Genomic DNA, 230686 nt, shown 5'->3' with positions numbered 1-230686 from the left:
CACCACCCCGCCGCCGCCGATCGCCAGCCCTGGCGCCACCATGCCGCCCAGCTGACCGGCGATACCCAGCCCCCGACGAAACAGACCTTTACCGGCTCCCTTGAATGCCGCCAGCCGCTGTGCCTTCTGCATCTGCTGGTTCAGTTTCTGCTGCTCGGCTACGGTTTTGCGGATTTCACGGGATACGTCGCTGTAACGACGTTTAAGATCGCCAAGACTCTGCCCGGCGAGCTTTGCCCGCTTGATTTCCGCTGCCAGCTTCGCCTGGTCTTTCGTCAGCTTTTCTGACTGCTTACCGACATCCTTCAGGCTCTTTTGCAGGCCGTTCGCAGAACGGCTCCATGAACTGTCGATATTGCCGCCAAAGGTAATGACGGCCTTAAGGTTCTGGCCTAATCCGGCCACGATTTACCGCCTCCACTTCGTCGGTGAGAAAATCAGAAAACACGCTGAACGGCATATTCAGGTATTCCGTCATGGGAAAATGCAGACGCCGCCCGAGAAAACGTATCGCCTGGATTAATCCTCTTTCGGACGCTCCCCGGGCGGGAGCATAAAAACATTAAACGCGTCCAGCAGCTGCGCATAATCCGCCGCCGTCAGCAGCCAGATATCCTGCTCGCTGAGGTTGCACAGTAGCGCAATCATGCGCGCTTCTTTTTCTTCTTCACTGCCGTGGTCTTTGGAAAAGGCGATGCGGTCACGCACCAGTGGCTCGCGCAGCATCACCTGGTTGAGCGCACTGCCATTTTCAAGCGTGACGGGGGAATACAGTTTGATAACGCGGGTTTCACCTGGAAAAGACATTTTTATCTCCATAAAAAAACGGCCCGCAGGCCGTTGTCAGTTTTTTTAATTAAAGGCGGACTTTAGCCGCCAGGCTGGATAACACATCCACACCATTCACGCGCCGCACGAAGCGCTCAGTATCAATGGCAAAGAGCTCGCGACCGTCTTTGGTCTGGCGGTAATAGCTCACGGCGATATCCACCGTGACGGCATTTTCCGACAGGCTGTCCTTGCCCCGCGCATCCGGGGTGACGGTCTGCACAAAGCCCTCGCTCTCCTCGATGGTGCCCAGCGCGGTACCGTTCGCCAGATAGCCCTGATACGCCGTAAAGCGCGGACGGCTGCCGCTGACAAAACCGAAGGCGGTCAGCATGTCCACATCCACCCCGTAAAATTTCAGCTGGCAGGTCAGGGCCTCCATACCGTCATCCACGGGAGAGGGGGCATCCTGCGCGCCGGTACGCAGATCGGTTTTGACAACGGACAGTGTCGGCGGCGTAAATTCATGCGCGCCCTGAATACGGATCCCCTGCCGGAAGAAGGTCCAGACGCGTAACGTGTTTTTCTCGCTCATGCTGCCAGCATCTCCTCAAGCGCATAGTTGTTATTCACCCGGACGCGCAGGCTGATAAGCTCAGTCGGCGATTTCGGACCAAAGTCATAGTTGATGTACAGCACGCCCGCCGCCATGCTCTCTGCCGTGTTAAGCTCCTCATCCAGCCAGGCGCGGCCACCAAAAATGGCACCGAGCCCGATCAGCTGGCGCATATAGGTGTTGATGGTGCCGATAATGTCGTCGGCGGTACGGCGAACCGATTCGAAGCGCCACTGCGGGTTGGTGCCACACAGACGGTTGCCCCAGTGCTTGAAACCGGCCCGGCGGATGATGGTGGAGACGTTCTGCATGTTGAGCTGGTTGGCGTCGCAGTTTTCATCGCCGAGAATGAACTCGTCGATCTGCTCCACGCCGAGGATATTGTTAATGTCCTGGTTAGATTTGCTCCACCACCAGCCCTTCTCAAAGTCGATACGGGCACGCAGCCCCGCCGCAAAGGCAGAATACGGACGGTAGACCAGCTGACCGTCAGCGTTGCTGACCTGAACGCGCGGGCGCAGCAGCTCAGTACGCATGCCGTAGGACTGACGACGCGGTACCACTTCCTGCTGTGTGGCACCGGATTCACAGTCTACATACGCCACTGCGCGTAGCTTGCCGGCAACGGTCTCCAGCGCCTTACCCACGGCATCATCTTCACTGAAACCCGGTGCTATCACGATACGGGGCTGGTACGTCGTAACCGATTTTGCAGACGACAGCGCACCAATCCCGGCCAGTACCGCCGCCCGTTGTTTTGCCGCGTCAGCATCTTCGGCGACACGGATCACCACAGTCAGGGCATTTCGCTGGTCGTTGATTTCGATCAGCGCCTGTTTCAGAGTGCCTTTATCGCCGAGACGGGAAAGCATCGTGGTACCGACAATCGCCACCGGCGTATTCAGCGGGAACGGCTCATCCTCGCCACCGGACAGCTGCAGGCTGAACGGAGTGACAATACCGCTGCCGGTACCCTTTGCTGTCATCTTCACATCCGCCACCGTGCCGACGGCAGCAGCAACATCTGCCGGAGTTGCCGTCAGCTTTCCGGTGTCATCACAGCCCAGCGTGATGGTCAGCGTTAATGCCGTTGCGTCCCACACAGCCGTCGTATCCACTGCGGCGGGATTTTCTGCATCAGGAACACCGGCTACCGCCTCAACCGACAGGACATTGCCCGCCCTGCCGGCGATCGTCGCGGCAAACTCCACAACGTTATCCAGAATAGGCGTCCCGACGGTACCCGCTGCCGGTGTCCCAGCTGAGGCATCCGGCGCGGTACCCACCAGACCGATAATGGCCGTCTGGATCGTCGTGACCGCGACCGTACCGGATGTCAGTTCGATCGTTTCCACACCATGTAAATTCGCCATTCATTTTCTCCAGGCATAAAAAAACCTGCCGCGGCAGGTCACATTTTTTGATTGGGGGGATTTGTGGTACCACCGCCGTCACCATTTTCTTTGTGATCATGGCGGTTGTAGGTTTCGCGGATCCCGCTCATTTTCCCGGTACCGTCCGAAATCTCCTGGGTTGCACCGATATTCCCGGCCACGTTTGTGTCGGCGTTTATCTGCGTTTTCCCCTGTACGGTCAGGGTATCGGTAATTTCCACCGGACCGTCCAGCGTACCTTTTCCGATGATTTTGTAGGTCCCGCCCTCCGCCAGAGTGATGGTCAGGGCATGCGCGGCACGGTCATAGCGGATCTCGGTACCGTCGCCGTAACGGGTTATATGCTCGCTGTCGCTGCCCTCCGGCACCGGCAGACCGCCGGTATTCCAGCCGGGAAACACCCGGCCATTATTCAGATCGCCCGCCTCCGACAGTACCGTGACTGCATCCCCGACCGCATACGGATTGGAGTCAGCCCGGTTAGTACCCGAAAAGCTCTGGCAGAGCGGCAGCCAGGTGGTGGTGATGTCGCCCAGATCCACCCGGCATTTCGGTATACCGTCATGCTTAACGGAATGAATAACCCCGCGCCGGACAATGTTTGCCAGGCGGCGCTGTAAATCGCCCTCAATATCACTCATCGGGTTTCGCCTCGTAAATCAGCTGATAATCGTCCACATGTGCCCGACCGATATCCGGCGCCTTACCGAGCCAGACGGCATTCAGCGGGGCATTGATCTGCGCAAACGGATCCGCACCAAAGGCCGCTGACTGTGTGAAGGAAATCCGCCAGACCAGATAATCATCCATGCGCGGATCAAACTCATCGCGTGACGCATCGATAAACACGGCGGGCTCCAGACTGGTCAGGCCGAACAGCTGGCCATCAATCCACTGGGTGATATCTGCGGCCGCCGTGCGCAGGAAAATTTCCGGCCGGCTGACACCCGCGCCGGCCGCATCCACCACCACGAACAAATCGCAGGACAAATTAACGTTGAGCTGCCCCTCGTTGCCTCCGCCCTGCTCCCAGCCGTTAATGGAGAAATACACCGCCGGCGTTGTCAGCCCGGTAAAGCGGGGGACATTTTTTTCCGGATAGGCATCGGCGTCGCGCACCCAGTCAATTTTTTTCAGCGCGCCGGTGACAGCATCGTGGTACTGCCCCAGCAGCAATGGCTCGGCCATGGTTAACCTCAGACAGAAATACGGGCTTTCACACGCCCGCGCAGATCGGTTTCAAAGTGATGCATGAAAATCTCCATCGCCTCTGCAAAGGCGTTATCTTCGATGTAGTTCAGCATCGGCTCATAAATATCAATTTCCGCTTCGCGGGTCCGCCGGGTGTCAGGATCGCGAATGACCACTGTCCGCCTGTTTTCCCGACGGGAGCGTGCCACTTCACCGTTTTCATACGTGCGCGGTGAAAGCAGGCTCCCTTTTGGGGTAAAACCGGCGTTCTCCGCCTGGCGCCGCGCCTTAATAAACCGTCCGGTGGATTTATCCCGCCGGGTATGGTGTGGCCTTACCCGCCCGTTAATCCGGCCTTTCAGGTCTTTTACCTTGATGGCATTCAGGCCAAACCAGAGACGAAAGTTATCCAGTTTTGACTGAGAGGAGCGATCAAGACGAAAGGAAAGCAGACGACGGCGGACCAGATCCAGACTGCGGGGGGCCAGCCCGTCTTTCAGGTCTGCCATGGCTTTTTTACGCAGCGTGGCGGCGGTACGTTTCAGGGCCCGGGAATACGCCGCCCGAAACTGCTTATGGGTGGCACCGATGTGCTCCGCAATCCGCCAGATGGCATCCACATCGATATCGACGGGTAAATCCCGTCGCAGTCTGGATTCACGCGCCATATCAGCTCCACTTGTTGATTTCCGGCTGCGGTTTGCCCGGTGCACCATAAGCCAGGGTGACGCGGGTCCGCCCTTCTTCATCGGCACCAACGTGCGTTACGCGGTAAGCGGTACCGTTAATTTCCACCTCGTGGTGCTTCTCAAGCCCCGCGATATCGGCGGTCATCACGCTGAAGGCCGGGGCCCGATCCTGAATCTGCCCCCCGCCCTGCACATCAACCGGCGCATCCGGCGTCTCAAAAATCACGGTGACAGGACGCAGCTCACTGCCAATGGAGAGGACAGCTGGCACCTCTTCGGCAAATGCCCGGGAGATCCGGGCATCCGCGTTTAACAGGCGTTGACGAAAGCGGTTCATCAGAACCCCAGGCGCACGCGGGTTTCGGTTTCGCCGGGGTTGTTGGTGATCCACGCCGTGCCCGCCACCACCAGTGCGTCGTCGGCAGGCTTCACCGCCGTCAGCAGCCCGGCATCGTTCAGGTACAGTTTTGTACCTCGCTGCCAGGTTTCGTCCGGTACCTTGGGCAGGACAAAGACCCCCGTGGTATGCAGCACGCCCTCCCCGCCATCCGGGATATCCCCGTGTGCCACCCCCATAAACTGCCCGACTGCAACCGGTTCACCGGACTTAACGTCCTTACCCGTGCTGTTGCTCCAGTCCATCGTGGTGCCGTCCTGATAATAATTTGTCACCATTGTTATTCTCCGCAAAGCTACGGGCGACACACGCCGCCCCGGATATAAAAAAACCGTCAGAAGACGGTTGTTATTTTTTGGTCACTTTCACCATGCCACGGTGGTCAAGCGCGGCCACCCCGGCATCGATGCGCACCTTTAAGGCGGCACCGTCAACGGTGAAGCCCTGCTGCTGCTCCAGATACGGGGTGTCGATGCCGTCGAGATAGGCCACCTCAATGGTGTCGCGCCCCTTCGCCGCTGCCAGGTAGTAATCCGTCGGGCTGCTGTCATCCAGTCGCGCCTCAGAAAGTACCGTGGCGAAATTCCGGATCGGGTTATCAATACCACTATTGACGTCAGCACCCGGCACGCTGGCCGATTTGATCAACTGGTTCGCACGTGACTCAATCGCCACTGGCGTCAGCACAAACTCAGGACGGATATTCAGGTGTCGCTCTCCTGACTTCTGTAACTTCATGGCCTTGCGGGCAGTGTCCAGACCATCAATGCTCAGATCGGCGGCAACAAGGTTGCCGTGATCGGCGTGGAACAGCGGTTTACCGTCCGACATTTTCGGGTTGCTGGTCAGCACTGCCCACACAAGGTCGCCGATGGTGGCACGCGCCGCGCCGCCCATTGCCATCGGGATACGCGTCAGCATATCCATGTCATCGTTGATGATGGTCTGACGGTCAAGGCTGAACAGCTCGCCATAAGTGGCCAGGGCAATCGGTTCGCCGCGATCTTTCAGGGTGACATATTTATATTCCGCCCCGGCACGAACCTTACGCAGGGTCGGGAAGGCTTCCAGGCCGACGCGGTGCGCGGTTTTGAAATCGGTCAGCGTCCCCTTGCGGGTCCACTGGTCAAAGGTTTCGCTGGCCTCATCCCAGCCCATCAGCGCGGCTTTATGCGCCACATCCATCAGGATATTGCCGAAATCGCTGCTGCTGTGGGTGAACGCCAGGCCGACCATCGCCAGCGGTGCTGAGTGACCGGAAATACCGATGCCGCGATCTACCAGCGAGGCACGCGCCAGCTCACGCAGGGTGTAACCGTTGTAGGCGTTATCCTTCTCGGCCTGCACATACCCTGCCCGGGTCATGATAGCCGCGCGGATGGAATCACCCACCAGATTACCGTTGCCGGCATAAAGGTGAATGGCCCCCGGACCGGCGCTCGGGGTGGTACCCGCTGCCAGCGCCTGCAGCAGTTTGTCGCGGGCCTTTTCGGCGTTGCAGGAGAAGTCGGCCAGGCATTCCGCCTTCAGCGTCGCGAAGGCCGGGAACGCCTCAAACACAGCTGAGACGGAATTCACTCGCTCCGCGTTCGCCGTCTGCATCTGCTGCTGCAGCTGCTGGGCCAGCGCGGTGATATCGATGTTTGCCATCTGCGGCGCGGGCTGTTGTGGTGCTGGCGGGTTCAGGTTTGCCTGTACCGGCGCGGGCTGTTGTACGGGGGCAGGCTGCTGTGGCTGATTCACCGGAGTTTCGGCACGCGGCGCAAAAAGGGATTTAATCTGTTCTGGCATGTTCTGGTAATCCTTCAGTTTATTTTCATTCACACAGGCCGCGGCCTGCAGTTCAGGTTCAAGCGTGTCGGCGAAACCTTTTTCCACCGCTTCGGCACCGTTAAGCCAGGTCTCCGCTTTCAGCATCGCCTCCAGCTCCTCCTGTCCCAGTCCGGTTTTGTTCATGTAGGCGCTGAGCATCAGGGCTTCATTCCGGTCAAGCCAGGCGGCATAATCGCGCATGTCATCAGAGTCACCGGCAATGCCGCCCCACGGTTTGTGGACCATAATCCAGGCGTTCTCCGGCATGTGTACCGTGGCGCCGGGCAGGCAGACAATCATCGAGGCCATGCTGGCCGCCACGCCGTCTACCCAGATATCCACCTTCGCTTTCAGCCGCGACAGGGTGTTGTAGATGGCAAAACCCTGCATGACATCGCCGCCCGGGCTGTGGATATGCAAATCCACCGCGCTGGCCTCAAATACCCCCGCCGCCTTACAGTCAGAGACGAACTGCTGGGCAGTGATGCCCCAGCCGCCGATCACGTCATAAAGGAAGATTTCGACGCGACCTGCGGCCAGCGCGCGGATTTCATACCAGCACTGGCCGTTTGCCGCATCGACACCCGCCAGACTGGCGCGGGGGTTAATCATCATCGTCCGGCTCACGCCGGGTATCGTCTGGTTTTGCCGTTGCATCTGGCATCGCTCCTTTGTCATTGGCGGCGTCGGAATCAAACACCAGCCCGTGTTTACGGTTAAATTCAGTTTCGCGCAGTCGCTGGCGCTTAACCTCCTGAGGATTTTTCCCCCTGGCCCGCGCCCATTCCGCTTCAGTACCGGCACCACCACGCACAATGGCTTTCCAGGCGTTCGCCTCTTTGCCCGGATCAATCCACGGCATCACCGGCCCGAGATGAAGCGCGTTATAGAGAGAATTCGGATCCACATCCGGCGGGACTTCAACGCCGCTCAGTAACGCCATCGCCAGCCATGCGCGGTAAACAGGCCGGCTGTGCTGGCCGACAAACCACTGTTGCAGAACGTTGTACCCTTCGAAGCTCTCCACCAGCTCCTGACGCTGGGAGCTGTAGGTACCGTTATAGTCCCGGGCTATGCTGGAATAGCTGCCGCGCGTACCGGCGGCCACGGCCCGCATCTGTCCGTTGCGGAATTCGTATAGATGAACGTTCGGGCGGTTTGATTCCACCATGCCCAGGTCTTCGCCGGGCCGCAGTTCGTCGTAAATCATGCCCGTCGCGATATCGTAGTGACGCTGCCCACCGGGCGTTGAAAACTCACCTTCATCGCCAAGTGACTGTGCATCGCCGCGCTTGATGTAGAAACCCAGCGCAGCGGCAATACGGGCGGCCACGCGCTCGCTCTCTTCATAATCTTTAAATGCCGGATCGCTATCGCTGAAACGCTTTAAAGAAAAAAAACGCATGGCAGAGTTGCTTTCCAGGCGGCTTGGTTCCCGGCCAATGAAGAGTTTGGAGGTAAAGGATTTTGCCGTGTTACTGGATGAATATCTGGATGCAGGACATGCCAGCAGTGCCCTCTGTAACCGGGTGGTGTGGGTGGATATTTTCACTGAAGCACAACATGCAGGAGAGGTGCCTCCTGGATGGAATCCGCCAGCAGCAACAAAAAAACCTTCGGTGAAGGTTACACGTGCGCGCCTCTCTCTGGACGAATGGAAAAAAATACTGGCGCAAATACCCGAGGATCGGTACTCGCATAAAGCGATGCTGCTTGCCTTAGTCACTGGTCAGCGCCGGGAGGATATTACGAACATGAAATTTTCAGACATTAAGGACGGCTATCTGCACATCGAGCAAAGCAAAACGGGGGCCCGTATTGCATTGCCGCTGAACCTCCGTTGTGAAGCCATTGGCTTATCGCTGGAGGATGTAATACGGAAATGTAGGGATAGGTTTGTCAGTCCCTACCTCTTGCACGGGAAAATGAACAGTAAGGCGAAACCTGTGAATCTGATTTTGGTTTCCAAAGAGTTTGCCGCGGCACGTGATGCAGCCGGTATCGTACCGCCTGCAGGAAAAACACCAACAACGTTTCACGAACAGCGCTCATTGTCCGAACGACTTTACCGCGCCCAGGGGATCGATACGAAAATTTTGCTGGGGCATAAAACACAGTCAACCACTGACAGATACAACGATGATCGCGGGAAGGAATGGACCAAACTTGCAATTTAATTTTTCGCTGCGGTGCTCCTGGGGAGAGGATTAATTACTGATGGAGGTCATAAAAAAGGTAGGTATTTTGGAGAAAAGTTTTGGAGAGGTTTTGGAGAAAGGAAAAAAGTTATATATTCCAGACCGTTAAAACAACATACACCTTCTGAGTTCAGAGGCTTACTCATGTCATGGCAATACTTCAAACAGACTTATCTGGTTAAGTTCTGGTCACCTGTACCGGCCGTCATCGCGGCGGGGATCCTTTCCACCTACTATTTCGGCATTACCGGCACCTTCTGGGCCGTGACCGGCGAGTTCACCCGCTGGGGTGGACAACTGCTGCAACTCGCGGGCGTGCATACCGAAGAGTGGGGTTACTTTAAGCTCATTCACCTGGATGGCACACCGCTGACCCGCATCGACGGTATGATGATTATCGGCATGTTCGGAGGCTGTTTTGCCGCCGCGCTGTGGGCTAACAACGTTAAGTTGCGAATGCCTAAAAGCCGGATACGCGTTATGCAGGCGATTGTCGGCGGCATGATTGCCGGGTTCGGCGCCCGTCTGGCGATGGGGTGTAACCTGGCCGCTTTCTTTACCGGCATTCCACAGTTTTCGCTGCACGCCTGGTTTTTTGCTGTCGCCACGGCGATTGGCTCGTACTTTGGCGCTAAGTTTACCCTTCTGCCGCTGTTCCGCATTCCGGTCAAAATGGTGAAGGTCAGCGCTGCCTCGCCGCTGACGCAAAAGCCTTCGCAGGCGCGTCGTCGTTTTCGTCTCGGCATGCTGGTCTTTTTCGCCATGGTCGCCTGGGCGCTCTGTACGGCGCTCAACCAGCCTAAGCTGGGCCTGGCCATGCTGTTCGGTGTCGGTTTCGGCCTGCTGATAGAACGTGCGCAGATCTGCTTCACCTCGGCGTTTCGCGATATGTGGATCACCGGCCGTACGATGATGGCCAAAGCGATTATTGCGGGTATGGCGGTAAGCGCCATTGGCATCTTCAGCTATGTGCAGCTGGGTGTTGAGCCGAAAATCATGTGGGCTGGTCCGAACGCGGTGATTGGCGGCCTGCTGTTTGGCTTCGGAATTGTACTGGCTGGCGGGTGTGAAACCGGCTGGATGTACCGCGCAGTTGAAGGTCAGGTGCATTACTGGTGGGTAGGTCTGGGGAACGTTATCGGCTCCACCCTGCTGGCCTGGTACTGGGACGATTTGTCCCCGGTGCTGGCCACGAACTGGGACAAGGTGAATCTGCTCAGCACGTTTGGCCCGCTCGGCGGGCTGCTGGTGACCTACGTCCTGCTGCTGGTCGCTTTTTTACTGGTTGTCGCGCAAGAGAAACGTTTCTTCCGCCGTGCCACGGTTAAACCTGAACCCCAGGAGAATGCAGCATGAAAGAGATTGTGCCTGACTACCGCCTTGATATGGTCGGTGAACCGTGTCCTTACCCGGCTGTCGCCACGCTTGAAGCGCTCCCGCAGCTTCAAAAAGGGGAAATTCTGGAAGTGGTGAGCGACTGCCCGCAGTCCATCAACAACATTCCTCTGGATGCCAAAAACCACGGCTACACCGTACTGGATATTCAGCAGGATGGCCCGACCATTCGCTATCTTATCCAGAAGTAAACCGCCAGGTGACGGGGGGCTTCACCCCCGTCAAAAAAGCTGCCTCACGTCCCATTTTAATGGCAAGCACAGCGCCATTAATAATGGCAGCACTACACTTAAAGTGGATAAAAAACAAACAGGAGGTGAGGTATGTTTAATTCAATTTTAGTCCCTGTCGATATCTCTGAAAGTCGTCTGACCGAACAGGTGATTCCCTATGTTCAGGCAAACGCAGCAATCGGTAACGGTAAAATCCATTTTCTGACAGTAGTGCCTTCTTTCCCGTACTATTCATCGCTTGGGCTGGCGTATTCGGTTGAAATGCCAAAGCTGGTGGAGATCCAGGAGGAAGCCCTTACGAAGCTCAAAGAGATGGTTAAGCAGTTCAATTTACCTGCCGATCGTGTGGAGACACACGCCATCTCAGGTGCACCTAAAGATCAGATCCTGAAGCTGGCTGACAGTATCAACGCTGACCTCATTATCATTGCGTCCCATCGACCAGACATCACAACCTACCTTTTAGGTTCAAACGCGGCGGTTGTGGTACGCCACGCAAAATGCCCGGTACTGGTTGTACGCTAGAGAGGCTGGTGAGAAACTTAAGCCCCGGAATTCCGGGGCTTATTTAAAACGTTGTACAATAAAATAATTTCGATAAACGGACTTAACAATGAAAAAAGTAGTGATGCTGGTATGCCTTGCCACAGCAATAACGGGCTGTGCTCCTCTCGCGCCTGAAGGTTGTCAGAAGAAAACCGCTCTCGACTCGTGCTCCTATAAGCAGTCCGGTAAAGTCTCCGATAAGGATATCTATGGTCAACAGGCTGCCGCGATAAAGAAAGCGCTGGACTCGGCGCTGGCCGATCCACACGCCTGGAATGGTAAGCGATGCAACATGCATCTCGACTTTACCGTCGAGGGGCTACTGCAGAACCTGGAGATAAAAGGCGGTGACAAAGCGTATTGCCAGGCTTTAGCCGACGCGGCAAAACGAGCCACCTTCCCGCCCTTCACAGACGAGCGTGTATTTCAGGATATGGGTTCTGCCCGCTGGAACATGGAGGGGCAACCGTAGAGGTAAGCCGACAGAAAGACTGGCCATGTTCTGGCCAGTCCCGGAAGGTAGAATCAGAAACGGTAGCCCGCAGAGAACATAAATACCCACGGATCCAGACGGGTGCTGATGCTTTGTTGCTGACCGCCCGCCTTGAAGCGCACATCGGTATCAATATCCATATACCAGACCGAGGCGTTAATTAACCAGTCGCGGTTAATGAGATAGTCCATCCCCACCTGTCCTGCCACGCCCCACGAATCTTTCAGGCTGAGATCGGTCAGTCCGGCCTCTTTACCGGTATCGTTGAATTTCTCATCGAAGAAGGTGGTGTAGTTCACGCCCGCGCCAATATAAGGACGCAGTTTGCTGCTTGAGTCACCAAAGTACCACTGCGCCATCAGCGTTGGCGGCAGATGGTGCACCGTGGCGATATCACCGGTTGGGCCTAAACCGACGCGATGACGGAATGGCGTCGCCGCAAGAAGTTCAACGCCGATGTTATCCGTCGCCATATACGTGAACGTTAAACCTAACTGGGTATTGTTGCTGACGTTAAAGCCGCCCATGCCCAGTACGTTATCAGAACCTTCTGTCGGACGTACCGTTGCCGAACCGGCACGAATAAAGAATTCACCTGCTTCATGCGCATACGCGCCGCCAGAGAGACTGCTTAAGATAAGGGCTGCCACCGCTAATTTTTTCATATCCGCTCCATCGTTGTGGTTTTAATTGCGGATGAGAATATACTCACAAAAGGGTAATAAGTGATCTGTCACAGATCACATTAAAACCAGTAAGTTAACATTCATTGATCTGGGTTAATTTTTGGTGACGCACCATAAAGCGATAAGTTGTTCCTACGTCAATTTTTGGCATTTCCCGGTTACAAAATTTTCCCTTTTTCCCCTCTTGCTCTTCTGATGGCGGCTGGATAATTTAGCGCTCTCACAATGTGATTTGATGCGTTCTTTTTTGCAGGTGTGCCATGAGTGATATGAACCCGTGCATGACGTGCGGAGCCTGTTGTGCGTATTTTCGAGTCTCTTTCTACTGGGCCGAAGCCAGCGATGGCGGCGGTACTGTTCCGGTTCATCTCACTGAACCGTTATCCCCCTTTCTGCGATGCATGAGCGGTACGAATCAAAAGCAGGCACGCTGTGTGGCGCTACACGGTGAGCCAGGCGTGTCGACCCGCTGTTCCATCTATGCGGATCGCCCCAGCCCGTGCCGGGAGTTTGCGATGTCTGGTGAAGATGGACAGGTCAACGACGCCTGTAATCGTGCCCGCGCGCGCTTCGGATTACCGCCGCTTTACAAAGATATGCTTTTCCATACAAGCCTTGATGCTGCCACGACCGCGTTATCCGGTGTACAATCGCTGGCTAATTAACACCTGCAATACTCAAGGAGAGTGCATGTCTATCACGGCGAAGTCTGTCTACCGTGACACGGGAAACTTTTTCCGCAATCAGTTCGTAACCTTTTTGCTGATCGCGTTGTTATGTGCCTTTATTACGGTGGTGCTGGGTCACGCGTTCTCTCCGAGTGAAGAACAGATAGCCAGCCTCAGCCAGGGGGACCACCTTGCAGGTAGCGTGGGGTTGTTTGAGCTGGTGCAAAACATGACGCCGGAGCAGCAACAAATTTTGCTGCGGGCGTCTGCAGCATCAACCTTCTCGGGTCTGATCGGCAATGCCATTCTGGCGGGCGGCGTCCTGCTGATGATTCAACTGGTTTCCGCCGGTCATCGTGTCAGCGCCTTACGGGCAATTGGTGCCAGTGCGCCGGTATTGCCTAAGCTGTTTATTCTTATCTTTTTAACCACCCTGCTGGTGCAAATGGGCATTATGCTCGTTGTGGTTCCGGGTGTGTTGCTGGCTATCGTCCTCGCGTTTGCTCCGGTGATGGTGGTACAGGACAAAATGGGGATCTTCACCGCGATGCGCAGCAGCGTCAGACTGGCATGGGCGAATATGCGTCTGGTTGCACCGGCCGTGATTGGCTGGCTTCTGGCCAAAACGCTCCTGCTGCTGTTTGCACCTAACTTTGCCGTACTCACGCCAAATGTAGGTGCGGTGGTGGCAAATACGCTGAGCAACCTGATATCAGCGGTACTGCTGGTCTATCTGTTCCGCCTGTATATGTTAATTCGTCAGTAATCCTGAGGCCGGGTACATCGCTGTACCCGGCCCTACAAAGAAGATGGAATCACAGAATGAAGCAGTTTCTTGATTTTTTACCGCTGGTCGTGTTTTTCGCGTTTTATAAGCTGTATGACATTTATGCGGCCACGATGGCGCTGATCGTGGCTACCGCTATCGTGCTGATCTACAGCTGGGTTCGCTATCGTAAAGTCGAAAAAATGGCCCTGATTACGTTCGCACTGGTGGCCGTGTTCGGTGGGCTGACCCTGTTCTTCCACAATGATGAATTTATCAAATGGAAGGTCACGGTGATTTACGCGCTGTTTGCGGGTGCATTACTGATCAGCCAGTGGGTAATGAAAAAGCCGCTGATCCAGCGCATGCTGGGTAAAGAGCTGACGCTGCCGCAGGAAGTGTGGTCTCGTCTGAATATTGCCTGGGCGCTGTTCTTTATTCTCTGCGGTCTGGCAAATATCTACATCGCTTTCTGGCTGCCGCAGAATATCTGGGTCAACTTCAAGGTCTTTGGCCTGACGGCGCTGACGCTTATCTTTACCCTGTTAAGCGGCGTTTATATCTACCGGCATATGCCGCAGGATGATAAGCACTGATGAATGACCGACCAGAACGTACGCGGCAGGCGTTCTGGTCTATTCTCTCCAGCCGAAAATCATAGTAGCATCCCGCCTGAAGTCTTCCGTTACGAGTTTAAAACAATGACAACAAATGACGCCCCTCAGGGCGAACTGGTTTTACGCACACTGGCAATGCCCGCGGACACCAATGCCAATGGCGATATTTTTGGCGGCTGGCTGATGTCGCAGATGGATATGGGCGGCGCAATTCTGGCAAAGGAGATCGCCCATGGGCGTGTGGTCACCGTGAGAGTGGACGGCATGACCTTCCTGCGCCCGGTCGCAGTGGGTGATGTGGTTTGCTGCTACGCGCGCTGTGTTAAGCGCGGCAACACGTCGATTTCCATCAATATCGAAGTCTGGGTGAAAAAAGTCTCTTCTGAACCGATTGGACAGCGTTATAAAGCGACAGAAGCGCTGTTTATTTATGTGGCAGTCGACAGCGAGGGTAAACCCCGACAGCTGCCTCAGGCCTGATTGACAGGCAAAAAAAAGCCTCCTTTCGGAGGCTTTTCTTATTCCATCTGTGCCCCGCCGTTCAGGCGGAAAACAATATTAACGATCAACCCACTGCCCGGCTTGCCTGGCTCATAACGCCATCTGCGCATCGCCGATTTCACTTCGCGTTCAAACATATTAGAAGGTTGAGCAGACAAGATTTCAACGTTATCAACCCGGCCATCCGGGGTCACGTCAAATTTAACCCGCACACGACCTTCAATGCGCAACGCCTGAGCGCGAGCCGGATATTGAGGCTGATTACGGCTTACGGCACGCGGGCCCGCTGGCGCGGTTGTCGTCGGTTTTGCGGTCGCTGGCGTGTTATTCATCACCGGCCGTGAAGGCGCTGTGTTTTCTACCGTCTGCGTGGCGCGCGGTTCAATCGGACGTTCTTCGCGTTTAGGACGTTCCTCCACCTTTTTCACCGGTTTTGGCTTCGGCTTCGGTTTTGGTTTAGGTTCAGGTTTGTGGATCACCACCGGCGCTTCTTTTGGCGGTTCCGGAACAGGCTCGGGTTCTGGCTCCGGCTCAGCAACCGGCTGTGGCGGAGGAGGTGCAACCTGCGGCGGCTCAAGATCCGCAGGCGAAACCATCGTCACTGAAATTGGCTGCGAGGGAGCTGGCATTTCAATAACCTGATGAACCGAGGTATAGAGCAAACCCGCCACAACAGCACCGTGAATCACGACAGAAAGCAACGTCGGCCAGGGAAAGCGGCGAGGTAAATCAAGGGTCATCGAAGTCATAATCATCAACGTTAAAAAACCGAACTGTGATTTTAAATGCAAATAGCAATCATATTCAATAAGACACTTTGTTCTGGCGCAATTTAAGCGCTGAAGAGGCCAAAAAAGAGGCACTCAGATCAGGGTATTAACAATGTTTTTATTTTACATTGCACGCAGTTGTCCTTTCACATAACGTTACTGACACTTTTAATGGTTAAGGAGCTTCACCGTGTTTTACGTGATTTACTCTGAAGATGTCGCAGATTCCCTGGAAAAACGCCTGTCTGTACGCCCTGCCCATCTGGCACGCTTACAGTTGCTGCAGGATGAAGGCCGTTTACTGACCGCTGGCCCAATGCCAGCTGTCGACAGCAACGATCCTGGCGCTGCCGGTTTTTCTGGATCTACGGTGATTGCCGAGTTTGAATCCCAGGAGGCCGCTCAGGCCTGGGCTGACGCCGATCCGTATGTGGCAGCAGGTGTGTACGCGAAAGTGACTGTTCGGCCGTACAAGAAAGTGTTCTGATACAAAAGCGGCTCCGAAACGGAGCCTTTTTTATGGCGGTGATTATGCATCTCTGCGCCGGGTAAATTGCTGTTCCGTAATAAGGCTTCCCCACTGGTCGCCTTCCCACTCTTTTGCCAGCGTGAAACCAAATGACTCATACAGACGTCGGGCAGTAGTCAGCTTATTGAACGTCCATAGATGCACAGCAGAAAATCCGACACTGTCGCAAAAAAGTATGGCTTCGTTCAGTAATTTTTTCCCCGCACCATGCCCCCGACAGCCGTCGTCGATAATAAACCAGCGCAGATGGGCTTCACCCTGCTCTAAATCCTCGCCATCAATGGCTACCGACCCCACGATCCTGTCGTTCAACACCGCCAGCCATATCTGATTACAGGGTTTGTCCAGTCGACCACTAAATTCAGCCAGACCGGAGGCCACTTTGGCCTCAAAGAAGCGACCAAAATTATGCTCGCGCGCGTAGTAACTCCCGTGCATCTCTGCGATGCGGCCAATCATGCCGGGAAGATAACCCTGCACAATTTTTAGCTCATCCGGGCGAGTGTCGAGACCCGTCTCGCGACACGCCAGCAGCGCATTGGCATACAGAGATAGCCCCTGAGAGATGATCTGCTGCTGGGCAGGCTGCAGGGACTGTATTGCTGAGACAACTCGCTCGTTGCTATAGGCATTGATTTTATTGACCGTATCACGGCCCTTCCCGGTTAACCTGAGGCTCTTCGTTCTGGCATCTTCCGTTGACACCACCTCTTCAAGTTCGCCTGCAGCAATCAGGCGAGCCAGCATACGGCTGACGCTCGATTTCTCCAGCCCCAGTAACTGCACCAGTTGACCCGCCGTCATCTCTTTGCGTAATGCGATTTCGACGAGAGTGTGGACTGCCGAGGGTGAGTAATTTGTTGAGGCCAGGGTTGAAGCCATAAAACCTAACTCTCGCACCATAAGACGCGAGGAACGACGGATGACGCTGACTACGGGGGTTTCGCTGTGCATAGTATTTCCTCACCATTTAGTTGTACTATACAACTAAATGGTGAGGTGCTGTCAAACAGAATAAAAAAGGCTCCCTCAGGAGCCTTTCATTCAATCAATGCAGCGACGCTAATCTGGCCGCAAACCCGACAAACAACAGTCCTATCAGGCCGTTCCCCAGCTTTGCCAGTTTCTTTTTCGTTTTCAGATAACGCGTGACAAAAGCGCCTGAGAAGATCAGGAAGCTCATATACATAAAGCTGATTAACTCAAGCGTGGCCGCGAGGATCAGGAAAGAGGTTCCGGTGTTTTTCGCATTCACGTCAATGAACTGAACAAAGAACGAGACGTAGAACAGAATCGCTTTTGGATTTGTGAGGCTCAGTACCAGCGAGCGTTTCATGATCATACTGGCAGGCTCGGTACCGCTTTCCTGCGTATTATTTTGACGGTTCACCACCGACCAGAGCATTTTGGCCCCCAGCCAGAGCAGATAAAACGCTCCGAGATAGCGTACGATATTAAACAGCACCGGGGTGGTCTGGATTAACGCGGCAACGCCCGCCCAGGCAAGGAACATCAAGACGGCATCGCCAATAAACACGCCGGTGGCGGCGAGATACCCTTTTTTAACGCCATGACCAATCCCTGTTTTCAGCACAAACAAGGTATTCGGCCCTGGCACCAGTACGATAAAAAATGCGCCGACAACGTACGTCCAGAAATTCAGTACACCAAACTCCGCAAACACTTCTCCCTCCTTTTGCTAAACACAACAGGAATAGCGCTGCAAAAACGCGATTCCCAAAAACTCAGACGCCATAAAATCATTGGGCACCTTTCGGTGCCCTGATGGATCTCAGATATCCTGGACTGCGAACAGCAACGCATTGCGGTGCCGGGTCAGTCCACACTTTCTGATGGCGTGTATACGCATATTGCGGCGGGATTGAGCTTCCAGCCAACGAGCCTTACGACGACTCACCTGTCGCAACATGCGCCAGCGCCCTACTTCAGTTCTACTGCGCTTCATGTCTACAACTCTTTCTTTAAAAGAAAGGCCATTATAAACCCAACCCCGCGGCAAACCAGCGCTTTTACCTGGCGTTTTTATTTGCCAGATGATTCCTGATGCGTACACTCATAACAATACGCTTTCAAAAGGATTTTTTTACCTATGACAACCTTCTACACCGTGGTGAGTTGGCTGGTCATTCTGGGATACTGGCTGTTAATCGCGGGTGTGACATTACGCATCCTGATGAAGCGCAGAGCCGTACCCTCTGCCATGGCCTGGCTTCTTATAATCTATATCCTGCCGCTGGTGGGAATTATTGCCTATCTCTCTTTCGGTGAGCTTCATCTGGGTAAGCGCCGTGCCGAGCGAGCCCGCGCCATGTGGCCTTCGACCGCCAAATGGCTCAACGATCTTAAAGCCTGTAAACATATCTTTGCCGAGGAGAACAGCAGTGTCGCTTCCTCGTTATTTAAGCTGTGCGAACGGCGGCAAGGTATTGGAGGCGTGAAAGGCAATCAGCTGCAGCTGCTAACCTCTTCCGATGATGTCATGCAGGCGTTGATCCGCGATATTCAGCTGGCCCGTCACAATATCGAGATGGTGTTCTATATCTGGCAACCCGGTGGGATGGCCGACCAGGTGGCGGAATCGCTGATGGCTGCCGCACGTCGGGGCATTCACTGCCGCCTGATGCTGGACTCCGCAGGCAGTGTCGCCTTCTTCCGCAGCCCCTGGGCCGGGATGATGCGTAATGCCGGCATCGAAGTGGTTGAGGCGCTGAAGGTTAATCTGCTACGTGTGTTTCTTCGCAGGATGGATCTTCGCCAGCACCGCAAGATGATCATGATCGATAACTATATTGCCTATACCGGCAGCATGAACATGGTTGACCCCCGCTTCTTCAAGCAGGACTCGGGAGTCGGCCAATGGGTTGATCTGATGGCGAGGATGGAAGGGCCTATCGCCACCTCCATGGGGATTGTCTATTCCTGTGACTGGGAGATAGAAACCGGCAAGCGTATTCTCCCGCCGCCACCGGATGGCAATATCATGCCCTTTGAAGAGGCCAGCGGTCATACCATTCACACCATCGCTTCCGGCCCGGGTTTCCCGGAGGATCTCATCCATCAGGCGCTGCTAACGGCCACTTACGCAGCGCGTGAGTATCTGATCATGACCACGCCCTACTTCGTACCCAGCGATGACCTGCTGCACGCAATCTGCACTGCGGCACAGCGCGGTGTTGATGTCAGCATTATTCTGCCGCGCAAAAATGACTCGCTTCTGGTGGGCTGGGCCAGCCGCGCGTTCTTTAGCGAACTGCTTGCCGCCGGGGTAAAAATCTACCAGTTTGAAGGCGGGCTCCTGCATACCAAAAGCGTCCTCGTGGACGGTGAGTTAAGTCTGGTGGGCACGGTAAACCTGGATATGCGCAGCCTGTGGTTAAACTTTGAAATCACGCTGGTCATTGATGATGCCGGATTCGGCGGTGACCTGGCCGCGGTGCAGGACGATTATATCTCCCGTTCGCGCCTGCTGGATGCCAGACTGTGGGTAAAACGTCCGCTGTGGCAGAGAATTGCCGAACGACTGTTTTACTTCTTTAGTCCGTTGCTGTAAAACGTGCCCAACGATGTTAAACAGGTAGTCATCATGGAAATGGATCTGAACAATCGCCTGACCGAAGACGAAACGCTCGAGCAGGCTTATGACATTTTTCTCGAACTGGCGGTTGATAACCTCGATCCCGCAGACGTGATCCTCTTCAATTTGCAGTTCGAAGAGCGCGGCGGCGCCGAGTTATTCGATCCTGCTGAAGACTGGGCTGAGCACGTGGATTTCGATCTGAATCCTGACTTCTTTGCCGAAGTGGTGATTGGGCTGGCAGATGAAGATGGTGGCGAAATTAATGACATTTTCGCCCGCGTGCTGCTGTGCCGCGAGAAAGACCATAAGCTGTGCCACATCATCTGGCGCGAATAATAAAAGGCTGCGAATGCAGCCTTTTTTATTTACTGCGGTAACTCGCTCCCGCAACGGTTACAGTACCGGGCGCTAAGCTCATGTTCAGCCTGGTGACAGCTCGGACATTTTCGCTGCAGTTTGCGGCTCTGAAATGCACTACTCATATGCGTGGTAATAAGCCCTGTCGGAATGGCAATCACCGAATACCCAATCAGAATCAGCACCGAAGCGACAATACGCCCAAGCGGCGTATGCGGCGTGATGTCTCCATAACCAACGGTTGTGACGGTGACAATTGCCCAGTAGACGGAGGCGTTCAGCGTCGTGAAGCCATATTTTGGCCCTTCGATCAGATACATCAGCGCGCCGAAAACAATCATGACAATGGCAATAAACGAATAAAACAGAATGAGTTGATGCCGCGCGCTCAAAATTGCGCTCCAGAACACCCGTAATGACGGCATAAAACGCAGCAGTTTCAGAATACGTAATACCCGAATAACGCGCATCGCTCGCCAGGCAAATACATAGCTCAGGCTAATCTCCGGCCACAACCACATTACATAGAGCGGCAGGACGGTGGCTAAATCAATAAATCCCCAGAAACTGAAGACATATCTGGCCGGGTTGGGCCAGCAGACAACACGCAGCAGATATTCAGCTGTAAAGACCAGGGTAATGATCAGTTCGATCCAGACAAAAACATGCCATTCATCATAGGTCAGGTGATACTGCGTCCCGGCCCCCGATTCATAGAAGATAACCACCACGCTGAGCAGCGCAAACAGCCCACATAGCCCTTCGAAGCGGCGTCCGGATACCGTTTTAGGATCGAATAAAAAATGATAAAGCCGCCGACGGGCTGAGGTGAATATACTCGACACGGTAACCTCGCAAAAAATAAGGGCTGACATCATGCCAGCCCTTGCGATTATAACGGGTCTACTTTGAGGCAGGAAACCGCATGTCGGAAACTGCCCTCCAGAACCGGACGTGTTTTCGCACATTCCGGCCCGGCCAGTGGGCATCGCGTACGGAATACGCAACCTGATGGCGGGTTAATCGGCGACGGCAACTCGCCTTCCAGCAGCTGGATGGTTTTATTTTTTTCCAGATCGGGATCGGGAATTGGCACCGCGGACATCAGCGCTTTGGTGTAAGGGTGCAGTGGGTTGTGGTACACCTCATCATAGGTACCCAGCTCCACGGCATGACCCAGGTACATGACCAGTACGCGGTCAGAAATGTGTTTCACCACCGCCAGGTCGTGCGCAATGAAGATCAACGACAGCCCCATCTCGCGCTGCAGCTTCTGCAGCAGGTTTACCACCTGTGCCTGAATGGAGACGTCCAGCGCGGAAACGGGCTCATCACAGATGATCAGCTTCGGCTCAAGGATTAACGCACGGGCAATACCAATACGCTGACACTGACCGCCAGAAAACTCATGCGGATAGCGGTTGATGAGGTTTGGCAGCAGCCCCACTTTCATCATCATCGCCTTAACGCGATCGCGTACTTCCTGACGCGGCATCTTCGGATGGTAGGTCCGCAGCGGCTCGGCAATGATTTCACCAATGGTCATACGCGGGTTTAAGGACGCCAGCGGGTCCTGGAATATCATCTGGATATCGCTGCGTACGTCGCGCCACTCATCGGGTTTCATCCCCAGAAGATCTTTACCCAGCCACGCTACTTTACCGCCGGTTGCTTTCACCAGCCCGATAATGGCACGCGCAAAGGTCGATTTGCCGCAGCCGGACTCTCCCACCACGCCCAGGGTTTCCCCTTCATACAGACGAAGCGTTACGCCATCCACCGCTTTCAGGGTCTTCGGCGGTTGCCAGAACCACTGTTTACCGTCCTTGATGTCGAAATGCACCTTCAGGTCGGCGATTTCAAGCAGCACATTTCTTTTTTCATCTAATGCGTTCATACCAGCTCCTCCTGCGGCTTAAAGCAGGCGCGCAGACGGCCTGGTGCAAACTCTTCCAGCGGCGGAGCGCTGTTACAGATTTCCATCGCATGTGGGCAGCGCGGCTGGAACGGACAGCCTTTCGGCAGACGCAGCAGGTTTGGTGGGTTGCCCGGAATGGTCAACAGGGATTCCCCTTCGGCATCAAGACGTGGCACCGCATTCAACAGACCAATCGAGTACGGATGCGCAGGCTGATAGAACACATCGCGCGCTTTGCCATATTCCATGGTCCGACCGGCATACATGACCAGCACTTTGTCGCAGATGCCCGCAACCACGCCTAAGTCATGAGTGATCATGATAATCGCCGTGTTGAACTCACGCTTAAGCTCGTTCAGCAGGGTCATGATTTGCGCCTGGACGGTCACATCCAGGGCGGTGGTCGGTTCGTCGGCAATCAGCAGTTTTGGACGACACAGCAACGCCATGGCAATCATCACACGCTGGCGCATACCGCCAGAGAACTCATGCGGGAACATGCGCATGCGCTTTCGTGCTTCCGGCATTTTGACCGCATCAAGCATTTTAACGGACTCTTCAAAGGCCTCGGCTTTGCTCAACCCTTTGTGCAGCATCAGGACTTCCATCAGTTGCTCACCGACGCGCATGTACGGGTTCAACGAGGTCATCGGATCCTGGAAAATCATCGAAATCTGCTCGGCACGGAGCTTGTTCAGCTCATGCTCAGGCAGATTGAGGATCTCACGCCCGTTAAATTTGGCGGAACCGCCAATCACACCGTTAGCCGCCAGCAGCCCCATCAGCGCGAACGCCGTCTGAGATTTACCGGAACCGGATTCGCCCACGATACCCAGCGTTTCACCCGCGCGCAGGTTGAAGTTGAGATCGTTTACGGCGGTGACATCCCCGTCCGGCGTCTTGAAGGTAACGCGGAGATCGTTTACATCCAGCAGAAGGTCGCTTCGCTGTTGCGACTGTGGCGCAGTTGCCGTTTCAATAATTGTCATGACGGCGCTCCTTAACGGTCTTTCGGGTCGAGGGCATCACGCAGGCCATCGCCGATAAAGTTGAAACAGAACAGAGTGACGACCAGGAAGCCCGCCGGGTATAACAGCAGCCACGGTGAAACTTCCATTGAGTTTGCACCATCACTCAGCAGCGCACCCCAGCTACTCAAAGGCTCTTGCGTACCCAGACCCAGGAAGCTCAGGAATGATTCAAACAGGATCATGCTTGGCACCAGCAGCGAGGCATACACCACCACCACGCCCAGCACGTTCGGAACGATGTGGCGGACAACGATATTCCCTGTCGAGACGCCACCCACCTGCGCCGCTTCGATAAACTCTTTGCGTTTAAGGCTCAGCGTCTGGCCACGAACAATACGCGCCATGTCCAGCCAGGAGACCATCCCGATGGCCACGAAGATCAACAGGATGTTCTGACCGAAGAAGGTCACCAGCAGGATCACGAAGAACATGAACGGGAAGGAGTTTAAAATTTCCAGCAGACGCATCATGACCGAGTCCACTTTCCCACCGAGATAACCGGAGAGCGAGCCATAGAGCGTGCCGACAATCACGGCCACCAGCGCCGCAGCGATCCCCACCATCAGTGAGATACGGCCACCGATGGCGACGCGCACCAGCAGGTCGCGGCCGGATGAATCCGTACCAAAATAGTGGCCGGACTCCATATCAGGGGCACTGGACATCATGCCCCAGTCAGTATCGAAATAGGTGAATTGCGACAGCATCGGTGCCAGGGTCACAAACAGCGCGATAAGCACCAGAACAATCAGACTGGCGACCGCCGCGCGGTTATGCATAAAGCGACGGCGGGCGTCCTGCCAGAGGCTACGACCTTCTACTTCCAGTTTTTCACTGAAGTTTTCCAGCGCCTCGCTGTTTTTCTTACTCAACATCATGGCGTGCTCCAGTTAGTAACGGATTTTCGGGTCGATAACGGCATACAGCACATCGACAACAGCGTTAAAGAGAATGGTCAACGCTCCCACGAGGATCGTCAGGCTCAGTACCAGCGAATAGTCGCGGTTGAGTGCGCCGTTAACGAACAGCTGACCAATACCCGGCAGGCCGTAGATAGTTTCAATAACCATTGAACCCGTAATGATACCGACGAACGCAGGTCCCATGTAAGAAAGCACCGGCAACAGGGCTGGCTTGAGCGCATGACGGAAAATAATCCGGCGCATCGGCAATCCTTTCGCACGCGCGGTACGGATGAAGTTAGAATGTAATACTTCAATCATCGAACCACGGGTGATACGCGCGATACTGGCGATGTACGCCAGAGAAAGTGCCACCATCGGTAAAATCATGAACTTCAGTGCCCCGCCGTTCCAGCCGCCGCCGGGCAGCCATTTCAGCGTGATGGCAAATATCATCACCAGTAATGGCGCGACAACGAAGCTGGGGATGACCACCCCGGTCATTGCGACCCCCATTACCGTATAATCCCATTTGGTATTTTGTCTGAGCGCGGCGATAACGCCTGCGGTGACCCCGAGAACCACGGCCAATAAGAATGCTGCAGCACCCAGTTTTGCCGATACCGGGAAGCTGGACGCCACCAGGTCGTTAACGGAATAGTCTTTATATTTGAATGACGGCCCGAAATCGCCATGCGCCAGTTGCTTCAGATAATTGAAGTATTGCGTGGAGATAGGATCGTTTAAATGATATTTCGCTTCGATGTTCGCCATCACTTCAGGTGGCAGCGTACGTTCACCCGTGAATGGACTTCCCGGCGCGAGACGCATCATAAAGAAGGAAATTGTAATTAGAATAAATAACGTTGGTATCGCTTCTAGACAGCGACGCAGGATAAATTTCAACATTGCCCGTACCTTCTGGCGTGTGCCTGATGAATGTTACAAAGTAGACACAGTGGGGCAAGCCACGCCCGCCCCACGTATTGCCATTAATGCTTGATAATATAAAGATTCTTAACGGAAATATTATCCAACGGGTCTTTACCGGTATAACCCCCAACCCACGGTTTCACCAGACGGGCGTTCACGTAGTAGTAAACCGGTACAATTGCCGAGTCTTTATCGAGCTGTTGTTCTGATTTAGCGTACAGGTCTGCACGTTTTGCATCGTCAGTAACCTGCAGCGTTTCAGCGATCAGCTTATCGAATGCCGGGCTCTTATAGTGCGCGGTGTTGTTCGAGCTGTCGCTGAGCATGGTATTCAGGAAGGATGTCGGTTCATTATAGTCCGCACACCAGCCTGCACGCGCCACATCAAAGGTGCCCTGATGGCGGGTATCCAGGAAGGTTTTCCACTCCTGGTTTTCCAGCTTAACGTTGGCACCCAGGTTTTTCTTCCAGATAGAGGCAACGGCAATAGCCAGTTTTTTGTGCAGATCGGATGTGTTGTACAGCAGGTTAAACGTCAGTGGCTTATCTGCGGTATATCCCGCTTCGGCCAGCAGCTTTTTCGCTTCTTCGTTACGTTTTTCCTGTGACCACTTGAACCACTCAGGCTCAACCAGTTTCATGCCATCGGTATACGGCGGGGTGTAGCTGTACGCTGGCAGATCGCCCTGGTTTTTCACTTTGTTAACGATAATATCGCGATCCAGTGCCAGCTTCAGCGCAGTTCGGACACGTACGTCGGTGAACGGTGCTTTCTGGTTGTTAATTTCGTAGTAGTAGGTGCACAGATACGGATCGACATGTACTTCTTTCGGGATCTCTTTTTTCAGTTTCTGGAACAGTTCAATCGGCATGTTGTTATAGGTCATGTCGATCTCGCCGCTGCGGTAGCGGTTAACGTCAGTCACTTCTGAAGAGATTGGCAGGTAGGTTACCTGATTAATCACGGTTTTCGCGTTATCCCAGTATTGCGGGTTACGCTCCAGAACCATACGTTCGTTGACCACCCAGTCTTTAAGTTTATAAGCACCGTTGGTCACGATATTGGCAGGCTGGGTCCATTTTTCACCGAATTTTTCCACTGCGGATTTTGGTACCGGGGAGACGGACGGGTGGACAAGCAGCTTATAGAAGTACGGAACAGGTTCGCTCAACGTCACTTCAAACGTATTCGCATCGATCGCTTTTACACCCAGATCGGTGACCGGTTTTTTACCAGCGATGATGTCATCGATATTGGCGATATGGCCATACTGCAGGTAGCTCGCATACGGAGAGGCGGTATTTGGATTCGCCAGACGCTGCCAGCTATAGACGAAATCTTCGGCGGTAACCGGCGTACCGTCGGACCATTTCGCATCTTTACGCAGATGGAAGGTCCAGACTTTGAAATCTTTGTTTTCCCACTTTTCGGCGACGCCCGGTGCCGGGTGGCCTTCTACGTCAGTCACCAGCAGCCCTTCAAACAGGTCGCGGTTGACGTTTGACTCAGGAACGCCCTCAATTTTATGCGGGTCAAGAGACTGAACTTCCGCCCCGTTGTTACGTACCAGCGTCTGCTTCTCAGCCAGCTGTACCCCTGCAGGGACGTCCGCAGCCATTGCAGCGTTGCCCGCGATTAGCGCAGTTAAAATCCCCGCCGCTACCAGATTTTTTTTTGTGATGATGGACATTGTGTTGGTACTCCACTCATTATAATTACTGGCCTTCGCCAGCTGTGTAATCCCCTGTTGGGGCCTGTACAGCGCAGGAGTTTTTTTTGCTGCTGTCAGGTTCTTTTTTTTACTTCTTGCTATCACCGACTTCTTTATTACTGACCGCTCGTATGGCCGTCTTGCGTCGATTCTTGACACGTCTCCCCTGTCTGAGACATGTACTGGATATTCGCGAAGATGACTTTATGAAAATAATTCTCATCTTCTTGTTTTATGCTGCAAAATATTAGGCCGGAAAGTATCAAAAGGCGTAAACGCACGCCAATACATTTTGCAAATTTGTTAAGCAATTCTCTTTTACGACGAGTACCAAATCTTTGAGGGCAGCCTTGCCTGACATTGAATAATGAAAAAGACTCAATTATTCAATATGATAGAGAAAACATTCTCTGCGAGCGCGTCGCTGGGCTATCATCGAGTGGTTTTGTACAAAAACTTAACAATTGGTTATTATTTAGCACATTCCTCTAAGGGAGCGTTGAAATTACTAATATCATTTCGGTTATCTCTCAGCAAGCCCAAGAGTATCATGTGAGTAAAATAACAGAGTGATTGAAGAATTTCTGTGCAGGCGGGTAACGGTAAAATATATAACTTCTTGAAATGCAAGGAATGAACATTATTAGTAGAATTTATTATGACATGTAAGCATTTCAACTTTATTTATATGATTTGCTGATATTCACGTAAAAAAACGGAGCCGTTGGCTCCGTTCTTTCATATGAAATGTCAGTGCAAAAGTCCCGGAAAAATGCTCTTAATACCGGTGACGATGAATTCTATGCCCAGCGCCATCAATAGCAGACCCATGATACGGGTAATGACGTTTATGCCCGTCTGCCCCAGCAAGCGCACCAGCCAGGGCGCCATGCGGAACACTCCCCAACAGCAGAGAGCAAAAACAGCGATGGCGACAGAAAAGCCAACCAGGTGCATCCAGTTGTGGTAGCGCGTTCCCCAGACAATCGTCGAACTGATCGCGCCGGGACCGGCCATCAGAGGCAACGCCAGCGGGACCACCCCAATGCTCTCGCGGATGGCGGTTTCTGACTTCTCCTGTTTGTTCTGCTTATCTTCCCCCAGCTTACCGCTGATCATCGACATGGCGATAGTCACCACCAGGATCCCACCCGCAATCCGGAAAGAATCAATTGAGATACCGAACACCTGAAGGATGGCATCCCCAAGATAAAGGGAGGTCAACAGAATTATCGCGACCGACAGGTTTGCGGTGAGATTGGTTTTGTTCCTTGCCGCCGCCGTCTGGTAACTGGTCATACTAATGAAGACAGGTATGATCCCCACCGGGTTAACCAATGCAAACAAACCAATAAAAAACTTAAAATATGTAGGAAAATCAAAGAGCGATAAGATCACATTTTGCTCCGCTTTTGCGTATGCCCCGGGGCTGACAGGAGTCAGTCAAAATCGCGCTGAAGATACGCTTTTTATGCGCATACTTCACCAGAAATCTGCGCCAAAACGTTATCATTTCATGATGTTAAATATTTGTATAAGCAATGATAGCGCCACTTCCAATAGTTACTTAATTATTTAACACTGGAATAATCTCAAAGAAATAACCCTGCTGAAAGGTATCAGCTTGGGGGAAAATTGACGCAGATCATGATTTCCGTACTCAGAAGTGAGTAATCTTGCTTACGCCCCCAGGGAGATCACCTGTCAAAAAGGGATGATGCTAAGGTAAGGCTCTTTTAGTAAATTAGTGTACTGGAGCAGGAAGTAACCCATTGTTTTACTGTGTGTTACGCAAGTCGTATCGGCTCTGTCTATACTGTGTGACGTATCGAGCGCTGGTTTACTAAAAGAGTTTAAACATTATCAGGAGAGCATTATGGCTGTTACCAATATCGCTGAACTGAACGCCCTCGTCGAGCGCGTTAAAAAAGCCCAGCGTGAATATGCCAATTTCACCCAAGAACAGGTTGATAAAATCTTCCGCGCGGCCGCTCTGGCTGCTGCAGATGCTCGAATCCCTCTCGCTAAAATGGCCGTAGCCGAATCCGGCATGGGTATCGTTGAAGATAAAGTGATCAAAAACCACTTCGCTTCAGAGTATATCTATAACGCCTATAAAGATGAGAAAACCTGTGGCGTACTGTCTGAAGACGACACTTTCGGTACTATCACCATTGCAGAACCTATCGGCATTATTTGCGGTATCGTTCCAACCACTAACCCAACGTCTACCGCTATCTTCAAATCTCTGATCAGCCTGAAGACCCGTAACGCAATTATCTTCTCTCCGCACCCACGTGCGAAAGACGCGACCAACAAAGCAGCAGACATTGTTCTGCAGGCTGCAATTGCTGCTGGCGCACCAAAAGATCTGATCGGCTGGATTGACCAACCGTCTGTTGAACTCTCCAACGCACTGATGCACCACCCGGACATTAACCTGATCCTGGCGACCGGTGGTCCTGGCATGGTTAAAGCTGCATACAGTTCCGGTAAACCTGCTATCGGTGTAGGCGCGGGTAATACCCCAGTGGTTATTGATGAAACAGCCGATATCAAACGTGCTGTTGCGTCTGTACTGATGTCCAAGACCTTCGACAACGGTGTTATCTGTGCTTCTGAACAATCTGTTGTTGTCGTTGACTCCGTTTACGAAGCTGTTCGCGAACGTTTTGCCAGCCACGGCGGCTACCTGCTGCAGGGCAAAGAGCTGAAAGCGGTTCAGGATATCATCCTGAAAAATGGCGCACTGAACGCGGCTATCGTTGGCCAGCCAGCGTATAAAATCGCTGAACTTGCGGGCTTCACTGTTCCAGCGGCCACCAAAATTCTGATCGGTGAAGTTAAAGTTGTCGACGAAAGCGAACCATTCGCTCACGAAAAACTGTCCCCTACTCTGGCGATGTATCGCGCGAAAGATTTCGAAGACGCGGTAGAGAAAGCAGAGAAACTGGTTGCGATGGGCGGTATCGGCCACACTTCTTGCCTGTACACTGACCAGGACAACCAGCCAGAGCGTGTTGCTCACTTCGGTCAGAAGATGAAAACCGCACGTATCCTGATTAACACCCCTGCATCTCAGGGTGGTATCGGCGACCTGTACAACTTTAAACTCGCACCTTCCCTGACTCTGGGTTGTGGTTCCTGGGGTGGTAACTCCATCTCTGAAAACGTTGGTCCAAAACACCTGATCAACAAGAAAACCGTTGCTAAGCGAGCTGAAAACATGTTGTGGCACAAACTTCCGAAATCTATCTACTTCCGCCGTGGCTCTCTGCCAATCGCGCTGGATGAAGTGATTACTGATGGCCACAAACGTGCGCTCATCGTGACTGACCGTTTCCTGTTCAACAACGGTTACGCTGACCAGATCACTTCTGTTCTGAAAGCCGCTGGTGTGGAAACTGAAGTGTTCTTTGAAGTTGAAGCTGACCCAACCCTGAGCGTTGTTCGCAAAGGTGCCGAACTGGCTAACTCCTTCAAACCAGATGTGATTATCGCACTGGGTGGTGGTTCCCCAATGGACGCCGCGAAAATCATGTGGGTGATGTACGAGCATCCAGAAACCCACTTCGAAGAACTGGCACTGCGCTTTATGGACATCCGTAAACGTATCTACAAGTTCCCGAAAATGGGTGTAAAAGCGAAAATGATCGCGGTAACCACCACTTCCGGTACAGGTTCAGAAGTTACACCGTTCGCAGTAGTAACAGATGACGCAACGGGTCAGAAATACCCACTGGCTGACTATGCACTGACTCCAGATATGGCCATCGTTGATGCCAACCTGGTGATGGATATGCCGAAATCACTGTGTGCATTCGGTGGTCTGGACGCCGTCACCCACGCCCTGGAAGCGTATGTTTCCGTACTGGCTTCTGAGTTCTCTGACGGTCAGGCTCTGCAAGCGCTGAAACTGCTGAAAGAAAACCTGCCAGCGTCTTACAACGAAGGGTCTAAAAACCCGGTCGCCCGTGAACGTGTCCACAGTGCGGCAACCATCGCCGGTATCGCGTTTGCGAACGCCTTCCTCGGGGTTTGCCACTCAATGGCTCACAAACTGGGTTCACAGTTCCACATTCCTCACGGTCTGGCGAACGCCCTGTTGATCAGCAACGTTATCCGTTATAACGCGAATGACAACCCAACCAAGCAGACTGCTTTCAGCCAGTACGACCGTCCGCAAGCACGTCGTCGTTACGCTGAAATCGCAGACCACCTGGGTCTGAGTGCACCGGGCGACCGTACTGCCGCGAAGATCGAGAAACTTTTGGCATGGCTGGAAAGCCTGAAGGCTGAACTGGGTATTCCAAAATCTATCCGCGAAGCGGGTGTTCAGGAAGCTGACTTCCTCGCACACGTTGATAAGCTGTCTGAAGATGCATTCGATGATCAGTGTACTGGTGCAAACCCGCGCTACCCACTGATCTCCGAGCTGAAACAGATCCTGCTGGATACCTTCTACGGACGTGAGTTCAAAGAAGGTGACGTTGCAGCTGTGAAAACAGAAGCACCAGCCATTAAAGTTGACAAAAAAGCGAAGAAAAGCGCCTGATTGACAACGTGATAAAAAACCCGCCACTGGCGGGTTTTTTTATGTCCGGATATCAGGCATTTTACGTGACCCGAAACACTACTTCCGGTTGTCGTGCTGTATCGCCGTCAGTGAGCCTACAGACAACGCTTCTTTATAATGCTTACGGCAGACCGACACATAACGTTCATTGCCTCCTATCACCACCTGCTCACCATCTGCATAGGGTTTTCCGGCTTGATCGAGCCGAAGCACCATACTGGCTTTGCGACCGCAAAAACAGATGGTTTTCAGTTCGACCAGTTTATCGGACCAGGCAAGCAAATACTGGCTACCGGCAAATAGCTCACCGCGGAAGTCCGTGCGCAATCCGTAACAGAGAACGGGAATATCAAGTTCATCAACAACCTCAGAAAGCGCATGGACCTGTTCACGCGTCAGGAACTGGCTCTCATCTACCAGAACGCAATGAATGGGCTGGGAGGTATGCTCTGCACGAATATCCTGCAACAGGTCCGTTTGCGGGTTAAACAGTCTGGCCGGTGACGAAAGACCGATTCTGGAACTCACCTTACCGGCGCCAAAGCGATCGTCGATTTCAGCAGTGTAAACAACGGTACGCATCCCTCGTTCCTGATAATTGTAGGAGGATTGCAGTAACGCCGTGGATTTACCGGCATTCATTGCCGAATAGTAGAAATAAAGTTGTGCCATTGGCCGTCAAACCCTAATCAATGTGTAATATTCCCGATGAATCATTGTACCATATTTTGTCTGGTCATCAGCGATACACCACACAGTCTATGGGGTTCTCTAGGGCGTTAACCGCAGGAAATTTACGAAAATAATGCGATAAAACAGGAGGTAAACTGATTCAGCACGCGCAATATGTCTCGATCCCGCTAAAGATAACACTTCTTTTTATACTGGAATCACCGTTCATTAAAATTCACTATTTATTAACTATTTTTGCCTTTGCAACGCGGGCAGAAACTAATACAAAAGGCTGATATTTATCCGCTGCAACTATAATTCCTGCGGTAAATGTCACAAAAAAAAGATGCAACCGAACGGGTTAAGCAGCTAAGCGTGATAACAAGCGAGCCTGTCAGGTGATGAAATTTAAGTTAGCGTAATTAATAATAGCGGCCATAATTCCATATTTTTTGAATTCCTTACATTCCCACCTATTGCACAACTGAATTTATCGCTCTATTATTAGGTCAACAAACCACCCCCCATTATAAGTTTGAGATTACTACAATGAGCGAAGCACTTAAAATTCTGAACAACATCCGTACTCTTCGTGCGCAGGCAAGAGAATGCACCCTGGAAACGCTTGAAGAAATGCTGGAAAAATTAGAAGTTGTAGTTAATGAACGTCGCGAAGAAGAAAGCGCTGCTGCTGCTGAAATCGAAGAGCGTACGCGTAAACTGCAGCAATATCGTGAAATGCTGATTGCTGATGGTATCGATCCAAATGAATTGCTGAACAGCATGGCTGCAGCTAAGACCGGTACTAAAGCAAAACGCGCTGCTCGTCCGGCTAAATATAGCTATGTAGACGAGAACGGCGAAACGAAAACCTGGACTGGCCAGGGTCGTACTCCTGCTGTTATCAAAAAAGCCATGGATGAGCAAGGTAAACAGCTGGACGACTTCCTGATCAAGGATTAATCCTAACGTATTCAGAAAAATCCCGCTTAATGCGGGATTTTTTTTACCCGCAATTTCCACAAACATCCCCTTACATGCCGTCATATTGGGACATAGCGCTATTTAATGTTCCTTACAGATCAGGGTTACAGCCGTGAGTTTTGGGCATAAAAAAACCGGTGGGCATCGCCTCACCGGTCTTGATCATTCGCGGACGGGGTTATTTTTTAATACCCACGCTTTCTTTCAACCAGGCTTTAAATTCTTCACCCAGTGAATTGTGGCGGATGCCATATTCAACAAAGGCCTGCATATAACCGAGTTTATTACCGCAGTCATGGCTCTTACCTTTCATATGGTAAGCTTCTACTGTCTCTTTCTCGATCAGCATATCGATGGCATCGGTCAGCTGGATCTCATCCCCTGCTCCTGGAGGCGTCTTCGCCAGCAGTGGCCAGATTTCTGCGCTCAGGACATAGCGACCAACTACCGCCAGATTAGACGGCGCGACATCGGCTTTAGGCTTCTCTACGACGCCCACCATTGGTACGCTTTCACCCGGTTCCAGATTAACGCCTTTGCAGTCAACCACACCGTAAGCGGTGACGTCGTCGACAGGCTCAACCATAATCTGGCTGCTACCCGTTTCGTCGAAGCGTTTGATCATCTCGGCCAGGTTATCCTGAGAGAGGTCGGATTCGTATTCGTCCAGAATAACGTCTGGCAGAATGACCGCGACAGGCTCATTACCCACAACAGGATGTGCACACAGTACTGCGTGGCCCAGACCTTTAGCCAGCCCCTGACGTACCTGCATAATGGTGACGTGTGGAGGGCAAATAGACTGAACTTCTTCTAACAGCTGACGCTTAACGCGTTTTTCCAGCATGGCTTCAAGTTCGAAACTGGTATCGAAATGGTTTTCGATAGAGTTTTTAGATGAATGCGTAACCAGCACAATTTCAGTAATGCCGGCTGCGATACATTCGTTTACGACATACTGAATTAATGGCTTATCAACCAGTGGCAGCATTTCTTTAGGAATTGCCTTAGTTGCTGGTAACATCCTGGTCCCCAATCCCGCTACCGGGATGACGGCCTTTCTGACTTTCGAATTTAGGGCAGCCATTCAAATTCTCCTGAGCTGTTCAAGTTTTGAACTTTTATGCATTAAATAACGCGTTGAGTATATCAGCCTCATCCCACAGTCCGGGTCTGAAAAGAACGCGTTGCCGATCAATTAGGATAAATACGCATGAATCTGGGCAGCGATAGTAGCACTCCCCGCAAAACACAGGTAAGGCAATCTTAAAATTAAAATCCAACTGCTTATTCCGTGGACAACATTAACCGCAACCGTCCCCCGGCGCCCCAAATTTGGCACTGCCAGGAGGAACAGCGATGGCTAATTTGATTAAGATAAGCCGTACCCAATGTACCCAGCGGCACACCGTTGCTAACCTGAATATGATGTTCCCCGGTATTCAGTGAGGCGTTCAGACCTGCTGACACGAGGATAAGATTTTTCAATCCACTGTGGTAATAACCTACCAACAGGGGAAATTGTCCTGGTAAATTGGCCTGGCGAAAAAGCTGGTTAACTTGTTTCAGCAAACTGCCTAACTCAGGAAGCCGTTGCCCCTGATGCGATAACTGCTCCTGCAACAGACCGTTAAATAGCGCACGAAGTAATAACGCCGCTAATACACCATTATCGCCTGCACGGGTGACATCCAGGGAATAAAACGCAAGATCCGAATCCGACAGTGGCGCAATATCCAACACCAGTCCGGGCTGGTCAGCAGCCACCAGCTGACGATAATTTATTCGACAATGTGAAAAAGTTTGTTGTACCGGTGGCTGAAGTTCCTGCAACAGCTTCGCCGCGGCAGGCGGATCACTGACCAGTGCATCCCAGTCCTGGAAAAGGCGCTCCTCTTCCTCAACGCGGGAATTAAACATATTCGGATAAAGGCATGCCAGCACCGTTTCACGCAACCGGTTCAGATCTTTTACTGGTTTCAGCAGAATATCCTGCACCCCCAGACGCAATGCTTTGGCAATATCCGCCATATTTTCCGTCGCGGAGATCACCAGAATGGGGGTCTGGTTACCCTCATTACGCAGATGTTCAACCAGCTTCAGGCCATTCATCCGCGGCATTGCGATATCACAGATCATCAGATCGGGCGTGATACTGACCATTTTTTCCAGCGCGTCGACACCATCTTCAGCCAGGGCAGTGGTTGCCCCCAGCGAGGATAACCACGAATCCAGTAGCGATCGGAAAACGGGCTCGTCTTCAACAATCAAAATGTGTTTTCCGGCCAATGGCTGCGTCATGGTTCCTCCCCTGGCTGACAGTTACTAAATAGTGGCATGCTATCGGCACTATCGCCTGTCAGATTTTGCTGAAGTAGTCAAAAAAAGGTACTTAACGTGCTGTTCGCACAAAGGGCAATAATTCGTCCATTTTCTTTTCGACGGCTAAAGATCCCGCTGCGATGGCGGCCTCAGCCCGATGGAAATCAAGGGTAGAGATTTGTGGACAATAGGGTTGAATCAGAATATCCGGTGGGTCGCCCGCCATACGGTTACGTTTCAGGCGGTTTTCAAGCACCTGGATGGACGTCGTCATGATCTCAATTGCCGTCGGCGCGGTTACCGAGCGGCGTGCAGCCATACGACCAATGCGACCGCGTAAGCGTTCATGCCAGGCCAGTTTCTCGCCCTCAGCATCTTCACTTTGCAGATTGACAGGCATGAGGTCTTGTTGCATCAGGTGAGCGTCGTGCTGTAAATCGACGGCAATCACAATATCAGCCCCCATCGCACGTGTCAGAGAGATTGGCACCGGGTTAACGACCCCGCCATCAACGAGCCAATAGCCGTTATGCGGGACAGGTGCCATGAGCCCCGGCATGCTGCAGGAGGCACGAACGGCAAGGTGGATATCCCCTTCGGTCAGCCAAAGCTCACGCCCCGTACTGAGATTCGTCGCCACGGCGCCGAAAGGCATCTGACAGTCGTTGAAATCCTGGAGAGGCATAATCTGACGGAACTGGTTAAAGACGCGTTCACCGCGAAGCAACCCGCCACGCTGCCAGGAAAGGTCCATCAGGCGCAGCACGTCCCAATAGCTGAAGGATCGCACCCATGTTTCGAGTTCCGGCAGTTTTCCACACGCATAGGCGGACCCCACCAGCGATCCAATCGAGCACCCTGCAACAATATCGACATCGACGCCCATCTGGTTTAAGGCATTTATCACGCCGATATGTGACCATCCGCGGGCTGCACCTGAGCCCAGCGCCAGTCCAATTTTAACCTTTCTCATTAGCCCTGTTTTACTTCCCCTGGATTCCCGACATAGCGTCGACGCAACAGCTCAGTTAACATGGTGCTACCCGAAGCGTTTTACGCCCTTAATTTTTTGTTCCAGGAAGAGAATCGTGTCTCAACTCTGCCCCTGTGGTAGCGCTCTGGAGTATAGCCTATGTTGCCAGCGATATCTTTCTGGCGATCAGGTTGCACCAGACCCATCACACCTTATGCGTTCACGTTATACCGCTTTTGTGATCAAAGACGCAGACTACCTGATTAAAACCTGGCACCCCACCTGCCAGGCCGCCGGTTTCAGACAGGAGATCGAAGCCGGGTTCGCCAATACCCAGTGGCTCGGTCTTACGGTTTATGAATCCGCACCCGGCAGTCACGACAACGAAGGTTACGTCAGCTTTGTCGCCCGGTTTACTGAACACAATAAATCTGGCGCGATTATCGAGCGTTCCCGATTCTTAAAGGAAAGCGGGCAATGGTATTATATTGACGGAACGCGCCCACAGTTTGGTCGTAACGATCCCTGCCCTTGTGGTTCAGGTAAAAAATTTAAAAAGTGTTGCGGGCAGTAACGCCCGACAACCGAGACTTCGCAAATACTCAAACAGGATTTCCCGGCGATGCAATCACTACAACGTAAAGTTCTGCGCACCATCTGTCCCGATCAAAAAGGGCTGATCGCACGAATTACCAACATCTGTTACAAACATGAACTGAATATCGTGCAGAACAACGAATTCGTTGACCACCGTACCGGTCGTTTCTTTATGCGTACCGAACTGGAAGGTATTTTCAACGACACCACTCTGCTTGCCGATCTGGACAGCGCGCTGCCAGAGGGCTCCGTGCGCGAGTTGACGCCTGCGGGACGTCGTCGCATCGTGATTCTGGTGACCAAAGAAGCGCACTGCCTGGGCGATCTGCTGATGAAAGCAAACTACGGCGGTCTGGATGTCGAAATCGCCGCCGTTATCGGTAACCACGAGACGCTGCGTACCCTGGTTGAACGTTTTGATATTCCGTTCGAGCTGGTGAGCCATGAAGGTCATACGCGTGAAGAGCACGACAACCTGATGGCTGAGGCTATTGAAGCACATAGCCCTGACTACGTTGTCCTGGCGAAATACATGCGCGTGTTAACGCCCTCCTTCGTGGCACGTTTTCCGAACAAGATAATCAACATTCACCACTCCTTCCTGCCCGCCTTTATTGGTGCGCGTCCCTACCATCAGGCCTATGAACGTGGCGTGAAGATCATCGGCGCAACGGCGCACTATGTGAATGACAATCTGGATGAAGGCCCAATCATTATGCAGGACGTGATTCATGTGGATCACACCTACACGGCGGAAGATATGATGCGTGCCGGACGTGATGTCGAGAAGAACGTTCTGAGCCGTGCACTGTATCAGGTGCTGGCGCAGCGCGTATTCGTTTATGGTAACAGAACGATCATTCTTTAATCGACTGAGAAATGAATTGGTTAGCTTTACAGCTTTGCGCGTAAAAATCAGGCAACCAGTTTATTTTTCTTGTGCTAACGCTTTACAGGGGCGTGTCATTTGATATGATGCGCCCCGCTTCCAGCAGGAAGCAGGCCAGTAAAAGCATTACCCCGTGGTGGGGTTCCCGAGCGGCCAAAGGGAGCAGACTGTAAATCTGCCGTCATCGACTTCGAAGGTTCGAATCCTTCCCCCACCACCATTTCTCAGCAAGACCTCAAAATTTGAATTACCCCTGGTGGGGTTCCCGAGCGGCCAAAGGGAGCAGACTGTAAATCTGCCGTCATCGACTTCGAAGGTTCGAATCCTTCCCCCACCACCATTACGTCCATGCCGTAGGGCGCAAGCAACGCGCCGAGTAATCCTTCCCCCACCACCATCAATTCAAAAAAATCATAACAAAACCAAACTGAGCACACTTTCGTAGGCCGGGTAAAGCGCAGTCGCCATCCGGCGACAGACGACTACATCGGCGGCAAGCGTCGCTTCACCGGCGAGCTCTTCACGATCGACGTATTACACTGGGCATGCTCCGACAGACCATCCAGCAACACATCCAGTTGCTCAATTGACCGCACCGCTAACCGGATAACAAAACAGTCTTCACCAGTCACTTTGTCGCTCTCTATGCACTCCGGCATCGCCTGAATGTACTTATCCACTTTATGTAACAATCCTGGCAACGGGCGAACCCGCACCAGTGCCTGCAGCGTATAGCCTAACGCCGCCAGATTCACCCGTGCACCATACCCCTGAATCACACCACGCTCTTCCAGCCTTTTCAGGCGTTCTGCCGTGCTGGGCGAGGTCAGACCGATACGGCCGCTGAGTACCTTGAGCGACATACGCGCATCGTCGACCAGACAAGCCAAAATTTGCCGATCGATATCATCGAGAAGGTATTCCATCGTTTTCACCTAATTTTAAAAAGCCATTCGCGTATTTAACCTTATCTCAACCCTGTAAAACCCGACAGCAATTTTCGACAATAGCGTCATCAACCAGGAGGTGAATGATGCGTGATTTACATAAAGGCGTCTGGCAAATGAGCCTGGCGATGTTAATTTCCGGCTCGATTGGCGCGTTTGTTTTACTCTCCGGACTGCCAGTGTCAGAAGTGGTTTTCTGGCGCTGTCTGATAGGCGCGATCGCACTGTTCATTTTCATTCGAATGAGCCAAAAGCCCTTTAGTCCCCTCACCCGCACTTCTCTGCTGTTGGCTATTCTGGGTGGGGTAGCATTAGTGGTGAACTGGCTGCTGCTGTTCGCGGCCTATGAACGTATTTCGATTGGCCTTTCCACTGTGGTCTATAACACTCAGCCCTTTATGCTGGTGATGATGGGTATGTTTTTAGGCGAACGCGTCAGTCTGGTCAAATGGGGCTGGCTGCTTCTCGCCTTCGGTGGGGTGGTGATTTTACTCTCCAGCGAACTCTCCGGAACGCATGGCTCTGGCTGGCTCGCGGGGATTGGTCTGGCACTGGGTGCGGCCTTCTTCTACGCGTTGACGGCGATTATTGCCCGCAAACTGAAATCCATCGCGCCACAGCATATAGCCTTTATTCAGGTGCTGACAGGCGTGGTAATGCTACTGCCGTTTGCCCATATGCCCGCCTTGTCCGCTGATTTTCCGTGGCCAATTTTACTGACGCTGGGCATTGTCCATACCGGTATCATGTATCAGCTGCTGTATAGCGCCATCCAAAAACTTCCGACGCCCATTACCGGTTCACTGTCCTTTATCTATCCGGTAGTGGCGATCGTTGTCGATAATGTGGTCTTCGGGCATTCGCTGGATATTACCCAACTGGCGGGCGGCGCGTTGATCCTGTTTGCTGCGGCGGGCAATAACCTGGGCTGGGGCGAAAAAAAACCCCGCGAATGCGGGGTTAGTATCAAAACGACAAATTAGCGACGGGCACGCACAATCTGGTATTTGCGCGTCAGGTACTCCACCGGCGCGCTCCAGATGTGCACCAGACGAGAGAACGGGAACAGCACAAACAGGGTCATACCCAGCACCAGGTGCAGGCGGAAGATAAACGCCACCCCGTCCAGATGTTCAGATGCACCACCGTGGAAGGTCACCACGGACTGCGCCCATCCCACCAGCTTCATCATCTCGCTGCCGTCCATATGCTGCGCCGAGAATGGAATGGTCAGCAGACCCAGTGCGCACTGAACCATTAACAGGGAGAGGATCAGGATATCCGCCGTGGTCGTAGTAGCCCGCACGCGCGGGCTGAACAGACGGCGTTTGAGCAGCAGCAGACCACCCACCAGGGTCATCACGCCGCAAGCGCCACCGGCGATCATCGCCATCTTCTGCTTCACTTCGATGGGCAGCCACGCTTCATACATCCAGTGTGGCGTCAGCATCCCCAGGAAGTGACCGGCAAAAATCCCCAGAATACCGATGTGGAACAGGTTAGACGCAACGTGCATCCCTTTGCGATCCAGCATCTGGCTGGAGGCAGCACGCCAGGTGTACTGGCCATAGTCATAACGCAGCCAGCTTCCCACCAGGAACACGGTGCCCGCGATATACGGGTAAATGTCAAAGAAGAACATATTCAGGAAGTGCATTAGTGCCGTCCTCCGTTAGAGATATTCAAATATTGCGGGGCAACCGCGCCGGCAAAACGGCGCTGGTGAGCCGAAATTTCAGATTCGCCGCAGCTCTGGTCAGCAAAGAATTTCACCTGCTCTTCTTCCCAGACCGCATCCAGCGCCTGTGGCGTGTCATCGCGGGCTTCGTCCGCAATTTTCTCCGCCACTTTTTCACTGTCGACCGAGGCATTCGCCAGCTTCACCAGCACCCCGAACAGCGCCGCATAGCGGCTCTCGCGCTGCTGAAGACGGGCGCTGAGCAACGCCAGAATCGGCGCGATGTCCTGCAGACCACCCAGCGCCTCTTCTTTTGGCAACTGCGCCAGATACTCCAGGTACAGTGGCAGATGATCCGGCAGCTCGCGACTGTCGAGCTGCAGGCCGTGCTGCTCGTACTGGGCCATCAGATCCACCATTGCCTGCCCCCGATCGCGGGATTCACCGTGAACGTGTTCAAACAGCAGCAGCGAGGTTGCGCGACCGCGATCAAACAGCTGGCTGTAATCCGCCTGCGCATCGAGAAGATCGCGCGCTAACAGGTCGCGGAGGAAAACGCCCAGTGTCTGGGCATCTTCTTTGTCGAGGTTTTCAGACGACGCGAGTGCATCAAAGAGTTCCTGCTGATGCTGCGCCAGCGCAGCATCCGGGTACTCCAGCAGACGCGAAACAATCACGAGTTCAATCATGGGTGCGGCTCCGTTTTGCTGGTCACATCCATGGCATCGATGCGGCGGCTGTTGAACAGGTTGAATTTGCTGTCAGACCCGTGGCAACCGTCGCCAAAGCTAAAGCCACAACCGTTTTTCTCCGGGAAGGCTTCACGCGCCAGCTCACGATGGCTGCTCGGTACCACGAAACGGTCTTCGTAGTTGGCAATGGCCAGGTAGCGGTACATCTCCTGCGCCTGCGCTTCGGTCAGGCCGACCTCTTCCAGCGCACGGGTGTCGGTCACGCCGTCCACGGTTTCCGCACGTTTGAAGTGGCGCATCGCCAGCATACGTTTCAGCGCCAGCAGCACCGGCTGGGTATCGCCTGCGGTCAGCAGGTTTGCCAGGTACTGAACCGGGATACGCAGGCTCTCCACGTCCGGCAGAATGCCGTTGCTGCCCAGCTCGCCTGCATCCGCGGCTGACTGAATTGGCGACAGAGGCGGCACGTACCAGACCATCGGCAGCGTGCGGTATTCCGGATGCAGCGGCAACGCCAGCTTCCAGTCCATCGCCATTTTGTAGACCGGAGATTGCTGCGCGGCATCGATGACGCTTTGCGGAATACCGTCTTTCAGCGCCTGTTCAATCACTTTCGGATCGTTCGGGTCAAGGAATACGTCCAGCTGACGCTGATACAGATCTTTCTCGTTCTCGGTGCTCGCGGCATTTTCAATCGCGTCCGCGTCATACAGCAGCACGCCGAGGTAACGAATACGGCCTACGCAGCTCTCGGAGCAGACAGTCGGCATCCCGGCTTCGATACGCGGGTAGCAGAAGATGCACTTCTCAGACTTACCGCTCTTCCAGTTGAAATAGATTTTTTTGTACGGGCAGCCGGTGATGCACATACGCCAGCCGCGGCACTTGTCCTGGTCGATCAGGACGATGCCATCCTCTTCACGTTTGTAGATGGCACCGCTCGGGCAGGTCGCCACGCACGCCGGGTTGAGGCAGTGCTCGCACAGGCGCGGCAGGTACATCATGAAGGTGTTTTCGAACTGGCCGTACATCGCCTTCTGCATGTTTTCGAAGTTCTGGTCTTTGGCGCGTTTTTCGAACTCGCCGCCCAGAATTTCTTCCCAGTTTGGACCGCTGGTAATTTTGTCCATGCGCTGACCGGTGATCAGCGAGCGAGGACGGGCAATCGGCTGGTGCTTACTTTCCGGCGCGTTATGCAGGTTCTGGTAGTCGTAGTCAAACGGCTCGTAATAATCTTCGATACCCGGCAGATGCGGGTTGGCGAAGATTTTACCCAGCAGCATCGCACGGTTACCCATGCGCGGCTGCAGCTTACCGTTGATTTTACGGATCCAGCCCCCCTTCCACTTCTCCTGGTTTTCCCAGTCGGTCGGGAAGCCGGTACCCGGCTTGCTTTCCACGTTGTTGAACCAGGCGTATTCCATCCCTTCGCGGCTGGTCCAGACGTTCTTACAGGTGACTGAGCAGGTATGACAGCCGATGCATTTATCCAGATTCAGCACCATGCCGACTTGTGAACGAATTTTCATTTTACGCTCTCCTGTACCTGGTCATTACCTTCGCCGTCTAACCAGTTAATATTTTTCATCTTACGTACCACCACGAACTCATCGCGGTTAGACCCTACCGTGCCGTAGTAGTTAAAGCCGTAGGCCAGCTGTGCATAGCCACCGATCATGTGCGTCGGCTTCGGCGTAATACGGGTCACGGAGTTGTGAATACCGCCGCGCTGCTCAGTGATCTCTGAACCCGGCAGGTTCACGATACGTTCCTGCGCGTGGTACATCATGGTCATCCCGGCCGGTACGCGCTGGCTCACCACCGCACGCGCCGTCAGGGCGCCGTTGCTGTTGAACACTTCGATCCAGTCGTTATCTTCAATACCCAGATCTTTGGCGTCCGCTTCACTCATCCAGACAATCGGGCCACCGCGCGACAGGGTCAGCATCAGCAGGTTGTCGCTGTAAGTGGAGTGGATACCCCATTTCTGGTGTGGCGTCAGGAAGTTCAGCGCCTTCTCCGGGTTACCGTTCGATTTCGCGCCCATTACCGCTTTCACGGAGCGGGTGTCGATTGGCGGACGGTAAACCAGCAGGCTTTCACCGAAGTCACGCATCCACTGGTGATCCTGATACAGCGACTGACGACCGGAGAGGGTACGCCATGGGATCAGCTCGTGAACGTTGGTATACCCGGCGTTATAAGAGACATGTTCATCTTCCAGGCCAGACCAGGTCGGGCTGGAGATAATTTTGCGCGGCTGCGCCTGAATATCGCGGAAGCGGATTTTTTCGTCTTCTTTGTTGAGCGCCAGATGCGTGTGGTCGCGACCGGTAAATTCGCTCAGCGCTTTCCAGGCCTTCACGGCAACCTGGCCGTTGGTTTCCGGCGCCAGGGTCAGGATCATCTCTGCCGCATCAATCGCCGTATTCAGCATTGGCTGGCCTTTGGCCGGACCGTCCGCTTTGGTGTAATTGAGCTTGCGCAGCAGATCCATTTCGCTCTGGGTGTTCCAGGCAATCCCTTTCCCGCCGTTGCCGATTTTCTCCATCAGCGGGCCGATAGAGGTAAAGCGCTCGTAGGTCGCAGGGTAGTCACGTTCCACCGGAATAATGTGCGGTGCCGTTACGCCCGGGATCAGGTCGCACTCGCCTTTTTTCCAGTCCTTCACATCCAGCGGCTGCGCCAGTTCGGCGGCGGAGTCGTGCTGGATAGGCAGCGTCACCACGTCGGTCTCTTTGCCCAGGTGCCCTACGCAGACTTCAGAGAATTTCTTCGCGATGTCTTTGTAGATATCCCAGTCGCTTTTTGATTCCCACGCCGGGTCAACGGCCGCAGACAGCGGATGAATAAACGGATGCATATCCGAGGTATTCATGTCGTCTTTTTCATACCAGGTGGCGGTAGGCAGCACGATATCGGAGTACAGGCAGGTGCTGGAGAGACGGAAGTCCAGCGTCACCACCAGATCCAGCTTGCCGTCGAGGCCGTTATCTTTCCACTCCACCTCTTCCGGCTTCACGCCACCCTGCTTGCCAAGATCTTTACCCTGGATACCGTTTTCGGTACCGAGCAGGTATTTCAGCATGTACTCGTGGCCTTTACCGGACGAGCCCAGCAGGTTGGAGCGCCAGATAAACAGGTTACGCGGATGGTTTTTACCGTTTTCCGGCTGCTCTGCCGCAAAACGGATTGAACCGTCTTTCAGGGATTTAACGGTGTAATCCACCGGCGACATCCCCGCCTGCTTCGCCTCTTCTGCAATGCGCAGCGGGTTTGTACCCAGCTGAGGCGCGGACGGCAGCCAGCCCATGCGCTCGGCGCGGACGTTGAAGTCGATCAGGTGGCCGCTGTAGCGGGATTTATCCGCCATCGGCGACAGCAGCTCCTGCGCGGTAACCGTCTCGTAGCGCCACTGGCTGGAGTGGTTATAGAAGTAAGAAGTGCTGTTCATATGACGCGCCGGACGCTGCCAGTCGAGGGCAAACGCCAGCGGCTGCCAGCCGGTCTGCGGACGCAGTTTTTCCTGGCCCACGTAGTGCGCCCAGCCGCCACCGCTCTGACCGACACAGCCGCAGAAGATCAGCATATTGATCAGGCCACGGTAGTTCATATCGAGGTGATACCAGTGGTTCAGACCGGCACCGACGATAATCATCGAGCGACCATGGGTCTTATCGGCGTTTTCTGCGAATTCACGGGCGATACGGGTGATCTGCGCACGCGGTACGCCGGTGATCTGCTCCGCCCAGGCTGGGGTGTACGCCTTCACATCGTCATAGCTGGTCGCGCAGTTTTCATCGTTCAGACCGCGCTCCAGGCCGTAGTTGGCCAGCGTCAGGTCATACACGGTGGTCACCAGGGCGCTGGAGCCGTCGGCCAGCTGCAGGCGTTTCACCGGCAGTTTGTGCATCAGGACGTTCTGTAGCTCAACCTTGTTGAAATGTTCAGAACCTTCGCCGCCGAAGTACGGGAAGCCCACTTCGGCGATCTCATCCTGGCTGCCCAGCATGCTCAGGCGCAGCTCGGTCTCTTCACCTGTTGTGCCGTTACGTTGTTCAAGGTTCCATTTGCCCTTCTCACCCCAGCGGAAGCCGATTGAACCGTTTGGCACCACCAGTTCGCCGTTGCTGTTATACGCGACGGTTTTCCACTCAGGGTTGTTTTCCTGGCCCAGCGCGTCCACCAGATCGGCAGCACGTAGCGTACGGCCTGCAGCGTAGTATCCGTCGCGCTCTTCCAGCATCACCAGCATTGGCATGTCGGTATAACCACGCACGTAATCGGTGAAGTACTGGCTTGGTTTATCGAGGTGGTATTCACGCAGCATGACGTGGCCCATCGCCAGCGCCATCGCCGAGTCAGTACCCTGTTTAGGCGCCAGCCACAGGTCACACAGCTTGGCAATTTCGGCGTAGTCCGGGGTCACCGCAACGGTTTTGGTGCCTTTGTAACGGACTTCAGTAAAGAAGTGCGCGTCCGGGGTACGGGTCTGCGGTACGTTTGAGCCCCAGGCGATAATGTAGCTGGAGTTATACCAGTCGGCGGACTCCGGCACGTCGGTCTGCTCACCCCAGGTCTGTGGAGACGCTGGCGGCAGGTCGCAGTACCAGTCGTAGAAGCTCAGACAGGTTCCCCCAATCAGGGAAAGATAGCGCGCACCGGAAGCGTAAGAGACCATCGACATCGCCGGGATCGGCGAGAAGCCTGCCACGCGATCAGGACCGTAGGTTTTGACGGTATAGACGTTAGAGGCGGCAATCAGCTCATTCACCTCTTTCCAGGAGGAGCGAACAAAACCACCGCGGCCACGCGCCTGCTTGAAGCTTTTCGCTTTGTCGGCGTCTTCGATGATGGATGCCCACGCCTCTACCGGATCGCTGTGCTGCACCTTCGCTTCACGCCACATTTTCATCAGGCGCTTGCGCATCAGAGGATATTTAAGACGGTTCGCACTGTAGAGATACCAGGAGTAGCTGGCACCACGCGGGCAGCCACGTGGTTCATGGTTCGGCATATCCGGGCGGGTGCGCGGATAGTCGGTCTGCTGCATTTCCCAGGTCACCAGACCGTTTTTAACGAAAATCTTCCAGCTACACGAGCCAGTGCAGTTCACGCCGTGGGTCGAACGGACGACTTTGTCATGCTGCCAGCGCTGGCGGTAACCGTCTTCCCAGTCCCGGTTGGTATCCAGAACCTGGCCGTGCCCATCGGCAAAAGTTTCACCCTTCTGTTTGAAGTAGCGAAACCGGTCCAAAAATTTGCTCATCGGGTATCTCCTGTGTGGAGCCTGTGGCTCTCTAAATCGACATTGCTGATTTGCAGCGAAAGTAACGTCCTGTAAGAGAGGGAGAATTGATAACGATCAAGACGGAGGGGGACTATGAAGTGAGGTGTTATAACGAATACCACCAAAGCGGTAGCATTTTTATTTTTATATCATTATGATTTTTAGATGTATTTTTTATTTATCGTACAATAAGCCCGCCTGTTTTTAACATCTCGGGTATTAAGGGGTAGGCCCGGCTGAAAAGCGATGGCGATCACAGCGTTACCTGCAGGCGGAATGTTTAAAAGCAATGAGTATGTTGTAACTATTGAGAGGATAAAAAAAACGCGACCCGAAGGTCGCGTAAACGGATAATCAAACTTACTTATTTTTATTGGAATTACGGCCATATACCAGCCACGTGATCGCGACGCAGGCAATATAGAACACGAGGAAAACTTTCATGGCGCCAGCCGGGGAGCCGGTCAGGTCCAGCGAGATCCCGAACGCTTTTGGAATAAAGAAGCCACCGATTGCACCAATCGCGGAGATAAAGCCCAGCGCTGCCGCCGTATCCGTTGCCGCTTCGCGCATGGCCTGCTCTTCGCTACCGCCCTGCGCTTTCACGCGGTCCATGGTCAGCTTACGGAAAATCACGGAAATCATCTGGAAGGTGGAGGCACTGCCCAGCCCGGCCGTCAGGAACAGCACCATAAACACGCCGAAGAAGGCGATGAAGTTCCCCCCCTGGCCGTCGGCTGGCAGCGTCAGGAACAGCAGCGCACAGAAGACCGCCATCACAACGAAGTTAATCAGCGTCACGCGGGTCCCGCCCAGACGGTCAGAGATCATACCGCCCAGCGAACGCGCCAGCGCACCAATAAACGGCCCAAAGAAGGCGAACTGCAGGATCTGTACTTCCGGGAACTGGGTTTTCGACAGCATGGCAAAGCCCGCGGAGAAACCAATGAACGAGCCGAAGGTCGCCAGATACAGCAGCGCCATCACCCACAGGTGGCCGCGCTTCAGCACCGGCAACTGCTCGCTCAGGGATGCCTTCGACGCAGACAGGTCATTCATAAAGAACCAGGCCGCGAGGGTAAAGATCACCAGGAACGGTACCCAGATCCAGGCCGCGTTTTGCAGATACAGGGAAGAGCCATCTGCCTGCGTCACACCACCGCCGCCAAATGCCGCGAAGATAGAGACGGAGATTGCCAGCGGTGCAATCAGCTGCATTACGCTGACGCCCATGTTACCCAGGCCGCCGTTGATCCCCAGCGCACCACCCTGCTTCGCTTTCGGGAAGAAGAAGCTGATGTTTGCCATGCTGGAGGCGAAGTTTGCGCCCGCAAAGCCACAGAGCAGAGAGATGATCACGAACACGCTAAACGGCGTGGAGGTGTCCTGCACCGCAAAACCGAGCCACACGCAAGGCACGATCATGATACCGGTACTGAACGCCGTCCAGCGACGGCCGCCAAAAACCGGCACCATGAACGCGTAAGGCACGCGCAGCAACGCCCCCGACAGCGACGGCAGCGCGGTCAGCATAAACAGCTGATCGGTGGTAAAGGTAAATCCGACCTTAGGCAGATTAACCGCTACCGCGCTGAATAACATCCATACGCAAAACGCTAACAATAAACATGGAACGGAAATCCACAGATTTCGGCTTGCGACACGGTGGCCGCGCTGCTGCCAGAACGCCGGATCTTCCGGACGCCAGTCAGTTATAACGGCACCATTTTCCCTTTCGGGAGCGGATGTGTGACTCATAGACACCTCTGATTCTCGAATGATGCTGCAAACATTAGGGTTTTAGGCCGGCGGTAAGTTGATATAAATCAAAGGAAAAGTGGGAGGATTTGCGGCGAAAAAAAAGCCATCATCCTTAGTGAGTAGGACAATGTGGTAAAAAAGACGTGGTTTTTCACAGGACTGACGACTCCCGGTCATTCCCTCCCCCTGAGCCTTACCCCTTTGGCAATTTAGAGGTAATCCTTTATTGGTATGGGTATACTCCAGGGTATGCACCAGAATAGCGCCATTCCTGCAAGCAGGCCACGTCAGGAGCCCGGCAACTCTATGTTAAAAAGATGTTTATCTCCGCTGACACTCGTTAACCAGTTGGCACTGATCGTTTTGCTGTCCACCGCCATCGGTGTGACCGGCATGGCGATTTCCGGCTGGCTGGTACAGGGCGTACAGGGTAACGCGCATGCCATCAACGAGGCAGGCTCCCTACGCATGCAGAGTTATCGTCTGCTGGCCTCGGTGCCATTAACCCAGGACGATCAGAAGCTGATCGACGATATGGAGCATACGGCGTTCAGTCCTGAACTGGAAAGCGCTGCGATACGTGCCGGTCAGGAACCCCAGCTTAAAGCCCTTCAGGGCTACTGGCATACCCAGCTGGAGCCGGGTTTAAAACAGGCGAAAACCCCTGATACCGTTGCCCGTGACGTCGCCGGGTTCGTTTCACGCATTGATACCCTGGTCTCCTCTTTCGATCAAACCACCGAATTACGTATCGACCGGGTGGTCATGATCCACCGGGCGATGGCGCTGTTTATGGGCCTGCTGCTGATTTTCACCATTGTCTGGCTGCGCGCGCGGCTGCTGAACCCCTGGAAGCAATTGCTGGCGATGGCCCGCGCGGTGACCGCACGAGATTTTACCCAGCGTACCCACATCAGCGGACGTAACGAAATGGCGATGCTGGGCCAGGCGCTGAACACCATGTCGGCCGAGCTTTCCGAGAGTTACGCGGTGCTGGAAAAACGCGTGCAGGAGAAGACCGCCGGGCTTGAGCAGAAAAACGAGATCCTCTCCTTCCTCTGGCAGGCTAACCGCCGTCTGCATATGCAGGTGCCGCTGTGTGAACGTCTTTCGCCGGTTCTGAATGGTCTGCAAAAGCTCACCCTGTTGCACGACCTGGAACTACGGGTGTACGACATGGAAGATGAAGAAAATCACCAGGAGTTTACCTGTCAGTCTGACGTCACCTGCGATGACAAAGGGTGTCACCTGTGCCCACGCGGTTTACCGCCGCTGACCACCAGCGGCACGACGCTAAAATGGCGGCTGACGGACAGTCATACCCAGTACGGTATTCTGCTGGCGACCCTGCCCGCCGGGCGTCATCTGAGCCACGACCAGCAGCAACTGGTGGATACGCTGGTTGAACAGCTGACGGCCACGCTGGCCCTCGACCGCCATCAGGAGAAGCAGCAGCAGCTGATCGTGATGGAAGAGCGCGCCACCATCGCCCGCGAACTCCATGACTCCATTGCCCAGTCGCTCTCCTGTATGAAAATGCAGGTAAGCTGTCTGCAAATGCAGGCCGCAGAAATGCCGGAAAGCAACAAACAGCTGCTGAGCCAGATCCGCAACGAGCTGAATACTTCCTGGGTACAGCTTCGCGAGCTGCTGACCACCTTCCGCCTGCAACTCACCGAGCCGGGTCTGCGCCCGGCGCTGGAAGCAAGCTGCCACGAATTTAGCGCAAGACTGGGCTTCCCGGTGAAGCTCGATTACCAGTTACCGCCCCGCTTTGTGCCATCGCATCAGGCCATTCATTTACTGCAGATCGCCCGCGAAGCGCTGAGCAACGTGCTGAAACACGCTGACGCGACGGCGGTGACGGTTACCGTTAGCCAGCACGATAATCAGGTGAAGCTCACGGTTCATGACAACGGCTGCGGCGTGCCGGAAAATGCCGAACGGACAAACCATTACGGTTTAATTATCATGCGAGACCGCGCCCAAAGCCTGCGCGGTGACTGCCAGGTTCGCCGGCGAGAGACAGGTGGCACAGAAGTGGTCGTCACCTTTATCCCCGAAAAACCGCTCACAACTATCCACGGAGAAACCCATGACTAATCAGGAACCGGCATCCATCCTGTTGATTGACGACCATCCGATGCTGCGTACTGGCGTAAAACAGCTGGTCAGCATGGCACCTGATATCACCGTCGTTGGTGAAGCCAGCAACGGTGAACAGGGCATTGAGCTTGCCGAATCGCTTGATCCTGATTTGATCCTGCTCGATCTGAACATGCCAGGCATGAACGGTCTGGAGACGCTCGATAAGCTGCGCGAAAAATCGCTGTCCGGACGCGTGGTGGTGTTCAGCGTCTCAAACCATGAAGAGGACGTGGTCACAGCGCTAAAACGCGGTGCAGACGGCTACCTGCTGAAAGACATGGAGCCGGAAGATCTGCTCAAGGCCCTGCAACAGGCTGCCGCAGGCGAAATGGTACTCAGCGAGGCGTTAACCCCGGTGCTGGCCGCCAGCCTGCGGGCAAACCGCGCCACCTCTGACCGCGACGTCAGCCAGCTAACCCCGCGCGAGCGCGATATTCTGAAGCTGATTGCCCAGGGTCTGCCGAACAAAATGATCGCCCGTCGTCTGGATATCACCGAAAGCACGGTCAAAGTGCATGTGAAACATATGCTGAAGAAGATGAAGTTAAAATCCCGCGTTGAAGCCGCCGTATGGGTGCATCAGGAGCGTATTTTCTGAGGATTACTCATCCGGCAGCAACTTCCACCGCGGGTCATCGTCAGGCAACGCGACAAGCGGCTGCACCACCGTCAGCGTGATCTCATTGGATGAGACGCGCTGCCCTTTTTCATCTTCAACCACCGCCGACAGGTGCCAGCGGTTTTTCGCCCCTTCACTGTCATCCCAGGCAGGCATAATCACGCTCCAGCCCTCGCTGCTGTGACTGTTGGCCGGCGAGGTCAGGCTCAGTGCCTGGGTATCGCCCTGCCAGTGGATCTGGCGGATACCGTGCGTGCTGCGCACCTGAAGCTTGAGCATCACGGTCTCGCCCCCTTTCAGATCCCACGGCGGGGTCGCCAGCCAGACAGAGAGCGTTTTGCGCTGGCGGAACTCCATCACCGGCAGATTATCCCGCTCCGGCGAGTCATAGCGACTGCCGCGCAGAGAACGGGTGGCGGCGACTTCGCTGGCGGAAAGTTGCTTTGAAAGCGGCACGCCAAAGCGATAGTTGAGCTTAAGCCCAAGGTTGTTCTGACTCACCCCACTCTCGCCTTGCTTATGCGCCGCGGTCAGGGTGACCAGTGGCACCGGGGTATAGTTGAGTCCCAGGTTGACCGCGACCGGGTTGTGATAGCCGGTTCCGCTGTTGAACAGGTCGACGTTGTCACCAAAATATTGCTCGAAGCTAACGCTGGTGTTGAAGTGGTGAAACCAGGGAAGCCAGGCTTTCGCGGTCACGTCATAGCCGCGCGCCATGCGCTGCTCCTGCACGTCGGAACTGTCGCGCCAGCTGGCAAAAGGCTGGTAGTAATTGGCCGACAGACGCAGATTCTCGCCCCACGCTTCTGCGCCAAGCCCGGCACGCTGCAGGTTTTCATCCAGCAGGTTGTCGTAAAAAGTGTTGTAGCCGAGCAGCCATTTTCCGGCAACCCAGCGCTGACCGATGCCGGCATTGCTCACCAGGCCGTCACTCTGCTGCGTCAGCCCCAGCTGGCTCCAGCTCAGGTAACGGTTGTTATCATTCCAGGGGATGAACCAGCTCCCGCTGCTGCCGTTAAAGTTCCCGTCGTCATCCACCAGTAAATTGACGCTGGCGTTGCCCCACGGCGAGAGCCAGGACTCAATCTGCTGATTCACCTCGCCGCTCACTGCGTCACGCACCTGACCAAACGCGAACTGACGCGCCTGCTCACCGGTGGTGAGGCCGTTATCGGTCATACTGGCTTCGCCAAAGGCTTTTGCCATTTCGGCCAGGTGCTTTTCCCCCTCGTCTGTTGGCGTCGCCATGCCGAGATCGGGCAAACTGTCCCCGTTGTTATCAAAGGGGTTTTCTGCCTGATGCATAAAGGAATTCGGGGCACCGTGAACGGCACCCGCCGTAAGAAGTGGGAGTAATAACAGAAAGCGAATGCGGGACGATACAGCCATCAACGTCGTAAATAAGAACCTGTGTTTATGAGGCAACGCTTTTAATGTTAACGCGATAAGCTGTGAAATGCAGTCTTAGTGCAAATTTCAGGATTATCCTGAACATTATTGTCGCCTTACCCGACACTCTTAGACCATTATCCAAACAGCCCTTTCAGTTCCGGCACGCAGGAGCCGCAGTTGGTGCCACACCGTAGTTTCGCCCCCAACTCTGCGACGGAGCCGCACCCGCCGACAATCGCCTCCCGTATCGCATTTTCCCCGACGCAGTAACAGCTGCAGATAATGCGTCCCGGATCGACACTCTCCCCCGCACTCGCGCCGTTCAGGAGCGCATGTCGCTCCGCAAGCGTCTCAGGAGCCCGACGAAAAGCCTCTTCAATAGTCGCATGCGCCAGCGCTGGCAACGTAGTCCCTTCCCAGAAGCCGAGCATCAGTTCGCCGTGATGCCACGCCAGCACGCTGCTGCGCGCATCCGTTCGGGCAAGTTGCAGTTGCCAGCCCTGCTGTTCAGCATACTCCTTCACCCACGGCATCAACGGTTCGTCACTCGCCACCGTCAGGCGTGAGGCTTTGCGCCACCAGTGTACCGAAGGTGGCAGTTCCGGCAGCACACGGGCATACAGCTCTCCCTGCCATTCAGGCTGCCATGGCATGATCCTGACGGCGGTCTGTTTACTCTCCGGCTGGCCGGACTGCGGATCGCAGCGCCCCTCCACCAGCGTATTAACCTTTCCCTGACGGGCAAACTGCGCATTCCAGTGCATGGGCGCGAATACTTCCCCCTCCCTTTGTCCATCGTTGATACGTACTTTTGCCACCATCACTCCACGCGGAGAGCTGATCCGTGCCAGTTGCCCGTCGCAAAGGGCGAAACGCGCGGCATCTGCGGCGCAGATCTCAACGCAGGGCTCAGAGATATGCTGCATCAGCCCGGAAACATATCCCGTACGGGTCATGGTATGCCATTGATCGCGGATGCGTCCGGTATTCAGCAGCAACGGGTATAACGCATCTGGCGCCGCGCCATGCAGACGCGGGTCAACGGGCACCATATTCCGGTGGGGAAAATCGCCCGCCGCCCACTGGTAAGGCTCAAGCTGATCCCACGCCTCACGGGTAAGCCCCGCCAGCGCATGCAGATTAAACGCCCGTGCCCCGTCATTCTCAAACGCCGACAGCGCCGCATGTTCACAAAAAATCTCCTGCGGATGTTCCCAGGCAAAGGCCTCACCATAGCCCAGCTGTTTCGCCACCTGCGCAACTATCCACCAGTCCGGTTTTGCCTGGCCCGGGGCAGCCAGAAAGGCGCGCTGGCGCGAGATCCGCCGTTCGGAGTTGGTGACCGTACCGTTTTTCTCTCCCCAGCCCAGCGCCGGAAAACGGATATGGGCGTAGCGGCTGGTGTCGGTCTCCTGCATTACCTCAGAAACAATCACCAGCAGGCAATTCGCCAGCGCCTGGCATACCGCATGACTGTCCGGCAGCGAGACAGCCGGATTGGTGCCCATGATCCATACCGCCTTTACCTCACCACGGGCAATGGCGTCAAACAGCTCTACGGCCATCAGGCCTGGGGTTTGCGCCAGCCGTTCTGTCCCCCAGAAGCGCGCCACCCGCGAGAGATCGTCCGGCTCGAAGTTCATGTGCGCCGCCAGCTGATTCGCGAGGCCCCCTACTTCCCGTCCCCCCATCGCGTTTGGCTGGCCGGTCAGCGAAAATGGCCCGCAGCCCTGACGGGCAAATTTCCCGCTCGCAAGGTGGACGTTAATGATGGCGTTGCACTTGTCGCTGCCGCTGGAAGACTGGTTGATCCCCATGGTGTAGAGCGTAATGGCACGCGGCGCCGTAAGGAACCAGTCGTAAAACGTGGCAATCTCCTGTGCATCGAGACCGCAAAACCCGGCCACGCGGGCAATCGGCCAGTCGTCGGTACCCTGAATCAGGTTGAGCAAACCGACAAACAGCCCGGCGTCACTGCCGGGCGCGAGCGCCAGATGCAGGTCGGCGATATCACAGGTGGCGGTTTTACGCGGATCGATCACCACCACTTTCATTTGCGGATTGTTTTGCCGCGCCTGAACCAGCCGCTGATAGAGCACCGGATGCGTCCATGCCGCGTTTGAACCCACCAGCACCACCAGATCGCTGTTCTCCACGTCCTCATAGCTGCACGGCACCACATCTTCGCCAAATGCGCGCTTATAGCCTGCTACTGCCGACGACATGCAGAGACGCGAGTTGGTATCGATGTTCGCCGCGCCGATAAACCCTTTCATCAACTTATTGGCAGCGTAGTAATCCTCGGTGAGTAGCTGGCCGGAGGCGTAAAACGCCACCGCCTGCGGCCCCCAGGTGTCGATAATCGCCCGTAACCGCTCGCCGGCCGCGCTTAACGCCTGCGACCACTCCACCTCCAGCCCGTCCACCACCGGGTGCAACAGCCGCCCCTGCAGGCCCGTGGTTTCACCTAACGCCGCGCCTTTGACACACAGCCGTCCAAAACTGGCGGGATGGCGTTCATCGCCGCGCACTGTGACCTTGTCGCCCTCAACCCGGGCCACTACCCCGCAACCGACGCCGCAGTACGGGCACGTTGTTCGGGTTTCATTCATGATGCCTCCGCACGGACCAGCAACGCGTCGTTCCCCACCCACACCTTGCCGTTTTCGATTTTCACCGGCCAGGCGCGCACCGCAGGCTCACCGTTATCCACCTGGCAGCCGTCGCGCAGGCGAATACGCTGTTTATAGAGCGGCGAGATAACCACCGGCTCACCCGCCGCATCGCCAAGAATACCGCGTGACAGCACGTTCGCATCGCTGCCTGGCTCCCGATCGTCAAGGGCATAGACCGCTTTGCCAAAGCGGAACAGCGCGATCGGCTTACGCCCCAGCCGGGCGCCGATCCCCGCCTGCTCCGGGATCTCATCCAGACCGCAAATTTCCTGCCAGCGTTTGCTCTCTTCCGTCGCCGGACCGTTCACCGCCGTGCGGAACAGCGCCAGACGGTTCGGATCGTTAAGCGTGGTCTGCCATTCACACTGATACGTTTCCACCACACGGGCCATCTCCTGCTCCAGCTCGTGCGCAATACCGAGGCTATCGTCGAGGATCACCTCTCGCAGATAGTCGAGACCGCCTTCAAGGTTGTCCATCCAGGTGCTGGTCCGCTGCAGGCGATCGGCCGTGCGAATGTAGAACATCAGAAAACGGTCGACGGTACGGATCAGCGTCTCTTCATCCAGATCGCTGGCGAAGAGATCCGCGTGTCGCGGCTTCATGCCGCCGTTGCCGCACAGATAGAGATTCCAGCCCTTGTCCGTGGCGATCACGCCGACATCTTTGCTTTGCGCCTCGGCACACTCGCGGGTACAGCCGGACACCGCCATTTTGATTTTGTGCGGCGCGCGCAGCCCCTTGTAACGGTGCTCCAGTTTGACCGCAAGGCCGGTGGAGTCCTGCACGCCATAGCGGCACCAGGTTGACCCGACGCAGGATTTCACGGTACGCAGGGATTTACCGTACGCATGCCCGGTTTCAAATCCGGCCTCCACCAGCGCCTGCCAGATCTCCGGCAACTGGTCGAGCGTGGCTCCAAACAGGTCAATACGCTGCCCGCCGGTGATCTTGCTGTACAGCCCGTAGCGCTTTGCGATCTGCCCGATAGCAATCAGCCCGTCGGCCGTTACTTCCCCGGCGGGCATGCGCGGCACGATGGAGTACGTGCCGTCCTTCTGAATATTGGCAAAGTAGCGGTCGTTGGTGTCCTGCAGCGGCAAATGCGCCGGTTTCAGCAGGTATTCGTTCCAGCAGGAGGCCAGCACTGACCCCACCAGCGGTTTACAGATCTCACAGCCGTGCCCCTGGCCGTAGCGGCTAATCAGCTGGTCGAAGGTACGAATATGGTTGACCCGCACCAGGTGATATATCTCCTGACGTGAGTACGGGAAGTGCTCACAGATATCTTTTTTCACCTCCACGCCCTGCTCAGCCAGCTGGAACTCCATCACCTGTTTCACCAGCGCACTGCACCCACCGCAGCCGGTCGCCGCTTTGGTGCACTGCTTGATGGTGCCGATGTCCGTCGCACCGGCGCTCACTGCCTGGCAGATATCGCCTTTGCTGACGTTATGACAGGAGCAGATCTGCGCGCTTTCCGGCAGCGCCGCCACCCCCAGCGCTTTTGGCGCGCTACCGGAGAAGGCTGGCAAGATGAGCGTTTCAGGCTCTTTCGGCAGGCTGATTCCGTTAAGCATCATCTGCACCAGCGTGGCGTATTCGCTGGCATCCCCCACCAGCACGCCGCCGAGCAGGTTTTTGTTGTCATGGCTGACGACAATTTTTTTATAGATTTGCTGCGGGCCGTGGGTCCACTGGTAGCTCAATGCCCCCGGCGTACGGCCATGGGCATCCCCAAACGAGGCCACGTCCACGCCCAGCAGCTTAAGTTTGGTGCTCATATCCGCGCCGGTGAAGGATTTCTCCTCACCCGCCAGCGTGGCCGCCGCCACGCGTGCCATCTGGTAACCCGGCGCCACCAGACCGAAGATTTTACCTTCCCACAGCGCACATTCCCCGATGGCGAAGATGTCCTTATCTGAGGTCTGGCAGGCGGTATCAATGCAGATCCCGCCGCGCTCGCCGATCGCCAGGCCGCTGCTGCGCGCCAGCGCATCCTGCGGGCGGATCCCGGCAGAGAAGACCACCATATCGGTGTCCAGCTGTTCACCGTCGGCAAAGCGCAGGACCAGACCGTCGTCGGTGGCCGCGATTTCGGTGGTGGCCTTGCTGGTGTGAACCCCGACGCCGAGCGCTTCAATTTTTTTACGCAGCATTGCCGCGCCGTCGTTGTCGAGCTGTACCGCCATCAGATTGGGTGCGAATTCCACCACGTGAGTTTCCAGGCCCAGCTGTTTCAGAGCGTTGGCCGCTTCCAGTCCGAGCAACCCACCACCGATCACCACGCCGCGGCGGGATCCCTTCGCATGCGCGGCAATGTTATCGAGATCGTCCAGCGTGCGGTAGACAAAGCAGCCCGGCAGGGTGTTACCCGGCACCGGCGGAACAAATGGATACGAGCCGGTCGCCAGCACCAGTTTGTCCCAGTGGGTTTCGTGGCCGCTGACGGTACGCACCACGTGCGCGTCGCGATCGATGGCGACAATTTGCTGCGACAGACGCAACTCTATGCCGTGTCTGGCAAAGAAATCGCCCTCCACCAGCGAGAGGGACTCCGCGCTGCGGCCGCCAAAATACTCTGAGAGATGTACGCGGTCGTAAGCGGCATAACGCTCTTCGCCAAAGACGACAATCTGGTATTGCTGATGCAGATTGCGGTTTACGCAGTCTTCAAGAAAATGGTGGCCGACCATACCGTGCCCAACCACCACCAGAGTAGGTTTTGTCATAGCGTTCTGTCCTGCAACCTGCGGTTGCGTCGTAGAGAATCGATCGAACAGCCAGTCCACGTGTGCGGGCGCAGCCGTTGCCAGTAAATCGGTAAATGTTGCCGCGCTGCGGCAATCGCCCATCAGCAGTACGCCAGCCAGCGCACCGCGATGGATCAGTAAGCGACGGTAGTGACGGGTCAGCGGATCCCACGCGTCCCAGACTGTATCCTCCGGCTGCGCCGTTACGCGCCCGACGCTGAAGAGCTCCACGCCGGTAACCTTAAGGCGCATCCCACCGTCGGTAAGGGCAAATGGCGCGGGGGCGTCCCCTGCCAGTCGGGCGGCGAGAATGTCCGCCTGTGCCAGACAGGGGGCAACCAGGCCAAACGTCTGACCGTCGATTTCGCAGCACTCCCCGATGGCGCTGATAGCCGGGACGGAGGTCTGCATCTGCGGGTTGACCACAATGCCGCGGGCGCACTGAATACCGCTGGCGCTTGCCAGCGCGATATTGGGCAGTACGCCGGTAGCCAGCACCACGCGCGCGGCGCTAACCTGGCGTCCGTTGAGCAGCGTTACTGAATCTGGCGCGATTGCCGCGATCCCGGACGACAGTTCGCAGCGCACACCGCGCTCCGCCAGCGCCGCCTCCAGCAACAGCCCCGCCTGCCGATCCAGCTGTTGTTCCATCAACCACGGTCCGCGATGCACCAGCGTGACGTTGTCACAAGTCTGTGCCATCGCCGCTGCCGTCTCAACACCCAGCACGCCACCACCCAACACCACCGCTGGCCCCGGGATCTGCGCAATGGCTCGCGTATCCTCAAGGCGGCGGAAGGTAAAGACGTGTGGCGCTTCGCACCCGGGGATCGGTGGCACGAACGGTATCGACCCGGTGGCGAAGACCAGTTCATCCCACGCCAGCGTGGTCCGCGCGGTACGGATTTCCCGTTTCACCACGTCCACGGCGAGCACCTTTTGCCCCCTGAGAACCGTGACGCCGCGCTCGCGGTACCAGGCATCGTCCTGCAGGCGGATCTGTTCCGGGCGTTTTTCCCCACCCAGCACCGGCGAAAGCTGGATGCGGTTGTACGCATGCTCAGGCTCTTCACCCAACACGGTGATCGCGAAGCGGCCAGGCGCACGCCCGGTCAGCGAGGCAATCAGCCGTGTCGCTGCCATTCCATTGCCGATAATGACCAGTCGCATCGTGGTGCTCCCACTACGCCGCTTTGGGCTGTTTTTCATAGAGGAAATGGAGGATCTGCTGGCGCATGTGGTGGTAGCGGCTGTCGTCCGCCAGCTGCACCCGGTTACGCGGACGCGGCAGGTCAACCTCCAGAATTTCGCCGACAGTCGCCGCCGGGCCGTTGGTCATCATCAGCACGCGGTCAGAGAGCAGCACCGCTTCGTCCACGTCGTGGGTGATGAGCACAATGGTGGTGTTGAGCGCCTGCTGAATTTGCATCACCGAGTCCTGCAGATGGGCGCGCGTCAGCGCATCCAGCGCGCCAAACGGTTCATCCATCAGCAACACTTTCGGCTTCATCGCCAGCGCACGGGCAATGCCCACGCGCTGCTTCATGCCGCCTGAGATCTCCCCCGGGCGTTTATGCAGGGCGTGCCCCATCTGCACGCGATCGAGGTTGTGTTCAATCCACTCCCGACGCTCCGCCTTGCTCATGGTGTGGCGGAACACCTGATCGACCGCCAGCGCAACGTTGTCGAAACAGGTCAGCCACGGCAGCAGGGAGTGGTTCTGAAAGACCACCGCACGCTCCGGTCCCGGACCGGCAATTTCACGGTTGTCGCAAATCAATCCCCCTTCCGTTGGCAGCGTGATCCCGGCGATTAAGTTCAGCAGCGTTGATTTGCCGCAACCGGAGTGGCCAATCAGGCTCACGGTTTCCCCTTCGTGGATATCAAACGAGACGTTCTGCAGCGCCAGAAACTCACCGCTGGCGGTAGAAAAACGCTGGCTTACGGCCTGGACCTGAATGATCGGTTTCATGTTCGCTCCTTATTTTTCCTGCCAGCTGAAGCGACGGGCGATCAGCATCAACCCCTGCTCCAGCAGTAACCCGACCACGCCAATGATGACGATGGCGATGAGAATGTTTTCGACGTTGAGGTTGTTCCACTCATTCCAGATCCAGAAGCCGATCCCTAAGCCGCCTGTCAGCATTTCGGCGGCGACAATCACCAGCCAGGCGATGCCGATCGAGAGACGCACCCCGGTCAACACCGCAGGCAGCACGGCCGGGAAGAGGATCCGGCGCAGAATGGTCCACTCAGAAAGCTGCAGCACGCGGGCCACGTTGAGGTAATCCTGCGGAATACGGCGTACCCCTTCGGCGGTGTTAATCACCATCGGCCAGATCGAACAGATAAAAATGGTCCAGCTGGATGCCGGCTCTGCTTTCTGGAACAGCAATAAACCAATAGGCAGCCAGGCCAATGGGCTGACCGGACGCAGCAGCGCAATCAGCGGGCTGAACATGCGAGAGAAAAAGGTGAAGCGGCCAATCAGAAAACCGAGCGGGATACCGACTAACGCGGCCAGGCCAAAGCCCACCGCCACGCGCTGCAGGGAGGCGAGCACGTTCCAGCCGATCCCCATGTCGTTTGGCCCGTCGCGATAAAACGGATCGGCGAACAGGGTGATGGCAGAATCCAGCGTGCTCAGCGGCGTCGGAAAGCCTTTGCTGTTGATTGCCGCCAGTTGCCAGAGCACCACCAGTAGTCCCAGCCCCAGCAGCGCCGGAATGATACGCTGGAGCACATCGTTAATCCGGCGGGCAATCGCCGGAGGACGACGGCGAACCTGAACCGGTGGCAGGGTAATCACCTCGCCACTCACCGGCGTCTCGTGTTTTGATTTCGTGCTGTGCAGATGCTGCATAATCAGGCCCCTTTACGGTGAATAGCGAAGCGGTTGGCATAGCCTTCAGGATCGGTGCCGTTCCAGACGGTGCCGTCCATCAGGGTGCTACTGCGTAGTGGTGACGTCGGTGTGGTAATGCCCCCCACCGCGGTGGCGGCATCCTGCCAGACCGCCGTCTGGTTGATGCGCCGGGCAATGTCGACATAGTCCGGCGCAGATTTAAGCAAGCCCCAGCGGCGGAACTGGGTTAAGAACCACATGCCGTCAGAGAGCCAGGGGTAGCTGACGGCGCCGTCGTTGAAGAACCGAATGGGATGCGCGTCCTGCCAGCGCGTGCCCACCCCGTTGTCGTACTCACCCAGCATCCGTCCGGTGAGGTATTGCTCTTTGGTGTTCAGCCATGCGCGACGCGAGAGGATCTGCGCCGTTTCACGTTTGTTTTCCGGGGACGCGTCGATCCAGCGCGCGGCTTCCAGTACAGCGCTCACCAGCGCCCGCGCGGTGTGCGGATTTTTCTCCACCCAGTCTCGACGGGTACCGAGGATTTTTTCCGGGTGGTCAGCCCAAATGGACTGTGACGTAGCGGCGGTAAAACCAATACGGTCGTTAATGGCCCGGGCATTCCACGGCTCGCCAACGCAAAAGCCGACCATATTGCCAATGCGCATGTTCATCACCATCTGCGGCGGCGGTACCACCACGGTGCGAACATCGTCGAACGGGTTAATGCCCGCACTGGCCAGCCAGTAGTAGAGCCACATGGCGTGCGTGCCTGTCGGGAAGGTATGCGCGAAGGTGTACGTGCCCGGCGCCTGCTGCCGAATCAGTTTCTGCAGACCGTCGAGATCGCGAACGCCCTTCTCTGCCAGATCGGCGGAGAGCGTAATCGCCTGGCCGTTCTGGTTAAGGGTCATCAGGTTCGCCATCTGCTGTGGCTTACCGGCGATCCCCAGTTCCAGTCCGTACAGCAGACCGTAAAGAATGTGCGCCGCGTCCAGCTCTCCCGCGACTAACTTGTCGCGTACGGCCGCCCAGCTCGCCTCTTTGGTGGGCACGATGGTAATGCCATGCTTTTTATCGAACCCTTTCAGCGCCGCGATGACCACCGGGGCGCAGTCGGTCAGCGGGATAAACCCGATGCGCACCGTATCCTGCTCGGGTTTATCCGAGCCTGCCGCCCACGCGGCCTGCATGACACCCGGTAATAACATTGCACTGCTCGCCAGCACGCTGGCCTGCAAAAACCGCCGTCTCGACAAATCCGCCATGACCACTCCTGAAAAAAAGACAAAAAAAAGCGCCCGACAGTACCGAAGCACCGCTGGACGCCTTTATCCCGAAGACTGATGCACCGCCGTTGGCGCACCGTCAAAATTGGTTACTGAAATAATGCAAAGGTAATGCCAGGTTTTAATGCCTTGTTTTTGTGGCTTTTGCCCCACTGGCTCTGCAAAAACGCACCTCAATCAGGCACAACGTGCCCACTGATTGTGCAGCTACTCCTTAGGGGTTAGCTGCCATAACCGCTTCACGGTGAGCAGCGCACGGGCGATATCCACCATGCGCTGATTCTTGTCCATCGCCATTTTGCGCAGCGCCGTCCACGCCTGTTCTTCGCTCATATTGTGGTGGGTCATCAGTACACTTTTGGCTTTATCGATGGTCTTGCGCTCTTCCAGCGTATCGCGCAGCGTCGCGAGCTGACGTGAGAGCTGTTCTATTTCACGAGCCTGCTGGCGAACCAGCGGCAGCAGGGGTTTGTCCGGATAAAGCGCGAGCGGATCGTCATTCTCATCGGCACTTACCGGATGTTGATGGTCATGATGGATACGCTCATCAACCGCCAGCATCAGGTCGGCGATAACCATCTCCTCCAGGGTGCGCAGGTGCTCAAGGCGTGACGTTTGCAGGGCAAACCAGTTCAGCGCCGTGTCGCCATTATCCGCAGCGGGCTGGCGCGTGCAGGCCACGCGCCTGAGCTGCTCCGTCTCACGGTCGGGCTGACAATTGAGGGAAAACGTATTCTGCACATCCGCCGGGCTGTGGCTTAAAAAGATCTCAAAACAGGCCTGCTGGCCGTCGATACGGTCAACCAGCCTCTGACGGGTAACATCATCAAAAAAGCCCTGCGTGAAGCCTATAGCCCCCAGTGCCCGCTCTTGTCCCGCCAGCTCTTTGCCCTGCATCAGGCTATACAGGGCGACAAAACGTCCCGCAAGTTGCGGATCGTCAATGCTGTCGTTGAGCTGCGGCACGATACTGAGCAGATGGCGAAGCATGCGACAGTAATGCTCCATCGCCTGCGGGGCGGTAACGGTTTGTTGATTAACCCCCTCACGCAGGGCGGGCAGCGTTTCCAGGCTCTGCAACGCAGCGGCGATGCGCTCACACACGGCGCTGCCCGGCATGGGGGAATGTTTATCCAGAATGCCATGCAGGATGGCGAGGTTTTCATCCACCAGCGCCCGGCTGGCTTTGCATTCGGGGGCATAGAGCTTACCCTGTGAGCAGAGCCAGACGTTTGAGGCACCGCGCTCGCACTGTAGCATATGCACCAGCTGGCTAATGCCATTCACCAGTACACCCAGCTGTGCCAGCTTGCTGAGCTGCTCCTGGCGCAACGCCTTTGCGCGCTGGAGCCATTCGGTGGCACCCGACGAATTGCCAGCCATTAATGTCATGCTTACTCTCCCGGATAACCATACCTGGGAGAATGAAGCAATATTCGTGCCTTAATATAAACAGGAGTCAACATGCAGAAGATAGTGATCGTCGCCAACGGGGCGGCCTACGGCAGCGAATCCCTTTTTAACAGCCTGCGTCTGGCAATCGCATTGCGCGATAACGCGAGCGAACTGGAGCTGCGGATCTTTTTGATGTCTGACGCGGTCACCGCTGGCCTGAAAGGCCAAAAACCGGCGGAGGGCTACAACATTCAGCAGATGCTGGAGATCCTGACGGCGCAAAACGTGCCGGTAAAACTGTGCAAAACCTGCACCGACGGGCGTGGTATCACCGGGCTGCCGCTGATTGATGGCGTGGAAATCGGCACGCTTGTCGAACTGGCCGAATGGACATTGACCGCCGATAAAGTATTAACTTTTTAATAATTAACCCGCAAAAATATTATTTTCTTATGGACGCGGTTTCAGCATCAAGTTTACCTGCTGGGTTGCCGATAGGCATGGAAACAACACAGCAGGTATTTCACTTATGTTCAGATCGATTCGTGCTCGCATCATTGCCGTGACGACAGGTTGCCTGGTCGTCGCCCTTGTTCTCAATACCGTCATTAATTTCCAGGTCACGCGCCAGGATAACCAGCAGTCGCAGCGTGACATTCTGACCAGCACCAGTGCCAGTCATAACATGGCGATTGCTGACTGGGTGAAAAGCAAAATGACGGTGATTGCCTCCGCTCAGAGCGTGGCGCTGAGTGACGATCCGGTTCCGGTCTTTAAACAACTCGCCCAGGCGGGTGGATTCACCAACGTTTATGTCGGCTATGCCAGCAAAACGGCGAAATTCTCCGACCCGGCGGGCGTGCCTGCGGATTATGATCCGACCATTCGCCCGTGGTATCAGCAGGTGGTCAGTCAGGACGGTCCGGTGGTGACCGCCCCTTACGTGGACGCCGGGACCGGGAAACTGGTGGTGACATTTGCGGTGCCGGTAAAAGAAAACGGCACCCTGCAAGCGGTGGTGGCAGGTGACGTGGCTATGGATAGCGTGGTGGCTAACGTACGCGGCATCCATCCGACACCGGCGAGCAGTGGTTTGCTTCTGAACAGCGACGGCAGCGTTATCGCCGCCAGCGATCCAGCCCTGACGCTTAAACCGTTTGCTGAGATCATTACCGGGACCGATTTAGCGGCGCTGAAAAGCGGTAACCTGGTCGAGGGTGCATTTGACGGTGGCGAAAAAACCTTCGTCGCCACTCCCGTTCCGGGGACAAACTGGATGCTGGTGGTCGCGCTCGACAATAACGACGCCACCTCCGGCATGCGCTCTCTGCTGAAAGCCTCGGCGTTATCGCTGGTGATCCTCGCCCTGCTGAGCGGTGCGATTGTCCATATCCTGATTGCCCGTTTGCTCAAGCGGTTATCCGATATCCGCGACGCGATGCATAACATTGCCAACGGCACCAACGATCTCTCCCAGCGCCTGCCGGACAGCGGTAACGATGAAGTGGCGCAAATCGCCCAGGCGTTTAACGCCTTCAGCGATAAGCTCTCGGTGGTGATGGTCCAGCTGCGCGATGCCAGTGCCTCGGTGAAAAATGCGGCTCAGGAGATTGCGGCTGGCAACCAGGATCTCTCCGGGCGTACCGAGCAGGCGGCCTCCAGCCTGCGTGAAACCGCCAGTGCCGTAGAGGAGATCACCGCGTCGGTGACCCAGTCAAATGAGTCCGCGGCAGAAGCGAATGAACAGGCCAGTAAAGCCTCCGCTGCGGCCTCACGCGGCGGTGAGGTCGTCTCTCAGGCCATCAGCACCATGCAATCCATTGAAGTGGCTTCGGCAAAAATTGGCGATATCACCAGCGTGATTGATGGCATCGCCTTCCAGACCAATATCCTGGCGCTGAACGCCTCGGTGGAAGCGGCGCGCGCCGGTGAGCAGGGCCGCGGATTTGCCGTGGTGGCAGGCGAAGTGCGTAACCTGGCGAGCCGCAGCGCCCAGGCGGCGAAGGAGATCAAATCACTTATCGACTCCACCACCGACAGCGTGGCAACCGGCTCCCGCTATGTACATCTGGCCGGGGAAAGCATGGATGAGATCCGCGCCAGCATCGGCAGCGTCTCGGGTATCATGCGTGAAATCTCCATCGCCACCAGCGAGCAGATGAAAGGCATCCACGAGATCAACCATGCTGTCACGCACCTGGACAGAATGGTGCAGCAGAATGCCGAACTGGTGGTGCAATCCGCCGCAGCCGCCAGTGCCCTGCAGAGCCAGGCGGGCGACCTTGCTGAAACAGCCGGACATTTCCGCATTTAATGTTATTCTGGCGCGCCTTCGCCGTGTAAATGCGCGCCAGCTGAATGCTTTCAGGGATTTTGTCATTTTTGTTTAAACGTTATGCCATTTTTTGATCAAAATCAGCATCCCGACTCTCCCCCTTTGGTGTTATGCAATGAGTGAATTGTGAACAACATCACGCTCGGAAATGGCAGCAGGGAGAGCGTTGTTTAAGACTACGGGGTAAATAAATGGCACTGGTAAAAACAAGTTTGAAACTGTTTGGCGGGGATACGATAGTGGTGCGTTGCTCTGAGCAATGCCGTATTCATCTGATGAGTGCGAAAGCACAAAAACAATCGCAGGCGGATATCCTGACCGTGCAGGACGACAAAGCATGGCTTACCGTCCCTTATACCGGCACCTGGGATGTCCTGATTGACAGCCATAGTCAGTCACTCGAACACTCTGTCAGCTACGTGGCCGCTTAAAAACAAACGCCCGGTCTGCACTCTCGCAGCCGGGCGTATTATCAGGCAAAACCCGGACGCAGCGGGTTATTCAGCGGATTTCCTTCCAGCAACGCTTTCACCTTCGCCACCAGCTCATTCAGACACTCGTCCTGCATGCCGAGGCGCGTCAGTTCCTGATCGAGAGAAAACAGATACTGCGCATTTGTGCCGAGCGGTCCGCTGGCTGCCGCAATCAACGGCGCGATCACCTGCGTACGGGTATCCGCTTCATACAGCGGATGGCGCGGATCCATAATAAACACCAGCGCGTTGACGGTGCGTCCGTCATCAAGTTCCAGCTTGCACCAGCTTGGCATATAGCAGCCGGTGATCATCTCGCGCTTCCAGAGCAGCGTCAGCTCCTCTTCGAGCGTGGCATCCGGCAGGCGATACGCCACCCCCGTGGTGCGTCCGCCCTCTTTCAGTGCAAGCATACGTCCCGGCTGACAGGCACTTCCGCGTCCGGCGGTTAATCGCAGGCAAAACGCGCGATGCCACCCCGGGAGCGTACCTGTCGCCGATTCGACAAATTCCAGAGCCGGGTTCCACATCAGCGAACCGTAGCCAAAAATCCATACCGGGCCATCATCCGGGCGGCAGGCAAGCGTGGCAGCGAGCGACGCCGCACGTTGTTCAGCTGACCAGAGAAGCGATTCCTCAATAGCACCAAATGCCGTCTTACAATCTGCCTTCATTAAGAAATCACGCGTTAACACTTTACACCTCCGCCACTGCATGCTTCCTTGCGACATCTGTAATTCACCTTCCCGGCATTATCTACTGGTCATTTTGCCAGCAGTTGAATAACGATAAGCAATTCGCGGGCCAGTTGCAATACAACGGCAGTTCAACCGCCTGAAAAGTCAAAATGAAGGCAGCTTATTATTTTACGGCTATTTCTTTTTATGCCATTTATCATCGTCTCCTTTCTCGTAGTCATGTTTTACTGCCGCCCAGGCCACTTTATGCGCCGTCTCTTCCCGGCTGGCATCGTCCCGGCGATCGTCTTTATCTTTGTATTGATCCCAGGCGCTGTTAAACGCCTCTTTATAGATATCCTGCGCATGTGCAGGCAGTACGTTTTGCACGTTATCGGGTAATTCGCGTTTCGTTTTATATGGCATCACTAACCTCTCTTTTGCTTAAAGAGATAAGTGTGGACGACGATGCCGCAGGCTGCCAGTCAATGATAAATTCTGAATAGCGATAAAAGTTAATTACATGTTATTTAATATATAATTACCACAAACGTGACATTATGAGCATCAGGAGAATAAAAACATGATTAGGGTAAAATTAAGTAAAATATAAGGGGTATTTAACAGAGATCTGATAATGTAACGACCTCAAAATTCTATCTATAATTACAAGCACCTGCATTGATGGAGAAGCACATGACAGCAGCACACGAGGCGGTAAAGACCCGCCACAAGGAGACGTCACTCATTTTCCCGGTTCTGGCACTGGCTGTGCTGCTCTTCTGGGGAAGCAGTCAGTCACTGCCAGTGGTGGTTGGTATCAATATTCTTGCGCTGGTGGGGATTTTAACCAGCGCCTTTAGTGTGGTTCGCCATGCAGACGTTTTAGCCCACCGCCTGGGCGAGCCATACGGCTCATTAATTCTCAGCCTTTCCGTTGTGATTCTTGAGGTCAGCCTCATTTCCGCGCTCATGGCGACCGGCGATGCCGCACCCACGCTGATGCGCGATACGCTCTATTCCATCATTATGATTGTGACGGGCGGTCTGGTGGGCTTCTCACTGTTGCTGGGCGGCCGTAAATTCGCCACACAGTATATGAATCTGTTTGGTATCAAACAGTATCTGATCGCCCTGTTCCCGCTGGCGATTATTGTGCTGGTCTTCCCGATGGCACTGCCGGGCGCGAACTTCTCCACCGGTCAGGCGCTGCTGGTCGCATTGATTTCCGCCGCCATGTACGGCGTGTTCCTGTTGATTCAGACCAAAACGCACCAAAGCCTGTTTGTGTACGAGCATGAAGATGACAGCGATGACGATGACCCGCACCACGGCAAACCGTCCGCCCACAGCAGCGCCTGGCACACGGTTTGGCTGATCGTACATCTGATTGCGGTTATCGCCGTCACCAAGATGAACGCCAATCCGCTGGAGACGCTGTTAACCGAGCTGAATGCCCCGGTGGCATTTACCGGCTTCCTGGTAGCGCTGCTGATCCTGTCGCCTGAAGGGCTGGGCGCGTTGAAAGCGGTGCTGAACAATCAGGTACAGCGTGCCATGAACCTGTTCTTCGGCTCGGTACTGGCGACCATTTCGCTTACCGTTCCGGTGGTGACGCTGATTGCCTTTATGACCGGTAACGAACTGCAGTTTGCGCTGGGCGCGCCGGAGATGATTGTGATGGTTGCATCACTGCTGCTGTGTCAGATTTCGTTCTCAACCGGGCGCACCAATGTACTCAACGGCGCGGCGCATATGGCGCTGTTTGTGGCGTATTTGATGACGATATTTGCCTAGTTTTATCTGGTGCGGGCTGATGCCCTCACCTCAACCCTCTCCCTCAAGGGAGAGGGAGAAACAAAAAACCCGCAGAAGCGGGTTTTTTATTAGTTGCTGGTATCCAGCTCGTCGAAGCTCTTCACCAGATCGTCAATCGCTTTGATCTGTTTCAGGAACGGCTCCAGTTTGTCCAGCGGCAGCGCGGATGGACCGTCACATTTCGCATTCGCCGGATCCGGGTGTGCTTCAATGAACAGACCCGCCAGGCCGGTCGCCATACCGGCGCGCGCCAGTTCGGTCACCTGCGCACGACGGCCACCAGACGCGGCGCCAAACGGGTCGCGGCACTGCAGAGAATGGGTCACGTCGAAGATCACCGGAGACTGGTTAGAGACGTTTTTCATCACGGTGAAGCCCAGCATATCGACAACCAGGTTGTCGTAACCGAAGTTGGAACCACGGTCGCACAGGATAACCTTGTCGTTGCCGCCTTCGATAAACTTATCGACGATGTTCCCCATCTGGCCTGGGCTCACGAACTGCGGCTTCTTCACGTTGATGACGGCACCCGTTTTCGCCATCGCTTCCACCAGGTCAGTCTGACGAGCCAGGAACGCTGGCAGCTGAATAACGTCAACCACGTCAGCCACAGGCTGCGCCTGAGACGCCTCGTGAACGTCGGTGATCACTTTCACGCCAAAGGTCTGCTTCAGCTCCTGGAAAATTTTCATCCCCTCTTCCAGGCCCGGGCCACGGTATGAGTGAATGGAAGAGCGGTTGGCTTTGTCAAAAGAGGCTTTAAACACGTACGGGATGCCCAGCTTCTGGGTCACGGTCACGTAGTGCTCGCAGATACGCATGGCAAGATCGCGGGATTCCAACACGTTCATACCGCCAAACAGCACGAACGGCAGGTCGTTTGCCACCTTGATATCGCCAACACTAACCACTTTTTGTTTCATTTGATCGCCTTATTTAAGTGTGAATCGGAATAAAGATTAATGCAGTGTAATTTGTTTGTGCGAGATCGCGTTGATCTGCGCGCGGATCATTTCGCTGATCGGATCTTCCGGACACTGCTCGACGAAATAGCTTAAATCGTTCAGCGCCACATGCTCACAGTCGAGCTGGGCATAAATTAGCCCGCGGTCGCGAATTTCGTACGGATCTTCCGGATTAAACTGCAGCAGCACTTCGCTGGCGCGCAAGGCCAGCTCCATCTGCCGCTCTTCCATCAGCGCAGATTTCAGCGTATCCAGCAGCTTGCGAATAACCTCGGCGTTATCGGCCTCGTCGAGATCTTCGTTAAAGAGCTCGGCCACCGGGCTGATATTACCTTTCAGCCAGACATCCAGCGTATGTTCATCCAGCGTATCGCCGTTAAACGGATTGATTAACCACATCTCCCCGTCCAGCCACTCGGCACGCAGGATCATCTGCGTCGGGAAAATGACCGGCACCAGTGGAATATCCAGACGGTGCGCGATCCACAGCAAAATAGAGCCCAGCGCAACGGCGCTGCCCTGACGATTTTTTAAGACCTGGTCCAGCCATAATGCGTCAGACAGGCGATACACGCCACGCGTGTCGCAGAAACCCCACTCGCCGTAGAAAAGCTCCAGCAGCTTCTCCAGTTGCCAGTCCTGCGGACGCGCCTGATTGATCTCTTCGCGCGCCAGGCTGACCAGATTCTCCAGCTCATCGTAGACATACTGCGACGTAAAATCGTCGCGAATCATCTCCGAAATCAGGATCATCCCATCGCAGAGCGGCACTTTATTAAATTCGAAATCGGCTAAGGACCTCATGACTTACCCCAGTAACGACTGCGCGTACAACGACGTCCAGACGCGATAAAACCCAAAACGATGTAGATGATAACGCCAAACGGCCTCTCAGTCAGCCATGTGCCTTTATCCGTAAATGGCAGATAGCCCGAATTCATGACCACTGTCCCAGCGTCAGACGGTCGTTGCCGCCGTAGTCGCGACAGGTTTCGACGGCGTGGAAACCCGCGTCAGTGAATAACGCACGCACGGCTTCCCCTTGCGTCCAGCCATGCTCCACCAGCAGCCAGCCGCCGGGCAGGAGGTGTTGTCGTGACGTTGTCACAATGTGTTCCAGATCGGCCAGTCCAGCATTGCCCGCGACCAGCGCCGTCAACGGTTCAAAGCGAACATCGCCCTGCGCCAGGTGCGGGTCGTGTTCGTCGATATAAGGAGGATTACTGACAATCATCCCGAAGGAGCGGCCTGCCAGCGCGCTAAACCAGCGGCTCTGCAGCACCGTCACGTTATGACGTTCGAGACGTGCCACGTTACGCTTCGCCAGCGCCACAGCATCGGGCATCACATCAACGGCCGTGACGTCACAGTCCGGACGTTCGCTGGCCAGCGCCAGCGCAATCGCGCCAGTGCCGGTACCAAGATCGAGGATCTCGCAGGGTTCCGCCGGTAACCGTTCCAGCGCCTGTTCGACCAGACATTCGGTGTCCGGACGCGGGATCAGAGTGGCCGCGGAGACGTAAAGCGGTAATGACCAGAATTCACGCTCCCCGACCAGATGCGCCACCGGCTCGCCAGCTTGACGTCGGGCAAGCAGCGCGGCCAGCTGCGCCTCCTGCTCTGCGGTCAGTTCGGTTTCACCGAAGGCCAGCAGATACGTGCGGGCTTTACCCGTCACATATTCCAGCAAAATTTCGGCGTCGCGCTTCTGGCTTTCACTGTCAGAGAGCGCGCCGGTGGCCTGGCGTAACCAGCTCTGAAAATCCATTATTCCTGCTCGGACAGCGCCGCCAGTTGGTCGGCCTGGTATTCCTGCACGATAGGCTCAATCAGCATATCGAGCTTGCCTTCCATCACCTCATCCAGACGGTATAACGTCAGGTTGATGCGGTGGTCGGTCACGCGGCCCTGCGGGAAGTTGTAGGTGCGGTTACGATCGCTACGATCGCCGCTGCCCAGCAGGTTACGACGGGTTGACGCTTCTGCCTGCTGGCGTTTGGCCATTTCCGCCGCGTGGATACGCGCGCCCAGCACGGACAGCGCTTTGGCTTTGTTTTTGTGCTGAGAACGTTCGTCCTGACACTCCACCACAATGCCGGTTGGCAGGTGGGTAATACGGATGGCGGAGTCGGTGGTGTTAACGTGCTGACCACCCGCCCCGGAAGAACGGAAGGTATCGATACGCAGATCGGCCGGGTTGATGTCCGGCAGTTCCGCTTCCGGCAGCTCCGGCATCACCGCCACCGTACAGGCTGAGGTGTGAATGCGACCCTGGGATTCAGTAGCCGGCACGCGCTGCACGCGGTGACCGCCGGATTCAAACTTAAGACGGCCGTACACGCCGTCGCCGCTGATCTTGGCGATCACCTCTTTAAAACCACCGTGCTCGCCTTCGTTGGCGCTCATGATCTCCACGCGCCAACGACGCGATTCGGCGTAACGGCTGTACATGCGGAACAGGTCTCCGGCGAACAGTGCCGCCTCATCACCGCCCGTTCCGGCGCGGACTTCCACAAATGCGTTACGCTCATCATCCGGATCTTTCGGCAGCAGAAGCACCTGCAGCTGTTGCTCCATCTCTTCTGAACGCGCTTTGGCATCCTGCAGCTCTTCCTGCGCCATTTCACGCATTTCAGGGTCGTCGAGCATCATCTGCGCGGTTTCGATATCTTCCTGAACCTGTTGCCAGTCGGTAAAGCATTTTGAAACATCACTTAACTGCGCATATTCACGCGACAGTGCGCGAAAACGTTCCTGGTCCGCAATTGTCCCGGCATCGCCGAGCAGCGCCTGAACTTCTTCATGGCGCTCGTGCAGAGCTTCCAGTTTAGCGACGATAGAAGGCTTCATAGGCGTAAGTGCACCTTGTAATAGAAAATGGGTATAGGGCGCTATTCCAGCCCGAGGCTGTTGCGCAGAATAGTCAGGCGTTCATCGTCCCCGTCACGGGCAGCCTGCTGAAGTGATTTGGTTGGTGCATGGATCAGGCGATTGGTCAGTTTCCAGGCCAGATCCTGCATAATAGCGTGCGCGTCGCCGCCCTGCTCCAGAGCCGCTAACGCTTTGGCAGTCAGGTCATCACGCACCTGCTCCGCCTGACCGCGATATTCGCGGATGGTCTCGCTGACGCTTTGCGCGCGCAGCCAGGCCATAAACTCACTGGTTTCCTGCTCGACGATGGTTTCCGCCTGCACCGCTGCCGCTTTACGCTGGGCAAGGTTGTGCGAAATGATGCTTTGCAGGTCATCCACGCTGTAGAGATAGGCGTTAGCCAGTTTGCCAACCTCCGGCTCGACATCACGCGGAACGGCGATATCCACCAGCAGCATTGGCTGATTACGACGGGATTTCAGCGCGCGCTCTACCATCCCTTTACCGATAATCGGCAGCGGGCTGGCCGTCGAGCTAATGATGATGTCCGCCTCTTTCAGGCGTTCGTCGATCTCGCTCAGCGCAATCACCTCGGCCCCGACTTCGTCTGCCAGTACCTGCGCACGTTCGCGGGTACGGTTGGCGATAACCATCTTTTTCACTTTATGCTCGCGCAGATGGCGCGCCACAAGCTCAATGGTTTCGCCCGCGCCGACCAGCATGACGGTGACGGTCGACAGGGATTCGAAGATTTGACGTGCAAGGGTACAGGCCGCGAACGCAACAGAAACCGCACTGGCACCAATGTCGGTTTCGGTTCGCACACGCTTCGCCACGGAGAAAGACTTCTGGAACATACGCTCCAGCTCGCTGGCTTTCAGATGCCCTTTTTGCGAATCGGCAAACGCTTTTTTAACCTGGCCGAGAATTTGCGGCTCTCCCAGTACCAGCGAATCCAGACCGCTCGCGACACGCATAAGATGGCTCACCGCATCGTTATCCTGATGCCAGTAAAGACTCTTACGCAGCTCGTCTTCGTTGAGATTGTGGTAGTCGCATAACCAGCGGATCAGCGCTTCATGCAGGTTATCCTGCTCTTCCACGCTTAAGTAAAGCTCGGTACGGTTGCACGTCGAGAGCACCACGCCGCCCTGCACCATCGGTTGTGCAAGCAGACTATCCAGCGCCAGGTCGAGCGTATCAGGCGAAAACGTGACGCGTTCTCGCAGCGAAACCGGGGCGGTTTTGTGGTTAATGCCGAGTGCTAATAGGGTCATGTTGAGCGGGAGTAGTACCAGCGTTAATAAGGTTAGCAAGACGCATCATACAGGATGCGCGAGATCAATAAAAGAGACTGCCCCCTTTCGGAGTAATAGGTTACTCAACGCTTTGAGATAATTTGAACGTAGACGGTGACACCCTTCGACGCTAGCATTAACAGTTATAACTGCAACGTATCTCAAGGATTTGTCCTCATTATGACCCGACTGATTCGCCTGCTGCCGCTGGCAGCACTGGTTCTGACCGCATGTTCCGTCACTCAACCAAAAGGCCCGGGCAAAAGCCCTGACTCACCACAGTGGCGTCAGCACCAGCAGGACGTACGTAATTTAAGCCAGTACCAGACCCGCGGCGCGTTTGCTTATCTCTCCGATGAACAAAAAGTGTATGCCCGCTTCTTCTGGCAACAAACGGGGCAGGATAACTACCGCCTGCTGCTGCTGAACCCGTTGGGCAGCACCGAGCTGGAACTCAACGCTAAGCCGGGTGAAGCGCAGATCACCGATAACAAAGGCCAGCACTACACCGCCACCGACGCGGAAGAGATGATTGGCAAACTGACCGGAATGCCTATCCCGCTGAACAGCCTGCGCCAGTGGATCCTGGGCCTGCCGGGTGACGCCACCGACTACACCCTGGACGATCAGTATCGTCTGAGCCAGGTGAACTACACGCAGAACGGTAAAACCTGGAAAGTGGTGTACAGCGCCTATGACAGCAACAGTAAACCGTCGCTGCCATCGAATATGGAGCTGACACAGGGTAGCCAGCGCATCAAGCTGAAAATGGACAACTGGATCGTTAAATGATGACCCACTGGCCCTCTCCGGCAAAACTGAACCTGTTTTTATATATCACCGGCCAACGTGCTGACGGGTATCACACCCTGCAGACGCTGTTTCAGTTTATCGATTATGGCGACACGCTCGCTATTGAGCTGCGTCAGGACGGGCAGATTTGTCTGTTGACGCCGGTGGAAGGCGTGGAGCATGAGGATAACCTGATCGTGCGCGCCGCGCGTCTGCTGATGAGCGCAGCGGCTGACACCGGGCGCTTGCCCGCCGGGAGCGGTGCGGATATTCGCGTTGAGAAGCGTCTGCCGATGGGCGGTGGGCTGGGTGGCGGTTCATCCAATGCCGCGACCGTCCTGGTCGCCCTGAATCATCTCTGGGGCTGCGGGTTGTCGACGGATGAACTGGCCGCGTTAGGGTTAACGCTGGGGGCGGATGTCCCGGTGTTTGTGCGCGGTCATGCTGCATTTGCTGAGGGGGTGGGTGAAATCCTCTCCCCGGTTGAACCTCCAGAAAAATGGTACCTCGTAGCCCATCCGGGCGTCAGCATTCCGACTCCGGTCATCTTCAAAGATCCTGAGCTGCCACGCAATACCCCGGCGCGGTCAATAGAAACGTTATTAAATTGTGAATTCAGCAACGATTGCGAGGTTATCGCAAGAAAACGTTTTCGCGAGGTTGATGCGGCGCTTTCCTGGCTGTTAGAATACGCGCCGTCGCGCCTGACTGGTACAGGGGCCTGTGTCTTTGCTGAATTTGACACCGAATCCGCCGCTCGTCAGGTGCTTGAGCAAGCGCCGGATTGGCTGCATGGTTTTGTAGCGCGCGGGATGAACACCTCCCCCCTACAGCAGGCCATTCTGGCGCAGACTGAGTTTCGGTGACAACGTCACCCTGTTCCAGACGTTGCATCGCGCTCTTTAATACACCGCCTGGATAGCATTTCGCCTGGCCCCGCACAGTTTGCGGCGAACGCTATCCACCACTGGACGCATGCCTGAGGTTCTTCTCGTGCCTGATATGAAGCTTTTTGCTGGTAACGCCACCCCGGAACTAGCACAACGTATTGCCAACCGCCTGTACACTTCCCTCGGCGACGCCGCTGTAGGTCGCTTTAGCGACGGCGAAGTCAGCGTACAAATTAACGAAAATGTACGCGGTGGTGATATTTTCATCATCCAGTCCACCTGTGCTCCAACGAACGACAACCTGATGGAATTGGTTGTTATGGTCGATGCCCTGCGCCGCGCTTCTGCAGGCCGTATCACTGCTGTAATCCCTTACTTTGGCTATGCCCGCCAGGACCGTCGCGTCCGTTCCGCGCGTGTGCCAATCACCGCTAAAGTTGTCGCGGACTTCCTGTCCAGCGTTGGCGTTGACCGCGTACTGACCGTTGACCTCCACGCAGAGCAGATCCAGGGCTTCTTCGACGTCCCGGTTGATAACGTATTCGGCAGCCCAATCCTGCTGGAAGATATGCTGCAGCTGAACCTGGACAACCCGATTGTGGTGTCTCCGGACATCGGCGGCGTGGTACGTGCCCGTGCTATCGCTAAGCTGCTGAACGATACCGACATGGCAATCATCGACAAACGCCGTCCGCGCGCTAACGTTTCTCAGGTGATGCACATCATCGGTGACGTCGCTGGCCGTGACTGCGTGCTGGTTGACGACATGATCGATACCGGCGGTACGCTGTGTAAAGCCGCTGAAGCGCTGAAAGAGCGTGGTGCCAAGCGCGTGTTCGCGTACGCGACTCACCCGATCTTCTCCGGTAACGCGGTAAACAACCTCCGTAACTCCGTCATTGACGAAGTTGTGGTATGCGATACCATCCCACTGAGTGACGAGATCAAGGCGCTGCCAAACGTGCGTACCCTGACCCTGTCCGGGATGCTGGCCGAAGCGATTCGTCGTATCAGCAACGAAGAATCCATCTCTGCAATGTTCGAACACTAATCGAACACGGCCGAAAAACCCGCTGCGGCGGGTTTTTTTGTCTCTGGGTTTTATTTGTATGATTAATGCCTCCTTCACCTGCCATTGATATGACAGATGATGCGCATACGGATGATAGATAATTGTGAAAAACATCACTTCCTCACATGTTCTGCCCTTTCGCGCCCTCATCGACGCATGCTGGAAAGAGAAATACACCTCGTCACGCTTTATCCGTGACCTGATTGCCGGGATCACCGTTGGTATTATTGCCATTCCGCTGGCCATGGCGCTGGCGATTGGCAGCGGCGTGGCTCCACAGTATGGCCTGTATACCTCGGCCGTCGCCGGGATCGTGATTGCCCTCACGGGCGGTTCGCGTTTCAGCGTGTCCGGCCCAACCGCTGCTTTTGTGGTGATCCTCTATCCGGTATCACAGCAGTTTGGTCTGGCAGGCCTGCTGGTTGCCACGCTCATGTCTGGCCTCTTTTTGATTCTCTTTGGCCTGGCCCGCTTTGGCCGGTTGATTGAATATATTCCCCTTTCCGTCACGCTGGGGTTCACCTCCGGGATCGGCATCACCATCGGGACGATGCAAATCAAAGATTTCCTGGGGCTGCAGATGCCTCACGTCCCTGAGCACTATCTACAGAAAGTGGGAGCGCTGTTTATGGCACTGCCCACGGCCAACCTGGGCGATGCCGCCATCGGGATCGTTACGCTGGGTACGCTCATCGTCTGGCCGCGCTTAGGCATTCGTCTGCCTGGCCACCTGCCCGCGTTGCTGCTGGGCTGTGTGGTGATGGCCATCGTCAACCTGTTGGGTGGACATGTCGCCACCATCGGTTCGCAGTTCCACTATGTTCTGGCGGACGGTTCTCAGGGCAGCGGTATTCCGCAACTGTTACCGCAGCTCGTTCTGCCGTGGGAGTTGCCCGGCTCCAGCTTTACCTTAAGCTGGGATTCGCTGCGCGCACTGCTGCCCGCCGCCTTTTCCATGGCGATGCTGGGGGCGATTGAATCTCTGCTCTGCGCCGTAGTGCTCGATGGCATGACCGGTACCAAGCACAAAGCCAACAGCGAGCTGGTCGGCCAGGGCTTAGGTAACCTCATTGCCCCGTTCTTTGGCGGTATTACGGCCACCGCGGCTATCGCCCGTTCTGCAGCCAACGTGCGCGCGGGCGCAACCTCACCGGTTTCAGCGGTTATCCACTCCGTACTAGTGATCCTCGCATTGCTGATCCTCGCGCCGCTGCTCTCCTGGCTGCCGCTCTCCGCCATGGCCGCCCTGCTGCTGATGGTGGCCTGGAACATGAGCGAAGCGCATAAGGTGGTGAACCTGCTGCGTCGCGCACCGAAAGACGACATCATCGTCATGCTGATCTGTATGTCACTGACCGTGCTGTTCGATATGGTGATCGCCATCAGCGTCGGCATCGTGCTGGCCTCTCTGCTGTTTATGCGCCGGATCGCGCAGATGACGCGCCTTTCCCCGGTAAACGTGGAGGTGCCTGATGATGTGCTGGTGCTGCGGGTGATCGGTCCGCTGTTCTTCGCTGCGGCGGAAGGCCTGTTCAGCGATCTGGAATCCCGCATTGCGGGCAAACGGATTGTGGTGCTGAAATGGGATGCCGTACCGGTGCTGGACGCCGGTGGACTGGACGCCTTCCAGCGCTTTGTAAAACGTCTGCCAGAAGGCTGCGAACTGCGGGTGAGTAATCTGGAATTTCAGCCGCTGCGCACCATGGCGCGCGCTGGCGTGCAGCCGATCCCTGGCCGCCTTGCCTTCTATCCCAACCGCGACGCCGCGTTAGCGGATCTGTGATTCATCTGATGCGGAGAAACGTCTCTGCATCATTATCCCTATCGCCTGCTGGAGCCATTCAAGCACAGCAGGCGTCATCCACGTCCCTTTCATCAGATGCGGCTCCTGCTGCATAGCAGCACGAAACTTTTGCTGCGTCTTAGGGTTTGTTCCTGCGTATGACTGAAACAACGCCAGCCAGGTTTCAGCCAGCTTTTGCGCCTCGTCAGAGGCGGGGTCGAGATTTTCCCGCTGCGCCTGGTGCAGCTTCGCCACCAGCGGCGGCCACTCCATCATGCGGTCAAAGTAATGTTTCCGGGTAAAAGCCATCTCATCGGCAGAGAGATATTTCTCCCAGATGACCAGCTTCGATTCGGCAAACGCCCGCGTGATGTAGTCGGTCATCTCTGCGGTGATGCCCGTTTGCTCACGCATTTGCGGCTCGACGCTGTGCATCTCGTTCAGCCGGGTGAGAAACTCCGGCTTGCCGGCAGTGTCCTGCTCCAGGCGCTCCATCCAGCGCGTCGCGAGATCCATCGCTCGCGGGTCAGAAACGGGTATGTGCTGTTCCAGCAGCGTGTTGGCCTCGGTAACCAGCCCTGACCAGACAGCCGCAAGCGCATCTTTCTGCACCGCAAACGGCAGTTGCTGTAACTCTTCTTTGCTAAACCAGCGATCGTACATATTCATTAACTCCAGAGTCTGTAGCCAGGATTCCAGATCGGGCGTTTCATCGCCGGTAAGCCCGGTGCGCAAGTCCACCAGCCTGTCGCGCAGCGTGTTAATGCTGCGCAGCTGTTTATCCAGAAGAGTGATTTGCGCATCGAGGAGTTCCGTTAACGAAAGCGACTCCTGCTCCAGAAAATCCCTGATTTCAGCAAGCTCCAGCCCCGCTTTTGCCAGTGCCTGAATCATATGCAAGCGCTGTACATCCGCCAGATTATAAAGCCGGTAGCCTGCCGCACTTCTGGCAGAAGGCAGCAATAACCCTGTTTGCTCATAGTGATGCAATGTGCGCACGGTGATCCCGGCCCGTTTTGCCAGTTCACCCACCTGAATCAACATAACTGCTCCTTTTATTTTGCCAGTGCCGCCACTCTGGTGCCTTACGTTACGTGAGGGTCAACCCCTGAGGCAAAAAAAAACGACTCCATCAGGAGTCGTTTCAGTGTTCTTTATTGTCTGCGCACTAGCTGTGCTTATGCTGGTCGCGGCGGCAGCGTTTGTCGTAATGGCGCACCCACCAGTATTTATCACACACCTCTTCATGACCGCTCACACGCGCCCCGGCGAGCCACAATACCGCCCCCAGGAAGATGCTTAATACCGCGCCATGCGCGAAGTATTGTGGGAGATCAAGCTGCGGCAATTGGTTTAAAATTGAATAACCCACACCGGCTACCATCACAAACAGCCCCAACCCCATCAGCACGTTACCGAGTAACGAAGCGTTTTTGCGTTTCATATGTCACCTCCGGAACTTTGGGTTGTAGGGAATAAATCCCTATTCCTTGTGTGTAAAGTATAGACAACGCCACTTTTATGAGTTGCGTGAATGATCACAATTACAGATTACTCCCAAACAAAAATTTACAAATAACGCATTGAACAGCTTGAAATTCTAATTGTTCATATAAGTAATTATTCGTATTTCGCTGTTAAGGTCGCAGAATTTTGTCAAGCGGCGCGCCAGACAGTAAACTACGCGCCAGATCTGGAACCCATTAGGAATTGAATCGTGACGATTAAACTGATTGTCGGCCTCGCCAACCCAGGCGCAGAGTACGCTGCAACCCGCCACAATGCCGGGGCCTGGTACGTTGATCTGCTGGCCGAACGGTTACGTGCTCCCCTGCGTGAAGAACCAAAATTTTACGGGTATACCTCACGTATCAATCTCGCCGGTGCGGATGTGCGCCTGCTGGTGCCGACCACCTTTATGAATCTGAGCGGCAAGGCCGTGGCGGCAATGGCGACGTTTTATCGCATCAATCCGGATGAGATTCTGGTTGCTCACGATGAGCTGGACCTGCCGCCAGGCGTGGCAAAGTTTAAACTGGGCGGCGGCCATGGCGGACACAACGGTCTGAAAGATATCATCAGCAAGCTGGGTAATAACCCGAATTTTCACCGTTTGCGCGTGGGAATCGGCCATCCGGGCGATAAAAACAAAGTTGTTGGTTTTGTGCTGGGTAAGCCCCCGGTTTCTGAGCAGAAACTGATTGATGAGGCGGTAGACGAAGCGGCGCGCTGCACTGAAATCTGGCTCAAAGATGGGTTAACCAAAGCGACAAATCGCTTACATGCTTTCAAAGCGCAATAATCTGCCCGATACGGCATTTTTACCGCGCGGTAGGCGGGTTACGTGTATAATAGGCGTAGTTATTTACTTTTCATCAGTCGGTTATCGTTAACGGATTGATTATCAAGATATTAAGGTGATTTAGAAATGGGATTCAAATGCGGTATCGTCGGTCTGCCAAACGTGGGCAAATCCACCCTGTTTAACGCGCTTACCAAAGCGGGTATCGAAGCGGCGAACTTCCCGTTCTGTACCATCGAACCTAACACTGGCGTTGTGCCAATGCCTGACCCGCGTCTGGACCAGCTCGCGGAAATCGTGAAGCCGCAGCGCATTCTGCCAACCACCATGGAGTTCGTGGACATCGCGGGCCTGGTGAAGGGTGCATCCAAAGGTGAAGGTCTGGGTAACCAGTTCCTGACCAACATCCGTGAAACCGAAGCGATCGGTCACGTGGTGCGTTGCTTCGAGAACGACAACATTATCCACGTAGCGGGCAAAGTAAACCCGGCGGAAGATATTGATGTCATCAACACCGAGCTGGCGCTGTCGGATCTGGATACCTGCGAACGTGCGATCCACCGTATCTCCAAAAAAGCCAAAGGTGGCGATAAAGACGCCAAAGCCGAATTAGCGGTGCTGGAAAAATGTCTGCCACAGCTGGAAAACGCAGGTATGCTGCGCTCACTGGACCTGAGCAAAGACGAGAAAGAGCTTATCCGCTACCTGAGCTTCCTGACGCTGAAACCAACCATGTACATTGCCAACGTGAACGAAGACGGTTTTGAAAATAACCCGTACCTCGATCAGGTGCGTGCTATCGCCGAGAAAGAAGGTTCTGTCGTTGTTCCGGTTTGTGCCGCTGTAGAAGCCGATATCGCTGAGCTGGATGACGAAGAGCGTGACGAGTTCATGGCCGAGCTGGGTCTGGAAGAGCCGGGTCTGAACCGCGTTATCCGTGCAGGTTATGCCCTGCTCAACCTGCAGACCTACTTCACCGCTGGCGTGAAAGAAGTGCGTGCATGGACTATCCCTGTTGGCGCAACGGCTCCACAGGCTGCGGGCAAGATCCACACCGATTTCGAGAAAGGCTTTATCCGTGCGCAGACTATCGCGTTCGAAGACTTCATTACCTACAAGGGTGAGCAAGGCGCGAAAGAAGCCGGCAAGATGCGTGCTGAAGGGAAAGACTACATCGTTAAAGATGGCGATGTGATGAACTTCCTGTTTAACGTCTGAGTCGGTATGAATGAAAAAAATCCACGCTTTGGCGTGGATTTTTTTATTGCGGGGTCAGAACACATTGGCTAAGCGTTCTGTTTTCATGCTGGGTTCAAAAGGAATAATGTCAGCAGTCGCAAGCTTTAACCTTTGAAACGGATCCTCGCGTAGTCGCTCTTCAAGTGAGGCAAGACTCTCACATTTAGCGAGAATGACACCACCGTTTCTCGGGACCCGTCTTCCGGATGCGAGGAAAATCCCCTCTGCATACCCTTTTTTTAGCCACTCAACATGCGCTGGTATCGCTGCATCAATCTCTTCGAGTGGTTTGATATAGGTTAAAATGACAATATAAACTGTGCTCATGCTTTGCCTCTCAGCTGTGTTTTAAGCCGCTTGTTGGAATTGATTATGCAGTCCCTCTTTTGCCACCCGGTTATTGTTATCATTTTGGGCGCATTTGATCTTAATATGCAGGGCCTGAGCAAGACAACGCGTTACGCGTCATATCCCAGGAGTAAAACCAATCATGCCAGCCGTTTTTTTTTGCTGGATAGCTACAGACAACGACCACTTCCTTTGACAGGTTGAATGTTAAGTAATAGAAAGTCGCGCCTTCAGGAGGTGCAGACCAAAATAGTTTGTCGCCCTGAGCATTGAAGATGGTCAAAACGGTTTATAATGGCTTTGGCTCGCTTAACGCAAAGACTAACTGGCGTGTTGAGTCGACCATTGCATAGTCTAAAAATGGCATATTAACCAGTATGTTACTTTCACCACATGCCCATTGAAGCAGGTCATTCTCTTTACTACAAATGAGATTTTCAATCATTGGCAAACCTCAAATTTTAAAGTTTGAGCTGTTTCAAATCACCTTCAAAAAGCCCCACAAGATAAACCCGGTATCGGGCTGGCTGCACTTCTTTATACGTTAATACAGTAGAAAACTCTTTTAAACACTTTGAACATGTGTTTTGCGAAACATTTAGTTGGCTGTCATCGTAAATATATATATTATTATCACTGACGAACTTCACACCTCTCATTTTCTTAACCAGGAAGTATTTTACCTCTTCAGAAAGCAAGTCGAACTCATATGAGTTCACGATGGAATAGATTATTACACCCTCGCATTCAGGGCATGCTATTTCTGTGCCATAATCTATAAAGTCATTATCTATGCCATCCAGGACTAATATTTTCTTTTTCAGTCGATTAGTTATTTTCATTTCTTTTAAAGTTTTGAATTTATTAATAGACAAGTAAAGTGAGAAGAAGACGGGGCGATTTATTAATCACTAACATTATTTAATCAAACATTCCATTCGATATAAATACCACAATCGAAGCTTTTTTCATTTGACTGTACAATAATTCTTCCCCATTCATGATCCCATTGAATTCCATATGGGGGAGTGATAATTTTAAGTTTGGGATGTGAGGTTATTTCACTCTCAATCCATGCTGTCAAGCGTTGTTCTTCTTCAGATAAATTACTCAAATTGGCTCTTTTATTCCAATCTCCTAAAGTTTTATAAAAATTTCCATTCTTACTTGTAAGGAATATTGAAGGGGAAAAAGAAAACACTGAAGGCCTCAGTTCCAAAATGAAAGTTTGATCTTTCCAGTCTATATTATCAATAGAGAAGTAATAATGGCCTATTGTCGTAAATGGCGAGAATAACTTGTAAAACTCCGAATTTTTAAACGTCTCTAAATTCTTTAATTCAAGGGGGTGGTTATCAATGGCCACTAAGCCACTATTAACATCAAAATGCATTTCTAACATATCTAAACCACCTTATCTGAAAGTGACTATGTTATATTCCAAACTATATATACCCCATGATTAAATGATTTTATCTCATATGAGACGGAAACCCGTCCCCATTCAAAGCGCCATCTCATCATGTCTGTTTCCGTGGTATCAGGCGTTTCCAGGTTTAATGATTCTTTCAGCCAATCAGACAAGCTTTTCACTGAGTCATTAAGCATATGAATATTAGTTCGCGCATTCCAGTCATTTAATGCGTTATAGTATTGACTATTTTTATCAACAAGATGAAGCATAAAAGGAAATCCATAGCACACTGGACGTATAGTAACTTGAAATTCTTTGTCGAAAAACGCTACTGAGTCAACAAGGTAGTGATTCGGCATGGTTTTATTTACAGCTTTTCGCTTGATTAATTCGTGGTATAAACCACTCTTACAAAAGCCTTCTTCAGTATCCATTTCCAAAGGCAGATCATCAAATTTCAGATCACCGGTAATCGGATTTAAATTTAATGCAATCATGTTCCCCTGCTTTACTTTTGACTGTCTAACAAGATCTTATGATATATTCTACTTAACATGATAACAACCATATGACGAGTATTTTCCGTGTACAAATTACATTTGTTATAACATTTACAATTACATGCGCATAACAATAAAGTCTTATTGCCAATGGTGCAATAAGTCAATCCACATTTCTTTTTCCCCTGCGCTAACTTTTATGCCATCTCTATTTTGTTTTACATACTGCATGTATGTTTCATAAATAGCTCTTATCATCACCGTTTTTTCAGAGCGAGATCCTTCAATCAAAGTCATTAGTTTTTCTAAATAAATTGATGAATTCACTCTTTCGTTGAAAAAAACATTGAGGTAATCTAGTACTTCATTATATGAATCGTAATTCATGACCGGCTTCTCTGATTTCTTATTCCGATTTATTTTAGCATATCCAATTTCTGGTATGCGCCTAAAACTGTGTTTCCATTTTCCAAAGGAGCCATGTATGCAAGGCGTAAATTCATACCGGAACGCTACGCATGGAGATTCTGGTTGGTCTGTACACCAGTTTAAGCAATAAAGACTAATCATTTTCTATGTCAGGAAGAGGAGTCGTAATGCCAAGAACATCTCGCCCAAATCGAATATCTTCGTCGGTTTTCTTTTTTAACTTAAGGATTACAACACCCAGTAGAGCATTATTTTTATCTGAATAAATTTTAAAGGAAAATAACTTAGCTCGGATATTAATTACTAAGACAGTTTCTTCATCAAAATTTTCAAGAGCAATAATTAATTCATCAAGACCTTCTACCTTCAACCCTGTAAGTTTTGTATTATTTTTATGCGCTTTCATTATTCGCAACTCATCTTGAGTATTGTTTATAAATGATGCACATTGAAGATTATTATTTTTATTTAAAGAAGAACTATATTCATTCGGTATTTTTTCTCGCGCATAATCAATAAGCTTATGATCATTTATCATGGTAACATCACCTCAATGTAGCCTCTTAAAAGTCCTTTCAGAAAGATTTCACGTTCCTTCATGCATCAAACCACCACGAATCACCTTGTGAAGGAGTCTATTGAAAGTGCAGTGTCTATATCCGATCCATGCAACCGCGCTGTCATCTCTCTTTATTTCTGTACCTCAGAGTAATCGGCCAGGTCAAAAAATACCGAAACTGATTGTCGTGCAACCCTGTCTCACGATACAGGAGTTCCCCCTGCATCCGCATGTTCTGGGAATATCTTGATCCCTGCGTCTCGCTCTCGCGCAGTAGCTTGCCCCAGGCACTGTTCCCCCCTTCCCAGCGCACCTGCCCTTCGATATCCACTATCCGCTCCGGCATGCCGTTGGGCTGGCAATGGAACCAGAAGATCGCCGATGCATCATCGCCGTCAATACGCGCCAGCGGATCGTAGCTGTCCTGGTCGCTGTAGACTCAAACCATCGGCACGTTCCCGTGCATCCGTGCAGCAGACGGTAATGGGTTATTTTCTCAATCGCCCCTTAGAGTAGATTATCATCAGCGGCGAACAGTTAGTGAATAAAATTAAAAGAAAGACATCAAGCGTAATGCGTGATATATAAATTAAAAGCTGTAATTAATCTTTTTACTATTTTTCACAGATAAGGATTGGGACGAGTCAAGAGTCATTTATCCTGTCAGAGGCATCAACCTGTTCATCGTCCAAAAAAATGTCACAAACCACCTAAGTAAAGTAATTTTCCATTTAAATGTTAGTCAGCAAAAATAAAAATAAATATCACGTATCAAATCTCCATCCACTTCATCAACAGTTCTTGTTTTGACTTTATTAAATTCAGCTAAAATACCTTTTACTGGCACTTCATGCATTGATATGTCTTCATAAAAAGCTTCCTGCTGGCTTTCCCGAACATATTTTTTCATTAAATAAACAAGATTCTCTCGTAACTCTTTTTCTGTCATCGCTTTTACTCCGGATTTATACTATCATACAAAAAAAGAGATTACCTCCTGATGTCGATGGTAATAGCATAACCTTAGTAAAACAATACAGGATATTAATTGAAATAACAATCTTGCCAGTTTTGCTTATAAAAGTTTATTGCCATACATTGAACAACTGCCGCCATATCTCCTGTTCCTCATGAGTAAGGACTCTATAATCTTGAGTCTTCCGTCTATATACCATAAAGCATGAGTCTATAGCTCGAATAGCCACCGTTTTTTCTTTTCGACAACCCTCTAAAATAGATTGCATATCCAGGAGGCAATTATAATCAAGAATATATTTTTGAAAAAATAACTCCAGAAAGCCCAACACTTCATTATAAGATTGCAAATTTATCATGGCTCCTCTGGGAAAATATCAATTTTGTCGTAATTAATAACTCTTTTTTCAGCATGCAGCTGTTGAACATTACCCTGGTCTTTTTCAGGGTATGCTTTAGTAAACGGTTCAAGTAGCGTTCCAGGTCTATCGCCGAACAATCTCGGAATTCGCAGTGCGCAGGTTCTCATCAAGACAACACGTTATGCTCCATATCATAGGACTAAAACCAATCATACAAGCCATGTTGTTGAACTGTGAAACTACAGACAACATTTACTTCCTTTGACTTATTGAATTTTAGGTAAAAAAACCTTGAGCCAGTAAAACAAAAGTATTTTTTCATCCTGTACTTTGAAGATTATCAAAATGGTTGATAAGTGCTCTCCAGGATTTATTTTATGAGGGTTATCTTTCCTCTATATGGTATGTATCTCTATCACTCCAGTATATAATTTTATATTTACCAAATTTGATGTTTTGTTCTTGATAATACTCTATTAATTCTGATGGATACCAACCATATCCAAATAAAAAAAGAGCACCTTCGTCAACTAACAGTCTTATTATTCTTTGCTTATCCTGTTCGTCGATTACAGGTATAACCATTAATTCATCTTTTAATGAAAAACCTATCATCTGCATTTTCATAATTAAACCACTTCCCAAAACACGTATTTTTATACTAGTCCCAGCCACATCAATAACAATAATCGAATTATCTGGCATCTTATTCAATTTACATTTACCCTTATAAATTGCAGTGAATAGATTTCTTACATTTAATGGTTTCTTAAGAAAGATCTTCTTCTGTTACTAATCCATTAACAAAGTTGGAAAATGAGTTTGTCAGATATCTTTGAAGTTTTATGTGATTCTCTTGCATAGTCAAATACTCATCAAAAGAATCTGTAGCAAAGTATACAATTGAGTAATTATCTAAATCCAGACAGAAGAAATTTCCTCCCCAATCATTTGCGAAGGGAAAAAGGTTTTCAGGGATCACTTGCCTATCCAACATGCTGATATAGCAACCATCAATTAAAGATCTTGGGTCATCATTTGTATGACTATTATAAATAAACGGTTTAAACCCAGCCACCTCTACTGGTTCAAAATCTTCATCATCGGCCCACCAACTTTTCTCAGGAGTGCCACCATTAAATTGCAGATAATGTGAAATGAAATCATCCGGAAGAATAATAGATAATTCCTCTTCATTTTTAGCAATATCTGCACGTCCAATCTTTTTTTCACAGTTACTGAAATGATTCATATATTATTTGGCCAGACGTTCAAAAAACTTGCGAATTTATTTAAGGTGTTATATACCAACAAACCAGATAGAATAATATTTAGTTCTTTTTGGGCTCATAATCTGTCTACAGTTTTTCTCCACTAAGTTCAACGCCCCCCAATACGGCCCCCATCCCCAAATCAAAGTTTAATGCTATTCCATTTACAGTAAGCCTTCCAGGATTTATCATCTCTGAAACTGGAACGATAATTGCAAAAAATAGTGCCTGAACAATTCCAATAGTCATATGACGCATCAATATGCCCCCATGAACCATAAATCGGAAGGTTGATATTAGTTTTTTCTTTAAACCAATCCCTTAGCCTTTTTGTAACCTTTCCCTCTGGTTTCTTTTGCTCCCCATCGATTAACTTTGCAGGAGCAAAACTCCAACTACCAATAATAGCATTTATATCATTACATTGAACAAAATTAACAATTAAATAGATATCACCCTGTTTGTTTCCTTTTATGTCAAAGATAGTCCTATAAGAGACAGTTTTATCCCCCTTGTCTGGCCAAGGCTCCCAATTTAAACAATTACTCTCCATTATTTCTTTTTTTGTTATAAAGGGTGTAAGCGCCAGATTTTTGTGAAAGAAAAAATCGCCAGTAATATTATCCACATACATTGACATCTCCAATTTTCTCCCAATATTAAAGACTAATACACTAGATAAAGAAAAGATATTTTAATTAGCTGAAAAATCATGCCCGATTCCATTTTTAAATTAAGTCGGTTCTTATGAAAGAATTTAGCTATTATTGTGCATTCTACTTTTAACTGCAATTGCATTATTTACAATATTACCTAATAGTTGGGTTTCCCTGAGGGAGAAGTTAGCGTATTGAGACATTGACATGCAATTTGATAGTTTTTCAAGCACTTCAACAGAAATTGTATATCCTGGCTTTATTATCATATCATAGTGAGTTTGAAAAAATGCGGCAGATTCATTATTTCCATTTACGGATAGTTCTAAAATCATTTGTTGAAGTGCATATGCTAAATTATTTAATCTATTCATCAGGAACTCGCAAACTTTTCGCAACCTATATTTCTAGTCAAGAGGGATATTTTAGATTGTTAACTCCATGTTAAATACACACCGCAATTAAAGGATTTAATATCATAGCAAATAGTTATATCACCCCATTCCATACGCCATGTTACACTATGTTTTTCTTTTTCATCTGGTTTGCCAAGATCATATACCTCCGATACCCAGCGATATAGGAAATCTACTTCTTTGTTTAACATATCAATGTTAGAAACTTTATTCCAATCATTTATTGATTTATAATATTCACCTTCTTTATAAATTAATTGCATCATAAATGGTAAGTTACTAAAGCATAATGGGCGTACTATAAGCTCAAATTCTTTACTAAACCAAAGAACGGCATTAACGGTATAATGATAAGGAATTAGCCTTTGCACTTTGTTTATTGACTCAAGATATTTGTATGGTTCTGAAACTATAAATTCATCCTCCCTTTGTATCAAAAGATCTTTATTATCTAACTTAACTTTGCCATCTGCAATGTTAATTTCAAAATCAATCATATGCATATAACCTTCCCCGGTATCAGTAGATTTCTAAATTCCTCCGGGATAAAGAACTACATCCCTCCCCCTCGGCCATAAATGTTATTAGCCAATGCTCTTCCATATGCGACATCAATATCCTCGCTGACATAATAAGCTCTTACTTGCGTTCTTAAGGTACGATGAGGATCTATTTTAACCTGAAGTGCTTCATGGTAGCCTATAGCATTTCCTTTATTTTGCCTAACGGTTGGATAAGTCACTGCATATGATGGAGGAGTATCACCGTTTGGATATAATGCATGCAGAATCGTGCCTTTTTTCAGTTTCCTGTTTTTGTAGACATCTATACCTTTGTAATCACCTTGACCTTGCCATCTCGTAGCTTCTTTAGATGGATCCTTACATTTACGGCTCAACCCCCACGGATCCACCCACCCTAGCGCATTCGGCGCATACTGGTAAAGATTTATCCCTGCCCGCCAGCCCTATCGGATCCTGCTGCGTAAACCGCCCGCTGTCGGGTCATAATACCGGAAAAAGTTGTAGTGCAGACCTGACGGGATGTCGTGGTAGCTGGTCAGCCATTCCACCGTAGTGCAGACGACCGACTGTTATCTCCCGCTCGGGGTGAAGGTATGAGTATTGATATCCAGATCTGTGGCGACAAACTTGTGGCTATTCTTCTCCAGCATGCATTGTTGCAACACTATTTGGCCAGACGATCATAAAAACTTGTGAATTTTTAAAGGTGTTAATGAGTTGCTGTTGTATGAAAACTAGCTGGGGAAACTCCCTTCCCCTGATGATCAAATATTTATCAGAACATTGTCGACAAGCTCAAAGCCTGAAACCCCCATAGTTGTGTAATTAGGATATTCAGCAACAGACAAACGCCTGATTTCCTCCTCCCCATCATATAAACCACCAGCATAATTAAATATTTTTAATTGTTTTTTTTCTTCTGTGAGATTAGTATGACCAATAATTTTCCAAATGCCTTTGCTAATATTTTGGTTGCCAGTGAAAATAACCTTCATCACTATGCCAAATTTTTCAAAAGATAGAGATGTTAGTGAACTTTTCTCTTCAAACTCCTCCGTATCCTGTATTGATAAAATGCAGAAACCTATTGCTTGCTTAAACTTTTGCTTTGGAGCAAAAACAACCTGGCAAAGCGCATACTTCCCATTACTCATTGGAATGACAAAGATGTCACCCTCTTTATATTTTACTTTCATAAGCCATTCCCTTTCCGAATTGATAACGCATCTTTCAATACTTCCCCACCCCAATCACTACCATAACCTGCAATATCATATTTGCTTCGTGTGGTAAGCAGCCCCTGCGTGCTGCTTGTTTCACGGTGGAGTTAGTCGCGGGTATAAGGACAGCTTATTGAGGGTAAGATTCAGCAAGGAGCGTAAGAGGCAGCCAGAATGTGTACTGAAGGTAAAGATTACATCGTTAATGATGGCGATGTGATGAACTTCTTGTTTAACGTTTGATTTGTTTTGAATGAAAAAATCCACGCCAGGGCGTGGATGTAACTCAGAGATAAACTCCTTCTTCTAATGAGTTTTCAGTAAACGTTGCTTTTGTAAAGGAAATTATAACATCTGAACCTTGCTTTTTATATTTAACTTCGTAACTACCAGGTTCTAAAGTTATAAACTCACCTGATATAACATCTGAATCATCAGGCTCAAGATCTCCGCCCGTGACATCCTCTCCAGCCCCAACGAAAACCTTTCCAGAAGGTGCTTTTAAAAATAGCGACCCGGTATATTCATCAACATCATGCTTAATAAGTATTTTATAGACACCATCATCTCCAAGATTGAGAAATAATACATTCCCTTTATTTATTTCTTCAACTTCATCTTCTGGAAGACTCCACCAATCTGCATCATCATTAATTCTATGTTTTAATGATATCAAATCATAAATAACTAATGCTGCAGTATTTGTTTGTATGTTTAAAATTTTTGTCATTGCATAATAAAAGAAAGTGTTAATTTAATAATGGGCACAATGAAAATCACCATCCGATGCCCAGATTGTCTAAGAGCATTATATAATAGGCGAATTATCACTAGCTGCAACAAAATAAAAACGCCATCACTCACATCCAAAAAACTAAAGGGCCAGAAAATAGCTCCAATCTTGGTAAATATATTAACTAACCCTGCTTTCTGTAAATATTATAAGGCCTTGCTTGATCTTGGGATTATTTTATTTTTTAATAACCCCTAGTATGAAACAATCAAATCTCCGGCACGACCATTTTTAGTGTCAAATGAAAATCGATAGTCGCAATTATTTATATTCACAAAGAAGAACAGTTCATCAAAAACATAATATACATCTGTAAAGATAACGTTTTTATTTTTTTCCCTTATCATCGCGCTCACATTCCAATTCACCTCATTAAAAGAAGTTATGATTAACGCCTGATTTTCTTTTTTATCAAAGGGCGACTTTATTAGAGCAATTTTATCATTACTCTTTAAAAGCAACGGGATTATTTTATTTTCATTTTTAATTCTATAAGCAACACCGTTGCATTCCCACTCAACTCCATAAGGAAGTAATTCATAAACACTCAACCCTTTAGGGTTCATTATAGCATCATAACCGTCAAGATTAGTTAATAGTTTAAAATTATAAATAGAATCCATATTATTTACCACATGTTCTTGATGAGATTTTTCTGGGTGGGCCGACTGGCACAAGTTTAGCTCGATCCAAATAGTTAAGGATTTGAATTTGAGATCCCCCTCCTGGATATATTTTTCCTCCAGAAGTCTGCGGCCCAACCGGGCCGACCTGAATTTGCACGCCCTCAGGTATATGGAATCTTTGGACATGAGATATATCTGATTTAAACTCAGGTATAACAGCTAATTTCATTCTGACATAGTCGACATCTGGGATGTGATCAACGGTAGCCCATCCTCCAGGTTGAGTTTGTCCTGGAGACATTGCCATTTCAACAGTAATTCCACCTTTAGGAACTGGCATAGAGTGTAAAATAGCATCGCTTCCCCATGGATCAAGGGAGGTGGGAGCAGGTAATGCTAAGTTACTTAAACCAAATGGATCCACCCACCCCAGCGCATTCGGTGCATACTGGTAAAGATTTATCCCTCCCGCCAACCCTATCGGGTCCTGCTGCGTAAACCGCCCGCAGTCCGGGTCGTAATACCGGAACAGATTGTAGTGCAGCCCTGTCTCACGATCCAGGTATTGCCCCTGCATCCGCAGGTTCTGGGAATATCCTGATAGCTGCGTCTCGCTTTCCCGTAGCAGCTTGCCCCAGGCGCTGTTAACGCCTTCCCAGCGCACCTGCCCTTCAATATCCGTCATCCGTTCCGGCGTGCCGTTCGGCTGGCAGTGGAACCAGAAAATCTCCGGAGCATCAACGCCGTCAATACGTGCCAGCGGATCATAGCTGTCCTGATTGCTGTAGACATAGGTCAGCGGTACATCTCCGTGCAGCTCCTGCAGCAGGCGGAACCCTTCCCAGACAAACCGGGTGGTGACGGGCTTACCGGTTGGCTGTCCGCCCAGCATCTGCTGGCGCGTTTTGCTGATGCGTCGCCCGAGCGGATCGTAGCGGAAGCTGACCTGCGTCTGTGGCCTGTTGCGATCCCGCGGCTGGCTGATCACTTCCGTCAGGCGGTGTTCACCGTCGTACCGGTAGTGCCAGCGGGTCTGGCCGTTATCCTTCTCCACGGTGCGGCCGTGGATGTCATAACGCCAGCGAATGCCATTCAGCTGCGTCAGGCGGTTGTGCGTGACCTTCTCAGCAGAGCCGTCGAGCGGGTTACCGGCCGCATCCCAGCGCCACTGCTCCTGCCCGGGCAGCGTGCCGTCCTGAACCAGCAGGCGCCCGGCGCTGTCGTACTGCCAGCGGTACCAGCTGAACGGGTTATCGTCCCGCTCTTCCCGCACCAGGTTATTGCGGTAGTCATAATCCCAGCGGCGGGTCCAGCGGCGTGGTGACGGGCGCTGTGCGTTGCCGGTGAAGACATCCCGGCGATGAAGGCGACCTAAACGGTCGTATTCGCTTCGGGTGGTGAGCAGCCCCTGCGTGCGGCTGGTCTCCCGGTGGAGTTCGTCGCGGGTAAAGTCGGATACCGACAGCTTATCAAGGGCAATGCTGAGCAGATGCCCGCTGCCGTAGTAGAACTGCTTCAGCTCGCGGCCATCCGGCAGCGTAACGGAGGTGCGGTTGCCAAGGGCATCATACTGCCACGCCAGCTCACCGTGCTCGCCCGCTTCGCGGGTCACGCGACCAAGTGCGTCATACTCAAAGGAAAGCTCCTGCTCGGCCTCGGTACTCCACGCGTCGGCTGAAAGCGCCGGGTGCAGCCCAATCCGGGTCAGCAGCCCTGACGGGGTGTAGTGGTAGCGGGTCTGCCCTTCCGGCGTAGTGCGGGCGACCAGTTGCCCGCTCGCGCTCCAGGCAAAGGCGTGGGTGATGGCCTCCGGATGACCGGCAGCAAAGGTGCGCGCTATCGTGCGCCCACAGGCGTCGTAGCGATACTGCGAGGCCACACCATCAAGCCCCACCTCCTCCAGCAAGAGCGAGTCAGGCCCCCAGCGGAACTGATACGCTTCGCCGTTTTCATTTTCAAGGGCAATCAGACGCCCTCTGCTGTCCCAGCGGCGACGAACTTCCTCACCCTGCGTATTACGCGTGGCGGTTAAGCGTCCGGCCTCATCGTATCTGAACTCACTTTCTTTTCCGTCAGCGCCAGCATGCTTCACTGGCAGGCCACGTTTGTTCCATGTAAGCGACTCTGTCCAGCCTTCCGGGCGATCGAGCTGCAGCGGGCGTCCGGCAGCGTCGTAGCGATAACGCGTCTCTTCGCCGTCGGCGCCCGTCTCGGTCATCAACCAGCCCAGCGGATGATAGTGATAGCGGGTGGTGCGGCCAGAGCAGTCTGTCGCACGCACCACTTGTCCCGCTTCGTTGTACTCCTGATGGCGGCTGTTTCCGGTGGCATCCACCTCTTCAACGACCTGACCAAACTCGTCCCGGCGCAGCAGCGTGGTCTGACCCATTGGGTCCACCACGCGCTTCAGGCCGTGATGTTCGTCGTACCAGAACCGGGTAGCGCTGCCGTCGTCTTCAATGATGGCCGTCGGTAGCGCGCGGTGTTCAAGCCAGGTCGTGGTGCGGGCATTGCCGTCAGGGTCGATCTCCTGCACCCGGTTGCCCATCTCGTCGTAAACGAAGGTGACGGCGTTCCCGAGCGGATCGATGCGTTGCGTGAGGAGCTCGTTGTCATCCCACGCGTAGCGCCAGTTCTCGCCGCGCTCGTCAACGTAGCGGACGATCAGATTTTGCGCGTTCCAGTAGTGCTGACGTTTCTGACCATCGTAGTGTTCGACGGTGGTCAACCCGGCGTCCAGATCGTAGGTGAAGCGACAGCCATCCCCGGTGCTGGTGCGGTTTTCAACCACGCGCCAGTGGTCTAATTTTTTCCAGCGGTATTCACTTTCCAGCCCGCCCGGCAGACGATGCCAGACCATCAGACCATGGTCGTTATAGCGGTATTCGCGGGTGACGACGCCAGAGGCATCCGTCGCGCTCGCCAGCTGGCCACGCGCATCGTAACCCCATAGCATCAGCGGCCAGCTACGGCTGCCGTCAAAATGGCTGGCAGCGGTTACGCGCTGCGGGAACCGTTCGTCCTCATAGCGCAGGGTGACGTCTATTGCCCGCGGCTCATCGTGCAGACCGACCAGCCTGCCGTGCTCATCCCACTCCGTCAGCAGTGCGTTGCCGTATTCGTCGCTAAGGGAGGCCAGACGCAGAACGGATGGATTCACGCGTGTCGGTTTATACAGGCGCCACACCGCGCCGTCATCGTCGGCAATCGCCACATCACCGCTCTCGTTGCGACGGATGATGATACCCTCGCTGATGCTATAGAACGCGCGGTCGACGGGTGGCAGTTCAAAGCTCAGCTCACGCCCGGTTTCGTCGAACCAGGTGGCACTGTTCTCTTCAAGCGTCAGATAACTGTCAAAAGTTGTTGCCCAGCCCAGGCCAAACAACCCTTCGCGGGAGGTCAGGCTGTTATAGCTGCGCTGCCAGCGAAGCGGAAAACGCCCGGGCAGCGAGAAATCGAGCTCATCATCGTCATTCAGCACCTTCACGCCGGTGGCGGCATGAACCGGGTGCGAGGAGCCAAATACGGCATTGACGGCCATATCGGCCAGCATCCCGCCACCCGCGGCCGCCAGCGCGCAGGGCATGTTCTTCAAAATCTTGCCCGGACGGCCGCGCAGCAGGGAGAGCGCAATCATCCCCAGTGCCAGTCCCGGCGTTTTGCCGCTCTTGATATCGCGAACCGTCAGCGTCTCGCCGCCGATGATCACATTCGGGGAAACGTCGTCGGAAACGGTCCCTTCGCAGGTGGTGCGATCTTTGGCACGTACTGCCGGTTGTCCATTGATAAAGACGCTTTTAGAGCCTTCCGCCAGATACTGCGGTCCGGAGTGTTTTTCACACGCGACCTTATCCTCTTCCAGCGGCGATGTACCCGCCGCAGCGGAGGCCACGCTCGGCTGCCACATTTCGCTGCCGAACTGTCCGGCAGCGGAGAGCAACATGCCCGCGTAATCGGCAAAACTACCCGGTGACTGTGGCTCCGGGGGTGGCGTATCTGCGGGGGTCAGCGTTCCGGCCGCGCGTGCAGCGGGAAGGCTGTTGGTGAGCACGTTGCTGGAGCCGGTGGTGATTTTACCTGCGGGTGACGGCGGGAACAGCGCATCCCCCAGTCCCTCCGCGATATTACTGATATCGTCAGTAACACCCGCCAGGTTAGCCAGTACGCCACCGACGATCCCGCTTAACAGGCAGCTGGATCCAATCGCCGCCACGCCCGCAGCGGCTGCCCCCGCCCCCAGCAGAGGTGCGGCGGCAGTTGCTGCCAGCCCTACCGCCGCGCCGATCACCGCATAGGCAGCACCTTCCGCCACAATGCTGGTGATATCCGCGAAAATGCTGGAGTGAATAATCTCGTCACCCTTGCGGGCCGCGTTGTTATCGCTCATGCCTTACACATTCCGGTTGTCGTTAAGCGTCAAACTTTGCTTAAGCGCGCTCCAGCGCGCCTCGTCTTCTTCATTGAATGTTCTGAGTGCCGAGAGGGTAAAAATCATCAGGACCGGTTTACCCGGGGTCTGCACAGCCAGCTGTTTTTGCCACAAGCGCTGGCCGTTACGGTCAAACGAGGTTTCAACTTCCAGACCGTTGATTTTGCCGTCAGGACCGGCTTTTACGCGCTGAAATTCACTCTGGACGATCTCACCCATCTGTGGGCGCAGCAGCTCCCACTGGCGGTGAAACTCTTTCTCATGATCGCTGCCATCCGGGATAACCCCGCGACTGACAACCACGGACAGCCCGCTTTTGTCATCGCGAATGATGTTCATCGTATTATCCTGCCAGGCAGCAGGAAAAAGGGAAAACGAACCTTCCTGGAGGGTGTATTTCATAGGTGGACTCGGAATGATTAATATTGAAAGAAATAAAGTGACCGGTTTGATTTGGCCTTTTGATCGGCTGTTTCGTTATTCAAGCCAGTGGCCCGACTGCTCAACCAAAATATGGCTGCCTTTGCTGACAACCAGTTTCAGTGGTGTATAGGTCACGGTATAAGTAACGTCCCCATTCTTATAGGTTGAGCCGGTTATTTTACCTGTGGGATCCTGAAGCGTTTTCCCCTTTAAGGAGATCGTACTGTTATCACTTTTGCGAACGCCAAGATAATACATCTGGCCACACTCACTCTCGAAACGCCCGCAGTTATTTACCAGAGAAAGAGTGAACTTATCAGTATCCAGCTTTCTGGTTTCAACGTGATGAACGGGAGCCGCTTTATTTAACGTATAACGCAGCGGAGCATAATAACGGCCTTTTTGAGGAGGCTTGACTAAACGCCACGCCATTTTGCTTCCGTTAATTTCCAGAACTGCTCGTCCATCCACACCGCCAAACGAAGAGTCGAACTTAACGTTCGCACGATTGCCCGTGATAGCACCGCTTAGATTGTGTTCATCCTCTGCGGGACAATCGATGCGGTTTCCTCTCTGAGAGATATAGCAATATGACCCGGAGATACGGTCGCCTGATTCCGTTAAACGCAGGGTTAGCGTCGAATCAGTGCCGAACGTGCCTGCCCACACCCCGTCAAACGTTAATTTTGCCTGGCTGTTCGTTGCAAAATGCATCGCTTTGAATCTGGCAGCCCATTGCTGAATATCAGCATTCACCACCTGACTATGATCAGATGACTGATAATGAATAACGTCTGACTCAGGAACGACCCAGGCCGTATAGATTTTACCGTCAGATTCAACGACCAAAGCTGACGCATTCTCCAGATAAAGATCGTTAAGCCAGCCTTCAACAAACAGGCCTCCGCCTGAGGTTGAATGGGGTTCGCCAAAGACATCAAAATTGCTAATAAACGTCTCGTAATCGCTGCCCAGCGTCTTCCTGAGTATCTCATTCACTTCGCTGTCGTTTACGATGTGGCCTACGGTATCGAGCCTATTGTATTGCGATAGCTCAAGCGCGGCTGAAGTTTCAACTGAGCCCAGTAATAACACGGTGAACAATGCGCATGCCAAATTTTTCCTGATCATAAATTACTCTTGGGCGCCATTATCGTAATTCATTGTTATTGTCACAATCTTGCTGTCTTTAATCCCGAACGAGAGAAGCTTGTTACCCAATTGATAAAAACACCATTGTTCCCCGGCATCATTTTCCATCTGACCCTTGCCATATGCATTACTGAGTTCCCTGGCTGTTGACCCTACATGAATACCGCGCGGTGTTTTGCCCTCCCCGGCGGTAAGGGTAATTTGCGATACGATATAATCGTCAACATTGCGTTCGACCTTATCCCACCAGAGATTGGAAACATAAATGTCAAACCCCGCCTTTTGATGCTGGTAGAATCTATAGTGGGTTCCGTCAAAAGGAACCTCACCGACAAAATAACCTTCTATCGGCACCTCAATTTTACGCGCAACGTCATCTGTCCATCTTTCGCCCAATGTGACAGTCTCATCTTCCATCTGCACAGTAAAATCCTGGTTTACTAAAACCGGCGGCATATCATGTGCATACACCACATAGCAGTTCAGAGAGGAAAATATCGCGGTAAAACGGAGAAATGTTAAAATGTGATTTTTCACGTTAATCATTGCCTGCGCTAATGACAACCGAGTCCAGACAATCAGGTTTATTTACGGAGAAACTGAAACTAACCTTTTGTCCATTCATATCTTCTGGCGCGGTATAGCTGGTCACTTCATTCCCGGAGCGGCCCCGGGGGTAATCCGTTAACACCAGCTCCGGATAATGCGTTTTAACGGCAACGAGTGTGATGCACTGACCTGACGGGGAAAAACTCAGTAACGGTGCCATGCCGTCGCGCTCTTTGCTTACCCGTAAATCAATCCCGGTAATGCGCATATCGTCCGCCAGCCTGACATCATCGGCATGATAGAAGTGAATGTATTCATTATCTTTCATCAGCGTAAACTGCAACGGCAGATGATTGACACTGGTGTTGGATAGCGTTCTAAGTGAAGCACTCATCTCTGCAATGAACATCCAGAAATCTTCTTTCGTTGCGTGTCCTTCTGGCATGCCCATCGCTAATAACGCGACAAGCACTGCTCCAGCCTTAATCACCCTTGGTCGTGAATTTCGCCTGAACCGCCGCATCAATGTCTCCTTTGTGCCCCGCGCCCGGCGCCGTTGTGCCTGGTTTAGCGCCTGACGTATTGAGATGCAGCTTACCGCCCGTGGTGATATGACCATCCCCTTCAACGAAGAAGTTAAACTCTTTACCGATCAGGCTAATTTTGCCGTTAGCGTTAAGTTCAATCGCACTTTCACCAGACACCAGCCGCAGTTTGGTGCCGGAGGCAAGGACATACTGCTCCACCGCCGCATCCAGCTTTCCTTTGCCGGTCAGGATCTCGGTTCCGCCTTTTACCGCCTGGATCTGATTCGCTTCAACGCGATGCAGTTCGTTTTTCTTTACGTAATGGCTACGCTCGCCGCCGACGCTGTGCGTTTCGTCATTCTTGATGCTGGTATCCATATTTCGCTCGGCCTGGATCCACACCTGCTCCGCACCCGCCTTGTCCTCAAACCGCAGGGCGTTGGCGTTATCCACGGAGCCATCTTTCGTGCGGCTCATAAAGCCCATCTGCGTCGCCGCTGCCGGCAGCGCCCACGGTGGCATGCTGGCATCGTTGTATACGCGCCCGGTAATAATCGGACGGTCCGGGTCACCGTTGATAAAGTCCACCACCACCTCATCGCCCACGCGCGGGATCTGCACCCCGCCGTAACCCTGACCTGCCCAGGCGCTCGACACACGCACCCAGCAGGAGCTGGTGTCGTCCCCTTTTGCCAGACGGTCCCAGTGGAATTTCACCTTCACGCGGCCATATTTGTCCGTCCAGATACTCTCTCCCTGCGGCCCGACAACCTTCGCCGTCTGCGGGCCGTAGGTTCGCGGCCATGCCGTGCTCTGCGCCGGACGGAACGACACCGACGCCGGGATAACCGTGAAATCGATGCGGTGGATGGTCTCCCCTTCGCCGCTGGCATAGCGGTTCTCTTCCAGATGATACCCGGCCGCCGTCACCAGATAGTCACCGTTATCGCTGAAGAACGGTGCGTTGGACAGGGTGAAGGTGTGGCCCGGCGCAATACCCGCAGCCGTTGCCGTGGCCTGAATCTGCTGATGCTCCACCTGCCAGCGCTCCTGGCGAATGCGGGCGTAGAACTCCGCATGCCCGGTCTCCACAAAGCGCCCCGGCCAGTCGTACACGTCGATGCTGCCCGGCTTCGGCGAGGCCGGGTTCTGCTGCGCCTGGAACAGCCACGCGTTCGGCTTGCGGAAGTCGTAGTCGTCGAGGCTGTAAATGCCCGGCGTGACGCTGTCCTCCAGCGCCCACTGGCTGATGCCCTCTTCGTCCGTGCTGCCGCCGGACGGCGTCTGGTGATAGGGGATGACCTCGTAGCCGCTGAAGGGCTGATGCTGCGTCGCGGCGTCGGTGAGCACCAGGGTGTGTTTGTCGGCCTCGTGGCTGAAGTAATACGCAATCCCCTCCAGCTCCATCAGGCGGCTGATAAAGTCCAGGCTCGACTCCTGATACTGGACGCAGTAGTCCCACACCCGGTAGCTGCCGGTGAGCTTATCTTCCACGTTGACCTGATGCTCGCCCAGCAGGGTTTTCACAATCTGCGGCACCGTCTGGCCCTGGAAGATACGCAGGTTACGGTCGCGCTTCATCGGCCACAGGTCCGGCTCCACCATCAGCTGGTACACCGCATAGCGCGTCCCCGTCAGCTCAACGGCGCTCACCGCCACGCGGGTGACTTTGCCGTTGATGTAGCGCGGGGTAAGCAGGTTCTGGGTCGGGATGGTCACCGTGACCGGCTGACCCAGCAGTTTGCTGCGGTCGATACGCGCATCCGTACCGAGCAGGGTCAGCGTCAGGGCGAACGACTCAGACATCGCCTCGCGGCCGGAGAGTTTCCAGAAGAGCAGCCCCTCGACCGGGAGCTGGACGGTAATTCGGTTGAGCATAATCGTTATTCCGTAAATGCAACATCTTAGTTTCAGCAGCCACGATGCAGCGTTAATTGCAACGCTTACTTAAGCCACAAACCTGAAAACATAAGGACACACCCCAACGAGAGAAGGAGTTTGGCAAAGATAAACAGGGGCGGCGCTACGGTGTGTGTGACCCGGGAGATTTTTTCATAATTCGGAGCGTTGTATTTTTTATGCCCCACCATAACACCAGACAATATTGTGCATAGCAAAACGACCGTAAATTTCATACCCCAGACGCACAGGAGGGACATCGATATGATGATGGAGTAGTGTTTAGCCACCGCGACCGGAAATAAGGAAAATGACTGAGCCAGCCACTTCAAAAGAAAACCAATGCCGACTGTAGAAAGCAGGACAAGTACCAGCATCAGACCCGTTTTGATCCATTGTTTCTTATTAAACAGGTTATTGTTATTCCAGATAAGCGTAAGTGTGAGGATCAAAAAGAAAAAAAAGAAAAACCAGTTCATTTCAATATGCCTCATTTGCCCACCAACACATGCATCTCCCGTCGCCTTACGGTAACGGGATTGCCGGTTGTGTGGCAGACTGAATATGCTTACTTATTGGCATTGAAAACAAAAAAACCATCCACTTCCTGCTGAATTGCCGTCTGGTGAGATGCCCCTGGCGCATCAATGGCATTGCTGCCATCAGCTGGGTTAAGATGCAGTTCCCCGGAAAGCGTGTTGATTTGTGCACTTTGTTTTGCGGTAAAGTTAAAGTTATTGCCAATGATATTCACGCTCCCGTCTTTTGATAATTCAATGGCGCTTTCACCACACTCCAGCCTCAACATATTGCCCGCTGAAATAATAAAGTTGTTAACAACTTTATCGCTGCGACTGTTGCCCGTCAGGCAGACCACATCCCCTTTAACCCCTGCCTTCTGATTTTTTGCCACCCGTAAGGTTTCATCCTCTCCCACAAATTGGGTTCGATTTTTTTCCGTGGCATGCGATTCATCATTTTTGACGTTGATATCGAGATTGCGCTCGGCCTGGAGCCACACCTGTTCCGCACCCGCCTTGTCCTCAAACCGCAGGGCGTTGGCGTTATCCACGGAGCCATCTTTCGTGCGGCTCATAAAGCCCATCTGCGTCGCCGCTGCCGGCAGCGCCCACGGTGGCATGCTGGCGTCGTTGTACACGCGCCCGGTAATAATCGGACGGTCCGGATCACCGTTGATAAAGTCCACCACCACCTCATCGCCCACGCGCGGGATCTGCACCCCGCCGTAGCCCTGGCCCGCCCATGCGCTCGACACACGCACCCAGCAGGAGCTGGTGTCGTCCCCTTTTGCCAGACGGTCCCAGTGGAACTTCACCTTCACGCGGCCATATTTGTCCGTCCAGATACTCTCTCCCTGCGGCCCGACAACCTTCGCCGTCTGCGGGCCGTAGGTACGCGGCCACGCCGTGCTCTGCGCCGGACGGAACGACACCGACGCCGGGATAACCGTGAAATCGATGCGGTGGATGGTTTCACCTTCACCGCTCGCGTAACGGTTCTCTTCCAGATGATACCCGGCCGCCGTCACCAGATAGTCGCCGTTATCGCTGAAGAACGGTGCGTTGGTCAGGGTGAAGGTGTGGCCCGGCGCAATACCCGCTGCCGTGGCCGTGGCCTGAATCTGCTGATGCTCCACCTGCCAGCGCTCCTGACGAATGCGGGCGTAGAACTCCGCATGCCCGGTCTCCACAAAGCGCCCAGGCCAGTCGTACACGTCGATGCTGCCCGGTTTCGGTGACGCCGGGTTCTGCTGCGCCTGGAACAGCCACGCGTTCGGCTTGCGGAAGTCGTAGTCGTCGAGGCTGTAAATGCCCGGCGTGACGCTGTCCTCCAGCGCCCACTGGCTGATGCCCTCTTCGTCCGTGCTGCCGCCGGACGGCGTCTGGTGATAGGGGATGACCTCGTAGCCGCTGAACGGCTGATGCTGGGTGGCTGCATCGGTGAGCACCAGGGTGTGTTTGTCGGCCTCGTGGCTGAAGTAATACGCGATTCCCTCCAGCTCCATCAGGCGGCTGATAAAGTCCAGGCTCGACTCCTGATACTGGACACAGTAGTCCCATACCCGGTAGCTGCCGGTAAGCTTATCTTCCACGTTGACCTGATGCTCGCCCAGCAGGGTTTTCACAATCTGCGGCACCGTCTGGCCCTGGAAGATACGCAGGTTACGGTCGCGCTTCATCGGCCACAGGTCCGGCTCTACAGAAAGCTGGTACACCGCATAGCGCGTCCCCGTCAGCTCAACGGCGCTCACCGCCACGCGCGTGACTTTGCCGTTGATGTAGCGCGGGGTAAGCAGATTCTGCGTCGGGATGGTCACCGTGACCGGCTGGCCCAGCAGTTTGCTGCGGTCGATACGCGCATCCGTACCGAGCAGGGTCAGCGTCAGGGCGAACGACTCAGACATCGCCTCGCGGCCGGAGAGTTTCCAGAAGAGCAGCCCCTCGACCGGGAGCTGGACGGTAATTCGGTTGAGCATAATCTGTATTCCGTAATGTTTTATGCTAAATAAATGTATCAACAAAGACGAGATTTTTGACAAGACGTTTTGGGATATGCACAAGTCACCGTCTGCTTAATTTCGATACCGCTTTTGCCTTTTTAGATATTCATTATCCTGCTCATGAGGAAGAATAACTTTTAACCCTTGAGCCATCTGCGAAGCGATGTAGTTTACATTTGACAGATGCCGGGCAAGCTCTTCATCGGTAGTTTCAAATTCTTTTGCAGCCATAGCGCCAAGATTTAACGTATGGAGTTTACTTTTATCTTTATTCTTTCCTGTCAGGATATCCCTGACATACGCCACTTGTTTTTCAGCCATGTTATACAAAGAAAAAGAAGGATGAATTGACTTTCGCTCCTGAATAGCGCCGAGGGCATTTTCAATATAATCCATCGCTGTATAACTTTGTTTATTCACGCTTCTCCTTTAACTCCCGTACTAGAGAAAGTTGTCCTCTGGTGCTCTGTCAAACAAATCACCCGCCAGCGCAGCAATACGTTCATGTTGTACCAGTTTGTCTTTCCAGTCCTGCGGTATCTCAGAATAACCATACAATGCACCGGCAAGTTGCCCTGCCGTTGCCGCGACGCTATCGGCATCATCCGCCAGATTGGTGGCAAGAAGGATCGCATCACGGAAATTATCCGTATTCCATACCGCCCACATTGCTGCTTCAAGCGTATCGATTACATAACCGCTGGAACGAATCTGATGACGGGCTTTATGCTTGTACTCACCCGCGTTGATTATCATGACCCGTGCACACAAAGGAAAAACATGGGGTGAAAATGCCTCTTCTTTTTGATGACCATTAATCAGGTGATGCAGAATCAGCCCCAAAAATTGACATGCATCGATAGACTCTACCGCCCCGTGAGTTGCTCTGCTCTGTGCCTGCGATTCAAAATAAATCGCCCGGAGTGACTTTCGGCGGAAGATCGACACAGGGACCTGGCGAACAAGTCCGGCATTCCCCGCGGTATGTTTCTCAGTGTTACCGTACCAGGAAGGCCCAACATGCAGATATTGTTCCAAAGCGAAACGCGTTGTATTGCCAATATCGAAACAACGTCCGTTACTGCTGTTCTCTCCAGTTTGATACCACCTCAGAAGGAACTTTCTAAGGGTATCTGTATTCATTCGATTTTCGGCAAGATAGGTTTCCGCCACACACAAAGCCATGGATGTGTCGTCTGTCCATTCACCCGCGTTTAAGATGAAGGGCCCACCACCCTGCATATCACTAACGTGTTCGCTATCCCGTGATTTAAATTCAAGCGTTGTCCCGACGGCATCGCCAACGGCCAATCCCACTAACGCACCGAGCGCGTTATCGCGCGAAACAACCTCCGTTGTGACGAGCGGCAATGTTTCATCCCAGACGTCATCGGAACTCTTTTGCCGTGACACCTTCCTGAGGTTTAACGGCATAAGATTGCGGTAGCGGTCGGCATAGTGATTAATTACCGCATCTTCGCTGTGTAGATCGACCATTATGAATCCTTCAGGAGGAAAGATATATTGAGGAAATGATATCCATAACTATCAAAATTCGTCAGGGTATTTTTCCGCCAGTACGCATTGTTTCTGAACATAGTCAGGATCCACTTCATGCGGTAATTTCACTTTAACGCCACGGAGACGCTGATCTAAGATATACCATGCATCCGTCAGTCTCTCGAAAAAGAGCTCATCTGAGTTTTCAAATTCTCTAACCGCATAAAGGCCAAAAGTCATTCTCTTTAATACGGATTTGTCAGCTTTGTTTTTGATCACACTCTTTTTCAGGATGCGTAACTGTTGCACAATCTCATCATAAATATGCAAAATTGGCGCCCTGGGGTGCTTGCCATTAAGTTCCGCATATCTTTTTTGCGCCAGTCTGAGGGCCCTTTCGATATAGTCCAGTTCAGTTAAGGTAGATACTTTTTTACCCCATCACCCGCATCCCATTTTTTCATTATAAATATGAGCGAGCCAATTTTTACTATTTCCGACAAAATTAACAGCGTGATATTGAGAGGTATAACACTCATTCCGAGACCGACAATAATCATCGGGAACAAGGTCACCGAACAACTCATGGTGAGCAGGCGTAACACTTCCTGCGCCAGAGCAAACCGGACGGCATATCGGTGAGTTGTGAAAAAAAACCAGGCAGAAAAGAGTAATGAAACCGGCCACAGAAGGTATACGAGGTAAAAAAGACCCGTCAATAAACCGTTTACCCCGCCTGCTATCAGCATGAAGATGATGACACCAAAATTCCCACCGCTAGAATCCCACCATGACTGAAGCAAGTGGTATGGGCCGACAAAATAAAACACAATGCCGATGACATCCATAATGCCCCAGAAATAGAATATTTTATTTTTTGCAGTTATATTCACTCAATCCCTCATTTAATCGATTCGGGTGGTCACTTTCCACCCTGTAGACGCGGTTGTGTTTTCTTATCATAAAGCGTATTCATTAACTCGCCACACTCAAATGCCTTAACCAGCGTAAGCTGAGAATCACTGAAATAATCCAAGAATTACAATTCTCTATCCCAGCTGCATCCTCGCAAAAGGTTTATGATAACTAATGCGAAAAAGCTTCGAATACACATATCCCTTCAGCGCTTGATTAAAAGCCTTTATTACGCACAAACCCCTTTCTTAGCATATTTATAATATATAAGGGAGTACAATTTCAGCGTCTCGGAGATCATAAACAAAACAAGATTAAGCCAAACATTCGATATACCAATAACATCTGCAAGCAGCGGGAAAAACGCAACGGAACAGCGGAATGAGATCAACCGAAAAACTTCTTGAAACAGAGCGAACTTAACTGCACAGCGTTGCCGTTTAAAGAAAAAAATTGCCGAGAGAACAAAAGAAAGCAGTAGCCCTAAATCCAAAGCAAAAAGAAGTAACACCAGTGCACCAGGCACCAAAGTGCTGTGTGCAGACCATAAATCAATAAATGATAAAGCATCCGAAATGACAGGCACTCTTCCCTTCTGCACTGAATTCAGACAATAAAGTATGATGGCAAGAGTATCCATGCCACCCCAGAAAAAGAAAACTTTGTCTTTTACAGTCATGACCTATTTATCTCTTATTTTACTGCCGCAAGTGGCCATTTACCGCCGTACTGATTCATTTTTCTTTTATTTGGTTTAGGGATTGATATGACTTATCATCTTCTTTTGTGTCAGTCAAAAGACCATCCAACCGCCCAAAACAACAGGTCATATCATGTTGCCTGGGTTTGTTAAGACCGATTTACGGGAGACTTTTTTAACTTCATCTAGCTTGCCGATTAAGTAGTCTTGCGGATTTGGGTTCTATATAAATCCCTGTAATAGAAATATGAAAATCGGCATCCGACGAGCAGTAAGATGCATATGCTATACGTTTCCTATTTAACCGGAGTTGGTGGCCATTTTCCGCCATGTTGAATAAGCACATCTTTAATTTCGTTAAGTTTTTTATATTCGTCGCTGCCTACCTTCGCCCTATCGAGGAAACGCTGCAACTGATTACCCATCGTCCAACCATTATCAGCTTTGATTTCAGGGTCAGCTCCGAGTTCAAGTAAAAGAAGAACATGATCGTACGAGTGGAAATCCAGGGCATCAATAAGTAGCGTATTTCCCAAAGAATCGGTGATATTTATATCGGCACCTTTATCAAGCATAGCCTGCAACGTCTTGGTGTTTTTGGCTTCAAGTGTTTGGAAAATAATTGGTTTCCCAAAAGTTTTATCAACGGCATTTGGCGATAAACCCGCATTTAACATCGCCTTGATCCAGTCCGCATTGTCTGCCATTAAAACAAACTCAGCTGGACTATTTTTTCCTTGTGGCCTCGGTTGCAGAGGGTCTGCACCCGCTTTAATCAGCATGGTGATAATATTTAACCGCTCCGGTTTTTTCTGATTATTGATCGAATTCATGACAGCCCAAAATAACAATGTCATATCTTCTTTACCGGGCTTGTTTAAATCCGTCCCTGGCGCTAATTTAATTACCTCATCAACTTCGCCATTCTCGATTGCACGAGCTAATGTGAGCTGTTGTCCGCTAAAGTAATTATCTGGTTTTAAATCCATATTTTGTTTACACCCCTGAACCATTAAAATCAAACAAAGCATTATCCAGCCTGATAAGAACGATTTCATGCACGACTCCTAATAATTGAAATGTCTTCATCCTTTTGCTGTTCAATGCAATCTATTGCCTGACCAATGCCATGGCGGTCCAATGGACCTCCTGTCCCGCCGGGAAGATCGTGAACAACTCCAGCAGCATTAGGCATAATGGCAGAGATTTCTTCTTTGGCTATAAGCGTTGGTATGTGGCCTTTCAACATTTTATAGTCTTCCGCCAGATTAACTTCCTGGATTTTTGTCAGTAATTCACCTTCAACACGATAAGCCTGAATATTATCCGCATCACCCAGCAAGCTTCCACCGTATTTTTCAACAGTGGTTGAATGCAGACCAGCCGCATTGAATGTCCATCCAGCCTGACCGCTTGCGATAGAGGTAGCAGAGGCCAACCCACCACCCAGAGAGTGGCCTGCGATATCGATTTTAGATACCGATTTAGCCAGACGTGATCCCAAGCGTACTGCCCGCTTATAATAATCCGACTCCATACCTAAACCTTGAGCACCATTGTTTATCCAGTCAGCCATATTCTTCGTGGGAAAAAACTCAGGTTGCCTTGATCCTCTGAACACGATTGTTGGATTCATGTCACTGCCAAAAACCGCAGAATCAGGTTGATAAACTCGCGCCAGGAAGTCAGGCGTATCGGTATGGTCAAAAAGAACTTCTTTATCCAGACCATGTTTCTTCAAAGCACCCGCATCATTACTGATATCCTTCCATCCCTCCGGTACTCCCGGCGTGGCCTCAAGCGGGTTCACGGTCTTATACACATTCTCTGCCAGCTTTGCTTTCTCAACCGCGATATTATTCGCCGCCAGCCGCTTAGCCGCGATTTGCGCATCCGGATAGAGGCTATTACTCCCCTTCGCAATCAGATCCTTACGCGCCTGCCAGCGTTCGGCTTTGGTCATATTCTCCAGCTGTGCCGCATAGGTTTTACCGTCTTTGCCCGGCGTCGGCTCATCCGGCATCTGTGCCGCTTTGGATTTGACTACCTGCTTCGGCAGCACCGTTGGCGCAGGGCGGGAGCCATAGGTTCGCACCATGGTTTCGTAGCGGTCGACAATTGTACTCACCGGGTACCAGCCCAGACCGTCCTGCGAGGTAGCCTGCAGGCGGCCATCAGCATTGATATAAAATATCTCCGTCACTGACGACCAGTTACGATAGCTCTCGTCGATCGCCACCACTCTGCCCATGTCGAGATCCTGCACAATCAGCTTACGGGTATCGCGCCCGGACTGATAAGGATTCGCGCCAGTGATGGAGTGCAGCAAGTCGTAACGTGTAAACAGCGAGCGCAGCGAATTGTCGGGCACCGACATAATCCACTGCCCGGCAACGGACGGGCGGATAATTTTCGCAAAAAGCGCGGGCGAGACGTTCTCGCTGAAAAGATAGACAAATTTTATGTTGTACATTCGCTCCGTCCTGTTACCAGTCCCTGTTCGCCTTGTTTACGGATTCACCAGCCAGGTGCCAGGCTTCACGATATCCAGCGTCTGGCTACGGGTTCTGCCGTTGCCCTGCAGTTCAATGCTCACCTCACCCGCTGGCAGCTTGAGCGATGCATAGCCGTTGTTCGCCGGACGCAGCGCTTTCGGCTCGCCGTTCACTTTCAACGTCTCTCCGTCAAGAATGCGAATGTAGACCAGAGCAATCGGGCTGGCTTCAACCGGTGGCGGCGTCGGTTGCGCTGTCGCAGGCGTTGCCGCTTGTTCGCTCACCTTCGCGGTCTCCGGTTTGACTTCTGGCGCGTTCGATGCGGTTTCTGTCGTGCGGGATGTTTCCGGCGCTTGCGCAGCCTGCTCTGGCGCATCGTGGCCGCCGCTGAACAGCATCGCGCCAGCGACCACCCCGACCAGCACACCCGCGGCAACCATCCCGGGGATCTTGTAACGACGCCAGTCAAACGCCGAAGCCGGTGCCTCTTCTTCCACCGGCACCAGCATGGTGCCCGGTTTTTTAGCAGTCAGCACATCATCGATACCGGCGACCGGCATCTCGATTAACGCCGCGAACTCATCAATGGATTGCGGACGGTCCTCCATGTGCAACGCCAGGGCACGGTCGATGGCCTGCAGCAGCGACAGGGAGTATCCCTGCGGCTGGATTTCCACCAGCGGTTTGCAGGTGTCCTGAATGGAACGCACCACGCTAACCGGCGGCGGTGAACCCACGATCAGGGTGCGCAACACCGCGCCGAGGGCGTAAATATCCGTCCACGGTCCCTGCTCACTTTCATTGTCGTCGGTGTACTGTTCGATAGGCGCAAAGCCCGGACGCAGCATGGTTTCGGTTTCGTCAGAGAGGTTACCGATGGTGCGACGCGCGGAGCCAAAGTCCAGCAGCACCGGCAGGCCGTTATCCTGAATCTGGATGTTATCCAGTGAGATATCGCGGTGCAGATAGCCCTCGTCATGGATGGTCTTGATTGCGCCAAACAGCATCGGCAGCGTACGACGGATCCATGCCTCGTTAATCAGCTCCGGCTTCTCTTCGCGCAGGCGAGAAAGCGTGGTGCCGCTGTAAAACAGCGTCCCCATGTAGGCCGTATCGTTTTGCACCCAGAAGCGCAACACGTGCAGCAGGTTCGGGTGGTTGAAGCGCGCCAGCAGGCGGGCTTCCTGAATGAAGCTGTTCAGCCCCGCCGAAAACGCTTTGCCAAAGCGTTCGCTGCGCAGTACCAGCGTCATGTCGTCGCCGCGCACGGCGAGCGAGGAAGGCATAAATTCTTTGATAGCGATAGTGCGTTCGAGCTGGTGATCCCAGGCGCGATAGACGATGCCGAATCCGCCGCCGCCAATCACCTCTTTAATTTCAAACTCGTTGAAGCGATACCCGACCGGGAGCGCGTTTGGGACAGTCCGATTGTTATCATTATCCGTCATCTTTTACAGTTCTCTTGATGATTATTACGCGGCAAACTGACAGTGAAACTCGCCCTGCTCGCAGGTGACATGCAGACGTCGGTACTGCTCGTCGCTGCGGCTGGCGGTAAGTAATATCTGACTCATCTGAGGCAGCAAGGTGTTGGTCAGGATCGCATCCACCATACGTCCACCTGATTCCACCTCGGTACAGCGCTGAACAATCTGTTCTACAACGCTGTCATCAAACTCGGAAATAATATTGTGATTCTCTTCCAGGCGACGCTGAATGCGTTTGAGCTGCAGGCGAACAATCTGCCCCAGCATCGCGTCGCTCAGCGGATAGTACGGCACCACCAGCAACCGGCCCAGCAGCGCCGGTGGGAACACCTCCAGCAGCGGCTGGCGCAGCGCCCCGCTTAACGCCTCCGGCTCCGGCATCAGTTCCGGATCGGCACACATGGCGCTGATAAGCTCGGTCCCGACGTTAGACGTCAGAATAATAATCGTATTACGGAAATCAATGTGACGGCCTTCGCCGTCCTCCATCCAGCCTTTGTCAAAGACCTGGAAGAAGATCTCATGTACGTCCGGGTGGGCTTTTTCGATTTCGTCCAGCAGCACCACGCTGTAAGGACGGCGACGGACGGCCTCGGTTAACACCCCGCCTTCACCATAACCGACGTATCCCGGCGGTGCACCTTTTAAGGTTGAAACCGTATGCGCTTCCTGGAATTCACTCATATTAATGGTGATGACGTTCTGTTCGCCACCGTACAGCGACTCCGCCAGCGCCAGCGCGGTTTCGGTTTTCCCCACCCCCGACGGACCGCAGAGCATAAACACGCCGACCGGCTTGTTCGGATCGTCGAGTTTCGCCCGGGAGGTTTTCACCCGGCGGGCAATCAGATCCAGACCGTGACGCTGGCCAATCACCCGCTGGTTCAACGTGTCGGCGAGGTTCAGTACCGCGTCAATCTCGTTTTTCACCATCCGGCCCAGCGGGATGCCGGTCCAGTCAGAGACCACTGCCGCCACCACGTTTTCATCCACAGCGGCAAACAGCAGCGGTTCATCCCCCTGTAAGGCGTTCAGCGCCTGCTGCTGCTCTGCCAGTTGGCTGCGCAGCGCTGCGGTATCGTCATCGCCCGCCGCAAACAGTGCGGCACGCAGGCGGATGATCTCCTGCACCAGGCTGCGCTCGTCTTCCCAGCGCCGGGCCAGGGCCTCACGTTTGGCTTCATACGCGTCACGCTCTGCGGTCAGTGCCGTAACGCGCTCAGATTCCCCTGCACCGACGCGCGCTTCGCGCTCCGCTATCTCAATTTCTACGTCCAGCGCCGCAAGATGGCGCAGGCAATCTTCCAGCTGCGCCGGAGGTGCACTCTGGCTCACCGCCACGCGGGCGCAGGCCGTATCCAGCAGCGCAACGGCTTTATCCGGCAGTTGACGGGCGGGAATGTAGCGATGTGAAAGCTTCACGGCTGCGCTAACCGCTTCGTCGAGCAGTAAGACCTGATGATGGGTCTCCAGCGGCGACACGGTGCTGCGCAGCATCAGAACCGCTTTGGCCTCATCGGGTTCATGTACCTGCACCGTCTGGAAGCGACGGGTCAGCGCCGGATCTTTCTCGATGTATTTTTTGTATTCCGCCCAGGTGGTGGCGCCAATGGTACGCAGTTGTCCACGCGCCAGCGCTGGCTTCAGCAGGTTAGCGGCGTCGCCGGTGCCCTGCTGACCGCCCGCACCGATCAGGGTGTGGATCTCATCGATAAACAGAATGATTGGCGTGGCGCTGGACTGTACTTCATTGATTAATGCCTGCAGACGGGCTTCAAACTCGCCTTTCATCCCGGCACCGGCCTGCAGCATGCCGATATCCAGCAGCCACAGCTGTATGTTTTGCAGCGGCTCCGGCACATCGCCGTCGGCGATGCGCAGCGCCAGCCCTTCCACCACCGCCGTTTTTCCGACGCCGGCTTCCCCGGTCAGCAGCGGGTTGTTCTGTCGGCGACGCATCAGGATATCGACCATCTGGCGGATCTCTTCATCGCGCCCGACCACCGGGTCCATTTTGCCTTCACGGGCACGGGCGGTCAGGTCCTGACCATACTGGGCCAGCGTGCCCTGGGCAGCAGGCACCGTACCGGCTGGCGCATCCACTGCGGCAGCAGCCTGCTGCGTCTCTTTGCTGCTGGCACAGATGGTATCGAACTGCTCAATCAGCACCTCGACGTTAAGACGGGTAAACTGCGCCGAGATGCTCTTCAGCACGTTAGCCAGATTCCAGGTTTTCAGAATGCCGATCAGCAGATGGCCGCCGCGGATACGGCTGACGCCAAACTTCAGCGATCCATAGACCCAGGCGCGCTCGACGGCGCTGTCAATATGTTCGGAGAGATCGGAAACGGAACTGGCTCCGCGCGGCAGAGCATCGAGCGCCGCCACGATATCGCGCGTCAGCTGCTGTTCGTCGAGGGCAAAATGACGGATCACCTGTTGCAGATCGCCATCCTGCTGCTGCATCAACTGATGCAGCCAGTGCACCAGCTCGACGTAGGGGTTGCCGCGCAGCTTGCAGAACGCGGTGGCGCTTTCCAGAGAGGTAAATAACAGCGTATCCAGTTTGCCGAAAAGCACGGCACGGCTAATTTCTGACATGTTAGTTTCCATTAACAATGATTCGGTATACGGAAGGATTACCGCTCTGCGCGATACACCAGATCGCCACGCGGGACAGGCTGCGGCTGACGGCCCAGCCAGGTGTTGTACCCCAATCGCCCGGCGCTGCCGAGCGTGGCGCCCTGCACGGCGTCAGCGCGCAGGATCACCCGTGTTTCCCATTCAAATTCCACCCCTGCGTACTGGCGTACCCAGTCCCGCAGTTCGGTTACCCATGCTTCACCGGGCAAAAAGCGGTTGTACGCTTCCGCGCTGAGCGGGCCAATCTCGATGCGGAATTTATGCTGCACGTCGCGGACCGCCACGCCCAGAAACGCAGATTCACCCATCCGCGGCACGCGGCGCCCCGCTCCCAGCTGCGCCTGCTCGCGCGGTGAAAGCGGCATCCACTGCGGTACGTTGGCGATCAGTTTGACCGGGGCTTTAAAATAGTTACGCAGGATTTTTTCCAGACCCTCAGGATCCCGTCCGTGGCGGGTCAGGTGTCCGGCGTGGGTAAAGCGGGCATGGGCGCTCAGGCTGCCTTTGTCCATCTGGCCGGGCTGCCCCATACCAATCAACGACGCCAGATATCCCTCAAAACGTTTATTGTCGGCGCGGTCGAGGGAGACGGCAGGCTGCGCGTCGGCCCAGGCGCGATAAAACAGCAGCGTCAGACGATGATGGAACAGATCGGCAAACGCGCTCAGGCTGGTGTCCTGATGATGATGGATCCGCTCGCGCGCGTACTCGGTCATGTGAACCGGCAGCGGCCCGTTAGGACCAAACAGGCCGAAGCTCAGAATGGAGACCTCGTGCAGCCCGTTGCCCTCGCGCTGGCGTACCTGCGCCACCGTCGACGGCGCAAAACTCATCGACGGCTGCTGGCCCAGGCGTAGCGGCTCAAATTTTGGCAGCGGCGCACGCCCCAGCGGGTAGCGCTCCCCGCCCTGAGCATCAATACGCCTTAACAGCTGGAACAGATCATAGCGCCATGGCGTCTCGCGAACCCCGCGCCAGAAACTGTCCGGCAGCGGCGTCAGACGATGGACCTTCAGTGGCGCGGTGACAACGTCGCTCATACCAGTGCCCTTTTACCCATGCGCGGCGCCCAGTAGCCGATCTCGCCGCGCTGCTGACTTTTCAGGGTGAACTCCGTGAAGCTGTTGATCGACACCAGCCGGGCAAACAGCCGCTCCAGCACGCTACCGAAAAGCCAGGGGCTGGCACCGGAAAACGCACGTTCATCCACCGTCAGGGTAATGCCGATGCCGCGGGCGAAGACCACCGGCCCCGGCTCGGGAACCCGGCGGTGAACCGGCTCCAGCACGCAGTGACGAACCCCTTCTACCTGACGCGCAACCGGCGTCTCCGCGAGATTGGCGTACAGCCCTAACAGCTGACGCAGCGCGGCGGCGCCGTCTTCGTTTTCGCTGTCCATCAGGCTGAGGTAGTTCATCTGTAGCTGGCTGATCAACCGCCAGGTGCTGAACCCTTCTGCCAGCGCCGGACGCGGCGGCGTCGGCCCCTTGCGCAAGGTCAGAGACTTCACCGGCATGGAGTCGGCCATAATGAACTGTCCCAGCTCCTGCTGCAGCATCAGCGGCAGATCCCGGCTGGTGCACAGCACCTCGGCGGAGATATAGCGCAGGTTCTCCTGCCAGGGCGCATGCTGCTCATCCACCAGCGAGACAAACACCTCCGAACCGATGTAGCCGGTGCGGGTGCCGTAACGCAGGGCATGTTCTGAAAGCACGCGTTGCTCCCGACGCAGGGAGAAATAGGCACCATAGTTGCCCGCATCCCCGCTCCAGGTGCTCCAGAACGGACGAAACGTCTGGTCGTCGCGCTGACCATCCGCGCTGCCGTATATCTTGTTCACCGCGTAAATTTCGTAATCCAGCGGACGGATGTTATCCACCACCAGATGGTATTCATGCTGGCCTTCGCTCAGCTTCTGACGCGCCGCCACTTTCGGGAACAGATTGATCACCGGCGTGCAGTGCAGGGCCAGATGGCTGGCATCGACAACGCGCTCCAGCTGTTCATCGGTTTTATCCAGCAGAATAAAGATATCGAAGGCTTTTTCGTTTTCGCAGCGCTGGATCAGTTTGCTCAGCCCGCTCAGGCTGATGAAGCGGAAACGGGCGGGAAAAGCAAAGTACTCCTGCAGCAGACGGTAGCCGTCAAAGTTGCGCAGATCGTCCGGGAGTAGCGACTGATCCGCATCAAACCCTTCCTGACGCAGGGCATCAGACGCCAGCACATCACGCTGCGGATGTTTGCTGACGGTCTGGCAGACCATCCCGACGTGGTGCTCCATCACCAGCTCCAGCAGCTTTAACGCCTCGATATCCGGGCCGCTGAGGAAAAACTCCAGGCGGTCAAAATCAAGGTGGCCGAGGTTTTGCGGACCGTCGCAGGCAATGCGGATCCGTAAGGCGCTGCTGATCCCCTGCTGGCCCAGACCCAGCTGCGTCAGGGGCAGGTCGGCAGGTACACCGCCCAGCTCAACCTTGTCGATTTTCAGCGGCAGCAGGTTCACCTCATGCGCCGTGGTGTAGCTGCAGGTCACGCCGGTTTTCTTCAGCGCCAGGCTGTCCATCATTGTGCCGCGCGGCACGATAAAACCGTTGCTCAAATCGCCACGGCTGCTGTCAGGCTGAATTTCAGCAATTGCCATGGAGGGGGTGGGCGCGAGATAGTTCGGCGCAATCATCTCCAGCAAACGCTGGGAGAAGCGCGGAAACTCCGCGTCCATTTTCATCTGCACGCGCGAGGTCAGAAAGGCAAAGCCCTCCATCAGACGTTCGGTGTACGGATCCGCCACTTCGATGCCGCGCATGCCCAGCCGTCCGGCCACTTTGGGATAGCGCTCGGCAAATTCGGCGCCCATCTCACGCAGATAGGCCAGCTCCCGGTTGTAATATTCGAGCAGTTTACTTTCCACGATCACCCCGCATCTTTCAGTTCAAAGTGGCCGTTTTCCAGATCGACATCGGTACGAAACAGAAACTCCAGCGGGTACGGCACACACCACAAACGCCCTTTTATCTCGATGGAGAGCACGTTGTGCAGATCCAGCGAGGAGGTGTCCGACACACAGCGGACCTGCAGCCCCTGGGGCAAAATGCGGGGTTCAAAGTTGATAATCGCCTCGGTGAGTTTGCGCTGAATGTCGTGCCATTCGATATCCGACATGCGCTTTCCGGCCAGCGGCGCAACGCCAAAATTCACCACCGAGCGGCTCACGTGTGGCAGCGAGCTCAAATCGCCGGAGGCGTCGTGATTGATGGTATTAAACAGCCACTGCAGATCCCGCAGCACGTTGCGACGCAGCGCGGCATGGGTGATCAGGTTGCTGTTGGCCGACTCGCGTTTTTTCTCCGGGTCGTTATCTGTGAGGCGATCGAGCAGCGAGGGCTGCATTTTGTCGCGCGCCCCTACCTTCTCCTGCTTGCTGCGGGCCTGCCAGCCGCTGCGCAGCAGATCGCCTTCGCCAGCAGGATTACTCATGGGCTCCATCCGTTGCAAAAGTGACGAGGCTCAGCGACAGCAGCGGGCTTTCGCTTTGCTCGCTGAGCCAGGCTTTCTGCCCCAGCCCTTCATACAGCGTGCCGTCATTGTCGAGCGGCAACCACTCGGTGGTGCGCCCGAGTTTAACGGCATCAGAGGCATCGGCCGCAACAGGATAACGCGACGGGATCTGGCACACCTGCTCCGTCCCGTCGGTCAAACGCACCAGCGCATGACGCCAGACCAGATCGGTGACGCTGGCCGGAGCCTGGAAACGGATCTCCGCGATAGCGCTAAACGGCAGCCAGAAGTAACGGCCGTTAACAAGGGTTTCGCACACCGGCCCCAGACGGGCATCGCCGTCCATCAGCCATTCAAAGGCCTGCGTCTCATCATTCTCAAGCGTCAACTGACCCGCGCTCGCCTGCGCCTGTTCAAGGGCTTCCAGACGCAGCGCGTGAGCGCGTTCGCCGCTCTCGTTCAGCGCGGCGGCAAGGGTGGTCAGCCATGGCCACTGGGCTTCCGGCATGGCCGGACGCCGTTCTCCCGCCATCACCTGCGCACGCTGCAGTTCTCCCTGAATGCACTGCTCCAGCAGGGTGACGGTGGGTTTCGCCTGCGGCTTGAGCGCCAGCCAGCTTTTCAGCTGGGTGAGCGCGCGCGTCCAGTTACCGCTGAGGGTGAGAAACTGCACAAACGCGGCACGGAGATCGGCATCCGCCGGACGGGCCTTGATCTCGTTTTCAAGACGCACCAGCGCGTCGCTGAGCGACTCCCCCGCCAGATGTTGATAGAGCGTATTCATAGCCATTCCTTAGTTTGCCGCGCGCCAGGCGCCCACTGCCGGGTCACGCAGCTGAGGACGCAGAGTATCAATCAGGACAATATTGAGCGTGGTGCCAGGAGTAACCCAGGCGCTCCAGCCCTTCTTCACTGCAGCAATACGCGCCTGCAGTTTTGCATCGTCGCTGGCTGTTTCACGCGAGATCTCCACGGCCACCGTACCGTTGCTTTTCCAGCCGTTCAGGGTGCTGTCGTAGGGCAGGATCATCCAGCTCTGGTCGCTGTTCGGGGTGCTGAAAACCATACGCTCTTTGTTGACTGAGGTGATCAGCGCGTGTTCCGGATCGGCGCTTTGATTCAGCCCCATCACCGGGAAGCCGTGAATGTAGGTCACCGCTATCTCTTTTTGACCGCCGCTGCGGGTCTGCGAGATAACCGTGTGGCCGCTCAGCCAGCTGCCGTTACCGCAGCGGGTCGTGTCGGAATCCGGGATAAAGAGCGCCGGCGCGGAAGCTCCCCCTTCCCAGAAGGTGCGCAGATGGCAGCCGTCCTGAAGGGTAAATTCCTGCCACGGTGTGCGGTCAGCGGCAACCGTATTGGTTTCAGCGTTCTGGTCAGGTGGCAGTAACGCACCGCTGGCAGGGGTCGCGACGGGCTCTGTCTGCTGCTGTTTCACTACCAGCTTCCACTCCTGAGCTTTGCCTGCCGTCCCCTGCGCCAGTGTCGTGCCCGCCGGATCGTTAAGGGTCCAGCTGAGTTTATTCACTTTGCTGCACTGGTGCTCCAGCAGTGAGCCGAGACGCGGGACAAAGTTTTCCAGCACGGAAACGTCTTTATTGCCGTTGGCCACAATGCGCAGCGCAATCTCTGACTTACACCAGCTCTGCGGGGTGTTGTCTTTGATGTTGTCGATCCAGATATCCAGCTTCTGCGCAGGTGACTGCACGATGCGGAAATTTTCAGCCTGAGCGGTGGACGCCACCGCCAGAAGTGCCAAACCCGATAGCCAAAGTTTCATATCGTTCCTTGTGTGTCTAGTCAGTTCCGCAGGGAAGAAATTGTGCTGCGTCAGAGAGCGTATGCAGCAAAGTGGTGTCCTGAGGGTTGCCCATCCATACCGCCAGCGCCGTATAGTTATCCTGAGCATTCCCCTCCTGTTCAGCATTCTTTTGAATGATCTGGTTCATTAAGGTCAGCCACTCCTGTGGGGTGTTGACCATGTGCAGCGACTGTTTCATCTGCTCTTCGCTGACGCCGTGCCAGAAACCGTCGGTGCAGAGTAAAAAGGCATCGCCGTCTTCAACCTGCACCACGTCGCTGTAGCTCGCTTCCGGGCCACCGTTTTCAATGCCCAGCGCCAGATACAGCAGGTTGCTGTTGAGGTTATCGGTCTGGTGACCAGCATCTTTCATCTGCTGCACCAGGCTGTGGTCGGTGGTGACATGCCACAGCCAGCCGCGACGAAACAGGTACAGACGGCTGTCCCCGGCGTGCGCCCAGTAGGCCAGACGGTAATCGCGGTCGATAAACAGGCTGACCAGCGTGGTACCCATCCGGCGATAGTCCTGCACCGCCTGCTGTTCGCTAAGGATGGTGCGATTCGCGGTTTGTACATAGTCGCGAATATGCTGCGCGTTAAGGTGCTTGTCGCCATCAAAGCGGGAGATGATACTGTTGCGGGCCAGTTCAGCGGCCACCTCGCCGCCCGGCAGGCCAGCGATGCCGTCACAAACGACAAAGCAGGCCGAACGTTCCCCTATGGTTTCTCCCGTCTGATCCTGGTTGCTGGCGCGCGTCCCCTGGCGGGAGAGAGAAGCCGTTGCGATATTCATTTTTCTTCCGATCCGCTCTGTGAGTCTTTGTACTGATTGACCTCCATGTCATAGGCATGAAGGAACGCTTCGCCAAACAGGGTGTGGAAGTCATCTTCAATCTCACCGGCCGTCTCGCCATAGCTGCGGACAAAGTAGTCCCACAGCGCGGCTTTGCGGCTGCCCGGCAGCGCCAGACGGGAGGTCATACCGTTCTGCTTCGCCTGCTCTTCCAGCTGTTCCGGGTTAAAGGATTGCAGCATCGCGGCGATGATGGCGCGGATACCGGAGATCATCCCCAGCTGATGCGCCTGCAGATCGATCAGCGCGTCACGCACGGATTTGGTAGGTGGCATAAAGCCCGGCATCGGCGTCCCGAACATCTGAATCAGGACCGTTTTCCCGGTCGGCAGCAGCTTGAACGGGTTGTTGGCATCGTCGAGCACCATGGTCATATCGGCTTTTACGCCGCGCTTGAGGATAGAGCGCGAAGAGAGCAACGCCACGGTGCCCTGCGAGAACATGCCGAGGATCTGGCCCAGCTGACGCATATTTTCACGGTCAAACTGCGGCACCGGCTGCATTTCACTCAGGCCCATCCCCTCCAGCAGCGCCTCCAGCAGCTCGCCCTGCAGCACCTCGCCTTTTTCACCGTTTTGCGCCGTAGCGCTTGGCGCAGCCGCGTTTTTGACCGGGTCGATACGCAGACGTCCCTTCGGCGTCTGTGCGCTGCTGCGTGCGACGGCCTGCGGCGTAGGCATAGTAAAGCCTGCGTAATCGGTACGTGCCGGCTCTTCCTCTTCCGCACGCGGTGGGTCCTGTGGCTCAGGGGCAAACAGCGGAGAATCCGCCAGCGGATCGTCCTGCGGTACGGCCTCTGGCTCTGGCGCTGGTGCAGATGGCTCAGGTACGATCTCATCCGGATGAGTTAACGGCGCCCCGCCCATCAGCCCAAGCGGATCATCGTTACGCGCGGCTGGCGCGCTGGCCGAACCACCAAACAGGGCCAGCGGGTCGAGTTCATCCGTCGCCTCTTCTGCCGGTGCGGGTTTGCTCTCTACCGGCGGCACCAGCGTTGAAGGGGTGACATCGTCAAAGATGCTCTCTTTTTTGAACAACGCTTCATCGCTGAACAACGTGTCGGGATCGACGTTCTTACGCTCAAGCTTCGGCTCGCTGTCGTTGAACATTGCCAGCGGATCTTCAGCGTTACGCTCGGGTGCCACAGGCTGCGAGAAGGGATCGTGAGACGCCGCAGGCTGCGGTTTCGCGCGGTTGCTGGAGATGCTGTCAGAGATAGAGAACTCCTGCATCAGGCTGTCCCAGATTTCCGACGGCACGGCCGTTGGCTCCGCCTTGCCGCGCGGTGCGGCACTGGCTGGCTTTGGCTGTGGAGCAGGTGTCGGCGCCACTGTCGGGCGAGCCTGCTGCTGCATACTGGCGGCCATGCGGCTCACCGGCTGCGTGTCGTGGATAAGTTCCGTCACTTCGATGCGGTAGTCATCAATACCGAGAATATCCCCGTCCTGCAGCTCTACCTGACGCCCCCGCTCCAGCGGGATGTCGTTCAACACCACGCGGGTGACGCTGCCACGGTTGGTCACGCGGCATTCGCCCTGGGCGTCAACGTGAACAATAGCCTGCAGGCGCGAAATGGTGCGGTCATTGTCCGGCAGTACCAGATTGTTATCCGTACCGCGCCCAATAGTGCCCCCGGGGGCATAAAAATCACAACTGCTCTGCGGCGGCTGATGACCGGGTTTCGTAGAAATAATCGTGAATCGCATGGCGTATTCCTGCTGGTATGATTAGCGCTCAAACGCTGCCGCTCTCGGGGGTGAGAACGGCGGCGTTTGAGAAAGTGAATATTAAAACTATTTTATGAAGGTTATAAAATATAATCCAACAATGAGCCATAGAGTGAATATTAACGCCTGGAATTTATAACGACGATGTAACTTTAGTATCCAGCCAATTCTTTCTTCCGGTAACGATTGCACGTATTTATAAGCGTCTTCCTGCACCAATCTTTCATGATTAAATTTCATTCTGACGCCTTTATAAAGGCGTACAAACCAGATTATTTTTTGGTAATTAGCCAGTGAACCAAAAAAAGAAGCGTAGTCTGTTACAAGATCCAGATCATAACCTTTGCGCCGGTAGTCAGAAAGTAGCTGATTATAATCAGTCTCGTGTTTTTTGAAATAACGAGAACTGAACAGATCCATAACTACCACGATCAGAAATAAAGCTACGATAAGGAATAATAGTAAATTCTCAATATTCACCATATTTTATCCATCATATACTCAGTCGCTCCACCTGCTATCTCGCCACCAACGTATCCACCCGCAGCCGCCCCGACTATGGAGCAGGCGAGCAATCCGGCGCCCCCCGTCGCAACACCAAGCGCAACGCACACACCAGCACCTGCCATGGCTCCGTATTTACCACCGTAAATACCCCCTGCCAGGCTTGCACCAAAGCTACTGTATTTTTTCACAGCGACTTTAGAGCAACTCTGCTCACGTCCTACGGTGCATGCATTGTAAACTTCATTGGTGGTATTTGCACCAGCAAAACCTATTGCAAGCCACCCCCCTGCTTTAAGAAAGCGAGCGGCCTTAGAGGCATTATCGATATAAGTTGAATAACCACGAATAGAAGCGACTCCAGCTGTGCTCCATTCATGTACAATTGATCTACTTGACAACCCTAATGCATGCTTCAATTCGTTATAGGGTTTCATCTTTAACGTCAACCTTGATAATTTGTTTAATAATCCATCCAGCTCAGAAAACAGGCGCTGACGCTCAACAAAAAACTGCTGGCTTATTAATGTTCCTTGCGTCCTGTACTGATTCTGGTAAGCCAACTCAATGGATTTAAGTTTTTTTTCTATTTCGCTAAAATATTTTTCGCCTGCATCAGCAACGACACCAAGGGACTTATCCATAAAATTAGTGACTGCTGCTATGGTACTACAGTGTTGATTAAAGAAATTCGCTTCGTCAGAGTTAAGATCGGCCAGAGCACTATTGACTTTCTTTTTTGCAAGCTGTAGTTGCTTAAGTTGCACAGAATTATTACTTCCCGGTGCATCAAGAATCAACATCTGTCCAGGTTTGGACCATTGCGCATCGCTATTAACCTGCATGAAATAACGTGCAGCATCACTATTTGGATTATTGAATAAAAACCTTGTCTGGAAATCCAGGGTTCCGGGTTGCTGGACAATACAATATCCCGGGCTAACTAATGATTGACTCGTCATATTCATTCCCTTTGATTTTCACGAAAACGCTCAGATATCAGCACTCACATTCAAATAGAAATGGAGTTGAATTAGCATCCAGACGTTGACACTTTCTTAAAAAACGCCAACATTTGAAAACTTACTTATTCTATTTTAGCTAGCGACAATTCACCTGTAGCATTTAAATTGAGAATAACACGAGTCGAATATCGAAGATCCATATTGATTGCCATTTCTCGACTTTAATACCACATCATACTTACTTGACTGCCAGTCCACTTTATCCCAGCGTAGACACTCTTCTGATTTTGAAGGCTGGGAGGAAATGCCCCCTGGAGAGAAAATTGTTTTCCATCCGTTACCTACACGTCGGGATATCGAAGGCTCGTAAACTCACACAGGCTCAATGATCCAGGTGTCATTCGAAACACCAAAACAGGGAGCATTTTTTCTACCTTAACAGTTTAACAGTTAAACTCTGAAACTGTGCAGGATGGGATATACAAGCGCTACACGAGAATACAAGAGGTATAACCGCTAACGCTCTTTCCATTGCAAATACACGCCGGATAATGAACCAATCATAAAGACCGGGGAAAACTCCCCGGCCAGATACGCAATTACGCTTCTTTGTTCTCTTTGATGTTCCAGCCAGCGCTGCTTTCAGCACCTTTACCACCAGAGGTGGTCTGCTCCCAGTACTGCTGTTTCACTTTCGCAGCCTGGAATGCATAGGTCACACCAACGGTATCGCCGTTGTCTGCACCGGTGTACTGAACAGACGTTACCAGAACGTCTTCCAGCGTGATGCGGGAATATTCCACCTGCTGGCCACCGGCTTTACAGACGGACAGCTCAACTTTGGTCAGGTGTTTACCGCTGGCGCAGTGTTTCAGGATTGCTGTAGTGGATTTGTCGATCAGAGCGTTAACGTGCAGATCGTTAAAGTTAACTTTACCGGCACCGCCGCCACCGCCAACGCTCATATTACCTGGCTGGGAAGCGCCCCAGGAGAAGGAGGTAATATCAGTCCAGCCGGTGTGGTTAGAATCTTTAGATTCGCCCGTAACACCCTCGACCTTCAGAAACATATCAATAGCCATAATATCTACTCTTCGTGGATGAACATTATTGCTTTCGAAAAAGCACTTATATGGCAAACAGGAAAGCATGGGGCTGAATAAAACCGTCCATATTTTACCTCTGCCTCATATCAAATGACCCGTGTCATTTGACAGTCTTACATTCCCCCTGAATGAAAGGAAAGAATGTGAAGTCTTTTACTACTGCGGGTTATCCTGAATCCAGGTACGATCAGGATTTCCGATAATTAATTGAGGGGCAAGTTTATTAAGTTCGTCACTATAATAAAGTCGCAGGCAGTTTAAGGTCACACCTTGTACTGCTGGTTTTCTCTCAGAATGGAAGGCATTAGTTGCGCCCTTGTATTTATTAATGAGAGCGTTAATTTTGTCATTACCATTCTCAATATCGAAAGGCACCCATTCCAGTAATGCATTACTGCTTCGAGCTGCATCCAGAGAAAACTGGCTTTTATCATCAGACACTTGTGCCAGACAGCGAGAAAAAACAACATCTTTAATAACTTGCTTATAAGGCAACTTTTTGACAAATAATACCGGATCGTCAGTTGCATAAACAGAGGCGGAACTGGTAAACAACAATAGACTGGCAATTATTTTTTTCATGGCAACTCCCAAAAATTGGCTTTGGTCGTCGTATAATTTGTATCCGGCGCATTGAAATAACAGTGATCCGAACAGGTTAAACCATTCCAGAATGTGGCATGACCAGCGGCATCATTCCAGCCCTGTATCTCAAATAGAATTACGCCCTTTTTATTGGCTAATTGCTGAACGGGTATGGAAGGATAACTCACGATCATGTCAGGTTTACCCCACTGGCGCGTCAACCAGGCAATGACATCTTTTACGCGGTAGAAGTACCATTTATTATCAGCACCGGATACAGTGAGATTTGCAATACGCGGAACGGGATGCCCGGTATAGTTCAGAACATAACTCATGCGAACGGCACAACTGTTTGACCAACCGCCCTTATCTTCGGGTATTTCGAAGTTATGCTTAACCTTGCCGCCGATAACGTTCTTAACTTTGCCGATAGAATCATTTGCATCGTAAATACGTGTTGCCGCCGCCCAGGCAGCAACAAACGAAGGTCTCGCTGTCATATTTCCTCTCAAATATCCATGCTATAAAGCCAGCGCCGGGCATGGCTTCCCGGCGGCAATTATCATTACGCGTCTTTCGTCTTCAGCGACGGCAGTTTAGATACCAGACGCAGAGAAACAGTCAGACCTTCCAGCTGGTAGTGCGGACGCAGGAAGAACTTCGCGGCGTAGTAGCCCGGGTTGTCTTCAATCTCCTGCACCTGCACTTCTGCAGCGGCCAGCGGCTTGCGGGACTTGGTCTCCTGAGAGGAGTTGGCCGGGTCACCGTCCACGTAGTTCATGACCCAGTCGTTCAGCCAGCGTTCCATCTCTTCGCGCTCGCGGAAGGAGCCGATTTTGTCACGCACGATGCACTTCAGGTAATGCGCAAAGCGGCAGCAGGCGAACAGGTACGGCAGACGGGAGGCCAGACGCGCGTTGGCGGTGGCATCCGGGTCATGGTACTCGGCCGGTTTTTGCAGCGACTGCGCGCCGATAAAGGCAGCAAAGTCGGAGTTTTTGCGGTGAACCAGCGGCATAAAGCCGTTTTTCGCCAGCTCGGCTTCACGACGGTCGCTGATAGCGATCTCGGTCGGACATTTCATGTCCACACCGCCGTCATCGCTCGGGAAGGTGTGGCACGGCAGGTTTTCGACCGCCCCGCCGGACTCCACGCCGCGAATCGAGGTGCACCAGCCGTACTCTTTGAAGGAGCGGTTGATGTTAGCGGCCATCGCGTAAGCGGCGTTCGCCCAGGCGTAGCTGTTGTGGTTCGCGCCGTCAGTCTGCTCTTCAAAGTCAAAGCTGTCGACCGGGTTAGTACGAATGCCGTAAGGCAGACGCGACAGGAAGCGCGGCATCACCAGGCCCAGATAGCGGGCATCTTCCGATTCACGCAGTGAACGCCAGGCGGCGTATTCGGTGTTCTGGAAGATTTTGGTCAGATCGCGCGGGTTAGCCAGCTCCTGCCAGGACTCCATCTGCATCACGCCCGGTGCGGTACCGGTGATGAACGGACAGTGGGCCGCAGAGCCGATGCGCGCCATTTCACCCAGCAGTTCAACGTCCTGCGGGCTGTGGTCAAAGTAATAGTCGCCAACGATGCAGCCAAACGGCTCACCACCAAACTGACCGTACTCCTGCTCGTAGATTTTCTTGAAGATCGGGCTCTGATCCCAGCCCACACCCTTATAGCGTTTCAGGGTGCGGCCCAGCTCCTGCTTGGAGATGCTCATAAAGCGGATCTTCAGCATCTCGTCGGTTTCAGTGTTGTTCACCAGATAGCTCAGACCGCGCCAGGCGCTTTCCAGCTTCTGGAACTCGTCGTGGTGAATGATCTGATTCACCTGCTGAGACAGCTGTTCGTCGATACCGGCGATCAGGTTCTGGATGGTGCGATAGGTGTCGTTGGAGAAAGTAACGGTATTTTCCAGCGCCTGCTGCGCCAGAGTTTTTACCGCGCTCTCAACGGCGGAACGCGCCTGGTCAGTTTTAGGGCGGAATTCTTTGTTCAGCAGCGCGCTGAACTCGTCCTGACTGAACGCCTGACCTGCCTGCTGCTCGTGTTGTTGAGTCTGGTTGCTCATCGATTACTCCTCGCTACCTTTCGCACTTTCGTCATTTTTCGGCAACTGGCTCAGGGATTTGAGCAGCGTCGGATCCTGCAGAATTTTAGCGATCAGCTCTTCCGCGCCGTTTTTACCGTCCATGTAGGTCAGCAGATTGGAAAGCTGAGTACGCGCTTCCAGCAGCTTGTTCAGCGGTTCAACCTTGCGGGCCACCGCATCCGGCAGGAAGTCGTCCATGCTGTCGAAGGTCAGATCGACGTTGAGCTTGCCTTCGCCGGTCAGGGTGTTGTCCACCTGGAACGCCACACGTGGCTTAAGCGCCTTCATGCGTTCGTCAAAGTTATCGATGTCGATTTCGAGGAATTTACGCTCATCGACGGCCGGCAGATTTTCCACCGGTTTGCCGACCAGATCGGCCATAACGCCCATCACGAACGGCAGCTGAATTTTACGTTCTGCACCGTAGATCTCTACGTCGTACTCGATCTGCACGCGGGGGGCACGGTTACGTGCGATAAATTTCTGCCCACTGTTACTCATTGCCATGATGTTCTCCATCAAAGATGCGCGGTGAAGGTGAAACGACAAGCTCCGTGCCTGTCGTCATAATGCCTGGACGCGTTATTCGCGGCGTCCAAAGATGTTTTCCAGTTGGTTAACGCCGTCTGGCGCCAGGTCGCGAATAATGTCCATAAAGTTAAGTTCTGACAGCCGCTGCACCCGTTCAATCATCAGCGGTGCAGGGTGGCTCGGTTCGTACTGCGCAAAATACTGTTTCGCTTTCTCCAGCATCAACTGGGCGTCGGCGCGACTGGTGACCTGCACGCTGCGCCAGTCGGTGACCTGCTGCACGGGTTGTGTTGCCACCGTCTGCGGCTCAGCGTGGTGTTCGGCCTGTGCATCCCGATTGGGCAGCAGCTTGCTGATGTCAGTCACCTGACAGGCGCTGGCGACCAGCCCCACGGTTTTCAGCAACTGCTCCATTTCTGGTACGCCGCTTTCACCAAGGTAACCGCTGAGCAGATCGCGAATGGCCAGCAGCCTTTCATTAATCAGGATGACGGCCTGTGTACCTGGCTGGTCGCCGCGCGCCAGTTCGTCAATCAGTCTTGGGCGGCCGCCGGGATAATCCGGGCATTCGGTTTTGCTGCCATCCAGCAATGCCTGCGCGTCACGCAGCGAAATTTCATCGCCGTTTGAACGCAGCAGCGAGGCGTTACGCAGCGCGACGGTCAGGTCTGATTTATCGCTCAGCGCGGCAAGGGCGTTAATGCGATAGAACGGGTCCGTTTCGCCATACTCCTCCAGCAGTGGATAGAGCGGCTCCCAGTAGCGGGTTATCGCCTCCTGCACCAGCAGCAGGCCGTCCGCGTAGCCCGGCAGCCCACGACGTCGGGTCCAGGCGTGGGTTAACGCCAGCATGACGCGAAGATCTTTGGTGCGCCCCAGCAGGCTGGTGGCGAGTTTTTCTACCGTATTCCAGTCAGCGGGTTCGGCGGGAATGATCGTGTCGCCGAACTGCTGTTCCGCTTTACCCTGGCTTGCCTGTCCCATAGCCTGAAAATCGGCGTCGTACTCAAGGTTGTCGCCGCAGGGTTTTTCGGGGCTTATCGGCGCGATAAATTCTTCGATATTCATGTGATCCCTGCTTATTCAAACATAGGCGGATAAAGACCGTGACGGCCCGGGCGGGCGCCGCCGGCCGGATCGAACAGCAGCGTAAAGAGCTGCCCGGTGAAGTTTCCGCTGTGGACGTGGGTGTAGAGCGGGTAGCCGTCGCATCGGTTGGTCCACCAGTAGCTGGTCTGACGAAGCGGGTCAAAACACTCCGCCGCCTGAGGCCAGCCCAGCGTGCTCTGGCCGTCTTCGTCATAACCAATCACATCGAGGATGTCGGAACGCTTTTGCGGCTCGACGGGCTGCGGCGCCGGAATGGACATCAGCATCTCATCCAGCTGCGAGGCGGAAAAACTGTTGCGCACCGCATGCAGCCCGAGACGGCCAATCTGCTGATACCAGCTTTCAGCCTGGCTGAGCAGGTTGGTGGACCACTCTGACGGGGCGAAACTGAGCTGAATGCAGATCGGGTACTGTCGGCCCACGCTGTCGCGGCCCGGCAGCAGGCAACCCATCTGGATCATCTGGCTGCCCAGCATCGGCGGGACAACAAAGTTCCACACCGGCGCCTTGTTAAACTGGCGTTCGCCGCTGCGCTGCTCTTCCTGTTGCCAGGCCAGCAGGCCGACCTGAAACCAGTGCGACCACTGACGCTGAAGGGTGTCAGGAAAGCGACGCTGCAAAAAATCTCCGGCGCTGGGTAATTTGCCATACCAGCTGTAGCGGTTCATCGCAGGGGTATTCGTCATACGGCTGTCCTTGCGGTTATGGGCATGAGAAACGAGGAAGCTGGAACGGATTGCGAATGCTGTTCGGCGCAAACTCCAGCGTGACCTGATGGCCATCGACGTTGAACGTGGCCTGACGGCTCAGACTACCTGCCCCAGGGCTGGTGCGCGCTTTATCGAAGAAGCGGTTCAGCGCCCAGGCGCCGTTGGTCACCAGCGTCGCGGTGCTGCCGTTGGCCAGCCCCAGCTGCATACGCACCTGGTTGGTGCCGCCCGGCCCAGGCCAGTTCATGATCTGCACCGCCTGTGGACCGTGGCTGTAACGCAGCAGCTGACCGTCAACGTCCAGCGTCAGGTTAAGAATGGTGTTATCCATGCGCACGGTACGCACCGTCACCTTGAAAGACGGCGTCGTTGCACCGTTAGCAAAGAAGGCATCGCGAATGGACTGCGCCTGCTGGAACGGGCGCAGCAGTCCTTCACTTCCCGGTAACGTTTTCCCGTCGATCCCCGGCATAAAGCGCCAGTTCGCCTGAGTGGTATCCACTTTGTTGGTCAGGTTGTCGCGAAAGAAGGTGTCCATCAGCCCGGTACCCGGCGCAAACATGCGTGCCAGATCGTCCGGTGTCACCTCGGTGCTGGCGCTGCGCACCAGCGGGTAGCGACCAGCAATTGCCTGACGGCAGAAACCGCCCACTTCAACGTTAATGCGCTTACGGACGTTTTCCAGATCGCGACGCTGGGTATCACTGCTGGCCCCCACCGCCATGTTGCTGAACATGGTTTGCAGCCCGCCCGGCAGACGCCCGGCGCTGGCCTGCAGACGGCTGATTGCTTCACCGCCCGGGGCTGGCATGCCGCTGTTGGCAGCGTCCTGCACCGCGGTCAGGTAACGATACAGCTCATCCACCTGCTTGAGGAAATCATCAAAGACGATGGTCTTGCCGCCCTTCTCCAGCGGCTGAGCCAGCTCGATCATCGGCGCGTAGTGGTCGGTCACCAGCTGTTCAGGTGCCTGCGTCACTACTGCCCCCTGCGTCGGGGCATTGTCGTTATTGCTGAACAGCGCTTCGAGGGTACGGGTGGCGCGGTTGCTCTGGTCTTGCGCTTTCCCCGCGTCCTCCGGCGCTGGCGCGTTGCGCGACAGCGTCAGCACCTGGCTCAGGTTCTGCACCAGACGGCGCAGCGGCGAGTTTGCGCCGGAGAGCAGGCGCGCCGTGTTGATGCGCTGCGAGAGATCGGCGCTGTTGTTAAGCTGAATGTCGGCGAGGAAACGATCCCAGTTTGCGATAAAGTCGCGCATGTAAAGCTGACGCACGGCGTTATCGATCTGCTGTTTGTCTTCCCCGGAGGTGGTGGCGCCCAGCACCCAGGCATCGTCTTCGTGCAGCGCCGTGGTCACGCTGTCAATCTGGCTGTTAAAGCTCTTCCAGTAGCCGTCCGGGGTATAGAGCCCCGGCACGCCTTCGCTCACCGGTTTGCCGCTTTTGCGGGAGAACACCAGTTCGCTCTGCGGGCCGCCCAGGTCGGACAGGGAGACCGGCTTCAGGTTCTCGTCATGCTCCAGTAGACGCTTCAGACGCCCATACACGCGGGTGGAGAGCGGCTGCTGGTTGATGAGCGCCCTCTCGCGGGCCACCAGCCCTTCATCCTGCGCATACGGCGAAGCCTGAATTTTTGGTTCCAGCAGTTGCGTCAGGTGCCACTCCAGCTGTTGCAGCTGCGCCTGCGTCACGTTCTGCGGCAGATTACGCTGCAAATTGAGCATCACCCAGGAGTGCAGGAATTTGCCGTCGTAGTGTTTCGGCTGATACAGCATCTGATAGGCTTTCAGCGCCTCGTAGCTGTATTCCACATCGCTGCCGTTGTCGTTGCGCAGCCAGGTGGTGATATGCATCGCCACGGCGGGCAGCAGCATCTGGTCCAGCGCTTTTTGGTACAGCGACTGAGAAGCATCGCTGACGTCATCCCCGCGATACAGCCCCATACGGCGGGAGACCGGCGGGTCGTTGACATCGAAGGCCTCGCTTTTCGGCAGATCGACCAGGCTGTTCAGCAGCGGCAGGAGCGCGAACAGATCGCGCTGAGGCTGATTCTGTAACGCTTTACTCTGCTGCTCCAGTTGCGGGACTTTAGCGTCCACCTCTTCCAGATAGGCCTTATTCTTCGCATAGCTGGTCAGCCACAGTCCGCCGAGGATCACCAGCAGCGCCAGCAGTGCCGCGTACCCGGACCAGATCACCGCGCGGTTGCGCAGTTCCCACCAGCGGTTTTCGCCGGCGATGCCCGCTTCCTGGAAAATGACGTTCTGCAGCAGGTTCTTGATAAAGAAACTCTGCCCTTTCGCTCCCGGGATCGGCGCCTCTTTACTGACCGAATCCCACTTCTCTGCCTCTGCCCCTTCCGGCAGTGACAGGGCGCGGTTCAGTTCACCCATGACGCGATCGAACGGCATGCCTTCCTGGGTGCCGCTGGCGAAGTATATTCCGCGTGGGGAGAACTCGGTCTCAAAGTTAGAGCGGGCAAAGACCGTGCTCAGGTAGTCTGCCAGCAGCGGGCGCAGCGCCGCGAACTCCTGCGGGAAGAGATACGCTTCGGCACGGGTTTTGGCGTCATGCTCTTTCAGCATGGTCTCCGGCAGCCCGGCGTCGAGACGCTGCTGCAACAGCGAGAACTCCTGATGGAAGTTACCCATCAGGTCAAAATCGGCGTGTTTGGTCTGTTCCCACGGCAGGGTGAAGCCCCAAATCTGGTCGCGCTGCGCTTTGTCGTAGTCAGCAAACCAGGCGCGGAAGCCTTTAAGCAGGTCCGCCTTGGTCACCATCACGTAAACCGGGAAGCGGATACCCAGCTGTTCATGCAGCTCAGACAGCCGCTGGCGCAGGTTAACCGCCTGCTGGCGCGCCGCCTCCGGTGAGAGCGTCAGCAGATCGGAAATGCTGATGGTGATAATGACGCCGTTGATAGGCTGGCGGCGGCGATACTTACGCAGCAGGCCGATAAATTCCAGCCACTCTCCGGCATCCTGAACCTGCTCGCTCTCCTGGGTGGTGTAGCGCCCCGCGGTGTCCAGCAGGACAGCTTCGTTCGTGAACCACCAGTCGCAGTTGCGCGTGCCGCCAATGCCGCGCAGAGCGGTTTTACCGAAGCGATCCGCCAGCGGGAATTGCAGGCCGGAATTGACCAGCGCCGTGGTTTTACCGGCGCCCGGTGCGCCGATAATGACGTACCAGGGCAGTTGGTAGAGATATTGCGTACTGAAGCGCTGCGTCCACTGGGCACCGTGTCCCGCTTTGCTGAAGTGGGCTTTCTTCAGCATTTGCGCCGCTTCATCAAAACGTCCGGCGAGGATCTGCTCCTCGCTGTTCAGCCGCTTCTGGGGATCGGCCGCGTCCGGTTTGGTGGTATTTTCATTGAGCTTGTCCATCAGCTTGCGGTTCAGCCAGGCGTTGTACAGCCGCGGCAGAATATGCCCCTGCGCCCAGAGCAGATAAACCACCGCAATACTGATGATGCGGTTTTGTTCAGATTCGAGCGGGCGGGTATCCACGATGGATAACAGCGGACCAATCATCCAGATCACCGCCGACAGCGCGGTAACGCCCAGGAAGCTCCACAGAATGCGATTGGTCAGTATGGAAAGAAGAGTCGTCAGCATCCTTAGTTTCCTTGCGGCAATCCGTTCAGCTCAGCCTGCGTATTTTCAGGCGACACCAGCAGAGTTATTTCCACACGGCGGTTACGGGCGCGGTTTTCAGGCGTATTGTTTGGCGCAACAGGATTGATCTCTCCTCGCCCTTCCGCTTTCACGCGGTCAGGCTGCGAGAGGCTTCCCTGCAGCATTTTTTGCACGGACCGGGCGCGATCCAAAGAGAGTTCATAGTTGGAGGCGAAGCGCGCGCTGCGAATTGGCACGTTATCGCTGTAGCCCACCACCAGAATTTTGCCGCTGACGTTGTTCATTGCCTGGGCAATCCGGTTGATAACCGGCTCATAGCGGTCACGCACCACGGTAGAAGCAGAAGCGAACAGACCGTCTCCTTTCAGGATCACCACGCTGCGATCCGCTTCGTCCTTCACCGCCACCAGACCGGCATCGATTTCCGGCTTCAGGAAGCCACGCAGGTTGAGCACCGCAGGCAGTTGACGCGCAGGTTGCTGAATGGTGGTTTCAGGCAGTTGAGACTGGTAAATCTTCGCCAGCACCGGGTTGGTGTTGTCGCCAAGACGCCAGTTGAGAATGATGTAGAACAGGCAGGCGATAAACCCGGCCAGCGCGACACAGGCCCACAGCGGCACCATCGGCCGCCACAGCTTGCGCAGCACCGGACGATCTTCCGGGTGTGGAGAGAGCGGTGCCGGATAGCTGCCGCGCACGCCGCGGATCATCTGCCACAGCCGCTGCTTGATGGTTTCAAGCTGGGTGCGACCATTATCCAGAACCCGATAGCGGCCTTCGAAACCGAGCAGCAGGCAGTAGTTGATCATCTCCAGCAGGAGGATATGTTCACGCGGGTTCTGCGACAAACGCGCCAGCAGCTGGAAGAACTTTTCGCCCCCCCAGGTTTCGTTGTGAAACGTGACCAGCAGACCATTGCTTGACCAGACACCGCTGCTGCCCCAGGGGGTCAGCGCCGCGGCTTCATCCAGCGCCGTACAGAGGCAATAGCGCGCCCCGACGATCACCTCATACGCCAGCCCTGCCTGCTGGCAGCGGACTTCGAAACGGCGAATCTCGTCGATCAGACGCTGGCGCAGCGCCACCTGATCGTCATGAGACACCGAATGACGGATTTGCGGAATCGCGTTGAGCAGCGGATTGGCGGCCGCCACCAGCTGATTGTTGCTACTGGCTCCGGTAAACGCGGCATCACTGCCGGTATCCTGTCGTTCCTGCATATTAAGCGCTCGCTTTATTATTCAGTCGGGCTACGGATGGCCCAAAACTCCATATCAAGACCCGGGAACTCCCCTGCGAGATGCAGGGCGAATGCACCGGACTTATCCATCTCGTGCCACAGCTCACTGCCCTTCTCCAGTTCAAAGTAGCTGTAGCCCGCATGCCATGGGATCTGCGGCGGCGCAACCGGCATGGCGCGCAGCATAATGCCCGGCAGCTGCAGCTGAACCAGATCGCGGATTTTCGACACCGGCGCGACTTTCATCTGGGCAGGGAAATGGGTTTGCAGGTGTTCGCCCGGCACGTTGGCTTTGACCGCCAGGACGAAGCCGAACTCGCGCACCATGCTGGTCTCCGGTACCGTGGCGATGTTCAGCCCATGGGAGCGCTCGTTCAGCGGCAGCTGAATGGCCTGATCTTCCATCACCAGCGACAGCCCCTGACGCAGCATCAGCATCAGCTTGCTGAAGCATCCCGCAAGGTCGTCGTGATCGTAAATCGGCAGCACGCTTTCGGCGGTGCGTTGCGAGGTCCAGGTGGCAAGCTCCGTGGCAAACGGCAGCCAGCTGCGCCAGAGTGTTTCCGGGTGCAGCAGCGGGAGCGTTTTTAAATGGGAGACTTCGCCCAGGTGACGGTTAACCAGCGACAGCAGCGTAAATTCGATCAGCTCGGAGGTGTTAAAGCGGCCAGGCTGGCGCAGACGACCACCAATCTGCTGGCTACGTTGCACCAGCAAGCCGTGCAGATCGTTTACCATGCTGTAGAGTTGCGGGCTGTTGCAGGCGTTCAGCATCGGCGGAATGTAGCTGCTATCCAGACGCACATGGTTGTCGTTGCGCTTTTCCGCGACGAACGCGATGCCAATCGCCGTCCATTCGGCCGTCAGATCTTTTTCCAGCATCAGGGTCAGACGTAAACGGCCAAACTGCACCGTAGCATCCCCCACCGACATGGCGTTATCGTCTTCCACCTCCTGCTCGAAGGCGATGAAACGCGCCAGTGACGCGGGCTCCTCGCTGAAAATAACCTCTTCACGCTCTCCCCGACGTACCGGCAGCGCGAGCACCACCTTTTCATTGGTGAGATTGTCAGGAATTTTCAGCGGGGCCGGGCCGTTACGCCCGTTGCGAACCTGGAAAAAGGTGCCGTCTGGCAGCACACCGCTGCAGTAGCTCAGGGCAATGCAGCCCTGGCGAAGCATCGCTTCGTCCAGTTCAACATCGAGGAAGCCCCAGAGATACGATCGCTGCAGCGCACCCCATTCCCGAACGTGGTTGAGCAGATAACTTTCTGTCCGTTGAAAATGGTGTGGACGCAGGAACATGCCTTCGGTCCAGACGACCTTCTCTGCTTTGCTCATGATGATCGGTTTCCTGTTTTTAAGCGCGTTACTGGCTGATGACCCGGATGCCATTTATGTCGAGAAAGACGTTGGCCTGAAGTTCATCAGATGACCATTTCCAGAACTGGTAGAGATGGTTTTCGCCTGGCACAGGCAGTGGGAGTGAAACACGCCATTTCTTTCCATCCAGCATCTGATACTCGGCCATAACACCGATATAGCGCGCGTCGGGTGAGCTTTGGCCGCTGAGGGTTTTCGAAAGCTGGCCCGGCATCAGGAAGAAAACATCGCTGTTCAGCAGATTCGCGCCAAGCGTGGCTGACGCGTTGTTCTGCAGGGAATAGAAGTCACTGGACATGAAATCCGCATCGGACTTCAACAGCAGCACTCTGACTTTAAGCGGCGCAGAATCATTAATTTGTGGATGAGCCTGAAACTGCAGATTGTAGCGGGAGGGGTCGCTGTGTGAAGACGACGTACAACCACTGACCAGGGCGAAAATCACCGCGTAAAAGACGAACAACAGCTTATGAAAATTTTTATTATTCATAAAAATACGCTCAGAAAAGCCGTTTAGTTCAGGATCCAGGTACCGTTAGCGCTGTCTTTGCAGGCTTTGCTGTTCCCGTCCACGTCGACACAGGTCGCTTTTTTGCGCGTCTTAGGACGAATGGCCTGTTTACGTACGGCTGCTTCATACTGATCGGCTTTGATCACCGCACGCATCGGAACGTAACCAATCAGCTGGTCTTGTCCTTCATCGGCAAGCGCCATCCAGTAGTGTTCAACCTGCCCCAGCACCACGTAGGTTTTTCCGGTTACCAGCGTACTGACAACCTTGCCACCAAAATCAGGGCGGCTCATCAGGGATGCCGGATACATAGCACGGTATGGCTCGTTAACCTGAGTGAACTCAGCAGGAGGCGTGATGGCATGACGGTGGGTTAAGGTGACGCCGTTGACCTGGCTGGTCACGATCGTATCGTCAGTGATCACAGGTTTCTGCGGCGCTTTACAGCCCGCCACCGCCATTACAAACAGAAGTGAAAACAATACGCGCATTTTCATATGCTTTTCCGTAGCGATATTTCGATGATGAGATAAAGGGGATGAAGTTTGACTTAGGTGCTATCGTTAAAATAGCCAGGATATTTTCGGGGCGTTACTATTATTAGGGCATAGCTACCGCACGAGCCCTTCAGAATAAGGCCCAGTGTCTTCCTGACATATTTTGACAAACGGTAAACAAGTTTACATGAGCTTGTCACCAATTCAATATTTCCTTCCTCACAACTGCTGCTTAATGAAGCACCCGACACATTATAGGATTAATCTGAGAAAAAAATCTTACTTACCCTGAATTGTCTTATTATTACCAGAACCTCTAACGCAAACTCATGATTGAAAAGCAAAAAAATCAAAAGAGAACCATTGTCATTAACGCAATACCGCTATTATCGCCACTACCATAATTAGTAGAGTTGCGATTTTTGCGATGCTCAGATGAATATATCTTTCATGAATTATTTGTTGCATTGATAGCGTATCTTTAATACCCATGACTTTTCCGCCGGGAATTAAGACAATTCATAGAGGATGAAAAAAATTAATTTCACGGCGCAAAATAACTTTGCGCATTTTATCCTTTAGGGGGACGATTAACGCGTTCCCGGAACAATTAACAGTTAAGCATGACTACATCATTATTCCCTGCGGTGTTGTTCAATATATCGCCTTCGCCACGTCAGGTCATAACACCGCCAGGGACGCTCCCCTCCTTTTCGTTTGAAATTTTACTGTCACTACACTGTCGCGTTCACGGTGCTATTGCCAGGATATATTATTCACTTGATAAAAATTTGTTATGATTTCTTTAAATTTCTCAGCCGCATACTGCACGACGGGCGGTCTAACAGGGTAACCAGGTATGAATAACAAACGACGTGCCGTTCCCGGCATCCGACATTACGACGGCCCCGCAGGCGGCTGGGGGGCATTAAAAGCGACGGCGATTGCGGTGCGAACCCAGATGGATGCCCTTGATGCCCCCGCCACGCTGCTGCGCACCAACCAGCCCGACGGTTTTGACTGCCCGGGCTGCGCGTGGCCAGATAAAGAGCATAAATCAACGTTCCAGTTCTGCGAGAACGGCGCGAAGGCGGTTACCTGGGAAGCCACCAGCAAACGGGTAACCCCGGAGTTTCTGGCTAATAACAGCGTAACGTCGCTGCTGACAAAATCTGACTTTGAAATTGAAGGGTACGGCCGTCTGACCCATCCCCTGCGCTATGACCGGGCAAGTGACACTTTTCGCCCCGTCGATTGGGAGGAGGCCTTTGAACGCATCGGCGAGGTACTGCGTGGGCTCGAACCAGACCAGGTGGAGTTCTATACCTCCGGACGCGCCTCCAACGAAGCGGCCTGGTTGTTCCAGCTGTTTGCCCGCGAGTACGGGACCAATAATTTCCCTGACTGCTCCAACATGTGTCACGAAGCCACCAGCGTCGGTTTACCGCGCTCCATTGGTATCGGGAAAGGTACCGTCTCGCTGGAGGATTTTGACAAGACGGAGCTGGTGATCTCCATCGGGCATAATCCCGGCACCAACCATCCGCGTATGATGGGCACCCTGCATGAACTGGCCCGCCGCGGCGTGCCGATTATCGTGTTAAACCCGCTGCGCGAGCGCGCGCTGGAACGGTTTGCCGATCCGCAGAGCGTCATTGAGATGGCGACCTACGGATCCACCGACATCGCCTCAACCTACTTCCAGGTTAAAGCCGGTGGCGATGCCGCCGCGCTAAAAGGCATCGCCAAACACCTGCTGCAGATGGAAACCGAGCGCGGCAATGTGCTCGACCGGGCGTTTATCGCCGAACACACGCAGGGCTTTGAAGACTTTGCGGCAGATATTGCGCAAACGAGCTGGGACGCCATTGAGCGCGAATCCGGGCTGAGCCAGGCGGCGCTGAAAAATGTTGCCGATGCCTACGCGAAATCGAACGCCACTATCATTACTTACGGCATGGGCATTACGCAGCATAATAAAGGGACCTCCAACGTCCGTCTGATCGCCGATGTGCTGTTGCTGCGCGGCAATATAGGTAAGCCCGGTGCCGGGATCTGCCCGCTGCGCGGACACTCTAACGTTCAGGGGAACCGTACCGTCGGCATTAGCGAGAAACCGTCACCGGCATTTTTGAGCCGTCTGAAGGAGGTCTTCGGTTTTGACCCCCCTTCTCACCACGGGCATGACGCGGTGCAGGCCACCCAGGCCATGATCGACGGCCGCGCCAGAGCGCTTATCTGCCTCGGGGGTAACTTCGCGGTGGCAATGCCCGATCACGAGAACGGCTTCCCGGCGATGAGTAAGCTGGATCTGAGCGTGCACGTCGGTACCAAGCTGAACCGTACACACCTGCTGGTGGGGAAAGAGACCTTCATATTCCCCTGCCTTGGCCGCACGGAGCTTGATGTGCAGGCCAGCGGGCGTCAGTCCATTACCGTGGAAGATTCCATGTCGATGGTTCATGCCTCCTCCGGCAAGCTGAAACCCGCCTCTCCCCTGCTTCGCGCCGAACCGGCCATTGTAGCCGGCATGGCGAAAGCGACCCTCAAGGCCACCCGTGTGGACTGGATGCACCTGGTTGCGGATTACGATCGTATTCGCGATCTGATTGAGCAGACCATTCCGGGCTTTGAGGACTATAACGCGCGGATCCGGGTACCCGGTGGCTTCCGTTTGCCGCTGCCGCCCACGAAACGTATCTGGCCAACGGCAACGGGCAAAGCGATGTTCTCGGTATTTGAAGGGGTCAATGAGAATACCAGCGGTGAAGGCGATAACGTCCTGCGTCTGATCACGCTGCGCAGCCACGACCAGTATAACACCACGATTTATGCCCTCGACGACCGTTATCGGGGCGTCTTTGGCCGTCGCGACGTGTTGTTTATGAATGAAGGCGATATGGAACAGTCAGGACTGGAGCACGGCGACCGGGTAGATATCGAAACCGCCCTGCCGGGCAGCACTCAGCGTCTGGAGGATATCACGGTGGTGGCATACGCCATCGCCCCGGGCTCGGTCGGGGCCTACTATCCTGAGGCCAACGTGCTGGTTCCGCTCGACTATCTGGATAAAGAGAGCGGCACGCCATCGTATAAATCGGTGCCCGTCCGCCTCACCCTGCGCTCGAAAGAGATCCGTCCGCTGTAACCCCGGTTAACACAGACCAGGCCTCGCGCGCCACGACGCTAAACCCGCCGATAAACAGCGCATCACACACGCCCCGGTATTCCGGGGCGCTCACCAGCGTGGTTAGCGCATCGCGGATGGCATGAAGCGTTTCGGGGGTGGTGCCGGGCGCGGTGATTAGCGGCAGTCCTGGCGTGAGGGGCGTCTGGTCAATCACAGCCAGTCCCGCCAGCAGGTTCGGGTCATGCCGCTGCAACAGCGCATAGGTCACGCAGTCGATCGCCGCGATATCCCCTCCTCCACGTTTTACCTCGATCAGCGACTGGCGATGGCTGCCACTGAAGATAACCTCAGAGAACCAGGCGTTTAACGCACGTGACGGCACGCGGTTGCGCAGCGCATTGTAGCCAGACTGGGAATCGGGCGCGTTACATACCACCCGCCGTCCGCGAAAATCAACCAGCGTGCGGTGTTTATCCTCATCACGTACCACCAGAAAACTACGGTAGTGGATGCCTTCGCAGCCCGGTACCCGGTAGTGAAAACAGCCGACGACCTGCACCGCCGGCAACTGTGTCATCAGCGGGTAGCCACAGGTCTGGCTCAGGATAAGATTAGGCTGTTGCCAGTGTGCCGGCAGGTCAGACTCCGGCCAGCCGGGGATAAGATCCTCCACCGGCAGACCACGCGCCACCAGCAGACGCTGGACCGCCTGCCACAGTGCGAGGGTATCATGACGATCCACCGCATACATCGGAAACGCCAGTCGGTTACTCATGACTTTCCTCGTGTTGACGCCAGGGATGTACGGTGACGTCCACCGACGTTTTCCAGAACCGTCGCATCCATTCGCCGTACCCTCTGACCAGAAAACCCTGGTTACGCTCACGGTACGCCTGCTGGTTTTGCAGGTAGATCGTCTTCAGCCCGTACCAGGGCACGCCGGGTAAATCGTGATGTATTGAATGGTAGTTGAGATTCAGAAACAGCATTCGCCAGAACAGCCCGGCTTCGTTAATCACCGAACGCGCCAGCGGGTCATCCGCCGCACGATGTTCCAGAAAAGAGCGTACCTTTGTCAGCGCCAGCGCCGGGTAGCTTACCGCCAGCACAAACCAGAGCGGAGAGAAACCGTTGTGCATCATCCAGGTAAAAAGCAGCGCCAGCAACGCCATATGCACAAGCCACATCACCATCGCCCGCAGTTGAAGATGGCGAAACGCCACCACCGCGCTGCCCAGCGTCTGGAGAATATCCAGCAGCGGCGCCAGCAACAGTCGCCCGGTAAAGGTGTTACGGGCGTGGATCACCCGCTTCTGCCAGGGCGACAATCGCGCCCAGCTCGCCTGCGTAAAGTAGTATGACTCCGGATCATCCACCGGAATGGTCAGATGGTCGTGGCGATGGTGGGCCAGATGAGAATCCCGGTACAGGCCATACGGATACCAGACCGCCAGCGGCAGCGTGCCAAAGAGCTGGTTCAGCCAGGCGAAACGCGTGGGATGGCCGTGGATCAGCTCATGCTGAAGAGACATATACCAGGCGGTAAACCCAATCAGCAGCAGCGTGGCCGGCAGCAGACCGAGGACCTGCCAGAACACCAGTGTCGAGAACCAGCCGCCATAAATAGTGACTATCAACAGCCATGTGGGCAACTCAGTTCGCCAGAGAAACCCCGAGGCGAGGTGGTGAATATGGTCGCGTTGTTGCGGGTGTAAATAGAGGGAGCTTCGTTTACCCATTCCTTCAGAGCCGTTTCGCCAGAGATAATATGCTGACGATCCGGGATAACGCCTGAAATAACAAAGAACTTAAATCACTTTGCTTTGCCAGAAAGGTGCGTTGGGCCTGTTAACGCCCTTGCCCTCCGCTTGACTTCTTTTGTAATAAAGGTATTTTTCAGGACATGAAGAAGATCCTGATTATTGTTCCTGACGGCGGCATGTTGTTTGAAGCCGCCGGCATCGCCGACATTCTGATGCAGGCCAACCGCCTGCACCCGGGAGGCCTTGCGCAGCCCTGCTATCGCATCATCATCGCCACGACCCAGCCGCACCAGGTGATCCACGGCCAGTCCGGCCTGAATCTGCTGGCAGATTATCGCCTGCCGGAGCTGGATCCCCGTGAGCCGCTTGATACCATCATCATTACCGGGCGCGGCATGAACGAGCAGGAAAGTACCGCCGTGGTGGATTGGCTGCATCTTGCCGCACCACATTCGCGGCGGATCGCCTCCATATGCGGAGGTGCGATGCTGCTGGCCCAGACCGGTTTGCTTGACGGGCGTCGGGCGACCACCCACTGGCGACTGCTGGAAACCATGCAAGCGCAGTACCCGTCAATCCACGTCGAAGGTGGCCCGATATACATTCAGGATGGCCCCATCTGGACTTCCGGTGGCGTGAGTTCCGGCTTTGATCTGACCCTGGCGCTGGTGGAAGACGATTATGGCTTCAGCCTCGCGCGCGACGTGGCGCAGGATATGGTGATGTATCTGCGCCGCCCGGGAGGCCAGCTGCAGTTCAGCCGCTATAACCTGTCGCAGTCCGGCTCCTCCGGACCCATCAGCGAGCTGCAAACCTGGATCCTGCAAAACCTGACGGCCGATCTGTGCGTCGAAAAGCTGGCAGAAAAAGTAGCCATGAGCCCGCGCAATTTCACCCGGGTATTCACCCGCGACACGGGGGCGTCTCCGGCACGCTATGTGACCGAAGCGCGCCTTGCCGCAGCCCGACAGTTGCTTGAACAGACCGACGATCCGCTATCCGTTATCGCCGAGAAAAGCGGATTTGGCACCAGCATCAACCTGCGCCGCGTATTTGAAAAACAGCTCCACCTCACACCCGGTGAATACCGTCAGCGTTTTCACTGTCGCAAAATGGCGTAATGTGATCCTTTTTTGTCATTTACGCCATCCGGCCTGAAGCCTACAGTGACTCCAGACAACAGAGATAAGGAGTGCATTATGGTTAAGGTCGGCATTAACGGTTTCGGCCGTATCGGACGTAATTTCCTGCGCGCGGCGCTGGGCAATCCGGACCTGCAGATTGTGGCGATTAACGATCTGACGGACAGCAAAACCCTCGCCCATTTGCTTAAGCATGATTCCCTGCTCGGCACGCTACCGGCACCCGTTGAAGCGGCGGACGGCGCGCTGCAGGTCGACGGTCAGCGCATCACCGTCTTTAGCGAGCGCGATCCGGCGAATATCCCCTGGCGCGATGTCGGCGTTGACGTGGTGATTGAAGCCACCGGTTTCTTCACCGAGCGCGAAAAAGCACTGGTGCATATCTCGCACGGTGGTGCGAAGCGCGTCATCATTTCTGCACCGGGTAAGAATGACGATCTGACGGTGGTGATGGGCGTTAACCACGAGCAGTACGATCCGGCTAAGCATGTGGTGGTGAGCAACGGGAGTTGCACCACGAACGGCCTGGCCCCGGCCGCACAGGTTTTGCATCAGCAATTTGGTATTGAGCATGGCCTGATGAACACCACGCACGCTTATACCAACAGCCAGGCGCTGCATGACCAGCCGGAAAAAGATCTGCGCGGCGCACGAGCGGCCGCCCTGTCAATTGTGCCGTACTCCAGTGGTGCCGCGAAGGCGCTGGGGAAAGTCATCCCGTCTCTGGACGGCAAGCTGACCGGCTATTCCCTGCGCGTACCGGTTCCGGTGGTCTCGATTGTGGACTTGACGGTGACGCTGAGCCGTGACGTTACGGTACAAGAGGTGAACGATGCGTTCCGCAAAGCCGCCGCCAGCGGGCCATTGAAAGGCATTCTGGGATATAGCGATGAACCGTTGGTCTCCAGCGATTATCAGGGCGACCCGCGCTCTTCGATTATTGACGGTCTCTCCACCCTGGTAATTGGCGGTCGGATGGTGAAAATCCTGGCGTGGTATGACAACGAGTGGGGCTTCTCTAATCGCCTGGTGGATCTGGCGGTGCTGATGGATAAGAAAGGGTTGTAAGGTGTAAGCCGGGTGGCGCTTGCGCTTACCCGGCCTACGGATTATGTAACCATCCTCGCAGAATAAATAATACTTGATAAGATTAATTATATTCATCGTTTCCAAATTCATCACATCAATTATATATAACCACCAATTTATTTAGAAAATAAATTGGTGGTTATTCATGCCTTCACTTTTTATAAATGCGAGTGCGATCACTGTCCCCAGTCGACAACGTAGCCCATGATAAACTCTGTACACAACAGGGACAGGCTATGTATTACAGTAAATCGATTATCGAAAAAATAGGGTCCGATAAAGAACTTGCATTAAGGCTTGATCGTGCCGTAGCTGGTGTGAAGGATGGTGCCATAGAATATCTAGATAATCTTGGCGATGCGACAACGCGTTTACTCTATTATACGTCTTGCTTCACTGAAAATTATTTTGATGTATGCAAAAATTTGGCTTCAGAAGACAAAAGGTTCATTCTCGGTATTGTAGAGCTAGTTAAACACAGGGATTTGATATTCCGCATGGTTAAGTTATACATCGAAACAATACTTAAAAACAGAAGCGAAAATGAAAAGAAGACCATACTCGAAAAAGTCATACCCTTCACAACACACTATTCAGTTCAGCAAGCATCCAAATTTAGTTTAATTTATGCTGTTGCAAAATATATATGCTATAGCAATCAAATGAATGCTGCAGTGCAAAGCGCATTGATGAAAAAAGTTGCCGGAAGAACGGGAGGTGCATTTTTAGTGCTTAACGCTTACGCAATGGTCCAACGCGCGGCAGACAGCGCCAATAATCTCAAAAAATTCCTTCCATTATTTTATCATGCATTATATATGGAGAAACTTGAAATGATGTACTTCCTCATCGAACCAGTAGTAATGAAAGCTGGTTACCTGAATATTTACACAGCATCAGATCATGATATTACTAATGCTTTTATAAAAATGGCTCAATAATGAGGGGGGCCATAAAGAAGATTTTTAAACTTCTTCTGGAAGACTTGAAGAATGATTTAAAAGCATATACCGCAATTTTTGTTATTGTGATTCTATCACTGATCCCAGTAACCTTTATTGAAGACGATCAAACAGCAATGCTTATTGTTGGGGCTATAGTAGCAATCGTTTTTTATATGGCCTATTTCTACGAACCTAAAGGATGAATAAATGTCTACACCAGCACATATATGGTTGACAGATGAAAATAACGCGCCTGTTACAGGTGAATGTTTAATGCCCACAAGGCTTGGCTCTACCGAACTAAAATCATTTAACCACTCGGTCTGGATACCGACCTGTTCCAACACGGGTAAATTAACAGGAACACGACTTCATGTCCCCATCACCTTTGAAAAAGAAATCGATCGCATCACACCCTATCTCTTTCGTGCCGTCTGTACAGGTAAAACCTTCAAAACGGCATTAATCAAAATGTATAAAATTGATGACGCCGGTATCGAGCGTGAATATTTCAACATCATCCTGGAAAACGTCAAGGTAACAAGGATATCGCCAGTCTTGCATCCGCTGGGGATTGCAAGTGCCCACCTTGAAGAAGTTGAAATACGTTATGAAGCAATTGAATGGAAATATTGTGACGGGAACATCATGTTCAAAGACACCTGGAATGAGAGAGCGACTGCGTAGAATAATGGACATCTAAAAATTCCCTCTCCCGCAGGAGAGGGAAAACAATCACTCCGCCTTAACCTTCACGCCCATAAACACAATCACCATCGCCGTCACCAGCAGGAAACCGCTTCCGGCAAAGACGCCGCTGGCGCCGTTGAGGTCAAATACCGCCCCGCCCACGGCCGCACCGGCGCTGATTGCCAGCTGGATAGAGGCCACCAGCAAACCACCCGCGCTTTCGGCTTCATCCGGCACCGTCGTGGCAAGCCAGGTTGACCAGCCCACCGGAACCAGACCAAACGCAAAGCCCCACATCGCCACCAGTAATCCATCCAGCATCGCCAGATGACCAAACGCCACCATGGTGAGTGCCAGCACGCCCATAACGAACGGAACCAGGGCCAGCGTCAGGCGCAGGTTGCGCGCAAGCAGATGTCCGGCAACGGAGGTGCCGATAAAGTTGGCAATCCCGAAGCCCAGCAGGATCAGCGAGATGCTCTCCACGCTTGCCTGACCCACCGTTTCAAGGAACGGACGCAGGTAAGTGAAGAAGGCAAAATGGCCGCTGAAGATCAGAATGGTCGCCAGCATTCCGCCGATCATTCCCGGACGACGCAGCACGCGGAACAGGGTGCCCAGGCTGCCGCTGCTCTCCGGCTTCATTGACGGCAGTACCCAGAGCTGCCACAGCAGCGCCAGCATGCTCGGCAGAATGCAGAGGATAAAGACATTACGCCAGCCGATCAGGCTGCCAAGATAGCTGCCCAACGGAGCCGCAACCACCGTGGCGATCGACACGCTGGAGAAGATCACCGCCAGCGCTTTCGGCACTTTATCAGCAGGCACCAGACGCATCGCCGTGGCGGTCGACATCGCCCAGAATCCCCCGATGGCAATTCCTAACAGCAGGCGTCCCATCAGCAGAACGTGCAACGTCGGCGCAAAAGCCACCAGCAGGCTGGAGATGATTTGCAGCACCGAGAAAAACATGAGTACCCAGCGACGGTCGATACTTTTGGTCGCCGGGGTGATCAGCAATCCGGTGACCAGCGCGACCAGCGCGGTGGCGGTTACCGCCTGTCCGGCCATCCCCTCTGTTACGCCCAGGCTTGCGGCCATGGGCGTTAACAAACTGGCGGGCAGGAACTCCGCCGTGATCAAACCAAACACCCCCAGCCCCAGTGAATAGACGGCCCGCCAGGCGGGTTTTGCAGGCGTAACAGCCTCTCTCGCCGCGACACATGAACTCATCTGTTGATCTCCCGTTATGAAAATGTGACAACTGTCGCAAAAGGATAGAGGGTTCACCGTGGACGATCTATGACATATAATCTCCACTTATTGATTATTCGTCCGGAATTTTGCCATGACCGCTCAGTCCCCCGACCTGATCAGCGAGCTGTTGCGCGGAATGCGCCTGTCGGGCGTGAAATACCGCCGCATTGAAGCCAGCGCACCCTTTGGCGTAGCGTTCCACCAGGCGCCTGGCAAAGCACAGTTTCATTTTGTCAGCCGCGGCAATGCCCTGCTGCGTATGGAGAGTGGCGCAACATTCACCTTAAACGGCGGTGATGCCCTGTTTATACCGAACGGTAATGCGCACGCCCTGCTCTCGGACGAACAGGCTACCATCACCCCGGTCAGCGCGTTTCCCAGTGAACCTATCTGCAGCTCGGTCTGCGCCATCACCTGCGAGCCGTGTCCGGACAGCGAGAACACCGTCATTTTCAGCGGATGCATGGATTTTGAGCTGGGCGGGATGCAACCGCTCATCAAAGCGATGCCGGAGGTGATGATGGTGAGCCGGTTGATGTCCACCTGGCCGGAGATCCACCCGCTGCTGGCGGCGATGGAGCGCGAATCCATGACGCGTCAGGCCGGATTCGCCGGGATCCTCGCGCGGCTGGCAGACGTGGTGGCGGCGCTAATCGTGCGGGGCTGGGTTGAAGGAGGCTGCGGAAAAGCCACCGGCTGGGTGCAGGTACTGCGCGACCCGCGTCTGAGCCGGGCCATTTACGCCATGCACCAGCAGCCGGGTCTGAACTGGAGCGTGGCGGATCTGGCAAAAGAGGCTGGCACCTCCCGCTCGGTGTTTGCGGAACGTTTTCTCGCCGCGACGGGCACCACCCCGGCGAAATACCTCAGCGAGTTGAGGATGCGCCTGGCCATTCAGTACATTCGCCATGAAAATCAGCCTATTGAAACGGTCGCGCTGCGCCTGGGTTACGGATCCCTTGCGGCGTTTAGCCGGGCGTTCAAGCGAATTATCGGCCATGCGCCAGGCTCGCTGCGGGAGACCAGCCAGACCCCGGAAGAGGCCTGACTGGCGCAGGACATCAGAAGTAGTATTTGAAGCGCACGCGCCCGCCGTAGCGATCGTCGTTGCGGTCATCGCCGTCATTCGGATGTGCTTCAACCCAGGAGGCGTACGCGCCAAGATAGATATTGAAATTCTTCATCTTCATGACGTTCGGGATCAGGTACGACGCATGAATGGTGTGAATATCATAATCGCCGGGATCGGTCACCCAGCAATCGCCATCACAGTCAGCATTAAAGTTGGCGGTGTTGAAATTATCGATCTGGTTATGCGCGTAGATATAGCCCAGCTCTACATTGCGCCATAAGGCATTCACGCCCGCGGTGAAATCCGTCTCGTCGGTGGCATCCATGTAAGCGGTATTCAGGTTGGCAACGATACCGTCATCCGGATCGGTTTTTTGCCCGTTCCAGGTCATGGTAAAGCCATAGCCGGTGCGGTCAGACTGGTCGACCCATCTTCCGGACGCATCGTGGTAGCCGTAGGCGTTGTTGACGAGGTTGCTCTCCATCGCGATGGCGGTCGAGAAGTTTCCTTCCTGCCAGGCAATCACCGGGCGGACGTAGGCAACGTTTTTATCGTTATCCAGGTCCACGCCATGATACTGCTGGTCAACAAACAGCGAGCTGCCATCTTCCAGCAGCGTGTTAACCTCAAGATACCAGTTGCCCAGGGTTTTACTCAGCAGGAAGTTACCTCCGCTGTCGCTACGACCGCGCCCCTCTTTCATCATATAGATATAGCCGTAACCATCGCTGTAGAGATCGTTGGCGGTGTTGCCGGAATATTCTACGAAGGTATCCTGATTCAGCGGGAACATATCGTAGGCTTCAAAACGGCCAACTTTTACCTTCCAGTCGTTTTCCGTGCCAAAGAAGAAGACCGCGTCATCCAGGTTCATTTTGCCCGTTAAGTCCGCCAGCGGCTGTACGGAGAAACCGGCAAAATTGCCGTTTTCCATTCGCTTATAGCCGTCAAACCCCAGCAGCAGACGCCCGTTAATATCCCAGCGTTCATGGTTGCCGGGTGCCCAGTCTTTATTGGCTGTCGTTTTCATGGAGGTTAAACTGCCGGTCTTGCTGGCCGCATCCATATTAAATTCAACGTCACCATAAAATTTAATATCGCCGTAGCCGGATAACGTGAGCTTCGGTGCCGTTTGCGCTGTCGCAGGCTCTGTGGATCCAACCACAACAGGATTTGCGGCCACCACGGTTTGCTGCTGTTGTTCCAGAACCTGAATTTGTGCTTCTGCCTTTGCCGCCCTTGTTTCAGCCTTTTCGAGGCGCGCCTCCAGTTGCGCCAGTTTATCTTCCAGACGTTGCGTATCATTTGCTGCCATTGCTGCGGTAGAACAAAACGCACTGACGAGCAGTGCAAGGTATTTCACTTTCATCGACTCCATCCTCGTGAGTTAATCATTATTTCCTGACGGACACAGAGAACCTCACCGATAATTCAAATGAATTATCGGCTTACTGCTTCAACTATTAAGAGTTAGCGAATTCGCCTTTATTTAAATCACTCACCACGCCATTCATGACGTTTTCGGTTAATTTATAAAACTTGATTGAAAAAGCGGTGAGTAAATAAAAGAGTGAAGGGATTAACGTAAACAGCAGAATGACACCCTGAACCGCGGATTCCGACTGTACCGTACTGTTCGACTGGTAATTAAACCAGGCCAGCACCCAGCCCAGAATCGCCCCCCCGACGGCGACACCTAATTTGATCACGAAAATATTGGCCGCAACATTCATACCTGTAATACGACGCTGAGTTTTCCATTCACCGTAATTATTTGCATCCGTAATCATTGACCACTGCAACGCGCCGTTACCGCCCTGAACAATCTGAATGAGCACATGGGCAATCAGTGGAATGACCCAGAACTCCAGCGGCAGCCAGAAGCAGGCCACGCCTAACGCCGCATTGAGAATATTGATCCAGAACGAGAGTTTAACCTTACAAAAACGGGTACCGAACGGCTGCGCCAGAACTGAACCAAACATCGAGGCCAGCATCCCGCCCAGCATAAAGTACGAGATAATGTCGGCCCCTTTGTTGAGCACGGTATTGACGTAATAGACCACCGCGCCACCGCGGATCACCACTGCCACCAGCATCATAAAGTTGTAGATCGAGAGAATGCGCCACTGATCGTTACGAAAGAGGATTTTAACGTCCCGGGCGATGTTCAGATTCTCCTCTTTGATCGGCTGGACACGCTCTTTGGTAGTGACAAAACAAATGATAAACATCACGCAGCCGATTGCACCAAACAGCGCCATCGCCACCTGAATGCCGGTCGCCCTGTCGCCGGGGTAGAGATAGTCCGCGAGGGGAAGTATAAGCGCGGTACCAAGCGCGCCACCAATCGGGGTGATGGCAAAGCGCCAGGACTGCAAAGAGAGGTTTTCCCGTGGATCGGACGTAAGCGCAGCGCCCAGGGAGCAATAGGGGATATTAATGGCGGTATACATCAGAGTCATAAATATATACGCCCCGACGGCATAATAAATTTTGCCTGTTTCGGTAAAATCCGGAATGGAATAAACCAATACGCAACTCACCGCAAAAGGAACGCATATCGCCAGCAGCCAGGGACGAAAACGTCCCCAGCGCGTGGATGTTGCATCGGCAATCGCTCCCATAACGGGGTCGGTAATGGCATCTAATAAACGGACCAAAAGAAACATGGTTCCCATTACGGCCGGGGGCAAGCCATAAATATCGGTATAGTAATACGCCAGAATGGCAACCGATGAGTCAAATACAATATGGCTCGCGGCATCTCCCAGGCTGTAGCCTATTTTTTCCCGGACCGGAATTTTTTCACTCACTGACATCACGTTACTCCTTATTGATGAAACCGGTTTCTGCTTTGACAATAATTTCGCCTGAGCGCAACGACGCGATCCATTATGTTTTTTCACCATGAAGTTATGTTTTTTGCTTTATGTGATCGGGATAATTAAAAGAAAGCCTTTATCCGGAAAATTATGCGTAACGGATCGCAATTTATTTTCTCGCCTACAGCCATTCACAATATCAATATTTCAGCAGCGCCACCGGGGCATTAAACGCAACGGTAAATTATCTGGATTTGTGCAAAGTGCGATGTTCGACACGCGAAGCGCGGAATATTCGACTAAGGTTTTCTGGTGATTGATTACAGCGTGACCGCTGCTCAGCGAAATAAGGAGAAGCACCGATGATAACCCCTCAAAAGCTGCGCCCTCGCCTCTTACCTCTGGTTCTGGGCAGTGCGTTGCTCGCGGTTGCCGCGACAGGCAACGCAGAAGAAATGCACTCTGGCCAGACGAATTCACCGGATATCTTGCTCGGCCCTCTCTTTAACGATGTCCAGAGCGCCAAACTTTTCCCCGATCAAAAAACCTTTGCCGATGCGGTACCGAAAAGCGATCCCCTGACGATTCTGGCCGACTACCGCATGCAGCGTCGTCAGTCCGGGTTTGATTTACGCCATTTTGTGGATATGAACTTCACGCTTCCCGCGGAAGGGGAAAAATATGTTCCTCCTGCCGGGCAGAGCCTGCGTGAGCATATTGACGGGCTGTGGCCCGTGCTTACCCGCACCACCGATAAAGCCAGTAACAAGTGGGATTCGCTCCTGCCGTTACCTAAACCCTACGTCGTGCCGGGCGGACGTTTCCGCGAGGTCTACTACTGGGACAGCTATTTCACCATGTTGGGGCTGGCGGAAAGTGACCACTGGGACAAAATCAGCGATATGGTGGACAACTTCGCCTACGAGCTGGATACGTGGGGACACATTCCGAACGGCAACCGCAGTTACTACCTGAGCCGCTCCCAGCCGCCGTTTTTCTCGCTGATGGTTGAACTGCTGGCGACGCACGACAGCGAGGCACTGAAGAAATACCGTCCACAAATGGAAAAAGAGTACGCCTACTGGATGGAGGGCGCCGATGCGCTGCAGGCCGGACAAGCCAACAAACGGGTGGTGAAGCTGGAGGATGGCTCACTGCTCAACCGCTACTGGGATGATCGCGATACGCCACGTCCGGAGTCATGGCTTGACGATATCACCACCGCCAAAAGCAACCCTAACCGTCCGGCGACGGAGATCTACCGCGATTTACGCTCTGCGGCGGCCTCAGGCTGGGACTTTAGCTCCCGCTGGATGGACGATCCGCAAAAGCTGGGCACCATCCGCACCACCAGCATTGTGCCGGTGGATCTGAACGCCCTGATGTTCAAGATGGAAAAACTGCTCGCCCGGGCAAGCCAGGAGAGCGGCGATGCCGCCAGCGCGAGCAAATATGAGGCGCTGGCCACGGCACGCCAGAAGGCGATGGAGAAGTATCTGTGGAACGAAAAAGAGGGGTGGTATGCGGATTACGATCTGAAGAGCAAGAAGGTGCGTAATCAGCTTACGGCTGCGGCCCTCTTCCCGCTGTATGTGAAGGCGGCGGCACAGGATCGCGCTGATAAAGTGGCTGCAGCGACGTCCTCACGTTTGCTGAAACCGGGCGGCATAACGACCACCACCGTCAACAGCGGCCAGCAGTGGGATGCCCCCAATGGCTGGGCGCCGCTGCAGTGGGTCGCGACAGAAGGGTTGCAGAATTATGGCCAGAATAAGGTGGCGATGGATGTCACCTGGCGTTTCCTGAAAAACGTTCAGCACACCTACGATCGCGAGCAGAAACTGGTGGAAAAATATGACGTCTCCTCCACCGGTACGGGCGGCGGCGGCGGTGAGTATCCGCTGCAGGATGGATTCGGCTGGAGCAACGGCGTGACGCTGAAGATGCTGGACCTGGTCTGTCCGAAAGAGAAACCGTGTGACAGCGTGCCGGAGCATCAACCTGCGGCGAATGATGAGGCTGCGCCGGTGAAAAGTACGGCGCAGTAGGTGAGCAATGCCGGGTGGCGCTAACGCCTGCCCGGCCTGCATTCCCTGCGGGAGAGGGAAAGGATAATCAGAAGCTGTAGCTCGCCCCCAACTGATACGTGCGGTCACGTCCAATCCAGCAGTTCGTGGCGTCGTAGCAGGTCAGCGTCTCTTTATTGGTGATGTTTTGCGCGCTGGCTTTGAGGGTTACCCCCTCCAGCGACGGCAGGATTTCACCCATACGATAGGAAGCAGCCAGATCGTACTGCATGGTGCCACCCAGTTTGCCCGCATCGTTGTTCGGTGAAATTTCCATTGGACCGGTGTAGCGTGCCCCCGCCCCCAGCATCAGCCCCCTCAGCGGCGTGTTGTCAAAGGTGTAATCTCCCCACAGGTTGAACGCATTTTCCGGCACCTGCGTTGGTCGTTTGCCCTGGTATTTATCATCTTCGGTATTGATCAGATGGGTATAGGCATAGTTGGCAATCAGGGTCACGTTATCCGTCGGACGGCTGACGACCGAGAGCTCGGCACCTTTGGATTCCACTTCGCCGGTCTGGCTGTAATTCAGGAAGCCCGGATCGGAGGTGACGACATTTTTCTGACGGATATTAAACACCGAGGCGGTAAAGGTGGTGGCGTACTCTGCCAGCAGGTATTTCACCCCGCCTTCAACCTGTTTGCTGGTTGTTGGTTTAACGTCTTTGGCCGTGAGCGTGCCCTGCGGCGACACCGGGGCAAACCCTTCGGAGTAGCTGATGAACGGTGACAGCCCATTCTCAAACGCGTAAAGCGCGCCCAGGCGTTTGGTCACGCGGTCCTGCGAGACCCAGGCTTTGTCGCCGTTCTGCAGATAATTGGTGGTCACCGAGCGGTAATCGTCATAGCGCAGGCTGGCCAGCAGATTTAAGCCGCCAAATTCCACCTGATCCTGCAGATAATAGCCGTTTTGTTGGTAGCTCAGACGATTCTTCTGCCCCGTATACAACCCGAGATCGCGTTCATTGATTTGCGAATAGTCAGGATTTCGCATATCAATGCCGGGCGTTGTCGAGGCATAACGGTAGTAGAAGTGAGAGTTCAGCTTTTGATAGTCAAACCCGGCCAACAGGTGATGTTTCCATTCCCCCAGCGCCACGGTTTTGGTTACCTGGTTATCAATGTTGAAACTCTTCAGATCCTCATCCGTGGTGTAAGCAAAACGGTTAAGCTGGTAGACCTCACTCCCCGTCCCCGTGGCGTAAACGCTGCGCTGATGGGTGTCGACATCAAAGTACCGTGCCTTCTGGTTAAAGCCCCAGCCGCTGTCAAACTCATGTTCAAAGCTGTAACCCAGCATCCACTGACGCTGTTTAAAACCGCTCCATTCATCCCCGGCGTAATCACGGCGATCGGCATATTTCGAGCGCAGGTAAGCAAGCGGCAACGGGTTGGATGGTGACAGGCTCGGGGAGTTTTGCGCCAGCGCATCAATGGTGAGACGCGTTTTGTTGTCCGGCTGCCACGTAACCGACGGTGCGACCAGGTAGTTTTCATACCGCGTGGTATGGGGTTGATCGTCATTTTCAGTGGCTTTACCCAGCAGACGGTAGTTCCAGTCGCTGTCGGCGATTTGTCCGGTCGAGTCGAGATAGCCCTCTTTCAGATTGCGGTTACCGGTGTTGAAGCCAAACTCGGTGCGGGCAGCTTTTTGCGGCTTTTTGCTTTGAATGTTCACCAGCCCACCCGGGGAGCCGCCGCCGTAGAGCACAGAAGATGGCCCTTTAAGGATATCGACGCTCTCAATCAGCAGCGGATCGATGCGCGCTTTGGTGTTTCCGGTGACGTTATACGGCAGCTGCAGGCCGTTGTAGAACTCCTGGTCAACCGTAAAGCCACGAATTTTATACTCGCTCATGTACGTGGTGTTTCCACGCAGCTCTGTCGAAACGCCCGGGACATAGCGCAGGATTTCGTTCACGGAACTGGCATGGCGTTGCTCAATTTGCTGCGCAGAGACAGTATCGATCACCTGCGGCGTTTTACTTTCGGCCACCGCCGATTTGGTTGCGCTGTTCGTCCATGCGGGGAGAACGCTGCCCTGCTCAGAGCCGGTGACAAGAATGGTGGATTCTTCCGCAAATGCCTGTGCCTGTAATGCCAGCGTCACGGCTCCTGCCAACGCGCATACTGCAAAACGTGAGGTGTTCATAGTGTCGTCTTGTGGTTATATGTAACTAGGAACGACAATTATTATCATTTCGATTAGCAAATCAATATCACGACAAAAAAAACGGCCCTTTTGCGAGAGCCGTTTTGGGTTATCTATGCCCGTCTGAGTAACCTGAATATGCCCAGAACAACAATGGCGCCCACCACAGCCACAAGGAAACTGTGCAGGTCGAATCCACTGATGCTGCCGCCAAAGCCAAACATCGTCGCCAGCCAGCCGCCGACAACCGCACCAACAACACCGAGCACACAGGTCAATATAAAGCCGCCGCCATCATTTCCCGGCATGATGAGTTTAGCGATAGCCCCGGCAATAAGACCAAAGATGATCCACGCGATAATACCCATAGCGATGCCCTCTTGCAGGTTTAACGCATGCGCAGAAAACCTTCCGCGCAGGTAACTTAAGTATAGGTCATCACGGTAAAACCGATTTCATCTCACCGACTTAACTTCTCTGTACTGCGAAAAAAACTCACCGGTTTGTATTAAGTTTCGTTTCACGCTGCCGATAACGCAGAGACAGTCTGTCATTTATCAAGGAGCCATCCGGCGTGAGTAATTACAGTGAGCAGTTCCTGAAGCAAAATCCGCTGGCTGTATTAGGGGTATTGCGTGACCTGCAAAAAGGCGAGGTGCCGCTGCGCATCAGCTGGTCAAACAATCAGTTCATCAGCAAGATCCTGGATGCGTCTGCAGAGAGGCTGGTCATCGACCTGGGCAGTCAGGAGCATGAAAACCGCGCCGCGCTGCGGGCGGAGAAAATCTCGGTGATGGCAGAAACGCACGGCGCAAAAGTGGAATTTGTCCTGCCGCGCCTGGAGCTGAGCGAATTCGGCGGTCTTCCGGCGTTTGTCACCCCGCTGCCGGCCAACCTCTGGTTTGTTCAGCGCCGTGAATATTTTCGTATCAGTGCCCCGCTGCACCCTGCCTATTTTGGTAAGGCCAAAATGCCGGACAAAAAAGAGATCCGCTTTCGCCTGTTTGACCTCTCCCTGGGCGGCATGGGTGCGCTGATGGATACGCCAAAGCCTGACGGACTGGTAGAAGGCATGCGATTTACCCAAATCGAACTGGATATGGGAGGCTGGGGGCGTTTTTACTTTGATGCGCAGCTGATTGCCATCAGCGAGCGTAAGGTGGTCGACAGCAAAAATGAAACGATCGTCACGCCACGTCTGAGCTTCCGCTTCCTGAACGTCGGGCCGGGCGCAGAGCGCGAACTGCAACGGATTATCTATTCTCTTGAGCGAGAAGCGCGGGAGCGGGCGAATAAAGTGTTGTGACAGAAGCCGGGCAGCACGCTGGCCGCCCGACAACGGCATTACATGGCATCCATCGCTTTCTGTACTTTCCAGATATAACGCGGAGCCTGTGGTGCCGGATGATTTTTCACTACGTGTTCAAAGAACTCGTCTTTGTCCATGCCGTTAATCTCTTCTATCGCCTCTTTACGGTCCGATGAGAACGTCCTGAGCAGCGCACCCGCGCCGTTCACGTAAGAGACCACCAGCGCATACTGCATCACTTCAGGATCCTCGATTCCCTTCAGCACGCCGTGTTCCAGTATACTCAAATAAGCCGTGCCCATGGAGATGTTACGTTCCGGGTTTTTCAGCTCGCTGGTTGACGGCTGACCGCTCCAGCCCATATAGCGATAGACCTCTCTGCCGGCAGTTGAGGCCTTAAGCTGCATTAACCCCACGGCATTGGATTTGCTGACAAGCGTTGGGTTACCGCCGGATTCCACGGCAATGATCGCCGTGATCAGCCGCGGGCTGACACCCCAGGCTTTGCCCGCCTGTTCGCTGATCGGCATCCACTGCATGGCCCGTTTCACAGGTACTTCCGGGTTCCATGCCGGGTTTTGATAGTCATGTTTTGAACTACAGCCAGCCAGCAACACAATCAAAAAAGCAAACCATCTCAATTTCACGTCATCTATCCTTATAGCCGGTCATCGCCCTTGAAGCAGGCAACGTATAAGCGGCATGATATAGACAATTAGATTCTCATTCAGCAAGGAATTGCCATGTCTCAGTTTCATCTTATCGCGCCGTCCGGGTACTGCATCAACCAGGAGGCGGCACAGCGGGGCGTTGAGCGCTTACTGGAACTCGGCTACCCGGTAGAAAATCAGACAATTATCCCCCGCCGCCAGCAGCGATTTGCCGGTACGGAAGCGCAAAGGCTGAATGATATCAACAGCCTGGTGAACCTGCAGGGTGAGAACAACATCGTGCTGGCGGTGCGCGGCGGCTATGGTGCGAGCCGGTTGCTGGAGAGTATTGACTGGCAAGGGCTGGCGAAGCGTCAGCAGCAGGATCCCTTGCTTATCTGCGGCCACAGCGACTTTACCGTAATCCAGCTCGGGCTGCTCGCGCTGCATAACGTGGTGACCTTCAGCGGCCCGATGCTGGCCGGTAATTTCGGAGCACCCGAGCTTGACCCATTTACGGTGGAACACTTCTGGCGCGCTCTGAAAAACCCGACCTACAGCGTTGAGTGGCAGGGCAACGGGCCGCACTGGTCGTGTGAAGGACAACTCTGGGGCGGAAATCTGGCAATGCTGGTGTCGCTCATCGGAACGCCATGGCTGCCGCAAATTGACGACGGCATTCTGGTGCTGGAAGATATCAATGAACATCCGTTCCGCGTCGAGCGCATGTTATTGCAGCTGTATTATGCCGGTATTCTGGAACGTCAGTCCGCGGTTATTCTTGGTAGTTTTACCGGTGCCGCGCCGAATGACTATGACGCAGGATACTCGCTGGAAACGATGGTCGATTTCATCCGCTCACGCCTTGATATTCCTGTTATTACCGGGCTGGACTTCGGCCACGAGCAGCAAACCGTCACCCTGGCGTTAGGCGCGCAGGCCACCCTGAAGCATGATGAAACGGGCAGTCGGTTAACGATTGGGGGTCATCCGGTCTTAAAGGCATAAAAAAGCCGTTAATCCCCCTCAATAAACCGCTGTTTGCGTCGTTAATATGTTAGGGTTTTAGTAACAGCATTAACATTGAGGTGGGAGTAAGACAACATTGGATGCCACAGCGATAATCAGTCTTTTCATTCTGGGTTCTGTGCTCGTAACCTGTAGTATTTTATTAAGTTCATTTTCATCGCGTCTCGGCATACCTATTCTTGTTATTTTCCTTGCCATCGGCATGCTGGCGGGTGTCGATGGTATCGGCGGTATCCCTTTCGATAACTACCCTTTCGCTTACATGATCAGTAACCTTGCGCTGGCGGTGATCCTGCTCGACGGCGGGATGCGCACCCAGGCGAGCTCATTTCGCGTTGCGCTGGGGCCCGCCCTGTCGCTGGCGACGGTCGGGGTGTTAATTACCTCCGGTCTGACCGGTATGATGGCGGCGTGGCTGTTCCATCTCGATCTGATGGAAGGTTTACTGATTGGCGCGATTGTCGGCTCAACCGACGCGGCGGCGGTGTTTTCCCTGCTGGGAGGCAAAGGGTTGAACGAACGCGTCGGCTCCACGCTTGAGATTGAATCCGGCAGTAACGATCCGATGGCGGTATTTCTCACCATCACGCTGATAGAGATGATCCAGCAGCATGAAACGGGCTTAAGTTGGATGTTTGCCCTGCATATCCTGCAGCAGTTCGGCCTGGGGATTGCGCTCGGCCTTGCCGGGGGTTACCTGCTTCAGCAGACGATCAACCGGATATCGCTGCCTTCGGGGCTGTATCCGCTGCTTGCCCTGAGCGGCGGCATTCTGATTTTTGCCGTCACCACTGCGCTGAACGGCAGCGGGATCCTCGCGGTTTATCTCTGCGGCTTCCTGCTGGGCAATCGCCCTATTCGTAACCGTCACGCCATTTTGCAGAACTTCGACGGACTGGCCTGGCTGGCGCAAATCGGGATGTTCCTGGTGCTGGGTCTGCTGGTGACGCCGTCAGACCTGCTGCCGATTGCCGTTCCGGCACTGATTTTATCGGCATGGATGATCTTCTTCGCCCGTCCCCTGTCGGTGTTTGCCGGTCTGCTGCCGTTTCGCGGCTTCAACCTGCGCGAACGCGTCTTTATCAGTTGGGTGGGGCTGCGCGGCGCGGTGCCCATTATCCTGGCCGTCTTCCCGATGATGGCCGGTCTGGACAACGCGCGGCTGTTCTTTAATGTCGCCTTCTTCGTGGTGCTGATCTCGCTGCTGTTCCAGGGAACCTCGCTCGGGTGGGCGGCGAAAAAAGCCAAAGTGGTGGTTCCTCCCGTGGGCTGGCCGGTGTCTCGCGTGGGGCTGGATATTCACCCGGAAAACCCGTGGGAACAGTTTGTCTACCAGCTCAGCGCCGATAAATGGTGTGTGGGGGCGTCGCTGCGTGATTTGCATATGCCAGCCGATACGCGTATTGCCGCCCTGTTCCGCGATAATGTCCTGCTGCACCCTACCGGCAGCACCCGGCTACGCGAAGGCGATATTCTGTGTGTGATTGGCCGCGAGCGCGACCTGCCCGCCCTGGGTAAACTGTTCAGCCAGTCGCCTCCAGTGGCGCTGGATCAGCGTTTCTTCGGCGATTTTATTCTGGAAGCCAGCGCCAGGTTTGCGGATGTGGCCCTGATTTATGGGCTGGACGAAGGTGCTGAAGGCGACGATAACCAGCAAACGCTGGGCGAAATCATCCAGCAGCGCCTTGGTGCGGCCCCGGTTGTGGGTGACCAGGTGGAGTTTGCCGGGATGATCTGGACCGTAGCAGAGAAAGAAGATAACGCGGTGCGGAAAGTCGGTTTGCGGCCGATGGAAGAGGACGTGGAGTAGTGGTTTTGCCGGGTAAGCGTTAGCGCCACCCGGCAGATACGTACGTTACACCGTCACAACCGGCACTCTTGGTGCCAGCGCGCACATCAGTTCATACCCTACCGTCCCCGCCGCAGCAGCCACGTCATCAATTTTGACTTCGTTACCCCACAGCTCGACCGGGGAACCAATGCCTGCCTGCGGACATGGCGTGAGATCAACGGCCAGCATATCCATGGAGACAGTACCCACCGTTCCCGTACGCACCCCGTCTACCCAGACTGGCGTGCCGCTCGGCGCAATGCGCGGGTAGCCGTCAGCATAACCGCCCGCCACAATACCAATCCGTTGCTCGCCCGTCGCCCGGTAACGGCTGCCGTAGCCCACCGTGTCGCCGGCCTTCAGCGTCTGCACACCGATGATTTCGCTGCGCAGGGTCATCACCGGCTTCAGGCCGCTGTTGGCGATATCCTGCCACTGGCCTGAGGGAGAGGCGCCATAAAGGACAATGCCCGGACGCACCCAGTTATAATGCGCCTCAGGATGCCACAGCGTGGCCGCTGAGTTGGAGAGCGAACGGGGGCAATCCAGCCCTTCTGCCGCCTGCTCAATGCGCACCATCGCATCGGCAATGCCGTCCGGTTTCTCCGCATCGGCAAAATGCGCCATCAAGGTCATTTCGCCCACGTTCTTCAGGGCGCGCAGCTGTTGCCATACCGTATGGACCCGCTCGGGCTGGAAGCCCAGGCGGTTCATACCGCTGTTCACCTTGAGATAAATATCCAGCGGCGCATGCAGTTTTGCATCCTGAATCGCTTTAATTTGCCAGTTGCTGTGCACGCTGGTGGTCAGCCGGTACTTATCCAGCAGCGGCAGATCGTCGGCGTGGAAGAATCCCTCAAGCAACAGAATAGGCCCTTTCCAGCCGCGCTCGCGCAGCAGAATGGCCTCTTCCAGATTCAGTAACGCAAAACCGTCGGTGGCGCTGAGCGCACTCCAGATACGATCGATACCGTGGCCGTAGGCATTGGCTTTCACTACCGACCAGACGCGTGAACCTGGCGCCGCCCGGCGAACAATTTGCAGGTTATCCTTCAGGGCCTGCAAATCGAGCTGAGCCAGAACAGGACGGGACATGACAACTCCTTAGTTATGCGCGCCGTGCAGGTGCTGTGGACGCGAAGGGGTAAACCCCGATTGATAGCGTGCGGCACTTAAATCGTCAAACGGAATTGCCGGCGTGCGCCCGGAAATCAAATCGCTAAGCAGCTGGCCAGAGCCGCAGGCCATTGTCCAGCCCAGCGTACCGTGACCGGTATTGGTCCACAGGTTTTTGAACGGCGTACGACCCACAATTGGCGTGCCGTCTGGCGTCATTGGCCGCAGTCCGGTCCAGAAGGTTGCCTGCTCGACAAAACCGCCGCGCGGGAACAGGTCGCCCACCACCATCTCCAGCGTTTCACGGCGCGGCTTCAGCAGCTCGGTGTTAAAGCCGACAATCTCCGCCATCCCGCCAACGCGGATGCGGTTATCAAAGCGGGTAATGGCGATTTTGTAGGTTTCATCCAGAATGGTGGAAACTGGTGCCCCGCTGTCCTCTTTTACCGGAATGGTCAGGGAGTAGCCCTTCAGCGGGTAAACCGGAATGTCGAGAATGCCCTTCAGCATCGCGGTGGAGTATGAGCCAAACGCCATAACGTAGGCATCCGCTTTAATGACCTCATCGCCACACTTCACACCGTAGATACTGCCGCCTTCAGAGAGCAGTTTATCGACCGCAGTATTAAAGCGGAATTTCACCCCCGCCTGCTCACACATCTGTGCCAGACGCTGGGTAAAGAGCTGGCAGTCGCCGGTTTCATCATTCGGTAGACGCAGGCCGCCCGTCAGCTTGTGCGACACTTCCGCCAGCGCCGGTTCAACCTGCCCAAGCTGGCTGGCTTCAAGCAGTTGATACGGTACGCCCGCATCTTCCAGCACGGCAATATCACGGGTGGCGTTTTCATACTGTTGCGCCGTACGGAACAACTGCAGCGTGCCGCCCTGGCGACCTTCGTACTCAATACCGGTGGAGGCGCGCAAGGCTTTCAGGCAGTCACGGCTGTATTCCGCCAGACGCACCATCCGACCTTTGTTTTCCATGTAGTGACGGGTGTCGCAGTTGCGCAGCATCTGCCACATCCACTTCAGCTGGAACTGGGTGCCGTCGAGGCTGATCGCCAGCGGCGCATGGCGCTGGAACATCCACTTAATCGCCTTCAGCGGAATGCCGGGGGCCGCCCACGGCGCGGCATAACCCGGCGAGATCTGTCCGGCGTTCGCCGCACTGGTTTCCAGCGCAGGCCCTGACTCACGATCGATAACAGTCACATCATGTCCCGCCTGACTTAAATACCAGGCGCTGGTTACGCCAACGACACCACTTCCCAGTATGACAACACGCATAGCCACTCCATATGTGCAAAAGAACAATCTTCTAATTACAGATTGATAACCTAGTTGAAAATATTATTCAACATACGACTTTTTTATGGTGACTTGCCTCACACATCCCCCAGCATCAGGGGATGAGGTGAATTTGGGATCTCCTGCTGCGCGTTATTTTTAACCAGTATAAAATTCTGTGAAGACCGCTTTTTTTGCCGCATCAAAAACGGGAAATCGCAAAGAAAAAATTTCTGCTCCAGCACGCTTTTTAACACGGTGATCTATGCTTATCAGGAGGCTCTCCACACAGAGAGAGCTCCCACAACGAGGGCGCGCTAATGGCTACTATTGATTCCCTGAACAAGGACAACACACGTCTGAGCGATGGACCCGACTGGACCTTCGAGTTGCTGGATGTCTATCTCGCCGAAATCGATCGGGTGGCAAAACTGTATCGTCTTGATACCTATCCCCATCAGATTGAAGTCATTACGTCCGAGCAGATGATGGACGCCTACTCCAGCGTCGGGATGCCGATTAACTATCCGCACTGGTCGTTTGGTAAAAAATTCATTGAAACGGAGCGTTTATATAAGCACGGCCAGCAGGGTCTTGCGTATGAGATAGTGATCAACTCCAACCCGTGTATCGCCTACCTGATGGAAGAGAACACCATAACCATGCAGGCGCTGGTGATGGCGCATGCCTGCTACGGGCATAACTCGTTCTTCAAGAATAATTACCTGTTCCGCAGCTGGACCGATGCCAGCTCGATTGTCGATTACCTGATCTTCGCGCGTAAGTACATTACCGACTGCGAAGAGCGCTACGGCGTGGACGAAGTGGAGAAACTGCTCGACTCCTGTCACGCGCTGATGAACTACGGCGTTGATCGTTACAAACGTCCGCAGAAAATCTCCCTGCAGGAGGAGAAAGCGCGGCAGAAAAGCCGCGAAGAGTATCTGCAAAGCCAGGTAAATATGCTGTGGCGCACCCTGCCGAAACGTGAAGAAGAGAAAGCGGTTGCTGAAGCGCGTCGCTACCCGTCTGAACCGCAGGAAAATCTGCTCTATTTTATGGAGAAAAACGCGCCGCTGCTGGAGCCGTGGCAGCGTGAGATCCTGCGCATCGTGCGTAAGGTCAGCCAGTATTTCTATCCGCAGAAACAGACCCAGGTGATGAATGAAGGCTGGGCGACTTTCTGGCATTACACCATTCTTAACCATCTGTATGACGAAGGGAAAGTCACCGAGCGGTTCATGATGGAGTTCCTGCACAGCCATACGAACGTGGTGTTCCAGCCGCCTTACAACAGCCCATGGTATAGCGGCATAAACCCGTATGCGCTTGGCTTTGCAATGTTCCAGGACATTAAACGCATCTGCCAGTCGCCAACGGAAGAAGATAAGTACTGGTTCCCGGACATCGCCGGCTCTGACTGGCTGGAAACACTGCATTTCGCGATGCGTGACTTTAAGGATGAGAGCTTCATCAGCCAGTTTATGTCGCCGAAGATTATGCGTGATTTCCGCTTCTTCACCGTGCTGGACGATGACCGCAATAACTACCTGGAGATTTCGGCGATCCATAACGAGGAAGGCTACCGTGAGATCCGCTCTCGCCTCTCCTCCCAGTACAACCTGAGCAACCTTGAACCCAATATTCAGGTCTGGAATGTGGATTTACGCGGCGATCGTTCCCTGACGCTGCGCTATATTCCGCATAACCGGGCGCCGCTGGACAAAGGCCGCAAAGAGGTGCTGAAGCATGTGCATCGCCTGTGGGGCTTTGATGTGCTGCTGGAGCAGCAGAATGAAGATGGCAGCGTGGAGCTGCTGGAACGTTGCCCGGCGCGGTTGAATACGCTGTAATGTTTTTTGCCGGGTGGCGGCTACGCCTTACCCGGCCTACGGGTTTTGAAGGCCCGGTAAGCGAAGCACCACCGGGCGAAAAAAAACCTCTCACCTGAGAGGTTTTTTATTTCAGCGACTCTGAATCGCTAAATCGCCCGGCAGTGTTTTCTGCATCCGGTGCCAGATTTCACCGGAATCATGGCCGTAGCGGCGCACCGTTTCATACACCTGATCGTGCAGGCCTTCGGTACAGAGTTTGCTGAGCTTATGGTAGAAGCCCAGCGCCAGACTGCGCGCTTCAGGGTTGGCAAAGTAGTGGCGACCAATACGGGTATACAGCCCTTTCATGCCGTTCAGGATCAGACCGTACACCGGGTTACCGGAGGCAAACGCCAGTCCGCGGAAGACGTTGTAATCGAGCGTGGCAAAGGCATCCGCGTGATCTTCCACTTCGTTTGCGCTGGCGAGCACCTGCAGCGCATCTTCCGGATGCTGACGAAAAGCGGTACGAATAAAGATTGTCGCAATGTTGGTACGCACCGAGAGCAGATTATCAATCAACTGCGGCACGCTTTCATGATCGAGACGCGCCAGCGTTTCAAGAATGTTCAGCCCGGAGGTTTCCCAGAAGTTGTTTACTTTCGTTGGCTTACCGTGCTGGATCGTCAACCAGCCATCGCGCGCCAGTCGCTGAAGCACTTCACGCAGCGTGGTGCGAGTGACGCCAATCAGTTCAGAGAGTTCGCGTTCAGCCGGAAGAATGGATCCCGCAGGGAAGCGATTATTCCAGATGCTTTCAATGATGTACTCTTCCGCGAAACCCGCCGGGCTCTGCGCCTTAATGACCATAGTGAGATTTCCATTACACAGCTTTTGCAAATTGCACTCATCATACCAGAGGCACGCAGAGGCAGGTAGCGCGTGAAAGAGAGAAAAGAGGGATCGCTGTTTTATTTTTGTGAAATTTACACTGCAGTCTTATCCGCCTCCCGGCCACGATTTTTGCGTATACTGATGTTTTGTTTTACCTGACGGGGAAGGACGTCTGTTGTGGAAATTTCTTTTGGACGCGCGCTGTGGCGCAATTTTTTAGGCCAGTCTCCTGACTGGTACAAACTGATACTTCTGGTTTTCCTGGTTGTTAACCCCATTATTTTTAGTGTCTCTCCGTTCGTCGCCGGCTGGCTGCTGGTGGCGGAGTTTATCTTCACCCTGGCCATGGCGCTGAAATGCTATCCCCTGCTACCAGGCGGTTTGCTGGCTTTTGAAGCCGTGGTTATCGGCATGACGAGCGCAGAGCATGTCAAAGCCGAGCTGGCTTCCAATCTTGAAGTGCTGCTGCTGCTGATCTTCATGGTGGCCGGTATCTACTTTATGAAACAGCTGCTGCTGTTTATCTTCACCCGCCTGTTGCTCAGCATTCCGTCTAAAACGGTGCTGTCGCTGGCGTTCTGCCTTGCTGCCGCATTTCTTTCGGCCTTCCTGGATGCGCTGACCGTCGTGGCGGTGGTCATCAGTGTCGCGGTCGGGTTTTATGGTATTTATCACCGCGTGGCCTCGTCCCGTCCGGGCGAAGACTTGCAGGACGACAGTCACGTCGAAGCGCATAACCGTGAGGTGCTGGAACAGTTCCGCGCGTTTCTGCGCAGCCTGATGATGCATGCGGGCGTCGGTACCGCATTAGGTGGCGTGATGACCATGGTAGGTGAGCCGCAAAACCTGATCATCGCCAAAGCCGCTGAGTGGCATTTCGGCGAGTTTTTCCTGCGCATGGCCCCCGTCAGCGTGCCCGTGTTCGTCTGCGGGCTAGCAACCTGCATTCTGGTCGAGAAATTCAACGTCTTCGGCTACGGTGCGCAGCTGCCTGAGCCGGTTCGCCAGGAGCTGCATAAATTTGACGAGCAGAACCGTACGCAGCGCACGCGTCAGGAGACGCTACGTCTGATTGCGCAGGGCATCATCGGTATCTGGCTTATCGCCGCGCTGGCATTGCATCTTGCTGAAGTCGGATTGATTGGTCTCTCAGTCATTATTCTTGCGACGACCTTTAGCGGGGTAACGGACGAGCATGCGATCGGTAAAGCCTTTACCGAAGCCCTGCCGTTTACCGCATTGCTGGCGGTCTTCTTTGCGGTGGTGGCGGTGATTATCGACCAACACCTGTTCGCCCCGATTATTACTTTTGTACTTCAGGCGGCGCCCGACGCCCAGCTGACGCTCTTCTATCTGTTCAACGGCCTGCTGTCGTCCATCTCCGACAACGTTTTTGTCGGCACGGTCTACATCAACGAAGCCAAAGCCGCGATGGAAGAAGGCATTATCAACGCCGGCCAGTTCGAGCTGCTGGCGGTGGCCATTAATACCGGCACCAACCTGCCGTCGGTGGCGACGCCAAACGGACAGGCCGCTTTCCTGTTCCTGCTGACCTCTGCCCTCGCGCCACTCATACGTCTTTCTTATGGAAGAATGGTGTGGATGGCGCTGCCCTATACGCTGGTGCTTACGCTTGTGGGATTGCTTTGCGTCAAAATTACCCTCATTCCCTGTACGCAATGGCTGATACAAGCGGGTATACTTGCGGCGCATTAAAATTCGTTTACACTGCGCTTTCTAAGCATGTTCCAGGGAAATGATTATGTTGAGATTTTTAAACCAGTGCTCCCGCGGTCGCGGAGCGTGGTTGTTAATGGCCCTGACCGCCTTTGCGCTGGAAATGGTCGCGCTGTGGTTCCAGCATGTGATGGGGCTAAAACCCTGCGTACTCTGTATCTATGAGCGCTGTGCGCTGTTCGGCATCATGGGCGCCGGTCTGTTGGGTGCGATTGCACCTAAAACACCGCTCCGGTATGCCGCTATCGCTGTCTGGCTGTACAGCGCCTGGAAAGGGATTGAGCTTTCCTGGCAGCACACCATGATGCAGCTACATCCATCACCGTTTATGACCTGTGATTTCGCCGCCCGCTTCCCGAGCTGGTTGCCGCTGGACAAATGGCTGCCGCAGGTGTTTGTCGCATCCGGTGACTGCTCTGTACGTCAGTGGGAATTCCTGACGCTGGAGATGCCGCAGTGGCTGGTGGGTATTTTTGTTGCCTACTTCGTTGTGGCACTGCTGGTGCTGATTGCTCAGCCGTTTAAGCCGAAGAAGCGCGATCTGTTCGGAAGATAAAAGCAAAACGGCAACGAGAGTTGCCGTTTTTAGTTTTTGCGCCCTCTCCCGTGGGAGAGAGTTGGGGTGAGGGCATCAGGCCGCACAACAATAAAAACCCGCCTCGGCGGGTTTTTCTCTATCACCGGGTCGGGTGATTCATAATGTGGTCTTCCCAGTCCCGCACCTCGGACTCTTTCACCGCGATGTGGCGTACCGAGATACGCTCGCCGTGCATGGCCGCTTTAGAGCCGGTCAGCAAGGGGTGCCATGTCGGCAGATCTTTCCCTTCCGCCAGCAGGCGATACGCGCAGGTATGCGGCAGCCATTCAAACGTCGGCAGGTTCTCACGGGTTAACTTAATGCAGTCCGGCTCAAACTCGAAGCGGCGCTCGTAGTTGCGGCACTGGCAGGTTTTAATGTTCAACTGCTTACAGGCAACGTTGGTGAAATAGATTTCGTCAGTGTCTTCATCCATCAGCTTATGCAGGCAGCACTGCCCGCAGCCGTCACATAACGACTCCCACTCCACGTCTGTCATTTCGTCGAGAGTTTTGCGTTGCCAGAAAGGGATGTCGTTCATCAGGATGTCCACACGTCAAAAGAAAGCGCACCTTATAACGAGTCTGGCACGTTGATGCAAGTTTTGCCGCCCTGAAGGCGGCAAAATGCGTTTACAGCACACGGGTTTTCAGCGAGAGGCCGTTAAAACTCACCTCAAGCTCATCACCACCGTTGAGGGGACCGACACCTTCTGGCGTACCGGTCAGGATCACATCACCCGGTTTCAGGGTAAAGAAGCGGCTCATATAGGCAATCAGCGGCACGATCTTGTGGATCATGTCTGCCGTGGTGCCCTGCTGGCGGATCTCACCGTTCACTTTCAGGCTGAGAGGCGTGTTCTGTGGATCGCCAGTAAACTCACCGACCGGAATAAAGCCCGAGATCGGGCAGGCATTATCAAAGCCTTTGGCTTTTTCCCACGGCTGACCTGCTTTCTTCAGCTTGCCCTGTACCTCACGCAGCGTCAGATCCAGCGCCACGCCGTAACCGGCGATGGCTTTTTGCACATGCTCTTCGGAGGCCTGGCGCAGCGTCGCGCCAATCAGCACCGCCAGCTCCACTTCATGATGCACCGAACCCAGCCCTTGCGGCAGCGCCAGCGGCTGGCGGATATCGCAAAGCGCGGTTTCTGGCTTAATGAACAACACGGGCTCTTCTGGCGTCGCGCTGCCCATCTCCTGAATATGTTTCGCATAGTTGCTGCCCACGCAAACCACTTTGCTGACGGGATAATCCAGTAATGCACCCTGCCAGTTATGATGTTGATACATGATCGACCCCTAAACGGTTGGTGTGTTGTGTCCCAAAGCAACCGGGACTATTTTTTTCCGTTCACCTCAAGATGCTGTTTTAATAAATTCTCGGGTGGTGGCGGTAGCTGTAAATAATAGCCTTGCTCCGTTAATGCCGTTTTTACTTTTTCCAGATCGGCGTTAACCAGTTTTTTACGACCATCGAGCGGCAGTAGCATCGCCAGCTGAGGTCGGCCAAAGCTCTTCATTAATTCTTCAGGCACGCGGGAAAAATCGTCTTTCTTTTCGACATAAAGATAGGTCTGGTCGCGGCTTGTACTTCTGTAGATCACACAAAACATGTTTTTACTCTGAATTCATGGGTGGTTGCTTGCCTCAATATACTCCTGACTATAACATGCCTGATACTCTTCGGAATATCGCAGCGAGTGGTTGCGGTTAATAGCAAATTGAGTAAGGCCAGGATGTCAAACACGCCCATCGAGCTTAAAGGCAGTAGCTTCACCTTATCAGTGGTACATTTGCATGATGCAAAACCCGAGGTTATTCGTCAGGCGTTAGAAGACAAAATCGCTCAGGCTCCCGCCTTTCTGAAGCACGCCCCTGTTGTTATCAATGTCAGCGGTCTGGAATCGCCGGTTAACTGGAAACATCTCCAGCAGGCCGTCTCCTCTACCGGTTTGCGCATTGTGGGCATCAGCGGCTGCAAAGATACTGAGCTGAAAGCGGAAATCGACCGTGCAGGGCTGCCTCTTCTGAACGAGGGCAAGGAAAAAACCCCACGTGCAGCCCCCGTTGCCGTCGAGACGCCCCCCCCTGCGGTACAAAACGTTACCTCCGTCACAAAAACGCGAATGATTGATGTGCCGGTTCGTTCCGGTCAGCGCATTTATGCACCAAACTGTGATCTAATTGTTACAAGCCACGTCAGCGCTGGCGCAGAGCTGATTGCAGATGGCAATATTCACGTATACGGTATGATGCGTGGGCGTGCACTTGCCGGGGCGAGTGGCGATCGGGACGCACAAATATTTTGTACTCACCTGACAGCGGAACTGGTGTCCATCGCAGGTGAATATTGGCTGAGCGACAAGATCCCAGCCGAATTTTATGGCAAAGCGGCTCGTCTGCGACTGGCAGACGACGCGTTGACCGTTCAACCGTTGAATTGATCCCTTTTTAACAAGGAATTTCTATGGCACGCATTATTGTTGTTACTTCGGGTAAAGGAGGCGTTGGCAAGACCACCTCCAGCGCGGCCATCGCTACTGGTTTGGCCCAGAAGGGAAAGAAAACCGTCGTTATCGATTTCGATATCGGTCTGCGTAACCTCGACCTGATCATGGGTTGTGAACGTCGCGTCGTGTATGACTTCGTAAACGTGATTCAGGGCGATGCCACCCTTAACCAGGCGCTGATTAAAGATAAGCGCACCGAGAACCTTTACATCCTTCCGGCCTCGCAGACGCGTGACAAAGACGCCCTGACCCGTGAAGGTGTAGAAAAGGTGCTCGATGAGCTGAAAAAAATGGAGTTCGACTTCATCGTCTGCGACTCCCCAGCCGGTATCGAAACCGGTGCCCTGATGGCGCTCTACTTCGCTGATGAAGCGATCATCACCACCAACCCTGAAGTGTCATCCGTCCGTGACTCTGACCGAATTCTCGGGATCCTCGCCTCCAAATCCCGTCGTGCGGAAAATGGCGAAGATCCGATTAAAGAGCACCTGCTGCTGACCCGCTATAACCCGGGCCGCGTGAACAAAGGTGATATGCTGAGCATGGAAGACGTGCTGGAGATCCTGCGCATCAAACTGGTGGGCGTGATCCCGGAAGACCAGTCCGTGCTGCGCGCCTCTAACCAGGGCGAGCCAGTGATTCTGGATACGATGGCAGATGCCGGTAAAGCCTACGCGGATACCGTTGACCGTCTGCTGGGAGAAGAACGTCCTTTCCGCTTCATTGAAGAAGAGAAGAAAGGTTTCCTCAAACGCCTGTTCGGAGGATAAGTTATGGCATTACTGGACTTTTTTCTCTCGCGGAAAAAGAACACCGCCAACATCGCAAAAGAACGTCTGCAAATCATCGTTGCGGAGCGTCGTCGTAGCGACGCCGAGCCTCACTACCTGCCGCAGTTGCGTAAGGACATCCTGGAAGTGATCTGTAAGTATGTGCAGATTGACCCGGAGATGGTCACCGTGCAGCTGGAGCAAAAAGACGGGGATATTTCGATTCTGGAGCTGAACGTGACGCTCCCGGAAGCGGAAGAGTCGCGTCCGTAGTTTTTTGATTTTGTAGCCCCGGTAAGCGCAGCGCCACCGGGGAAATATGCCGGGTATATTCCCGGCATATTTATTATCGTGGATACCCTTCCAGCAGCGTATTCAGGCGATCGGCCATCAATTCCCCGCGCCAGCCCGCCATCATTTCCGGTAGGCCATTCTGTGGTTTCAGCTTCCAGTGCCAGTTCAGCAACTGGTTAATTTGACGCCGCGATGCCAGCAGTTCGGCACTCAGTTTGCTCTCTGTCGCCACAGCCTGCACCAGCGCTTTGATATCCTTAAACGCCTTGCGATAGCCTGGCATATCCATCAGATTCAGCAGCGGCTCTGGCAGTTCGTCCTCCGGTATCTGCTGCGCTTTGGCCACCAGCGCGAGCAGCGTTTTTCCGTGAAAACGAATTTCGCTGCCTGACAGCCCAATGCTGTCGAGCTCGCCCATGCTGCCTGGCATATAGCGTGCGACCGCCCAGAGGTGCTCTTCGCGTACCACAAAGTTAACGGCCAAATCGCGTTCGCGCGCTTTACGCAGGCGCCAGTCCGCTAACAGTTGCAGGCAGGCCAGCTGACGCGTACGCAGCTGCCACGCATTGCTGATATCGCGCCAGGCCTCTTTCGGGTCAGCGATTTCCTGGCGACGCTGCTGCGTCATCCGGCACTCATCCAGTGCCGCGGGCAGCCAGCCGGAGGCTTCTGCCTCTTTCATGAGCTGTCCGGCGATAGGCAGAAGGTAAAATACGTCTGCCGCAGCGTAGTCCAGCTGACGCTCTGTGAGCGGGCGCGCCAGCCAGTCGGTACGGGATTCACTTTTATCCAGTGTCAGGCCGGTGTACTCCTCAACCATGGCGGCAAAGCCCCATGAAAGCGGACGATTGCTGAACGCGGCGAGGATCTGCGTGTCAATCAGCGGCTGCGGCATGATGCCAAACGTATTCAGAAAGACTTCCAGATCTTCACTGCCTGCGTGCAGGTATTTTGTGACCGCAGTATCAAGCAGCAGGTCACGCATCGGCGTCCAGTCGTTAATGCCGAGCGGGTCAATCAGCGACACGTGTTTGCCGTCGTACATCTGAATCAAACCCAACTGCGGATAATACGTCCGGGTACGGACAAACTCGGTATCCAGGGCGATGGCAGGAAAATCGCGCGTCACTTCGCACAGCGAAGCCAGCTCGTCGTTGGTCGTGATCATCTGGTAATTCAAAACGGTTTCTCTTTTGTTTGCGCCCATAAAAAACGCCGGCTAAACCGGCGTCTGGGCGATTAGCGTGAAGCTCAGGCCTTATTGTCCACTTTGGCACGGGCTTCGTCACGTAATTCTCGTCGTAATATCTTCCCGACGTTTGATTTCGGCAGCTCATCGCGGAACTCCACCAGCTTCGGCACTTTATAGCCGGTGAGCTGACGGCGGCAGAACGTGATGAGCTCCTCCTCGGTAAGAGAGGCGTTTTTCTTCACCACAAAAATCTTCACTGCCTCGCCGCTGCTGCCGGAAGGTACGCCAACCGCGGCAACTTCAAGCACGCCGCTATGCTGCATCACCACATCTTCGATCTCATTCGGATAGACGTTAAATCCGGAGACGAGGATCATGTCTTTCTTACGATCGACAATGCGCAGGAAGCCCTCTTCGTCCATCACCGCGATATCACCGGTGTGCAGCCAGCCGTCTTTGATGATTTCGTCAGTGGCATCAGGACGCTGCCAGTAGCCCAGCATGACCTGCGGCCCTCTGACGCACAGCTCACCCGGCTCGCCGGGCGCGACTTCGTTGTCGTTATCATCCACCAGTTTGGCTTCCGTCGACGGTACCGGCAGGCCGATGCTGCCGCTGTGGTAGTCGATATCGTGCGGATTGACGCTGACCAGCGGGGCACATTCGGTCAGGCCATAGCCTTCAAGTAAATACTGGCCGGTAAGTTTCACCCAGCGCTCGGCCACCGCCTGCTGAACCGGCATTCCGCCGCCCGCAGAGAGGTGTAGCGTGGAGAAATCAAGCTGCTGGAATTCTTTGTTGTTGAGCAGCGCGTTAAACAGCGTGTTTACCCCGGTCATGGCGGTGAACGGGTATTTCGCCAGCTCTTTAACCAGCCCCGGAATGTCGCGTGGGTTGGTAATCAACACGTTCTGACCGCCCAGCTCAATAAACAGCAGGCAGTTCATGGTCAGCGCGAAAATGTGATAAAGCGGAAGCGCGGTGATGACCACCTCTTTGCCCGGATGCAGCAGCGGCCCGTAGGTCGCATTCACCTGCTCAAGGTTCGCCAGCATATTGCGGTGAGTCAGCATGGCGCCTTTGGCCACCCCGGTAGTCCCCCCGGTGTACTGCAGGAACGCAAGATCCTCTGACACCACTTCCGGTTTGACGTATTGCATACGATACCCGGCATGCAGCGCGCGGCGGAAGGAGATGGCATCCGGCAGATGGTATTTCGGTACCAGACGTTTAATGTATTTGACGACAAAGTTAACCAGCGTGCCCTTGGCGGTGGAGAGCTGATCCCCCATGCGCGTCAGGATGACGTGTTTCACCTGGGTTCTGTCGACCACTTTCTCCAGCGTGTGGGCAAAGTTCGAGACGATCACAATCGCGGCCGCGCCGCTGTCGTTCAGCTGATGCTCCAGCTCACGTGGCGTGTAGAGCGGGTTGACGTTGACGACAATCATCCCGGCCCGCAGGATACCAAACAATGCGACCGGGTATTGCAGCAGGTTCGGCATCATCAGCGCGACGCGATCCCCTTTTTGCAGCCCCAGCCCTTCCTGCAAATACGCCGCGAACGCCCGACTCCGCTCCTCAAGCTTACGGAACGTCATCACCTCACCCATATTGATAAACGCGGGCTGATCGGCGTAACGCCTTACCGAGTGTTCAAATAATTCAACCAGGGATTGATAACGGTCAGGATTGATCTCCGCAGGCACATCTGCGGGATAACGGTTAAGCCAAACCTTGTTCAATGCATCACCTCTGAATTGAGTGTTCGTCGTCATCACAACCCCGATAATAAACAGTTTGTTAACATTATATTAACTCAGCGTACCAGTTTATTAATTGCCCAGATTTAAGGTTGCGAAGCGCGTCACTCTTTTTTTTCGTTTTAGCCGTAAAAAAACAGAGACAGCGGCTGAGCCGCTGTCTCTTTTCTAACAATAACAGTAAGTTACTCAGTAACGATCGTCTGTACCTGCGCCGGGCCCGGGTTATACCAGCCCCAGCCAGGGTAGCCGTAACGATACGGATGTGGGCCCCACATCCACGGATCAACAGGCTGAGGCGGCATGATCACCTGCTGTGTCAGGCGCCAGCGTTTGTACCCGTTGACCTGCATGGTCATGAATTTGTACGGTGTCGTGCCGATTTTGCCCTGTGTCGTGCCGGTTATCGGCCCGACAACGGTCACCAGTTGCCCGCGAAAATCGACCGGGTCAAGGAAGCCGCTAACATCGGCAAAAATGCGCCCGCGCGAGGTTTCGCCGAGTACCGGACGTGCGCCGCTATCCAGCGGCACGGTGGCGATCTCCAGCCGGGTTTTCCCCTGCAGGTTTTGCACCTCAATCACCTTCCCGCCAAAGCGCGCTTCCTGACCGACGTAAAGCTCAGGGGCATTCATCACGCGAACCAGATCCTGCTGTGGCGTAGGGCTGCTGCCCTTAATCGCATCAGGAACGGAAACGCATCCGCTCAGTGCTATGGCCACAGCGCCTGCCATAATGAGGCGTACTACTTTAGTCTGAACCGCCATGATGCGACTCCTTTTTCTCAGTTCCTGTTACTGAGATTCACTCGCGGCCTGGAAGTTTCTTCCACGCGACGGTGTTTCGCAAATAAACCGGCTCGGCATGTTCAACGGCCACGGTTTTTCCTGCTGCGAGCAGCTGGCAGGCGAGAGGAAGCATATCCTCTGCGACAGGCAGAAGCATGTTGCCGTCCACCAGCGTCACGCCGGTACCGTTTGCCATGTCAGGCCATGCCGCCCAACCAGTCCCTACCGTCGCCCACTTACCGGAGAGGTTCTGCAACCGTTCGGTTACCGCTTCCGGCTTGAGCACCGCTTCCGTCTCTTCGCCGTGCCACACGCCCTGCTCGTCGCGGGTGTATTCAGCCCAGTAGACTTCGCCCATGCGGGCATCAATCGCTGCCAGTACATGTGTGGCGCCGGTCATACGCCACGCGCCCTGCGCCATCGTCGCCAGGGTGGAAACACCGATCATCGGCAGGTCAGCACCCAGTGCCAGCCCCTGCGCAATACCAATCCCAATGCGTACACCCGTAAAGCTGCCGGGGCCACGGCCAAAGGCCAGCGCATCGAGGTCGGTTAAGGTGGTGTTGCCCTGGGTCAAAATCGCTTTCACCAGGGGCAGAATACGTTGGGTGTGTTCTCGTGGACACTCTTCGAAATGAGCAGAAATAGCACCGTCGTTCCACAGAGCAACGGAACACGCCTCTGTAGCGGTATCAATAGCCAGAATTCGCATCAGTCGTCGCGCTCTCGCAATGGTCAGTCACAAAATGGCGCGCATCTTAGCACACTCCCGGGCAAATTACTCCGCCGTTGGGTTGGCCAGGAAGCGAACCGCGCGTTTAATGTCCCGCGTACGCGGCGCGGGCGGCAGGCTGGCGAGGAAGGTCGCACCGTAAGGACGCATCACCAGCCGGTTATCACAGATGACCAGCACGCCGCGATCGTCCACGTCGCGGATCAGACGCCCTACCCCCTGCTTAAGGGTGATCACCGCGTCCGGCAGTTGTACCTCATCGAAAGGATCCCCCCCGCGCAGACGGCAGTCTTCCATCCGCGCTTTGAGCAGCGGATCGTCCGGCGAGGTAAAGGGCAGTTTATCGATAATCACCAGTGACAGGGTATCACCCCGCACGTCCACCCCTTCCCAGAAGCTGCTGGTTGCCACCAGAAGCGCATTCCCGGCGCTGACAAACTGCTGTAACAGTTGCCCTTTGCTGGTTTCGCCCTGCAGCAGCACCGGCAAGGTCATGGTGGCGCGGAACTGTTCAGCCAGATCGCGCATCATGGCGTGGGAGGTACAGAGCATAAAGCAGCGGCCATTGTTGGCCTCAATCATCGGTTTCAGCATGGCTGCCAGCAGTCGCGCGGCGCCGGGCTGATTCGGCAGCGGCAGATTACGCGGTACGCAGAGCAACGCCTGTTTTTGATAGTCAAACGGGCTCGGCAGCAGCAGTGACTCCGCCTGCTCTATCCCCAATCGTTCAGTGAAGTGGTGCAGGTCGTCATTGACCGACAGGGTCGCGGACGTAAAGATCCAGCTCCCCGGTTTTTGCGCCATCACCTCTTTGAATTTGTCTGCCACCGTCAGCGGCGTAAGCGCCAGGGTGAAATGACGTGAGGTGCATTCGTACCAGTAGCTGTACCCCGGCTGGTTGATCTCTTTCAGCCGTTTCAGACGCCCGCGATAGAGCGTGGCGCGCTCGAAGGCAGCGTCCAGCAGCGCAGAACGGCCAAGCGACAGTTTCGCCACGTCGTAACAGAGTTCCAGCGCATCATCCAATAGCAGCAGTGCGCGCTGGATATTGTTGTCCGCCAGCAGCTCGCGCAAATTACCACGGTAGCCAGGTTCGCCGAGCTGCAGGCGGAAATCCTGCGCGCTTTGCGCCAGGCGATCGGCACATTTTTGCAGCTGCTGGGTATCTTTTAATTCGGTGCGATAGGCAATGGTGAAATCTTTCGCCAGGTCCAGCAGCTGGCGGCTGGAGAGCGACTGGCCGAAATACTGGCTGGCGATATCCGGAAGCTGATGGGCCTCGTCGAAGATCATCACTTCTGCTTCAGGGATCAGTTCACCAAAACCGCTGTCTTTCACCACCATATCCGCGAGAAACAGATGATGGTTCACCACCACCACATCCGCATCCATCGCGGTTTTACGCGCTTTCACCACAAAACAGTCTTTATACAGCGGGCAGTCGCTGCCAAGGCAGTTGTCATTGGTGCTGGTTACCAGCGGCCAGGCGGGAGAGTCTTCCGCCACGCTCGCGCAGGTGCTGATATCGCCCTCCTCCGTCTGGTTGGCCCAGGCGCGAAGAATGATGACATCACTCAGGGTCTGCACCGGCAGGTCGCCGCCCGCCAGTGCCTGTTGTTCAAGACGCTCAAGGCAGAGATAGTTGGAGCGCCCTTTCAGCAACGCCAGCCGCCCTTTGTATTTCAGCGCTTTTGCCACTGTCGGCAAATCTCGGCTGTAGAGCTGATCCTGCAACGCCTTCGAGCCGGTAGAGATTATCACCTTCTTTTTGGCACGCAGCGCCGGTGCAAGGTAAGCGTAGGTTTTTCCCGTGCCGGTGCCGGCTTCCACCACCAGCGGCTGTGCCTTATCGATGGCGCGAGCGACAGCATGCGCCATCTGACGCTGCGGTTCACGCGGTTTAAAACCGGGAATAGCCTGTGCTAACTGCCCTTCAGGGGAAAAATCGTCTGCCACGGTGTTCTCTCACTGTATTTTTGCACAGGGATTATGTCAGCCCATCCTCTCCTGTGCCACCCCAAATAGTGACGACGGCGAAACAATATGGCAGTCTTGCCGCCTGATGATGAAAATAACGAGGAAACGTTTATGACAATTGTGCGCATTGATGCCGAAGCCCGCTGGTCTGATGTCGTCATTCATAACCAGACGCTCTATTACACTGGCGTGCCGTCCAATCTGGATGCGGATGCCTTTGAACAAACGGCTGACACCCTGGCGCAGATCGATGCGGTGCTGGAAAAGCAAGGCAGCGACAAATCGCGCATTCTGGACGCCACCATTTTCCTGGCAAATAAAGACGATTTTGCGGCCATGAACAAAGCCTGGGATGCATGGGTTGTAGCGGGGCACGCGCCTGTACGTTGCACCGTACAGGCCACGCTGATGAAGCCGGAATACAAGGTAGAGATTAAGATTATCGCGGCAGTGTAAGCCGGTTACTCTTCATCCTCATCCTCGAAACGCGCCACGATCCGCTCGCCGGTATGGGTGGCGCGAAGTTCTTCCGCCACCTGTGAAATGGCCTGCCCGCTGCTCATCCCCTGGGACATCAGCTCCTGGATGCGCTCAACCGCTTTCTGCTGCTGCTCGTGGCTCAGAGAAGGTAAACCTGCAAACATCGTCAACTCCTGCTAAATTATTCGCGCTAATTATTTCACGCTGCCCGGTAGTATGCCACACATGAACATGCGCTTCCCCACTGTTATTACCCTGCCATGGCGTACTGACGCCGCTGAATTCTGGTTTGCTCGTCTGAGCCATCTTCCCTGGGCGATGCTGCTGCATTCCGGCCATGCGGACCACCCTTATAGCCGCTTTGACATTCTGGTTGCCGATCCGCTGCATACGGTAACGTCTGACAACCTGCCTTCAACGGACGATCCGCTGATGCGGCTGCAGGAGGCGATCGACGAACTGGGTTTGTCTGCCGCGCCGAACCCGGATCTTCCCTTCCAGGGCGGTGCGCTGGGCGTGTTTGGCTATGACCTTGGTCGCCGCTTTGAAACGCTGCCATCGCTTGCGAAGGCGGATATTCCGCTGCCGGATATGGCGGTGGGACTTTACGACTGGGCGCTGATTGTCGATCACCATAAACAGGTGGTCTCCCTGCTCAGCCATTCGGATGTGAATGCGCGTCTGGCCTGGCTGGAAGCGCAGCAGCCCGCAGCCGCGCCGGATTTCCGTCTGACCTCTGCGTGGCGTTCAAACATGACCCCGCAGACCTATGCGGAAAAATTCGCACGCGTGCAGGCGTATCTGCAAAGCGGCGATTGTTATCAGGTGAACCTTGCCCAGCGCTTCCAGGCGACGTATGAGGGCGATGAATGGCAGGCCTTTACCCGCCTTAATGCCAGCAACCGGGCACCGTTCAGTGCGTTTATCCGTCTCGATCAGGGCGCGATCCTGAGTCTTTCGCCTGAGCGGTTTATTCATCTGGCGGAAGGCAAGATCCAGACGCGCCCGATTAAAGGGACCTTGCCGCGCCTGAGCGATCCGGCTGCCGATCGCCAGCAGGCGGAAAAGCTCGCCGCGTCACCGAAGGACCGCGCCGAAAATTTAATGATTGTCGACCTGATGCGCAACGACATTGGCCGGGTGGCGGTACCGGGCAGCGTTCGCGTGCCGGAACTGTTCGTCGTCGAACCTTTCCCGGCGGTGCACCATCTGGTCAGCACCATTACCGCACAGCTACCGGCTTCGCGTACCCCCTGCGATATTCTGCGCGCCGCGTTTCCGGGGGGATCCATCACTGGTGCACCAAAAGTGCGGGCAATGGAAATTATTGATGAGCTGGAGCCGCACCGTCGCAACGCCTGGTGCGGCAGCATTGGCTACGTGAGCGTCTGCGGGACGCTGGATACCAGCATCACTATTCGCACCCTGACGGCCTGCGACGGCCAGCTCTACTGCTCCGCAGGCGGCGGGATTGTGGCCGATAGCCAGGTGGATGCGGAATATCAGGAAACCTTTGATAAAGTTAACCGTATCCTGAAACAACTGGAGAACTGACGGGTGGAGAGAGAGAACCTGACGCTGGATGATTTTCTGTCGCGCTTTCAGCTGTTGCGGCCACAGGTGAGCCGTGAAGCGCTGAATCAACGTCAGGCGGCGGTGCTGATCCCCGTGGTGCGTCGTGAGCAGCCGGGTTTGCTGCTGACCCAGCGTTCCCCCCATTTACGCAAACATGCCGGTCAGGTCGCTTTTCCCGGCGGCGCGGTAGACAGCAGCGATGCCTCGCTGATTGCCGCCGCGCTGCGTGAAGCGCAGGAAGAGGTGGCCATCCCGCCCGAGGCCGTCGAGATCGTTGGCGTCCTCCCGCCAGTCGACAGCGTGACCGGTTTCCAGGTGACACCGGTGGTGGGCATTATCCCGCCCGGTTTGCAGTATCACGCCAGCGTTGATGAGGTATCCGCGGTGTTTGAAATGCCGCTGGAAGAAGCCCTTCGCCTGAGCCGTTATCACCCGCTGGATATTCAGCGCCGTGGACATCACCATCGGGTCTGGTTGTCCTGGTATCAGCATTATTTTGTCTGGGGCATGACGGCGGGCATCATTCGTGAACTGGCGCTGCAAATCGGCCTGAAGCCTTGACTATACTTTACATTCCGCCCTTTTTTTCAGGTTTGCGATCGGCGTCGCGCTATTAGCAAAACCCATCGTCAACCATTAGTTTAATTCATGTGAATAGTTAAGCCGAGGTCGATGTTCCCTCTTACACTATGCGCAGTTATAACATCGTTACTGGAACCCCGGTAACCCTGTCAGGAGTGTGAAAGTGATTAGTATATTCGACATGTTCAAAGTGGGAATTGGCCCTTCGTCTTCCCATACTGTTGGGCCGATGAAGGCCGGTAAACAGTTCGTCGATGATCTGGTCGAAAAAGGATTACTGGAAAGCGTTACCCGTGTCGCCGTGGATGTCTACGGCTCTCTGTCATTGACGGGTAAAGGCCACCACACCGATATCGCCATTATTATGGGTCTGGCAGGCAATATGCCGGACACAGTAGATATTGATGCCATCCCGGCATTTATCCGTGACGTGGAAACGCGCGGTCGCCTGCTGCTGGCTAACGGCCAGCACGAAGTGGATTTCCCGCAGGACGACGGGATGCGTTTTCGTAGCGACAACCTGCCGCTGCATGAAAACGGCATGACCATCCACGCCTGGAGCGGCGAGAAAGAGATTTACAGCAAAACCTACTACTCCATCGGCGGTGGCTTCATCGTGGATGAAGAGCATTTCGGCAAAGAGAGCACCGGAGACGTCAACGTGCCGTATCCGTTCAAATCTGCCACCGAGATGCTGGGATATTGCAAAGAGACCGGCCTGTCGCTGTCCGGCATGGTGATGCAGAACGAACTGGCGCTGCACAGCAAAAAAGAGATTGAAGACTATTTTGCGAACGTATGGCAGACCATGCGCGCCTGTATCGATCGCGGGATGAACACCGAAGGCGTGCTGCCGGGTCCGCTGCGCGTACCGCGTCGTGCCTCTGCGCTGCGCCGTATGCTGGTGACCACCGATAAATTCTCCAACGACCCGATGAACGTGGTCGACTGGGTGAACATGTTCGCCCTGGCGGTGAACGAAGAAAACGCCGCCGGTGGCCGCGTGGTGACGGCGCCGACCAACGGTGCGTGCGGGATTGTTCCGGCGGTGCTGGCTTATTACGATCACTTTATTGAACCTGTTACGCCAGATATTTATATCCGTTACTTCCTGGCGGCAGGTGCCATTGGTGCGCTGTATAAAATGAACGCCTCTATCTCTGGTGCAGAAGTGGGATGCCAGGGGGAAGTGGGTGTAGCCTGCTCGATGGCAGCGGCAGGTCTGGCAGAGTTGTTGGGTGCAAGCCCTGAGCAGGTCTGCGTGGCAGCGGAAATCGGCATGGAACATAACCTGGGCCTGACCTGTGACCCGGTTGCCGGGCAGGTGCAGGTACCGTGCATTGAGCGTAACGCCATTGCGTCGGTGAAAGCGATTAACGCCTCCCGTATGGCAATGCGCCGTACCAGCGAGCCTCGCGTGTCGCTGGATAAGGTTATTGAGACCATGTACGAAACCGGTAAAGACATGAACGCGAAGTACCGTGAGACTTCCCGTGGGGGTCTGGCCATTAAGGTGCAGTGCGACTAATACCTTCATTCGCCCATCTGCAACGGATGGGCGAAATTTCCTTCTGATTCTCGTCTCCTTTCACTTTCCCCACTACACTTTCACTGTTGCGTCTGGCTTTTGGGGCCGGAGGCTTATCAGGCGACCGTTCATGCAAACCGCACAAACGATCATTAAAAACTATCGCCGAAAACGCGTGATCGTCTGTGTGACGGTTGCGCTCCTTACGCTCATCCTGACGTTAGGCATTCGATTTATTTCACAGCGTAATGTAAATCAACAACGCATTGTCGACTTCGCCAGCCATACCGTTCGCTCACTTGATAACGTTCTGCTTTCTTTGGATAACCGTCGGCCGGAGTTGTTGGGTCTGGTCGGCCAGCCTTGTCCAGAGGCACATCTGACTCTGCGAAAGCAGGCTGCCATTTTACAGACCGTCCGCTCGATCGCCCTGATTAAAGAGGGCATTCTCTACTGCTCCAGTATTTTCGGCAGTCGTGCCGTTCCTGTGCGTGAACTTCAGCCCGCTCTGCCGGCAAGTATGTCAAAGCTCATTTTATCGACCGACCAGTTGCTGCTTAAAGGCAGCCCAATTCTTATTCAGTGGCACCCCACGTCTCAGAGTGGGGAAGATGGTGTTATGGAGATCATTAACATCGATCTGATCACCAGAATGATCCTTGAGCCCCAACGTCCCCTCATCACCGATGTGGCGCTGACCGTCGGGGATCACTCTCTTCGCTATGGTCAACGTGTTACCGACGCGCTGAAGTTTAATGAGACTGACGCGCTGATACAGGAAATGTCGTCGCGCTATCCGTTCTCCATTACGGTCAGCGGACCGGGTCCAGAAGAACTGGCACTAAAAAGCCTGCCAGCACAACTGCCGCTGGGGTTAATGCTAAGCCTGCTGCTGGGTTATCTGGCCTGGCTGGCCACAGCAAACCGGATGAGCTTCACGTGGGAGATCGATATGGGGATTGCGGCGCGGGAATTTGAGCTTTTCTGCCAGCCGCTGGTCAATGCCCGTACCCAGGAGTGCATCGGCGTGGAAATTCTTCTGCGCTGGAATAACCCGCGTCAGGGTTGGATCTCCCCGGAAGTTTTTATTCCCCTGGCAGAAGAGCATAACCTGATTGTTCCCCTGACCCGCTACGTGATTGCCGAAACGGTACGCCAGATAGGCTACTTCCCGTCCGGCCCGGGCTTTCACATCGGCATTAATGTGGCTGCCAGCCACTTCCGTCACGCCGCGCTGTTACAGGATCTGAACCGCTACTGGTTCAGCGCCAACCCGAGCCAGCGGCTGGTCATTGAACTCACGGAGCGCGACGCCCTGGTCGATGCGGATTATCGCATCGTGCGCGAGTTGCACCGCAAAGGGGTCAAACTTGCCATCGACGATTTTGGCACCGGGAACAGTTCGTTCTCCTGGCTTGAAAAGCTCCATCCTGACGTACTGAAAATCGACCAGTCATTCACCACCGCCATCGGAACCGATGCCGTGAACTCAACGGTGACGGATATCATTATTGCGCTGGGTCAGCGGCTGAATATTGAGCTGGTTGCGGAAGGGGTCGAAACGGAGGAGCAGGCCAGGTACTTACGCCGGCACGGTGTCCATACTCTGCAGGGGTATTTCTATGCGCGGCCCATGCCGCTGCGGGATTTTCCACAATGGCTGGCGGAGAGCTCTCCCCCGCCAGCACATCATAACGGGCACGTCGTGCCCTTAATGCCGTTGCGTTAAGAAGACTTACTCATCTTCGTCGTGCACGGATTGCTCTTTAACAATACGCACCATATCAACGCGATAGTCGTTGGCTTCAACAATGGTGATGTGCAATGGTGGCAGTTCGATCACATCGCCCACGCGCGGGATCTGCCCGTTCACGGCGATGACCAGACCGGCAACAGTGGCAATGTCTTCTTCATCGTTGACCACGTTTTCCAGCCCCAGCGTATGCGAAAGCGCGTGCAGGTCAGTGGTACCTTTCACCAGCCAGCCTTCACCATCAGCCACGATTTCCGGTGTTTCGTCCTCATCCGGGAATTCACCGGCAATGGCTTCCAGCACGTCCAGCGGCGTGACCAGCCCCTGCACCACACCAAATTCGTTGGTGACAATCACGAAGCTACCGCGGGCACGACGCAGTACGCCAAGCAGGTTGATCGGGTCCAGCGTTTCCGGTACCACGATAGCCGGCGATGCGGCGGCGATGGCTTCAACGTCAACGCCCTCTTCCAGCGCGACCAGCATCTCTTTGGCGCGCACGACACCGATGATCTCATCCAGCTCACCGCGACACACCGGGAACAGGCTGTGCGGCGAAGAGAGCAGCTGCTGACGAATTTCATCAACGCTCAATCGGGAATCCACCCAGCTTATCTCGCCGCGCGGGGTCATGATGCCACGCAGTGAACGGGAGGCCAGGGAGAGAACGCCGTTAATCATATAACGCTCTTCTTCCACAAACGCCCCTTCCGGCACCGGAACCGGGTTACGGTTCTCGGTGTCACTCTGCACATTCACCTGACGGCGACCGCCCATCAGACGCAGGATGGCATCCGCCGTACGGGCACGCAGCGGTTGATTAGACTGCTGCTTGATGAAGTTACGGCGTGCAATCTGGTTGAAGAGTTCGATCAGGATCGAGAAACCAATCGCGGCGTACAGGTAGCCTTTCGGAATATGGAAACCAAAGCCTTCCGCAACCAGGCTCAGACCAATCATCAGCAGGAAACTCAGACACAGCACCACGACCGTCGGATGTTGGTTCACAAAGCGGGTCAGCGGTTTAGACGCCAGCAGCATAACCGCCATGGCGATAACCACAGCCGCCATCATCACCGGGAGATGGTTCACCATACCCACCGCCGTGATCACCGCATCGAGCGAGAAGACGGCATCCAGCACCACGATCTGCAGCACCACTACCCAGAAGCTGGCATAGCCTTTGCCATGACCATCATCGTGCTGCCGGTTCTCCAGCCGCTCGTGCAGCTCTGTCGTGGCTTTAAACAGCAGGAATATCCCCCCGAGCAACATGATCAAATCGCGGCCGGAGAAAGTGAAATCCATGACGGTAAACAGCGGTTTCGTCAGGGTGACCATCCACGAAATGACGGACAGCAGCGCCAGTCGCATGACCAGGGCCAGCGAGAGGCCGATCAGACGCGCTTTATCACGCTGTTTTGGCGGCAGTTTATCTGCAAGGATGGCGATAAACACCAGATTATCAATGCCGAGTACGATCTCCAGCACCACCAGCGTGAGTAATCCCACCCAGATTGACGGGTCCATTAAGAATTCCATGACAAGCTCCTGCTAAAGGAATGACAAAACGGTGCCCCACTCAACGTGGGCAAAACAGAGGCAAACAGAGTCGATACGTGGCGAGGATCGCCGGTGAAAAAGGCGCGAAGTGGCCTGGTAGATGACTGACGTCGGTGACGGTCCATATAGTGGGCTGTAGCCCTATACTCCTGATCATTTAAACGGAGGCTAAACATATCAGAGACAATAGGTTTTTAGCAAAGATTTACGTTCCTTTGCAAAAACGCGAAAAGGCGAAATATGTGTTGAGTAATTTCTGATTTTCGAAACCTAAATTACGGATCTTCATCACATAAATTATTTTTTCACTATCTAAAATAATTCGCGGAAGTCTTAGCTTTTTAACTCTAACCCTTATCTGAATCGATTCGGTTCGCCAATACGATTCTCAGTACGTCTGTCTGGCAGACGTATTAATGATAATAAAAGGAGGTAGCAAGTGACCATTGCTATTGTCATAGGCACACATGGTTGGGCTGCAGAGCAGCTACTCAAAACAGCAGAGATGCTGTTGGGCGAGCAGGAAAACGTCGGCTGGATCGATTTCGTTCCCGGTGAAAACGCCGAGACGCTGATTGAGAAATACACGGCTCAACTGTCGAAGCTGGATACCAGCAAAGGCGTGCTGTTTCTCGTTGATACATGGGGAGGCAGTCCGTTCAACGCTGCCAGCCGCATTGTCGTCGATAAAGAGCATTATGAAGTTGTCGCCGGGGTCAATATCCCGATGCTGGTGGAAACCTTCATGGCACGCGACGACAATCCGGGTTTTGATGAGCTGGTCGCCCTGGCTGTCGAAACCGGCCGCGAAGGCGTGAAAGCACTGAAGGCGCAGCCGGTTGAGAAACCCGCTCCGGTAGCTGCCGCAGCGCCAAAAGCCGCAACACCCGCAAAACCCATGGGCCCGAACGATTACATGGTTATCGGCCTTGCGCGTATCGATGACCGTTTGATCCACGGTCAGGTGGCCACGCGCTGGACAAAAGAGACCAACGTTCGACGCATTATCGTGGTCAGCGACGAAGTAGCCGCCGACACAGTGCGTAAAACTCTCCTCACCCAGGTTGCTCCTCCGGGCGTTACCGCGCACGTGGTGGATGTCGCCAAGATGATCCGCGTTTACAACAACCCGAAATATGCCGGTGAACGCGTCATGCTTCTGTTCACTAACCCGACAGACGTCGAGCGCATTGTTGAAGGCGGCGTGAAAATCACCTCCGTTAACATTGGTGGTATGGCATTCCGTCAGGGCAAAACGCAGGTCAACAACGCGATTTCAGTCGATGCGAAGGATATCGAGGCATTCAACAAGTTGAATGCTCGCGGTATTGAACTGGAAGCCCGTAAGGTTTCCACGGACCCGAAACTGAAAATGATGGATTTGATCGGCAAAGTTGGGAAATAAGCCCGCGCCGGTTTTTCACATAAAGCTTATGCAATAGGAGAAGTACAATGGAGATTACCACTCTTCAGATTGTGCTGGTGTTCATCGTCGCGTGTATTGCGGGTATGGAATCCGTACTTGATGAATTTCAGTTCCACCGTCCTCTGGTGGCCTGTACGCTGATTGGTGCCGTTCTCGGTGATATGAAAACCGGTATCATCATCGGTGGTACCCTGGAAATGATCGCCCTCGGCTGGATGAACATCGGTGCGGCAGTTGCGCCCGATGCCGCGCTGGCGTCCATTATTTCGACCGTGCTGGTTATTGCCGGTCATCAAAGCATTGGTGCCGGTATCGCACTGGCTATTCCGCTGGCCGCGGCAGGCCAGGTACTGACCATTATCGTTCGTACTATCACCGTGGCTTTCCAGCATGCGGCGGATAAGGCGGCCGAAAACGGCAATCTTACGGCGCTCTCCTGGATCCACGTCTCGTCCCTGTTCCTGCAGGCGATGCGTATCGCTATTCCGGCCGTTATCGTCGCAATCTCCGTGGGGACCAGCGAAGTTCAGGGCATGCTCAACGCGATCCCTGAAGTGGTTACCAGCGGTCTGAACATCGCCGGCGGGATGATCGTGGTGGTCGGTTATGCGATGGTCATCAACATGATGCGCGCAGGCTACCTGATGCCATTCTTCTACCTGGGCTTCGTGACCGCCGCCTTCACCAACTTCAACCTGGTTGCTCTCGGTGTGATTGGTGCGGTGATGGCGATTCTCTACATCCAGCTCAGCCCGAAATATAACCGCGTTGCGGGTGCCCCAGCGCAGGCTGCTGGTAATAACGATCTCGATAACGAACTGGACTAACAGGTGAGCGAAATGGTTGATATGACTAAAACTACCCCTGAGAAGAAACTCACTCCGGGTGATATTCGTGGCGTGTTCATCCGTTCTAACCTGTTTCAGGGTTCATGGAACTTCGAACGTATGCAGGCCCTGGGCTTCTGCTTCTCCATGGTACCGGCGATCAAACGCCTCTATCCGGAGAACAACGAAGCACGTCGTCAGGCGATTAAGCGTCACCTGGAATTCTTTAACACCCATCCTTACGTAGCAGCTCCGGTTCTGGGCGTTACCCTGGCGATGGAAGAGCAGCGTGCAAACGGCGCAGAGATTGACGATGGTGCCATCAACGGTATCAAAGTCGGTCTGATGGGGCCGCTGGCAGGCGTAGGTGACCCGATCTTCTGGGGTACGGTTCGCCCGGTTTTTGCCGCGCTGGGGGCGGGTATCGCGATGAGCGGCAGCCTGCTCGGTCCACTGCTGTTCTTCATCCTGTTCAATGCGGTGCGTCTGCTGACCCGTTACTACGGCGTGGCGTACGGTTACCGTAAAGGGGTGGATATCGTTAAAGATATGGGCGGCGGCTTCCTGCAAAAACTGACTGAGGGGGCGTCAATCCTCGGCCTGTTTGTGATGGGGGCACTGGTTAACAAGTGGACGCACGTGAACATCCCACTGGTGCTTTCAACCATCACCGGACAGGATGGGCAAACCCGTGTCACCACCGTGCAGACCATCCTCGACCAACTGATGCCTGGCCTGGTGCCGCTGCTGCTGACCTTCGCCTGTATGTGGCTGCTGCGTAAGAAAGTCAACCCACTGTGGATCATCGTTGGCTTCTTCGTCATCGGTATCGCGGGCTACGCTGTCGGCCTGCTGGGTCTGTAAGAACGTGCATTAACTGCCGGGGGCTTGCCCCCGGTTTTTTTATCTGGAGGATGAATGACTGTCACGGATATCGTACTGGTTTTGTTTATTGTTGCCCTTCTTGCTTACGCCATCTATGACGAGTTCATCATGCCCCGCCGCCACGGCGAGACGCTGCTAACCCTTCCCCTTTTGCGACGCGGGCGCGTTGATGCGTTTATCTTCGCGGGCCTCGTTGCCATTCTTATTTACAATAACGTGACCAGTCATGGTGCAATATTAACCACATGGTTATTATGTGCGCTGGCATTAATGGCGATCTACCTGTTCTGGATCCGCGTGCCCAAAATCATTTTTAAAAGCCGCGGATTTTTCTTTGCCAATGTATGGATAGAATATAACCGCATTAAAGAGATGAATTTATCCGAAGATGGCGTGCTGGTCATGCAATTAGAACAGCGCCGCCTGCTTATCCGGGTTAAAAATATTGATGACCTGGAAAAGATATACAAATTACTCCTTAAAACTCAATAAGTTAAAATTATAGCATTGGCTATATTTTGTGTTTCTTTTCGCGCACACAATATAGCCAGTGCTATATTCCGTTCTTTAATTTACCTCTATTTATTAACGATATATTCACGCTTAAATCTAAATGAAAATCGTTATCAACAACCCAATAAAATAATAGCCCACCGTTGTTGTTTTATATTCTCAAAATATGTTAAGGTTGCGCCCGTCGTTGGGGAGTAGCTAATTTCCTGTTCGCAGGAAATGTACGTGTCAACATACTCGTTGAAAAACGTGGCGCGTACGGATCGTTTTCTGCACATCATTGTGCGACGGTCAGGCGAGACCATAGATACATCAACTGCTGTTTACTGGGGGCAGTGATGTGTCATATGGATATCTCCCGGTCTGGACGCTTGTATGAACATCTCCGCCACCATTCTTCTCGCTTTCGGCATGTCCATGGATGCTTTCGCAGCTTCCATCGGTAAAGGCGCCACTCTGCACAAACCCAAATTTTCTGAAGCGCTGCGCACAGGTCTGATATTCGGTGCTATCGAAACGCTGACGCCGCTTATCGGCTGGGGCCTGGGTATGCTGGCCAGCCAGCTGGTGCTGGAGTGGAACCACTGGATTGCATTTGTCCTGCTGGTGTTCCTCGGCGGACGAATGGTGATTGAAGGATTCCGTGGCAACAGCGATGAAGATGAAGAGCCTCAGCACCGCCACGGTTTCTGGCTGCTGGTCACCACCGCAATTGCCACCAGCCTTGACGCGATGGCCGTCGGTGTTGGTCTGGCCTTCCTGCAGGTGAATATCATTGCCACCGCGCTGGCCATTGGTTGCGCCACACTGATTATGTCCACCCTGGGCATGATGGTTGGCCGTTTTATCGGCCCGCTGCTGGGTAAGCGAGCCGAGATCCTGGGCGGGATCGTGTTAATCGGTATTGGTGCCCAAATTCTCTGGGTACACTTCGCGGGTTAACCTTCGCGCTGCCAGCAGTGGATGCTGAAATCCGTCTGGCAGCGAAACGTGGCCTGTGCAGCCAGCGTCTCCCGGACAGCCGGTTTTGCCCGCCAGGCAAACGGCGTCATTTGCAGTAACGCCACGGCTTCATCCCCTTTCAGATCCATCTCATACGCTACGGTTTCTTCCTGCCTGAGCACAAAACCAGCCAGTTGTTCTGAATGGGGAGCATGCAGGCGAACCTCGTCATAAATCAGCCCTTTCAGCTCCATCAGATGACGTGGTCCAGGCGTGACGGTTATCACCCAGCCGCCGGGTTTTACCACCCGGGCCAGCTCTTCTGCCTTACAGGGAGCATAAATACGCACAACGGCATCCATGCTGGCATCTTCAAACGGCAGCCGGTGGCTTGAGGCCACGCAGAACATCACCCCCGCGTAGCGTTTTGCCGCTGCGCGAATCGCCGCTTTCGACACGTCCAGACCCGTCGTCTGCGCGCCCTTCCCGGCGGCAATCTCGGCAAACCTTGCGGTGTAATACCCTTCACCACAGCCGATATCCAGCAGAGCGGAGGCACTCTGCGTCAGCGTGTGGTCCAGCAGCTGAGCGACACTCTCTCTTAGCGGCTTGTAATGTCCGGCATCCAGAAAGGCACGTCGCGCCTGCATCATCTCTGCGCTGTCGCCCGGATCGCGGGAGCGTTTATGCTGTACCGGCAGAAGATTCACATACCCCTCTTTCGCCATATCAAACTGATGTCCCTGCGGACACGCATAACTTTTCTCAGAACGCGTCAGGCGCGCGTGACAAAGGGGGCAACTGAAGGGCATGACAACTCCGGGGCATAAATCAAAGGGCGAAGTGTACCGCTATTCGCCCCGTTATAAAACGCCTGGGTTAATGCATGACGATAAGGTGGCCGGAATCAGCCGGCAAGCCATCCGGTTTCACGTTCTCCAGGCGCAGCACATTCCCCATGATCTCACTGAAAACGGGCGCTGAAACGGCACCACCATAATAGGCACCGTTCTGCGGATCGTTTATGACTACCACCAGCGCAAAACGCGGGTCGCTGGCAGGCGCAACGCCTGCGGTATAGGCGACATACTTATCGACGTACTTGCCACTGTCATCAATCTTCTTCGCTGTACCGGTTTTGACCGCCACACGGTAATCCCGTACCGCGGCTTTAACCCCTCCGCCGCCCGGAAGCGCCACGCTTTCCATCATGTGTTCCACTTCATGGGCAATCTCTTCTGGCATGACTCTGTGGCCTATCACCGGCGGATCGATACGGGTGATCGAGAGCGGACGCTCAAGCCCATACCCGCCAATGGTGGCGTAGACATGGGCCAGCTGAAGGGGCGTCACCATCAGGCCATAGCCGAAGGCAAAGGTTGCCCTGTCGAGTTGACTCCAGAATTTACGCTGCGGCAGTAACCCTGAGCTTTCGCCCGTTAAACCCAGCCCGGTATTGGTGCCAAAGCCAAAGTTCCGGTAGGTATCGATAAGATGCTGGATGGGCATCGCCAGAGAGAGACGGGATACACCGGTGTCGCTCGATTTTTGCAGGATCCCGGTCATCGTCAGTTCCGGATAGTAACCCACATCACGGATACGGTGACCGTCAAGGGTATACGGATGGGTATCAATGACGCTGTCCGGTTGCACCAGCCCCTGCTGCAATGCCGTCATCAGAACCAGCGGCTTAACGGTGGAGCCGGGTTCGAAGGTATCGCTAATGGCACGATTACGAAAATCGTTTAACGTTGCACCTTCACGGTTGTTTGGGTTGAAATCGGGATAGCTCGCCATGGCGAGTATTTCCCCTGTGGGGATATTGATCAGGACCGATGCACCCGACTCGGCTTTATTCCAGGCCACCGCATTATCAAGCGCGTCCTCGGTGATGGTTTGCAGCCGCTCGTCAATGCTCAACTGGATATTATGTGCGGGTACCGGCGCCACTTCCGTCAGGTTTTCCACCACGTGCCCATAGCGGTCTTCCCTCACCTGCCTGACTCCGGCCTTACCCATAAGTTGCGCGTTGAAGCTCTTCTCTACGCCTTCAATGCCCTGGCCATCAATATTGGTGAAACCAATAAGGTTTGCGGCCACATGGCCTGCCGGATAAAAACGCCGGGACTCATCGCGCAGGTTGATGCCCGGCAAATTGAGTTTATCGATCCACTGCGCCTGAGCAGGATCCACCTGACGGGCAAGGTAAATGAAGCGCCCCTGTGGATTGCTGTTAATACGCGATGCCAGCGTGCTGAGGGAGAGATGCAGCGCACTGGCCAGCGCCTGCCAGCGGTCATCAAACCCAACCCCACCTTTTGCCAGCACCGTTTTGGGATCGGCCCAGACGGCCCTGACGGGCACACTCACCGCCAGCGGACGGCCTTCACGATCCATGATCATGCCACGCGGTGCATCAATCGCCACCTCACGCAGCGATCGCATATCTTCCTGTTTTACCAGATTGTCAGGTTTAATAATCTGCAGCCAGGCAACGCGTCCCAGTAAAAATGCCAGGCTGCAAAAAATAGCAAAACAGAGCAGAGCAAAACGTGCCGGGGTGAAACTGCCGGCACTCGGTATCATTTTCTTCTTCACCTGAACCCCAGGGCTGTTGAACAACGCCCTGATTTAACGGGAAAAGCCGCTGTGGAGGGGGGAAAACAGTGCTAATAATCTCGTAGCTTTGCAACAAGGTACTAACAGAGACAGGGATGGTAATATTTTGAAAGATAAGGCATATAAAAAAGCCCCGCGTTTGCGAGGCTTTATGTCTGAGATTGAAGTGCTACGCGCTTCAGTCAGCAGCGGTTCGATCAGATAGCAGTTACGTTAACTGCAGCTGGGCCTTTCTGGCCATCCTGAATTTCGAACTCAACGTTCTGGCCTTCAGCCAGAGTTTTGAAGCCGTTACCCTGGATTGCAGAGAAGTGTACGAACACGTCTTTGCTGCCGTCAGCAGGAGTAATGAAACCAAAACCTTTAGACTCGTTGAACCACTTAACTTGACCTTTAATCTTTGCCATTTGCAAAATTCCTTAGAGTGTTTTCTTAGCCCGCAGGCATTGACTGAGATAAAACTGAGACATTACTGCTTGAGGCACTAATATAAGGTTCGGCAGAGAAGCGGTATTCAACGACAACGTGTTTACTCAGGACTTCTTTACTGAAAATGCCACACATAAACAGAACTGTACCTCGTTTGACCCAAAACGTGTTATCACACACTATGTTTAATATGGCAAGCCATTTTTAAACATGTCTCGATCCGCCGCACAAATTCGAACACAGCCTGTAAGGATTTGCACATTTATGCTTACCGCATACAAACCGATTCTCGTCCTTATACAGACTCAACGTTGCTTTCACACCCGCTGTAATCAAAGACTTTTTTAACATAGCTCAATCATTACAATGCGTCCAGCAACCTACGAAAGAAAGCCGGAAACAGTGATTGATTTAGAACATTTTGTGAAAAGTTATGCTCAAATCATTGTAACGCAACTGTATTGTTACAAAGAAAATACACAGCTAATAAGCCCAGCGCAACTGAGTTAAAAATCACCAGATAATAAAAACGTTATGCACCAAAATAATGAAATTTTTATGACTCTGCCTCAAAAGAAGGCAAGCAAAACGTTTCGATAAAAATAAAACATTAGATATGTGGCTTTAATAGCAGAATATATGCAACAAATCATCGCTTCGCTTACAAGGATAAATATTCACCAATTTTCAGTATCCTGAAGGAATTATTAACCGGTGCTAAATTAACAAGCGCGTCAGTTAACTCTCTGACAGGTTCATCAAGTGATTCATCCGCCAGTTCAAACACGCCCCAGTGAATGGGAAAAGCTAAGGGACTCCCCAGCTGCTGCCACAATGCGACGGCAGATTGCGGATCCATATGGTGTACCGCCATGAACCATCTTGGTGCATAGGCGCCAATGGGCAACGCGGCGGCGTCGATCTTGCCCAATCGTTCCGGGATCAAAAGCAGCTCCGGAGAGTAGCCCGTATCGCCGCTAAACCAGAAACGGCGGTGTCGCCCCTCAAAGACCCAGCCACACCACAGAGAGCGATTGCGGTTCCAGAATGTTCGCATGCTCCAGTGCTGTGCCGGAACGGCGGTCAGGGTTATCCCCTGCCAGGTGATACTCTGCCACCAGTCGAGCTCAACGATGCGCCTTGCTCCCCGGCGGCGAAACCACTGTGCAAGTCCTAACGGCACGAAGAAACTGACGTCGGGAAAGCGCTTCAGGATACGGCGAATGGTCGCATCATCAAGGTGATCGTAATGATTGTGGGAGATAACCACTGCATCAAGCTGCGTGAGTTGTTCCACAGAGAGAGCGGGAGGCGTTCTGCGCAGGGGCCCCAGGAACGGTACGGGAGAGGCGCGTCGGGAAAACACCGGGTCGGTGAGAAGAGTATTGCCGTCCATTTGCAGCAGCATACTCGCATGCCCCAGCCACCATACCCCATCTTCAAGGGGTTGATTTAGCGCGACAGGTTGCCACCACTGGTGGATAAACGCCTCATAACCGAGTGCCGGAGGTTTAGGCAAACCGGCCTCTTTACGCGCTTTACGCCAGCGATCAAGGTCACCGGGCTGATGCCCACCAGGTTGGGTATTCTGAAAACCGTTCGGGGTGTGGTGTTTCAGGGAGGGGTCATACCAGGGATTTTTCCAGACCACAACCACCTCCCAGGTCAGAAAGATTAACGCTCTGCCACCAGACGGATAAAGTCGTCTTTGTCGTCGCTCTCTTCCGCAGCAGCCTCTTTCGCCGTTTCTTTCTCTTCCGGTTCGTTAGCCTCACACAGACGGCGTAACAGCGCATTCTGACGCTTTTGCTGATCGAGCAGCGCTTCCAGCAGTTCGATCTGCTCGTTCGTCCGGGAGCTCGCGCGGTTCACGAAAAACCAGATGACAAGTCCCACCAGCAAAACAACGACAGAAACTATCAGGGATGCCATATTCAGCAGCCCTGAATTCAGTAACTCACCCATTTCACCACCTCAATAAAAACACGCATTTTACCACTGGCGCGAAGGAAGGAAATCACCTTAAGAAAAAATGCCTGTTACCACGGAATAAACTTATTGATTGCGCAAACGCCGCTAAAAAACTGTACATCCTGATCGCACATCACATTGATCGTCTGCGTCCACAACACCACGCATGCAATCAGCACGATAACCAGAATTACCCAGCGTATTTTTTTCACTCCACACTCCGTCTTAACACCTGTTGCATACAGGTTATCACGGTTATCTTAAACAAGGACTAACTGTAACGCCTGTAAGCCCTTTTCAGAATCATGCACTTGTTTCATAGAGTAAACCGTTTAGTCTTGAGGCATGACAACAAAGATAAAGAGGCAATGATGCATTTAATCATTCGAACAATTATTGCACTGGCCGTAGTATGGATTGGCCTTTTATTAACCGGATATGGCGTGCTTGTGGGGAGCACCGAAAACGCAGCTGGATTAGGTATCCAGTGTAAATACCTGACCGCCCAGGGAATGAGCACCGCCCAGTACCTGCATTCTGATAGCGGGATCATCGGTTTAACCAACTGCCCGGTTCTGCGTAAAACTTCTGTCGTCATTGATAACGGTTAATTACCCTTTTTTACGACCGATAAGAAACGCCGCAATGTCTGCGGCGTTTTTTTATGCTGAGAGGGGTTAAAACGGATACGCGTTATAGCCCATCTGCTCAGAAATCTTACGCGCGGCGGTATGAAGAATAGCAACATACTCATGCAGACGTTCTTCTGAGAAGCGCAGCGTCGGGAAGGAGATACTCAAGCCCGCAATCACCACACCAAAGCGGTCAAATACCGGCACACCAATGCAGCGCAGCCCTTCTTCCTGCTCTTCGTTATCTTCGCCATAGCCCTGCTCACGTACCTTATCAAGCACCGTCAGCAGTTCGTCCGTGCTGGTGATGGTACGCTGGGTACTGCGTTTGTACTCCACCCCATCCAGAATCTGCTTCACTTCTTCACGGTCGCGCCAGGCCAGCAGCACTTTACCGATAGCGGTACTGTAAAGCGGATTGCGGCGACCAATGCGGGAATACATGCGCAGGTTATACATTGAGTCAATTTTATGGATGTAAACAATGCTGTCTTCATCCAGAGCACCCAGGTGAATGGTTTCTTTGGTCAGACGAGAGAGCTCACGCATCTGGATATCTGCACTACGCACCAGGTCAACGTTTTGCAGCGCACGGGCACCTAATTCGAACAGTTTCAGCGTCAGAGAATATTTTTCAGACTCGCCTTCCTGCGCAACATACCCCAGTGACTTCATGGTTTGCAAAAAGCGATAAACGGTGCTTTTCGACATCATCACACGCTGCGACAATTCTGTAATACCAATTTCACGCTCTTCTCCGAGCGCCTGCAGGATGCCAAACACCTTCAGCACGGAAGAAACAGAATCGGGTTGTTTATCCAAATCTGCAATTGCCATTCATCACCTCATAGAGAGTGTTTTATAAAAATCAGAACCGGTTTTTATTATAAATTCCCGTCATGCCTGCTGCAATCAATCCGCGTTTACTTCGTTACAAATCTGCGACATAAAGCGCTGTTAACGGTGCTAAAATAGTTACCTTGAGAATAATTTCACACTGAGCTATTTATTCACCATGGAAAAAAAACTGCCCGATGGTCTGCCTTTACCCCAGCGGTATGGCGCTATCGCTACGATTATCATCGGTATTTCGATGGCCGTACTCGACGGCGCAATTGCCAATGTTGCCTTGCCCACCATTGCCAGCGATCTGCATGCCTCACCCGCCAGCTCTATCTGGATCGTTAACGCCTATCAGATAGCGATCGTGGTGTCATTGCTCTCCTTCTCTTTTCTGGGGGATATGTTCGGCTACCGACGGGTCTATCAGTGCGGGCTGGCGGTGTTTACCCTGACCTCGCTGTTCTGTGCCCTCTCTGATTCGCTGCATACTCTGACGCTGGCACGCATTGCGCAGGGTTTTGGTGGTGCGGCACTGATGAGTGTCAATACCGCATTGATCCGCTTAATTTATCCCCAACGTCATCTGGGACGGGGAATGGGGATTAACTCCTTCATTGTGGCAGTATCTTCGGCGGCCGGGCCGACCATTGCGGCGGCCATACTGTCTGTCGCCTCATGGCAATGGCTGTTCGCCATCAATGTACCGCTGGGTATTATTGCCCTCTTCTTTGCCCTGCGCTATCTGCCGGGGAACGGCCCCAAAAGCACCATGCCCCGTTTTGACATCGCCAGTGCGGTGATGAATGCGCTGACCTTTGGCCTGCTGATTACAGCCCTGAGCGGCTTTGCGCAGGGTCAGTCCATTTGGCTGACCGCCACAGAAATCGCTGCCCTGCTGGTGATTGGCGTCTTCTTCGTTCGCCGCCAGCTCTCGTTACCGGTGCCGTTACTGCCCGTCGATCTGCTACGTATTCCCCTGTTTTCACTCTCAATATGCACGTCAATTTGTTCGTTCTGCGCCCAGATGCTGGCCCTTGTCTCTCTGCCTTTCTTCCTGCAGAGCGTAATAGGACGTTCTGAAGTGGAGACCGGACTCCTGCTCACCCCGTGGCCGCTGGCGACGATGGTGATGGCACCGCTGGCAGGTTATCTCATAGAGCGCGTACATGCAGGATTACTGGGCGCGCTGGGGCTGGCGGTGATGGCGGCAGGCCTGTTTGCGCTGGCACTGCTTCCGTCGTCACCCACAGATCTGGATATTATCTGGCGCATGATCCTCTGCGGAGCCGGTTTTGGCCTGTTCCAGTCGCCGAATAATCACACCATTATCACCTCCGCACCGCGCCATCGCAGCGGAGGAGCCAGTGGCATGTTGGGTACCGCTCGCCTGCTTGGACAAAGCACCGGTGCGGCACTGGTCGCCCTGATGTTTAACCTCGCCGGGCAAAACGGTAATCACCTTGCGCTCATTACCGCAGGCACACTGGCCACCCTTGCCGCGATCGTCAGCGGCCTGCGCGTCACTCAGCCCAGCGTGCAGGCATAAAAAAAGCCGGGTGGAGTTGCCTCCAGCCCGGCTCATGTTCAACCTTCAGCGTTACTTCAGGTATTCCCCGCTACGCAGCGCTTCAATACGTTTATCCAGCGGCGGGTGAGACATAAACAGCTCGCTTAACGATTTTGATTTACCGTTGATGCAGAATGCCATCATGCTGTTCGCTTCCTGCGGCTCGTAGCTGGTTTTCAGACGCTGCAGGGCAGCAATCATCTTCTCACGACCTACCAGTTTCGCAGAGCCGGCATCCGCGTGGAATTCACGGTGACGGGAGAACCACATGGTGATGATGCTGGCCAGAATGCCGAACACCAGCTCCAGAACCATCGATACCGCGAAGTAGATCAGCGGGTTACCGTTGCTCTCTTCACCTTCATCGCGGTTACCCCCCATAAAGCCAGCCGCAATCTGCGCCAGAATACGGGAAATAAAGATAACAAAGGTGTTCACCACGCCCTGAATCAGCGTCATGGTCACCATGTCACCGTTCGCGATATGGCTGATTTCGTGCGCGATAACCGCTTCGGCTTCGTCACGGCTCATGTTTTGCAGCAGCCCGGTACTCACCGCAACCAGTGACGCATCGCGACGGGCACCCGTGGCGAAGGCATTAATATCCGGCGCATGGTAAATGGCAACCTGCGGCATGGCGATCCCGGCCTGCTTAGATTGCTGAGCCACCGTATTCATCAGCCACTGCTCCATATCGTTACGCGGCTGTTCAATAACCTCACCACCTACCGACTTCAGCGCCATCCACTTCGACATCAGCAGTGAAATAAAAGAGCCACCAAAACCAAACAGCAGCGCCATAATCAACAGACCCTGAACGCTACTCGACTGAATTCCTGTCAGGCTTAGCACCAGCCCGAAAACCACCATCACCGCAAGGTTGGTGAGCAGGAAGAGCGCGATTCGCATCATAATTTTCTTTTAACCTCAGTTTAACAAAACGCACTATGCGATTACCCACATCGTATGGGTATTGTGGCTATTTTCAAGCATACGGCGGGCGTAAGTCACCAGAAAGACACAACTTTACACAATTGGAAATCTGCCTGACGGAAGGATGCAGAACAAAAAGAAACAGGCACAATTTCTTGTGCCTGTTGGGAGATTATTTAGCCGGAGCGGGTTGCTCGGCGGGCTTCTCTTTTTCCAGATTCGCCAGGTCAAGCGCGATATGGACCGTCTCGTCCAGGTACGGATCCGGCTCCTGGTAATCTTTAGGCAGATCGTCCAGTTTTTTGAGCAGAGGCTTGCCTTCACGTTTGAAGCGATCGTTGATACGCGCCAGACGCGTTGCGTCATCCTCATTGTTCTCTTTCTCACGCTGAGCGTAGTTCAGAGAAACAATATTCCTTTTTTCTTTCAGAGCATTGAAACGCGCAATGTCCTTCATGATGTACTGGAATTCAGGATCTTTCGCGATGCGCTCGTTATGGTCTTTCAGCAATTGCGGACCAAACTGCGTCATATCACCGGCTTTCACGTATGTCGCGGCATTGATGCTGTCCCACGGCAACGCGTTATCTTCAAACTTCTCGCCCGTTTCCGTCTCTTCCGTGCCTGTCGGCATCATGATATCTGGCGTCACGCCTTTACGCTGCGTACTGCCGCCATTCACACGGTAGAACTTCTGAATGGTGTACTGGACAGAGCCCAGCGCAGGCCATTCCGGACGCAGCATCTGATCGTAGATACGATTCAGGGAACGATACTGTTGAACGGTACCTTTACCAAAGGTCGGCTCGCCAACAATCAGCGCGCGGCCATAATCCTGCATTGCCGCGGCAAAGATTTCAGACGCTGACGCACTGAAGCGATCGACCAGCACCACCAGCGGGCCTTTGTAGTAGACCACGCCATCATTGTCGGCATCTTCACGGACTTTACCGTTGTTATCGCGTACCTGCACCACCGGACCAGACGGGATAAACAGGCCAGACAGAGAAACGGCTTCTGTCAGCGCGCCACCTCCGTTGCTGCGCAGATCGATGATTACGCTGCTGACGTTCTGCTTCTCAAGCTTCTGCAACTGCACTTTCACATCATCGGTCAGCCCTACGTAGAAGCCAGGGATATCAAGTACACCCACCTTCTCTTTACCGACGGTTTTCACCGACATTTTCACCGCGCGGTCTTCAAGGCGAATACGCTCACGGGTCAGGGTAACGATACGGGTTTTGGTGCCTTTCCCAGCAGGCAGAATTTCAAGACGAACTTTGCTGCCTTTCGGACCTTTGATCAGCGCAACCACATCGTCCAGACGCCAGCCGATGACATCCACCATGTTCTGCCCGGTTTGGCCTACACCGACAATACGATCGCCTACGCTTATCGCTTTGCTTTTTGATGCCGGGCCACCCGCGACCATGGAGTTGATCACAGTGTAATCGTCGTCCATCTGCAGCACCGCGCCGATACCTTCCAGAGACAGGCTCATTTCGGTATTGAACTGTTCGGTGTTACGCGGGGAGAGATAGTTGGTATGCGGGTCGATTTCGTGGGCAAAGGCAGTCATTGCCAGCGAGAAAACATCTTCGCTGTTGGTTTGTGCCAGACGACGAATGGCAAACTTGTAACGGCGCGTCAGCGTGTCACGGATCTCTTTCTCATCTTTGCCAGTGAGCTTGAGACTCAGTTCGTCGTACTTCACTTTGCTGTCCCACAGCGCGTTCAGCTCGGCTTCGTCTTTCGGCCAGGGCGCTTTACTGCGATCCAGATTAAAGGTGTCGTTGCCGGTGAAGTCCATCGGACGTTCCAGCACTTTCAGCGCATACTGATAACGTTCAAAACGGCGCTTTTGTGCCAGGTTATACAGATCGTAGAACAGATCCAGCTTGCCGGAACGCAGCTCATCACCAACGTCGGATTTACGTTTTGCGAACTGCTCGACATCGCTGGCGAGCAGTACGTTATGGCTGTAATCCAGCAAGTTCAGATAGCGGTCGAAGATTTTGGCCGAAAAGGCCTGATCGAGATCGAACTGACGATAGTGCGAACGGGTGAAACGTGACGTCACACGCTCGCTCACCGTCGCGTGCTGCGTCTCTTCCTTGAGAACCGGAATTTGATCAACACGCGTAATATCGTCCACTGCGAAAGCATGACCTGTTATGGCAAACAGGCCCGCCAGCGCGGTGAGCTTAAAAAAAGTGTTCATGCCAGGCTTGGCCTCCGTTTCAGAACAACAAGTGTTCTGCGCGTACAATCATTGACATACCAGAAGTCAGCTGTACACGAACGCCATCTTTGGTGATTTCCAGTACGGTGGCGTCCATTGCATTGTTGCCCGCTTTTACCTTCAGTGCCTGACCCACGCTCAGGGCGTTGATGTCTGAAACCGGAGTGTGGCGCTGCTCTTCACGAGGTGCGCGAGGGGCTTTAGCAGCTGGTTTGTCAGCACGCGGTTTGCGATCGTTATTTTCGTTGCGACGCGGTGCAGGACGCGGCTTACGTTCACGACGACGCGCTTCTTCCTGGCCGTTTGCCGCAGCGGCTTCGCGTTTTTTCGCCTGCTGTTCTGCACGTTGTGCCTGAACGCGTGCTTTGGCTTCTTCTAGCTGCTTACGCGCGTGCTCTACGTGCTGCTCGTCCAGCTCACCACATGGGTTGCCGTCAAGATCCACACGGGTCGCGCCCGGTTTGATACCGTACAGGTAACGCCAGCTCGAAGTATAAAGACGTAAGGCGGAGCGCAGCTGAGTTTTGCTGAGGTTCATTTCCCCCTCAACGCGTGCCACCAGATCCTGAAAAATACCGACTTTCAGGGGACGAGCTTCACCTTCAGCGCTGAAGCACTGTGGGAAACGCTCGGCCAGAAATGCGATAACTTCTTTACTGCTATTCAACTTAGGTTGATTTTCCATGAAATTTCCTGATTACAACGGACGTTGCCAACAAGCGCAGGCATGAACAGGCGTCATTATAATGACGCTATCAGTAAATGCTACGTTATCCGTTGATTATCCTGCGACGCTCGCAAAGAATTTTTGATAATCGGTTGCTGCAAGAACGTTTTCCAGATTCGCCACCAGCTCGCGCAGCCCCTGTTCGTCCTCGATTGTAAAGCGACTGAAGGCCGTACTGTCGATGTCCAGAACGCCAATAATCTGATTTTTTACCACCAGCGGCAGCACGATTTCAGAATTACTGGCGGCATCGCAGGCGATGTGACCGTCAAACGCGTGAACGTCCTCTACACGCTGCACCGCATTTTTGGCGACAGCCGTTCCGCATACGCCGCGTCCCACAGGGATACGCACGCAGGCGAGTTTCCCCTGGAAAGGCCCCAGCACCAGCGTTTCGCCTTCAAGAAGGTAAAAACCGGCCCAGTTTACCTCGGTCAGACGTTCAAAGAGTAATGCACTTGTATTTGCCAGAGTGGCTAAGAAGCTGGTCTCACCCGCCATCAATGCCTTAAAATCGCGGTTCAGATCCGCGTAGAATTCTGTTTTGTTCATTCTTCAATCACTTAGTTGTCTTACAAAATTACCGCATAGCCTATTAAAATAAGCATTAAATGCGCTCATGCTCAAGATGAATCCGTTCATGAGTTAATATAACGTTCAACAATACTTATTTGTGCGCAACCGATGGCCTTAAAAACAACCAAAATCACGCCGACAAAAAAGATAACTGTCCATACGGTAAGCGAAGCTTTGCCTCGTGCACATTATCAGCGTTGCCCCCAGTGCGATACGCTTTTTATGTTGCCGAAGATGAAATCGCATCAAAGCGCCTTTTGTCCCCGCTGCGATGCCAAAATTCGTGACGGGCGCGACTGGTCATTAACCCGCCTCGCCGCCATGGCAGTCACCATGTTGCTGTTGATGCCTTTTGCCTGGAGCGAGCCGCTATTGAAGCTCTACCTGCTCGGCGTGCGTATTGATGCCAACGTGCTGCAGGGGATCTGGCAAATGACGCGCCAGGGCGATCCTGTGACCGCAGCCATGGTGCTTTTTTGCACCGTTGGCGCGCCGCTGGTCCTGGTTGCGGCGATTGCCTATCTATGGCTCGGCAATATTCTGGGGATGAACCTGCGACCGGTGTTGCTGATGCTGGATAAACTCAAAGAGTGGGTCATGCTGGATATCTATCTTGTGGGTGTCGCCGTGGCGTCAATCAAAGTACAGGACTACGCGTTTCTGCAGCCAGGCGTCGGACTCTTTGCGTTTATCTGTCTGGTATTGCTCAGTATCCTGACGTTAATCCATCTGAACGTTGAGCAACTCTGGGAACGTTTTTACCCTCAGCGCCCTGCCACACGCCCGGATGAAAACCTCCGGGTCTGTCTGGGTTGCCACTACACCGGGCTGCCTGACGCGCGCGGCCGCTGTCCACGTTGCCATATTCCTTTGAGGCTGCGGCGCAACAACAGCCTGCAAAAGTGCTGGGCCGCACTGATTGCCTCTTTGGTATTCCTGATCCCTGCCAATATGTTGCCGATTTCCATTATTTACGTGAATGGTGCACGCCAGGAAGATACCATCCTCTCCGGCATTATCTCTCTTGCGCACAGCAATGTAGGGGTGGCGGCAATTGTGTTTATCGCCAGTATTCTGGTGCCGTTTACCAAAGTGGTGGTGATGTTTACCCTGCTTATCAGCATTCACTTTAAATGTGAGCAAGGGTTACGTACCCGTATCCTGCTCCTGCGCTTTGTCACCTGGATTGGCCGCTGGTCGATGTTGGATCTGTTCGTGATTTCGTTGATGATGTCGCTGATTAACCGCGACCAGCTACTTGCTTTTACAATGGGACCCGCAGCTTTTTATTTCGGCTCTGCGGTGATATTGACTATTCTTGCTGTGGAATGGCTGGATAGCCGCTTACTTTGGGATGCACATGAGTCAGGAAACCCCCGCTTCGCCGACTGAAGCGAGAATTAAAACAAAACGCCGCATTTCGCCATTCTGGTTGCTGCCTGTCATCGCCCTGATGATTGCAGGCTGGCTTATCTGGACGAGCTATGAAGATCGCGGAAGCACCATCACCATTGATTTCCAGTCCGCCGACGGCATTGTGGCCGGACGTACCCCCGTGCGTTTCCAGGGGGTGGAAGTGGGTACCGTGCAGGATATCTCCCTTGGAAAAGGGCTGAATAAAATTCAGGTACGGGCCAGCATCAAATCCGATATGCAGGACGCGCTGCGCAGCGAAACGCAGTTCTGGCTGGTCACGCCGAAGGCCTCTCTGGCCGGGGTGTCCGGGCTGGATGCGCTGGTTGGCGGGAACTATATCGGCATGATGCCGGGTAAAGGTGAACCGCATGATCACTTTGTTGCGCTTGATACACAGCCGAAATACCGCCTCAATAACGGGGATCTGATGATCCACCTGCAGGCACCCGATTTAGGGTCACTGAACAGCGGCTCGCTGGTGTACTTCCGTAAAATCCCGGTGGGCCGGGTTTACGATTACGCCATCAACCCCAACAAGCAGGGCGTGACCATCGATGTGTTAATCGAGCGTCGCTTTACCAATCTGGTGAAAAAAGGCAGCCGTTTCTGGAATGTGTCCGGCGTGGATGCTGACGTAAGCCTCAGCGGTGCGAAAGTGAAGCTTGAAAGCCTGGCCGCGCTGGTCAATGGCGCGATTGCCTTTGACTCCCCGGAAAATTCCAGCCCTGCCACCGCAGATGACACGTTCGGATTGTATGCCGACCTGGCACATAGCCAGCGTGGGGTGATCGTCAAACTTGCTCTGCCTGATGCCAAAGGGTTAAAAGCCGGTTCTACGCCGCTGATGTATCAGGGGCTGGAGGTCGGTCAGCTCACCAAAATGACGCTCAATCCGGGCGGTTCCGTAACCGGGGAGATGACGGTTGACCCAAGCGTAGTGGATCTTCTGCGCGAGAAAACGCGTATTGAAATGCGCAGCCCGAAACTGTCTCTGAGTGATGCCAGCATCAGCAGCCTCCTGACAGGCAGTACCTTCGAGTTGATCCCCGGCGAAGGCCAGCCCAGCAACACCTTTGTGGTTGCCCCGGCGGATAAAGCCCTGCTGCAAAAACCCGGCGTGGTGACCATTACGCTGAATGCGCCGGAAAGCTACGGTATTGAAGCCGGTCAGCCGCTGATCTTACACGGCGTGCAGGTCGGTCAGGTGCTGGAGCGTACGCTGTCGGAAAACGGGGTGAGCTTCTCCGTCGCAATCGATCCGCAATACAGCAACCTGGTGCATGGCGACAGCAAATTCGTGGTTAACAGCCGCGTTGACGTCAAGGTCGGGCTGGACGGCGTTGAATTTCTCGGCGCCAGTGCCAGCGAGTGGGTGAACGGCGGGATCCGCATCCTGCCTGGCAATAAAGGCCCTGTTCGTGACAGTTATCCGCTGTATGCCAATCTGGATAAAGCCATTGAAAACAGCCTGAGCGATCTGCCGACCACCACGCTGACGTTGAGTGCGGAGACGCTGCCGGACGTACAGGCAGGCTCGGTCGTGCTGTATCGCAAGTTTGAGGTTGGGGAAGTGATCACCGTTCGCCCACATGCAGACGCCTTTGATATCGAACTGCACATCAAGCCGGAATATCGCAAGTTGCTTACGCCAAACAGCGTCTTCTGGGCCGAAGGTGGAGCAAAGGTTCAGCTTAACGGCAGCGGGTTGACCGTGCAGGCTTCCCCGCTCTCCCGCGCGCTGCGCGGGGCGATTAGCTTTGATAATCTGCCCGGCGCAGGCGGCAATATGCGCAAGGGTGACAAGCGCATCCTCTTCCCGTCAGAAACCGCTGCACGTGCGGTTGGCGGGCAAATTACCCTGCATGCCTTCGACGCCGGAAAGCTGGCGGAAGGAATGCCCATCCGCTACCTGGGCATTGATATCGGACAGATCCAGAAGCTGACGCTGATCACCGCACGTAACGAAGTGCAGGCCACCGCGGTGCTTTATCCGGAATATGTGCAGACGTTCGCCCGGACAGGCTCGCGTTTCTCGGTGGTAACGCCGCAGATCTCGGCCGCAGGCGTCGAGCATCTCGACACCATCCTGCAGCCGTATATCAACGTCGAACCCGGTCGTGGCAACGCGCGTCGTGATTTTGAGTTGCAGGAAGCTACCATCACCGACTCGCGCTATCTTGATGGTCTGAGCATAGTGGTGGAGGTACCGGAAGCCGGCTCGCTTAGCATCGGCACGCCAGTCCTGTTCCGCGGTATTGAAGTGGGAACGGTGACCGGCCTGACGCTCGGGACCCTCTCCGACCGCGTGATGGTGGCGTTACGCATCAGCGATCGTTACCAGCATCTGGTGCGGAATAACTCGGTGTTCTGGCTGGCCTCCGGCTATTCGCTGGACTTCGGCCTGACGGGTGGTGTGGTGAAAACCGGCACCTTTAACCAGTTTATTCGTGGTGGTATTGCTTTTGCCACGCCGCCGGGTACACCGCTGGCGCCAAAAGCACAGCCGGGCAAACACTTCCTGCTGCTCGAAAGCGAACCTAAAGAGTGGCGCGAGTGGGGAACCGCCCTGCCGCGTTAATCTCAGGGCTCCGGTGTCAACGCGCCGGAGCCTTTATGTTACACTGCGCACCTGAACTTTTCCCTGTGGTGTGCCCGTGGCTCAAAACTCCGTATATCTTCCTGAACAATTCCTGGCGCAGATGCGCGAGGCGCTTCCTTCTCACCTCTCGTTAGATGATTTTATCGCCGCCTGTCAGCGACCGTTACGCCGAAGTATTCGCGTCAACACGCTGAAAATCAGCGTCGCCGATTTCCTTTCGCTGGTATCCCCCTACAACTGGCAGCTTATGCCGGTACCGTGGTGTGAAGAGGGTTTCTGGATCGAACGGGAGGACGAAGCATCACTGCCGCTGGGCAGTACCGCCGAGCATTTGAGCGGCCTGTTTTATATTCAGGAAGCCAGCTCAATGCTGCCGGTTGCTGCGCTGTTTGCCGATGGCAACGCCCCTGAACGGGTCATGGATGTCGCTGCCGCCCCCGGCTCAAAAACCACGCAGATTGCCGCCCGCATGGCTAACCGCGGGGCCATTCTTGCCAATGAGTTTTCAGCCAGCCGCGTCAAGGTACTGCATGCCAACATCAGCCGCTGCGGCATTCAGAACGTCGCTCTGACACATTTCGACGGTCGCGTGTTTGGCACCGCCTTGCCGGAAACATTTGACGCCATTCTGCTGGATGCGCCCTGCTCCGGTGAAGGTGTGGTACGCAAAGATCCCGATGCCTTAAAAAACTGGTCAGTCGAAAGCAATCTCGATATCGCCGCGACGCAGCGCGAACTGATTGACAGCGCGTTTCATGCCCTGCGTCCGGGCGGCACGCTGGTTTACTCCACCTGCACATTAAACCGTGATGAAAACGAAGAGGTCTGCCTGTGGCTGCAAGCGCAATACCCCGATGCGGTTGAGTTTCTGCCACTGGATGATTTGTTTGCCTCGGCCAAAGACGCCATCACCCCGGAAGGTTTCCTCCACGTCTTCCCGCAAATTTATGACTGCGAAGGTTTTTTTGTCGCCCGTCTGCGTAAAACTGCCGCCATCACCCCGCTGCCTGCACCAAAATTTAAGGTCGGTAATTTCCCCTTCACACCGCTGAAAGGCCGTGAAACAGAGCAGGTCACCACCGCGGCCCGCAAAGCCGGACTGATCTGGAACGACGATCTCCACCTCTGGCAGCGTGATAAAGAGATTTGGCTTTTCCCGGCGAACATTGAGCCGCTTATCGGCAAAGTCCGTTTTTCCCGAATCGGGATCCGCCTGGCGGAAGTACATAACAAAGGGTATCGCTGGCAGCACGAGGCGGTCATTGCGCTTGCCAGCAGTGAAAATACGTTCGCGCTGACGCATCAGGAAGCTGAAGAGTGGTACCGGGGCCGCGATGTGTACCCAGAAGCCCCCCCTTCTCAGGATGATGTCGTGGTGACGTACCAGGGATACCCGCTGGGACTGGCAAAGAAAGTGGGTTCGCGCCTGAAAAACAGCTATCCGCGCGAGCTGGTGCGCGATGGTCGCCTGTTTACCGGTAACGATCGCGCTGACTAAAAAAAGCGCACTTTTTTACTGGCGAATTTGCTCTCCTTGTCTACTATCAAAAATGGATGGCTAAACTGGTCATACCAGATTTTGACAACACACCCGGAGAGCATTATGACGAAAACCAGCGTGCGTATTGGCGCTTTTGAAATCGACGATGCAGAGTTGCGCGGCGAAGCCCAGGGCGAGCGAACGTTAAGTATTCCCTGCAAATCCGATCCGGATTTGTGCATGCAACTGGATGCCTGGGATGCCGACACCAGCGTTCCGGCGATCCTTGATGGAGAACACTCAGTCCTGTACCGCGAGCATTACGATAGCAAAACCGATGCCTGGGTCATGCGTCTTGCCTGACCAGAGAGAACCCGCCCGAAGGCGGGTTATTTATTACTGCAGCTGCGCCAGCGTGAAATAACCGTCAAACACCGCGCCGGTATCAATGTAGTGCAGGTTGTGAAAATCATATCGCTTATCCACGGGCGTATGACCGAACCAGAAATGATCCGCACCGCAAATCCCCTGCCCTCTGCCTGCCATAAATCCCATTAACCGATCCCGATCCCATAGCACCCGCCGGGCATCGACCGGTTTTTGCCAGACATATTCCGCTGCCGGATAATCGGCATGGGCGATCACATTCAGACCGTTTGCGCAGGTGATCTCAATGATATGCGGCAACTGTCGGCATGCTTCGAATAATGTCATTGCCTGCTGTTGCTGGAGGTCATCAAGACGCGTAAACCAGATCCCCCCATTGAGCGTCCAGAGGGCGAAATCATTATTATCCAGGCTGTCGATTGCCATTTGTTCATGATTACCCCGTACTGCACGAAACCATTTTTCATTGATGAGCTGTAAGCACTTAACGCTATCCGGGCCACGATCAATCAAATCCCCCACGGAGATAAGCAAATCCTCATAAGGATTAAAGTGACGGCGTTTCAGTTCGTCCAACAGCCACTGATAGCAACCGTGTATATCGCTCACAACCCAGACGTGACGCCACTTACTACCATCGATTCGCTGATACATAAGGCCTCCCTGAATAAGTATAGCTGCATCAGAAATTGCCAATGTCAGCACCGGATATCACAAAGCCAAACAAACAGTAAACCAAACGGAAATAAAGATCCTCCCACTATTAATCCTTTTTTATTGGCCCTTTAGAATAAGCACTAAATAAAAAGAGAGGTTTCAACGTGTCCAATACTCACCTGCATAACGATGTGCTTTTTCCACATCGCACACATATTATTTCCGACCTGGTCAACGGAAAATGCGTTCCGGGCCCTATCTGGAAAAAGCGTGAGTATCGACTGAAGTTCCTGTTACGCTCGCTTTTGTTCTGGTCTTCTACCCGACGCATGCTGGAGGCACTCTCTGGCCGGGATGATTTCGACCGACTGTTGGCCTCGCAAATTACGTTACCCAGTAAAACCCACCGCCAGTATTTAATGCGCGGTCTGAATACCGGCGACCGTGCTGACGCGATCGTCAGCCACTACCACTGGATCGATGGTCTGAAAGACCCTTCCCTCGCCCATGCGCTGACCAGCCCTCTGGAGCAGCCTGTGGTGCAGTTCAGAGCTAAAAATGAGGTGCTCTATACTGTCAGTGCCTCCTCTGCCCATAAAGCCGAGCGCGAAGGTGAAAGCACGTTGTGGCTGCGCGATGACCAAAATACCTTGCTCGCAAGCCTGACTTTTAGCGTTGCACGCAGCGCGGGGCAACGGGTACTGGTGATCGGTGGGCTTCAGGGGCCACGCCGCGGCGTCAGTCGCGATGTGATAAAACAGGCCACCCGCGCCTGCCACGGCCTGTTCCCAAAACGCGTTCTGATGGAAGTCATTTTCCAGCTGGTCGCGCAGTCCAGTATCCGCGCTATTTATGCCGTCAGTGATGAAGGGCATGTTTTTCGCGCGTTGCGTTATCGCCTGAGCAAAGGTCGCCATTTCCACGCCAGCTACGATGAGTTTTGGGAAACGCTGGACGGCAAAAAACGCTCAACTTTCTGCTGGCAGCTGCCGCCAGAGATGGCGCGTAAATCCCTGGACGAGATTGCCAGTAAGAAACGGGCCGAATACCGCCGCCGCTTTGAGCTGCTTGATGAAATCAAAACGGCCATCAACGCCCGCTTTTAGCCCTGCGCATTGCTTTTGCCAACCACATACAAGAATTTAACAAAACCGTCAAAAAGGGCTGGACTTCCGCCTGCCGTAGTGTGGTATGTTGAAAGGAGGTTCACCGGGAGTCCCCCATCTGAGAGAGTAGATAACTGGATTTTATTTTTGCTTTCAATCAGATAAAAAGAGACCGAATACGATTCCTGTATTCGGTCCAGGGAAATGGCTCTTGGGAGAGAGCCGTGCGCTAAAAGTTGGCATTAATGCAGGCTAAGTCGCCTTGCCTTTTAAGAATAGATGACGACGCCAGGTTTTCCAGTCCACAGTAAAAGCGGTCGGAAAAAAAGCGTCAAAACATCAATAAAAATGAAAAACCGCAGTGCTTTCGCAAGCAGCTGCGGTTTTTTTTACTGGGAACCGGAAACTAGCAGAGCTTGTCGGCGCGTTCGATAAACGGAGCAAGGCTCATCTTCTGCCCGGGGCTGGACGGATCGTCAATCTGGATAACGCTGATGGGCTGCCCGCTGCTCTTACCGCTGGCGACCTGCTGCTCGGCCACGTCGTTTAACGGGTACTGTACCAGCGTGCTTGGGTTGATGGCATACAGCGCATGACCCGGACGACAGGTCAGCATCACCTCTTCGCGATTGAACGCCCATTTATCCTTACCCACTTCAAAACGGCTGACGGTGATAACCTGTGGTGCCGCCAGAGCGCTCCCCGTACAGGCCATCAATAAGAGAGAGAGTACTGTCTTTTTCATATGCTATTTAACCTTGTCAAAAGGGTTCCCAGGTCGCGAACAGGCTGACCGTTGCCAGCACCAACGCTCCCAGCACCACCTCTGCCTGTGTCATCCTGATAAAAATCTGTTGCTCGCGCCCGATGTGGGCACTAAACCGTGGCACCAGAAAATACCGATTCGCCAGCGCAATTACCACCATCAATGCCACCAGCGCACATTTGAACAACAAAAGTTGTACGTACCCCGTCTGCCAGGGCACCGTGATGCCCAGAATAAAGAGCCCATTGATCGCGCCGGTAAGCACTACCCCCGCTACGGCATAATGCCCCACGCGAGAGAAGCGCATCATGGTATAGATTGCCGCAGTCTGCCAGCGTCCTTTCGCCAGATGCATGCAAAACAGCAGTGGCAGGAGGCCGCCAACCCAGGTGGCGGCACACAGCAAATGCAGTGCGTGATTAATGCGCTGCATCGCCCCCACGGCGCCGTCGTTCATCGCCGCATGCCCCACGCCTGCCAGCAGGACAAATTGCCCCATTGCGAGCAGCAATAATCGCGATCCTTTTTGTGGCGCAAGCCACGCGGCACAGGCGGTGATTACGGCCAGGATAATTTGCCACAGCCAGACGCTACCAAACTGCGTTGCCAGCACACTTTGCAAGACGTCCGGATTAAACACATCCCCCCAGCCGTTGCCCATTAGCCCCGCCTGGATCATGAACATCAGGAACGCCGACAACAGACTGACCAGAGACGCAATCTGCTGCTGCGCCTGAAAACGCCGGGTCATCAGACGGTGCAGGGAAGAAGGGGCAAACCAGACGCTATAGAGCGCATTACCAAAAATCAGCATCAGCGCGCCGAAATGGATAAAGCGCAACCCCACGTAGATGAAGGCCAGCATGTTATTTCACGCTGAAGTGATAGCTGCCTTTGGTTTTGTGGCCATCAACCGAGACCACATGCCAGTCAACCTGGTACGTGCCGGTCACCAGCGTCTGCGCCAGCGGAACATCGAGCTGGGCCTTATTCTGCGCGTCACGCTGAATATGGCCGGTTTTAACCACGTTTCCTTGTGCATCCTTCACCACCACACCGCTGAATGCCGGTTCAATGCCTTCGGAAAATGTCAGGGTAAGCGTCTGAGGGGCTACCACCTGACTATCGGCTGCCGGGATTTGCTGTTGAAGGTGCGCGTGCGCCAGCGCCGGGGTCGCGGTGACGGAAGAGAAGAGAAAAGCCAGCGCGCATACCGCGCGGGAAGCGGATAAACCCATCGCAATCATTCCTTTTTGTTATGTCTGTATGATAAAGAATAACGCTGTATAATAATCGAGTCGAGGATCATCCCACCTCCGCTTGTCATCGTCGCGCAATCGCGGTAACGTTGCCGCCGCATAAAAAGGAGAAGGTAATGAAGATCAATCTGGCTGCCCTTCCTCAGGACGAGATGGATAAAGTGAATGTCGATCTCGCTGCCGCAGGTGTCGCGTTTAAAGAGCGTTACAACATGCCAATCGTGGCAGAAGTGGTGGAACGCGAACAACCCGCCCATCTGCGTGACTGGTTCCGCGAACGCTTGATTGCCCACCGACTCGCGTCGGTTAATCTCTCTCGTTTACCGTACGAACCAAAAGTGAAATAAGCTTAACGACTCGTTACACTTCCTTACGCGGAATATGCCAGGATAAGAAAACCCTGATTAAATTAGGTGTACTCTTAAATCCTGCGACTCTGTGTATAAGGAAGTCACGATGTCACAATGGAATATTGCCGCCGCCCAGTATGCCGGGCAGCATCACAGTGTAGATGACCACGTAGCACACCATCTCCGTTTCGTTGCAGAAGCGGTACAACAGCAGTGCGACCTCCTGGTCTTTCCTGAACTATCGTTAACAGGACCGGGAACGACGGACTTACCTCCCCCACCCAATGACGGACAGCTTGCCCCCTTGCTGACCGCCGCATCGCTTTACCGGATTACCATCATTGCCGGTCTGCCCCTGGATCTGAATGGTCAGCGCGTAAAAGGCCTCGCCCTGTTTTCACCGTCCCGGCATGGCATCCTGCGCTACCCTCAGGGGAGCGGTGCCAGCCTGGTTCCGGGTGATAAACAGCTGACGATTATTGATACACATGCCGATTCCCCCAATCTGGATCCGCAGGCGACGCTGTTTACCAGCTGTCAGTCGGTGGGGGATAACCGCTGGCGTCAGTCCATCAGCACGTTACAGCGCTTCGCACATAAGTATGCCATTGCGGTGTTAATGGCGAACGCCCGTGGGGGTAGCGCGTTGTGGGATGAAAAAGGCCAGCTGATCGTCCGTGCGGATAAGGGCGAGCTATTATTGACCGGATCTCTGGGCCGACAGGGTTGGCAAGGCGATATCATTCCTTTAGGCTAAGCGTTTTAGCTCAGGAGCGTTCAATGCTGCGCGTCATCGATACCGAAACTTGCGATCTTCAGGGTGGAATAGTGGAAGTGGCGTCTGTTGACGTCATTGACGGAAAAATCGTCAACCCAATGAGCCATCTGGTGCGTCCCGACCGCCCGATTAGCCCGCAGGCGATGGCCATTCATCGCATTACCGAATCGATGGTGGCGGATAAACCCTGGATTGAAGAGGTCATTCCGCACTATTACGGTAGCCCGTGGTATGTCGCGCACAACGCCAGCTTTGACCGCCGGGTACTGCCCGAGATGCCCGGCGAATGGATTTGCACCATGAAGCTGGCGCGTCGTCTGTGGCCGGGGATCAAATACAGCAATATGGCGCTGTATAAGTCCCGTAAGCTCAGCGTCAGAACGCCCGAGGGGCTGCATCATCACCGCGCCCTGTACGACTGCTATATCACCGCGGCGCTACTCATAGATATTATGAATACCTCTGGCTGGACGCCGGATGATATGGCGACCATTACTGGGCGACCGGCGCTGCTGACCACCTTCACCTTTGGCAAATACCGCGGCAAAGCGGTGTCCGATATCGCCGATAAAGATCCGGGCTATCTGCGCTGGCTGTACAACAACCTCGACAAAATGAGCCCGGAGCTGCGCTTAACGCTCAAGCACTATCTGGGTGAAGCTTAATTCCCGGCACGGCCTGGTAGCGTTTCCTGCGCCAGGCCAATCAAAAAGGCATACTCCAGCGCGACCCCTTCATACGATTTAAATCGCCCCGATTTCCCGCCGTGTCCGGAGTCCATGTCAGTACAGAGAAGCAACAGGTTGTTATCGGTTTTCAGCTCACGCAGTTTTGCCACCCATTTCGCGGGCTCCCAGTATTGCACCTGCGAATCGTGCAGGCCGGTAGTCACCAGCATGTGCGGATAGGCTTTAGCTTCCACATTATCGTACGGACTGTACTCTTTCATGTAGCGGTAATAGATCTCGTCCTGTGGATTCCCCCACTCTTCAAACTCACCAGTGGTCAGCGGAATGGACTCGTCCAGCATCGTGGTGACCACGTCGACAAACGGAACCTGCGCGACAATTCCCTTAAAGCGATCGGGACGCTGATTGATGACGGCTCCCATCAGCATGCCACCCGCACTGCCGCCCATGCCAAAGCAGAGCTGCGGATCGCCATAGCCCTGCTCTATTAGCGCATCGCAGACGTCGAGGTAGTCATTGAAGGTGTTTTTCTTTTTCAGGAATTTCCCGTCTTCATACCAGTGTTGGCCCAATTCGCCGCCACCGCGCACATGGGCGATAGCGAAAACAAAGCCGCGATCGAGCAGGCTCAATCGGCTACTGCTGAAATCGGCATCCATGCTTGAGCCGTAGGATCCATACCCGTAGACCAGGATCGGGTTTTTCCCTTTCTGGAAATGCGTCTTGTGATAGACGAGCGAGACGGGCACCTCAACGCCATCCCGGGCAGTGACCCACAGGTGTTCGCTTCGGTAGTTATCAGAATCAAACCCCTTAACCTCAGACTGCTTAAGGACCTGACGTTGTCCGGTCTCCATGTCCAGCTCAAACAGCGTATCCGGCGTGGTCATTGACGAGTAGCCATAGCGCAAGCGGGACGATTCCGGCTCGGGATTAAACCCAATCCACGTGACATAGGCCGGATCGTCGAACGCGATCCCGATGACTTCCCGCGTTTTGCGGTTAATTTGCCGCAGGCTGGTCAGCCCCCGCTGGCGCTCTTCTACCACCAGCCAGTCGGTGAAGAGAGTAAACCCTTCGAGCATCACCTGATCCCGTGCAGGAATGAGCACTTCCCACTTCCGTTCATCGCGCACTTTGGTTTTATAGAGGCCAAAGTTTTTGCCCTCGCGGTTAGAGCGCAGGTAAAAGCTGTGCTGGAAGTGATCCAGGCTGTACTCATGATCTTTACGACGGGGCAGAAAACAGAGCGGTTGTGCATCAGGCAGTTCGGCATCCAGGAGCAGAACTTCAGAAGTGGTCGCGCTGGCGAGGAAGATGATCACATAGTGGCGTGACGACGTTTTATGCAGACTGACATAGAACGTTTCATCTTTCTCTTCGTAGACCAGCTCGTCATCATCCGCACTGGTGCCGACGGTATGACGCCATACCTGATAAGGCAGCAGCGTGGAGGCATGTTTCTTCACGTAGTAGACGGTTTCGGAATCATTCGCCCAGACAAAATCCGGCGAAACGTTCGCAATCATCTCCGGGTACCAGTTCCCGGTTTCCAGATTGCGAAAACGAAGGCCGTATTGACGACGGGAGAGGTAATCTTCCGCCAGCGCCATAATGGAGTTGTCGGGTGAAACCGACATGCCCCCCAGCGTATAAAACTCGCTGTGGGCAGCACGCTGGTTGGCATCCAGCAAAATATCCCATTCATCCCACTCGGCGCTTAACACCGACTGACGCTGATAGATGGGATATTCATTACCTGGCTCGTAGATATGGCGATAACGATAGCCGTTTTTGGTCCAGGGTGCGGAGACATCGCGCTGGGGAATGCGCTGCACCATTTCATTCAGCAACTGATCCTGCAGCGCCTGCTGGCTGGCCATGACCTTGCGGCCATAGTCATTTTCCGCGTGCAAATAGTCGAGCACCTCTGGCCGGGAACGCGAATCGTCCCGCAGCCAGTAATAGTTATCTATACGCGTATCGCCATGCGTGGTGATCGCATAAGGAGTACGTCGGGCTTTTGGTGGCATGTCATGTTTCTTTTGAGTTTTACACCCTATAAGGTTGGCAAAACACGCGCATGATGCAAGCGAAACATGACCGCGACGGTGACAGTTAACCCGCTAACGCCTGTTTTTGCTCCTTGATATCTTTCTCAATACCCTCGCGCACGTCCTGAGGGATCTTCAACGCGTCGCCGAGGGCGTTGAGGTAGCTGCGCTCCATAAAGTGATCGATATCGATGGCGGCACAGCTTAAGAAATAGAGTTCAAGCGCCTCCTCCTCATTCTTCACGTTTTGCGCAAGGCGCTGCGGATCCAGCGGCTGTTCGATAGCCTGGGCCACCAGCGCTCTGCCCTGCTCTTCCACACCGGCTTCCCGCAGTTGCTGCTCTATCGCCGACCGTTCTTTCTCGTCGATATGGCCGTCGCTTTTCGCGGCAAAAACCAGCGCCAGGATCAGCCGCTCGGTACGCAGGTCCAATGGTGACATGTGCTGACCATAATCGGGTTCATCGCTATGTGCGGTTCGCACTCTGTCCTTGTATTTGTTCCACAGGACAGTGCCCGCGATGGCTCCGCCACCGGCCAGTAGCGCCCCGGTGCCATATTTTGCCAGCAACTTGCGCGAGGATTTATTCGCCACCAGCAGGCCCGCCAGCCCGCCGAGCGCCCCGGGGACCAGCAGTTTGCTCAGCCCCTGATCGCCGGATGGCGATGTTTTCTGCCCTAACAGTGATTGCAATTGATTTAACCAGCCTGACATGGTGTCCCTCACTTAACGGTGTACATATTCCACAGCCTAAGCGAGCAGGCGTCAGGAAATGTCTGGAGGGACTAAAGAAGCGCAAATTTCTTGCCTGTGCACTGGCCCCGATCAAGACAGACGCAAACGTTTTCGTTTATACTGCGCGCAACTTTTTCAGGGGGATTGTTATGACTCGTTTAGGAACCGCGCTGCGACCTGCGGCGACGCGTGTGATGCTGTTGGGATCGGGTGAACTGGGTAAAGAGGTCGCCATTGAGTGCCAGCGTTTAGGCGTGGAAGTCGTTGCGGTAGACCGCTACGCGGAGGCACCCGCCATGCACGTCGCCCACCGTTCTTATGTGATTAACATGCTGGATGGCGCTGCCCTGCGCGAGCTGATTACGCTTGAGAAACCGGATTTTGTCGTACCGGAAATTGAAGCCATCGCCACCGACACGCTAATTACCCTTGAGCAGGAGGGCCAGCGTGTCGTGCCCAGCGCGAAGGCCGCAAAGCTGACCATGAACCGCGAAGGCATTCGTCGCCTGGCGGCGGAAGAGCTGGGATTGCCCACCTCACCCTATCGTTTTGCTGGCGATAAAGCCGAGTTCCTGCAATCCGTCGACGAGATCGGTTTCCCGTGCATCATTAAACCCGTCATGAGCTCCTCCGGTAAAGGTCAAAGCTTTATCCGTGACAGCGGCACGCTGGACAAGGCGTGGGATTATGCCCAACAGGGCGGTCGCGCCGGAGCCGGTCGCGTGATTGTTGAAGGCGTGGTGAAGTTTGATTTTGAAATTACCCTCCTGACCGTCAGCGCCGTTGATGGCGTCCATTTCTGCGATCCGATTGGGCACCGTCAGGAGGATGGCGATTACCGTGAATCCTGGCAGCCGCAGCAGATGAGCGCCCTGGCCCTGGCGCGCGCGCAGGAGATCGCCCGTAAAACGGTGCTGGCGCTGGGCGGTTACGGCCTGTTCGGCGTGGAGCTGTTTGTTTGCGGTGATGAGGTGATTTTCAGCGAAGTCTCTCCTCGCCCGCACGATACCGGAATGGTGACCCTGATTTCCCAGGATCTCTCCGAGTTCGCCCTGCACGTGCGCGCGTTCCTCGGCCTGCCGGTTGGTGGTATTAGCCAGTACGGTCCGGCCGCCTCGGCGGTGATCCTCCCGCAACTGACCAGCCAGAACGTCACCTTTGACAACGTTGAAGGCGCGGTTGGGGCAGGTCTGCAGGTTCGCCTGTTCGGGAAACCGGAGATCGACGGTACGCGTCGTCTGGGTGTGGCATTAGCCACCGGCGATAACGTGGATGATGCCGTGGCAAGCGCTAAAGCCGCCGCTGCCGCGATTCGCGTTAACGGATAAAAAAACGGGCCAGATGGCCCGTTTTTCATGATGGGAGATTCTTACTGCTTCGCGCCTTCAACCGCTTCGCGAGCCAGTCTGGTGATGCGGTCCCAGTCGCCCGCTTCCAGCGCATCCGCCGGCACCAGCCAGGAGCCGCCGATGCACAGCACGCTTTTCAGCGCCAGGTAATCACGGTAGTTGGCCGGAGAGATGCCGCCCGTCGGGCAGAAGCGCACCTGAGAGAATGGACCTGCAATCGCCTGCAGCGCTTTGGTGCCGCCGTTGGCTTCAGCCGGGAAGAATTTGAACTCTTTCAGGCCGTAGTCCATGCCCAGCATCAGTTCAGAGACAGTGCTGATGCCCGGGATCAGCGGGATGGTGCCCTCGGTTGCCGCTTTCAGTAGCGAATCGGTCAGACCCGGGCTGATGGCAAACTGCGCGCCCGCTTCAGTCACTTCAGCCAGCTGTTTTGCGTTCGTAACGGTACCCGCACCAATAATGGCATCCGGCACTTCTTTAGCGATGGCGCGAATCGCGTCCATCGCGCAGGCGGTACGCAGGGTCACTTCCAGAACGCGAACGCCACCCGCAACCAGCGCTTTCGCCATCGGTACCGCGTGCTCCAGTTTGTTCACCACGATAACCGGCACAACGGGGCCAGTGGTCAGGATTGCTTCTGCACTTGTTTTCCAGTTTTTCATCAGAGTTTTCTCTCGCCAGATCGATAAAATCAAGTCGTCTTAAAACGTAATACAGGTTGCGCCCTGCTCCGCCCCGGAGAGTTTCTCACGCAGCGCGCCAAACATTTCGCGTCCGGTTCCCACGCGCGATGCGCTCAGGTCGGGAATATGGGGCTGACGGGCCGCCAGCTCGGCTTCATCCACCAGCAGGGTTAACTCTCCTGTCTGGCCATTGACGCGGATGATGTCGCCGTCACGCACCTTAGCCAGCAAACCACCATCATACGCTTCAGGCGTTACGTGGATGGCTGAAGGCACTTTACCTGAGGCGCCAGAGAGGCGTCCATCGGTGACCAGTGCAATTTTGAAACGGCGGTCCAATAATACACCAAGTGGTGGCATAAGTTTATGTAATTCTGGCATCCCGTTCGCTTTGGGTCCCTGATGACGTACGACCACCACGCAATCCTTATCAAGGAGGCCAGCATCAAAGGCAGGTAAAACATCATGCTGGCTCTCAAAGACCACTGCCGGGGCTTCAATCACCTGGTTCTCTTCCGGTACGGCGGAGGTTTTCATCACCGCGCGTCCCAGGTTGCCGCTCAGCACTTTAGTGCCGCCGTGGCGTGAGAACGGTTGTTCGAAGGTAGCAATAACCTGCGGATCGAGAGAGGCGCTCGCCCCGTCACGCCAGTCCAGCTCACCGTTGTTCAGCCATGGCTCCAGGGTATAACGCTGCAGGCCAAAGCCCGCGACGGTGTTCACATCTTCATGCAGCAGACCGCCCTTCAGCAGCTCACGCATCAACACCGGTACGCCTCCGGCGGCCTGGAAGTGGTTAATGTCTGCCGGACCGTTCGGATACAGGCGCGCCATCAGCGGCACCACGGAAGAGATGTCGGAGAAATCATCCCAGTTAATCAGGATGCCCGCCGCACGGGCCATCGCCACCAGGTGCATGGTGTGGTTGGTTGAGCCACCCGTTGCCAGCAGGGCCACGATGCCATTGACGATCACTTTCTCATCGACCATTTTACCCAGCGGCATCCACTCATTGCCGTTCCCGGTCAGACGCGTCACCTGACGAGCGGCGGCTTCGGTCAGGGCCTTGCGCAGCGGGGCATCGGGTTGAATGAAGGAGGAGCCCGGAAGCTGCATCCCCATAAATTCCACCACCATCTGGTTGGTGTTGGCCGTGCCATAGAAGGTACAGGTGCCTGGCGCATGGTAAGAGGCAGCTTCCGCTTCCAGCAGCGCCTGACGGTCTGCTTTACCTTCGGCATAGAGCTGACGGATACGCACTTTTTCTTTGTTTGGCAAACCGCTGGCCATCGGACCTGACGGCACAAAAATCGCCGGAAGATGACCAAACGACAGCGCCGCCATGGCGAGCCCCGGGACAATCTTGTCGCACACGCCAAGGTACAGTGCGCCATCGAACATGTTATGCGACAGGCCTACCGCTGCAGACATGGCGATTACTTCGCGACTCAACAGCGACAGTTCCATCCCGTCCTGGCCCTGGGTCACTCCGTCACACATGGCCGGCACACCTCCCGCGACCTGGCCCACCGCATTCACGCTGTGCAGCGCTTTACGGATGATGTCCGGGTACACTTCGTACGGCTGATGCGCGGAGAGCATGTCGTTATAGGAGGTAATGATAGCGATATTGTTACGCAGCATGCTTTTCAGCGATGCTTTATCGGCAGGCTGGCAGGCGGCGAAACCGTGTGCCAGGTTACCGCAGGCCAGTTGCGAGCGGTGGACGGTGTCACTCTTTGCTTGTTCAATGCGGGCGAGGTAGGCAGAACGCGTCTCTTTCGAGCGCTCGATAATGCGTTGTGTTACGCGTAACAATGTCGGATTCATAAAAGCTCCTCTAATTTATCTGTCCGGGCTCGGGAGTTTACAAAGTCGCTGGCAGTTGTTAACAACGCTGAAACGCTTGCTATCCGGAGCTCAGGGGCAAAATCGCTTCCGGCAGTGTAATAAAAAAAGCCCCGCGGGTGAATCCACGCGGAGCTTAAAAGTATAAAAATTGTGCCACTAGCTGTGTTAGATCATGTTACCGGTAAAATAACACCTTCTGGCTAGAGGATTATCTTACTCAAACTCGTTCCAGGAGCGGCCATCACGGGTGATCATCGCCACGGAGGCGACAGGTCCCCAGGTGCCCGCCTGATACGGTTTTGGCGGATCCTGATCGGCAGCCCAGGCTTCGGTGATGGAGTCGACCCATTTCCACGCCTCTTCCACTTCGTCGCGACGTACAAACAGCGCCTGGATACCGCGCATGGTTTCCAGCAGCAGGCGCTCGTAAGCATCCGCCAGGTGCGTTTGATTGAAGGTCTCGGAGTAGCTCAGATCCAGTTTGGTGGTCTGCAGGTTGTGCTTGTGATCCAGCCCCGGTACTTTGTTCAGGATCTGGATATCCACACCTTCATCCGGCTGCAGACGGATAGTCAGTTTGTTCTGAGGCAACTCCTGCCAGGACTCTTTAAACAGGTTCAGCTCAGGGTTTTTGAAGTAGACGACGACTTCAGAGCATTTGGCTGGCAAACGCTTACCGGTGCGGAGGTAGAAAGGCACACCCGCCCAACGCCAGTCATCGATATCCACGCGGATCGCCACAAACGTCTCGGTGTTGCTGGACTTGTTCGCGCCCTCTTCTTCCAGATAGCCAGGGACTTTTTTGCCCTGCGCAAACCCGGAGGTGTACTGGCCACGAACCGTCTTCTCACGCACGTTAGAACGGTCGATACGGCGCAGTGATTTCAGGACTTTCACTTTCGCGTCGCGGATGCTGTCTGCGGTCAGGTCTGATGGCGGAGACATGGCGATCATGCAGAGTACCTGCAGCAGGTGGTTCTGGATCATGTCACGCATTTGGCCGGCCTGGTCAAAGTAACCCCAACGGCCTTCAATGCCCACCTCTTCGGCCACGGTGATTTCCACGTGGTCGATGGTGCGGTTGTCCCAGTTGTTAACAAACAGGGAGTTGGCAAAACGCAGCGCCAGCAGGTTCAGTACCGTCTCTTTGCCCAGGTAGTGGTCGATGCGATAGACCTGGCACTCTTCGAAGTATTCGCCGACCTGGTCGTTGATTTCGCGGGAGGTAGACAGCGAGGTACCCAGCGGTTTTTCCATTACCACACGCGCCGGTTTGGCGTTCAGATTCGCTTCGCCCAGACCTTTACAGATGGCGCCAAAGGTGCTTGGTGGCATGGCGAAATAGTTAATGGTGACCCGGTTTTTCTGATCCAGCATCTCACCCAGACGGGTAAACGCGCTCACGTCGTTCACATCCAGATTGCAGAAATCGAGACGTCCGCTCAGGGTATCCCACAAACTTTCATCAATTTTCTCTTTCATGAACGTTTCGAGCGCTTCACGTACGACTTTGGTATATGCGTCCTTGTCCCAGTCGGCGCGCCCTACACCCAGGATACGGGTATCCGGATGAAGTTGACCCGCTTTCTCCAGTTGATACAGGGAAGGCAGCAATTTTCGGCGTGCAAGATCGCCTTTCGCGCCGAAAATGACCAGGTCACATGCCTGGGCTGTTTGCGTTACCGCCATGTCATTCTCCTCAGTTGGATCACCTGGTGCTTCTGCCAGGTATCGTTGTAATTTTATTACAATGCACTGTACTGCTTTTACGCCATTCCCGAAACCACTAGCGCTTAACGTCGCGTGCGATACGGCGTTTTTTCACCTTTCCCGCGCCTGTGGCAGGGTACTCACGCAAAAAGCGTCGATTCTTTGTACTAAACGGGCCCGGCAAAATCCGACACCGATCAAGTAATGAAAAAAAACAACAACATTTCTTGTCGGCTGTTACCCTATAAAGAAGCCGCAGGGGTAATATCGGCTAAATCGAATCCTGATTTCATCAATCAATGAAATCGTTTCCACCCCATGAGCGCCTTGTTAACAATGAACATGCTGGAAAAAATCCAGTTTCAACTGGAACACCTTAGCAAATCCGAGCGAAAAGTGGCTGAAGTTATTCTCGCCTCGCCTGCTCAGGCGATTCATTCAAGCATCGCCGCTCTGGCGCAGGATGCAGGCGTCAGCGAACCGACGGTGAATCGGTTCTGCCGCAGCCTGGAAACGCGCGGCTTTCCTGATTTTAAACTGCATCTGGCGCAAAGTCTGGCAAATGGTACGCCCTATGTTAATCGCAATGTGGATGAAGACGACAGCGTTGATGCATACACGGCGAAAATATTTGAATCGGCGATGGCCACCCTTGACCACGTCCGTCAGTCGCTGGATATGAGTTCGGTCAATCGGGCAGTCGATTTACTGACGCAGGCCAAGCGGATTGCGTTCTTCGGCCTCGGCTCATCGGCGGCCGTGGCGCATGACGCCATGAATAAATTCTTCCGCTTCAACGTCCCGGTCATCTATTCCGATGACATCGTGTTGCAACGCATGAGCTGTATGAATTGTAGCGAAGATGACGTGGTGGTCCTGATTTCGCATACCGGGCGCACCAAAAGTCAGGTTGAACTCGCGCAGCTGGCGCGTGAAAACGATGCCATGGTCATCGCCCTCACGACCGCAGGCACGCCGCTGGCAAGAGAAGCCACGCTTGCCATCACCCTGGACGTCCCGGAAGACACGGATATGTATATGCCGATGGTCTCCCGCCTGGCGCAGTTGACGGTCATTGACGTACTGGCGACCGGATTTACCTTACGCCGGGGCGCAAAATTCCGGGATAACTTGAAGCGTGTCAAGGAAGCGCTCAAGGAATCGCGTTTTGATAAAGAATTGCTTATAAAGAGCGATGTTCCCTGATAGTAGATAACGAAGACGTAACAAATAATTACGATGTAACGATTTACGGCATTCGGTCCCCTCGCGGTTGCCTTGCAGCAGATGAAGGCCGATTCAATCTTCACGCAACACCAAAGTTGTTTCAGTCAACGGAGTATTACATGTCCAGAAGGCTTCGCAGAACCAAGATCGTCACCACCTTAGGCCCGGCCACCGATCGCGATAATAACCTTGAAAAGATTATCGCCGCGGGTGCCAACGTGGTGCGTATGAACTTCTCTCACGGCACGCCAGAAGACCATAAATTACGTGCCGACAAAGTACGTGAGATCGCGGCTAAACTGGGCCGCCATGTTGCCATCCTCGGTGACCTGCAGGGTCCAAAAATTCGTGTCTCGACCTTCAAAGAAGGCAAAGTATTCCTCAATATCGGCGATAAATTCCTGCTGGATGCCAACCTGGGTAAAGGTGAAGGCGATAAAGAGAAAGTGGGTATCGACTATAAAGGTCTGCCGGCTGACGTTGTGCCTGGCGATATCCTGCTGCTCGACGACGGTCGTGTTCAGCTGAAAGTGCTGGAAGTTCAGGGGATGAAAGTGTTCACCGAAGTCACCGTCGGCGGCCCACTCTCCAACAACAAAGGCATCAACAAGCTTGGCGGAGGCCTCTCTGCCGAAGCGCTGACGGATAAAGATAAAGCGGATATCGTTACCGCGGCGCTGATCGGCGTGGACTACCTGGCCGTCTCCTTCCCGCGCTGCGGCGAAGACCTGAACTATGCGCGCCGTCTGGCACGTGACGCAGGCTGTGACGCGAAAATCGTGGCAAAAGTTGAACGCGCGGAAGCCGTTTGCGATCAGGACGCGATGGATGATGTGATTCTGGCGTCTGACGTGGTCATGGTTGCCCGTGGCGATCTGGGTGTGGAAATTGGTGACCCGGAACTGGTCGGCATCCAGAAAGCGCTGATCCGTCGCGCGCGTCAGCTGAACCGCGCGGTGATCACCGCAACCCAGATGATGGAATCCATGATCACCAACCCAATGCCGACCCGTGCAGAGGTAATGGACGTGGCTAACGCCGTGCTGGACGGAACTGATGCGGTCATGCTTTCCGCTGAAACCGCAGCCGGCCAGTACCCGGCGGAGACCGTGGCAGCGATGGCGCGTGTCTGTCTGGGCGCAGAGAAGATCCCAAGCATCAACGTCTCTAAACACCGTCTGGACGTGCAGTTCGACAATGTGGAAGAAGCGATTGCCATGTCCGCGATGTATGCGGCCAACCACCTGAAGGGTGTCACGGCGATCATCACCATGACCGAATCGGGCCGTACTGCGCTGATGACTTCACGCATCAGCTCTGGTCTGCCGATCTTCGCGATGTCCCGTCACGAACGCACGCTAAACCTGACGGCGCTGTATCGCGGTGTGACCCCGGTTTACTTCGACAGCACCAATGACGGTGTGGCTGCGGCGCACGATGCCGTCAATCTGCTGCGCGACAAAGGCTACCTGGTATCCGGCGATATCGTCATCGTGACGCAGGGTGATGTGATGAGCACCATTGGCTCAACCAACACCACCCGCGTTTTAACCGTCGAATAATCTGCATCAGTTTCCCTCTCCCCTCCGGGGAGAGGGACTTTTATTTCCTGGGATAGAGTTCTTTGCGCTGATACGGCTCTTTCTCGCCGGGCTTACGCGTTTTGAGCAGCTTCAGGATCCATGTGTATTGCTCCAGATGGGGTCCCACCAGCACCTCTACCTCTTCATTCATGCGGCGCGCAATGGTGTGATCGTCCGCAGTCAGTAAGTCGTCCATCGGCGGGCGAACCTCAATGCTCAGACGGTGCGTGTTGCCATCGTACACCGGGAACAGCGGGATCACGCGGGCGCGGCAAACTTTCATCAGACGGCCAATCGCCGGAAGCGTCGCTTTGTAGGTCGAGAAGAAATCGACAAACTCACTGTGTTCAGGACCGTGATCCTGATCCGGCAGATAGTAGCCCCAGTACCCCTGGCGCACGGACTGAATAAACGGCTTGATACCATCGTTGCGGGCGTGCAGGCGTCCACCAAAACGACGACGCACGGTGTTCCAGACAAAATCAAATACCTTATTTCCCTGGTTATGGAACATGGCCGCCATCTTCTGGCCCTGAGATGCCATCAGCATAGCCGGTATATCCACCCCCCAGCCGTGCGGAACGAGGAAAATCACTTTCTCGTCGTTACGGCGCATCTCATCGATGATCTCCAGCCCTTTCCAGTCAACGCGCTTAAGGACGTTCTCCGGCCCTTTCAGCGCCAGCTCAGCCATCATCGCCATGGCCTGTGGCGCGGTGGTATACATTTCGTCGATGATGGCTTCGCGCTCGGCATCGCTCTTTTCCGGGAAGCAATAGTAGAGGTTAATTTGCGCGCGGCGACGGGCACTTTTACCCATTCGCCCTGCCAGACGGCCAATTTTCCCCAGAACGGGATCGCGCACAGAGGCAGGTAACATGGCAATGCCAGCAAACGCGTAAACGCCCAGCCAGGCGCCCCAGTTACGCGGGTGGCGAAAGGATTTTTCAAACTCAGGAATGAATTCAATATTGTTTTTTTTGGTTTCCATGCTGGTTCCAGGGTCTGGTGACGCAAAATATAATGACGATAGTGTAGCGAGGCAGCGGCCCACGCACAAAAGAAAAAGCCGGCGCTTACTGACGCCGGCTTTTAAACAAAACAGAAGGTTTTAGTCGAAACGCAGCTGCGGTATAACCTCTTTCACCTGCGCCAGGTAATCGGTACGATCTTTACCCGTCAGCCCTTCGGTACGCGGCAGTTTCGCCGTCAGCGGGTTCACCGCCTGCTGGTTGATCCACACTTCATAATGCAGGTGCGGCCCCGTAGAACGCCCGGTATTCCCGGAGAGGGCAATACGGTCGCCACGTTTCACTTTCTGACCGGGTTTCACCAGCAGCTTACGCAGGTGCATATAGCGGGTGGTATAAGTGCGACCATGACGGACCGCGACATAGTACCCGGCAGCACCACTGCGTTTGGCGACAACCACTTCACCATCCCCTACTGCCAGCACCGGTGTGCCCTGCGGCATGGCGAAGTCAACGCCACGATGCGGCGCAACGCGCCCGGTAACCGGGTTCAGACGACGCGGGTTGAAGTTGGATGAAATGCGGAACTGCTTCGCCGTCGGGAAGCGCAGGAAGCCCTTCGCAAGCCCGGTACCGCTGCGGTCATAGAATTTGCCGTCTTCAGCGCGAATGGCGTAGTAATCTTTGCCATCAGAGCGCAGACGCACACCCACCAGCTGGCTCTGCTCACGCTTGCCATCCAGCATCTCGCGGGACATCAGTACGGAGAACTCATCGCCTTTTTTCAGCTTACGGAAATCCATCTGCCACTGCATGGCTTTGATAACCGAGCTGATTTCAGCGCTGGTCAGGCCCGCATCGCGCGCGCTGGAGACAAAGCTTGCGCCTACGGTCCCTTTCATCACGCTGTTAACCCAGTCGCCCTTCTGCAATTCGCTGGTCATCTTGAAACCGTTTGCAGTGCGGTCGTAGGTGCGCGTTTCGCGACGGGACATTTCCCAGGTCAAACGCTGCAGATCGCCATCCGGCGTTAACGTCCAGGAGAGCTGTTGGCCGATTTTCAGGTTACGCAGGTCTTTATCCGCGGCGGCCAGCTGGCTGATATTCCCCATGTCGATGCCGTACTGGTTAAGAACGCTGCTCAGCGTATCACCCGTGGAGACCACATATTCATGGATCCCCGCCTCATTCTCGGTTTTATCGTCCAGCTCATCCTGCGGAATGGCTTCATCTTCCTGAGCCGCCTGGTCGATAGGCTCACTGGCCTCCGGCAGCAGAGAACGGATTTCGTTCTTCTCAAGCTCGATGGTTTTGATGATCGGGGCAGAACTCGGGTGGTAAACATAGGGCCGCCAGACGGCGACCGCTAAGGTGAGAACTGTAAGCGACCCCAGCATAACGCGATGGGGTCGGGGCAGATTGTTAAATGCCAGGGCGACAGAGCGGGCTATCTGTTGCACGTATTCACTTCCTCGTTAATCTCCTTTCAGGCAGCTCGCATACTGGTTCGCCAGTTGAGTGAGGAACTGTGAATAGCTCGCTTTACTCAACTGGATGTTCGTTCCTAGCGGGTCAAGGGTTCCCATGCGCACGGATGTCCCCCTGGCCACGGCTTCTACGACCGCTGGCCTGAACTGTGGCTCAGCAAAAACGCAGGACGCTTTTTGCTCAACCAACTGTGTTCTGATCTCATGTAAACGCTGCGCACCAGGCTGAATTTCAGGGTTGACGGTAAAATGCCCACGCGGGGTCAGGCCGTAGTGTTTTTCGTAATAGCCATAGGCGTCATGAAAAACGAAGTACCCTTTTCCTTTCAGCGGTGCCAGCTCGTTACCCACCTGCTTATCGGTTGCGGCTAATTGTGCCTCAAAATCTTTCAGGTTGGCGTCTAGTTTGGCTCGACTTTGCGGCATAAGTTCCACTAATTTGTCATGGATTGCAACCGCCGACAGCCGCGCTATCTCTGGGGAGAGCCAAAGATGCATATTGTACTCGCCGTGATGGTGATCCCCGTCACCTTTTTCATCATGAGCATGATGACCTTCGTGTTCGTCACCGTCGTCGTCACTCCCCTTCATGAGTAACGGTTGCACACCGGTGAGTTCGGCAATGGTGACCTGTTTAGCCTCAGGAAGCTGTTTCGCAGACTTCTGCATGAAGGCTTCCATTTCTGGCCCAATCCAGACAACTAAGTCTGCGTTTTGTAAGCGTTTTACATCAGACGGACGCAATGAATAATCATGCTCTGAAGCCCCATCAGGCAGCAGAACCTGGGTCTCGGTCACTCCATCAGTAATGGCCGAAGCAATGAATCCCAGCGGTTTAAGCGAAGCGACAACGGCCGCGTTGACATCTTGTGCTGTTGTACCCCAAAGGGCGGCGGATAATGCTGCGAAAAGAAGCGTATTTTTATGTAACATAATGCGGCTAATCATCGTAATGAATGCGTGGAATGTGATATTATAACATTCGTTGACTTCTGCAAGCTTAAATTGACATGACAACTTTGGTTTCTCTTGAAAATGTTTCGGTCTCATTCGGTCAGCGCCGCGTTCTTTCTGACGTGTCGCTGGATCTGAAGCCCGGTAAAATTCTGACGCTGCTCGGTCCGAACGGCGCAGGTAAATCCACCCTTGTGCGCGTGGTGCTGGGTCTGGTAGCCCCTGATGAAGGTGTCATCAAGCGTGAAGAAAAATTGCGTATCGGCTACGTCCCGCAAAAATTACACCTCGATGCCACGCTGCCGCTGACCGTCAGCCGCTTCCTGCGTCTGCGCCCCGGAACGCGTAAAGCCGATATTCTCCCGGCGCTGAAACGTGTCCAGGCAGGCCACCTTGTCGACGCCCCGCTGCAAAAACTGTCCGGTGGGGAAACCCAGCGCGTGTTACTTGCCCGCGCGCTGCTGAGTAGCCCCCAACTGCTGGTACTGGATGAGCCAACGCAGGGTGTGGACGTCAATGGTCAGGTCGCGCTTTACGATTTGATTGACCAACTGCGCCATGAACTGAACTGCGCGGTGCTGATGGTCTCCCACGACCTGCATCTGGTGATGGCGAAAACCGACGAAGTGCTCTGTCTGAACCATCATATCTGCTGCTCCGGCACACCTGAAGTGGTGTCGATGCACCCTGAATTTATCTCCATGTTTGGCCCTCGCGGTGCTGAGCAACTGGGGATTTATCGCCATCATCATAATCACCGCCATGATTTACAGGGACGAATTGTCCTGCGCCGGGGAAATGGACACTCATGATTGAACTGTTACTGCCCGGCTGGCTGGCCGGGATTATGCTCGCCTGCGCCGCGGGTCCGCTGGGTTCGTTTGTGGTATGGCGCAGAATGTCCTATTTCGGCGATACCCTGGCGCATGCTTCACTGCTGGGCGTGGCATTTGGGTTGCTGCTGGACGTCAATCCGTTCTATGCGGTGATTGTCGTTACGCTGCTCCTCGCCGCCGGTCTGGTCTGGCTGGAAAAACGCCCTCACCTCGCCATTGATACCCTGCTTGGCATTATGGCGCACAGCGCCCTGTCGCTGGGTCTGGTGGTAGTGAGCCTGATGTCCAATATCCGCGTTGACCTGATGGCCTACCTGTTTGGCGACCTGCTGGCCGTGACGCCGGACGATCTGATCGCTATCGCCATCGGCGTGCTCGTGGTGCTGGGAATTCTGCTCTGGCAGTGGCGTAATTTGCTCGCAATGACCGTCAGCCCGGATCTGGCGTTTGTTGACGGGGTGAAATTGCAGCGCGTGAAGCTGCTGCTGATGCTGGTGACGGCGCTAACCATCGGCGTGGCGATGAAATTCGTCGGTGCGCTGATTATTACATCGCTGCTGATTATTCCTGCGGCCACCGCGCGTCGTTTTGCCCGTACGCCGGAGCAGATGGCAGGCGTGGCGGTGATTATCGGGATGATTGCGGTCACGGGCGGATTAACCTTCTCGGCGCTCTATGACACGCCTGCGGGGCCGTCAGTGGTGCTGTGTGCCGCGGTGCTGTTTATTTTCAGTATGATGAAGAAGACCGCAAGTTGACATCGAGGGCGCTGATGCCCTCACCCTAACCCTCTCCACAGGGAGAGGGAATTAAGCATTACGGCATTGCCGGTGGCGTGATACCGAAATGATTCCACGCCCGCACCGTGGCCATGCGTCCACGCGGGGTACGTTGCAGGAAGCCCTGCTGGATCAGATACGGTTCGAGTACATCTTCAATGGTCTCGCGCTCTTCCCCGATTGCCGCCGCCAGGTTATCCAGCCCGACCGGCCCGCCAAAGAATTTGTCCAGCACCGCCAGCAGCAGCTTGCGGTCCATGTAGTCAAAACCCTCAGCATCGACATTCAGCATATCCAGCGCCTGAGCAGCAATCTCGGCAGAAATGGAACCATCGTGCTTCACTTCTGCAAAGTCACGGACGCGGCGCAGCAGGCGGTTAGCGATACGCGGTGTCCCGCGCGAGCGCTTCGCCACTTCAAACGCCCCCTCTTCACTCATATCCAGCCCCATATAGCGGGCACTGCGGCCGACGATATGCTGGAGATCGGCGACCTGATAAAACTCAAGACGCTGAACAATCCCAAAGCGGTCGCGCAGTGGAGAGGTTAACGACCCGGCACGGGTGGTGGCGCCAATCAGGGTAAACGGTGGCAGATCGATTTTGATTGAACGCGCGGCCGGACCTTCACCGATCATGATATCCAGCTGGTAGTCTTCCATTGCCGGATAGAGTACCTCTTCCACCACCGGAGACAGGCGATGGATCTCATCGATAAACAGCACATCGTGAGGTTCAAGGTTGGTCAGCATCGCCGCCAGATCGCCTGCTTTTTCCAGTACCGGGCCTGACGTGGTACGCAGATTCACGCCCATTTCATTGGCAACGATATTCGCCAGCGTGGTTTTCCCCAAACCCGGAGGACCAAAAATCAGCAGGTGATCGAGCGCATCGCCGCGCAGCTTTGCCGCCTGGATGAAGATCTCCATCTGGGAACGCACCTGCGGCTGGCCAATATACTCATCAAGCAACTTAGGGCGGATCGCGCGATCCACCACGTCGTCAGCCTGAATAGTGCCTGCCGATACCAGGCGATCTGCTTCAATCATCCTTTACCTCACAATGCAGCGCGCAGCGCTTCACGAATCAGGGTTTCACTGCTGGCATCCGGTTTGGCAATTTTACTCACCATTCGGCTGGCCTCCTGAGGTTTATAGCCCAGCGCCACCAGCGCGGCAACCGCTTCCTGCTCGGCATCATCATCTGACGCAGGCGCACCCGGAGACGTCAGAACCAGATCGGCCGCCGGGGTGAACAGATCGCCATGCAGACCTTTAAAGCGGTCTTTCATCTCCACAATCAGGCGCTCTGCGGTTTTCTTACCAATGCCCGGAAGCTTAATCAGCGCGGCAGGATCTTCGCGCTCAACGGCATTCACGAACTGCTGGGCGGACATACCGGAGAGAATGGCCAGCGCCAGCTTCGGCCCGACGCCGTTGGTTTTAATCAGCTCGCGGAACAGGGTGCGTTCCTGTTTGTTGTTGAAGCCGTAGAGCAGCTGAGCATCTTCACGCACCACAAACTGGGTAAAGACAATCGCCTCTTTACCCGCGTCCGGCAGCTCGTAGAAGCAGGTCATCGGCATATGGACTTCATAGCCCACGCCACCCACTTCCAGCAGCACTAACGGGGGTTGTTTTTCAATGATGATGCCTCTGAGTCTGCCTATCACGTGACGCTCCTGCGTTCTGGAAATTTATTGATTTGCGACATAATAAAAAAAGGCTGGATAAACATCCAGCCTGATTTCTCATTATCGTAACCTGCCTCGCGCCAGATTAAGTCGCGACTCGCTCATTTGCATCGCATTCTGGCTGACATGACAGTGGGTGATCGCAATCGCCAGCGCATCGGCGGCATCGGCCTGCGGATTCGCCGGAAGTTTCAGCAGCGTGCGCACCATGTGCTGCACCTGGCTTTTCTCCGCGCTACCAATCCCCACCACCGTCTGCTTGACCTGTCTTGCCGCGTATTCAAATACCGGAAGATCCTGGTTCACGGCAGCAACAATTGCCACGCCCCGCGCCTGACCGAGCTTTAACGCCGAATCGGCATTTTTCGCCATAAAGACCTGCTCGATGGCGAAATAGTCAGGCTGAAACTGGGTGATAATCTCCGTCACGCCCGCATAAATGAGCTTCAGTCGCGACGGCAAATC

216 protein-coding genes, 2 tRNA genes and 9 pseudogenes (2 of these 227 only partly in view) are annotated in these 230686 nt (G+C 54.3%); 73 read left to right on the top strand and 154 right to left on the bottom strand.

Annotation, left to right across the window (positions count from 1 at the left end):
- From ACTJJI_RS13860 to ACTJJI_RS13810, 11 genes and pseudogenes are all read right to left on the bottom strand, one after another.
- Positions 1–405 carry the 5' portion of a hypothetical protein gene (locus ACTJJI_RS13860; protein WP_440654469.1) on the bottom strand. It extends 387 nt beyond the left edge of the window, so only the first 405 of its 792 coding nucleotides appear in the window; it begins with the start codon at positions 403–405; its stop codon lies off the left edge, out of view.
- Between the two features lie 114 nt (positions 406–519).
- Entirely contained in the window at positions 520–807 is a 288-nt protein-coding gene (locus ACTJJI_RS13855) for a phage tail assembly protein (RefSeq protein WP_440654467.1), read from the bottom strand.
- A gap of 49 nt (positions 808–856) precedes the next feature.
- A complete protein-coding gene (locus ACTJJI_RS13850; RefSeq protein ID WP_440654465.1) occupies positions 857–1363 on the bottom strand; it encodes a phage major tail tube protein in 507 nt (168 codons plus the stop codon).
- Positions 1360–2757 carry a phage tail sheath subtilisin-like domain-containing protein gene (locus ACTJJI_RS13845; RefSeq protein WP_440654463.1) on the bottom strand — a complete coding sequence of 466 codons (1398 nt, stop codon included), beginning with the start codon at positions 2755–2757 and terminating at the stop codon, positions 1360–1362. The genes ACTJJI_RS13850 and ACTJJI_RS13845 overlap by 4 nt, the downstream gene beginning before the upstream one ends.
- Before the next feature lie 38 nt (positions 2758–2795).
- Positions 2796–3419, bottom strand: coding sequence for a phage baseplate assembly protein V (locus tag ACTJJI_RS13840; RefSeq protein ID WP_440654461.1), 624 nt, complete (start codon positions 3417–3419; stop codon positions 2796–2798).
- Positions 3412–3966, bottom strand: a complete 555-nt coding sequence (locus ACTJJI_RS13835) for a hypothetical protein (RefSeq protein ID WP_136374486.1) — start codon at positions 3964–3966, stop codon at positions 3412–3414. Before ACTJJI_RS13835 ends, ACTJJI_RS13840 begins: the two co-directional genes overlap by 8 nt.
- 8 nt (positions 3967–3974) lie before the next feature.
- On the bottom strand, positions 3975–4637 hold the full coding sequence (locus ACTJJI_RS13830; RefSeq protein WP_057071476.1) for a hypothetical protein: 663 nt from the start codon (positions 4635–4637) through the stop codon (positions 3975–3977).
- 1 nt (position 4638) lies between these two features.
- Positions 4639–4995 carry a head-tail joining protein gene (locus ACTJJI_RS13825; protein ID WP_440654458.1) on the bottom strand — a complete coding sequence of 119 codons (357 nt, stop codon included), beginning with the start codon at positions 4993–4995 and terminating at the stop codon, positions 4639–4641.
- Complete coding sequence (locus ACTJJI_RS13820; RefSeq protein WP_440654456.1) at positions 4995–5333, bottom strand: DUF2190 family protein; 339 nt, start codon at positions 5331–5333, stop codon at positions 4995–4997. The genes ACTJJI_RS13825 and ACTJJI_RS13820 overlap by 1 nt, the downstream gene beginning before the upstream one ends.
- Before the next feature lie 70 nt (positions 5334–5403).
- Positions 5404–7524 (bottom strand): ClpP-like prohead protease/major capsid protein fusion protein, encoded by a 2121-nt coding sequence (locus ACTJJI_RS13815; RefSeq protein ID WP_440654454.1) that lies wholly within the window; start codon positions 7522–7524, stop codon positions 5404–5406.
- Positions 7472–8230, bottom strand: a pseudogene (locus ACTJJI_RS13810) (phage portal protein); the annotation flags it as partial. The pseudogene ACTJJI_RS13810 and the gene ACTJJI_RS13815, both read right to left, overlap by 53 nt.
- Between ACTJJI_RS13810 and ACTJJI_RS13805 the strand changes: the two are divergent.
- From ACTJJI_RS13805 to ACTJJI_RS13785, 5 genes and pseudogenes are all read left to right on the top strand, one after another.
- Positions 8223–9044 (top strand): annotated as a pseudogene (locus ACTJJI_RS13805) (tyrosine-type recombinase/integrase); the annotation flags it as partial. The pseudogenes ACTJJI_RS13810 and ACTJJI_RS13805 overlap by 8 nt on opposite strands.
- A gap of 165 nt (positions 9045–9209) precedes the next feature.
- Positions 9210–10421: a selenium metabolism membrane protein YedE/FdhT gene (yedE, locus tag ACTJJI_RS13800; protein WP_063427624.1), complete on the top strand. Its 1212-nt coding sequence runs from the start codon at positions 9210–9212 to the stop codon at positions 10419–10421.
- Positions 10418–10651, top strand: a complete 234-nt coding sequence (gene yedF, locus ACTJJI_RS13795) for a sulfurtransferase-like selenium metabolism protein YedF (protein ID WP_013096288.1) — start codon at positions 10418–10420, stop codon at positions 10649–10651. The genes yedE and yedF overlap by 4 nt, the downstream gene beginning before the upstream one ends.
- 132 nt (positions 10652–10783) lie before the next feature.
- Positions 10784–11218 (top strand): universal stress protein UspF, encoded by a 435-nt coding sequence (gene uspF, locus ACTJJI_RS13790; protein ID WP_063411401.1) that lies wholly within the window; start codon positions 10784–10786, stop codon positions 11216–11218.
- Between the two features lie 88 nt (positions 11219–11306).
- A complete protein-coding gene (locus tag ACTJJI_RS13785) occupies positions 11307–11711 on the top strand; it encodes a cell envelope integrity TolA C-terminal domain-containing protein (protein WP_333090274.1) in 405 nt (134 codons plus the stop codon).
- 53 nt (positions 11712–11764) lie between these two features.
- Here the strand turns inward: ACTJJI_RS13785 and ompW are convergent, their stop codons facing one another.
- Complete coding sequence (gene ompW / locus ACTJJI_RS13780) at positions 11765–12397, bottom strand: outer membrane protein OmpW (protein ID WP_013096285.1); 633 nt, start codon at positions 12395–12397, stop codon at positions 11765–11767.
- A 281-nt stretch (positions 12398–12678) separates the two neighbouring features.
- Between ompW and ACTJJI_RS13775 the strand changes: the two genes are divergently transcribed.
- The 4 genes from ACTJJI_RS13775 (at position 12679) to yciA (ending at position 14949) form a co-directional block, all read left to right on the top strand.
- Positions 12679–13083 carry a YkgJ family cysteine cluster protein gene (locus tag ACTJJI_RS13775; RefSeq protein ID WP_014832236.1) on the top strand — a complete coding sequence of 135 codons (405 nt, stop codon included), beginning with the start codon at positions 12679–12681 and terminating at the stop codon, positions 13081–13083.
- Between the two features lie 25 nt (positions 13084–13108).
- Positions 13109–13852 carry a YciC family protein gene (locus tag ACTJJI_RS13770; RefSeq protein ID WP_014832237.1) on the top strand — a complete coding sequence of 248 codons (744 nt, stop codon included), beginning with the start codon at positions 13109–13111 and terminating at the stop codon, positions 13850–13852.
- Positions 13853–13908: 56 nt separating this feature from the next.
- Positions 13909–14448, top strand: a complete 540-nt coding sequence (locus tag ACTJJI_RS13765) for a septation protein A (protein WP_013096282.1) — start codon at positions 13909–13911, stop codon at positions 14446–14448.
- 105 nt (positions 14449–14553) lie between these two features.
- Complete coding sequence (yciA, locus tag ACTJJI_RS13760; protein WP_013096281.1) at positions 14554–14949, top strand: acyl-CoA thioester hydrolase YciA; 396 nt, start codon at positions 14554–14556, stop codon at positions 14947–14949.
- A 38-nt stretch (positions 14950–14987) separates the two neighbouring features.
- On the opposite strand, the gene tonB is transcribed toward yciA, so the two are convergent.
- Positions 14988–15710 (bottom strand): TonB system transport protein TonB, encoded by a 723-nt coding sequence (gene tonB / locus ACTJJI_RS13755; RefSeq protein WP_014832238.1) that lies wholly within the window; start codon positions 15708–15710, stop codon positions 14988–14990.
- A gap of 220 nt (positions 15711–15930) precedes the next feature.
- Here tonB and ACTJJI_RS13750 point away from each other — a divergent pair, with 220 nt between their 5' ends.
- Positions 15931–16227 carry a YciI family protein gene (locus ACTJJI_RS13750; RefSeq protein ID WP_014832239.1) on the top strand — a complete coding sequence of 99 codons (297 nt, stop codon included), beginning with the start codon at positions 15931–15933 and terminating at the stop codon, positions 16225–16227.
- A gap of 42 nt (positions 16228–16269) precedes the next feature.
- Here the strand turns inward: ACTJJI_RS13750 and ACTJJI_RS13745 are convergent, their stop codons facing one another.
- The 3 genes from ACTJJI_RS13745 to ACTJJI_RS13735 all read right to left on the bottom strand — a co-directional run bounded on the left by ACTJJI_RS13745 (position 16270) and on the right by ACTJJI_RS13735 (position 18235).
- Positions 16270–17223, bottom strand: a complete 954-nt coding sequence (locus ACTJJI_RS13745; protein ID WP_192545044.1) for a bifunctional helix-turn-helix transcriptional regulator/GNAT family N-acetyltransferase — start codon at positions 17221–17223, stop codon at positions 16270–16272.
- Positions 17224–17317: 94 nt separating this feature from the next.
- A complete protein-coding gene (gene leuE / locus ACTJJI_RS13740) occupies positions 17318–17953 on the bottom strand; it encodes a leucine efflux protein LeuE (RefSeq protein ID WP_046889822.1) in 636 nt (211 codons plus the stop codon).
- Between the two features lie 108 nt (positions 17954–18061).
- Positions 18062–18235, bottom strand: a complete 174-nt coding sequence (locus ACTJJI_RS13735) for a YciY family protein (RefSeq protein WP_086379783.1) — start codon at positions 18233–18235, stop codon at positions 18062–18064.
- Between the two features lie 144 nt (positions 18236–18379).
- Between ACTJJI_RS13735 and cls the strand changes: the two genes are divergently transcribed.
- Positions 18380–19840 (top strand): cardiolipin synthase, encoded by a 1461-nt coding sequence (gene cls, locus ACTJJI_RS13730; RefSeq protein WP_046889821.1) that lies wholly within the window; start codon positions 18380–18382, stop codon positions 19838–19840.
- Between the two features lie 33 nt (positions 19841–19873).
- Positions 19874–20203: an HI1450 family dsDNA-mimic protein gene (locus ACTJJI_RS13725; RefSeq protein WP_014832243.1), complete on the top strand. Its 330-nt coding sequence runs from the start codon at positions 19874–19876 to the stop codon at positions 20201–20203.
- 29 nt (positions 20204–20232) lie between these two features.
- Here ACTJJI_RS13725 and ACTJJI_RS13720 read toward each other — a convergent pair whose 3' ends face one another.
- The 7 genes from ACTJJI_RS13720 to ACTJJI_RS13690 form a co-directional block, all read right to left on the bottom strand.
- Positions 20233–21102, bottom strand: a complete 870-nt coding sequence (locus tag ACTJJI_RS13720) for an ion transporter (protein ID WP_440654447.1) — start codon at positions 21100–21102, stop codon at positions 20233–20235.
- A gap of 14 nt (positions 21103–21116) precedes the next feature.
- Positions 21117–22121 (bottom strand): murein tripeptide/oligopeptide ABC transporter ATP-binding protein OppF, encoded by a 1005-nt coding sequence (oppF, locus tag ACTJJI_RS13715; protein WP_014832245.1) that lies wholly within the window; start codon positions 22119–22121, stop codon positions 21117–21119.
- Positions 22118–23131, bottom strand: a complete 1014-nt coding sequence (locus ACTJJI_RS13710) for an ABC transporter ATP-binding protein (RefSeq protein WP_440654445.1) — start codon at positions 23129–23131, stop codon at positions 22118–22120. The genes oppF and ACTJJI_RS13710 overlap by 4 nt, the downstream gene beginning before the upstream one ends.
- Before the next feature lie 11 nt (positions 23132–23142).
- A complete protein-coding gene (gene oppC / locus ACTJJI_RS13705) occupies positions 23143–24051 on the bottom strand; it encodes an oligopeptide ABC transporter permease OppC (RefSeq protein ID WP_014832246.1) in 909 nt (302 codons plus the stop codon).
- Positions 24052–24063: 12 nt separating this feature from the next.
- On the bottom strand, positions 24064–24984 hold the full coding sequence (gene oppB / locus ACTJJI_RS13700; RefSeq protein WP_014832247.1) for an oligopeptide ABC transporter permease OppB: 921 nt from the start codon (positions 24982–24984) through the stop codon (positions 24064–24066).
- Positions 24985–25067: 83 nt separating this feature from the next.
- Positions 25068–26699, bottom strand: a complete 1632-nt coding sequence (gene oppA, locus ACTJJI_RS13695) for an oligopeptide ABC transporter substrate-binding protein OppA (protein ID WP_014832248.1) — start codon at positions 26697–26699, stop codon at positions 25068–25070.
- A 771-nt stretch (positions 26700–27470) separates the two neighbouring features.
- Positions 27471–28118 (bottom strand): YchE family NAAT transporter, encoded by a 648-nt coding sequence (locus tag ACTJJI_RS13690; RefSeq protein WP_014832249.1) that lies wholly within the window; start codon positions 28116–28118, stop codon positions 27471–27473.
- Between the two features lie 478 nt (positions 28119–28596).
- On the opposite strand from ACTJJI_RS13690, the gene adhE reads away from it, so the two are divergent.
- Positions 28597–31275 (top strand): bifunctional acetaldehyde-CoA/alcohol dehydrogenase, encoded by a 2679-nt coding sequence (adhE, locus tag ACTJJI_RS13685; protein ID WP_440654442.1) that lies wholly within the window; start codon positions 28597–28599, stop codon positions 31273–31275.
- Between the two features lie 78 nt (positions 31276–31353).
- Here the strand turns inward: adhE and tdk are convergent, their stop codons facing one another.
- On the bottom strand, positions 31354–31968 hold the full coding sequence (tdk, locus tag ACTJJI_RS13680; RefSeq protein ID WP_014832251.1) for a thymidine kinase: 615 nt from the start codon (positions 31966–31968) through the stop codon (positions 31354–31356).
- 549 nt (positions 31969–32517) lie between these two features.
- Here tdk and hns point away from each other — a divergent pair.
- Positions 32518–32931 (top strand): histone-like nucleoid-structuring protein H-NS, encoded by a 414-nt coding sequence (gene hns, locus ACTJJI_RS13675; RefSeq protein WP_008502781.1) that lies wholly within the window; start codon positions 32518–32520, stop codon positions 32929–32931.
- A 199-nt stretch (positions 32932–33130) separates the two neighbouring features.
- On the opposite strand, the gene galU is transcribed toward hns, so the two are convergent.
- The 3 genes from galU to rssA all read right to left on the bottom strand — a co-directional run bounded on the left by galU (position 33131) and on the right by rssA (position 36247).
- Positions 33131–34039, bottom strand: a complete 909-nt coding sequence (gene galU, locus ACTJJI_RS13670) for a UTP--glucose-1-phosphate uridylyltransferase GalU (RefSeq protein ID WP_014832252.1) — start codon at positions 34037–34039, stop codon at positions 33131–33133.
- A gap of 200 nt (positions 34040–34239) precedes the next feature.
- Positions 34240–35253: a two-component system response regulator RssB gene (gene rssB, locus ACTJJI_RS13665; protein WP_014832253.1), complete on the bottom strand. Its 1014-nt coding sequence runs from the start codon at positions 35251–35253 to the stop codon at positions 34240–34242.
- Between the two features lie 91 nt (positions 35254–35344).
- On the bottom strand, positions 35345–36247 hold the full coding sequence (rssA, locus tag ACTJJI_RS13660) for a patatin-like phospholipase RssA (protein ID WP_014832254.1): 903 nt from the start codon (positions 36245–36247) through the stop codon (positions 35345–35347).
- A gap of 115 nt (positions 36248–36362) precedes the next feature.
- On the opposite strand from rssA, the gene ACTJJI_RS13655 reads away from it, so the two are divergent.
- The 4 genes from ACTJJI_RS13655 (at position 36363) to ACTJJI_RS13640 (ending at position 38073) form a co-directional block, all read left to right on the top strand.
- On the top strand, positions 36363–36821 hold the full coding sequence (locus ACTJJI_RS13655; protein ID WP_063411406.1) for a YchJ family protein: 459 nt from the start codon (positions 36363–36365) through the stop codon (positions 36819–36821).
- Positions 36822–36869: 48 nt separating this feature from the next.
- Positions 36870–37712: a formyltetrahydrofolate deformylase gene (gene purU / locus ACTJJI_RS13650; RefSeq protein WP_050861320.1), complete on the top strand. Its 843-nt coding sequence runs from the start codon at positions 36870–36872 to the stop codon at positions 37710–37712.
- Between the two features lie 156 nt (positions 37713–37868).
- Positions 37869–37953 (top strand) — tRNA-Tyr (locus ACTJJI_RS13645).
- 35 nt (positions 37954–37988) lie between these two features.
- Positions 37989–38073, top strand: a tRNA-Tyr gene (locus tag ACTJJI_RS13640).
- A gap of 142 nt (positions 38074–38215) precedes the next feature.
- Here ACTJJI_RS13640 and ACTJJI_RS13635 read toward each other — a convergent pair.
- Positions 38216–38659 carry an Lrp/AsnC family transcriptional regulator gene (locus ACTJJI_RS13635; RefSeq protein ID WP_046887699.1) on the bottom strand — a complete coding sequence of 148 codons (444 nt, stop codon included), beginning with the start codon at positions 38657–38659 and terminating at the stop codon, positions 38216–38218.
- A gap of 107 nt (positions 38660–38766) precedes the next feature.
- Between ACTJJI_RS13635 and ACTJJI_RS13630 the strand changes: the two genes are divergently transcribed.
- Positions 38767–39663, top strand: a complete 897-nt coding sequence (locus tag ACTJJI_RS13630; RefSeq protein ID WP_046887698.1) for a DMT family transporter — start codon at positions 38767–38769, stop codon at positions 39661–39663.
- Here the strand turns inward: ACTJJI_RS13630 and narI are convergent.
- The 5 genes from narI to ACTJJI_RS13605 all read right to left on the bottom strand — a co-directional run bounded on the left by narI (position 39660) and on the right by ACTJJI_RS13605 (position 48098).
- Positions 39660–40337: a respiratory nitrate reductase subunit gamma gene (gene narI, locus ACTJJI_RS13625; RefSeq protein ID WP_013096259.1), complete on the bottom strand. Its 678-nt coding sequence runs from the start codon at positions 40335–40337 to the stop codon at positions 39660–39662. The genes ACTJJI_RS13630 and narI overlap by 4 nt on opposite strands.
- The gene (narJ, locus tag ACTJJI_RS13620; protein ID WP_038419837.1) at positions 40337–41047 is read right to left on the bottom strand and encodes a nitrate reductase molybdenum cofactor assembly chaperone; all 711 of its coding nucleotides are present in this window, start codon (positions 41045–41047) and stop codon (positions 40337–40339) included. The genes narI and narJ overlap by 1 nt, the downstream gene beginning before the upstream one ends.
- A complete protein-coding gene (narH, locus tag ACTJJI_RS13615; protein ID WP_013096257.1) occupies positions 41044–42579 on the bottom strand; it encodes a nitrate reductase subunit beta in 1536 nt (511 codons plus the stop codon). Before narH ends, narJ begins: the two co-directional genes overlap by 4 nt.
- The gene (locus tag ACTJJI_RS13610; RefSeq protein ID WP_440654437.1) at positions 42576–46319 is read right to left on the bottom strand and encodes a nitrate reductase subunit alpha; all 3744 of its coding nucleotides are present in this window, start codon (positions 46317–46319) and stop codon (positions 42576–42578) included. The genes narH and ACTJJI_RS13610 overlap by 4 nt, the downstream gene beginning before the upstream one ends.
- Positions 46320–46700: 381 nt before the next feature.
- Positions 46701–48098: a NarK family nitrate/nitrite MFS transporter gene (locus tag ACTJJI_RS13605; protein ID WP_047361565.1), complete on the bottom strand. Its 1398-nt coding sequence runs from the start codon at positions 48096–48098 to the stop codon at positions 46701–46703.
- Positions 48099–48407: 309 nt separating this feature from the next.
- Here ACTJJI_RS13605 and narX point away from each other — a divergent pair, with 309 nt between their 5' ends.
- Entirely contained in the window at positions 48408–50204 is a 1797-nt protein-coding gene (gene narX, locus ACTJJI_RS13600; protein WP_050861324.1) for a nitrate/nitrite two-component system sensor histidine kinase NarX, read from the top strand.
- Complete coding sequence (narL, locus tag ACTJJI_RS13595) at positions 50197–50847, top strand: two-component system response regulator NarL (RefSeq protein WP_003856701.1); 651 nt, start codon at positions 50197–50199, stop codon at positions 50845–50847. The genes narX and narL overlap by 8 nt, the downstream gene beginning before the upstream one ends.
- Before the next feature lie 3 nt (positions 50848–50850).
- On the opposite strand, the gene ACTJJI_RS13590 is transcribed toward narL, so the two are convergent.
- From ACTJJI_RS13590 to nasR, 7 genes are all read right to left on the bottom strand, one after another.
- Positions 50851–52257, bottom strand: coding sequence for a YchO/YchP family invasin (locus tag ACTJJI_RS13590; RefSeq protein WP_050861325.1), 1407 nt, complete (start codon positions 52255–52257; stop codon positions 50851–50853).
- Positions 52258–52394: 137 nt separating this feature from the next.
- Positions 52395–54872 carry a nitrate reductase gene (locus tag ACTJJI_RS13585; RefSeq protein WP_440654433.1) on the bottom strand — a complete coding sequence of 826 codons (2478 nt, stop codon included), beginning with the start codon at positions 54870–54872 and terminating at the stop codon, positions 52395–52397.
- Entirely contained in the window at positions 54869–58858 is a 3990-nt protein-coding gene (gene nirB / locus ACTJJI_RS13580; RefSeq protein ID WP_440654431.1) for a nitrite reductase large subunit NirB, read from the bottom strand. The genes ACTJJI_RS13585 and nirB overlap by 4 nt, the downstream gene beginning before the upstream one ends.
- 13 nt (positions 58859–58871) lie before the next feature.
- Positions 58872–59660 (bottom strand): ABC transporter ATP-binding protein, encoded by a 789-nt coding sequence (locus ACTJJI_RS13575; protein WP_013096250.1) that lies wholly within the window; start codon positions 59658–59660, stop codon positions 58872–58874.
- Between the two features lie 9 nt (positions 59661–59669).
- Entirely contained in the window at positions 59670–60551 is an 882-nt protein-coding gene (gene ntrB / locus ACTJJI_RS13570; protein ID WP_046887692.1) for a nitrate ABC transporter permease, read from the bottom strand.
- Positions 60552–60553: 2 nt separating this feature from the next.
- Positions 60554–61801, bottom strand: a complete 1248-nt coding sequence (locus ACTJJI_RS13565) for a CmpA/NrtA family ABC transporter substrate-binding protein (protein ID WP_440654428.1) — start codon at positions 61799–61801, stop codon at positions 60554–60556.
- Between the two features lie 228 nt (positions 61802–62029).
- Positions 62030–63214 (bottom strand): nitrate regulatory protein NasR, encoded by a 1185-nt coding sequence (gene nasR / locus ACTJJI_RS13560; RefSeq protein WP_125366295.1) that lies wholly within the window; start codon positions 63212–63214, stop codon positions 62030–62032.
- A 72-nt stretch (positions 63215–63286) separates the two neighbouring features.
- Here nasR and ACTJJI_RS13555 point away from each other — a divergent pair, with 72 nt between their 5' ends.
- From ACTJJI_RS13555 to ACTJJI_RS13545, 3 genes are all read left to right on the top strand, one after another.
- The gene (locus ACTJJI_RS13555; protein ID WP_014832270.1) at positions 63287–63640 is read left to right on the top strand and encodes a DsrE/DsrF/TusD sulfur relay family protein; all 354 of its coding nucleotides are present in this window, start codon (positions 63287–63289) and stop codon (positions 63638–63640) included.
- 106 nt (positions 63641–63746) lie between these two features.
- Positions 63747–65531, top strand: a complete 1785-nt coding sequence (locus ACTJJI_RS13550; RefSeq protein ID WP_046887688.1) for a methyl-accepting chemotaxis protein — start codon at positions 63747–63749, stop codon at positions 65529–65531.
- Positions 65532–65743: 212 nt separating this feature from the next.
- Entirely contained in the window at positions 65744–65983 is a 240-nt protein-coding gene (locus tag ACTJJI_RS13545) for a hypothetical protein (RefSeq protein WP_440654425.1), read from the top strand.
- Positions 65984–66024: 41 nt separating this feature from the next.
- Here the strand turns inward: ACTJJI_RS13545 and ACTJJI_RS13540 are convergent, their stop codons facing one another.
- Entirely contained in the window at positions 66025–66720 is a 696-nt protein-coding gene (locus ACTJJI_RS13540; protein ID WP_013096242.1) for a gamma-glutamylcyclotransferase, read from the bottom strand.
- Between the two features lie 177 nt (positions 66721–66897).
- Positions 66898–67128, bottom strand: coding sequence for a putative cation transport regulator ChaB (chaB, locus tag ACTJJI_RS13535; protein ID WP_014832274.1), 231 nt, complete (start codon positions 67126–67128; stop codon positions 66898–66900).
- 270 nt (positions 67129–67398) lie between these two features.
- On the opposite strand from chaB, the gene chaA reads away from it, so the two are divergent.
- Complete coding sequence (gene chaA / locus ACTJJI_RS13530) at positions 67399–68499, top strand: sodium-potassium/proton antiporter ChaA (protein ID WP_014832275.1); 1101 nt, start codon at positions 67399–67401, stop codon at positions 68497–68499.
- Positions 68500–68588: 89 nt separating this feature from the next.
- On the opposite strand, the gene kdsA is transcribed toward chaA, so the two are convergent.
- The 6 genes and pseudogenes from kdsA to hemA all read right to left on the bottom strand — a co-directional run bounded on the left by kdsA (position 68589) and on the right by hemA (position 73633).
- Positions 68589–69443 carry a 3-deoxy-8-phosphooctulonate synthase gene (kdsA, locus tag ACTJJI_RS13525; RefSeq protein WP_083021453.1) on the bottom strand — a complete coding sequence of 285 codons (855 nt, stop codon included), beginning with the start codon at positions 69441–69443 and terminating at the stop codon, positions 68589–68591.
- Between the two features lie 36 nt (positions 69444–69479).
- Positions 69480–70289: an invasion regulator SirB1 gene (sirB1, locus tag ACTJJI_RS13520; protein WP_014832276.1), complete on the bottom strand. Its 810-nt coding sequence runs from the start codon at positions 70287–70289 to the stop codon at positions 69480–69482.
- A 14-nt stretch (positions 70290–70303) separates the two neighbouring features.
- A pseudogene (locus ACTJJI_RS13515) lies at positions 70304–70417 on the bottom strand (siroheme synthase); the annotation flags it as partial.
- A gap of 5 nt (positions 70418–70422) precedes the next feature.
- The gene (gene prmC / locus ACTJJI_RS13510) at positions 70423–71253 is read right to left on the bottom strand and encodes a peptide chain release factor N(5)-glutamine methyltransferase (protein WP_440654421.1); all 831 of its coding nucleotides are present in this window, start codon (positions 71251–71253) and stop codon (positions 70423–70425) included.
- Positions 71253–72335 (bottom strand): peptide chain release factor 1, encoded by a 1083-nt coding sequence (prfA, locus tag ACTJJI_RS13505; RefSeq protein ID WP_013096233.1) that lies wholly within the window; start codon positions 72333–72335, stop codon positions 71253–71255. The genes prmC and prfA overlap by 1 nt, the downstream gene beginning before the upstream one ends.
- A gap of 41 nt (positions 72336–72376) precedes the next feature.
- Positions 72377–73633, bottom strand: coding sequence for a glutamyl-tRNA reductase (gene hemA, locus ACTJJI_RS13500; protein WP_047361552.1), 1257 nt, complete (start codon positions 73631–73633; stop codon positions 72377–72379).
- Between the two features lie 201 nt (positions 73634–73834).
- On the opposite strand from hemA, the gene lolB reads away from it, so the two are divergent.
- From lolB to dauA, 4 genes are all read left to right on the top strand, one after another.
- Positions 73835–74446 carry a lipoprotein insertase outer membrane protein LolB gene (gene lolB, locus ACTJJI_RS13495; protein ID WP_013096231.1) on the top strand — a complete coding sequence of 204 codons (612 nt, stop codon included), beginning with the start codon at positions 73835–73837 and terminating at the stop codon, positions 74444–74446.
- Positions 74443–75312 (top strand): 4-(cytidine 5'-diphospho)-2-C-methyl-D-erythritol kinase, encoded by an 870-nt coding sequence (ispE, locus tag ACTJJI_RS13490; RefSeq protein ID WP_440654418.1) that lies wholly within the window; start codon positions 74443–74445, stop codon positions 75310–75312. The genes lolB and ispE overlap by 4 nt, the downstream gene beginning before the upstream one ends.
- A 127-nt stretch (positions 75313–75439) precedes the next feature.
- Positions 75440–76387 carry a ribose-phosphate diphosphokinase gene (gene prs, locus ACTJJI_RS13485; protein ID WP_003856663.1) on the top strand — a complete coding sequence of 316 codons (948 nt, stop codon included), beginning with the start codon at positions 75440–75442 and terminating at the stop codon, positions 76385–76387.
- Between the two features lie 124 nt (positions 76388–76511).
- Positions 76512–78191 (top strand): C4-dicarboxylic acid transporter DauA, encoded by a 1680-nt coding sequence (dauA, locus tag ACTJJI_RS13480; RefSeq protein ID WP_440654416.1) that lies wholly within the window; start codon positions 76512–76514, stop codon positions 78189–78191.
- Here the strand turns inward: dauA and ACTJJI_RS13475 are convergent.
- Together ACTJJI_RS13475 and ychH are read right to left on the bottom strand one after the other, a co-directional pair.
- Entirely contained in the window at positions 78177–79235 is a 1059-nt protein-coding gene (locus ACTJJI_RS13475; RefSeq protein ID WP_047361547.1) for a MerR family transcriptional regulator, read from the bottom strand. The genes dauA and ACTJJI_RS13475 overlap by 15 nt on opposite strands.
- Before the next feature lie 124 nt (positions 79236–79359).
- On the bottom strand, positions 79360–79635 hold the full coding sequence (gene ychH, locus ACTJJI_RS13470) for a stress-induced protein YchH (RefSeq protein WP_013096227.1): 276 nt from the start codon (positions 79633–79635) through the stop codon (positions 79360–79362).
- A 273-nt stretch (positions 79636–79908) separates the two neighbouring features.
- Between ychH and pth the strand changes: the two genes are divergently transcribed.
- Together pth and ychF are read left to right on the top strand one after the other, a co-directional pair.
- The gene (pth, locus tag ACTJJI_RS13465) at positions 79909–80493 is read left to right on the top strand and encodes an aminoacyl-tRNA hydrolase (protein ID WP_013096226.1); all 585 of its coding nucleotides are present in this window, start codon (positions 79909–79911) and stop codon (positions 80491–80493) included.
- 126 nt (positions 80494–80619) lie between these two features.
- Positions 80620–81711 (top strand): redox-regulated ATPase YchF, encoded by a 1092-nt coding sequence (gene ychF / locus ACTJJI_RS13460; RefSeq protein ID WP_013096225.1) that lies wholly within the window; start codon positions 80620–80622, stop codon positions 81709–81711.
- A gap of 54 nt (positions 81712–81765) precedes the next feature.
- Here the strand turns inward: ychF and ACTJJI_RS13455 are convergent, their stop codons facing one another.
- The 14 genes and pseudogenes from ACTJJI_RS13455 to ACTJJI_RS13390 form a co-directional block, all read right to left on the bottom strand.
- Positions 81766–82059 (bottom strand): YciI family protein, encoded by a 294-nt coding sequence (locus ACTJJI_RS13455; protein WP_014832282.1) that lies wholly within the window; start codon positions 82057–82059, stop codon positions 81766–81768.
- Positions 82060–83005: 946 nt separating this feature from the next.
- Positions 83006–83482, bottom strand: a complete 477-nt coding sequence (locus tag ACTJJI_RS13450; protein ID WP_050861335.1) for a hypothetical protein — start codon at positions 83480–83482, stop codon at positions 83006–83008.
- A gap of 26 nt (positions 83483–83508) precedes the next feature.
- Complete coding sequence (locus ACTJJI_RS13445) at positions 83509–83991, bottom strand: hypothetical protein (RefSeq protein WP_050861336.1); 483 nt, start codon at positions 83989–83991, stop codon at positions 83509–83511.
- Between the two features lie 144 nt (positions 83992–84135).
- The gene (locus ACTJJI_RS13440) at positions 84136–84381 is read right to left on the bottom strand and encodes a hypothetical protein (protein WP_014832286.1); all 246 of its coding nucleotides are present in this window, start codon (positions 84379–84381) and stop codon (positions 84136–84138) included.
- A gap of 175 nt (positions 84382–84556) precedes the next feature.
- A complete protein-coding gene (locus tag ACTJJI_RS13435) occupies positions 84557–84961 on the bottom strand; it encodes a hypothetical protein (RefSeq protein ID WP_440654412.1) in 405 nt (134 codons plus the stop codon).
- A 187-nt stretch (positions 84962–85148) separates the two neighbouring features.
- A pseudogene (locus tag ACTJJI_RS13430) lies at positions 85149–85448 on the bottom strand (RHS domain-containing protein); the annotation flags it as partial.
- A 276-nt stretch (positions 85449–85724) separates the two neighbouring features.
- Positions 85725–85931: a hypothetical protein gene (locus ACTJJI_RS13425; RefSeq protein ID WP_014832289.1), complete on the bottom strand. Its 207-nt coding sequence runs from the start codon at positions 85929–85931 to the stop codon at positions 85725–85727.
- Between the two features lie 772 nt (positions 85932–86703).
- Positions 86704–87024 (bottom strand): hypothetical protein, encoded by a 321-nt coding sequence (locus ACTJJI_RS13420; RefSeq protein WP_014832292.1) that lies wholly within the window; start codon positions 87022–87024, stop codon positions 86704–86706.
- Positions 87025–87088: 64 nt separating this feature from the next.
- The gene (locus tag ACTJJI_RS13415; RefSeq protein ID WP_014832293.1) at positions 87089–87571 is read right to left on the bottom strand and encodes an SMI1/KNR4 family protein; all 483 of its coding nucleotides are present in this window, start codon (positions 87569–87571) and stop codon (positions 87089–87091) included.
- A gap of 161 nt (positions 87572–87732) precedes the next feature.
- Complete coding sequence (locus tag ACTJJI_RS13410) at positions 87733–88230, bottom strand: hypothetical protein (RefSeq protein WP_014832294.1); 498 nt, start codon at positions 88228–88230, stop codon at positions 87733–87735.
- A gap of 117 nt (positions 88231–88347) precedes the next feature.
- Entirely contained in the window at positions 88348–88620 is a 273-nt protein-coding gene (locus ACTJJI_RS13405; RefSeq protein ID WP_126522911.1) for a hypothetical protein, read from the bottom strand.
- Between the two features lie 59 nt (positions 88621–88679).
- On the bottom strand, positions 88680–89165 hold the full coding sequence (locus ACTJJI_RS13400) for a hypothetical protein (protein WP_192545039.1): 486 nt from the start codon (positions 89163–89165) through the stop codon (positions 88680–88682).
- 50 nt (positions 89166–89215) lie between these two features.
- A pseudogene (locus ACTJJI_RS13395) lies at positions 89216–89716 on the bottom strand (RHS repeat-associated core domain-containing protein); the annotation flags it as partial.
- 234 nt (positions 89717–89950) lie between these two features.
- Complete coding sequence (locus ACTJJI_RS13390) at positions 89951–90382, bottom strand: immunity 26/phosphotriesterase HocA family protein (protein ID WP_014832296.1); 432 nt, start codon at positions 90380–90382, stop codon at positions 89951–89953.
- 186 nt (positions 90383–90568) lie between these two features.
- Between ACTJJI_RS13390 and ACTJJI_RS13385 the strand changes: the two are divergent.
- Positions 90569–90649 (top strand): annotated as a pseudogene (locus ACTJJI_RS13385) (DUF933 domain-containing protein); the annotation flags it as partial.
- Between the two features lie 43 nt (positions 90650–90692).
- Here the strand turns inward: ACTJJI_RS13385 and ACTJJI_RS13380 are convergent.
- From ACTJJI_RS13380 to ACTJJI_RS13185, 40 genes are all read right to left on the bottom strand, one after another.
- Positions 90693–91136 carry a DUF6386 family protein gene (locus ACTJJI_RS13380; RefSeq protein ID WP_014832298.1) on the bottom strand — a complete coding sequence of 148 codons (444 nt, stop codon included), beginning with the start codon at positions 91134–91136 and terminating at the stop codon, positions 90693–90695.
- 257 nt (positions 91137–91393) lie between these two features.
- Positions 91394–91822, bottom strand: a complete 429-nt coding sequence (locus ACTJJI_RS13375; protein ID WP_440654407.1) for a hypothetical protein — start codon at positions 91820–91822, stop codon at positions 91394–91396.
- Between the two features lies 1 nt (position 91823).
- Complete coding sequence (locus ACTJJI_RS13370; RefSeq protein ID WP_440654405.1) at positions 91824–96215, bottom strand: RHS repeat-associated core domain-containing protein; 4392 nt, start codon at positions 96213–96215, stop codon at positions 91824–91826.
- A 3-nt stretch (positions 96216–96218) separates the two neighbouring features.
- A complete protein-coding gene (locus ACTJJI_RS13365; RefSeq protein WP_094915425.1) occupies positions 96219–96659 on the bottom strand; it encodes a DcrB-related protein in 441 nt (146 codons plus the stop codon).
- 75 nt (positions 96660–96734) lie between these two features.
- Positions 96735–97811 (bottom strand): hypothetical protein, encoded by a 1077-nt coding sequence (locus ACTJJI_RS13360; RefSeq protein WP_440654403.1) that lies wholly within the window; start codon positions 97809–97811, stop codon positions 96735–96737.
- 3 nt (positions 97812–97814) lie between these two features.
- Entirely contained in the window at positions 97815–98378 is a 564-nt protein-coding gene (locus tag ACTJJI_RS13355) for a hypothetical protein (RefSeq protein WP_440654401.1), read from the bottom strand.
- Positions 98371–98853: a hypothetical protein gene (locus tag ACTJJI_RS13350; RefSeq protein WP_248059729.1), complete on the bottom strand. Its 483-nt coding sequence runs from the start codon at positions 98851–98853 to the stop codon at positions 98371–98373. The genes ACTJJI_RS13355 and ACTJJI_RS13350 overlap by 8 nt, the downstream gene beginning before the upstream one ends.
- A gap of 10 nt (positions 98854–98863) precedes the next feature.
- Entirely contained in the window at positions 98864–100786 is a 1923-nt protein-coding gene (locus ACTJJI_RS13345; RefSeq protein ID WP_440654399.1) for a type VI secretion system Vgr family protein, read from the bottom strand.
- Positions 100787–100851: 65 nt separating this feature from the next.
- Positions 100852–101286 carry a hypothetical protein gene (locus tag ACTJJI_RS13340; protein WP_014832306.1) on the bottom strand — a complete coding sequence of 145 codons (435 nt, stop codon included), beginning with the start codon at positions 101284–101286 and terminating at the stop codon, positions 100852–100854.
- An 89-nt stretch (positions 101287–101375) separates the two neighbouring features.
- Positions 101376–103304: a type VI secretion system Vgr family protein gene (locus ACTJJI_RS13335; protein WP_440654397.1), complete on the bottom strand. Its 1929-nt coding sequence runs from the start codon at positions 103302–103304 to the stop codon at positions 101376–101378.
- Between the two features lie 96 nt (positions 103305–103400).
- Positions 103401–103748: an immunity protein Tsi6 family protein gene (locus ACTJJI_RS13330; protein ID WP_170289869.1), complete on the bottom strand. Its 348-nt coding sequence runs from the start codon at positions 103746–103748 to the stop codon at positions 103401–103403.
- A 21-nt stretch (positions 103749–103769) separates the two neighbouring features.
- The gene (tri1, locus tag ACTJJI_RS13325; RefSeq protein ID WP_440654395.1) at positions 103770–104825 is read right to left on the bottom strand and encodes an ADP-ribosylarginine hydrolase Tri1; all 1056 of its coding nucleotides are present in this window, start codon (positions 104823–104825) and stop codon (positions 103770–103772) included.
- A gap of 51 nt (positions 104826–104876) precedes the next feature.
- Positions 104877–105239 (bottom strand): immunity protein Tsi6 family protein, encoded by a 363-nt coding sequence (locus tag ACTJJI_RS13320; RefSeq protein ID WP_043951656.1) that lies wholly within the window; start codon positions 105237–105239, stop codon positions 104877–104879.
- Between the two features lie 5 nt (positions 105240–105244).
- Positions 105245–105721, bottom strand: a complete 477-nt coding sequence (locus ACTJJI_RS13315; protein WP_440654393.1) for a hypothetical protein — start codon at positions 105719–105721, stop codon at positions 105245–105247.
- A gap of 251 nt (positions 105722–105972) precedes the next feature.
- On the bottom strand, positions 105973–106422 hold the full coding sequence (locus ACTJJI_RS13310) for a hypothetical protein (protein ID WP_422716581.1): 450 nt from the start codon (positions 106420–106422) through the stop codon (positions 105973–105975).
- 317 nt (positions 106423–106739) lie between these two features.
- The gene (locus ACTJJI_RS13305; RefSeq protein ID WP_262782747.1) at positions 106740–107501 is read right to left on the bottom strand and encodes an ankyrin repeat domain-containing protein; all 762 of its coding nucleotides are present in this window, start codon (positions 107499–107501) and stop codon (positions 106740–106742) included.
- Positions 107498–108916: a phospholipase gene (locus ACTJJI_RS13300; protein WP_440654390.1), complete on the bottom strand. Its 1419-nt coding sequence runs from the start codon at positions 108914–108916 to the stop codon at positions 107498–107500. The genes ACTJJI_RS13305 and ACTJJI_RS13300 overlap by 4 nt, the downstream gene beginning before the upstream one ends.
- 36 nt (positions 108917–108952) lie before the next feature.
- On the bottom strand, positions 108953–110386 hold the full coding sequence (locus ACTJJI_RS13295) for a serine/threonine protein kinase (RefSeq protein ID WP_046888081.1): 1434 nt from the start codon (positions 110384–110386) through the stop codon (positions 108953–108955).
- Between the two features lie 24 nt (positions 110387–110410).
- Positions 110411–113026, bottom strand: coding sequence for a type VI secretion system ATPase TssH (tssH, locus tag ACTJJI_RS13290; protein ID WP_335278213.1), 2616 nt, complete (start codon positions 113024–113026; stop codon positions 110411–110413).
- A gap of 38 nt (positions 113027–113064) precedes the next feature.
- Positions 113065–114108, bottom strand: a complete 1044-nt coding sequence (gene tssG / locus ACTJJI_RS13285) for a type VI secretion system baseplate subunit TssG (RefSeq protein ID WP_440654387.1) — start codon at positions 114106–114108, stop codon at positions 113065–113067.
- The gene (gene tssF, locus ACTJJI_RS13280) at positions 114105–115976 is read right to left on the bottom strand and encodes a type VI secretion system baseplate subunit TssF (RefSeq protein ID WP_046888091.1); all 1872 of its coding nucleotides are present in this window, start codon (positions 115974–115976) and stop codon (positions 114105–114107) included. The genes tssG and tssF overlap by 4 nt, the downstream gene beginning before the upstream one ends.
- 2 nt (positions 115977–115978) lie before the next feature.
- Entirely contained in the window at positions 115979–116542 is a 564-nt protein-coding gene (tssE, locus tag ACTJJI_RS13275; RefSeq protein ID WP_032647678.1) for a type VI secretion system baseplate subunit TssE, read from the bottom strand.
- Complete coding sequence (locus ACTJJI_RS13270) at positions 116535–117347, bottom strand: type VI secretion system accessory protein TagJ (RefSeq protein ID WP_440654380.1); 813 nt, start codon at positions 117345–117347, stop codon at positions 116535–116537. The genes tssE and ACTJJI_RS13270 overlap by 8 nt, the downstream gene beginning before the upstream one ends.
- Positions 117348–117356: 9 nt before the next feature.
- Positions 117357–118343, bottom strand: a complete 987-nt coding sequence (locus tag ACTJJI_RS13265; RefSeq protein WP_440654378.1) for a hypothetical protein — start codon at positions 118341–118343, stop codon at positions 117357–117359.
- 16 nt (positions 118344–118359) lie between these two features.
- The gene (locus ACTJJI_RS13260; RefSeq protein ID WP_013096185.1) at positions 118360–119157 is read right to left on the bottom strand and encodes a PP2C family protein-serine/threonine phosphatase; all 798 of its coding nucleotides are present in this window, start codon (positions 119155–119157) and stop codon (positions 118360–118362) included.
- Positions 119154–120923, bottom strand: a complete 1770-nt coding sequence (tagH, locus tag ACTJJI_RS13255; RefSeq protein ID WP_063412741.1) for a type VI secretion system-associated FHA domain protein TagH — start codon at positions 120921–120923, stop codon at positions 119154–119156. Before tagH ends, ACTJJI_RS13260 begins: the two co-directional genes overlap by 4 nt.
- Before the next feature lie 87 nt (positions 120924–121010).
- A complete protein-coding gene (locus ACTJJI_RS13250) occupies positions 121011–121427 on the bottom strand; it encodes a hypothetical protein (RefSeq protein WP_050860175.1) in 417 nt (138 codons plus the stop codon).
- The gene (locus ACTJJI_RS13245) at positions 121421–122410 is read right to left on the bottom strand and encodes a hypothetical protein (RefSeq protein ID WP_440654375.1); all 990 of its coding nucleotides are present in this window, start codon (positions 122408–122410) and stop codon (positions 121421–121423) included. The genes ACTJJI_RS13250 and ACTJJI_RS13245 overlap by 7 nt, the downstream gene beginning before the upstream one ends.
- Before the next feature lie 602 nt (positions 122411–123012).
- Positions 123013–123495 (bottom strand): Hcp family type VI secretion system effector, encoded by a 483-nt coding sequence (locus ACTJJI_RS13240; RefSeq protein WP_008502640.1) that lies wholly within the window; start codon positions 123493–123495, stop codon positions 123013–123015.
- 180 nt (positions 123496–123675) lie between these two features.
- Positions 123676–124101 carry a T6SS amidase immunity protein Tai4 family protein gene (locus ACTJJI_RS13235; RefSeq protein WP_014832324.1) on the bottom strand — a complete coding sequence of 142 codons (426 nt, stop codon included), beginning with the start codon at positions 124099–124101 and terminating at the stop codon, positions 123676–123678.
- Complete coding sequence (locus ACTJJI_RS13230; RefSeq protein WP_014832325.1) at positions 124098–124604, bottom strand: type VI secretion system amidase effector protein Tae4; 507 nt, start codon at positions 124602–124604, stop codon at positions 124098–124100. Before ACTJJI_RS13230 ends, ACTJJI_RS13235 begins: the two co-directional genes overlap by 4 nt.
- A 65-nt stretch (positions 124605–124669) precedes the next feature.
- Positions 124670–126169, bottom strand: coding sequence for a type VI secretion system contractile sheath large subunit (tssC, locus tag ACTJJI_RS13225; RefSeq protein WP_014832326.1), 1500 nt, complete (start codon positions 126167–126169; stop codon positions 124670–124672).
- 3 nt (positions 126170–126172) lie between these two features.
- Positions 126173–126697: a type VI secretion system contractile sheath small subunit gene (gene tssB / locus ACTJJI_RS13220; RefSeq protein ID WP_008502644.1), complete on the bottom strand. Its 525-nt coding sequence runs from the start codon at positions 126695–126697 to the stop codon at positions 126173–126175.
- A gap of 75 nt (positions 126698–126772) precedes the next feature.
- A complete protein-coding gene (gene tssA, locus ACTJJI_RS13215; RefSeq protein ID WP_440654371.1) occupies positions 126773–127789 on the bottom strand; it encodes a type VI secretion system protein TssA in 1017 nt (338 codons plus the stop codon).
- 11 nt (positions 127790–127800) lie between these two features.
- On the bottom strand, positions 127801–128517 hold the full coding sequence (gene tagF / locus ACTJJI_RS13210; protein WP_013096179.1) for a type VI secretion system-associated protein TagF: 717 nt from the start codon (positions 128515–128517) through the stop codon (positions 127801–127803).
- Positions 128518–128533: 16 nt separating this feature from the next.
- Complete coding sequence (tssM, locus tag ACTJJI_RS13205) at positions 128534–132154, bottom strand: type VI secretion system membrane subunit TssM (protein WP_118282841.1); 3621 nt, start codon at positions 132152–132154, stop codon at positions 128534–128536.
- A 2-nt stretch (positions 132155–132156) separates the two neighbouring features.
- The gene (locus tag ACTJJI_RS13200; protein ID WP_013096177.1) at positions 132157–133395 is read right to left on the bottom strand and encodes a DotU family type VI secretion system protein; all 1239 of its coding nucleotides are present in this window, start codon (positions 133393–133395) and stop codon (positions 132157–132159) included.
- A gap of 17 nt (positions 133396–133412) precedes the next feature.
- On the bottom strand, positions 133413–134756 hold the full coding sequence (gene tssK / locus ACTJJI_RS13195) for a type VI secretion system baseplate subunit TssK (RefSeq protein ID WP_014832329.1): 1344 nt from the start codon (positions 134754–134756) through the stop codon (positions 133413–133415).
- Between the two features lie 28 nt (positions 134757–134784).
- Complete coding sequence (gene tssJ / locus ACTJJI_RS13190) at positions 134785–135288, bottom strand: type VI secretion system lipoprotein TssJ (RefSeq protein WP_047360874.1); 504 nt, start codon at positions 135286–135288, stop codon at positions 134785–134787.
- Positions 135289–135311: 23 nt separating this feature from the next.
- A complete protein-coding gene (locus ACTJJI_RS13185) occupies positions 135312–135806 on the bottom strand; it encodes a hypothetical protein (RefSeq protein ID WP_014832331.1) in 495 nt (164 codons plus the stop codon).
- An 859-nt stretch (positions 135807–136665) separates the two neighbouring features.
- Between ACTJJI_RS13185 and ACTJJI_RS13180 the strand changes: the two genes are divergently transcribed.
- Positions 136666–138954 carry an FdhF/YdeP family oxidoreductase gene (locus ACTJJI_RS13180; RefSeq protein WP_440654367.1) on the top strand — a complete coding sequence of 763 codons (2289 nt, stop codon included), beginning with the start codon at positions 136666–136668 and terminating at the stop codon, positions 138952–138954.
- On the opposite strand, the gene ACTJJI_RS13175 is transcribed toward ACTJJI_RS13180, so the two are convergent.
- Entirely contained in the window at positions 138920–139711 is a 792-nt protein-coding gene (locus ACTJJI_RS13175; protein WP_440654365.1) for a phosphate/phosphite/phosphonate ABC transporter substrate-binding protein, read from the bottom strand. The genes ACTJJI_RS13180 and ACTJJI_RS13175 overlap by 35 nt on opposite strands.
- A complete protein-coding gene (locus ACTJJI_RS13170; protein ID WP_440654363.1) occupies positions 139704–140675 on the bottom strand; it encodes a fatty acid desaturase in 972 nt (323 codons plus the stop codon). The genes ACTJJI_RS13175 and ACTJJI_RS13170 overlap by 8 nt, the downstream gene beginning before the upstream one ends.
- 164 nt (positions 140676–140839) lie before the next feature.
- On the opposite strand from ACTJJI_RS13170, the gene ACTJJI_RS13165 reads away from it, so the two are divergent.
- The 4 genes from ACTJJI_RS13165 to ACTJJI_RS13150 all read left to right on the top strand — a co-directional run bounded on the left by ACTJJI_RS13165 (position 140840) and on the right by ACTJJI_RS13150 (position 144561).
- On the top strand, positions 140840–141820 hold the full coding sequence (locus tag ACTJJI_RS13165; RefSeq protein WP_063427063.1) for a GlxA family transcriptional regulator: 981 nt from the start codon (positions 140840–140842) through the stop codon (positions 141818–141820).
- A 78-nt stretch (positions 141821–141898) separates the two neighbouring features.
- A complete protein-coding gene (gene gap / locus ACTJJI_RS13160) occupies positions 141899–142909 on the top strand; it encodes a type I glyceraldehyde-3-phosphate dehydrogenase (RefSeq protein WP_270783776.1) in 1011 nt (336 codons plus the stop codon).
- 257 nt (positions 142910–143166) lie between these two features.
- Positions 143167–143871 carry a hypothetical protein gene (locus ACTJJI_RS13155; protein ID WP_440654360.1) on the top strand — a complete coding sequence of 235 codons (705 nt, stop codon included), beginning with the start codon at positions 143167–143169 and terminating at the stop codon, positions 143869–143871.
- Positions 143872–144081: 210 nt separating this feature from the next.
- On the top strand, positions 144082–144561 hold the full coding sequence (locus ACTJJI_RS13150) for an Hcp family type VI secretion system effector (protein WP_050860369.1): 480 nt from the start codon (positions 144082–144084) through the stop codon (positions 144559–144561).
- 48 nt (positions 144562–144609) lie between these two features.
- On the opposite strand, the gene ACTJJI_RS13145 is transcribed toward ACTJJI_RS13150, so the two are convergent.
- Positions 144610–145797 (bottom strand): MFS transporter, encoded by a 1188-nt coding sequence (locus ACTJJI_RS13145; RefSeq protein ID WP_014832338.1) that lies wholly within the window; start codon positions 145795–145797, stop codon positions 144610–144612.
- A gap of 115 nt (positions 145798–145912) precedes the next feature.
- Here ACTJJI_RS13145 and ACTJJI_RS13140 point away from each other — a divergent pair, with 115 nt between their 5' ends.
- Positions 145913–146869 carry an AraC family transcriptional regulator gene (locus ACTJJI_RS13140; protein ID WP_440654357.1) on the top strand — a complete coding sequence of 319 codons (957 nt, stop codon included), beginning with the start codon at positions 145913–145915 and terminating at the stop codon, positions 146867–146869.
- A gap of 13 nt (positions 146870–146882) precedes the next feature.
- Here the strand turns inward: ACTJJI_RS13140 and ACTJJI_RS13135 are convergent, their stop codons facing one another.
- The gene (locus ACTJJI_RS13135; protein WP_063411834.1) at positions 146883–148262 is read right to left on the bottom strand and encodes a carbohydrate porin; all 1380 of its coding nucleotides are present in this window, start codon (positions 148260–148262) and stop codon (positions 146883–146885) included.
- Positions 148263–148356: 94 nt separating this feature from the next.
- The gene (locus ACTJJI_RS13130) at positions 148357–149715 is read right to left on the bottom strand and encodes a glycoside-pentoside-hexuronide (GPH):cation symporter (RefSeq protein WP_047360883.1); all 1359 of its coding nucleotides are present in this window, start codon (positions 149713–149715) and stop codon (positions 148357–148359) included.
- A gap of 365 nt (positions 149716–150080) precedes the next feature.
- Here ACTJJI_RS13130 and ACTJJI_RS13125 point away from each other — a divergent pair, with 365 nt between their 5' ends.
- Positions 150081–151766, top strand: coding sequence for an alpha,alpha-trehalase (locus ACTJJI_RS13125; protein ID WP_440654354.1), 1686 nt, complete (start codon positions 150081–150083; stop codon positions 151764–151766).
- Between the two features lie 67 nt (positions 151767–151833).
- On the opposite strand, the gene ACTJJI_RS13120 is transcribed toward ACTJJI_RS13125, so the two are convergent.
- Together ACTJJI_RS13120 and ACTJJI_RS13115 are read right to left on the bottom strand one after the other, a co-directional pair.
- Positions 151834–153936 (bottom strand): TonB-dependent siderophore receptor, encoded by a 2103-nt coding sequence (locus ACTJJI_RS13120; protein ID WP_096927415.1) that lies wholly within the window; start codon positions 153934–153936, stop codon positions 151834–151836.
- A gap of 113 nt (positions 153937–154049) precedes the next feature.
- The gene (locus tag ACTJJI_RS13115; protein ID WP_010432765.1) at positions 154050–154304 is read right to left on the bottom strand and encodes a GlsB/YeaQ/YmgE family stress response membrane protein; all 255 of its coding nucleotides are present in this window, start codon (positions 154302–154304) and stop codon (positions 154050–154052) included.
- Positions 154305–154510: 206 nt separating this feature from the next.
- On the opposite strand from ACTJJI_RS13115, the gene ycgR reads away from it, so the two are divergent.
- Complete coding sequence (gene ycgR, locus ACTJJI_RS13110) at positions 154511–155242, top strand: flagellar brake protein YcgR (RefSeq protein WP_014832344.1); 732 nt, start codon at positions 154511–154513, stop codon at positions 155240–155242.
- A gap of 38 nt (positions 155243–155280) precedes the next feature.
- Here the strand turns inward: ycgR and emtA are convergent, their stop codons facing one another.
- Positions 155281–155892, bottom strand: coding sequence for a membrane-bound lytic murein transglycosylase EmtA (emtA, locus tag ACTJJI_RS13105; RefSeq protein ID WP_014832345.1), 612 nt, complete (start codon positions 155890–155892; stop codon positions 155281–155283).
- A gap of 96 nt (positions 155893–155988) precedes the next feature.
- Between emtA and ldcA the strand changes: the two genes are divergently transcribed.
- Both ldcA and ACTJJI_RS13095 read left to right on the top strand, forming a co-directional pair.
- Positions 155989–156903, top strand: a complete 915-nt coding sequence (gene ldcA, locus ACTJJI_RS13100; RefSeq protein ID WP_047360886.1) for a muramoyltetrapeptide carboxypeptidase — start codon at positions 155989–155991, stop codon at positions 156901–156903.
- Positions 156904–157000: 97 nt separating this feature from the next.
- Positions 157001–158713, top strand: a pseudogene (locus ACTJJI_RS13095) (potassium/proton antiporter); the annotation flags it as partial.
- Here the strand turns inward: ACTJJI_RS13095 and ACTJJI_RS13090 are convergent.
- The 3 genes and pseudogenes from ACTJJI_RS13090 to ACTJJI_RS13080 all read right to left on the bottom strand — a co-directional run.
- Positions 158666–158770, bottom strand: a pseudogene (locus tag ACTJJI_RS13090) (hypothetical protein); the annotation flags it as partial. The pseudogenes ACTJJI_RS13095 and ACTJJI_RS13090 sit on opposite strands and share 48 nt — an antisense overlap.
- A 9-nt stretch (positions 158771–158779) precedes the next feature.
- A complete protein-coding gene (gene dadX, locus ACTJJI_RS13085; protein ID WP_013096156.1) occupies positions 158780–159850 on the bottom strand; it encodes a catabolic alanine racemase DadX in 1071 nt (356 codons plus the stop codon).
- A 9-nt stretch (positions 159851–159859) separates the two neighbouring features.
- Positions 159860–161158: a D-amino acid dehydrogenase gene (locus tag ACTJJI_RS13080; protein WP_096927416.1), complete on the bottom strand. Its 1299-nt coding sequence runs from the start codon at positions 161156–161158 to the stop codon at positions 159860–159862.
- Between the two features lie 320 nt (positions 161159–161478).
- Here ACTJJI_RS13080 and ACTJJI_RS13075 point away from each other — a divergent pair, with 320 nt between their 5' ends.
- Positions 161479–163011: a SpoVR family protein gene (locus ACTJJI_RS13075; protein ID WP_014832349.1), complete on the top strand. Its 1533-nt coding sequence runs from the start codon at positions 161479–161481 to the stop codon at positions 163009–163011.
- A gap of 111 nt (positions 163012–163122) precedes the next feature.
- On the opposite strand, the gene fadR is transcribed toward ACTJJI_RS13075, so the two are convergent.
- A complete protein-coding gene (gene fadR / locus ACTJJI_RS13070) occupies positions 163123–163842 on the bottom strand; it encodes a fatty acid metabolism transcriptional regulator FadR (RefSeq protein WP_014832350.1) in 720 nt (239 codons plus the stop codon).
- A gap of 201 nt (positions 163843–164043) precedes the next feature.
- Between fadR and nhaB the strand changes: the two genes are divergently transcribed.
- On the top strand, positions 164044–165582 hold the full coding sequence (gene nhaB, locus ACTJJI_RS13065) for a Na(+)/H(+) antiporter NhaB (protein WP_047360887.1): 1539 nt from the start codon (positions 164044–164046) through the stop codon (positions 165580–165582).
- Between the two features lie 46 nt (positions 165583–165628).
- On the top strand, positions 165629–166159 hold the full coding sequence (gene dsbB / locus ACTJJI_RS13060; protein ID WP_014832352.1) for a disulfide bond formation protein DsbB: 531 nt from the start codon (positions 165629–165631) through the stop codon (positions 166157–166159).
- Between the two features lie 121 nt (positions 166160–166280).
- On the opposite strand, the gene ACTJJI_RS13055 is transcribed toward dsbB, so the two are convergent.
- The 3 genes from ACTJJI_RS13055 to ACTJJI_RS13045 all read right to left on the bottom strand — a co-directional run bounded on the left by ACTJJI_RS13055 (position 166281) and on the right by ACTJJI_RS13045 (position 167795).
- Positions 166281–166721 carry a YcgN family cysteine cluster protein gene (locus ACTJJI_RS13055; protein WP_014832353.1) on the bottom strand — a complete coding sequence of 147 codons (441 nt, stop codon included), beginning with the start codon at positions 166719–166721 and terminating at the stop codon, positions 166281–166283.
- Between the two features lie 91 nt (positions 166722–166812).
- The gene (locus ACTJJI_RS13050; protein ID WP_014832354.1) at positions 166813–167472 is read right to left on the bottom strand and encodes a fumarylacetoacetate hydrolase family protein; all 660 of its coding nucleotides are present in this window, start codon (positions 167470–167472) and stop codon (positions 166813–166815) included.
- A 47-nt stretch (positions 167473–167519) separates the two neighbouring features.
- A complete protein-coding gene (locus tag ACTJJI_RS13045; RefSeq protein WP_014832355.1) occupies positions 167520–167795 on the bottom strand; it encodes a YcgL domain-containing protein in 276 nt (91 codons plus the stop codon).
- Positions 167796–167918: 123 nt separating this feature from the next.
- Between ACTJJI_RS13045 and minC the strand changes: the two genes are divergently transcribed.
- Genes minC through minE form a run of 3 tightly spaced genes read left to right on the top strand, consistent with a single transcriptional unit; the run spans position 167919 to position 169735 of the window.
- Entirely contained in the window at positions 167919–168626 is a 708-nt protein-coding gene (gene minC / locus ACTJJI_RS13040) for a septum site-determining protein MinC (protein WP_014832356.1), read from the top strand.
- A gap of 23 nt (positions 168627–168649) precedes the next feature.
- Positions 168650–169462: a septum site-determining protein MinD gene (minD, locus tag ACTJJI_RS13035; RefSeq protein ID WP_008500505.1), complete on the top strand. Its 813-nt coding sequence runs from the start codon at positions 168650–168652 to the stop codon at positions 169460–169462.
- A 3-nt stretch (positions 169463–169465) separates the two neighbouring features.
- Positions 169466–169735: a cell division topological specificity factor MinE gene (gene minE / locus ACTJJI_RS13030; RefSeq protein WP_008500504.1), complete on the top strand. Its 270-nt coding sequence runs from the start codon at positions 169466–169468 to the stop codon at positions 169733–169735.
- Positions 169736–169808: 73 nt separating this feature from the next.
- Here the strand turns inward: minE and rnd are convergent, their stop codons facing one another.
- From rnd to ACTJJI_RS13005, 5 genes are all read right to left on the bottom strand, one after another.
- Positions 169809–170936: a ribonuclease D gene (rnd, locus tag ACTJJI_RS13025; RefSeq protein ID WP_440654527.1), complete on the bottom strand. Its 1128-nt coding sequence runs from the start codon at positions 170934–170936 to the stop codon at positions 169809–169811.
- Between the two features lie 71 nt (positions 170937–171007).
- Positions 171008–172693 (bottom strand): long-chain-fatty-acid--CoA ligase FadD, encoded by a 1686-nt coding sequence (fadD, locus tag ACTJJI_RS13020; protein ID WP_014832358.1) that lies wholly within the window; start codon positions 172691–172693, stop codon positions 171008–171010.
- A gap of 203 nt (positions 172694–172896) precedes the next feature.
- The gene (locus ACTJJI_RS13015; protein ID WP_014832359.1) at positions 172897–173478 is read right to left on the bottom strand and encodes a Slp family lipoprotein; all 582 of its coding nucleotides are present in this window, start codon (positions 173476–173478) and stop codon (positions 172897–172899) included.
- A 37-nt stretch (positions 173479–173515) separates the two neighbouring features.
- Positions 173516–174211, bottom strand: coding sequence for a tRNA (adenosine(37)-N6)-threonylcarbamoyltransferase complex dimerization subunit type 1 TsaB (gene tsaB, locus ACTJJI_RS13010; RefSeq protein ID WP_014832360.1), 696 nt, complete (start codon positions 174209–174211; stop codon positions 173516–173518).
- A gap of 66 nt (positions 174212–174277) precedes the next feature.
- On the bottom strand, positions 174278–176188 hold the full coding sequence (locus tag ACTJJI_RS13005; RefSeq protein ID WP_014832361.1) for an ATP-dependent DNA helicase: 1911 nt from the start codon (positions 176186–176188) through the stop codon (positions 174278–174280).
- A 132-nt stretch (positions 176189–176320) separates the two neighbouring features.
- Here ACTJJI_RS13005 and ACTJJI_RS13000 point away from each other — a divergent pair, with 132 nt between their 5' ends.
- Positions 176321–176665 carry a RidA family protein gene (locus ACTJJI_RS13000; RefSeq protein WP_013096138.1) on the top strand — a complete coding sequence of 115 codons (345 nt, stop codon included), beginning with the start codon at positions 176321–176323 and terminating at the stop codon, positions 176663–176665.
- A gap of 5 nt (positions 176666–176670) precedes the next feature.
- Here the strand turns inward: ACTJJI_RS13000 and ACTJJI_RS12995 are convergent, their stop codons facing one another.
- Positions 176671–176853: a YoaH family protein gene (locus ACTJJI_RS12995; protein ID WP_008500497.1), complete on the bottom strand. Its 183-nt coding sequence runs from the start codon at positions 176851–176853 to the stop codon at positions 176671–176673.
- Between the two features lie 61 nt (positions 176854–176914).
- Here ACTJJI_RS12995 and pabB point away from each other — a divergent pair, with 61 nt between their 5' ends.
- The 4 genes from pabB to ACTJJI_RS12975 all read left to right on the top strand — a co-directional run bounded on the left by pabB (position 176915) and on the right by ACTJJI_RS12975 (position 182103).
- Positions 176915–178243, top strand: a complete 1329-nt coding sequence (gene pabB / locus ACTJJI_RS12990) for an aminodeoxychorismate synthase component 1 (RefSeq protein WP_014832362.1) — start codon at positions 176915–176917, stop codon at positions 178241–178243.
- Between the two features lie 3 nt (positions 178244–178246).
- Positions 178247–178825, top strand: coding sequence for a CoA pyrophosphatase (locus ACTJJI_RS12985; protein WP_046888052.1), 579 nt, complete (start codon positions 178247–178249; stop codon positions 178823–178825).
- Positions 178826–179009: 184 nt separating this feature from the next.
- Positions 179010–180374, top strand: coding sequence for an L-serine ammonia-lyase (gene sdaA / locus ACTJJI_RS12980; RefSeq protein WP_014832364.1), 1365 nt, complete (start codon positions 179010–179012; stop codon positions 180372–180374).
- A gap of 130 nt (positions 180375–180504) precedes the next feature.
- Positions 180505–182103, top strand: a complete 1599-nt coding sequence (locus tag ACTJJI_RS12975) for an EAL domain-containing protein (RefSeq protein ID WP_014832365.1) — start codon at positions 180505–180507, stop codon at positions 182101–182103.
- A gap of 6 nt (positions 182104–182109) precedes the next feature.
- On the opposite strand, the gene yoaE is transcribed toward ACTJJI_RS12975, so the two are convergent.
- Both yoaE and ACTJJI_RS12965 read right to left on the bottom strand, forming a co-directional pair.
- Positions 182110–183669: a CNNM family cation transport protein YoaE gene (yoaE, locus tag ACTJJI_RS12970; protein ID WP_014832366.1), complete on the bottom strand. Its 1560-nt coding sequence runs from the start codon at positions 183667–183669 to the stop codon at positions 182110–182112.
- Positions 183657–183815 (bottom strand): protein YoaL, encoded by a 159-nt coding sequence (locus tag ACTJJI_RS12965; protein ID WP_373692672.1) that lies wholly within the window; start codon positions 183813–183815, stop codon positions 183657–183659. Before ACTJJI_RS12965 ends, yoaE begins: the two co-directional genes overlap by 13 nt.
- Positions 183816–184129: 314 nt before the next feature.
- On the opposite strand from ACTJJI_RS12965, the gene manX reads away from it, so the two are divergent.
- The 5 genes from manX (at position 184130) to mntP (ending at position 188283) form a co-directional block, all read left to right on the top strand.
- Positions 184130–185095: a PTS mannose transporter subunit IIAB gene (gene manX, locus ACTJJI_RS12960; RefSeq protein WP_014832367.1), complete on the top strand. Its 966-nt coding sequence runs from the start codon at positions 184130–184132 to the stop codon at positions 185093–185095.
- A 47-nt stretch (positions 185096–185142) separates the two neighbouring features.
- Positions 185143–185943 (top strand): PTS mannose transporter subunit IIC, encoded by an 801-nt coding sequence (gene manY, locus ACTJJI_RS12955; protein WP_003859914.1) that lies wholly within the window; start codon positions 185143–185145, stop codon positions 185941–185943.
- Positions 185944–185955: 12 nt separating this feature from the next.
- Entirely contained in the window at positions 185956–186807 is an 852-nt protein-coding gene (locus ACTJJI_RS12950; protein ID WP_440654341.1) for a PTS mannose transporter subunit IID, read from the top strand.
- A gap of 54 nt (positions 186808–186861) precedes the next feature.
- Positions 186862–187320 carry a DUF986 family protein gene (locus ACTJJI_RS12945; RefSeq protein ID WP_014832369.1) on the top strand — a complete coding sequence of 153 codons (459 nt, stop codon included), beginning with the start codon at positions 186862–186864 and terminating at the stop codon, positions 187318–187320.
- 396 nt (positions 187321–187716) lie between these two features.
- Entirely contained in the window at positions 187717–188283 is a 567-nt protein-coding gene (gene mntP / locus ACTJJI_RS12940; protein ID WP_440654339.1) for a manganese efflux pump MntP, read from the top strand.
- On the opposite strand, the gene rlmA is transcribed toward mntP, so the two are convergent.
- The 7 genes and pseudogenes from rlmA to mgrB all read right to left on the bottom strand — a co-directional run bounded on the left by rlmA (position 188280) and on the right by mgrB (position 193514).
- A complete protein-coding gene (gene rlmA, locus ACTJJI_RS12935) occupies positions 188280–189095 on the bottom strand; it encodes a 23S rRNA (guanine(745)-N(1))-methyltransferase (RefSeq protein WP_013096129.1) in 816 nt (271 codons plus the stop codon). The genes mntP and rlmA overlap by 4 nt on opposite strands.
- Before the next feature lie 67 nt (positions 189096–189162).
- Positions 189163–190869: a peptidoglycan glycosyltransferase FtsI gene (ftsI, locus tag ACTJJI_RS12930; RefSeq protein ID WP_440654337.1), complete on the bottom strand. Its 1707-nt coding sequence runs from the start codon at positions 190867–190869 to the stop codon at positions 189163–189165.
- Between the two features lie 230 nt (positions 190870–191099).
- The gene (gene cspE, locus ACTJJI_RS12925; RefSeq protein WP_001062678.1) at positions 191100–191309 is read right to left on the bottom strand and encodes a transcription antiterminator/RNA stability regulator CspE; all 210 of its coding nucleotides are present in this window, start codon (positions 191307–191309) and stop codon (positions 191100–191102) included.
- A 12-nt stretch (positions 191310–191321) separates the two neighbouring features.
- Positions 191322–191466: pseudogene (locus ACTJJI_RS12920) on the bottom strand (DUF2627 domain-containing protein).
- Positions 191467–191992: 526 nt separating this feature from the next.
- Positions 191993–192982, bottom strand: a complete 990-nt coding sequence (locus tag ACTJJI_RS12915; protein WP_440654335.1) for an MBL fold metallo-hydrolase — start codon at positions 192980–192982, stop codon at positions 191993–191995.
- A gap of 23 nt (positions 192983–193005) precedes the next feature.
- Positions 193006–193296, bottom strand: a complete 291-nt coding sequence (locus ACTJJI_RS12910; protein WP_440654333.1) for a YebO family protein — start codon at positions 193294–193296, stop codon at positions 193006–193008.
- A gap of 74 nt (positions 193297–193370) precedes the next feature.
- Entirely contained in the window at positions 193371–193514 is a 144-nt protein-coding gene (mgrB, locus tag ACTJJI_RS12905; RefSeq protein WP_013096124.1) for a PhoP/PhoQ regulator MgrB, read from the bottom strand.
- Between the two features lie 159 nt (positions 193515–193673).
- Here mgrB and ACTJJI_RS12900 point away from each other — a divergent pair, with 159 nt between their 5' ends.
- Positions 193674–193913: a YobH family protein gene (locus ACTJJI_RS12900; RefSeq protein WP_013096123.1), complete on the top strand. Its 240-nt coding sequence runs from the start codon at positions 193674–193676 to the stop codon at positions 193911–193913.
- A 66-nt stretch (positions 193914–193979) separates the two neighbouring features.
- Here the strand turns inward: ACTJJI_RS12900 and kdgR are convergent, their stop codons facing one another.
- Positions 193980–194771 (bottom strand): DNA-binding transcriptional regulator KdgR, encoded by a 792-nt coding sequence (kdgR, locus tag ACTJJI_RS12895; protein WP_013096122.1) that lies wholly within the window; start codon positions 194769–194771, stop codon positions 193980–193982.
- 178 nt (positions 194772–194949) lie between these two features.
- On the opposite strand from kdgR, the gene ACTJJI_RS12890 reads away from it, so the two are divergent.
- Complete coding sequence (locus ACTJJI_RS12890) at positions 194950–196323, top strand: MFS transporter (protein WP_083021485.1); 1374 nt, start codon at positions 194950–194952, stop codon at positions 196321–196323.
- 51 nt (positions 196324–196374) lie between these two features.
- On the opposite strand, the gene htpX is transcribed toward ACTJJI_RS12890, so the two are convergent.
- From htpX to ACTJJI_RS12870, 4 genes are all read right to left on the bottom strand, one after another.
- A complete protein-coding gene (gene htpX, locus ACTJJI_RS12885; RefSeq protein WP_010432647.1) occupies positions 196375–197256 on the bottom strand; it encodes a protease HtpX in 882 nt (293 codons plus the stop codon).
- Positions 197257–197449: 193 nt separating this feature from the next.
- Entirely contained in the window at positions 197450–199498 is a 2049-nt protein-coding gene (gene prc, locus ACTJJI_RS12880; protein WP_046888046.1) for a carboxy terminal-processing peptidase, read from the bottom strand.
- Positions 199499–199517: 19 nt separating this feature from the next.
- Positions 199518–200204, bottom strand: coding sequence for an RNA chaperone ProQ (proQ, locus tag ACTJJI_RS12875; protein WP_440654330.1), 687 nt, complete (start codon positions 200202–200204; stop codon positions 199518–199520).
- A 96-nt stretch (positions 200205–200300) separates the two neighbouring features.
- Positions 200301–200798, bottom strand: coding sequence for a GAF domain-containing protein (locus tag ACTJJI_RS12870; protein ID WP_047360901.1), 498 nt, complete (start codon positions 200796–200798; stop codon positions 200301–200303).
- A gap of 132 nt (positions 200799–200930) precedes the next feature.
- Between ACTJJI_RS12870 and yebS the strand changes: the two genes are divergently transcribed.
- The 4 genes from yebS to ACTJJI_RS12850 all read left to right on the top strand — a co-directional run bounded on the left by yebS (position 200931) and on the right by ACTJJI_RS12850 (position 206680).
- Positions 200931–202214, top strand: a complete 1284-nt coding sequence (gene yebS, locus ACTJJI_RS12865) for a membrane integrity lipid transport subunit YebS (protein ID WP_440654327.1) — start codon at positions 200931–200933, stop codon at positions 202212–202214.
- The gene (locus ACTJJI_RS12860) at positions 202183–204816 is read left to right on the top strand and encodes an MlaD family protein (RefSeq protein WP_440654325.1); all 2634 of its coding nucleotides are present in this window, start codon (positions 202183–202185) and stop codon (positions 204814–204816) included. Before yebS ends, ACTJJI_RS12860 begins: the two co-directional genes overlap by 32 nt.
- A 76-nt stretch (positions 204817–204892) precedes the next feature.
- Positions 204893–206335, top strand: coding sequence for a 16S rRNA (cytosine(1407)-C(5))-methyltransferase RsmF (rsmF, locus tag ACTJJI_RS12855; protein WP_440654323.1), 1443 nt, complete (start codon positions 204893–204895; stop codon positions 206333–206335).
- A gap of 105 nt (positions 206336–206440) precedes the next feature.
- Positions 206441–206680, top strand: coding sequence for a YebV family protein (locus ACTJJI_RS12850; protein ID WP_046888041.1), 240 nt, complete (start codon positions 206441–206443; stop codon positions 206678–206680).
- Between the two features lie 33 nt (positions 206681–206713).
- On the opposite strand, the gene pphA is transcribed toward ACTJJI_RS12850, so the two are convergent.
- On the bottom strand, positions 206714–207358 hold the full coding sequence (pphA, locus tag ACTJJI_RS12845) for a protein-serine/threonine phosphatase (protein ID WP_046888040.1): 645 nt from the start codon (positions 207356–207358) through the stop codon (positions 206714–206716).
- 167 nt (positions 207359–207525) lie between these two features.
- Between pphA and ACTJJI_RS12840 the strand changes: the two genes are divergently transcribed.
- Positions 207526–208467, top strand: a complete 942-nt coding sequence (locus ACTJJI_RS12840) for a VirK/YbjX family protein (RefSeq protein ID WP_050860147.1) — start codon at positions 207526–207528, stop codon at positions 208465–208467.
- Between the two features lie 406 nt (positions 208468–208873).
- Here ACTJJI_RS12840 and ACTJJI_RS12835 read toward each other — a convergent pair whose 3' ends face one another.
- From ACTJJI_RS12835 to yobA, 3 genes are read right to left on the bottom strand one after another with little or no spacing between them, the layout of a single operon-like run.
- Entirely contained in the window at positions 208874–209212 is a 339-nt protein-coding gene (locus ACTJJI_RS12835) for a YebY family protein (RefSeq protein ID WP_014832387.1), read from the bottom strand.
- A 16-nt stretch (positions 209213–209228) separates the two neighbouring features.
- Positions 209229–210098, bottom strand: a complete 870-nt coding sequence (copD, locus tag ACTJJI_RS12830) for a copper homeostasis membrane protein CopD (RefSeq protein ID WP_050860145.1) — start codon at positions 210096–210098, stop codon at positions 209229–209231.
- Between the two features lies 1 nt (position 210099).
- A complete protein-coding gene (gene yobA, locus ACTJJI_RS12825) occupies positions 210100–210471 on the bottom strand; it encodes a CopC domain-containing protein YobA (protein ID WP_063426237.1) in 372 nt (123 codons plus the stop codon).
- Between the two features lie 137 nt (positions 210472–210608).
- Between yobA and ACTJJI_RS12820 the strand changes: the two genes are divergently transcribed.
- From ACTJJI_RS12820 to exoX, 3 genes are all read left to right on the top strand, one after another.
- A complete protein-coding gene (locus tag ACTJJI_RS12820) occupies positions 210609–210839 on the top strand; it encodes a DNA polymerase III subunit theta (RefSeq protein ID WP_013096102.1) in 231 nt (76 codons plus the stop codon).
- Between the two features lie 109 nt (positions 210840–210948).
- Positions 210949–211599, top strand: a complete 651-nt coding sequence (locus ACTJJI_RS12815; RefSeq protein ID WP_047360910.1) for a carbon-nitrogen hydrolase family protein — start codon at positions 210949–210951, stop codon at positions 211597–211599.
- A gap of 23 nt (positions 211600–211622) precedes the next feature.
- Positions 211623–212285 carry an exodeoxyribonuclease X gene (gene exoX, locus ACTJJI_RS12810; protein WP_013096100.1) on the top strand — a complete coding sequence of 221 codons (663 nt, stop codon included), beginning with the start codon at positions 211623–211625 and terminating at the stop codon, positions 212283–212285.
- Here the strand turns inward: exoX and ptrB are convergent.
- Positions 212282–214342: an oligopeptidase B gene (ptrB, locus tag ACTJJI_RS12805; RefSeq protein WP_194515619.1), complete on the bottom strand. Its 2061-nt coding sequence runs from the start codon at positions 214340–214342 to the stop codon at positions 212282–212284. The genes exoX and ptrB overlap by 4 nt on opposite strands.
- Before the next feature lie 85 nt (positions 214343–214427).
- Entirely contained in the window at positions 214428–215078 is a 651-nt protein-coding gene (locus ACTJJI_RS12800; RefSeq protein WP_431631411.1) for a tellurite resistance TerB family protein, read from the bottom strand.
- A gap of 170 nt (positions 215079–215248) precedes the next feature.
- Between ACTJJI_RS12800 and purT the strand changes: the two genes are divergently transcribed.
- On the top strand, positions 215249–216427 hold the full coding sequence (gene purT, locus ACTJJI_RS12795; RefSeq protein WP_440654318.1) for a formate-dependent phosphoribosylglycinamide formyltransferase: 1179 nt from the start codon (positions 215249–215251) through the stop codon (positions 216425–216427).
- A 41-nt stretch (positions 216428–216468) separates the two neighbouring features.
- Here purT and ACTJJI_RS12790 read toward each other — a convergent pair whose 3' ends face one another.
- The 3 genes from ACTJJI_RS12790 to zwf all read right to left on the bottom strand — a co-directional run bounded on the left by ACTJJI_RS12790 (position 216469) and on the right by zwf (position 220671).
- Positions 216469–217110, bottom strand: a complete 642-nt coding sequence (locus tag ACTJJI_RS12790; protein WP_047360914.1) for a bifunctional 4-hydroxy-2-oxoglutarate aldolase/2-dehydro-3-deoxy-phosphogluconate aldolase — start codon at positions 217108–217110, stop codon at positions 216469–216471.
- Between the two features lie 39 nt (positions 217111–217149).
- Positions 217150–218961, bottom strand: coding sequence for a phosphogluconate dehydratase (gene edd, locus ACTJJI_RS12785; protein WP_046888030.1), 1812 nt, complete (start codon positions 218959–218961; stop codon positions 217150–217152).
- A 234-nt stretch (positions 218962–219195) separates the two neighbouring features.
- Positions 219196–220671 carry a glucose-6-phosphate dehydrogenase gene (gene zwf, locus ACTJJI_RS12780; protein WP_014832396.1) on the bottom strand — a complete coding sequence of 492 codons (1476 nt, stop codon included), beginning with the start codon at positions 220669–220671 and terminating at the stop codon, positions 219196–219198.
- A 357-nt stretch (positions 220672–221028) separates the two neighbouring features.
- On the opposite strand from zwf, the gene ACTJJI_RS12775 reads away from it, so the two are divergent.
- Both ACTJJI_RS12775 and pyk read left to right on the top strand, forming a co-directional pair.
- Positions 221029–221898, top strand: coding sequence for a MurR/RpiR family transcriptional regulator (locus ACTJJI_RS12775; protein ID WP_014832397.1), 870 nt, complete (start codon positions 221029–221031; stop codon positions 221896–221898).
- Between the two features lie 140 nt (positions 221899–222038).
- Positions 222039–223481: a pyruvate kinase gene (gene pyk, locus ACTJJI_RS12770; protein ID WP_013096092.1), complete on the top strand. Its 1443-nt coding sequence runs from the start codon at positions 222039–222041 to the stop codon at positions 223479–223481.
- Positions 223482–223521: 40 nt separating this feature from the next.
- Here the strand turns inward: pyk and lpxM are convergent, their stop codons facing one another.
- The 3 genes from lpxM to znuA all read right to left on the bottom strand — a co-directional run bounded on the left by lpxM (position 223522) and on the right by znuA (position 226893).
- Complete coding sequence (gene lpxM, locus ACTJJI_RS12765) at positions 223522–224493, bottom strand: lauroyl-Kdo(2)-lipid IV(A) myristoyltransferase (protein ID WP_014832398.1); 972 nt, start codon at positions 224491–224493, stop codon at positions 223522–223524.
- 120 nt (positions 224494–224613) lie between these two features.
- A complete protein-coding gene (gene mepM, locus ACTJJI_RS12760) occupies positions 224614–225933 on the bottom strand; it encodes a murein DD-endopeptidase MepM (protein WP_014832399.1) in 1320 nt (439 codons plus the stop codon).
- A gap of 15 nt (positions 225934–225948) precedes the next feature.
- Positions 225949–226893 (bottom strand): zinc ABC transporter substrate-binding protein ZnuA, encoded by a 945-nt coding sequence (znuA, locus tag ACTJJI_RS12755; protein ID WP_192544505.1) that lies wholly within the window; start codon positions 226891–226893, stop codon positions 225949–225951.
- Positions 226894–226970: 77 nt separating this feature from the next.
- Here znuA and znuC point away from each other — a divergent pair, with 77 nt between their 5' ends.
- Together znuC and znuB are read left to right on the top strand one after the other, a co-directional pair.
- Complete coding sequence (gene znuC / locus ACTJJI_RS12750; RefSeq protein WP_014832401.1) at positions 226971–227726, top strand: zinc ABC transporter ATP-binding protein ZnuC; 756 nt, start codon at positions 226971–226973, stop codon at positions 227724–227726.
- The gene (gene znuB, locus ACTJJI_RS12745; protein WP_046888027.1) at positions 227723–228508 is read left to right on the top strand and encodes a zinc ABC transporter permease subunit ZnuB; all 786 of its coding nucleotides are present in this window, start codon (positions 227723–227725) and stop codon (positions 228506–228508) included. Before znuC ends, znuB begins: the two co-directional genes overlap by 4 nt.
- Before the next feature lie 58 nt (positions 228509–228566).
- Here znuB and ruvB read toward each other — a convergent pair whose 3' ends face one another.
- The 3 genes from ruvB to ruvC all read right to left on the bottom strand — a co-directional run.
- Positions 228567–229577, bottom strand: a complete 1011-nt coding sequence (ruvB, locus tag ACTJJI_RS12740) for a Holliday junction branch migration DNA helicase RuvB (protein ID WP_013096086.1) — start codon at positions 229575–229577, stop codon at positions 228567–228569.
- Positions 229578–229585: 8 nt separating this feature from the next.
- The gene (ruvA, locus tag ACTJJI_RS12735; protein WP_014832403.1) at positions 229586–230200 is read right to left on the bottom strand and encodes a Holliday junction branch migration protein RuvA; all 615 of its coding nucleotides are present in this window, start codon (positions 230198–230200) and stop codon (positions 229586–229588) included.
- An 81-nt stretch (positions 230201–230281) separates the two neighbouring features.
- Positions 230282–230686 carry the 3' portion of a crossover junction endodeoxyribonuclease RuvC gene (gene ruvC, locus ACTJJI_RS12730; protein ID WP_014832404.1) on the bottom strand. 117 nt of this gene lie beyond the right edge of the window, so the window shows 405 of its 522 coding nt (coding positions 118–522); its start codon lies off the right edge, out of view; its stop codon occupies positions 230282–230284.

Source organism: Enterobacter sp. 22466 (genome assembly GCF_052044775.1).
GTDB lineage: Bacteria > Pseudomonadota > Gammaproteobacteria > Enterobacterales > Enterobacteriaceae > Enterobacter > Enterobacter dissolvens.
The sequence above is the reverse complement of the archived record's forward strand: the minus strand, read 5'-3'. Positions and strand labels throughout refer to the sequence as shown.

Bases quoted from the DNA above. Each gene is read 5' to 3' on its own strand.
- ACTJJI_RS13230 (WP_014832325.1), bottom strand. From the start codon at position 124,604: ATGACAGCGAGACCTTCGTTTGTTGCTGCCTGGGCGGCGGCAACACGT.
- ACTJJI_RS13080 (WP_096927416.1), bottom strand. From the start codon at position 161,158: ATGCGTGTTGTCATACTGGGAAGTGGTGTCGTTGGCGTAACCAGCGCC.
- ACTJJI_RS12775 (WP_014832397.1), top strand. From the start codon at position 221,029: ATGAACATGCTGGAAAAAATCCAGTTTCAACTGGAACACCTTAGCAAA.
- ACTJJI_RS13410 (WP_014832294.1), bottom strand. From the start codon at position 88,230: ATGTCAATGTATGTGGATAATATTACTGGCGATTTTTTCTTTCACAAA.
- uspF (WP_063411401.1), top strand. From the start codon at position 10,784: ATGTTTAATTCAATTTTAGTCCCTGTCGATATCTCTGAAAGTCGTCTG.
- yoaE (WP_014832366.1), bottom strand. From the start codon at position 183,669: ATGGAATTCTTAATGGACCCGTCAATCTGGGTGGGATTACTCACGCTG.
- tssA (WP_440654371.1), bottom strand. From the start codon at position 127,789: ATGAATATCGAAGAATTTATCGCGCCGATAAGCCCCGAAAAACCCTGC.
- ychH (WP_013096227.1), bottom strand. From the start codon at position 79,635: ATGAAACGCAAAAACGCTTCGTTACTCGGTAACGTGCTGATGGGGTTG.
- ACTJJI_RS13265 (WP_440654378.1), bottom strand. From the start codon at position 118,343: ATGAAACTTTGGCTATCGGGTTTGGCACTTCTGGCGGTGGCGTCCACC.
- ACTJJI_RS13300 (WP_440654390.1), bottom strand. From the start codon at position 108,916: ATGTACAACATAAAATTTGTCTATCTTTTCAGCGAGAACGTCTCGCCC.
- ACTJJI_RS13765 (WP_013096282.1), top strand. From the start codon at position 13,909: ATGAAGCAGTTTCTTGATTTTTTACCGCTGGTCGTGTTTTTCGCGTTT.
- proQ (WP_440654330.1), bottom strand. From the start codon at position 200,204: ATGGAAAATCAACCTAAGTTGAATAGCAGTAAAGAAGTTATCGCATTT.
- ACTJJI_RS13135 (WP_063411834.1), bottom strand. From the start codon at position 148,262: ATGAAAGTGAAATACCTTGCACTGCTCGTCAGTGCGTTTTGTTCTACC.
- prc (WP_046888046.1), bottom strand. From the start codon at position 199,498: ATGAACACTTTTTTTAAGCTCACCGCGCTGGCGGGCCTGTTTGCCATA.
- narI (WP_013096259.1), bottom strand. From the start codon at position 40,337: ATGCACTTCCTGAATATGTTCTTCTTTGACATTTACCCGTATATCGCG.
- exoX (WP_013096100.1), top strand. From the start codon at position 211,623: ATGCTGCGCGTCATCGATACCGAAACTTGCGATCTTCAGGGTGGAATA.
- ACTJJI_RS13820 (WP_440654456.1), bottom strand. From the start codon at position 5,333: ATGGTGACAAATTATTATCAGGACGGCACCACGATGGACTGGAGCAAC.
- hns (WP_008502781.1), top strand. From the start codon at position 32,518: ATGAGCGAAGCACTTAAAATTCTGAACAACATCCGTACTCTTCGTGCG.
- tssC (WP_014832326.1), bottom strand. From the start codon at position 126,169: ATGAGCAACCAGACTCAACAACACGAGCAGCAGGCAGGTCAGGCGTTC.
- ACTJJI_RS13850 (WP_440654465.1), bottom strand. From the start codon at position 1,363: ATGAGCGAGAAAAACACGTTACGCGTCTGGACCTTCTTCCGGCAGGGG.
- ACTJJI_RS12850 (WP_046888041.1), top strand. From the start codon at position 206,441: ATGACGAAAACCAGCGTGCGTATTGGCGCTTTTGAAATCGACGATGCA.
- chaB (WP_014832274.1), bottom strand. From the start codon at position 67,128: ATGCCATATAAAACGAAACGCGAATTACCCGATAACGTGCAAAACGTA.
- ACTJJI_RS13475 (WP_047361547.1), bottom strand. From the start codon at position 79,235: ATGTTGATTCAGGTGGGTGAACTGGCAAAACGGGCCGGGATCACCGTG.
- ACTJJI_RS13365 (WP_094915425.1), bottom strand. From the start codon at position 96,659: ATGAAATACACCCTCCAGGAAGGTTCGTTTTCCCTTTTTCCTGCTGCC.
- tssM (WP_118282841.1), bottom strand. From the start codon at position 132,154: ATGCTGACGACTCTTCTTTCCATACTGACCAATCGCATTCTGTGGAGC.
- ACTJJI_RS13735 (WP_086379783.1), bottom strand. From the start codon at position 18,235: ATGAAGCGCAGTAGAACTGAAGTAGGGCGCTGGCGCATGTTGCGACAG.
- pphA (WP_046888040.1), bottom strand. From the start codon at position 207,358: ATGTATCAGCGAATCGATGGTAGTAAGTGGCGTCACGTCTGGGTTGTG.
- ACTJJI_RS13565 (WP_440654428.1), bottom strand. From the start codon at position 61,801: ATGGCGGATTTGTCGAGACGGCGGTTTTTGCAGGCCAGCGTGCTGGCG.
- yedE (WP_063427624.1), top strand. From the start codon at position 9,210: ATGTCATGGCAATACTTCAAACAGACTTATCTGGTTAAGTTCTGGTCA.
- ACTJJI_RS13390 (WP_014832296.1), bottom strand. From the start codon at position 90,382: ATGAAAGTAAAATATAAAGAGGGTGACATCTTTGTCATTCCAATGAGT.
- purT (WP_440654318.1), top strand. From the start codon at position 215,249: ATGACTCGTTTAGGAACCGCGCTGCGACCTGCGGCGACGCGTGTGATG.
- ldcA (WP_047360886.1), top strand. From the start codon at position 155,989: ATGTCTCAGTTTCATCTTATCGCGCCGTCCGGGTACTGCATCAACCAG.
- purU (WP_050861320.1), top strand. From the start codon at position 36,870: ATGCAATCACTACAACGTAAAGTTCTGCGCACCATCTGTCCCGATCAA.
- ntrB (WP_046887692.1), bottom strand. From the start codon at position 60,551: ATGCAGCATCTGCACAGCACGAAATCAAAACACGAGACGCCGGTGAGT.
- ACTJJI_RS13115 (WP_010432765.1), bottom strand. From the start codon at position 154,304: ATGGGTATTATCGCGTGGATCATCTTTGGTCTTATTGCCGGGGCTATC.
- minC (WP_014832356.1), top strand. From the start codon at position 167,919: ATGTCAAACACGCCCATCGAGCTTAAAGGCAGTAGCTTCACCTTATCA.
- ACTJJI_RS13175 (WP_440654365.1), bottom strand. From the start codon at position 139,711: ATGAGTAACCGACTGGCGTTTCCGATGTATGCGGTGGATCGTCATGAT.
- yciA (WP_013096281.1), top strand. From the start codon at position 14,554: ATGACAACAAATGACGCCCCTCAGGGCGAACTGGTTTTACGCACACTG.
- ACTJJI_RS12995 (WP_008500497.1), bottom strand. From the start codon at position 176,853: ATGTTTGCAGGTTTACCTTCTCTGAGCCACGAGCAGCAGCAGAAAGCG.
- ACTJJI_RS13155 (WP_440654360.1), top strand. From the start codon at position 143,167: ATGTATTACAGTAAATCGATTATCGAAAAAATAGGGTCCGATAAAGAA.
- cls (WP_046889821.1), top strand. From the start codon at position 18,380: ATGACAACCTTCTACACCGTGGTGAGTTGGCTGGTCATTCTGGGATAC.
- tdk (WP_014832251.1), bottom strand. From the start codon at position 31,968: ATGGCACAACTTTATTTCTACTATTCGGCAATGAATGCCGGTAAATCC.
- ACTJJI_RS13335 (WP_440654397.1), bottom strand. From the start codon at position 103,304: ATGCTCAACCGAATTACCGTCCAGCTCCCGGTCGAGGGGCTGCTCTTC.
- chaA (WP_014832275.1), top strand. From the start codon at position 67,399: ATGACAGCAGCACACGAGGCGGTAAAGACCCGCCACAAGGAGACGTCA.
- ACTJJI_RS13270 (WP_440654380.1), bottom strand. From the start codon at position 117,347: ATGAATACGCTCTATCAACATCTGGCGGGGGAGTCGCTCAGCGACGCG.
- edd (WP_046888030.1), bottom strand. From the start codon at position 218,961: ATGAATCCGACATTGTTACGCGTAACACAACGCATTATCGAGCGCTCG.
- gap (WP_270783776.1), top strand. From the start codon at position 141,899: ATGGTTAAGGTCGGCATTAACGGTTTCGGCCGTATCGGACGTAATTTC.
- ACTJJI_RS13425 (WP_014832289.1), bottom strand. From the start codon at position 85,931: ATGACAGAAAAAGAGTTACGAGAGAATCTTGTTTATTTAATGAAAAAA.
- adhE (WP_440654442.1), top strand. From the start codon at position 28,597: ATGGCTGTTACCAATATCGCTGAACTGAACGCCCTCGTCGAGCGCGTT.
- oppC (WP_014832246.1), bottom strand. From the start codon at position 24,051: ATGATGTTGAGTAAGAAAAACAGCGAGGCGCTGGAAAACTTCAGTGAA.
- narJ (WP_038419837.1), bottom strand. From the start codon at position 41,047: ATGATTGAACTCGTGATTGTTTCGCGTCTGCTGGAGTACCCGGATGCT.
- ACTJJI_RS13610 (WP_440654437.1), bottom strand. From the start codon at position 46,319: ATGAGCAAATTTTTGGACCGGTTTCGCTACTTCAAACAGAAGGGTGAA.
- tonB (WP_014832238.1), bottom strand. From the start codon at position 15,710: ATGACCCTTGATTTACCTCGCCGCTTTCCCTGGCCGACGTTGCTTTCT.
- ptrB (WP_194515619.1), bottom strand. From the start codon at position 214,342: ATGCCACCAAAAGCCCGACGTACTCCTTATGCGATCACCACGCATGGC.
- znuB (WP_046888027.1), top strand. From the start codon at position 227,723: ATGATTGAACTGTTACTGCCCGGCTGGCTGGCCGGGATTATGCTCGCC.
- pabB (WP_014832362.1), top strand. From the start codon at position 176,915: ATGAACATGCGCTTCCCCACTGTTATTACCCTGCCATGGCGTACTGAC.
- ACTJJI_RS12945 (WP_014832369.1), top strand. From the start codon at position 186,862: ATGACTGTCACGGATATCGTACTGGTTTTGTTTATTGTTGCCCTTCTT.
- sirB1 (WP_014832276.1), bottom strand. From the start codon at position 70,289: ATGAGGTCCTTAGCCGATTTCGAATTTAATAAAGTGCCGCTCTGCGAT.
- ACTJJI_RS13000 (WP_013096138.1), top strand. From the start codon at position 176,321: ATGACAATTGTGCGCATTGATGCCGAAGCCCGCTGGTCTGATGTCGTC.
- ACTJJI_RS13055 (WP_014832353.1), bottom strand. From the start codon at position 166,721: ATGAACGACATCCCTTTCTGGCAACGCAAAACTCTCGACGAAATGACA.
- ACTJJI_RS12965 (WP_373692672.1), bottom strand. From the start codon at position 183,815: ATGGACCGTCACCGACGTCAGTCATCTACCAGGCCACTTCGCGCCTTT.
- prmC (WP_440654421.1), bottom strand. From the start codon at position 71,253: ATGGATTTTCAGAGCTGGTTACGCCAGGCCACCGGCGCGCTCTCTGAC.
- pyk (WP_013096092.1), top strand. From the start codon at position 222,039: ATGTCCAGAAGGCTTCGCAGAACCAAGATCGTCACCACCTTAGGCCCG.
- ACTJJI_RS12870 (WP_047360901.1), bottom strand. From the start codon at position 200,798: ATGAACAAAACAGAATTCTACGCGGATCTGAACCGCGATTTTAAGGCA.
- ACTJJI_RS12900 (WP_013096123.1), top strand. From the start codon at position 193,674: ATGCATTTAATCATTCGAACAATTATTGCACTGGCCGTAGTATGGATT.
- ACTJJI_RS13845 (WP_440654463.1), bottom strand. From the start codon at position 2,757: ATGGCGAATTTACATGGTGTGGAAACGATCGAACTGACATCCGGTACG.
- rlmA (WP_013096129.1), bottom strand. From the start codon at position 189,095: ATGCCCTTCAGTTGCCCCCTTTGTCACGCGCGCCTGACGCGTTCTGAG.
- ACTJJI_RS13310 (WP_422716581.1), bottom strand. From the start codon at position 106,422: ATGACTGTAAAAGACAAAGTTTTCTTTTTCTGGGGTGGCATGGATACT.
- mntP (WP_440654339.1), top strand. From the start codon at position 187,717: ATGAACATCTCCGCCACCATTCTTCTCGCTTTCGGCATGTCCATGGAT.
- ACTJJI_RS13370 (WP_440654405.1), bottom strand. From the start codon at position 96,215: ATGAGCGATAACAACGCGGCCCGCAAGGGTGACGAGATTATTCACTCC.
- ACTJJI_RS13770 (WP_014832237.1), top strand. From the start codon at position 13,109: ATGTCTATCACGGCGAAGTCTGTCTACCGTGACACGGGAAACTTTTTC.
- ACTJJI_RS13120 (WP_096927415.1), bottom strand. From the start codon at position 153,936: ATGAACACCTCACGTTTTGCAGTATGCGCGTTGGCAGGAGCCGTGACG.
- ACTJJI_RS13605 (WP_047361565.1), bottom strand. From the start codon at position 48,098: ATGAGTCACACATCCGCTCCCGAAAGGGAAAATGGTGCCGTTATAACT.
- yedF (WP_013096288.1), top strand. From the start codon at position 10,418: ATGAAAGAGATTGTGCCTGACTACCGCCTTGATATGGTCGGTGAACCG.
- ACTJJI_RS13180 (WP_440654367.1), top strand. From the start codon at position 136,666: ATGAATAACAAACGACGTGCCGTTCCCGGCATCCGACATTACGACGGC.
- narL (WP_003856701.1), top strand. From the start codon at position 50,197: ATGACTAATCAGGAACCGGCATCCATCCTGTTGATTGACGACCATCCG.
- ACTJJI_RS12910 (WP_440654333.1), bottom strand. From the start codon at position 193,296: ATGGGTGAGTTACTGAATTCAGGGCTGCTGAATATGGCATCCCTGATA.
- narH (WP_013096257.1), bottom strand. From the start codon at position 42,579: ATGAAAATTCGTTCACAAGTCGGCATGGTGCTGAATCTGGATAAATGC.
- dadX (WP_013096156.1), bottom strand. From the start codon at position 159,850: ATGTCCCGTCCTGTTCTGGCTCAGCTCGATTTGCAGGCCCTGAAGGAT.
- ACTJJI_RS13075 (WP_014832349.1), top strand. From the start codon at position 161,479: ATGGCTACTATTGATTCCCTGAACAAGGACAACACACGTCTGAGCGAT.
- fadR (WP_014832350.1), bottom strand. From the start codon at position 163,842: ATGGTCATTAAGGCGCAGAGCCCGGCGGGTTTCGCGGAAGAGTACATC.
- ACTJJI_RS13445 (WP_050861336.1), bottom strand. From the start codon at position 83,991: ATGATTGCATTAAATTTAAATCCGATTACCGGTGATCTGAAATTTGAT.
- ACTJJI_RS13130 (WP_047360883.1), bottom strand. From the start codon at position 149,715: ATGTCAGTGAGTGAAAAAATTCCGGTCCGGGAAAAAATAGGCTACAGC.
- ACTJJI_RS13050 (WP_014832354.1), bottom strand. From the start codon at position 167,472: ATGTATCAACATCATAACTGGCAGGGTGCATTACTGGATTATCCCGTC.
- copD (WP_050860145.1), bottom strand. From the start codon at position 210,098: ATGCTGGCCTTCATCTACGTGGGGTTGCGCTTTATCCATTTCGGCGCG.
- ACTJJI_RS12820 (WP_013096102.1), top strand. From the start codon at position 210,609: ATGAAGATCAATCTGGCTGCCCTTCCTCAGGACGAGATGGATAAAGTG.
- tssK (WP_014832329.1), bottom strand. From the start codon at position 134,756: ATGAGCAAAGCAGAGAAGGTCGTCTGGACCGAAGGCATGTTCCTGCGT.
- htpX (WP_010432647.1), bottom strand. From the start codon at position 197,256: ATGATGCGAATCGCGCTCTTCCTGCTCACCAACCTTGCGGTGATGGTG.
- ACTJJI_RS12975 (WP_014832365.1), top strand. From the start codon at position 180,505: ATGCAAACCGCACAAACGATCATTAAAAACTATCGCCGAAAACGCGTG.
- ACTJJI_RS13240 (WP_008502640.1), bottom strand. From the start codon at position 123,495: ATGGCTATTGATATGTTTCTGAAGGTCGAGGGTGTTACGGGCGAATCT.
- ACTJJI_RS13355 (WP_440654401.1), bottom strand. From the start codon at position 98,378: ATGATTAACGTGAAAAATCACATTTTAACATTTCTCCGTTTTACCGCG.
- cspE (WP_001062678.1), bottom strand. From the start codon at position 191,309: ATGGCAAAGATTAAAGGTCAAGTTAAGTGGTTCAACGAGTCTAAAGGT.
- yebS (WP_440654327.1), top strand. From the start codon at position 200,931: ATGGCCTTAAAAACAACCAAAATCACGCCGACAAAAAAGATAACTGTC.
- ACTJJI_RS13295 (WP_046888081.1), bottom strand. From the start codon at position 110,386: ATGACGGATAATGATAACAATCGGACTGTCCCAAACGCGCTCCCGGTC.
- znuC (WP_014832401.1), top strand. From the start codon at position 226,971: ATGACAACTTTGGTTTCTCTTGAAAATGTTTCGGTCTCATTCGGTCAG.
- ACTJJI_RS13340 (WP_014832306.1), bottom strand. From the start codon at position 101,286: ATGAACTGGTTTTTCTTTTTTTTCTTTTTGATCCTCACACTTACGCTT.
- oppA (WP_014832248.1), bottom strand. From the start codon at position 26,699: ATGTCCATCATCACAAAAAAAAATCTGGTAGCGGCGGGGATTTTAACT.
- minD (WP_008500505.1), top strand. From the start codon at position 168,650: ATGGCACGCATTATTGTTGTTACTTCGGGTAAAGGAGGCGTTGGCAAG.
- ACTJJI_RS13815 (WP_440654454.1), bottom strand. From the start codon at position 7,524: ATGCAACGGCAAAACCAGACGATACCCGGCGTGAGCCGGACGATGATG.
- ACTJJI_RS13830 (WP_057071476.1), bottom strand. From the start codon at position 4,637: ATGGCGCGTGAATCCAGACTGCGACGGGATTTACCCGTCGATATCGAT.
- ACTJJI_RS13345 (WP_440654399.1), bottom strand. From the start codon at position 100,786: ATGCTCAACCGAATTACCGTCCAGCTCCCGGTCGAGGGGCTGCTCTTC.
- minE (WP_008500504.1), top strand. From the start codon at position 169,466: ATGGCATTACTGGACTTTTTTCTCTCGCGGAAAAAGAACACCGCCAAC.
- ACTJJI_RS13170 (WP_440654363.1), bottom strand. From the start codon at position 140,675: ATGGGTAAACGAAGCTCCCTCTATTTACACCCGCAACAACGCGACCAT.
- ACTJJI_RS13455 (WP_014832282.1), bottom strand. From the start codon at position 82,059: ATGAGCACAGTTTATATTGTCATTTTAACCTATATCAAACCACTCGAA.
- ACTJJI_RS12950 (WP_440654341.1), top strand. From the start codon at position 185,956: ATGGTTGATATGACTAAAACTACCCCTGAGAAGAAACTCACTCCGGGT.
- ACTJJI_RS13400 (WP_192545039.1), bottom strand. From the start codon at position 89,165: ATGCATATGATTGATTTTGAAATTAACATTGCAGATGGCAAAGTTAAG.
- znuA (WP_192544505.1), bottom strand. From the start codon at position 226,893: ATGTTACATAAAAATACGCTTCTTTTCGCAGCATTATCCGCCGCCCTT.
- ftsI (WP_440654337.1), bottom strand. From the start codon at position 190,869: ATGATACCGAGTGCCGGCAGTTTCACCCCGGCACGTTTTGCTCTGCTC.
- tagH (WP_063412741.1), bottom strand. From the start codon at position 120,923: ATGCGATTCACGATTATTTCTACGAAACCCGGTCATCAGCCGCCGCAG.
- ACTJJI_RS13745 (WP_192545044.1), bottom strand. From the start codon at position 17,223: ATGCACAGCGAAACCCCCGTAGTCAGCGTCATCCGTCGTTCCTCGCGT.
- tssE (WP_032647678.1), bottom strand. From the start codon at position 116,542: ATGAGTAATCCTGCTGGCGAAGGCGATCTGCTGCGCAGCGGCTGGCAG.
- yobA (WP_063426237.1), bottom strand. From the start codon at position 210,471: ATGGGTTTATCCGCTTCCCGCGCGGTATGCGCGCTGGCTTTTCTCTTC.
- ACTJJI_RS12860 (WP_440654325.1), top strand. From the start codon at position 202,183: ATGAGTCAGGAAACCCCCGCTTCGCCGACTGAAGCGAGAATTAAAACA.
- oppB (WP_014832247.1), bottom strand. From the start codon at position 24,984: ATGTTGAAATTTATCCTGCGTCGCTGTCTAGAAGCGATACCAACGTTA.
- ACTJJI_RS13825 (WP_440654458.1), bottom strand. From the start codon at position 4,995: ATGAACCGCTTTCGTCAACGCCTGTTAAACGCGGATGCCCGGATCTCC.
- zwf (WP_014832396.1), bottom strand. From the start codon at position 220,671: ATGGCGGTAACGCAAACAGCCCAGGCATGTGACCTGGTCATTTTCGGC.
- ACTJJI_RS13140 (WP_440654357.1), top strand. From the start codon at position 145,913: ATGACCGCTCAGTCCCCCGACCTGATCAGCGAGCTGTTGCGCGGAATG.
- ACTJJI_RS12890 (WP_083021485.1), top strand. From the start codon at position 194,950: ATGGAAAAAAAACTGCCCGATGGTCTGCCTTTACCCCAGCGGTATGGC.
- ACTJJI_RS13145 (WP_014832338.1), bottom strand. From the start codon at position 145,797: ATGAGTTCATGTGTCGCGGCGAGAGAGGCTGTTACGCCTGCAAAACCC.
- tri1 (WP_440654395.1), bottom strand. From the start codon at position 104,825: ATGGTCGATCTACACAGCGAAGATGCGGTAATTAATCACTATGCCGAC.
- ACTJJI_RS13840 (WP_440654461.1), bottom strand. From the start codon at position 3,419: ATGAGTGATATTGAGGGCGATTTACAGCGCCGCCTGGCAAACATTGTC.
- ACTJJI_RS13405 (WP_126522911.1), bottom strand. From the start codon at position 88,620: ATGAATAGATTAAATAATTTAGCATATGCACTTCAACAAATGATTTTA.
- galU (WP_014832252.1), bottom strand. From the start codon at position 34,039: ATGGCTGCCCTAAATTCGAAAGTCAGAAAGGCCGTCATCCCGGTAGCG.
- ACTJJI_RS13420 (WP_014832292.1), bottom strand. From the start codon at position 87,024: ATGCCAGATAATTCGATTATTGTTATTGATGTGGCTGGGACTAGTATA.
- ACTJJI_RS13150 (WP_050860369.1), top strand. From the start codon at position 144,082: ATGTCTACACCAGCACATATATGGTTGACAGATGAAAATAACGCGCCT.
- ACTJJI_RS13235 (WP_014832324.1), bottom strand. From the start codon at position 124,101: ATGAAAAAAATAATTGCCAGTCTATTGTTGTTTACCAGTTCCGCCTCT.
- ompW (WP_013096285.1), bottom strand. From the start codon at position 12,397: ATGAAAAAATTAGCGGTGGCAGCCCTTATCTTAAGCAGTCTCTCTGGC.
- narX (WP_050861324.1), top strand. From the start codon at position 48,408: ATGTTAAAAAGATGTTTATCTCCGCTGACACTCGTTAACCAGTTGGCA.
- ACTJJI_RS13250 (WP_050860175.1), bottom strand. From the start codon at position 121,427: ATGGTGAATATTGAGAATTTACTATTATTCCTTATCGTAGCTTTATTT.
- ACTJJI_RS13200 (WP_013096177.1), bottom strand. From the start codon at position 133,395: ATGCAGGAACGACAGGATACCGGCAGTGATGCCGCGTTTACCGGAGCC.
- ACTJJI_RS13835 (WP_136374486.1), bottom strand. From the start codon at position 3,966: ATGGCCGAGCCATTGCTGCTGGGGCAGTACCACGATGCTGTCACCGGC.
- ACTJJI_RS13710 (WP_440654445.1), bottom strand. From the start codon at position 23,131: ATGACAATTATTGAAACGGCAACTGCGCCACAGTCGCAACAGCGAAGC.
- ACTJJI_RS13585 (WP_440654433.1), bottom strand. From the start codon at position 54,872: ATGAATGAAACCCGAACAACGTGCCCGTACTGCGGCGTCGGTTGCGGG.
- kdsA (WP_083021453.1), bottom strand. From the start codon at position 69,443: ATGAAACAAAAAGTGGTTAGTGTTGGCGATATCAAGGTGGCAAACGAC.
- ACTJJI_RS13360 (WP_440654403.1), bottom strand. From the start codon at position 97,811: ATGATCAGGAAAAATTTGGCATGCGCATTGTTCACCGTGTTATTACTG.
- tssB (WP_008502644.1), bottom strand. From the start codon at position 126,697: ATGGCAATGAGTAACAGTGGGCAGAAATTTATCGCACGTAACCGTGCC.
- lpxM (WP_014832398.1), bottom strand. From the start codon at position 224,493: ATGGAAACCAAAAAAAACAATATTGAATTCATTCCTGAGTTTGAAAAA.
- nasR (WP_125366295.1), bottom strand. From the start codon at position 63,214: ATGACATTAATGGCTGGCAATTCGTCGGGTGCCACCGAATGGCTCCAG.
- ACTJJI_RS13855 (WP_440654467.1), bottom strand. From the start codon at position 807: ATGTCTTTTCCAGGTGAAACCCGCGTTATCAAACTGTATTCCCCCGTC.
- tssH (WP_335278213.1), bottom strand. From the start codon at position 113,026: ATGTCAGAAATTAGCCGTGCCGTGCTTTTCGGCAAACTGGATACGCTG.
- ACTJJI_RS13415 (WP_014832293.1), bottom strand. From the start codon at position 87,571: ATGAATCATTTCAGTAACTGTGAAAAAAAGATTGGACGTGCAGATATT.
- tssG (WP_440654387.1), bottom strand. From the start codon at position 114,108: ATGAGCGACGTTGTCACCGCGCCACTGAAGGTCCATCGTCTGACGCCG.
- ACTJJI_RS13775 (WP_014832236.1), top strand. From the start codon at position 12,679: ATGAGTGATATGAACCCGTGCATGACGTGCGGAGCCTGTTGTGCGTAT.
- ACTJJI_RS13435 (WP_440654412.1), bottom strand. From the start codon at position 84,961: ATGATAAATGATCATAAGCTTATTGATTATGCGCGAGAAAAAATACCG.
- ACTJJI_RS13590 (WP_050861325.1), bottom strand. From the start codon at position 52,257: ATGGCTGTATCGTCCCGCATTCGCTTTCTGTTATTACTCCCACTTCTT.
- ACTJJI_RS13720 (WP_440654447.1), bottom strand. From the start codon at position 21,102: ATGATGTCAGCCCTTATTTTTTGCGAGGTTACCGTGTCGAGTATATTC.
- manY (WP_003859914.1), top strand. From the start codon at position 185,143: ATGGAGATTACCACTCTTCAGATTGTGCTGGTGTTCATCGTCGCGTGT.
- ACTJJI_RS13260 (WP_013096185.1), bottom strand. From the start codon at position 119,157: ATGAATATCGCAACGGCTTCTCTCTCCCGCCAGGGGACGCGCGCCAGC.
- ACTJJI_RS13635 (WP_046887699.1), bottom strand. From the start codon at position 38,659: ATGGAATACCTTCTCGATGATATCGATCGGCAAATTTTGGCTTGTCTG.
- ACTJJI_RS13575 (WP_013096250.1), bottom strand. From the start codon at position 59,660: ATGAAACCGATCATTCAGGTCCAGGCCGTAAGCCAGCGTTTTTCTACC.
- ACTJJI_RS13545 (WP_440654425.1), top strand. From the start codon at position 65,744: ATGGCACTGGTAAAAACAAGTTTGAAACTGTTTGGCGGGGATACGATA.
- rssB (WP_014832253.1), bottom strand. From the start codon at position 35,253: ATGACGCAGCCATTGGCCGGAAAACACATTTTGATTGTTGAAGACGAG.
- rssA (WP_014832254.1), bottom strand. From the start codon at position 36,247: ATGAGAAAGGTTAAAATTGGACTGGCGCTGGGCTCAGGTGCAGCCCGC.
- ACTJJI_RS13380 (WP_014832298.1), bottom strand. From the start codon at position 91,136: ATGACAAAAATTTTAAACATACAAACAAATACTGCAGCATTAGTTATT.
- tsaB (WP_014832360.1), bottom strand. From the start codon at position 174,211: ATGCGAATTCTGGCTATTGATACCGCTACAGAGGCGTGTTCCGTTGCT.
- dsbB (WP_014832352.1), top strand. From the start codon at position 165,629: ATGTTGAGATTTTTAAACCAGTGCTCCCGCGGTCGCGGAGCGTGGTTG.
- ACTJJI_RS13550 (WP_046887688.1), top strand. From the start codon at position 63,747: ATGTTCAGATCGATTCGTGCTCGCATCATTGCCGTGACGACAGGTTGC.
- ACTJJI_RS13165 (WP_063427063.1), top strand. From the start codon at position 140,840: ATGAAGAAGATCCTGATTATTGTTCCTGACGGCGGCATGTTGTTTGAA.
- ACTJJI_RS13245 (WP_440654375.1), bottom strand. From the start codon at position 122,410: ATGACGAGTCAATCATTAGTTAGCCCGGGATATTGTATTGTCCAGCAA.
- kdgR (WP_013096122.1), bottom strand. From the start codon at position 194,771: ATGGCAATTGCAGATTTGGATAAACAACCCGATTCTGTTTCTTCCGTG.
- ACTJJI_RS13725 (WP_014832243.1), top strand. From the start codon at position 19,874: ATGGAAATGGATCTGAACAATCGCCTGACCGAAGACGAAACGCTCGAG.
- ACTJJI_RS13185 (WP_014832331.1), bottom strand. From the start codon at position 135,806: ATGAAAATGCGCGTATTGTTTTCACTTCTGTTTGTAATGGCGGTGGCG.
- ACTJJI_RS12790 (WP_047360914.1), bottom strand. From the start codon at position 217,110: ATGAAAAACTGGAAAACAAGTGCAGAAGCAATCCTGACCACTGGCCCC.
- ACTJJI_RS13630 (WP_046887698.1), top strand. From the start codon at position 38,767: ATGCGTGATTTACATAAAGGCGTCTGGCAAATGAGCCTGGCGATGTTA.
- ACTJJI_RS12800 (WP_431631411.1), bottom strand. From the start codon at position 215,078: ATGTCAGGCTGGTTAAATCAATTGCAATCACTGTTAGGGCAGAAAACA.
- nirB (WP_440654431.1), bottom strand. From the start codon at position 58,858: ATGCGACTGGTCATTATCGGCAATGGAATGGCAGCGACACGGCTGATT.
- prfA (WP_013096233.1), bottom strand. From the start codon at position 72,335: ATGAAGCCTTCTATCGTCGCTAAACTGGAAGCTCTGCACGAGCGCCAT.
- ACTJJI_RS13555 (WP_014832270.1), top strand. From the start codon at position 63,287: ATGCAGAAGATAGTGATCGTCGCCAACGGGGCGGCCTACGGCAGCGAA.
- ACTJJI_RS13450 (WP_050861335.1), bottom strand. From the start codon at position 83,482: ATGTTAGAAATGCATTTTGATGTTAATAGTGGCTTAGTGGCCATTGAT.
- ACTJJI_RS12835 (WP_014832387.1), bottom strand. From the start codon at position 209,212: ATGAAAAAGACAGTACTCTCTCTCTTATTGATGGCCTGTACGGGGAGC.
- ruvB (WP_013096086.1), bottom strand. From the start codon at position 229,577: ATGATTGAAGCAGATCGCCTGGTATCGGCAGGCACTATTCAGGCTGAC.
- oppF (WP_014832245.1), bottom strand. From the start codon at position 22,121: ATGAACGCATTAGATGAAAAAAGAAATGTGCTGCTTGAAATCGCCGAC.
- ACTJJI_RS13440 (WP_014832286.1), bottom strand. From the start codon at position 84,381: ATGAATTACGATTCATATAATGAAGTACTAGATTACCTCAATGTTTTT.
- ychF (WP_013096225.1), top strand. From the start codon at position 80,620: ATGGGATTCAAATGCGGTATCGTCGGTCTGCCAAACGTGGGCAAATCC.
- hemA (WP_047361552.1), bottom strand. From the start codon at position 73,633: ATGACCCTATTAGCACTCGGCATTAACCACAAAACCGCCCCGGTTTCG.
- ACTJJI_RS12815 (WP_047360910.1), top strand. From the start codon at position 210,949: ATGTCACAATGGAATATTGCCGCCGCCCAGTATGCCGGGCAGCATCAC.
- tagF (WP_013096179.1), bottom strand. From the start codon at position 128,517: ATGACGAATACCCCTGCGATGAACCGCTACAGCTGGTATGGCAAATTA.
- tssJ (WP_047360874.1), bottom strand. From the start codon at position 135,288: ATGAATAATAAAAATTTTCATAAGCTGTTGTTCGTCTTTTACGCGGTG.
- ACTJJI_RS13045 (WP_014832355.1), bottom strand. From the start codon at position 167,795: ATGTTTTGTGTGATCTACAGAAGTACAAGCCGCGACCAGACCTATCTT.
- lolB (WP_013096231.1), top strand. From the start codon at position 73,835: ATGACCCGACTGATTCGCCTGCTGCCGCTGGCAGCACTGGTTCTGACC.
- ACTJJI_RS13375 (WP_440654407.1), bottom strand. From the start codon at position 91,822: ATGGATTCTATTTATAATTTTAAACTATTAACTAATCTTGACGGTTAT.
- ACTJJI_RS13125 (WP_440654354.1), top strand. From the start codon at position 150,081: ATGATAACCCCTCAAAAGCTGCGCCCTCGCCTCTTACCTCTGGTTCTG.
- ACTJJI_RS13015 (WP_014832359.1), bottom strand. From the start codon at position 173,478: ATGGCGGTTCAGACTAAAGTAGTACGCCTCATTATGGCAGGCGCTGTG.
- ispE (WP_440654418.1), top strand. From the start codon at position 74,443: ATGATGACCCACTGGCCCTCTCCGGCAAAACTGAACCTGTTTTTATAT.
- ACTJJI_RS13305 (WP_262782747.1), bottom strand. From the start codon at position 107,501: ATGAAATCGTTCTTATCAGGCTGGATAATGCTTTGTTTGATTTTAATG.
- ACTJJI_RS13785 (WP_333090274.1), top strand. From the start codon at position 11,307: ATGAAAAAAGTAGTGATGCTGGTATGCCTTGCCACAGCAATAACGGGC.